The organism is Bacillus kalamii, from assembly GCF_047238185.1.
In the GTDB taxonomy this organism is placed as follows: domain Bacteria; phylum Bacillota; class Bacilli; order Bacillales; family DSM-1321; genus Bacillus_AD.
Genome location: NZ_JBDFMI010000001.1, coordinates 2420713 through 2651398 on the forward strand (window position 1 = coordinate 2420713; position 230686 = coordinate 2651398).

Consider the following 230686-nt stretch of genomic DNA (forward strand, 5'->3'; position numbering starts at 1 on the left):
GGTACACCTATTTAACAGAAAAATGGCGAACGCCCTTTGCTGTTTCTTGATTTGGAACGACCGTCTCTTGAGTACGGTACTTATATCTGTTTTCATATGTAGAAAACATAGCCACGTTTATGAGGATCCCCATCGAAATGGAAAGTAGAATAATAGAGGAACCCCCGTATGAAACAAACGGCAGCGGGACGCCCGTAATTGGAATAATTCCAGTCAATCCACCAAGATTGATAAATGATTGAATGCCGATCATACTAGAAATACCGATGGCCAACAGGCTGCCAAACGGATCCCTGCACCTTCCTGCTATCCTGTACCCTTTAAGAATAATAAACCCTAATAGCACCAAGACAAAGCCTACTCCGAATATCCCTAGCTCTTCTGAAATAACAGCCATGATAAAGTCAGTGTGCGGTTCTGGCAGGTATCCATACTTTTGGATGCTCTCGCCTAGTCCCTGGCCTTTAACGCCACCGGATCCAATGGCAATATAGGAATTAACCAGTTGATAGCCTTCCCCTTTCTCATATTGGAAAGGATCAAGAAAACTATTGATACGGCCCATTCTCGTATCTGAGAATATCTCATCTTTCTTAATAAGAATAATAGGAGAGAGCAATAAAGCTACTGCAGCCAAAATACCGACAAGCTTCATAATGCTTTTCATGCCCATCCCGCTCGACAGGATAATAGTTGCCGCTATGGAAAATATGATGAGTGCTGTCCCGAAGTCAGGCTGCATCATGACCATTCCGCATATGATCCCCAAAAATATGATTGGGGGCATAACAGCATAATTGAAGTTGTTGATATAGCTTTGTTTTTTTGCATAAACTGCAGAAAGATAGACGATCATACCCACCTTAATAAATTCGGAAGGCTGTATCATGCTGCCTCCCAGTTTAATCCAGCTTTGGGCGTTATTCGATGTGTGGCCAATGATGAATAGCAGGGCCAGTGCCGCTATCGATCCAAAAAAGATCGTTTTCAGCACTTTACGTGATTGATACACCTTATACGGTATTAAAGCAAACAATACAAGGATAAACAACCCTAAAATTAAATGGAACTTTTGCTTCTGGAAAAAATAATCGCTGGGCACGCCATATCTGGTCGGTGCAACAACCGAACTGGCACTGTAAATCATAACAAGGCCGAATAAACTCAAAAGAACGATCGACACTATCAAACTATAATCATAGGATTTTGCTATTTTTTTAAACATGTAATCGACCTCTTCTTTATGTGTTAACAGAAAAGAATCGGCTGAATATAGTATAACACAATAAATGAATGTGATATACTCAATATCCTTATTCTATTTCTGAAATACACTCATTTAATGATATTTTTGAAACCTTTTAAGAAAGGGGGCAATTATTTTTTGAATATGTTGAATATTAAAAATAATGCATGTAAAGCGGCTTCCCTAATAGTCTTGGCATTTAGAAAATTATGTAAACGGTTGAGTGTGAAATAAAAGACTTATCAGAACCATTATACATGAAAAATGATTCAAAAAAACTCAAACAACGGAAAAGCATTGTTTGAGTTTTGAAGAGAACTGTTATTTTTTCAATGACGCTTCATGCAAAGCTGATAACTCTCTCTCAAGTTGCTCTAAAAGTGATTTACCCTCATCCTCTTCAACTAAACCTAACCGTACTGCAAAATCAATTTCTCTGGAAAGACCATACATTTGGGTATCCAAAACTTCTTCATACAGAGGGCATTGAGGCATCGTGAGGTTATCCATTTGAACTTTGATTAACTTTAATATTTTATCGGCATCTGCTTTAAGGATTGCAAATGCTTTTTCTTGATGATTGATCAGCATTTCTGATGTCATATAAAATCCCCCATTTCAGAGCGATTAACTAACTAATCTATCTCTAAATTTTAACCTTTCTATGTTGAAAACGCAAGAATTATCAAGTGTTGAATTTATAAACGTTAACTGCTATTTTACCCCTATAAACTGTAAAAGTAAATCGCTTCTCTATAAATACTACTAAAATTTTTCCAAATCTCTCTTTTTTGACTAAAGGATTTAAAAAATTGTTTGTTTTATGAATGCATTCCATTTTCCAATAGTTGTTTGATTCTATATACTGATAGATGAGAATGAATTCAGGAAAATGAGGGATTACATATGGAAAGTATTGTACCGATCTTAGGAAATGTCCGATTTTCTATTACACTGGATCCTAGCGTTTGGATTTTTGATGACCGAAAGAAAAAAATGGATGATTTCTTCAATGATACTAATGAAGCTCCGGAAGACTTGGAAGCTTACACAAAGGCTGTCTCTGCCCATTGGGATAAAGAGATGACTGAAGGCGCACAACTTCCGCCTACCAAAAAACCGAAGCGCAAGTATAATAAACAGGAACTCAAAACAGAATCATACGGTATTTACTTCCGCGATTTCCTTCAGAATAGCGAACCGGGAGAGAATGCCGAAAAAGTTATTGTTGAAACGGAAAATGGAGAACATCATCCTTTTCCACTACAAGAAGCAAACCAATTAATCCTTTGTTTTTCTCATAAAGGGAAAGCTTTAAAGGAAGATGGGCCTGTCCATGTTTATTATGGCTCAACAATGGATGAAAAAATCACTCACGTTCGCGCTTTTCGCGTAGAATAGGAATAAACGAATTAGAAAAGGGCTTCCTTAGGCAGCCCTTTTTCCTCTCTATAAGATATTGGCTGCAAGCTGTGCCAATGCCGAACGTTCACCTTTAACCAGTTTAATATGCCCGCTGATTCCCTGGTCCTTGAATTTTTCGATAGCATAAGTCAATCCATTATTATGTTCATCCAAGTATGGATGGTCGATCTGCTCGGGATCTCCCATTAAAATGATTTTGCTTCGGTCTCCAACTCTTGTCAATATGGTTTTCACTTCATGTTTCGTTAAGTTTTGCGCCTCATCAATAATCATAAATTGCTCAGGGATGCTTCTGCCTCTTATATAGGTCAATGCCTCTACCTCAATAGAATTAATCCCCGCCAATATGCCATCCAATTCCCCTGGCTTCTTGGTATTGAATAAAAACTCAAGATTATCATAAATAGGCTGCATCCATGGTCTCAGCTTTTCTTCTTTTTCTCCCGGCAAATAACCTAAGTCCTTTCCCATAGGAACAATCGGCCTTGCAACAAGCAATTTTTGGTACTTGCCCAGGTCCTCAGTCTGCATAAGAGCTGCAGCAAGGGCCAATAATGTTTTCCCTGTCCCAGCTTTTCCGATCATCGTTACAAAAGGAAGATCATCTCTTAATAACAACTCCATTGCCATTGTCTGCTGTGCATTGCGTGATTTTATGCCCCACACGCGTTCCTGATCAAAAACCAATTTTTTCACTTTCTTGCCTTCCGCGTCAACCATCCCAATAGCCGATCCACTCCCGCCGAGAGAATCCTTCATCAACAGGAACTGATTTGGGTAGAAAGGATGATTCGCTAAATCGGTTATAAACAGTTCCCCTTTTTCATAAAAACGGTCTAGAGTTTCTCTCGGTATATACATTTCATTAAATCCGCTATATATTTGATCCAATTCCACAACCCGGTCGCTCAGGAAATCCTCGGCAATAAGCCCGATTGCATCTGCCTTTACCCGGACAAGTGTATCTTTTGAAACAAGGATGACCTCCTTTCCTCCAGCCTCCTTTGCCTGTTCCTCAATCGATAAATTTTTGGCAACCGCCAATATTCGATTATCATTCGTCTTTTCAACAAATATTTCCTGAAGCTGATAGAAATATTTATGGTTCAATTCAATTCTTATCGTCCCCCCATTATGGAGCTTGATCGTTTCGTGCAATTTTCCCGACCTTCTGAGATTATCTATTAGTTTTGATACAAGCCTTGCGTTCCTTCCCACCTCATCGAGATTTCTTTTCTTCGAGTCAACTTCCTCCAGCACAACAGCCGGTATGACCACCTCATTTTCTTCGAATGAATAAATGGAATAGGGATCCTGCAATAAGACGTTCGTATCCAACACATATATTTTGTTCAACATAATGCCCCCTGCCGGAAATATTTCGATTGTTCGCACGTGTCCTTTGATCAGATACGTATGTACCTTCAGTATATGAATCGCATGTGGGTATTGCTAAAAATATATGTCCAAGAGAATAAAGTTAGAAGGACAACTGCAAAATAAGATGGAAGACAAAAAATGAAGGCTGGAGGATTAAATCAATATGCCTAAATTCAGAATGGCTTTTCTCGTATTGTTGTTGATTGCAGGCGGCTGCCAAATGAATAATAAGGACGCAGGGGATAACAATCGTACAAATGACTCAACCGAACAGAATCAAGGGAATGTCAATACAATGGACAATGATGACAGCCAAAAGGCATCCACAGCTTTAAAAGAAGCTGTCCGAAAAGTGCCAGAGGTCCAAAATGTCGAAACAATTGTATTAGGCCCCTATTCATTCATAGCTGTCGATGTGGATCAAAATCTCGATAAAGAGAAAGTGGCACAAGTAAAACAGCAAGTGGCGGATGCAGTTAAAAACGAAAAAGATGGACAGAACGCATTGATTGTAGCTGATCCGGATATTCTTGCTTCTTTGAAAAAAGTAGGCAATGATATTGCAGCCGGGAAACCGGTCACTGGGATATTGGAAGAATTAAGCGATATAGCACAGCGTATTGTGCCAGAAACATCGGCGGAGACCAATACGGAGCATACAGCTCCCCGAAAATAAACAGCTGGATACGTACCGCGTGACCCATCCCTTTATACAATATTCTTAATACCTCAAACGTGATATACTATACCTAGAACATATACGAGAGGTGTAAGATGAAGGTTAAATGTGTTATTTGCGATACGATTGAAACAATAAATAATGATTCTCCGGTTGCCAAAAAATTGCGGAACCGTCCCATTCACACGTATATGTGCCAGGTTTGCCATGACCGGATTGCCGAACGGACCAATGACAGGCTTCAAACAGGCAATTTCCAATTCCACAAACCTGAAAACAAAGAAAAAGACTGGTAAAATCACCAAGTACTTGCAAACACATATATGCCAAAATGAAAAAGCATCGCCTTAAGAAAAATCAGGCGATGCTTTTTCATTATACTTCATAAGACTTATATCGTTCAGGGTTTTCTTCAATGCTGTTCAGTATGCATTCAATGAGATCGATAGGGAAACGGGCATGCCGTTTCTCTTCATCTTTTACGAACGTTACGGAATACATATCCTTTTCCTTGCTGGCTTCTACCTGGGTAAGTAGGTGCTCCTTTTCCAGTATACTGCGGAAAAAATCGCACGTTTCCTCGGCGGCGCTGTCTCCCGGACGGGCATCGTGCACCACTTTCATACATAACCAATTGTATAAAGCATCTTGAAGCGACATAGTTAAATCGACTCCTTTCACTTTCAACGCAATTGGGCTCTTGATGAATATGACCAAGATGTTTGTTCATTACGCATTTTTTTCGGCTCTCCTATGAAGATGCAGGCGAAAACGGTAAATCCCCAAAAATAAAGCGGTCAGAAATAATCCTTCCGCCATCGGCAGAAATGCGGCAAAAAAGGTTAGTATAGTGCAACCCAGTGCTAAACACACATAAATAATCACGTTCTGGAGCAAATTTAATTTCTTTGCGAAGCCTAGATTATATACGATGATTGTCAGCACCAAAATGGTCACATATAAATAGCGCATTCCCACTTCCGGATTTTGGTCAACCTCAAATAAAGCGGCAAAAAATGATAAGCGGTCAGTAACGTCCATCCCATTTATCCCCCTATTACATTCGCATTAGTTTGTTTCAGCGATTTTTTTCTTTTTCGCTACACGTTCACGTTCACCTTTATCAAGGATTTTTTTACGAAGGCGGATACTTTCTGGAGTTACCTCACAGTACTCGTCTTCATTCAAATATTCCAATGCTTCTTCCAGTGACATAATGCGAGGTTTCTTCATAGTGGTTGTCTGGTCTTTGTTGGCACTACGCATGTTCGTCATTTGTTTTGCTTTTACAATATTGACTGTAAGGTCGTTTTCGCGGTTATGTTCCCCGACAATCATACCTTCATAAATTTCAGTGCCCGGTTCAACAAAAATCACACCACGGTCCTCAACGCCCATAATGCCGTATTGAGTCGCCTTGCCAGTTTCCATAGAAACGAGCACCCCTTGGCGGCGTCCACCTACTTGGCCGGTAGCCATTGGCTGATAGCTGTCAAATGTATGGTTCAAGATCCCGAATCCACGAGTAAGTGTAAGGAATTCAGTTGAATAACCGATCAAGCCCCGTGCAGGAACTAGGAATTGCAATCGGACTTGGCCATTTCCATTATTGACCATATCCTGCATTTCACCTTTACGCGCCCCCAATGATTCCATGATTGCGCCAGTATGCTCTTCAGGAATGTCTATTTGAACTCTCTCAACTGGTTCACAGCGCACGCCATCAATGACACGGACAATTACCTCAGGTTTTGACACTTGCAATTCGAAACCTTCACGTCTCATGTTTTCAATCAGGATAGATAAATGCAATTCTCCGCGGCCTGAGATAACCCAAGCATCCGGCGAGTCAGTTGGATCTACGCGAAGACTGACATCTGTTTGCAATTGCAATTGCAGTCTTTCTTCAATTTTACGTGCAGTCACCCATTTACCTTCACGCCCTGCAAATGGAGAGTTATTCACAAGGAATGTCATTTGCAAAGTAGGTTCATCAATGCGAAGCACCGGCAATGCTTCTTGGTGTTCAGCAGGACAAACTGTCTCGCCGACGTTGATGTCTTCCATGCCCGATACGGCTACCAAGTCACCAGCATATGCTTCATCGATTTCCACACGCTTAAGGCCGGAGAAACCGAAGATTTTCGTAACACGGAATTGTTTAACGCTTCCGTCAAGCTTCATTAAAGCAACCTGTTGGCCTACTTTCATTGTCCCACGGAAAACACGCCCGATTCCGATACGGCCTACATAGTCATTGTAATCAAGCAATGCAATTTGGAATTGTAAAGGCTCTTCGCGGTTATCGACAGGAGCCGGGATATTTTCAACGATTGATTGGAATAGTGCTTCCATATTCTCTTCCTGATCGGCAGGATCCGGGCTTAATGAAGCAGTTCCATTGATGCCTGATGCATATACAACCGGGAAATCCAATTGATCTTCATTTGCATCCAATTCGATGAATAAGTCGATCACTTCGTCAACTACCGCTTCCGGTCTCGCTGCATCGCGGTCAATTTTATTAACTACGACAATTGGAGTAATTTTTTGCTCCAACGCTTTTTTCAAAACAAATCGGGTTTGCGGCATGCATCCTTCATATGCGTCAACCACAAGGACAACACCATCAACCATTTTCATGATTCGTTCCACTTCTCCACCGAAGTCAGCGTGTCCAGGCGTATCAAGGATATTGATTTTTGTATCATGGTAACGTACCGCTGTATTTTTAGCCAGGATTGTGATACCGCGTTCTCTTTCGATATCGTTGGAATCCATAGCTCTTTCTTCAACATGCTCATTTGCTCTGAAAGTTCCAGACTGTTTTAATAATTGGTCAACCAATGTCGTTTTACCATGGTCAACGTGTGCTATAATTGCTATATTGCGTATATCTTTACGAAGATTCAACCATTTCCACTCCTAATAATTCAGATTAACTTATTTATTATATCATACCCATATAGTAGATAAAAGCAAATAAATTATGTAAAATGATAGGCAGAAGGGGTGAAACAAATGAATCCAAAAGCACTATTTTTAGGATTGGCTTTCCTGGCAGCTTTCTGTATGGCAGGAACAGCAATCAGCATCAGCTATCGCAGTGTAATAGGCATCATTTTAACCTTGCTTGCTTTATGCGCAGTCATGGGATTCGGCTTTTCTCTTAAAAAGAAATTTCGAGAAGCAGGCAAGTTATAATTTGTTCAAGGGGTAAACCACATGGAAAGAAAAAACAGCCGTCATCTAAACGGCTGTTTTTTTATGTAAGCTATTCAATTGCCAAAAAGCGTATCGATTATTTCACCATGAAGCCCTGGTTTTGAAACGAGGAACGTACCTCCTTTTAGATAATCCAGCTTTTCGCCTTTTATATCGGTCACAATCCCGCCAACCTCTTCTATCAAAACAGCGCCAGCAGCAAAATCCCAAGGAGCGAGCCTTAAGGACATGTAGGCATCAATCCGGTTGGAGGCGACACTTGCCAATTCCAACGCAGCAGAACCGAAAGACCTCGTTGCTCGGGCTGCCCTTACCATTTTGATTACACGCTCCGAGGAAATCGCTTTTTTCGGGATCAGCCAAGAGGCGTTCAATGCAATCATGCTTTTCTCCAAAGTAACCGGCTCTAGTTTTGATAGCCGCGATCCATTCAGAAAACAGCCTTCACCTTTAATGGCATGGTACATTTCATCATGGACAACGTCATAAATCAACCCTAGCCGGCCGATACCTTCTTCATATATACCGATTGAAATAGCAAAATTCCGTTGCTGATGAATGAAATTTGAAGTACCGTCGATCGGATCGACAAACCAGACGATCCCTTCCAAATCTCTAACAGAGTCCCCCATCCCTTCCTCTGCCATAATTTGATGCGCAGGGTAAGCACCCATTATTTTTTCTCTCAGAAACAATTCAATATCACGGTCAATATCTGTTACCAAGTCGGTACGGTCACTTTTGGTTTCAACATGTAAAACGGAATGAAAGGAGGCTTTGATCCTTTCTCCCGCTTCCTTCATCCAAACAATGGCTGCACTCTCGATCTCTTTCCAATCGACTGATTCCATACATCACACCTCAGCATCTCTATAATTATCTCTATTATATGAAAACATCCTAAAAATACATACTAAGAACGCTTATAAACTGAAAAATGAAAGCGGTTTGAACAGGTCCGACTTGCATAAGAAAGGAATCGTTCAAAGGCCGCTCTTCGCCTTTGGCTATTCCTGGCTTATGACCTCGAGGACCTTGCCGCTGCAGCTAGACCCAAAGAAAAGTGGAAGCGGCACTCCCAAGCAAACGCTAAAAAAAGCAAAACGGGCTTATCCAAAGATTACGCCCCGCGGATTGCCTCTTCATCTAATTGACTAAATTTATAAGGCTTGCAATTTCATAAGTTCTTTTCTGATCTTTTCCAATTTGCTTTTTGATTGGGTTTTCTGTTCCTCATTATCATTTTGGATAGCTTCGAATAATGTGGATAATTCATAATCGAGTTCCAACCTGAGTACAGCGGCGCGGTATTTTTCAAATTGCTTTGATTTAATGGTGGAATTCATCACTTGTTTCATAGTCGTACACCCCTTTTTTTATAAAATCAACAAATGACTCTATATAGTGTATGTGAAACAACTCTTAATGCACCTTCTGTATAGTGTTATTCATTGTATGTCGTTTTTTCCCAAATATCACATTATTTCAAGATATATTCGCCGCTATGTTACACTATAGTTAACATCATAATAACAAGTTAATAACAAGGAGGCACTCCATGAAATTCAATGGATTTAAAGCTACAGACTTTAATGTTTTTAAAATAAATGGCCTGGAACCGAGAATGGAAGCTCTACAGAGCCGCATTCGTCCGAAACTTGACTATTTGGGAACACATTTTGCACAAGAATTGTCTGTTCTAAGCGGACAGGAACTTTTTCCCCATGTTGCTAAACATGCAAGACGTTCAGTAAATCCTCCCGATGACACTTGGGTCGCTTTTGCCGCCAATAAACGCGGTTACAAAATGATGCCCCACTTTCAAATCGGCCTATGGGAAACGCATGTGTTCATATGGTATGCGGTCATTTATGAAGCACCCATGAAAGCTGATATCGGCAAGCATTTGCAGGAGAATGTACATACAATCAGAAAAAATATCCCTGAGGATTTCGTGTGGTCTATAGACCACACGAAACCAGATACCAAGCAACATAAAGATCTCTCGGATGAAGAGCTAGAAAACATGTTCATCCGCCTTCAGAATGTGAAGAAAGCTGAAATTCTTTGCGGCTATCAAATTCCCCGCGAACAAGCGTTGGAACTGGATGGTGAAGCTTTCATCAATAAATGTTCTGAAGTGTTTGTACAATTATTACCCCTGTACAAAATGGAATAAACATTTTGGCATAGGGAAAACCATGCAAAAAAGCTGACGGTCCAATCCGTCAGCTTTTTCATTTTTATAATTTGATGATTTGGTCATCATCCATTGATTTTGCAGCTTTGACAGCACGGTATGATGAATAACCGCTTACTTCTTCAAATTCGCCGCAAATTTTTTTCTCTCCCGCAATGCTTGGTACAATCTCTTTAAATCTCCGATACTTACTCATGAATTCCTCTCTGCCCAAACCTTTTTCATATACATTTTCGACTGCTTCAAAAAAAGCGATGCAATCCACAATTTCCTCTGTGTTCCAATCTATATCAATCGGGTATTGATAATCCATCTTATATTCCTCTTTTCTTTATACCAATTACCGCCATTTGCAGCGGATTTCTTCTGCTTTTGCTATCATGGAATCGAATAGCTCCTGGACAGTGGGCTCATCTTTAATCATACCCAGCACCTGCCCTGCCCAAGCATATCCTTCCTCCAGCTTTCCATCGTGTATGTATTTTTTATTCGTGCTGCCGCTTATATAGTCTTTTAATTCAGTATACCCTGCATTTGCTTTTTCAAGCTCAAGTATTTTATCTGTCCAAGCATTTGAAATAGCTCTTGCCGGCGCTCCCAGTGATCGTTTAATAATCACAGTATCCTGCTCTGATCCTTCGATTAATGCCTTTTTATATAATGGATTGGCATCTACACATTCTTTTGTGGCTATGAACCGTGTACCCATCTCTATCCCTTCTGCCCCTAAGCTGAGCGCAGCCATCATTCCTCTGCCGTCTCCAATGCCACCTGAAGCAATGACAGGGATCTTAACTGCATCCACTACCTGAGGGACAAGCACCATCGTACCAAGGTCATCCCTGCCTAAATGCCCCCCTCCCTCCTGCCCAACCACTATGACAGCATCTGCACCCAATTCTTCTGCTTTTTGCGCTTGGCGTTTGGCGGCAACAAGGACTAATTTTTTCACATTTGTTCCTTCAAGAGCTTGAAATACAGGCTTAGGATTGCCTCCTGTAATGGTGGCAATCTCCATCCCTTCTTCCAATGCTGCTTCAATGTAAGGGATAAACGGCCGATCATGCGCCCCGATCGCGAAGTTGACTGCAAAAGGAGCATCTGTCATTTGTTTTACCTTTCTCATCTCTTCTTTTAGCAATTCGGGATTTCCAAGGCTCATTGCAGTCACTTGCCCCAGGCCTCCAGCATTCGATACAGCTGCCGCTAAATCTGCATAAGCCAAATGGGCAAGGCCTCCTTGAATGATTGGATAGGTAATGCCCAACATGTCAGTCACTCTTGTTTTCCATTGCATATAAACATCCCTCCGTTATTAATCACTTGTTTTTTCACTCCACATAAGGATACATGTGTAGCTGTTATTTGTAACAAGATATTTCCTAGCGCTATTATGTAAGAAAATAAAATGCTCCCTTACCTAAAAATCATAAACCGTTATAAGTGACATTATATCAATGAACATCCGTTGATTGAATGGGTAAGTTATATTTCTGAAACATTCATCCTTCTATAAATCGCTTATCTGCACTTATTTCCCTAAGAGGAAAATCCAATGTTCACATGAATTAGGCAGTCATGTGAACATTTCCATATACAAAAGAGTTCTGCCCTTTTACCCTTATTCAGGCAAAAGTTCGGGGGATTTCCTGGTCTTTTCCTATAGAATCATAACCTAACTGAAAAACCGTCATTTACTATGATTAATTCAATATCTCAATACTTTCTTATAATGGCCCAATCAAACATTTACATATCGAGAACTATAGACCGATTTTAGAGTCGTTTTTCACACATAAAAAAGATGCCTGGTCTAACGGCATCTTTACATCTATTATTCAATTAAGTTATTCTTCATCCCCATGGCATTTGCAGTGGTCACAGTTAGAGTAGAGCACACTCACTTTTTCGTCCTCAAAAGAATCGATCGTGCTGTTACATGTTTGACAAATTAATGTTCCCATTATTCCAACCCCTTTATTAGCATAATGTAAACGCTTTACCATCCTTATTCACATAATAATATAACACATTAGAATAATCAAGTCCAAATTGTATGTAACATTAAAAAAATTTTTTCAAATTGACCTGTTTCATTCCTCGAATCCCTACCTCTCCTCCTATTGAATTCATCATTCAACGAATGCTAGAATAAAATGGAAACTAAACAAAAGGAGGAATTAGATGGAACTGCACATAACAGAAAGCGCCTATGTAAAGTTAATGCCTCAATCAGAAAAACAAACGGTAACGATTCAAGAAGTCATTTCACTTTTGGGTCAATATAAAGAGGCTCAAAATAAAACAGGGAAACAAGTCGATTGGAACTATGGCGATTATTCATTTCCTTACGAAATAAAGGAGACAGACGATGGAAAAGGACGATGGATTTATCTTTCTTCCCATTTAGAGAGCTACAGTTTCATTGTCATTGCAATCGAACAATCAATTTCTAAAGGTGAATCCGCCGGCATACTCTCCAATCAACTTGGCATACACTTATTGAATACATCTACATTCGGCGATAAGGATAAAGCAAATGAAATAGGCTCTTACCTTTCAAAAAAGCTCAAAGGAGAATTTCATCTCTTCAACAAGCGCATAAAATATGATTATAGCCGAAAATAAGTTTTCGGTGCCGTTCATCAAGCTGAATGCAGCCAGAATTCTATAAATACGAAATGAATAGAAAGATAGCAAAACAATGATAAAAGAGTGAGAATAAGTGATTTTGTTTTATTTTCCAATAACTTTTTCCCTATAGTCATTGCAATTTGAAAAAAAACTATGAACATCAGCACTTTATAAATAAAACGGTCATGGCTTGACAGCCATTCAGCTAACGAATAACCGCTCCACACAATCCATTGGATTAAAAATACCGCATAACTTTTCATCCATCATCATCTCCGATTGCAAAACATATACTTCCATATTCACCATATTGTATGTTTGTCCAAACTTATTTATGATAACAGCCACAGAATCGATCAGGCAGAAGGGGTATTCCAACACTCCCTCTATCACCAACACCATCACTAAAGGGATTTGACCACTCAACGGTTACATCCATTGAGATTGTCCGTGTCCCTTGAGGAGAAGGTTTGCCGCTGACTTCATTCCGTTTCCGGATCACTGCGGACACCCATACGTAGCGCACAACAACAAAAAAAACGGACATGTCTCAAAAGAGACATGTCCGTTTTAGGCTTGATGCAGAACATTATTTTACGATATGGATTGGCGCACCAAGAGCAACTTCTGCTGCTTCCATTGTAATTTCACCTAAAGTTGGGTGAGCATGGATCGTCATAGCAATATCTTCCGCTGTCATGCCAGCTTCAATTGCCAGGCCAAGTTCAGCAATCATATCTGATGCTCCTGCTCCAGCAATTTGAGCGCCGATTACTAGGCCATCTTCTTTACGTGTAACAAGTTTCATGAAACCATCTGTTTCATTCAATGATAGTGCACGGCCGTTAGCAGCAAATGGGAATTTGCCTGCTACGATTTCCAAGCCTTCATCTTTAGCTTGTTGTTCTGTGTATCCTACAGAAGCCAATTCAGGCTCAGAGAATACTACTGCAGGAATCGCTAGATAATCAATTTCTGAAGTATGGCCAGAGATTGCTTCAGCAGCAATTTTTCCTTCGTAAGAAGCTTTATGGGCAAGAGGAGGTCCAGCCACGATATCACCGATCGCATAGATATTTTTAACACTAGTACGGCATTGCTTATCGATTTCGACCAAGCCTCTTTCAGAAAGCTTAATACCTACTTGCTCGAGGCCGATTTCTTGTGTATTTGGTTTTCTTCCAACTGTAACCAATACATAATCAGCTTCAACAGATTTTTCTTCGCCTTTTACTTCGTATTTTACGACAACCTTATCAGCTGTTTCTTCAACGCCTTTAGCCATCGCTTTTGTTTCAATTGTAACGCCTTTCTTCTTCAGATTGCGTTTAACTAATGCTGACATTTGTTTTTCAAAACCGTTCAGGATTTCTTCAGTTCCCTCAAGAATAGTTACTTCAGTACCGAAGTTAGCATAAGCTCCACCTAGCTCAGTACCGATATATCCTCCACCGATAACAACCATTGACTTAGGAAGCTCTTCCAGGTTCAATGCGCCAGTTGAATCGATGACACGCTTAGAATATTTAAATGCAGGAATTTCAATCGGTGTTGATCCAGTAGCTAAAATAGCATTTTTGAATGTATACGTTTGGGCAGAATTTTCATCCATTACACGGATTGTATGTTCATCCACGAAATAAGCCTCGCCGTAAACAACATCGATTTTATTTCCTTTTAATAGGCCAGCTACACCGCCAGTCAATTTCTTTACTACGCCGGATTTGAAAGCTTGTACCTTTGAAAAGTCAATTTTTACATTTTCAGCTGTAATTCCCATATCCGCTGAATGCATAGCATGCTCATAACGGTGGCCAGCAGAAATCAATGCTTTTGAAGGAATACATCCAACGTTTAAGCAAACACCGCCAAGAGTTGCCTTTTCTACTACTGTTACTTTTTGTCCCAGTTGGGCTGCACGGATAGCAGCAACGTATCCGCCAGGGCCCCCACCAATTACGAGAGTATCTGTTTCAATCGGGAAATCTCCTACAACCATCTTTTTACGCCTCCATTAATAGTAGTTCTGGATCGTTCAACAAACGTTTAATATGATTTAACGCATTTTGAGCTGTCGCTCCGTCAATGATACGGTGATCAAAGCTCAACGAAAGTGCTAATACAGGAGCAGCAACAATTTCTCCATCACGTACGATTGCTTTTTCTGCGATTCGGCCAATACCTAAGATGGCAACTTCTGGATGATTGATGACTGGAGTGAACCACTGTCCGCCCGCGCTACCGATGTTTGTAATTGTGCAAGAAGCGCCTTTCATTTCGTTCGGAGCTAACTTGCCTTCACGTGCTTTACCTGCAAGTTCATTGATTTCATCTGAGATGTTAAAAACAGATTTACGATCCGCATTTTTCACTACAGGAACCAATAGCCCTTTTTCTGTATCGGCAGCAATTCCGATATTGTAATAGTGCTTTTGAACGATTTCACTCTTTTCATCATCGATTGATGTATTCAAAGTAGGGAATTCTCGCAATGCACTTGTTAAAGCTTTAACGACATACGGCAAGAAAGTAAGCTTGATTCCTTTTTCTGCAGCAATCGCCTTGAACTTTTTACGATGGTCGACAAGTTTTGTCACATCGATTTCATCCATAAGAGTCACGTGAGGGGCCGTATGCTTAGAGTTTACCATAGCTTTCGCAATTGCCTTACGGATGCCGCTCATTTTTTCGCGTGTTTCTGGGAATTCTCCTTCCGGAACCACTGGAGCTGCTGCAGGTGCTGTTGAAGTTTCTTCAACCGGCGCCGCTTCTTCCGCTTGTGCAGCAGAGGCAGTTGCTTGGCCTCCGTTTAGGAACGCATCGATATCGCTCTTCAATACACGGCCATGATCTCCACTTCCAGTTACCTGCGCGATAGTAACACCTTTTTCACGGGCATATTTCCGCACAGAAGGCATTGCGATCACACGTTTATTCGATTCTTTGGATTCAGCTTGGGCACCAGCGCCAGTTTCTTCTTTCGCCGCTGGTTTTTCAGCCTGTTCTTTCTCCACTTTTTGTCCAGCTTCCGCAGTGGATTGAACTTGGGCTTCAGTCTTGCTTTCTTCTTCATGCTCTCCCTTGAATGAAAGATCCTCATATCCCGGAGCATCAAACGTAACAAGAACATCTCCAACGACAGCAACTGTTCCTTCTGAAACATGGACTTCTTCTACAGTTCCTTCTACCGGTGATGGAATTTCAACAACTGCTTTATCATTTTGGACCTCACAAAGCACGTCGTCCTCCTGCACTTTATCACCTGGCTTAATAAACCATTTTACAATTTCACCTTCATGGATACCTTCACCGATATCTGGCAATTTAAATTTAAATGACACGTAATCCGACCTCCTATTAGTTCAGTTTCATTCCTGGCATTCCTAAGGAAAAAAACATGGTGCAATGGGTGATCGCCTGCCTTGCAAGCAGACGATCCATTCATTAGTTGTTTTATTAGAAATTCAAGACTTTATTAGCTGTTTCAATAATATCCTTAAAGTTAGGCAGCCAAACTTGTTCTGCTTGAGAGAATGGGAAAACAGTATCTGCAGCAGTCACACGCATAACAGGTGCTTCAAGGCTTAGGATTGCACGATCATTGATTTCTGCCACAACATTGGCAGCAATACCTGCTTGTTTTTGAGCTTCTTGAACGACCATAGCTCTACCAGTTTTCTCAACAGATGCAATAATTGTTTCGATATCTAACGGGCTCACTGTACGTAAATCAATTACTTCTGCAGAAACGCCATCTTTTTCCAATTCATCAGCAGCCTTAAGGGCTTCATGGACCATTGCTCCATATGAAATGATCGTAAGATCTGTACCTTCACGTTTAACATCTGCTTTACCTAGCGGAATTGTATATTCGCCTTCAGGCACTTCTTGGCGGAATGAACGGTACAACTTCATATGTTCCACAAAAATGACAGGGTCATTATCTCTGATGGAAGAAATCAAAAGCCCTTTCGCATCATAAGGAGTGGAAGGAATAACAACTTTCACACCTGGTTGCTGAGCCATCAAACCTTCAAGGCTGTCAGCATGCATTTCAGGAGTGTGTACGCCGCCGCCGAAAGGTGTACGGATCGTCACCGGCGAATGGTATCTGCCGCCAGAGCGATAACGCATACGGGCCATTTGGCCGGAAATGCTGTCCATGATTTCATAAATAAAACCAAAGAATTGCAATTCAGGAACCGGACGGAACCCTTGTAATCCTAAACCGATTGCCAAGCCGCCGATACCGGATTCTGCAAGTGGAGTATCGAAAACGCGATCCTCGCCGAATTCTTTTTGAAGACCTTCAGTTGCACGGAAAACACCGCCGTTTTTACCAACATCTTCACCAAAGATCAATACTTTTTCATCGTTGCGCATTTCCACGCGCAATGCGTCTGTGATTGCTTGAATCATTGTTAATTGAGCCATCGCTTACTTCGACTCCTTTTCTTTATAGATTTCGTACTGTTCTTTCACGTTTACAGGCATTTCTTCATACATAATATTCAATAGGTCAGATACTTTTTGTTTTGGGGTAGCATCCGCTTTTTTGATTGCGTCTTTAATTTCTTCTTTTGCGCGTTCAATAACAGCTGCTTCTGTTTCTTCATTCCAGATACCTTTGTTTTCAAGGTATTTACGGAAACGGATTAAAGGATCTTTCAGTTCCCACTCATTATCGATATCAGAAGTACGGTATCGAGTCGGATCGTCACCAGCCATTGTATGCGGTCCATAACGGTATGTTAGAGTTTCAATCAATGTAGGGCCTTCACCGTTAATAGCGCGCTCACGAGCATCTTTAACAGCTGCGTATACAGCCAAGACGTCCATTCCATCTACCTGGATGCCAGGGATACCAGCAGCAACCGCTTTTTGTGCAATTGATTTAGCTGCCGATTGCTTTTCTACAGGTGTAGAAATAGCATAACGATTGTTTTGGACAACAAAGATTGCAGGAGCCTTGAAAGCACCGGCAAAGTTGATTCCTTCATAGAAATCCCCTTGTGATGCTCCGCCGTCGCCTGTATACGTAATAGCAACAGATTTTGCATTATTCTTCTTCATGCCCAAAGCAACACCTGCGCATTGGATATATTGGGCGCCAATAATGATTTGAGGTGAAATGACATTTACTCCCTCAGGAATTTTATTGCCTTCGAAGTGGCCTCTTGAGAACAAGAATGCTTGGTGTAAAGGAAGTCCGTGCCATACGATTTGCGGAACATCACGATAACCTGGAAGAATGAAATCTTCCTTTTCCAACGCAAATTGCGAACCAAGCTGTGAAGCTTCCTGACCTGCTGTAGGAGCATAGAATCCTAAGCGGCCTTGTCGGTTCAATGAAATGGAGCGTTGGTCAAGAACGCGTGTATACACCATTCTTGTCATCAATTCTTTTAGTTGTTCATCAGTTAAATCAGGCATTGCATCTTTATTAACAACTTCTCCCTCTTCGTTCAAAATTTGAAGGGTTTGAAATTGGTCTTTAATTGCCTCCATTTGCTTATTAACATCAAATAAGGCTTTAGCTTTTTTAGCAGCCATTCTTTTCACCTCATCCTTTCCTATATTAAAGGGTTCATAATTTAATTACTAAACACCATGTCCATATTCAAGCTATGAAAAAAACAGAAAGAAAACATTTTTTGTCAATGTCCTTCTTCCCTTATTTGGCTAGAATAAAAACACACAAAGGTTTAACGTTGCTAACATTTTATACTGTATCAATAAAAAATACAATACAAATATAACAATACATCTTCCATTTAGTAGTCTACAATACATATACGGACCCCGTCAAACGAAACGCATCGCTTTAATATCAATACTTTTTCCTCATTTCAACAATTACAACATCTTTAACGTGTTTTCTCTGTTATATAATATAAAAACCACCTGTACTATAAAAAGTAAACTTTTTGTGAAAAAATATTTTACCAAATTGTAAACACTTACAAAATCGCGTTTTAATACTTCAAAGACGATTTTACACGATTGTGATAGTGGAATGAAAACGCTTTATTATATTTTTCTAATATAATAACTACAACCATTTCTTTCTCTTTCGCCTCTATTTTCGCTGCCCTACTCTTTTTTCTTCGGCTTTAGTTTTATTTGGACACAAAAAAATCCCCCATTTCCAATCTGAGGGATTCTCTTGATTCTATGCTTTTATATTCAAGTTCCGGCATCAAAAAAAGCATTTCTCGCTCGGATATAACCAAGGCTCTCACTGTTATATTCTTCATTCAGCCTTTTCACTTTTTTATATTGGTCATTTACCGTTTCAATCGCATTCTGAAGTTCTGTAATAGATGTTTTGCTGCTATTGAACAATGTATATAAATGCTTGTCTGCCTTCACGCTCTTTTTATATGCCTGAATCAATTGCTCATGTATTGAGAAACGCCGATCCATTCTATCAAATACATTTTTCTCTTTCATATCCTTTTCGGAAGATTGATTGCTTATTTTCTTAACAGTATATTTTTCCCTTTCTCTTTTAGCTTTATCGACTATTTCCTTTTCTTGCGATATGGCCACTTTTCTTTCCAGCAAAGAATCATTCATCTTTCTGATTAAAAAATGAATTTCCTTGTTTTGGTCAGGGTTCATTTTGATCAAGTCATGATAATAATCCCCTTCTGTTTTCTCTGCTTTGGTCAACTTTTTTTGGGGAATTTCAGCCTTCCGCATTATTCCGTCTATTTTCTTTATAGCCATTTCTGCATTAGAATCTTCTTCATTACCCAAAAAGGCTGCCATCAGTAGAATAGCCAGTGCACCAACCATCGACAACAAGGCCAAAAGGGTTCTCTTTTTCACTTCCATCATCCTTTCAGAAAATAGAGGAGCCATCTTTCTATTTAACCTATGTTTATGCTATAGCGTTTATTAATAGACTATGATTTCTCCCTTTCACTCTGTGCCAGAGAAAGTTCATCCCTATAATATTGATTCATTTGCATGGATTTACTTTACCTAAAAGATGCGGTAGTATTTTAATGTTAGAAGCATATCGAGGGGGCCGAACGGATTTTATCATTTTTCTCGAACTCTCATAAGCCAACAGGCATCCCCATACACTATCAGGAAAAGGGTAATTCCCTGTTATGAAAAATAGAGGTGGATATTCATGATCACAATGAAAGATATCGTTTTAGAAGACCAGCCGGTCCTTCGGCAAGTCGCAAAAGAAGTTGCACTGCCAGCTACTGAAGAAGAAAAAAGCATAGCCCGCAGCATGCTTGAGTACTTGAAAAACAGCCAAAACAGAGAAATTGCTGAAAAATATGGTTTACGGGCAGGAGTCGGCTTGGCAGCACCACAAATAAATGTCAGCAAACGCATAATCGCTGTCCATATCCGAGACACCCAAGATCATTTATACAGCTATGCTCTTTTCAATCCGAAAATAATAAGCCACTCGGTTGAGAACTCCTATTTGGCTGGCGGAGAAGGGTGCCTATCTGTCGAAAGGCCTGTGCCTGGATTGGTCCCCCGCCATGCGCGTGTAACCGTAAAAGCGACCACAGTGGACGGAGAAGACATTAAGCTTCGCTTGAAAGGTATGCCAGCCATCGTCTTCCAGCATGAGATCGATCATTTAAACGGCATAATGTTCTATGACCATATCAACGAAAAGGACCCATTCGCACCGATACCGAATTCAACGGTTGTCGAATAAAAAAAAGGAGAACACATTTGTAGTGTTCTCCTTTTTTTATATTATAGTAACCCGATTTTCTTCAAGCCGTTCATTATTCCATCTTCATCAACAGGAGTGGTGACTACGTCAGCATATTTCAGCAATTCTTTTTCCGCGTTGCCCATCGCCACACCGGTGCCGACTGTCTGAAGCATTTCTATATCATTGAGGCCGTCACCGAAGGCGTATACATCATCAATGTTGAATCCTGCACGCTCAATGAATTTTTGGATGCCAGCTGCCTTCGATCCCCCTTCAGGCAAAACATCCACACATATAGGATGCCAGCGGATATAGCGAAAATCTGGGGAAATGCCTTCATAATTTTTCAGATCCGCTTCATTGACGTAAAGAAGAGATTGATAAATATCATTTCCCTTGAAAAAATGTTCATCGTTTTCTGGGTGCTCAAGCGCAAAAGACCCCATCGTTTCCTCAATATGTTCAGAGTATGGAACTGAGCTTTTCAAGGTATGTTCATTCATGAAGATCAACGGAACCTCTTTTTCTTTAGCTTTATCGAGAAGAAGCTGCAATTGATCTGTTTTTAACGGATTCCTGTAAATAACCTCATTTTCAAATACTACATACTGTCCATTGAAACTGACGAAAGAATCAATCCCGAGTTCTTCACGTATGTCCTCAAACATGAATGGAGCCCTCCCTGTTGCTATCGCAACATAAATACCTTTATCCTGCAATTGCTTAATAGCTGTTTTAGTTGAAGCGGGCAATTGTTTATCATGATCAAGTAAAGTACCGTCTATGTCAAAAAATACGATTTTTTTCAAGTGATTTCCCTTCATTTCTATAATTGTAGTATAGTAAACACCTTTTCATTAAAAGTGTTGGCGGCTACAAAGTCAAGCAGCCCCCAGCATAAAAAGATATGGCCCTTTCAGAAAAAAGCTGCAATAAAGGGTGCTTTCATCCATATACTACCTATAAGACAAGCGTAGCAAACATAACTTCGCCAAAATACTGTACAAAGACTTATTTACTTTCTTCAACTTTCGTTTACAATAATATTAAGGGAGTGATTCGCAATGCTTAAAAAGCTGCGGAAAAAACTGCTAAAACAATGGAAAGATATGTTGCGCAAGAAGACAATTGCATAAATTTTTTCTATTATAGCCCTTCAACACTTGCGAAGGGCTTGTTCTTTCATGTAAAGTTTTCTAAAATACTACATAAAGGCAATACTATTTACTAAGCGGAATAAGCGATTAAAATTAGCATCATGTTGTAATACATGAAAATTATGCTGTTTTTATATATAATGGAATAAGCAATAAAATGGAATTAAGGAGCGAATTAGAATGATTTACAAAGTATACTACCAAGACACAATGTTAGAGATTCCTGTACGTGAAAAAACGAAAACAATGTTTGTACAATCCGAATCTGTGCTAAAGGTAAGAAGAAGCCTGAAAGATAAAAATTTGAATATCGAATATATCGGACCGGTTGAGGGAGCCTATTTAGAATATGAAAAACAAAACGAAGACTATAAAGTATTGGAGCTATAATTTATGAAATTTGTTAAGAATGACCAGACCGCCGTGTTCGCATTGGGCGGCCTTGGCGAAATTGGAAAAAACACGTATGCAGTACAATTCCAGGATGAAATTATTTTAATCGATGCCGGTATCAAGTTCCCCGAAGATGAACTGCTTGGCATCGATTATGTAATTCCGGATTACTCATACCTTGTCAAAAATGCAGATAAAATTAAAGGCCTTTTTGTTACGCACGGCCACGAAGACCACATCGGCGGTATTCCGTACTTGCTTAAACAGATCAATATACCGGTATACGGCGGTAAGCTTGCCCTCGGATTGATCAAAAACAAATTGGAAGAGCACGGATTAATGAGATCATCGACTTTGATTGAAATCAAAGAGGATGATGTGATCAAATTCAGAAAAACGTCCGTTACGTTTTTCCGAACTACACACAGCATTCCAGATTCATATGGAATAGTGGTAAAAACGCCTCCTGGTCAAATTGTCCATACAGGAGATTTCAAATTTGACTTCACCCCTGTAGGAGAACCGGCAAACTTGACCAAAATGGCTGAAATCGGCAAAGAAGGCGTGCTGTGCCTGCTTTCTGACAGCACAAACAGTGAAGTGCCCGATTTCACCATGAGTGAACGAAAAGTCGGTGACACGATACAGGATATCTTCAGAAAAGTAGAAGGAAGAGTCATATTCGCAACATTTGCTTCCAATATCCATCGTCTACAGCAGGTTGTTGAAGCAGCTGTTGAAAACGGCCGAAAGATAGCCGTATTTGGACGAAGCATGGAAGCTGCGATTGAAATTGGACAAGAACTCGGTTATATCAGCTGTCCTGAAGGAACATTCATTGAATCACAGCAGATCAACCGCCTGCCCGCTAATAAAGTGACGATCCTTTGTACAGGAAGCCAAGGGGAACCGATGGCTGCTTTATCGAGAATTGCGAATGGTACGCACAGACAGATCCAGATCATCCCTGGAGATACAGTTGTCTTCTCGTCTTCTCCAATTCCAGGAAACACAATCAGCGTTTCAAGAACAATCAATATGCTCTTTAGAGCTGGTGCTGATGTTATCCACGGTAAATTGAGCGACATCCATACATCCGGTCACGGCGGCATGGAAGAGCAAAAGCTGATGCTGAGATTGATCAAGCCAAAATTCTTCATGCCGATTCACGGTGAATACCGTATGCAAAAAATGCACGCCCAGCATGCAATGGATTGCGATGTGCCGGAAGAAAATTGTTTCATCATGGATAATGGTGAAGTGCTTGCACTAAGCGCCAATACAGCACAGGTTGCCGGCAAAATCCAATCAGGTTCTGTCTATATCGATGGCAATGGAATCGGCGACATCGGAAACATCGTCCTGCGTGACCGCCGTATCCTATCTGAAGAGGGATTAGTTGTCGTTGTCGTCAGCATCAACATGAAGGAGTTCAAGATTTCCGCAGGGCCGGATATCATTTCCCGCGGTTTCGTGTATATGCGTGAATCCGGGGATCTGATCAACGATGCACAGTCCTTGCTCAAAAAACACCTGAATAAGGTGATGGAACGCAAGACTAGCCAATGGTCTGAAATTAAAAACGAAATAACAGATACACTGTCTCCTTTCTTATACGAAAAAACAAAACGCCGTCCAATGATCTTGCCGATCATCATGGAAGTAGATAAATAATGGTTTAAAAGGCCCCGGTTATAAAAACCGGGGCCTTTTTTGTGCATTATTCCATTACTTTTTTCTGGAAACGATTAATATCGGTATCCGCTCCAATGACGATCAAAACATCTCCTGCATTAATGGACTCGTTCGCTTGCGGAGAAACGATGATTTCATTTCCTCTTTTAAAGGCAACGATATTGATTCCATACCGTGCACGGATATCGAGATCCATTAACGTTTTGCCATCCAGTTTTTTATTGGCGGCAATCTCAACGATAGAATGCTCATCAGACAGTTCTAAATAATCCAACACACTGTTGGAGGCGATTTTGTGGGCAATCCTTCTCCCCATGTCTCTCTCAGGGTGGACAACATGGTCAGCGCCAATTTTAATAAGCACTTTCTCATGATAATCATTGGTTGCCTTCACCGTAATATCCTTGACCCCTAATTCTTTTAATATTAACGTAGTAAGAATGCTCGCTTGAATATTATCTCCTATGGCAACAATGACGTGGTCAAAATTGCGGATACCCAGACTTTTAAGAACCGATTCATCCGTCGTATCCCCTATCACAGCGTGAGATGCAATTGAAGCGAACTCATTGACACGGTCTTCATCATGGTCAATGGCCAGGACTTCCATCCCTTCTTCGATCAATTCACGGCAAATGCTGCCGCCAAACCGCCCTAATCCAATTACTGCGAATTCTTTCTTCACAATTATTCCTCCACCATCTAAAAGCTTGTTGAATCTCCCCATATTCTAACATACTTACCTAAATTCAACCAAGCTCTCAATTATCCATGTTGCCTACCAATCTCCACGGCGAAAGCGAACATCCTGCAGCGGTTATCGTTCTCTATGTATGACTGACAAATGGGGAACCTATAAAAAATGGCGATGGTTATTTTTTTCTTACTAAAAAAGCGGCATGATAATACATGCCCCTTTTTTGTATGTTTATTACAACGCCTTATCATCTATAGAGTTAAGATAACCGCTTATTTCGCCAACTACCGACTCCACGCACCCTTTCTCAAATGGAGAAATCAAATTTGCTGTTTTTACCAACTCAAGGAATGTCCTGCTCCCTCCTTCACGGCATAGTTTCACATAATCGGCCCATGCCGAATCGAAGTCTTCACGAGAGCGTTTCCAGAATTGAAATGCGCAGATTTGCGCCAATGTATAATCAATATAATAAAATGGCGATTGATATATGTGGCTTTGGCGTTGCCAGAAAGCCCCGCTTTCCAAGTAGGCAATCCCATCATAATTGCGGTGGGGCAAGTATTTCTCCTCTATGGACTTCCAAGCAAGATTTCTTTCCTTCGGAGTAACATCCGGGTTTCCGTATACAAAATGCTGAAACTCATCGACAGCCACTCCATAAGGCAAGAAAAGCAATGCACTGCTTAAATGGGCGAATTTATATTTTTCCTCGTCTTCTTTAAAGAATTTACCCATCCACGGCCATGTGAAAAACTCCATCGACATAGAATGGATCTCACATGCTTCCATTGTCGGAAAAGTATATTCAGGGATGTCAAAATGACGGCTCTCAAACACCTGGAAGGCATGCCCGGCCTCATGGGTCAATACATCGATATCATCGCTTGTTCCATTGAAATTGGAAAAGATAAAGGGAGATTTATAGTCTGGCAGGAATGTGCAATAGCCTCCTCCAGCTTTACCCTTCTTAGCCACAAGATCCATCAGTCCATTATCCAGCATATAATCGAAGAACTGCCCAGTCTCAAAAGAAAGCTCTTCATACATCTTCTTTCCTTGTTCTATGATCCATTCCGGCTCCCCTTTGGGTACAGGATTGCCGCTGGAGAATTCAAAGGATTCATCATAAAAAGTAAAATGTTCAACTCCTATCCGCTCACCTTGCCTCTTTCGGAGCTCAGTTGCTAGCGGAACTATATAATCCTTTACCTGTTCACGGAAAGCAGCTACCATGTCCGCATTATAATCCAAACGGCTCATTCTGTAATAACCGAGTTCAATATAATTCTCATACCCTAGTTTTTGAGCCATCTGAGTGCGCACTTTGACCAACTTATCATAAATTGTATCAAACTCTTCCCTATGTTCCTCCATAAAAGCAAAAACTGCTTTCAAAGATTTCTTACGCACCTTCCGATCCTTCGATTGTAAATAAGGGCCCATTTGCGCGATTGTATATTCTTTATCATCCCAAACAATTTTGGCTGATGCTATCAATTGTGTATAGTCCGTAGCCAGTTTATTCTCCAGCTTCAAATCTTCAATTATAACCGGTGAAAAAGTCTTCAATTTCGCTTCCGCCAGCAAAAATAAGGTCTTGCCCCATTTTTCTTCCAATTGATTTCTATACTTGGACTCTAGCAGCATTTTATAGAACATAGAGTCATATTCTTCAAACTCAGGAGATACCTCGTCTAAATAGGCCTGTTCTTCCTTATAAAATACATCATTCGTATCCACCGTATGGCGGATATATACCAGGTCCTTCATCGTATTCAATTTATTCCGAACATCATTTATGTTTTTCAACGCCTCATTTTGAGCGCCAACAGTAGAAGCTTCCTTAAACTGTTTAAAACAAAGGTCAAATGATTGCTTATATTCTTCCAAATTAGGCCTTACATACGTATATTCTTCAAATTTCACGTTTAACGGCTCCTTCTTCATTCAGATTTAAATACCATGATTAAATAATCATTGGCCAATCAGCCGCCAATTCCCTTCAAACGGCTGCTTGGCATATCCTTAGGCGCTATTCAATTGATATTGGGCCTGTATCAATTGATAATAATGGCCCTTGTTTTCCATCAATTGATCGTGGTTGCCCTGTTCCTTGATGTTTCCTTGTTCCAATACATAAATCACATCACAATCGCGGATAGTGGACAGACGGTGGGCGATAATGATGGATGTACGATTTTTCAACAGCTTCTTCAAGGCATTCTGTATTTTCATTTCTGTCTCTGTATCGATGCTTGCAGTCGCTTCATCAAGAATAATGATTTTTGGATCAGCCAATAACGCTCTTGAGAAGGATAGCAACTGCCGTTCCCCGACGGATAGAATATTCCCTCTTTCCTCTACCTCCGTTTGATAGCCCTGCGGAAGCTTTACAATAAAATCATCTGCTCCTACTGCCTTTGCTGCTGCCATTACCTCTTCATCACTGGCAAGCGGATTTCCGAAACGGATATTTTCCATAATGGTCCCCGAGAAGATAAATGTATCCTGCAAGACAATTGAAATATTCCTTCTTAAAGAATAGAGCGAAGCGTCCTTAACATCTATTCCGTCGATGGACACCTGTCCGGCTGTACAATCATAGAATCGGCTTATTAAATTGGCGATTGTTGTTTTGCCCGAACCGGTATGTCCGACAAGGGCCACTCTTTGCCCAGCTTTCATTTCAAGATTAATGCCTTTCAGCGCTTTTCTCTTTTGATCATACGAAAACTCAACATCTTTGAAAACGATTCTTCCTTTAAGATCAGAAAATTCGATTGGATGTTCTTTCTCACTCACATTCGGTTTCTCATCCAAAAACTCAAAAATACGCTCAGAGGAAGCCATTCCAATCAGCAATTGATTATATAACTGCCCAAGCCGGGAAATCGGATCCCAAAACATCCCCAAATAAAAGGCAAAGGAAACGAAAACACCTAAATCCATTTGTCCGGTACTGATCAAATGCGAACCGTACCATAGAAGGACAGCCGTTCCAAGGGCGTTTGCCATATCCACAAACGGGCGGAACATGGCATTTTTTTGGGAAGCCTTTCTCCAGCTCTCAAACAGTTCAGAATTAACACCGTCAAAAAATTGCATATTTTCTTTCTCTTGTGTAAAAGATTGTGTAACCCGTATCCCTTGGATGCTTTCGTTCAAATGTGAATTTAGCTTTGATTGAATCAAGCGGACTTCCTGCCAGCTTCGGCGGATTTTTTTCCGCAAGCTTGTTGAAATGAAAAACATCAAAGGCATAATGACGAGTACAGCTAATGTCAATTGCGGGCTCAATGTAAACAGGATGACGATGATACCGATCAACGTGATGCTGTCCATCAATAAGTTGATTACCCCATTAGTAAACAAGTCCTGCAAAGAATTAATATCATTCATAATCCTTACAAGAATCGACCCTGCAGAACGCTGGTCAAAGAAACGATTGGACAAGGACTGTACATGTGTAAACAGGTGCTTTCTTAAATCATAGATGATTTTCTGCCCCAACTGATTCATCCATTTAAATCGGAAGACGTTTACGGCATACGAAACAACATATAATACAGCAATCAAAGAAACCATTTTGACAAGCAGTGAACTGTCTTTGTTCATGATCGCTTGGTCAAGGGTGTATATTCCGATTAAAATCGGAATGGCAAGCCTGATTAATGTTGTGACGACCATGGAAGCGATAGAAAGAGGCAAAAGCCCCTTCCTATAAGGCTTCATGTAACTCATTAGCCGAAGCATCTGCTTCCAGTTAAACGGCTTGTCAATCGCCTGGTCTGTGGAATAATTAAATCTCTTCATTACTTGAGGATTCATTTGGCGTGTTTTCATAGTTCCACCTCTCTTTCTGGCCGTGTCAAGCATGCGCCATTTTCTCATAATCGCTGAATTGTATATCATATATGGATCGATACAAACCTTGGTTTGCGACCAATTGCTGATGCGTTCCGCGCTCGATGACTCTTCCTTCATGAAGAACCAATATCTCATCGCAGTGTTTTACTGATGAAATACGGTGTGCGATTACAATCGTTGAACGCTCCTTCATCACTTCTTTCAAGGCAGCTTGAATGCTTTGTTCTGTTTGCATATCAACTGCACTGGTCGCATCATCCAAAATGAGGATTCCCGGATTCAGGCAAATAGCCCGAGCGATAGCTATTCTTTGCTTCTGGCCGCCTGACAGGCCCAATCCCCGTTCCCCAAGGAGCGTATCATACCCATCCGGCAAGGTTTCAATAAACTCATGTGCCTGTGCACGTTTAGCAGCTTCAACAATTTCCGCAAAGGTAGCATTCGGTTTTCCATAAGAAATATTGTCTCTGATAGATGAAGAAAACAAAAAAGATTCCTGAAGCACAAAACCGATATTCCCCCTTAATGTCTCTAATGAATAGGTATGTATATCTTCACCATCAATGCGGATTTCGCCTTTAGTAGGTTCGTAGAATCGGGTAATTAATTGCGTAAGCGATGTTTTTCCGCTTCCTGTTGCCCCGATAAGCCCTAAAGTCTTACCTGCAGACAAATGGAAGGAAATATCCTCCAAGGCGTTATTATCGCTTTCTGCATATTTTAATGACACTGAATCAAACAGAACATCCCCCCGTAAATGCTCCACTGCTGCCGGTGCTTCACATTCCTGGATATGCCAATCTTTTTCCAATACCTCTATCAATCTTTCACCGGAAGCTTTTGATTGTGAAAATAAATTGATAATGTAACCGACATTCGTGATTGGCCAGACTATATACCAAACAAGGCTATAGAAGGCGACTAGTTCCCCTGGCTTCAATGATCCGTCAATGACTAAATATCCCCCATAAATAAATAGAAGCACTACAGAGAATTGGCCGCATAATTCCATCAGAGGAAAGAACTTCGACATGATATTCGAAGTAAATATGTATTGATCGCGATAATGTCCGTTCGCATCATTGAACTTATTGATTTCAAAATCCTCGCGGGACAGTGATTTAACCGTCTGGATGCCGCTTATATTTTCCTGGACATTCGTATTCAGTTTACCGAATGATTTTCTGATCCCCCTGAATGCAGGCGAAATCTTCTTTTCAAATCTGTATACCACAACAGCCAAAAACGGCAATGTAACCATCGTGGCGAATGTAAGCGGGACAGAGTAACTGAACATCACAGCAAAGCTTACAACAATCAGCGCAACTACACGAATAGCTTCGGCAATCCCAAATGATAAAAAGAATCGGAACCCTTCCACATCCGCTGTTAAGCGCGACATCAAATCCCCTGTTTTAGCACTGTCGTAATATCTGAAACTCAGATACTGCAGTTTTTCATATAAAGCATTCCGTAAATGATAAACTGCTTTTATCCCGAATACATCACCATAATACTGATTCATGTAAGACGAGAACCCTTTTACCATCATCAACAAGACGAATCCGACCGCCAGATAAGGAATTAAACCGTATTTCCCCTTACCTATTACATCGTCAATCGTAACTTGCAGGATAATGGGATATACAACCGTCACCCCAGTAATTAAAAGCAAAAAAAGCAAAGAAATAAATAATTGAGACCGATACGGCCAGTAAAATGCTTTCAATCGCTTAAATGTATCCATAATTACCCCCTCTATCGCATATTATAATGGCTAAATTACCCATTTTTACAGAAAACTGTAATATCTAATATATCGGTTTTCGAAATAAATTTCCACTATTTTATTTATTTTATTAATTCTGACTATTTTAAACAAAAAAAAGAAAGCATCGGTTTGCAGCAGGCAATGCCATTAGCAACCGATGCTCTCTTTTTTATTATTCAGCTTGCTCACTTTCGTTCAATACACGGTTCACCCGTTTTTCCAGCATTTTCATTCCGCTGCCGCCAGCTTGGAAGTGGCGAAGGACTCCTGTTTTATCAAACACATAATAAGCAGGCACATATTGATTTTCAAACGCATCATTCAATTTCAATTCACTGTCCACAAAAATAGGTTGAGTAATATTGTGTTCGGAAGCAACCCTTTTAATGTCTTCAATATTTAAATCGTCTTCAGAACGAGGCATATGCACTGCTACTACGTTCAATTGATCTTTATAGCGATCCCGAAACTCGTTGACTTGCGGCATCGCTTCTTTGCAAAGATGGCATGAAATCGACCAGAAGTGGATCAATGTCGGTTTCTCTCCAATTAATTGTTCTTTAGTGACTTCTCCGTTCAACCACTCAGTAGCGCCTGTTAATTCAGGCATATCAGCTCTTAATTTCATTTTATACTGCACCTCCGTATGTATTTTTTGAAAAAAGAGACCTAACATATAGTTAGGCCTACTTATAGGTATCTAAAAATCAAAGTGTTTTTTGGCCTGGTCTCCAGTTGGCAGGGCATAATCCACCAGTTTGAAGAGCTTGCAGCACACGAAGGGTTTCATCCACATCACGGCCGATGTTGTTATGGTTCACTACTTGATATTGCAATTCGCCTTCTGGGTTGATGATGAACAATCCGCGCAATGCAACTCCTTCTTCCTCGATTAAAACACCATATTCACGGGAAATAGAATGGTTCGTATCCGCAGCCAATGGATATTTCAAATCCCCTAAGCCGTTGTCTTTACGGTCTGTATTGATCCAAGCCAAATGGGTATGGATTGTATCAGTTGAAGCACCGATTACAACCGCATCCAAATCTTCGAATTCATCATAGCGGTCAGACATTGCTGTAATTTCTGTCGGGCATACAAATGTAAAGTCCATTGGATAGAAGAATAAAACAGTCCATTTATCATTTTTCATGTTTTCTTCAAGACTTACTTTACCAAATTCCTTGTTTGCTAAAACAGCTTCCATTTCAAAACGTGGAGCTTGTTTTGCTACCATGCGCTCTGCCATCAAAATCCCTCCAAAATTATAAAAGATTATTTGAATCGAGAATATCATTTAAATATTCTCAATTATATATTTTCTCGACAAGACTCATTATAACACCTACAGTATATAAGTCAAACAATTAATTAAAATAAATATTATCTGATAAGCATTTTAATTTAAACGAAAACTGCCCGACATTTCCCTGTAAGCTTACTATAATAGTATCATTGATTTGTTTTCTTATAAAACGAAATGCTACGAAAATTCCCCTATTTGTGACATTTTTTTCACAGTCCTCTGCTTTGTGCATTCGTTTTATAGACTGCAGATCTAAACTAGAGTCTCTCATATTTTGTTATCGCACACCAAAAAACGCCCAGAATCACTCTGAGCGCTTTCGTTTGCCGCAGAAAATAAGATTATCCTTAACCTCTATTTCCTTTAAATCGCATATAATCCATTAAAAATTCAATAGCCATCGGTATCGCATCTTCATTAGGTGTCAATTTGGAGTGGTGTAAACCATATGGCGAATCAACTCCCAGCCAGAACATAAAACCGGGAATTTCTTTCAGCATATAACCAAAATCCTCGCCGGTCATGCCTTCTTTTGCTTGAACAAAATCCATGGAAGGATGTTGAGAGGCAAAGGAAACAAATTCATCGGTCAACGATGCTTCATTATATACCTGGTAGTACATACAGCCGTAATCAATCGCTGTTTCACATTCAAATCCTGTCGCAATACCTTTAACCAAGTGCTCCAGGCGCTGTTTGACTTTCATCATGCTTTCCGGTGATAGCGTACGGATTGTCCCTTCAATCCGGGCTTGTTCGGCAATAATATTCTGTACTGTACCGCCTGTAATTTTGCCGATTGTTATAACAGCCGAATCGAGCGGGTCTACGTTCCTTGAAATAATGGTTTGCAATTGCCCTACAAGCTGGCAGGCGATGACAATGCTGTCGGTTGTCTGATGGGGATAAGCTGCATGCCCCCCTTTTCCTTTTATATCTATATATAGTTCAGATGTATTGGCGAATAATAATCCCGGTTTTGTAGCAACTGTACCTACAGGGTACTCCGGAGCAATATGCAGGCCAACCACCATATCAGGCTTCCATTCCTTCATAATATCCGATTGGAGCATCGGCTCTGCCCCCCCTGGGCCCTCCTCGGCGGGCTGAAAGAAAAAGACGGCATCATCGTCAATCGGCTCATCAACAATGCCTTTTAAAACACCAAGGGCAATAGCCATATGAAAGTCATGGCCGCAAGCATGCATCCTGCCATCATGGATCGAATGATAAGGAAGCCCTGTCTGTTCGATAATCGGCAAACCATCTATGTCTGTACGATATCCGATCGTTTTCTCCGGTGCCTTCCCGTACACCCTTACGAATAGACCCGTTTTCCATTCTTTTATCTCTAGGCGGTCTTTTGGCAAATTACGCAAATAATCCAACAGATATGCCTGTGTTTTAACTTCTTTAAAACCTAGCTCCGGAATTCTATGTAAGTCCCTTCTTATATCAACGAAAGCATTCGCATTTTCCATGAAGATAATCCCCCCGAATTGAAATGTATAGATGTATTATAAGGCACCATGCCGGCTTTTACCATCCTATGAAGACCAAGAGACCCATAACCCTGCATAAAGAAAAAGGACCGCTGTTGAAAGCAGTCCTTTGGCGGTCGCCTAACGTAATTAAAGCTGGCGTAGTTCTTGCATGATTTCAGTTTTTGATTTTGTTTTGTCATCGATTTGTTTGATTACCTTGGCAGGAATGCCTGCTGCGACGGAATAAGGCGGTATATCCTTTGTCACGACAGCCCCTGCAGCAATAACAGACCCTTTTCCGATCGTTACACCTTCCAATACAACGGCATTTGCTCCCACCAGAACATCATCTTCAATGACAACCGGCTTTGCAGAAGGCGGCTCGATAACGCCTGCAAGAACAGCTCCGGCACCGATATGGCAGTTATTGCGGACCGTTGCTCTTCCGCCCATCACGACATTCATATCAATCATCGTTCCAGAACCGATGACTGCACCGATATTGATGGAAGCTCCCATCATTATAACTGCATTTTCTCCAATTTCAACTTGGTCCCGGATGATAGCGCCCGGCTCTATGCGTGCCTTAATACCTTTCAGGTCCAGCATAGGGATTGCAGAATTGCGGCGGTCGTTTTCAATAACATAATCTTCGATTTGTTCACTGTGCGTATTCAGAGCTTCACTGATATCGGACCATTCTCCGAATAGAACACCTGTATTACCCGTAATGAACGTTTTTGTTTGTTCGCCAAACGCGAGACCTTCCAAATCTCCTTTTATGTATACTTTTACTGGCGTCGATTTTTTTGCATTGGCAATATACGAAATAATTTCGCGTGCATCTACCATTTTCATTGTCTTTCCTCCCTTTTGAAGTCTGAAAAAATACTAATGATTACTTTACCAAACTAAACAGCGATTAACAAGCAAAATTATCCTTAGTTATTCAAGTTCCGATTCTTTTATATATTCTTGTACAATCTCTACAAAAGCCTGAACCTGCTGAAGTTGAAATGACTTTTCGTACCCCAGCAGCCAAGTGTCCCGTTCAAGGTTGTCATGGTGGTCATCGTAGAGCGGAATTTTGTAAATGTTCTTGGCGTCATGGTTTTGAATCGTTATTGCCGGAAGAATTGCATACCCAATTCCGTTTAGCGCCATTTGCTTGCATGTCTCTATTTGGTCTACTACAATCGTCCTTTTAGGAACGCTTTGAAAGTGCCTGATCCACCAATCCTGGATTTCTTGATAATAATTGGAATCACTTTTAAATTGGATAAAAGGCCTATTCGTCTCAAGTACTTGTTCAAGCTTATTCATCTCCGTATCGACGAGATATAGCTTATCCTTAAAGAGATGGTGGCGGACTCCCTTCCAATCGGGAGTCCCCCTAATGATGCCGATATGGACGGTATCGTCATACAAGGATTTAAGGATTTCACTGCTCCAGCCTGTAACCAATGAAATCTTAGCATGGGGATAGGTATTGACGTATTTTTTCAGCACCTTAGGCAGCCAATTTTGTCCGACGATGGTTGCGCAGGCTATTTTCAAGGTTCCATATACTTTATTATCCATTGCCTGTATTTCTTCATGGACTTTTTCTTCCTGTTCAAGTACTCTGTTCGCTAAATCAATGATGGTTTCCCCTGCCGGTGTCAATGTCAAGCCTTTTTGGGACCGTACAAAGATTTTCGTCCGCCAATCCTTCTCTATACTTTGGAGACGCTGCGACAATGCCGGCTGCGAGACAAATAAACGCTCAGCCGCTTTCCGCATGTTCATTTCCTGCGCCAGGACAGACAGTAATTGATATTCTGAATTGCTCATTCTGATCCCTCATCCATTCTTTTAAACGTAATGGTTTACCCAAAATGTATTATACGTTTTTTAATCTGTTGTTTCATGCATGTGAACAAAAAAGAGCCTGCTTACTGCAAGACTCTTGATTCTACATTTTTCAATTGGCAAGAAGCTGTTTCTGGAACTCTTTCAAAAGAGCTCTTCTCGTTAAAATACCTTCGAATACCCCGTCTTCATCCTCCACACAAACAAAAGGATGGTCTATCAGTTTCTTCAATCCTGTTTTGACTGTATCAGTCAAGCGCAATCGGGGAATATCGGGATTCATTACATCACTTACTTTCAACTCTTCCAATTTCTCGAATTCAATTCTTTCCAACCCGAGAATAGCATCCATAATCATCGGCGAACTGATCAAGCCGTATAATTTGAAATGGGGATCTAATACAGGTATGGCTGTATATCCGCTTTTCGTAAGAACCAACAAACCATGTTCCAAATTGTTGGCGATTTGCACATGTGCAACTTTTTCGGCTGAAATAACATAACTCTCGATAGATGTGGAAAGCAGTTCATTGTTATTACATGTAAGCATACGATTACTCCTACTCTTATACTCAGTATTTTCTTCTTTTACTTATTTTAACAATTACTCATGCTGCCTGCATCCTAAATGCTTAGTTATTATTCTTCTGTTTCTCAAGTAACTTACGGATTGCGACTAGTTCATTCTTTGTTGACATCAGTTCAGCAAGACCTAGCAACATGATAAACAACATGATAATCATCAGAAGTATCTGCAAAAATGGACCCACCTTTTTCTTCAATTCATTGATCCGGGTGTATCAACATGTTGCTTTTCTCTTCCAGTTAAAATACATACTTAGTATACATACCATCCATCCAAACGGCAAGCATACACTACACAATCAAATACAATAAATCCCACAACGACAACGTATAAAACCTTCAAATCCTTCATCTTTTTTGTGCGGAATTATTGTGTAAATGCCGAATCCAACACCCAGTAGGATGCGCCAAAAAAAGAGCCCCCTTAGGGACTCTTACGCGTTCAATAAATCAAAGATTTCAATCGTAATCATATCGATATTATCGAATTGATACTTGGACGACTTGCCTTTTTCATCATATACTTCAAGCTCGTACATAGCCGTTTTATTAAAGTACGTAACTTGGCATTTTTTCACGCCATCTATTTCAAAAAAACGCTGCGCTGTTTCAGTTTCCTTCGCTTGTTCCTGAAGGTTTAATAGTCTTGTTATGATGCCTTGTAATTGAGTCATTATAGCATCTCCTTTCAATATGTAACAGAATTCCTACCAGTATGTTTCACTATAACATAAGTTCTTATGCCAGTGCCATGCCTAAGTATATTCTGAAAGTTTTAAAATCCATTTACTTAATCCTTCATGGCGCTTACAATAGGTACAAAACCTAGGATAGGGGGATTTCTATGAATTTTGCACAACAAATTAATAGTACAATGTATTCCATTGATTGTCACGATTTAGGCCGAAAAAAAAGGACAGGCTGTTATGTCCTGATGGATGGGAATAGCGCCACACTGATTGAAACGTCTGCTAGCCCTTCCATCCCTTACATTTTGCAAGGGTTGAACGAATTATCAATAGACCTTGAACAGATTAGCCGGATTATTGTCACTCACATCCATCTTGACCATGCCGGCGGAGCAGGATTATTGCTGCAGCAGTGCCCAAATGCCACTCTAATCGTCCATCCTAAAGGAGCACACCATTTGCATGAGCCTTCCAGACTAATAGCAGGGGCGCGAGCCGTATACGGCGAGGATTTCGATTCATTATTCAAACCGATTGTTCCCATACCTGAAAATCGGATAAAAACGGCTGACCATGGTGAACATCTTGTATTGGCAGGCCGCACTCTGACATTTTATCATACCCCAGGCCATGCCAACCACCACATTTCCATCTATGACTCTTTTTCAAAAGGAATATTCACAGGCGATACTTGCGGCATTTTCTATCAAGAGGGACAAAAAGAGGCACTTGTTCTCCCAACCACATCGCCAAATCAATTCGATCCGGATGCTATGCTGAAGTCAATCGACCTTTATGAAGATTTAAAGGCTGAAGTTCTTTATTTTGGTCATTTCGGCGCCTGTGACACTCCTTCTGAGGCTTATGCGCAAATGAGGCATTATGTACCGCTTTTTGTGGAATGCGGAAAAAAGGCGCAATCACAAACATCAGTTATGAGCGATCAACTCGTATTGCTTCAATCCCTTTTGTTCGAACTGATTTCTCCACGTCTGAAAGAAATGGGGATTACAAGAAGCGATTCGCTATTTTCCCTTTTGGAGTTGGACTTTAAAGTGTCAGCAATGGGAATCATGGATATGTTGTCGAAGAAGCGCCATTAAGTCAAAGATACCCATTACATATGCTGTATAAGGTATACTATTCATATATTGTTATAACTAGGAGGCAAATATGCACACAGTTGTCCTTTACACACAACCTTCCTGTCCGCCATGCGAATTTACAAAGTTGTTTCTAAAAGAACACGGCGTTTCCTTTGAAGAGAAAAATATCTCGAGGGATTCCAAGGCGAAGAAAGTAATGATGAATCAATATAACGCGTTTTCTACACCCGTCATCGTGATTGATGAAGAGCCGATCATCGGTTTTGACCAAGAACGGATCGAGCAGCTTTTAGGATTGAAAAATATATAAATGATCCTTAAATCAGTTAGGGGACGCCATTAGATGGCGTCCCCTGTCTTTTCATTCCAAATAATGTTCAAAAAATATCATGCTCATACAGATATTCATAGGAAATATCAATGAAAAGATACTCGTTTTCGTTGACCGGAATGGAAAAAGTCCTGATTGTTTGTGCAATTTCAATGTCACTGTACGAATCTGAAAGAAATCCTTCCTGGTCGTTCCTCATTTTAATAATAGTCTTCAGGAAATATGGCCGCCAGCTCCAGTTTTTCTCCATATGGTCCATTTGAGCTACCCATCCATCCTTAGTTTTCAAAATATTGGGCGACCGTTGAAATCCATCCTCATCGCAAACGTACAGCCTGAATGAACAATGTTCAATGGATTGGGCCAATTCCATCAACAAAGGGACATCGCTGCTTGTTGGCCGATATTTATGGATAGTCCGCTCAAGGTCCAATTGAAGCTTTTTCTTCTCATCATACTTTTTTTCAAGACTAATTTTTTCCGAATCAATGAAACGATGGCACTCCGTTTTGAACCACTTTTTTAGTGCATCTCTCCTAATAGGCTGGTGTGCCGGTTCAGCGAGATAGAATCCTTGATAGTACCGGCCTCCATGCCTCCATGCATATTGCAGCTGATACACGGTTTCGATATTTTCGAATAATAGCGTGGCACCCATTTTCCGTGAAAGTTTTCCTAAAATGGCAACTGTGTCGGCGAACGAATCCCACGATTGAAGATTAAGATGATGAAGGCTTACTTTCAGAATTTGGGGCGATAATGAAGTAATCCGGTCAAGATGGCTCTCTATCGCTAAGTGATCAACCGCAATTTTAATCCCATAGGTTTGATAATACGTCAATAAATGCTGCAGGCTTCTTATTTCATCCGGAAAATCCTTTTCAGATAATTCCAATACAATCCGGTGCAGTTTATCTTCAGGAATATACCGCTTTATAATATCAAGGAGATCCTCCCCGTGATCAAGAAGCATGAATGATGGATTCCGGTTAATAAAAATGAAACATTCATCCTCCGAATTTGCCAGCATAGCCAGCGCCTTCTCCAAGACTGCATTATCAACATCTATACGGTACTCTTCAGGTATACTATGGTCGCTGAAAAAAGGCCCAAGACTTTCAACTCCTTTTTCGCTCCTATATCTGCCCAAAATTTCATACCCAACGACAACGTGCTCATCTGCGCTGAATATCGGCTGCAAGAAAGGCTCAATCTGATCATAGTTTGTCAGCACTTCCATTGGATCCATGTCGACCACCCCGAACATTGGTATTTGGAACAATTATACCACTGTTTCTCAAACTAGTTAAAAAATTCAACTTAGTTCACACTATATTTCTAATTCGGAGCGGAAATGGATGCCTACACTTTAAAACGGACGTTGATTCAACCAACTGCCGCCATCCAACGTAATGCATTCCCCGTTCAGATAGGCTGCCTGGTCAGAAAGCATGAATGCAGCCAATTGGGCAATTTCCTCAGGCTTGCCCAGTCTTCCGAGCGGCACACTGTCCAATGTCATCTTGGCAGCGGCTTCACTTTCCCACAGCTTGGCTGCGCCGCCGGTGCGTTCTATCGGACCGGGAGCCATGGCATTGACCCTAATTCCATACTTACGCCCCCATTCCACCGCCAATGTCCTTGTAAGCGCCAGGACGCCAGCCTTAGCGCTTGCTGAATGAACAACACCAGGGCCGGCATCCCAAGCATATGTAGCTACCATATTCAACATAGCTCCTTTCACGCCATTAGCAATCATATACTTCCCGACTGCACTGCTACAGTAAAAGGTCCCATTCAAAACGATATCTATAACGGATTTCCATCCATTCGGAGATAATTCCTCTGCTGCACAAATAAAATTACCTGCCGCATTATTCACCAGAAAATCAATCGTTCCGAACTCTGCCGCTGTCTTTTCAACCATCGCTTGGACATGCTCAACATTTCTTACGTCCATCTGGAAAGGGATCACTTTTCCATTCGGGTGTTCGATTTCTTTAATGGCAGATTGCAGCCGCTCTTCATTTCTTCCTGTAATGACGACGTTTCCTCCCAATTCGACGAAATGCTTCGCCATATATTTACCCATCCCGCTTGAACCGCCAGTAATAATTGCAACTTTATTTTTCATCTTCATTTCCCCCTTTTAATAAATGAATCGTCATTCATTTATTTTACCATTTTTGCTCATCATTTTCTATTTTTACCTGTTATAGAATTACATTTTCTTGAAGGAGTGTTTCAAGCATCAAGCAAAAAGGATTAAAAACAGAATTCACATGTTCCTATGTCTTGTTTGGGCAATAAAGAATTTAGCATCAGTGTCAAACAGTTTTTTTCAACAGCCGCTGTATGCGTTTTAACTCCATAAGCTTTCCTATTTCGCAAAAAAGCACGCCCTGTAAAGGCGTGCTTTCATTCATTACATAAATGGGAAAAACAACGGAATGGCCAAAATGGCTATGATCCCGATAAATACTTGCAGCGGAAGACTAACCCGGAGGAAATCAGCATATTTGTAACCACCCGCTGTCATGACAAGTGTGTTTGTCGGTGAGGCGATAGTTGAAAAGCTCATACTGGCGGCTACCGCTATCCCTACAACTATAGGCTCAGGATTTATGCCCATTCCTAACGCAGCTGTCAGTGCAATAGGCGCAAGTAAAATAGTTGTTGCAACAGAATTCATGAATTGGGACAAGAGAGACGTTATGATATAAAAAGCTATAAGCAGGCCGTATGCGCCATAATCGCCAACCAAGGCTTGCAGCGAATTGCTTAGCAATTGTGTTCCTCCAGTTTTGCCCAACGCAGTGGCGACTGGCAGAAGAGTAGCAATTACTATCACGATTTCCAGGTTGACCCGTTTATATGCAGATTCGACCGATTGTATACAGCCTAAAGCAACCATTAGAAAGGCAGACAGTAAAATACTTGTCACTGCGGACATTAATTGAAATGTCAGAAGGATTAGCATGAGGAGCATAATCAGTGCGGCTATAGGTGCTTTTCCGGAGGTCTCTGTCTCTTTGCGCTCATCGGATTTAGAACCAATGACGACCAAATCATCTTTTTGGTTTGAAATCAAATCGATGTTTTTCCATTTGCCATGGACCAATAAGGCATCTCCTATTTTCAGCTTTTGCCTTCCCAAATCAGTGTGTATATAGTCCCCTTTTCGATTGATGGCAAGTACATTGCATGAATATTGTTCACGGAAATGAAGATCCGCTATTGTCAAATTTTCAAGGCTAGAATGCGGTGCCAGTAGAATCTCTGTCATTCCGTATGATTTCCGGAGAAAATGCGATTTGATCTCTTCAATGGCAAATGGCCGCTTTTCCAGCTCATAAGTGGAAATGAAGTGATTAACCTCTTCTTCCTCCCCGAAAACCAACAGGAGATCGTTTGGGTAGAGTATTTCATTCGCTTTTGCCACAATAGAGCTTTTCGGATGCAATAAGCTCATTTTATCCTTCGACTTTCTTTCTATTTCAATCACCGTTATTTCAAAACGCGTAGGAAGTTTAAGCTCTTCCAGCCTTTCGCCAATAATTTCGGATGTTTCCGGCACATGGACAAAATGCAATTGGTCATATACTTTATAAAGTCCCGCCAATTCTCCGGCTGAAATAGATTTTCCTGGCGTAGAAATCGTCTCCTGGTCAATCGGCTGTATCTTTCTGCCGACCGTTAAAAAAAAGGCGATGCCGGCAATCAGGGCTATAAGGCCAATGCCTGTCATATCCAAAAACCCGAGAGAATCCAGTCCTTCCTTCGAAAGCACGTCGGCTATAATCAAGTTTGTGGGCGAACCGATCAAAGTGAGCAGCCCTCCCAGACTAGCCGCAAAAGTCAACGGCAGCAGGAACCTGGTTGGGTTGATCTTCAATTCAAAGGCGATACTCATGATGATTGGCAACAAAATAGCCACTGTTCCCGCACTGCTCATAACCGCACTGAACAAGCTTACCGTAATGAACATAATCATGATTAATTTTGTTTCACTGTTTCCGCTCATACGGAATAACGCGCTACCGACGGATTTTGCCAATCCGGAATCAAAAATACCTGCACCCACTATGAATAATCCGCCTGTCATGATGACAACCGGATTTGCAAAACCGGATACAGCTTCTTCAGGAGTTACTATATGAAAAACAGTCAGAGCCAATAAAGATCCCATCCCTATCAGATCTGCCCGTAATTTGCCTTGCAATAATAGTAAACACATAATCGCCACGATTATAAATGTGATAATCATAGGTTGATTTATCATTAGAACCTCCCACTTAATAGCACTATACAATAAAATCACATGTATGATTGGATTAAACATAAATCCATAATGCAGGTGTCAGGTTAACTTTAACCTACTGCTTGCTATCTTACTCATGCATTTACTCTTTATATAGCTTCTATATCATAATAAACAGAACTTATTCATCTGATTATTTCATATATATCAATCATAATACAATTTGAATACAAAATGTAAACATTTATTCACTTCAACTGTTTAATCTTATCGCATACGGGGATTTATTTCATTAAAATGGTTACATGCCCATGGTGAGGAGGCGGAAAAATGGTGGAAAATCCGGTACTATCAAGAAGAGATTTTATAAAAAAGATCCTTACATATATTCTTATTGCCCTTGGATGGGGCTATGGCATCAAATGGTATTCAAAATATGTAGAGCCATTCTGGCTTGAATCATCTGTTTTTTCCATTAATGACAGCATCATCCCCAAGAGCTTCCATCAAAGCAGGATTGTCCAGTTCAGCGACACTCATTTAGGCTTCCATTTCAGCATCCGCCAACTAAAAAAGACAGTCAAAACGATCAATTCACTGCAGCCGGACTTAATCATCTTTACAGGAGATCTAATGGATGAACCTGGTTCGTTCAAAAAAAGCCAACACATTATTCCCGTATTACGTTCATTAAAAGCCACATATGGAAAAATAGCCATCTATGGAAACCATGATCACGGTTCTAATGGAACAATATTATTTAGAGACATCATGGAAGCCTCCCAATTTAAGGTTCTTCGCAATGAAAACATGGCTATCACATCAAAAGCAGGTGAATCCATCTATATCGCCGGGATTGATGAACCGATGATTGGTACGCCGGACTGGTACAAGACCTTGAGGCATATTCCTTCGGACCAATTTTGCTTACTTCTTTCCCATGCCCCTGATTTAGCCGATTCCGCCAGCAAGAAAGGGGTGCATGCACAGCTTAGTGGGCATAGCCACGGGGGCCAGATTCAAATTCCTTTTGCAGGACCGCTTATTACACCTCCTTACGCAAAAAAATATTACGAAGGATCGTATATGGTAAACAGTATGAAGTTGTTTGTCAACAGGGGCTTGGGGACTACCAGAATTCCTTATCGATTCTTTTCACGCCCTGAAGTAACATCCATTACTTTGTTATCCTACTAGCAGCCTTTCCAGCTAAACAAGGGAGAATGAGCCATTCCCCCTTGACAGCATCCACGAAAAACTATTTGTTAAAATACTTTTGTTCAATTTCTTCTATCGGCAATGGCCTGCTGTAGAAAAATCCCTGTGCTTTTTGACAGCTGACTTTCTTTAGGAAATCCGCTTGCTCTTCACTTTCGACCCCCTCTGCGATTACTTCCAGGCCAAGATTTTGGGCAAGGTGTATAATCGTTGTGATGATGGCTTCATCCTTTTGGTCACAAAGCACTTCTTTAATGAAGGATTGGTCGATTTTTAATGTATCCAAAGGGAATTGCTTCAGATAACTGAGTGAAGAATATCCTGTACCGAAGTCATCCACGGATATCGATACACCAAGCTTCTTCAACCCATTGAGTGTCCTTAGGGCCTCCGTCGTATCCTGCATTGCCCCTTCTGTAATTTCTATCTCTAATTGGATAGGATCAATTTTATACTTATCTAACAGGCAAGAAATATGCTCTATTAATGCAGGCTGCAAAAATTGCTTTGGAGAAAGATTAACGGCCACTTTTAATGGGGGATACCCCATATTGTCCCAATGCCTGATCATTTTGCACACTTCTTCAATGACCCATTTCCCGATCGGTATAATTAATCCTGTTTCCTCGGCAATCGGGATAAAATCAGCAGGGGAAACAAACCCGAGCTTTTCATTATTCCATCGCAATAGAGCTTCAAAGCTTGTCACAAGTCCATTTTTCAAATCTATTTGCGGCTGAAGATACAAGCTTAATTCATTCTTTTCCAGAGCCCTCCTCAAATTGGTTTCAAGCATCACGATAGCCGGTATATGCTCATTTAATTCATGATTATAGAATTGGAAATGGGCTTTTCCTCTGGCCTTCACTTGAAATAATGCGCTGTCCGCCTTCCTGAGCAATGTTTCACCATCGCGCCCATCCAACGGAAACATCGAAATGCCAATGCTCGGTGTAACGAACCATTCATGGCCATCGAGTACAAATGGTATTGAAAAAGCAGTGAATATTTTTGCAGCAAAGTGAGTAACCTCATGGCGTTCAACCTCTGATATAAGGATGACGAATTCATCCCCGCTTATACGGTATACCTGGTAAAAGGTCTCGTCAATGAATGTTAATCGTTCTCCAACCTTCTTCAAAAGCAAATCTCCGGTGGAGTGCCCAAGCGTTTCGTTAAATAATTTAAAACGGTCAAGATCGATATAAAGCAGAGCAGCTTCTGTTTCATTCTTGGAAGATTTATAGATTATATGCTCCAGATCCTTTAGTAAAGCCTTTCTATTAAACAATCCGGTTACTTGATCGTGGTATGACATATATTGAATTAATTCCAGGCTCTTTGATTGCTGTGTTATATCCCTGAAAATAATGTAGGTCCCTTTCACCTCTTCATTCACAACAATGGGCACAAACTTCATATAGACAGATAATGATGTCCCTTTCTTATGTATCAAGCTGCATTCATCAAAATCAAGCGCAAGCCCTTTGAAGGAATTCCTGAAGACCTGTTTAAAATGCGGCAGGTTATCATCATTGACCATGTCAAAGAATGAACGATCCTTCAGCTCTTTTTCATCATAGCCCAAAAGTTTTTTGGAAGAAGGGTTGCAGGATACTACTTTCCCCTTTGCATCTATTGAAATAATGCCATCCAAATTGTGGTCAATGACAGATTTATATAATTGGATATTTTCCAATAACTCCTTTTCGTTCAACGCATGCGATAAAGAATGCTTAGCATTCACAGCTATATACCGAACGGTGTGTTCTTTATCCTTTAATGGATAAAGCGCTATATCCCAGGTCGACGGATTAGCATGGGAGCACATCCAATCAGACTGCGAAAGCAACTCACTTTTGCTTTCCGTTACGCGTTCGCATTCCTTCTTCAATAATGCTGATACTTCTTCGGAATGAACCTCATCAATTGTGCGCCCAATCCAGTTCTGTATTTTCCTTTTACGGCTTACCGCCATTGAGTTTGCATAAACATACCGGAATAGACCTTCTTTTTCCACCCGCAACATGATATAGCACTCTTCTACCATGTCAAATATACTATGGAATAAATCATATTCTTGCAAAGAAATAGATTTATTGTTTTTGCCGTCGTCAAAATTGATTTGTTCTCTATTCCTCATAACCATCACACCCTATGTGTATATTGATTTTTGGCAGTCATTTATGCGCGTTTATTTCTATAATAGCTTATCAGATAAAAACCGTACATAACCTTCTTAAAATTCAATAAAAGACGATGCAGCTTTAGGCTGATTGGCCCATTTATTCTGGTTTCCGCAAACCTCTTTACTGAATAGCTAATTAAAAGCGTACAGGCTCCAATCCAAAAACTCTCCATATACTGTAAAGAATACAGAACGGAGGTATCTACATGTACGGTCCCATTTTGCCAACACACAACTCTTACATGTTCTATCCTATGCCAAGTCCTGTCCCTTATAGGGCCTCATATACAGACCAAAGCTGGAACCAAACAATTGTCAATCAGGAAGACCAACGCTTTTTCCCTTTCTTCCTTCCCTTTGTAGCAGGATTAGCGATAGGGCCTCTGCTTTTTAACCGGCCTTGTTGTCCGCCCCCTTATCCGCCTTATCCGCCTTATCCCCCTGCCCCAATGCCTTACGCTCCCATGCCGTATGGGACGGTTCCTGCGGGTTTTCCGCCAGGATCCTTTAATCAAATACAACAAGGAAATACGCCGGTATACGGAGGCATCACAGAAAACGTTAATATATATACAAAATAAGTTCATTGCCTGGCCATATTTCAGTAAAAAAGCTGTTTTCATCACTAAAACAGCTTTTTTACTGTTTACAATTATTGAAATACGGATACAAATAGAAGGAAGACTATATAATAGAAAAAAACACGTAAATCTTCCTTCCTTATATAAAATTTCACACTATGAAAAAAGTATGAAACAAATATTAAATAGTAGAGAATATTTTGATGTTTCTATCACTTTAACGCAGCAGAATGCTATAATGATATTAGTTAATAAATCCAGAGAAAGGAGTTGCAAGAATGAATCAGAGAGCAGATATCCAACATCCCAGTAAAGAAGAAGAGCTTCCCCAAGCCATTTTTATCATCAATAAACATGCTAAGGCAGCTCCGCAACCCAAAACACTGTATCAAATGAAACAAATGGCAATCCAAAAGATGCTGAAAGAAGGAAAAGCGAAGAAGCTTGGATTGCACTTCTCCAACAATCCCAAAAATGCCCAACAGCAATCAGATGTCATTATCCAATGCGGAAAGTATATTTTTCATTTACCTCCGTCAAAGGAAGATATTAAGAAATTACCTCATCTAGGAAATCGCGCAAATGATAAGCGCAACCCAAAAACATACATGTCCTTATCTAGGGCAAAAGCCATTATATATAACTACATCGGACCTATGGAGAAGCCATTGGATAAAAAAGCTGCCACCCGTTATTCTCCATATAAAAAGAAGCAAAGTGTTAAAAAAACATCTACCATTTTTACCTCTTCCTTTTTGGGAAAAGATATATATTAAATATACTGCGTTGCCAAAAGAAAACGGTAATCTCCGTTTATCCCGGACAAGCTTAAGACGGAGCACTGACATAATGAATAGCTTTTTTAGAAGGAAAAGGATAGCGAATTGCTATCCTTTTCTTTTAGAAACAAAGAGCAATTCGCCTCCTGGCTCTGCTCATTTTTATTGTAATTGCATCTTACAGAACATATTGGTCAATATAGGCAATTAGTTCTGCAATTTCAGGTTTACTTATTTGAGCATCCGCTCCGACCATCTGGCCTTTATGCCGCAGGTCGTCTGTGATCAGGGATGAAAAAATAATGACCGGCAATTTGGATAAAGCTTTCTCTTCTTTGATTCTGCGAGTAAGATGATGTCCGTCCATTTGCGGCATTTCAATATCTGTTACGACAATTTGGACATGGTCTTCTATTTTATCTCCTTTGGAAATGATATTTTCCAAATAATTCAGCGCATCCTGCCCATTCTCAAAGAAATCCACATTATCAAATCCAGCTTCTTGGAGCGTATCATGAAGCAGCTTTCTCAATAATGGTGAATCTTCCGCTACAACGATCTTTTTATCAGTTCGTTGCCTATGTCCCAATTTCTTGACTTGCTGTACATTAATGCCTGATTCAGGATTGATTTCTACCACTATTTTTTCAAAATCCAGCAATAGGATCATTTCGCCATTTAGCTTGATAACTCCGATAATCTGGCTTTCAAGCCCTTGATACATATCTGAAGGTTTTTCGATTTGCTTCCAGGATATACGATGGATTTGGGTAACATTATGGACATGGAATACTACTTTTTGCTTATTAAACTCCGCCACAATGAATTTATCCTGTTCAGGAGTCAATGAGGGGGGATAACCCAAAGCTTTTGCGACATCCACGACAGGCAGTACCTCTTCGCGGAGTTCAATAATTCCTTCTACATACGAATGAGCCTGGGGAACAAACGTAATCGGAACTGGATTGATAATTTCTTTCACTTTTATGACATTGATGCCAAATTTATTATTCCCCAATCCGAATTCGACTATTTCAAGCTCATTTGTCCCGCTTTCCAATAAAATTCCTTTATGATCTTCCATTTTGTTTTAACCTGCCTTATTCGTTTATTCGATTATTTCCTTGCATGCACTTAATCGCAAGCGCTCATTTCCTGTTCCGCAATTCAAAATAGACTGTTTTTAATAAATGTATATATTGAAAACATACTATACTGGTTATATCGGACTATATAAGAACATATTTTAGACAATCTGCAGATTTTAAAGGAAATGGCCTATAGTTTTCTGCGGCTGCACCCAACTTATAAAAACCCCTGACACCATTGTTTGTTCTGCACACTCTTTCTTCATTTTCCCAAACTGTAGCCTTCAGCAGATAGATTTAAATGTATGCACCGATCAATCTTTTCGGTTTTGTATCCAAAAAAACGCCTTTTGGGCCGATTCGAGTCCTGCCTGATAGGGAGTATGATGTGCCATTTCGGGTCTGGCCGTTTCCCTTTTTTCTTATAAAAAACCCCTGTACCTTTATGTATAAGGCACAGGGGTTTGTCATTCATTTTATTGAGCTTTGACTACAACTGTTTTTGCAATCTTATCATGCAAGGTTTGTTTCTTTTTGGTGAAAAAGTACATAATATACCCGATGAACATCAAGCTCGAGAGAAAAATCATCGAAATATGGCGGATAACAGCTGTTAGGAAACTGATTCTTTCACCATTAACACTGGTTACCTTATTGTTGAATAGTTTTTTCCCTACGGTCGCTTGCCATTTAGAAGACTGCAGGATTGAATAATACAATATACTTATTATAAGTGTTATAAACATGTAGCCCGAATTATCCGCCATCGAATAGTTTGGATCGGATAGCTTGGCAGGATCAAAGGATATACCCATCAAAGAAAAGATCCCTATTGTTTCCAGTACTGAAATAATGGCGCTTAATATTAACCCATCCACTACGTATGAACCCAACCGGCTCCAAAAGGATGAATAATTAGCATTGTGCTGAACAGCTGATTGTTTGTCTGTCAATGTATAAAGCCTCCTAAGATGTCTGTATAATCTTTTTCAATCTCCCCTCGACTTTTCAAGCAAAGATTGACTATAGAAGATTGATTAGTCATCAACCCCCATCATTATATCAACATAATTACTATTCCCTTAATAAATCTATTAGTTTTAATATTCTGATGGCCAACCCCTAATTCAACTATAGTTTCCCTCATATCTTCTACCTTATTCCTATATAAGCTGCAACGGATTGAGCAAGAGAACGACAAAAGTGATACACTATACAAAGAATAAAAGGAGGCTTTGGTATGAACGTCAACCCACGTGTCAAACAAATTGAAATATCGGGAATCAGAAAATTTTCCAATATGGTGGCTCCGTTTAAAGAGGCTATCTCTTTAACGATTGGGCAGCCCGATTTCCCTACTCCCTTACATATTAAAGAAGCGGCAAAAAAAGCGATAGATGAAGATTTTACGACATATACCCATAACGCAGGCTATTTGGAACTCAGAGAGGTAGCTGCTTCCTACGTTGAAAAATATGGCCTTACGTATGATCCTGAAGCAGAAATTATTGTCACAACCGGGGCAAGTGAAGCTATTGATGTTTCACTTAGAGCCATTCTATCCGAAGGGGATGAGGTCATCCTGCCAGGGCCTGTCTATCCGGGCTACGAACCGATTATCACTCTTTGCGGAGCAGTTCCTGTCCATGCAGATGTCACCAAGAACAGTTTCAAATTAACAGCAGACTTGATTAAAGGGCATATAACCCCAAAGACGAAATGTATCATTCTTCCTTACCCATCCAATCCAACAGGTGTGTCCCTAACAAAAAAAGAGCTTCAGCAAATTGCCGAGCTCATTAGAGGAAAGGATATTATCATTGTTGCTGATGAGATTTACAGTGAAATTGTATTTGACGCACCGCATACGAGCATCGCTTCTTTTTTGAAAGACCAGACGATTGTCATTAACGGATTATCCAAATCGCACAGTATGACCGGCTGGCGCATCGGCTTTATCTTTGCGGAAGAACAGCTATGCGGTCAAATATTGAAGGTTCATCAATATAATGTATCATGTGCCTCGTCCATCTCGCAAAAAGCAGCAATCCAAGCTTTGACTGCCGGGAAAAATGATGCCTTGCCGATGAAGGAAGAATACAGAAAGCGGCGTGATTATGTATATAGCCGGTTAATTTCAATGGATCTAGAAGTGGTGATGCCTGATGGAGCTTTTTACTTCTTCGTGAAAATCCCAGATGGATACAATAACTCCTTCGATTTTGCCCTTGAACTTGTCAAAGAGGGCCAAGTTGCAGTAGTTCCCGGAAGTGCGTTCTCCGAAAAGGGTGAAGGCTATTTCCGGCTAAGCTATGCCTATTCGATGGATGTCCTAAAAAAAGGGTTGGACCGCATAGAGGGTTTCCTTTCAAGAAAGAGCCATTAAGACAGTTTTCGGAGGAATTTGATATCCCGGTAGCCTTCCTCCTTATTTGTAGTGGTAAGCTGGATTTCCAATAAGCAGCCCACCAACGAGTGGATGATGGCTTCAAATTCCTGCGAATTGGCCGGCTTGCCATAGCCAAGATCTTTCAGTTCTCTCATCAGAATGTGGAAGCCTGCATTATTTTCGATATGGCTGAATTTTAGTGGCAGTTGCCCTTGATCATTCGACATCAATCTCAGCTGCCACATAATCGGCTTTGCGCCATGTATGGTCTGTTCACGGCTGAACCCCTCCACTTTGACAACATAACTTCCGTCCTGTAGCTCCTTGAATTTATCTTCCACATCATCAAACAAACCCATGCCCCTCTCCCCTATCCATTTTTCACCATTATATGAAAGTCAGCGCCATTTTATGAAAGGAAAAACCGGAGCAGCTAGCTCCGGCCTTTTGAATTATATATGATGTGAATGGATACGGAACATCGGAACAACTGTGTCTTGGATCATATCCTTTCCATTAACCCGTTTGAAATCCAGTTTATAAAACACATCGAATCTTTGGCTGATATCCGTCTTAACCAGTTCTGGAGGTGTGACAACTATCAACTGGAACCGAAGCTTTTGGGCCACTGTAAAAATCGGATCAAGAACATGGGTCGAAGCGGCTTGGCCAAATGGATTGTCGCACAACAAAGTCACCCAGTTGCGGTCCGTCTCATTCTTCACTGATAGAAGCATCATCATCATAACCATACGCGCTGATAACTTCTGCCCGCCGCTTCCATCCGATTTCGTTTTAGATCCCTGATTGATGGTTTTCCACGTGGAGTAATGCTCTTTGCTTGGCGCCTTATACATGAACGCATTATCGGTCCGCATATTATAAACCAATAGTTCAGGATAACGATTCCGCAATGCAACGAACAATATTTTTTCATCTGCCACGAGCTTCTTGATTTCTAGCATCATCTCTTTATTCAACACATCGATTGATTCAAATTGAGATACGATCCGTTCTATGGAGAATACGAAATGCTGTTTCAGCAGCTCCTCAACATCTTCCGCTTTCTTCGGCAATATATCTTCCTTGAATTTGACCAAGGGGAACGTATGGCCAGATTCATTCTTGAATTTCATTTTCGCGACCATCGACCTTATAGAGTCTGCAATCTTCATGACCTTCATGGATGCACGGACTGCCCAAATTTCCTGCGCCTTCATTGCACGTTCTTTATCCTTCTCCAATTGTTCCAGCCCGCTTGCCGAAAATCTCTTCATACCGATGATGACAATCAGTATGTTCTTATACTGCCGGAGATTCATCAGATTGAGGGAAGCAAGCCATTCTTTTTTTAATCGGCTTTCCCAGTTCTTTTCCTCAATCGTCCTTTTTAGAAGTTTATGGGTCTTTTCGACATGCAGATGGGCGGCATCCATTGCTTCTTTCTTATTTTTTTGGATGGATATCCATTCATCCACACATTTTTTCGCATGTTTGCGGACAGCATCCTTATGCTCTGGCAGGCATAGTGATGCTGTATCTTCAAGTATTGCTGCCATCGTATCCGTATTGCTTTCAAAAGACCTGATCCGCTCTTTTGCTTCTTCTTGAAGAGCGGTGGCAGCTTTCAGCTCGGCCTTATTCTCCAGCATTTCCTGCTGAATCTGCATTTCTTTATTTTCAAGATTTACATCTTCCCACAACTCGGCTTCTTTGCCATGCTTTTTGACCTTTTTCTCAGCTTTCTCCAACTGAGGGGCCAAAGCGGCCATTGTTCCGTCAGCTGTTTTCATACAGTCACTTTGCTCGCGCTCCGCCTTTTCGCAGAGTACCACCTCATTTTTGATGCTTTCCAACTTTCTTTCCAGTACAAGCACCGGCTCAGCAGGCACTTCAGCCGATTTCCAGTGATTCGTGCGATCGGCCATTTTTTGCTCCTGCTTCAATTTTGTTTCTTGTATATGTTCCAATTGGGCTTGTACCACTTTGAGTTCCTGGACCCGCTCTTCCTTCGATTTCTCCAATTGTTCCATTTCCTGGATAAGCACCATCAACTCATCTAATATATGGATGGAAAGAAGCGGTTCAACATCAGACTCTTCCACATCCACATCGAAATTGGGGTATACACGCTCATCTACAAAGGGGATAAGGCGCTTGATTTTATGTTCCAGTTCCAGTTTCCACGTCAAATACGTACTTTGCCAACTGTCTTTAGCTTGAAACACATCATTTTGCTGTTTAATGATCGTCTCCTGGTCTTTCAACAGCTGCAATTTCCGTTCTTCCTGATTCTTAACGGTTTGTTTTCTTTCCTGTTGCCTAGCCAATTCAGCTTCGTACGTTTCTAGTGTTTGTATATTTTTTTGCAAAATGGCCATACTGCTTGTCAGTGCGCTGATTGATTCTGCAAGTTCTCGTTGGCGTGCTTCTTCTTCTTCCTGCTTCTTTTTCTTCAATTGCAGAGAATGGATTGTTTTTTCCAGTTCTTGCTCACTTGCCGACAAATTGTCTTCTATTTCAGATGAAAAGATCGAGTCATTCAGCTTATCTAGTTCCCTCCACATTTTCTCTATGCTGTTTTGGGTTTTGCCGAGTTCTTTTATCACATCTGCTTGTTTATTCACATTTTCTGCAAGTGTATTTTTCCATTCGCTAAATTTCCCATGTTCCAGAATAAGCTGTTGTTCATCGGAACGGAGAACCCAAAGATCATCGGTTGGGCTGCTTTGTAAAGTTTCCGCTGTAAACAAGGCGACTGGGCTCCGTAAAAGCATAGGATCCATTTGTCTATCCTGCCATTCAGCATGAAGCTGTCCATCGACGACAAGCCCATATGCCAATAAAGGAAATTGGGAAAGGCAGTTGGCTCTATTCTCTTCCGAAAGAGAAAGAAGATATTCAGTGCCATAAAAAACATCTGAATCTGTTTGTGCCGATAACCATTCCTTCAACCACTTCACATCTTTATTCGGTATCCAGAAATCACCGTCATTCAAGGATTGATCCAATTGCGACTCCCAAAGTCCCCGTTTATTTTTTTCTTGCTTCATAGCAAGGTCTTCAAGCAATTCATCCAGTTCAGACATATATTGCGCCAATGAAGATTTGGACATTGGTCCGATTTCTCTCTTTAAGATTGAATAAAGCCCAGCACTTATTTTTTGTTCACGTTCCGTCTGCCTTTGGAGTTCTTCCTTGATGTGATGGATTTTTTTCTTCATTTCTTCAATGGATTGGCCGAGTTTTCCTATTTCAGTCGCTAAAATACTTTGCTTATGTTGGCTTTCCTTCTCTTCAGCCATTCTCATTTCCTTTTGTTCTTCGGCGTCGACCATTTTCTGCCGAAATTCGGTTATAACCTCCGGTAAAGCATATGCAACTTTATCGCCGAATTCATGAAGCACACGTTCTTTTAACCCTTCAAATTCTTGGATATCTTGTTCCAGCTGCAGCAATGATACCTTCAATTGTTCAACTTCCGATACCTTCTGTTGGAAGGTACGGTTGTATTCTTTTCCTTTCGAATGCAAATATTTCTTATATCCGTCAAATCGATCGATTTCCTCTTGCATCATTCCGCATGATTCGTTCCATACACCTTCAGCTTGGGCTTTCAACTGGTCCATGCGGTCATTTACTTCTGTCAGTTGATCGCTCTGCTCCAATGCTTCTTTTTGCCGAAGTAAGTTCTTTACTTTATTCTCAAGCTCTTCCCATTCTTTCACAGCGATGAGCAGCTTCTGTTCCTCTTCTTTCTCTCGCAGCTCTTCCAATTTCACTAAAATGTTCGCATGTTTTTCTTTATAGCTTTCTATCTTTAATTGAAGTTCCTTTTTATCGCTATGCAGTTTGGCAAATTCAATATTATCTTTTTGGAATCGTAAGTCATCAGCTGTATTTTCAAGAAGGGCAACTTTTTTTTCAATTTCCTTTAATCCGTTTTGATCCTCTTCAATAGCAAATTCTAGGGCACCTAGAATTTGCCTTCCCTGTTGGATATGCTCCTCCAACTGGTCTTCATGCTCGATCGCCTGTTCTATGCTTTGCTGAAATGGCAAAATAAGTTCGAGAAATTCCAAATGCGCCTCTTCCCGTTTAAGAAGAATCGGCAAGTCCTTGGCAATGCTCGCTTGATTCTTAAATATGTCAACGAGGTCATCATGGGGTAAATCATGTTTATTGATCACTTGGCTTACAGTCGGGACAATCTTTTTCTTGAATAGAGCATAATCGTCTTCTGCACCTTCGAAATATTTGCCGACTCCGCCTTCGCTTAAATTAATATCCTTTATAATATCCCAGTCCTTACGGTTAATTCCATATGTAGCCATTAATTTATAGTGTTCGGAAGGTTTCTTATAAATATGGTAATCCTGCCATTGCAGAAAATCCCCTATTACTTCTTCTGCGGAAAGAGCCTGTCCATCTTTAAACAATGGGATATCAGCCAAATTTACACCTTCACCCGGCCCAAATTCCTTTGCATAAAAATGAAAAATAGGTGATATGGTTTCTTCCTTGAGGCTTTCTTCGCCTTCATCGCCTTCTCTCATTTTGACCGTTTTGGCAGCACTGAATATGCCTCCCGAGATCAGATGCCTATTGTCTCCTCCATCCAACTCCCACTCAATCGCCACATGGAACGTATAGGGTACAAATTGTTCCTGTTTATTGTAAAAAAACTGCTGGTAATGCCTGTTGTTTTCTTCCCCCCATGTAGTCCCCGGCTTTAGGACTTGGAAAATAGTCTGCAGCAGAACTCCTTTTCCACCGCCATTCATAAGGGCGATAAGTCCATTTGTAGCTTCTTCATCGTTATTAAAATCGAAAATAGTATTTCCATATTGCTTTTGCATACCATCGTATTTGAGGCCGGCAATTCGTATTCGATAAATTTTAGGCATCTTGATCCACCTCAATTTCCATAAAACGTTTCATTTCTTCGTATCGTTCATAATCATGGTATAAAAATTCAATCCGTTCAAACAGCTCCGGCTTTGGCATAGCCTTTGGAATGTCATATCGGTCCAATACGACCGCTAGGCCTTCATTCTCCAATAAGGTCATTGCGTTTTTAATAAGCCCAATCCTCGACCGTTTATTGCCTTTTTTATAATCGAATTGCTGGTGATCAGTCACTTCCATATTCATCCATGTTTCGTAAGCATCTTTCATGTCGATTCTTTCTTCAAGTCCATATTTGGGATTTTCCTTTAAAAGCGCGCCCCATTTCTGCATTAAGTCATGGACACCCCTTTCAAGTGAATAAAAGGATACCCCTTCCCGCTCTGACCCAATCCTTGTTGCACGATTTCGGTCGACGATAGAGAGAAAACTCATGATAATAATGGAAATCAAATGAAAATACTTTTTATTTTCAATGCTTTTATGTTTCTCTTTTAGCTGGGTAAAATTAGTCGCAAACAGGGAGCCTGTCGCCTGTGTGACAATATGTACCCTTTTTGGTGTTTCAATTATTTGCGTCCCTGATTCATCCGCCAGAACAGCCACCAGATGGCGTATATTCGGTTCAAAATACTGTTCATATAATTCATCGTTATCACTTATCACCTTATCCTTCAATAGGGTGAAATACACATGGGAAGCGCGTTTGATCGCATCAATATCCAAATTATCCAATCTCCTTTATACATAACTTAAACGGGGAAATTTTAGTATTATACCATTTGAAAACAGGCATATGCTGATCCACTTCGGTATAAATCTCTTTGCCTTCAAAATAGCTGAATTCCGGATGGGCATCCATCAATTTATTGATGAGTATCTCCCGTTCATCATGCAAAAGAGCTTCTTCCTTTCCCAAAACATGGATGGACAAAGGCTTTCGGTCAAACATCATCCACATATCCAATGTTTCACTTTCCTCAAACCATTGATCCTGGGCTTCCATAGGCAGATCAGCTAAGGAAGCAAGTGAAAACTCGCCAAATTCTTTCAGATAATCAAACACATAGGTCCAAGCCCCGACGATTGAATCCCAATCTGTCATTTTTCTTGGAACTTCATCATCTTCATCCATCTCTTCGCCTTCCAACATGGTTATGTCTTCAATGACGTCATATTCTTGTTCTCCCCAAATCCAATCCAGAGGGAGAATGAATTCATTTTTGGGTGCAAACAGCGGCCCGATGATCCGATCGATCACTTCAAAATCCTCTACGCCTTTCGTCATCAGCCAATCTTCATAATAATTCTCTTTAAAGGTGATAAATGAACTTTCCCAAAATAACGAAGGCCTCTCCACCTTCAATCTCAATTCAATGGAAATATTCTCTATGACCAATTTCGCAAAATGGTCATGCATCTGTCTTGCCTGTTCAAACCGATCCTGCAACAAAAACAGCTCAGTTTTCATAGTTCCATATTCCTGCTTATTTTTCGCCCGTTCAAGCAGAGTCATTATTGTGTGGAAATGTTTCTTCTCTTCATCAAATTGTGATTCTATAGCCTCTTTATGTTCTTCCCGCTGGCGTTCCTGCTCCAGGACAAGTATTTTCGGATTCTCTTTCATTTCTTTCTGGAATGCCTGCTCCGCCTTAATTAACCGTTTAACGCGGGATACCAAATGATCCAAATTATCAGTAGCTTTTTTGAAATTGCCGTTTTTAATCAACTGCATACTATACAGTTGCTCAATACTGATTGAAAACTCTTCTGCCATTTCCCGGCTCATAAAAATCATTTCTTGGGCTACATCTGTCAATTTATAGACTGTCCGCTGGCCCTTTTCCAGGTCCGTGTGCAAATCATCCATCGTCACATAGCGGTACGTCTGCATCTCCCAGCTTTCAGTCACTTCATTAAAGTACTCCGCCTCAAAAGGCTTCATTTCTTCTTCTTTTCCTTTATAAAAAAGTCCGCTTGTCAATCTGTCCAATGTTTTTGGGTCAGCAGAAAGCTTCATGGAAGCCACTACCTCCTGGACAATCAATCTTATATCCGACTTTTGCCGATTCTGGTCATCATTCAATTCCCGATAAAAGATTTCCAAAAGGACTTGCATCAATATTGCTTGGACTTTGGGCTTCAATTCCCCTACTTCCATACCTGTACCTAATTGAAAAAGAGGATTCAGCCTTTTCATTCTTTGCGAAAAACCATCCAATGTCGCTTTCATATCAAACCCTCTTCCATATTTGCACTCTTCTTAATAAACTCTATGATTCTATGTATATACATGGCTTAAAACCCATCGTGTCGCCTACCGATTATATCAAAGCTACTACTGGATGAACACCGGATTCTGGATGCAATGTGTTTTGGTTTTTTATCCCAACAAAAAAGAAGCGCTCAAAGGCGCCCCTTTTATTACTTTCAGGTCAGTCCCAATATTTCCGCAACGCCTGTGTGCCGCTGTCTCCTTCTCCATGCTCTTCGATGGTTTCGTACATTTTTTTGCTAAGTGCTAAGCCTGGGACTTCCATATCCATTGCCTCAGCTTCTTCAAGAGCTATTTTCATGTCTTTAATGAAATGCTTGACAAAGAAGCCAGGTGTGTAATCTTCATTCAAAATACGGGGTGCAAGGTTGGATAAACTCCAGCTCGCTGCAGCTCCTGTTGAAATGCTGTCGAGTACCTTCTGCGGATTCAATCCTGCTTTTTCGGCATAAACGACTGCCTCGCAGACACCCACCATATTAGAGGCAATCACGATTTGGTTGCACATTTTTGTATGCTGCCCGGAGCCTGCTGGACCTTGATAGACAATATTGGTTCCCATCGCCTCCAGAACAGGCTTCACCTTATTGAAAATTTCTTCTTCGCCGCCGACCATTATGGCAAGAGTGCCTTTCTGTGCGCCTACATCTCCTCCTGATACTGGTGCATCAAGCGCTTCGATTCCTATTTTTTTGCCTTCTATGTATAGCTTTTTTGCGAGAGAAGGTTTAGACGTCGTCATATCTATAATAATTGTCCCTTTTTTGGCAGACTGATAGACACCATCTGCACCCAAATAGATTTCTTCCACGTCTTTCGGATAGCCGACAATGGAAATGATGACATCAGAGGATTGCGCCAAAAGTTTTGGCGATTCGGCCCATTCCGCTCCCTGCTCTATTAATTCTATTGCTTTTTCCTTTGTACGGGTATAAACGATCAAATCATACCCTGCTTCCATGAGATTCTTCGCCATACTATGGCCCATTACGCCTATACCGATAAATCCAACAACTGGTTTCTTATCTGCTTTATTCACCGTTGCCCACCTCTCCTTTTCCCACTATTCCGATAAATGGATATACACTTGTTTAAACCAATTATATCACAGATAAAAGTAAAGTTTTGCACAAAAAAATAAGCCGGTTATCAACCGGCTTATCAATGGGGGAAATGAGAATGTTAGCTGCACTACGAGTCTAACAATTATGCTCCCTCTACTTTTACCCATATCCTTCCTCAATAAACATTTAATTTATATTTTTATTAAAATTTTTCTTGGTTACCTTAGCAATGGCAGCTTAACACGATTGGTTATACAATTTATTTGATAAAACAATTAAAAAGAAAGGCGTGGAACAGGATTGGGAACAATAGTACTCGCGTCATTTACGTTGTTTTTAGCGGTCATTTGCATGCAATATGGCCTTTGGCATTTTCGGACCTACAAAAGAATTACAACTCCCATTATTGCAATCGTTGCCGCATTTACACTGATGGCAGTGGCCATCTACAAAATCCTCCCGTAACGTAAAACATGCAAAAAGCCGCCCTATGACAGGCGGCTTTTTGAATAATTTATTAGTTCTTAACTGCTGCTTTTACAGCTTCAAGAACTTCATCATTTGTCTTCATATTTAACGCTTTAGCTGCAAGTCCTTCCATTTCTTCCTTTGAAAGGTGTGAAATTAAAGAACGGGCTTTTAAAATGGATGTTGCACTCATAGAGAACTCATCCAATCCAAGACCTAATAGTAATGGAATAGCGATTTCATCGCCAGCCATCTCTCCGCACATACCAGCCCATTTGCCTTCTTTATGCGCTGCATCCACAACGTTTTTAACAAGGCGAAGGATTGCCGGATTGTATGGTTGGTACAAGTAAGAAATACGCTCATTCATACGGTCCGCAGCCATTGTATATTGAATTAGGTCATTCGTTCCGATTGAGAAGAAATCAACTTCAGTAGCGAATAGATCCGCCATGACAGCAGTTGATGGGATTTCAACCATGATTCCCACTTCGATATCGTCGCTTACTGCAATGCCTTCTTCAACCAATTTGGCTTTCTCATCAAGAAGGATCGCTTTTGCTTCGCGGAATTCACCAAGCGTTGCAATCATTGGGAACATGATCTTCAAGTTGCCGTATGCGCTTGCACGTAATAATGCACGCAATTGAGTACGGAACATATCTTGTTCTTCCAAGCAAAGGCGGATCGCTCTGAAACCAAGGAATGGATTCATTTCATGAGGCAGGCTCAAGTATGGAAGCTCTTTGTCTCCACCGATATCAAGTGTACGAACAACAACCGGTTTTCCGTCCAAGCCTTCAAGAACCGCTTTATAAGATTCGAATTGCTCTTCTTCTGTCGGGAAAGAATCGCGTCCCATATATAAGAATTCCGTACGGTACAGCCCTACACCTTCGCCGCCGTTATCAATAACACCTTTGATATCCTTAGGTGTTCCGATATTGGCTACCAATTCAACGTGATGGCCGTCTGTGGAAACTGTCTTTTCATTGACAAGTTTAGCCCATTCAGCTTTTTGCTGCTCATAAGCTGCCGCTTTTTCTTTATATTCTGCAATCAACTCAGGAGTCGGATTGATGTGGACTTGTCCACTTAATCCGTCAACGATGATGATATCGCCGTTTTGGATAGAAGCAGTTGCTTCTTTTGTTCCTACTACAGCAGGAATTTCCATTGAACGCGCCATAATCGCAGAGTGGGAAGTTCTGCCGCCAATATCAGTAGTGAAAGCCAATACATACGTACGGTTCAATTGCGCTGTATCAGAAGGAGTTAAATCCTCTGCAACAACGATCACTTCTTCCGTAACCATGCTTGGATTAGGGATTTGAACACCTAGAAGATGGGCAAGGACACGCTTCGTAACGTCGCGGATATCCGCTGCTCTTTCCTTCATATATTCATTATCCATGCTTTCAAACATAGTAACGAACATATCGGCCACTTCTTTTAAAGCAACCTCTGCATTCACTTTTTCGCTTTTGATTTTATCTTCGATTGGTCCTAACAATTCTGGATCGCTAAGCACTAAAAGATGGGCTTCAAAAATAGCAGCCTTATCAGCTCCTAATTCTGCATTTGCCTTATCTCTGATCGCTTGTAGTTCAGTCTTTGATGTTTCAACCGCTTTTTGGAAGCGGCTTACTTCCTCTTCAACGTTAGAGATATCTTTTTTAGAAAAAGATAAATCAGGCTCTATAAGACGATATGCCTTTGCAATCGCAATACCGTTAGATGCTGCAATTCCATTTAACATAGTTGTCATTATTCTGCTAAACCTTCTTTTTTAAGAGTTTCAGCCAGTGTATTGATTGCGTCCTGCTCGTCGCTTCCTTCAGCAGTGATAGTGATGTCAGCTCCTTGGCCAATTCCCAAGCTCATAACGCCCATGATTGATTTAAGGTTAACTTTCTTTTCTTTGTACTCCAAGTTAATTTCTGAATCGAATTTACCTGCTGCTTGAACAAGCAATGTAGCTGGACGTGCGTGAATACCTGTATCTGCGATAACTTTGAATGACTTTTGTTCCATAATAGAATCAAACTCCTTTATATATACTTTATTATTGAGATCTAATGTCTTTTTTTATTCGCACTTCTATTACATAATACCCCAATTTTCCAAATGCAATGTATGTATACAATAGAAACCCTTAAAAAACCACTTTTCAGACTATAAATAACTGTATCATTCCTATAATCCGAAAGTATGACTACAGACCTCTTATCCCCAAAATAATAGCATTACAATGGGGATGATACAATCACTTTTTTTCTTTTTGCCCTTAAAAAAGGGACAATTCTCAAAAGGTAAATTAAACCAAGGCGATCGACTCCGTATCAGCCTTGAAATGATACAGTTTCTAAGAAAAAGGTGACTTATATGTCCAATATAGCATTTTTCATTGGTCTAGACCTCTATAATGCTTATTGATAGCGATTACATTTTAAAAAGAGTAGAAAAGTATGATTTTCTAAAAACAAAATGGTAGGCAATAAAAATAGGACACCTTATAAAAAAGGTGGAAACACAGATATTTTTTCTCATATTGCCAAAATTCAATATTTCATGGAAAATATAAAGCAAGGTAGTGAGGGGGCGATTCTTAATGTACAAAAGACAAGAAGCTTTTCGATACACTTTTCCTGCATCAATAAGCGGTTTTCTCAGCGTCATCAACAACAAAGACGGATCCGAACGGGAGAATAAGGGAACCATCGATATTCTTAATATCAGTCCAAAGGGTTGCAGCTTCTCTTCAGGACTTCACCTTCCTTTAAAACAAGAGCTTCAGTTTGTCATCCATTTAAAGCTGAATGAGGAAGTGTTGGATCTGCCAGGCTATGTTGTATGGAAAAAAGAAAAGGCCGCCAGCAATTCATACGGTTTTTCCTTCATAGAGAAACCCGGCTTAACGGAACAAATAACAAATGAAGTAAAACGATATGTAAAAACATTGCGGCAGCCTTAAGCCATACGCATTGAATAAAAAAGACGATATAACCGAATTTAACCATTCGGCTATATCGTCTTTTTTATATTCTCAATTGATCGTATCTTTTTCCATTGGCATTCAAAGCGTTCTTTTGGACAATTGGTTTTTAACCGTTCGCCATTTTGGAATATCACTTTTATCGTATCGAATTCAACGGTTTTTTCTATATGGGCAGGAAAAATCCACATACACATACCTTTTTCTTCATCGGGATTCATCGTCGAAAAAGCATGGAATGCCAACGGTTCGGTATCTGTGAATGCGAGGATTGCTGACCCGGTTTGCCCATCTAATGAAATCAGCTGACCTTCCTTCATTAAATCCTCTATACGTTGTGTACTTAAAAAAGTGCCTCTTTCATCAAAAACAATGCTTTGATAGTATGGATGCTTTGCCGGAACCAGCGCTATTGTCCGCCGTGTAACTGCATAATCTAATTTTTCTATCATTGAAAGTCTCCTATCTGAAAGTAGTGCATTATATTGCCGCATTTGTCTGAAAAGGATCACTATGCGTCATCATCCAGTCATTTTTATTTTGAACATTCATATTCAGCCGCTTAAGGCAACATAAGAGTTTTAGCTAAAAATGGGTGTTTCTTTTATATTGGTCTTACCCGGGAATAAGAGAAAAGCGCGCTTTCTAAATAGGGGCAATCGGACAATGGAAGATTTCACAAAGCTGGCTGAGCAATATCATTCTTTAATTTACCGAATTATTCATAATCTCCATATTTATAAAGACATTGATCATTATTACAGTATTGGCCTAACCGCACTGTGGGAAGCCCAAATCCATTTTATAAGGGGGAAAGCTTCTTTCTCTACCTATGCCTATGCCACAATTCGGGGGCGGATGCTGACCGAATTGCGAAAAAATAAGCAATACGAGGATAGGCAGACACTTATCTTTACCTATGAAAGCCTAAGCGAAATGGTTCCTTCGGTCACTGATGCTTATTTCGAAAAAGACAGCATTCTTGAAATAAGCAAACTACTAACGGAAAATCAACGGAACTGGTTGATCCACACGTATGTCCATGGGCACTCCCTTACTGAAATTGCCCATCACTTTAACAAAGAAGTCGGAGCAATCAAATCGTGGAGACGTTCCGCTCTCAGGAAATTACAAAATGTGATGGACATCCATCAAGAACTTACTTAAGAAAAGTGCAGGCAGGGGTTCTCTGCCAATTTATCGATTCAGCTTCTAGCCACATCATGATACGTATATACGGTGATTCCGCCATGTTTTGCATTTCCAGCAAAATGCTTAAAATCCTCGCGTTTCACCAACTGCTCCCGAAATGTCAAAAAATCTTCCTTGGAGACAATCACTTCATGTATCTCCTTTGATTTCAACTGTTTCAATAAATTATTGGCTGTTTCATTGTCCATATTGCAGTCCTCCACTATCATTTTGTATAAAAAAAGTATATCGTTCTTTCTCAGAGAATACTACTGGGCCTGCCGGATATTTGACTAAGAAATACCCTCTTCTGTTTTTAGCATGAACTTATTATTAAAAGCGAAAAAAATGTTCAATGTATGTGTTTTTATTCACAAAAAATCGAAAAACAAAACTTACAATTATTTCTAAATTTTTTTATAAAAAAACCTTTACGGATACACAAAAATAGTGCAAACTGTAAAGTATATTTTCGAACAATTATTTCTGTTTGAATTATTTCATTCTTTCATGACATTCATACGAGCAAGTTGTTCTAACGCGGAGAAGTACAATAGAATGCTAAAGGTGTGATTATGATGAAAATAGCGCAAATTGGTAATTTAATCGAATTCAAAGATGGATTAAAAGGAATTGTTGAGAAAGTGAATGAAAACTCAGTAATTGTCGACCTCTCATATATGGATAATTACCGTGATCTTGAACTTGAACAAAAAACTGTAGTGAATCATAAGAATTACAAGATCATTGAGCTTAAAAACTAATAATGATTGAAAGCGCATTCTTACTAAATTCTACAGTGGATGCTGTTTGAAAGAAAAGGACCTTCCAACCCTATGGAAGGTTTTTTTCATGGACATTCCGTCTAAAACCTTCAATTTGTAAATTCTTACTTTACCCAGATCTTGTTGTAAAGTAGGCTACAATAAAATACAATAACTACTGTTACATTTAACATCTACATTGAAGGAGGGAAACTTACCGCATGAAATCATGTGCGACGGATTTACGGTTTCTTCTTGGATTAGTATCCGCACAAATTCTATTATTTCTAACCTACCAGCATTCATCGGTTTTTTGGTATTTGTATACAGCTTCCATCCTCTTTATGATTTGCTTTGCAATGACCGGAAAAAAACAATACCAGACAACGGACAGCACATTGAAAAAGATCGCGTATGGCAGTGTATCCGCCATTCTATTATATGCTCTTTTCGCATTAGGCAATGAACTATTCTCTTTGCTCCATATGAAAAGCCTGACGAAAGATGTTGCGGCACTTTATAAGATGTATAGCCCGGAAGCATTCTGGCAGTTCTTTGTTTTATTTGTCGTTCTCATACCGGGGGAAGAAATTTTTTGGCGGGGTTATATTCAGCAAAAATTATCAACTGCCTTTCCTGCAGGGATAACCGTGTTGCTATCTACATTACTCTATGCGGTTCCAATGCTGTATTCCGGCAATACGGCCTTATTTATCGCGGGAATTGCAGGCGGATTGGTTTGGGCCCTTCTATACCAATGGAAGAAATCATTGATGATTGTCATTGTTTCTCATCTTTTGTTCGACTTCCTATTATTATTTTTATGGCCTTTAGCCTAAAGAAAATGGAGGGATTTCCATCACTCAGATGGAATCCTTTTTTCATTTTTGTAACTTTTTCTCTCGTAATTCGTCTAAATATATGAAATACTCTATATAACTGGCAAAAAAAGCTCTATATTGGAGGAATAACAAATGAAGAAATTACTTATGGCACTTTCTCTCGTCGGTCTAGTCGCATTGGCTGGTTGCGGAAGCAATGAAGCCAGTGACACACCAAAAAAAAATCAGGATCAGACAGAAACAAAGGATCAGACCAACAAAGAGGATAGTAAATCTACCGAAACAAGTGATGAAAGCTCAAATAAGGAAAATAGCACCGCTAATGACTCCAGCAGTTCACAACAGGGTTCGAACACTGCTGCCGATGACGAAAACAAACAACAGTCAACTGAAAATGGAACGTCTGAAAATCAAACAAATTCAAGCAGCAGTTCAAATAATGCAGCACAAAGTGCAGATACAAAAGATCTGACTTACCAAAGCGGCGGACAATCCAAAACAGAAGCTGCCAAACTAATGAAAAGCAGCAACCAAAACTATTCTATGTATGTTCTTCCTAATTTCGAGCTTACGGGGGAGGAACCAGGGAAAGACGTACTTTACTTGAAAGACAACGACAACGTAAGTATGAGAATCCAACTGTTGGATAAACCTGATTGGGCGCAAATGGAACAAAACGTACCAACCGAATTGGAGGATACTAATAAGACAATAACGCATCCTCAGGAATCGGATCTTCAATTGCCTAATGCTACTGTATATGAAGCAAGCAATGGAACAGATGTAGTAACCATTTATTTGGTGAAAGACAGCCAAAAGCCTATGAAATTGACCCTTTTCACTAAAGCCGACAACGATGTACGCTCTGCATTTATTTCAATGGCCAAAACAATTTCAAGATAACAATAAAGCCAGCCCTCAATGAACAAACGGGCTGGCTTTTATCATTCCAATTTTTTGCTTCGATAAAGTAGGAACAAAAATACGAGGCTTACGTATCCAAAAAGCGGATATAAAAAAGAAAGCAACGCTCCATATTCAAACTGTCCAATACAAAAAGCTGCCAACAAAATGATAGCAAACAATATACTGCTATTCACCTTGATCGTCACTTTCATTTGCCTTTCAAGCCCAAAAATATTTCCGACCAAAGAGGTGAATATTTCTCCATAGATAACAATCAAAAAAAGAAAGTATAAAGCAGAAATACTATTTCTCATTAACTCCGCGCTAGGAATGCTGTATTCATATACATTGTCAAGTGTGCCCAGGGAAAGATGGCCGGCCATTAGGATGGCAGATAATGCAATCCCCCCGACTACTCCACCGCTTTTAATAATTTTTTCATCACGCACTTCCATTGCAACAGGAACCAAGACAGCCTGTGCCAAAGCAAGATTGAATGCACTGTATAAAAAAGGGGAAATAATCCCTTTAAAGGATAAACCTGATTTGGGCGGACTTAACATATCCTCAATGAAATGAGGCTGTCCCATACCATTGAATAATAAAAGAAAACTGAATACAATCATCATAGGAACAACGAGGATATTAACAGCAAATAGCCCCTTCATCCCTTGGAGCAAAATCGCGAATGCGAGTACAGAGGTAATTAAAATCCCCCATGCTTTTTCTATATGCAAATGCTCTTCGAATACAGCCCCCGCCCCGGAAAGCATAACAGCGCTCACCCCAAAGAGCATAATGAAAAAAAGAGTGTTCACAAATGTCCCCCATCTCACCCCAAATAAATATGTATTCAATTCTTTATACGATTTTGCTTTTATGGATAATGAGACCAGCATCATTTTTGTTCCCATCCGGATGAATATGATGCCCGCTATAATAATTCCAAACAATCCATATACTCCGTACTGCGTGAAAAATTCAACAATTTCTTTCCCGGTCGCAAAGCCGGCTCCGACCACAGTACCCACATATACAGCTGCGATCTGTAAAGTTCCTGTAATTCTAGCCTGCATCCTAATGCCTCCCCTCTCAGCACAATATATGCTTGGGAAGCAAAAAATAGACAAGCAATATCATAAAAACAAACGTGAAGCCATGCTGCCTTTAAAATTATTGTATGAATACAAAGAAAATAATGCTAGTTTATGATTTTAAGCCCTATTATATGGTAAAATATTCATGAAATTAGAGAAAGGTATCTATTATGGATGATATAAAAGCAATTCTAAATCGAAATCATACTCTGGCTAATTTAATATGGATAATCGTCGTTATTCAGGTTTTATATAATGCTTATACACAACAATCGCTACTGACGTTAGATATTTTAGTGGCCATTCTCTTAAACGGAGCTGTCACTATACTCAACAAATATTTAAACAAACCATACATTATGATGTATGGCATAGTGGCTTTATCCATTCTGTATACTTTTATTACAGCCTATAATCTGCCTTATATCAGCAATTATATTTTTATCATGATTCCCATTATAATAGCCGCCTTTTATCAAGTGCGCCGCCTTTTAATTATTACCGCTATTTTATCAGTCTTTTTACAATGGGTTTTATTTATAGAAAAAGGGAACGAAATATTAAGAAATACAATGCTCAATAATTATATCCATATTTTTATTTTTGTAGGATTGACCTTTTTTATCCTTTTCAATATTATTCATCAAACCGATTTGCTGAAGCATAAAAACCAAAAAAAGGAATCCAAGGCAAAAGAGGATTTACATTCTACTAAATCTCTGTACGAATCACTGTTTTCATATTCTAAGGATGCGATTGCCATCCTTAATCCGCAAGGGAAGATTATAGAATTCAACCAAGCGTTCCTTGACCTCTATGATATCCCAACCTTTTCATTGGATAATGCATTACTGCAAACGTTTTTCCCTGATAGCCTGTCAGCCGTTGAGCAAGCCCTTGACCAGGCGAGAAGCGGAAACAGTGTAATCGGGCTTGAATTGCAAAGCAAGAAACTCTCTAATGAATCGTTGATTGTCGAAATGACCATATCTCCTATTTTCAATGTACACAGCCAAATGGATTATGTTTCCTGCATGATCAGGGATGTGACTGAAAAAAGACTTATGGAGGATTATTTGCGTAATTCCGAAAAATTAAAAGTAACAGGTGAAATTGCGGCAGGCGTTGCCCATGAAATCCGTAATCCCCTGACCGTCATATCCGGCTTTATACAGATGCTGAATGAAGAAAACAGCCCTCATAAACAATATCTTGATATTATTACATCCGAAATAAAAAGAATGAACAGCATCATTTCGGAATTTCTTGTCTTGTCGAAGCCGCATGTTTCCAATGTAAAGATGCATAATTTACAGTCGCTTTTAAAAGAAGTCATTCTGCTTTTCCAGTCAGAGGCCCATTATAAAGGGGTTACTATTTCAGCAGAATGCAAATCAGTCCCTTTTCTCGTATTCTGTGAAGGCAATCAAATGAAGCAAGTATTTATTAACTTGCTTAAGAACTCATTTGAAGCAATGCCAGATGGAGGAGCCATCAATATTACATGCAAGGAACAAATGGGGAATGAAGTGCTGTTGACGATAGAAGATACAGGCATCGGGATACCGGAGACCGTTTTGAGCAACATCGGAAAACCATTCTTCACGACGAAGGAAACCGGCACAGGATTAGGTTTCATGATTACTGAGCGGATTATCCAGCAGCATAACGGGACAATCGATATAAGCAGCACAGTAGGAAAAGGTACCACCATAAACATTACTTTGCCATTTGAAAGAAATAATACGCCCCAAGTTTATTTGAATCATACGAAGCACTGATTGAAGCGGTCAACAGCACCGCTTCTTCTTTTTCGCCTTTACGCCCGCCTTCTTCCTCCTTTCCCCTTTTGCAAATCTGCCTTATCCCTCTCAGCTTCCCTTCAACTAGTAATTCCTTAAACTGCATCTATCGGATTTTCTTACATATAAGTAAGGTTTTTCATTTATTTTTGGTATAATCAAGAAATGGTTACACCACAGTCTTTTGATTTATGAAAAGATAACAATTAATCGTTTACCAGAAAAGAGCGGGTATCATTGAATAATATTAAAAAAAATTTATTGCTCTATATCAGCGTCATCATTTTGCCGACCATACTGGCCGCCTTCTTGTTCCAGCACTATTTACAGGTTCGAACAAATGAAAATCTTCTGAAGGATAACATGAATTTCGGGAAAATGAACCAGCAGTATATCGAATCATTCATAAAAGAAACGATAAAAACCCTTGATATTTTGGCCATTTTCGCTAATGATATCAGCAAAACCCCTGATAAAATTGAATACTTCCTTAATAGGACAAAACAGACGGATAAACGCTACGGAGATCTATATTACATCGACAAAGAGGGAGTGATCGTAAAAGGAACCCAGCCAGCCTATAATAAGGTAAGAGTGAAGGAGTTTTATATTAATTCATGCTCCAGGCTGAAAGAAACGTTTGTCTCTAACAAAAAATTAGTCGATCCCGTAAATAACAGCAGTTTTTTCTATATTTGCAAGCCAGTCTTGGGAGATAGCGATTCCATAAAAGGTTATTTGCTTGCCCAGCTAAACCTTGATTATATTAAAAATGTACTGGAAAGATTAACACCGCAAATCGCTGTTAAAATTTCGAATTTTGATAATAAAGAGATTTTAACATTGAATGATTCTCTCAAAAAAGGGGACTATCAACAAAAAATTGCCTTTGAATCTGTTCCTTGGGTGCTCCATCTTAATTATGCACCAAAAAAGGTTGGGCTTGATTCGAACGCACTGCTCAGGTTCATCGTTCTCTGCCTTTTCATAACCCACATTATGTTTCTGTTGATACAGCACTTACTGTATAAGCGGGATGAGGCAAAAAGAAAAAAAGACTATGATGACCAAAAACTTGAAATCATCGGCACACTCGCTGCCTCAACGGCTCATGAAATTAAAAATCCTCTTACGGGTATAAAGGGGCTCGTGCAGCTGCTCAGTGAAAAATATCAAAACTCGATCGACCAAATGTATTTTTCTGTCATACAAAAAGAAATCACACGCATTAATGAGATTGTGAATGAGTTCTTAGTTCTTGGCAAACCTAGTGTCCACCCTATTAACAAAGTGGACTTAAATGCAATAGTTGAAGAAATGATACCTATGCTGGAAAGGGAAGCTGAAGTTTACTCTACTAAGCTGAAGATCCATTTGCGCGATCAGCCTGTATTCGTCATGTGCGCGCAAGACCAGATGAAGCAAGTATTGCTCAATATCGTCAAAAACAGCTTCGAAGCCTGCAGCCCTAACGACGTGATTGCGATTTCATTGACTATCAAAAAACAGGAAGTCCATATCTTAATTCAAGATAGCGGTAAAGGGATGGATAAGGAAACAATCGAACATATCTTTGAGCCATTCTATACGACCAAAGAATTCGGCACCGGCCTCGGCCTTTATATATGCCATAGGATTATGGCCATGTACAATGGTGAGATGACCGTTGAAAGCCAGGCGGAATACGGAACCATTTTCACATTGAGTCTTCCGCTTTTGCCGGCAACGAAATCTGACGTCCTGTAGGATTCATTCATATACACATTTGATTGATGGGGGAATTTAACATGAGCCAATTCGCATCCACTGTAAAACCACAAGATAGAGGTCAGGAAACAACGTTTAAAATTCTATTACTAATTGCACTATGCCACCTATTGAATGACACCTTTCAAGCAGTGGTTCCGGCAATGTTTCCAGTCCTGAAGCAGGAAATGCTGCTTACTTATTCACAATTAGGGATGATTGCCTTTGCCCTTAATATTGTCGCTTCACTTATGCAGCCTGTTGTTGGCTGGTATACGGACAAGAGACCGATGCCTTTTGCCCTTCCTCTCGGCCTTTTCAGTACAATGCTTGGCATGGTGCTGTTAGGCACTGTCCACACGTATAGCCTGTTAATCTTCGCCGTCATACTGGTAGGAATCGGTTCAGCAGTCTTCCATCCGGAGGGCTCACGTGTCGTCCATATGGCCGCAGGACGGAAGAAAGGTCTGGCACAATCCATTTATCAGGTCGGAGGTAATGCAGGCCAATCCCTTGCCCCGCTCATTTCAGCAGGCATTATCTTGCCTCTCGGGCAAATCGGTTCCCTTTACTTTGCACCAGTGGCCTTGATTGCTTGTATTTTGCTGATATTCATCGCAAACTGGTACGGCCGCCAATTAGACTATTTTCCCGTCCCTAAAAAAACAGGCGGAAAACAAACATCTATCCCTAAAAGAGTCTGGAAGGCCCTATTTTTAATCTTGCTATTAATATTCGCAAGATCATGGTATATTTCCGCCATGACGAATTTCTTTGCGTTTTACGCTATAGAACATTATGGATTTACCACAGCCACTGCTCAAATCTATGTGTTTACCTTTCTTGCGGCGGGAGCGCTTGGAACCTTCTTCGGAGGTCCATTGTCGGATCGGTTCGGCAAAAAAACCATCCTGCTTCTATCTATGTTAATTGCTGTCCCTTTCACCATTGCATTGCCTTATGTTCATCCATTTTTGGCATTTATTCTATTATTCTTTGTGGGATTCATTTTAATGTCCAGCTTTTCGGTGGCAGTCGTATATGCACAGGATTTAGTTCCTGGAAAAGTAGGTACAATGTCGGGGCTGACAGTGGGGCTGGCTTTTGGCATGGGCGCCATCGGATCTGTCGCGATCGGCAATATGGCCGATGCTATTGGCCTTATCCCCACTATAAAAATAATGGGCTTTCTCCCATTGCTGGGCCTTTTCAGTTTCTTCCTTCCTTCTGATCGTTCCTTGAACGAACAACGGATTTGATAAACGATAATTAATCTGCCATCCTTCCTGCAAGGATGGCCTTTTTGCTATTTCGAGAGGTTTCCGGCGGGCTCGTTAAGGTATAATTTTAAAAAAACATAATAATATGAATTATGAAGGGTTTTTATTGAATTGTGTACAAGTTAGCCATCTGGCTGCGGAAATGGAGAGAACTATGGCAAATGTTTGGGTAGGTAGCATGCTATCCGCTATGTCTACTGGATTAGGGGCATTTATTATTTTGTTTGTTACGTCATCGTTTACACACCGGTTCAGAGATATTTTACTGGCTTTTACAGCCGGTATTATGATGGCTGCATGCATGCTCGGCTTAATCCCTGAAACGATGGAACAAGGCGGATTCATTCCACTGGTGATAGGGATGTATTTCGGGGTCATGACATTGACCTTTATGGAAAAAAACATCCCCCACATCGATGTCAATCATTCCATTAACAACCTCGAATTTGACCAAAAAGCCATGCTTATCATCATGGCCATTACATTGCATAATATTCCTGAAGGTTTATCTGTCGGGGTCAGCTATGCTTCTTCTGACTTGGATACAGGAAACATGATAGCTTTGGCGATTGGATTGCAGAATGCTCCAGAAGGGTTTCTAGTGGCTTTGTTTCTTATTAACCAGAGGATTTCACGATGGAAAGCCTTCATCATTGCCACTCTTACAGGTATGATCGAAATCATTACCTCCTTGATGGGTTATTATCTTACTTCCTATATTCAGAATCTTGTTCCAATCGGCCTTGCATTCGCTGCGGGAGCCATGCTTTTTATTATCTATAAGGAGCTGATACCTGAAAGCCATGGAGATGGAAATGAGAGAGCTGCAACATTTGCCTTCATTGCAGGGTTATTAGTTATGATTATGTTTCTTTCATAGACTCCGATACAATTCTATCGTCCTATGAAATGGCTAATTGATAATTAACTCGACCGAAAAGCAGCACTCCGGGCAGCTTTTCTTTCTCAGCCTTTGAATATACTTGGTATTCATAGATAATTCGGTCCAATGCTTCACTTTTTTGGATAGTGGTATCATGATTCAAGCCAAATTCAGCAGCATGATGCAGCAAGTCCATTCTCATCTCATGAATATCATCAGAAATATCCATTAAGGTACGCTTATTCATTTCTCTCAAATCTCCCTTTTGTATTGCATGATTAACTAGATTAAATTATTACAAACTTTCCCAACATTGTAAATAGAATCGCAAATAAAGACAAAATCCGTGCATATCCCCTTCAATATTCAAGCCATTCGACATTCTTCCCTCTCAATATAATGAAATGAATGTTTTATCTTCTCAATAGGTAGGTATACATATGATATATACAATAGAAATCAGATAGAGGGGGTATCTTGATGGAGAAACGTTTTTTTGACAGATTTATTTTTAAAGCATTAAAGCCAAAAGCAGAAATGTATATGAATGACCATGCGAAAGCTTCCTCATTGCTAGATAAAGCTTCCAGCAAAAAGAATAGGAACAAATCCTCACTGAAAGGCGTCTGGAATTCTTTTTTGACAATGATCGAAATGCTGAAGGCTTGGATAACAGGTGATTATCGAAAAATCCCTTATCGTACCTTAGTGCTTTTATTTGTCGGTGTCATTTATTTTGTCAGTCCGGTCGATATCATACCTGACTTTATCATCGGATTAGGTCTATTGGACGATGTGGCGGTATTGGGGTTTATCGCAAAAGGCATCCAAAAAGACATAGATGTGTTTTCAGCATGGAAGAAGGAAAAGGATACTGTTTATACGATTGATTATAGCCAAATACAACAATAATGACTGCCTATCGTAAATAGGTTAAAAAGAACCATCCATACAATGAATATGCCCGTATCCTTTTTCCAACGTGCATATTTCAGGCATCTTTGCACACCTACTGTATTTCAACAAAAAAGTCGAATTCCTGTACGATAAGGAATCGACTTTTTTTGTTTGGCTTATATGATTTTTTTCTCATGTGCATTTTCAACATGTATGTAACATTATAAACAAGCTTGATGCTATAAAGAATCATGTACTATTGCTTGTCTTTAATCTTACAGAATAAGGAGCTTCCTTCTAGACATCCATTAGCGTAAAGGTTCACAGACTTTATTGCGATAAGGCAGGAATACTTCGACCATCGTTCCTTTTCCGACTTTACTTTTTACATCGACCCAGCCACTATGCTCTTCGATTATTTTATAGCTGACCATGAGTCCCATTCCTGTTCCGCGTTCTTTTGTTGTATAAAAAGGTTCGCCCAACTTTTTTAATTTTTCTTCCGGTATACCGCTTCCTTCGTCCCTAATGACGATCCTGATATATTCTTCACTATAGCTTCGTGTCTGAATGGTTATCATGCCTCCATCAGGCATCGACTCAATCGAATTCTTAATAATATTGATAAATACCTGCTTCAATTGGTTTTGTTCGCATATTAATGAAAAATGGTCCCGGTCGAAGAGAAGGGAAAATGAAATATTATTCATAATCGCTTCTGCACTCATCAAATTCACCGTATCCTGCAGAATTATGCGTATATCTTTTTCTTCAAACTGTACAGCTTGCGGCCGTGCAAGCACAAGGAATTCCGTAATGATTGTATCGATTCTTTTCAATTCGGACGAAATAATATTGAAATAGCTGGAGAAATCTTCTTCCATATGATGTTGCAGCAATTGGATAAATCCCTTCAGGGAGGTCATAGGATTTCTGATTTCATGTGCGATTCCCGCTGCCAGCTCCCCAACTACATGCAAAGTATCCGATTTTCTAAGCTGTTCCTGAAGTTCGAGGCGTTCAGTCACGTCTTTAATGATTGTCAGGTTCATACCAGACACCAGTTTTCTCTTTGTGCTGAATTCCAAATGCTTCGTTTTTCCATCCTTCGAATTGAATGAAATGACTTCCTCAACATTCTGCTGGGTTTCCAGCTTCTTAAGCATCTTTTCGATGTCCTGCTTAATGTCGGGCACCCTATTCAATATCCGGTCAATGGACAAGCGGACAATGCTCTTCTTTTCAATGCCAAGAATGGCGGAGCTTGCTTCATTCATATCTATGATTTGACGGTTTTTCCATAGAATTAGCCCATCCTGCATTCCATTGAATATTTTGCGGAACCGGCTTTCGCTCTTCCGGAGCTGCACTTCAATTTTATGCCTTTCACTTACGTTCCTGCATATCATCACATTCGATGTCCCATCCTCCAAAGACTTAACAGTAAATTCCAACAATTTACGCTGCCCGTTTCCCATTATAAAAAACAATTCTTCCCTGACTGCACCATTTTGATTGAATGTTTGGAGCATATGCTGATATTTCTTATCCTTCTTCCGGATAAAGCTATATACATTCAATCCAACCAATTCTTCTCTTTCCAGCTCAAAAATGCGGCATCCTCCGTCATTCACCTCCTGGATAATGCCTTCCGGATCCGTCAGCAAAATGGCATCGATCGCCTGGTCGAATATATAGGTAAAGATTTCTTTGCTCCTGTTCAATTGCTTTTCAATCAATTTCTTTTCTGTAATATCTTTCAAGACACTTATATATTGTTGGTCATAATTGTTCAAATAGAGTGTATATTCAAAAAAGTAAGTGCGTTCTTCCACCTGAAGTTCTACTACACCGTGTACCTTCCCGTCCACAATCATCTTTTTAAGGGTACGGCTCCAATTCTTTCTTCCGTTTTCAGGCAAAAAAGAATAGAAGGATTTATTCATCACTTGGCATTTATTCACACCGACAGCTTTTAAAAAACTTCCGTTGACATCGACAATTTTTCCTTCATTAGTAAAGATGACCACTCCATCTGTTACTTGTGTCAATACCTCTTTGAACATATTGGATGTAATGATATAATCTTCTTCATTTTTTTTATATAAAGAAAGATCCCTTAAAGTGAACAGATACATGCCATTTGCATAAACTGTATTAAAGGCTAAGTGATTCCGTTTCCCGGTTAGGTCCACCCACACCCACTCATCAGAAAGCGCGGGTTGCCGACGGATGTAATCCAGATCATACTGTAGGCTACCTCCTGTAATGGAAGCAAGAACATCTTCCAAAGGGCTGTGCAGGCAATCTCGTTCTTCCATATTCAACAGCGACAATGCTGCTTGGTTTATCTGTATGATTCGACATTGTTCATTTATAATCAGCATAGCATCCAGGGACAAATGAAAAAAATGAGCAGAATGTACAAATGGCTCTTCAACTTGTATCGTTTCAGTATTGGCCATATTACTGTGATGATTTTGTCTCACTAGCTTCCCACCTTTGCTCAATTCAATTTCTGCATGACAATAATTTCTGCATTAAGGTATACATATTCGACGCATATACTGAAATTCCTATCCAATGAACTGTTTTTTATTGATGGTAAATCACGACCCCAGTCCGTTCCAATTAGAAAAAGCCGGTTCAATTAACCGGCTTTGACTTGTTATAACAAAGGGGTCTCATACTTAACAAGCAGTTTTTCCCACCTTCTGTCTATTTCTGTTTGGAAGCTTTCCAACAACTCTTTGTTTTCTTCCTTTAATAAATGCTTGGATTTGCCCATATAGGAAAGCCATTCCTCGACAGGAATCCGCTTCTTTCTGGTTTCAGGATTATACGTAATAACCGTTTCCCCTTGTTCCACTTCGTAGAGCGGGAAAAAACATGAGTTCACAGCCGCTTCCATGATTGAATTGCCATAGCGGTCTTCAGATCTCCAATTCAGCGGACAAGTAATCAAGAGCTTTCCGTAGACAGTGCCGACATTTTGGGCATACCATTGGGCTTTCGCTGCTTTTTTGATTAAATCCTGCGGAAATGCTTCACTTCCGGTAAACACATAAGGAATATTGGCAGCAGCCATAATCTGTGCTGTATCTTTATGGTGGAAGGATTTTCCAAATTGTGTTTTCCCGAGGTTTGTTGTACTTGTCATATGCCCCATCGGTGTCGAATAGGACATTTGCGACCCTGTATTCATATATCCTTCATTATCATATTCAAGCATAATAAGCTTGTGGCCCCTCAGCGCAGTGCCAATAGCTGATCCCATGCCGATATCCATTCCTCCGTCACCTGTTACCATAATGAACGTGACATCATCGGAGACATCAATCTCTCTTCGCCTTTTCTTTTCGAGGAATGCTTCAAGAGTGCCCGAAAGTGTTGCAGGACCGTTCTGGAACAGATTATGGATCATGGTCTGTTTATGGGATGAATATGGATAAGCAGTTGTCACAACATAGGCGCAGCCTGTTTGGAATAGAACGACTATATCCCCTTCAATCCCTTTGAAGAAAAGTTCTAATCCGGTAAAAATACCGCAGCCAGGGCATGCACCATGCCCTGGAGCCATCCGTTTTGGTTTAGCTGTCAACGCTCTTAAAGGAGGAATGCGGACTTTCAGTTTCCCGTCATCCTGCTGCTCCACCTTAATAAGTCCTGTCTTAAACGCATCTCCATCCAATGGTTCTCCTACAGGCTGAAGGATATCTGCGTCACCGCCCGGCGTCTGCCCGTAATAATCAAAAGGAATATCCACTACACCCGCTTCCATAGCCTTTATGGCCATTTCAAATAGAGCGTGGGCATCATCTGTATAAAAATCCTTGCCTCCAAGCCCGAATACCCTGCTCATGACCTTCGTATGATTATCGGTATCTTCTTGAAGCGCAGACTTGATTTCATGGGTCAAATTAGGCCCATGGGCACCGTAGGAATCCGCTCTCTCCCCTACCAGCAATACCTTTACATCCTTCAGCGCTTGGCGAATCGCTTCTGCAGGAAATGGCCTTATAATCGCAGGGCTGACCACACCTGCCTTGATGCCTTGCTTCCTTAATGCATCCACTGCATCCTTCGCTGTTTCAGCTGCCGAATTGACAAGGAACAATGCAACATCGGCATCTTCCATTTGATAAGTGTTCAACTCGCTGTACGTCCTGCCTGATATAGCTTTGAATTCTTCCGCTGCCTGTTTGAAAATTTCCCCTGCCTCATACATTGCGTTCGATTGCTGATAATGGTTGTTCAACAAATCATCGCCGTCCATATGGGCACCGATAGTCACAGGTTTTTTGGGGTCTCCAACAAAAGTAAAATTGCCTTTTGGTTCCCCGATGTACTCTTGAACAATCTCCCTATCTTTAAAAGTGCTGACTCTTCTTTTTTGATGAGAAGTAAAAAAACCATCATAGGCAACAATGACCGGCAATCTGACGTCAGCATGCTCAGCGATTTTCAGTGCCATTATGTTCATATCATATACGCTCTGAGGCGAATTTGCGCATAAAATGATCCAACCAGTATTCAAAGCAAAATAAAGATCAGAATGATCCCCTCTAATATCAAGAGGCCCGCTGACTGACCGTGTCACTAGATTCATCACCATCGGGAAGCGGGTTCCTGACTGTACCGGCAATTGCTCCAGCATATACATGAGCCCATTCGCCGAGGTAGCATTGAATACACGTGCGCCAGTGACAGCAGCACCGTAGCATATCCCCGCCGAACCATGTTCCCCATCAGCTGCAATCAGTTTGATATCATGTTTCCCTTGAGCTTTCATCAAGTCCAGCAACTGTGCTATCTCAGTGGACGGGGTAATCGGAAAATACCCCATCAGATGGTAATTGATCTGGGAGGCCGCTAAAGCCGCCATCTCGTTTCCTGATTTAAAACCCGTTTCCTGCGGCTGAATATCCGCGCGTCCTATTTCTTGTTTAGACATTCTTTTTTCCCCCTGTCAATTGGAAGGATTGCTGCTTAACGCTCTTCTCCTTTGTTATATCCCCGTGTTCCCGCATTTCGGTCAAAGAATTTGTAGGGCAGGCCTCTACACATTTCAAGCACCCTTTACAATATTGGTAATCGATTCCTTTCAGGAACATATTCTTTCTTCCTCTTTTATCTTCCCCTTCTTCCCAGACGAAGCAAAAATCGGGACAGACATTATCACAGGCAGCACAGTTAATGCATGTGGATTCGTCAAAGGAAGGAATGAAGCCTTGCCTTGAACCGCTCATATCTTTCCGCGCACTATTCCCCTGCGCTATAATGACCCCACCCATTTGCTGTCCGCAATAACCGATATGGCGGGTTTCATATTGACTGCCGATATTTGTTTCGTTTAAAGACCCTTCCTGAAAATGGCTAAACACCACTTCCTCATATCCGCGTTCGAACGTTCGAATATTCGGTTCTACCAACTGCGGGTATTTTTTTTCGAAGGTATCCTTTATGACCTTCTTCATGTCTTCAGGGTTTAGGAAATCGCATATCCGGAACAATGCACCAAGCATTGCTGTATTTACTTTCGTCTTTTCGTCCAGAGCTATACTTAATGCATCCACAACAGCAATTGTCCCTGAGTCTATATTCATCTTTTTTTGGATTTCTTCCGGGCTTTGCACAGTGTTCACCAGTATAATTCCGTTTTTTTGCAAGCCTTTCGATACATCCACCATTTTATATAAAGAATCATGGAAAACACCGATAACATGCGGGTTTTCAATAGGGCTATGATCTCTGATTTCTACTTCTGGGTCACAGAATCTGATAAAGCTTTTTACTGGAGAGCCTTTCTTCTCAGATCCATATGAAGAAAAATTACATCCATTAAGGCCTAATCCCAATACGCCTGCTTCAGCGAGCATTTTTCCGGCTAAGTTCGCCCCTAATCCGCCAATTGATTCCAATCGGATTTCATAAAAGCCCAACTCATTCTTTTTTGGCAATACGGACATAGTTATTTCCTCCACTTCCGTTACTTGATTACATTTATCTCGATTGCGCAGCAACAACCTATTGCTCCGAATTATTAAAATCAATGTCCATCTTATAGCAAGGCTAAAATGTAGCCTATTTTTCATGATCAAACTTTCACAAGATTTTTCTAAAAAAATCAATCAACTTCTATTTTATGTTCAACTTCATTCGAATGAAATCATTATTGTGCAGGACATTGCTATTTTTTACTGGTATGGATAGAAAATTTTTGTATTTTTGGACCCGCCCCGTGAAACCTATTTATCTTTTTTATCAGCTGTAACTGAAATGTTATGAAGATGTAAAGGGTTGTTTCGTTAAAAAGCGTTAGTATGTGGGTAAAACAATATGATAAAAATTATGGCACTGGAGGACATTATGAGTAAGCGAAGTTATTTTTTCGATAATGCGAAATTTATCCTGATATTTTTAGTGGTACTTGGCCATTTATTACGGACATTCATACATGATGATGATAGTATCTATGCTTTATATAAAACAATATACACGTTCCACATGCCGGCCTTTGTTTTGATTTCGGGATTTTTTGCCAAAGGCATTTACCGTAAGGGCTACGTATTCCAATTGTTCAAAAAGCTGATTATCCCTTATTTCATTTTTCAGGGTGCCTATTCCATTTACTACTACTACTTGGATAAAGAACCTACTATTAGGTTGGACCCGTTCGAACCCCATTGGTCGCTCTGGTTTTTAATCTCCCTGTTTTTCTGGAACCTGCTTTTATTAGGGTTCGCAAAACTTAAACCTGTCTACGGCATTCCCCTATCCATCAGTTTGGGTTTGCTCATAGGTTATATTGATGTTGCTTCCGATTATTTAAGCATTACAAGGACCTTTGTATTCTTTCCTATGTTCCTAATTGGGTTTTATTTGACGAAAAACGATATTCAAAAACTATTTCTACTGCGGATTCGCTTTATAGCCATTTTAATTTTTGCAATGGTCATTGCAGGGTTTTATATTTTTCCAGATATCGATTACCAATGGCTATTGGGTTCCAAGCCCTATTCAGAAATGGATGCTACCTTTAATATGCTGACGAGATTCTTTTTCTATTTGCTCAGCTTTATTATGATTGCCAGTTTCTTGTCGCTTGTGCCGCGCGGCCGATATTTCTTTACTCTTCTCGGCGAGAGGACGCTGTATGTCTATCTCCTTCACGGCTTTTTCATCCAATTTTTCCGTGAAAGCAAAATACATGAGTATGTATCATCCTTCAATATATATTGGTCATTGATTGTCGTGGCATTGATGATCACGCTTATCCTGTCTAGCAGGCTTGTCTTTTCACTTGCACAGCCTTTAATCGAAGTAAAGACATCCCGGTTTAAACCGCAGGCCCATAAACTATTAGGGGTCTTAAAAGGCAATAATCCCGGCTAAAACAGGCTATGCCATTACTCTTCCTATAAAAAATATGGCATTGAAAAAGCAGGAACGCTGATTGACTAACGTTCCTGCTTATTAACATATCATCACTTCGCACTAAAACACTTTCTCCGCCATCTTGCTACATCTTATGGGTTGTCGCCTTATTTCCAACTCCAGTTTGGTCTGCATTCAAATGGCTGTGCTTACGGGAATATGTAAAATAAATGACCATTCCAATCGCTAGCCATACGACAAAGCGAATCCACGTTTCAGCGCTGAGTTGTGTCATGAGGAATAAGCAAAAAAAGATGGCCAAAGATGGCACGACCGGTACTCCTGGACATTTAAAAGCACGCTTCAAATCTGGTTTCGTCTTTCTCAGCACCAAGACAGCGACAGAAATCAAAGTAAAGGCTGACAGTGTCCCGATATTCACTAAGGAAGCAAGTTCATCCAATGGTATGAAACCTCCAAGGCATGCCGCGAGAACCCCGAATATCCATGTAGCTCCATACGGTGTCTTATACTTGGGGTGGACCTTTGATAGAAATTTCGGCATCAATCCATCTCTTGACATTGCATACATGATTCTCGTTTGTCCGTAAAGCATAACAAGCATGACTGTAGTCATTCCCAATACTGCACCCACCGATATAATTCCAGCAATCCAGTTTTGCCCGGCAATCTGCAAAACAAGCGCAACCGGCCGGTCTATTGCTTGGCTAAAACTGGCATACGGTACCACACCGGTCATAATTAATGAAACGGCAACGTATAATAAGCCGCAGACCAACAGTGAAGCAATTATTCCTTTAGGAAGATTCTTGGCTGGATTAATCGTCTCCTCTGCAGCTGAAGCAACAGCATCAAATCCTATAAAAGCAAAGAATAATAAAGCTGCTGTTGAGAATACCCCTTTCAGGCCAAAAGGCATGAAGGGGACCCAATTGGAAGGCTTTACGTAAAAAACCGCGACGATTATGAACAACAATACAACCGCGACCTTCAAGAGGACCATAATATTATTTAGGCGCTTCGATTCCTTCATCCCAATGGATAACACAAAAGTAATCGCTATAATAATCAGCACTGCAGGCAGATTTATATAGGTAGTGGCCCCTTCCACTGTTCCAGGTGCAGCTGATACAGCCTGCGGAAATTTTATGCCGATCCCGCTCAAAAAGGATTGGAAATAGCCTGACCATCCCACGGAAACTGAACTGACGGCAAGAAGATATTCCAATATGAGATCCCATCCAATAATCCAGGCAAAAAACTCGCCCAGCGTAGCATATGTATACGTATAGACTGAACCGGATATAGGTACCGTTGAAGCAAATTCTGCGTATGATAAAGCTGAAAACATACAAGCCATTGCAGCAATGACGAAAGAAATGGACAATGCCGGGCCTGCCTGTATAGCACCCGTGCCTGTCAATACGAAAATACCTGTTCCGATAACCGCTCCGATTCCCAACAATGTTAAATCAAACGCCCCTAATTCCCGTTTAAGCGAACTATTGCTCCCGCTGCTTTGAAGCAGGCTTTCTATCGTTTTTGTTCTCAATAAATGACCCTTCATGATGTAACCCTCCAACAAAGATGAATAAACATAAATTTTAGAATGTTTATTAAGAATATACTGAAAATTTATTTTATTTTAAAAATAGAATAAATGACAATTTATTCATTATAGTAATATAAATGGCACTCGTCAACAATTAACTTGGTTGGCCATATCAACTTCTAGTCATTCCCCACCATATACCCCTCACCGGGCATAAAACCGTTAATCTATGTCAACCTCTCTATTGGCTGACCGGCCATTTACTTATAGATATCCGTACAAGGAGTCGGCCTCAACAACTTAAAAAACCGATCCAAATATCGAATCGGTTTCCGTTTCATTATTCTTCTTCAAAATCTTCTGATTGCTGCTCTTTTTTGATAGCATAACGGCCAGTATCGGGATCCTTAATAATCAAGTAGTCACTGAACGCTTTCTCTTGTTTATTGCGCAGCCTTTTTTCTGTATAAAACTGAAGATCATTCGTCTTGCCCCGCTTTGCATTGAATTGATCCAAAGTCAGTTCTACTCTAATTGAATAACCGTTTTTAAATATCACTGTAACCGGCTTCTTTCTCGGCTTTCCGATAACCTGGTCAATATGGTGGCAAGCCATGAAAATACAACTCCCACTTGTAAGTTTTTCTGTACATAGCCAGTACATTCGATGAAAACCACTTACCTTAAGCGGCGGTATGCGTATATCCCCCAATAGGTGTTTGGCGCCTTTAATCGCTCCTGAAAGGTCACTACCATAATACAGGATGGATTCTTTCATAATATCAATCGGTTTTTGGTTGACGTGGATCACACCATCCGTTTCAATCACAGTTGCATAATGTTCTCCGTTTGAATCGTAGCGTGTATACATCAATACAGAATCAAAAATCAATTTATAATCAGGAACTTTCTTCAACTCATCCACCTCTTCCATATTAATAAAACATTTTCTTTTTTCCTTGGAAAAGGTATACTTGCTATTGTCAGCAGGTATACCCTGTCTGGTGCCCTCAAGCAGCGATGTCCTGCCAGACTTGCTTGGGGGTTTTTCTGTTTTTCTTTCACATTGTCCTCACCTCCTCACGTTTAAGCATATCTATCAGTTTTTTAAAATTCTCCTTATTACTTGCTAAATAAAAATAATTATCGACTCCTTTTCTTTTCCCCTCGAATTCCGTCCACTTTGGATTTTGCGATCTCCAATCAATGTGGCGAAGGCCATGCATTTTAACCAGCATTTCTTTTTTTCTTACAATGAACGATCTTTTCAGCTGTCTGTCATTCACATACATGGCAATAGCCATCAACAATGGAAAACTTGCCAACATAGATAAATGATAATTGCCAATCTTTTTTGCATTCACAAAAACAAATAATTCCTGAAACCAAAGTGAAATCAATTCAGCATATTCGTTTGAGTCCATATAAATCAACTGTCTATTCTCTTCGCCTTCTTGCATAACTGCCTTTCCATAAAGAAAAACTGACACAATCTGCTTCAATTGTGATAAAGACAGCAGTTTTTGATTGGCGGGTCTGATGACTGCTCTTTTTTCAGTCTCCACTCCTGCTTCCATAAGGTCTTTAGTGTTTCTTAATATGTCGTTAGTTATCTGATTCAATGGGCTTCTTGAATCAAAAGAAATCCGCTTTGACAAAGCCACCTTTTTTCCTTTTGTGTTTAAATCTATATAAAGCTGATCTTTCTCTTCATTGGACAATCCAGACAGGCATTGAAATGTAATCCGAGTCTGTTCCAACAGTTCAATTAATTTATAATGCTCGCGCAGATTTCCTTCACCATCCACTTCCTCCACTTTCATATAATCTCCATTCAATTGCATGAAAGCTTTAAGGCGGTGGGATCCATCGATGACTTCATAACAACCAGGAACTCCTTCCCCTTCTACTTTGAATGTAATGGCTGCGACAATCGGAGGAAAATAAATGTCACCATTCAATACGTTATTTTTTATGTAATATCGGATTCGCCGAACATGGTTAGGAACCGTATCCCTGAGGATAAGATTACCATCCTGATACAATTGTTTTATTTCCTTTATCGTAAGCGCACCCATTGTCTGCCTTTTATCGAATACATTCTTTTCAATCATACGATCAGTCCTCCTCTTTTTTTCAACGTTTCAAGGAACTGTTGGCTTGTCCATTTGATCATATTGGAAACTGAATGGTTTTTCAGTTTTCTCGTCTCCCTGACGTATAAATGTGCAAACAACGGATCATCATTTTTCCATGTGCAATTCTTTTTCAAACCATCCAAAGCTGCAATCGCCTCATCGTAGGTATATCCGTAATCTCTTACAAGCTGAAATACTGTATATGCTAGTGATATTTGTATTCCAGTCAATCCACAGGCAAATTTCTTTCGGTTATGACCATTTTTAGGAAATATCTCAGTCCATTTAATAAAAAAAGAATAGGCAATCCTTTCTAAATCTTCTTTTTCGGCATATATGCAAGCTGGGCTAGCATTATATACATTGAGACAACCTTCAAATAACGCAATTAGGCACTTTCTCATAATTGGCAACGAGGTATAGGCTGAGCTATTGAAGCTGATTCTAGATAGATTCAGTTCTATCTCAAAATTCTCATGCAAACGGCAGGCAAGCTTTCTCGTCAAAGACGTATAAAAGTCTCTATGGTCATATTTCATGACCAATCCAGTATGTGCCTCCCTTCTTTCAGTATTCAAATCAGAGAACAACTGCCTTTCACTCTTTTGATCTAAGTGCAGATATATTTGCATAGCGATTGGATACGCTTTCAATTTATTGATCATTTTCATCTGTTCTTCTGCTTTTTCCAATTGCAGAAGATCTTCATGAATATCCTTCAGCACCTTTAAATGACTCAAACACGATTCCAAGGCTTTAAATCGATGTTGGCCATCCAGTATGTAGAGCGAGCTACCTGCTTCCAATTCCCAATCTCCCTCACTGTTGGGCATTATGCTTCCTCTTGCTGAAAAGATAAATGGTGAAAAGATGAATTCAAAATCGCTTTCTAAAGCCTTTAAGATAAACGATCTGATTTCTCCCCTTTTTTTGAGGTCCAGTTTTCGTTGAACATTTTCATCAATCTGAAAAATCGCCTCCAATGTAGCAAAGTTCATCTGGGTAATTAAGACTTCTTTACCAAATTGAGGGAAGGAAGTCCCCTTAATTTTAGAAACAACTGACGTATTGGACATTTAATCTCCTCCTTAAGTCATATTATCATCTGTAAATACTTGGAAGTAAATCATTAAATGTTCCACATTATAAATTTTCCGTTAAATCATTTTTATACTTAACTAACTTCGCTTCCTAAACATTGATTTTTTATTTTAATTCTGTATAATGTGCTTTTTTTTCGCAAAAGAGTAAATCTCGAAAAAATTCATTCATACAAAAAAATGACTGCATCATGTTTGTTCTTTTACTTTTAAACTTGTTTCTATGAAACTGTCATTTTTTTGCTTCCAGTTTCCGTAAACAAAGTTTTTCTCTATCCATACAGTCGATAATTCCTTTTGGTATAAATCGCAACTATAAAGTTTTTTCCTTATTTTTATCCTTTTAAAAATTGACAATATTTGTTCACATTTTCCATTTGCTCACCTTTTTACAAAATATATATAGTTTTCACCATTAACACATTACTAATATATCAATATTCAACATCTGTAAAATATTATGTTAAAATAATGTAAAATATTTCATTATTTATATTTAATTAACTTTTTTTCTGAAAAATCCAGTATTTCTAACCATTTCCTTCCTTCACAAAATTATCACAAATCTTTAATGTTTGAATTTTTAACTTTGAGTTAATATAGTATAACTACAGGTATGTGAATGCACTAACACTATACCTCAATAGTTACATGCATCTGGAGAATCTTCATATTCCGAATTTTGTCGATTTTCCGATTTGTGACGTCTATTTCTCTCATCGTTTAGAGATTTAAGAAGCACACTTATCACTTAAGAAAGGGGTACATTATGAAAAAGAAGTGGGCAATCATATTTGGTTCTTTTTTAACAATCCTTGCTCTATCAGGATGCGATTATAAAAGACCGCTCGTGTTTAGACCAAATGGTCCTGTTGCTCAAACACAAGCAAATACAATTAACTTTTCAGTAATCTTTATGATCATTATTCTGGTAGTTGTATGGGCGCTATTAGTTTACATGCTTATCAAATACCGGGCTTCAAAAGCTCCTAAAGATTATGAGCCGCCACATGATAAAGGGAATAAGTACCTTGAATTCACTTGGACAATTATTCCGATCATTATCGTGACGATCCTGTCTGTGGTAACAGTCGTAACCACAAACAAGGTGGAAAAAACTCCAGAAGGATATGAGAAGGATAAACCTTTAATTATTTATGCTTCATCTTCCAACTGGAAATGGCATTTCAGTTATCCGGAAGAAGGAATTGAAACAGTCAACTATGTGAACATCCCGACGAAGCGTCCGGTACAATTCCGCATTTATTCTTATGGTCCGATTACAAGTCTTTGGATTCCACAACTGGGCGGACAAAAATACGGTATGAGCAACATGGTTACCAAGCTGAACTTTGTAGCTGATAAACCGCAGTCCATGATGGGACGAAACTCCAACTTCAGCGGTCAAGGAACGGCCAAGATGGAATTCGAAGCACTATCAATGAGTCCTGCGGATTTCGAAGAATGGGTTAACGATGTAAAAACGAACGAAAAGAAACTAACAGAAAAAGAATTTAATAAACTATTAAAAACACCTTATGTCGGCAGAAAATCTTATTCTTCCACTCACTTGAAATTCAGTCCACCGCCTGTAGAGCATAAAAACATGAAAGGTATGGACATGGATAATATGGACGGCATGGACCATATGGATGATACGACGAATAAAGACGGAAGCGGCACTGACAAAAATGTGTTCGACAAAGAAAATAAAGGCAATGATGCTGGCGAGCACAGCAATCATTGATAATGTCCGAACCTATTACAGCAATTGAGAAAGGAGTTACAAACTGTGAATTGGGATCAATTTAAAGTAGAAATGAGTCCGATGATTTATGGTGCATACGTCAGTATTATTGTAGCTACACTGGCAATTTTAGTGGGTCTGACCTACTTTAAGAAATGGCGCTACTTGAAAGATGAATGGCTGACTACTGTTGACCACAAACGTATCGGGGTTATGTATATTATCTCCGCCCTGCTTATGCTATTCCGCGGAGGCGTAGATGCATTATTGATGAGAACACAGCTAGCAGCGCCGGATATGAAATTATTGAACGCGCAGCATTACAATGAAATTTTCACCACACACGGTGTTATCATGATTTTATTCATGGCGATGCCTTTTATTCTGGGATTGATGAACATCGTTATCCCATTGCAAATCGGGGCACGTGATGTTGCTTTCCCTTATTTGAATGCAATCAGCTTCTGGCTATTCTTTGCCGGGGCAATGCTTTTCAATATTTCATTCGTTATCGGGGGATCTCCCGACTCTGGTTGGTCTTCATACTTCCCATTGGCAAGTAATGAATTTAGCCCGACCGTAGGTAATAACTATTACAGTCTCGCGATTCAGATATCGGGGATTGGTACACTGATGACGGGTATTAACTTCATCGTTACCATTCTTAAAATGAGAGCTCCCGGTATGAAATTGATGAAAATGCCAATGTTCACTTGGTCTTCCCTGATCACTTGTATCATTATCGCATTTGCATTCCCAGTATTGACTGTAGCTCTTGCACTTATGATGTTTGACCGTTTATTCGGAACCCAGTTCTTCTCCATGGCAAATGGCGGTAACGACATGCTTTGGGCTAACTTATTCTGGGTATGGGGCCACCCTGAGGTTTATATTGTAATCTTGCCGGCCTTCGGTATCTTCAGTGAAATCATTTCGACTTTTGCGAAGAAAAACCTGTACGGCTATAAATCGATGGTTATCTCGATGGTTGCCATTTCCATGTTGTCATTCCTTGTATGGGTCCACCATTTCTATACAATGGGACAAGGCGCAATGGTCAACGGCTTCTTCTCGATCACAACGATGCTTATCGCAGTGCCGACCGGTGTTAAGATCTTTAACTGGCTGTTCACACTGCACAAAGGGAAAATTTCCTTCCCAACGCCAATGCTTTGGTCACTGGCTTTCATTCCGATCTTTACGTTCGGCGGCATTACAGGGGTTATGCTTGCCATGGCAAGTGCTGACTACCAATACCACAATACAATGTTCCTAGTGGCGCATTTCCACTACGTATTGATTCCTGGTACAGTATTCGGTGTAATCGCCGGCATGTACTTCTGGTTCCCGAAAATTTTCGGTTTCAGATTGAATGAAAAACTCGGCAAAATCAGTTTCTGGCTGATTGCCATCTGTTTCAATATTACGTTCCTTCCTCTATTCTTCTTAGGACTAGATGGTATGGCACGTCGCCAATACACATATTCAGCAGATTCTGGATTCTGGGGCTTGAACCTTACAGCAACAATTGGGGCTTTAGGTTTAACAGTCGGTTTCATCGTCCTTGTCTACAACATCTACTGGAGTGCCCGTTATGAGCCTAGAGATAAGACTGGCGACCCATGGGATGGAAGAACACTTGAATGGTCAACACCGAGCCCTATTCCGGCTTACAACTTTGCCATTCAACCTGTTATCCCTGAAGAAGTGGATCATTCTGATGCATTCTGGGACCACAAAAAAGGCTTTGTCAATGTTTTCAAGGATGGTTATGAGGAAATTCATATGCCGAATGGCAGCTTTAAACCATTCTTATTGTTTGTAGCATTCTTTGCTTTCGGATTCTTCATGGTATTCAGCATGTGGACTCCGGCAATCATTTTCGGCGTAGCTATTGCCGCCCTATTGATTGCACGTTCATTCCAAATCGATCACGGATTCCATATTTCAGCTAAAGAACTGGAAGAGACGGAAAGAAAATTGAGAGGTGAGACCCTATGAAGATAAACTCATCCTTACCGCTTGAATATAGTACAGAACAAAACCGTTTGCGTATCTTTGGTTTCTGGGTCTTCCTTGCAGCTGAAGTTGTATTGTTTGCCACTTTGTTTACGGTATATGCGATTCTTCACACAGGTACTGGCTCAGGCCCTACCGGCAAAGATATTTTTGAAATTTCCGGAGTCATCTGGGAGACATTCATACTGTTAACCAGTAGTTTTACAATCGGCTTGGCTGTCAACGCTATGCGCCTTGGCAATAAAAAAGCCATGCTTGCTTTCCTTGCCATTACTCTTCTACTGGGCCTTGGATTCTTGGGAATTGAAATCTCTGAATTCTTCGCTTATGTTGATGAAGGTGCAAAAATTTCAACAAGTGCGTTCCTATCAAGTTTGTTTGTAACACTCGGAACTCACGGTGCCCACGTAACATTCGGTTTCTTCTGGGGATTGATGATCTTTATCCAAATCGCAAAACGCGGTTTCAATGCGGATACTGCCAATAAAGCGTTCATTTTCTCTTTATACTGGCATTTCCTTGATGTTGTTTGGATCTTCATCTTCAGCTTTATTTACTTGAAAGGACTGATGTAACATGTCAAAGCTATTTCCAGTAGCACATATTATGGGCTTCTTAGCATCGATCGTGCTTACATTGGTTGCTTTGTTCGTATATTGGTTTGATGTCTCCTTTGGAGCGGGAATGGCAATCCTTTTCACAACTGCCATTCTCCAAGCCAGCGTCCAAGTATTCTTATTTATGCACGTAGGGGAATCTGAAGATAAGAGCTCCGTATATGTCAACCTAGGCTATGGTATTTTTGTAGCAATCGTAACCATTGCTGGATCATTATTCACATTGGTATGGGGTTGGTAATAACCAAAAAAGCTTGCGGGATATTTCCTGCAAGCTTTTTTTACAAAGACAATCGCTCTGCCCATTATTAATAACCCTGTCTTTTCTCTTAGTATATAAATAGTAAAAGAGCCTTCCGTGCTGGAAGGCTCTTTTACTGCTTATCGCTCTAAATCGCCAATAAACGCCCCTATCCAATGATCACTCGCTCTTCAGGGTATCTGTACCCCATTCGCTTTTCCTTTCCTCCTATCATAAAGAGAAAGCTAATAATGCCTATTCGCCCGATAAACATTAGAAGGATCAGTATCAATTTACCGAAAGTGGACAAGTCCGGTGTGATTCCCATGCTCATCCCTGTCGTACCAAATGCGGAACATACCTCAAATATAATTTCTGTCAGTGAGAATGGCTCTGTCACCGTCAGAAGGATAATGGATGTCGAACACATCATGAAGGCCATTAATGTAACAACCATCGATCTGCGGACATCTTCCAAGGATATTTCCCTTTTAAATATGGTGATATGCCTGTTGCCTTTCGCAAAATTAAACAAGAATAGCATATTGATAGCAAAGGTAGTCGTTCTGATCCCCCCTCCCACAGAGCTTGGTGAGGCGCCTATGAACATTAACCCGCTCATAATCAATAGAGTTGGCTGCTGGAACTGGCTGACATCCATAGTGGTCAGCCCGCCGCTTCTTGTGGACACCGATTGGAACAAAGCATAAAAGAAACTCTCATGCCAGCTTTTTCCGCTGAAATACGAAGTAGATTCCAAGACTAAAATAATGAATGTACCGAATACAATCAAAAAAAGGAACGTCACCGAAGTCAATTTCGTGAAAAGAGTGAACTTGAACGTTTGGTCTGTTCTTCTCGATAGGAAATTTTTAACTTCTATCAATACCGGAAAACCGATAGCCCCTAAAATGATCAGAACAATATTTATAAATTGCACAAAGTAATCCTTCGCATATGGCACCAGCGAATTCCCTGTTATATCGAAGCCTCCGTTTGTAGTTGCACTTATGCTCATAAACAATCCATGTAAAAAGGCTTCACTCCAACTGCCAAAATAGTTCAGGAAATAGAATCCGAGACTGAGTGCGCCGATTAATTCAATCGTAATAATCAGGAATAATACCTGACGAAGCAACGCAACAAGCCCTGACAGCGAATATTGATTCTGGTCTGTCATTATCAATCTTCTTTCCTTTAAACCAATTTTCCTCTTGAATAACAGCCACATAAATGTCCCTAATGTCATAATGCCGATGCCGCCAAATTGAAGGACAAACATCAGGATGAAATACCCCGGTACACTGAACGTTGCAGAAAGATCCACGGTCGTCAGGCCCGTAACACTCACAGCGCTTGCCGCTACAAATAGCGCATCAACGAAGGACAAATCAACACCCGGCTTCAACGCTACAGGAAGCTTCAGCAATAATGTCGATACCGTCACAGCAATGAGATAAAAAATGACAATAAGCTGAGCAGGAGTCAATTGATTTCTGTGTTTTTTCTTTAATATCTGCATAACAAAACCCTCTCACCTTACCCGAAACTAATACAAACTCCTTCTATTGTAGATTGTCTATCGAGTGTTTGTCCATTTCTTCTTCATTTTTATTTCTGTACCCGTTTTTCCGGAACTAAAGAACCGCTGAAAACAAAAAGCACAACGGCTTCTCTGAGACGAATGCCGTTGTGCTCATAATATTAATCTTTTCCACGCAGTGCAGATTGCACAAGGCTAAGAAGGATGCTCCCCAATAATGCCCCCCAAAATGAAGAAACGGTAAAACCGCTTATGAATTGGGATGCCAGGAAGAATATCAACGCATTGATAACGAATGAAAATAATCCAAACGTCAATAATGTGATGGGCAACGAAAGGAGATGCAAAATCGGCTTCACAAAAATATTAAGAATGCCAATTATAAAAACAGCGATCAATGCCGTTTTATAATCTTCGATGGTAATGCCCGGCAGCACATAATCAATGCCAAGCAACGCCAAACCGCTTATTAAAAATCGGATGATAAACATAGCCTTCCTCCGTTAATACTGAAATGGATGTTTCTTTCATTCAGTATATACAAAATGAAACGAGCTGTGAACACCGTATTTCTTCAATTAAACCGAACGTGGCTCTATAAGTCAAACAGCGCTTTCCTCCGGGTGAAGCACTGGACGCTCTTTCAAATAAAGATAGGCATCTTCATTTTTTCCGGAAACAATCAAATCCCTGATAATCTGAGACAGGATGATGCTGTACACAGTCCCGTTTCCTCCGTATCCCCTTAAGAAATAGCTATTAGGGTAATCTTCGTAAATCCCTATGGTAGGGAGTCCATCATGCGTTTCTCCAAAAAAGGCTCCCCAATAATATTCCGCTACTGCTTTTCCCTTCAGTTCAGGAAACATAGTAAAAATCTTCTCCATCAATAGATCCCTTTTATGGATGATCATACTGTCACGCTTACCCAGCTTGGTCGTTGTTTCATCCAGCCCCCCGAAAACAATCCTGCCATCGACTGTTCTTCGTGCATAAATGTATGGTCTGGCTGTTTCCCAGAGCATCATATTATCATGCCATCCTTTAATATCCCCGACAGGATTCGTGGCCAATGCATAGGAGCTGACAATCGCCCCATTTGGATCTCGGACTTCTTCTTGTGCTTCATAGCCAGTGGCATAAATAATATGTTTTGCTTTTATGGCAAAGCCTTTATCGGTATATAGTATATCCCCCTCCGGCGTACGCTTTCGCCCATTGATTTTCGTCCTTTCAAACACCAGAGTTCCTTTTGTATGTGCATAATGGATTAAAAGGTGTGCATGCTTAAAAGGATTGATTTCTGCATCATTTCCGGTCACGATCGCCCCTTCTTTACTGAAGGAAAAATGCTTTTCAATCATATCTTTTGTATAGTACTCAACCGGAAAACCATATTTTTGAAGCGTATCATACTCTTCTTTCAAACTGTCCACATCTTCTAATTGCGATGCGAAATACAGGCTTTTCCGAATGACTAAATCCGAATTCTGTGCGAGCGATGGGACAACTGTATCGCTCAACGTCTTAATCGCTTCAAGGCATAGCTTATAATGCCGGACTGCAGCTTCTTCCCCAAAAGTGCGTATTAAGGCACTTAGCATTTTGTCATTTGAATATTGAAGCAAGCCGGTGTTGGATGAGGTGCTTCCACCTGCAATTTCTCGCTTATCGATCAGTGCGACCTTTAATCCTTGATCAGCTAAAAAATAGGCGCAATGGGCACCTGATGATCCACTGCCGACAATCAGAACGTCGCAATTCAGATTTTCCTCTAATTCCGGGTAAGAGTATCCGGAAAATGTTGTATCCCAAAATGTTTTCCCGCTAGACAAGTCCATCTTCATTCTCCTCTATATTGATCTTAGTTTATATAGTTCCTTTTTTTCTCGATAAACAAACATATTTTTCAACGCTGTCATTATTTATCGGTGTTTTCATTTATAGGCATGATTGCCACCAAAGAGGCTTCATAGAACATCCCAAAGCGACCATACTAAGCTTACAGAGGCAACTCTGTAAAACAAATAAAGGAGTGTTTATACTATGTCTTCAAGTAATAAGTTATTGGTGCCGGGTGTAGAACAAATGCTTAACCAATATAAATACGAAATCGCACAGGAATTCGGCGTGACTCTAGGTTCAGATACAACTGCACGTGCAAATGGATCAGTAGGCGGAGAGATCACTAAACGTTTGGTCCAACAAGCACAGTCACAATTATCAGGAAAATAAACCATACAACTTCATATCTATTGGCTTAAAAGGCATCCTGCATGGATGCCTTTTATTTGCACCGAGATTAGCCAAACTGGCCCGATTCCATCTATCCTTCTCGGTGGTCTATTTAGTGCAATCTTTTCCTTTAAAGGTTTCGCAAAGGGGTTTCATTATATTTGTCGAATTATTTTTAAAAAGGACTAAACAAGAAAGGAAGTGAATGATCGTGACATTCCTCACAGAAAAAATCAGCATAGCACTCCAACAGATTGATTTGCTTGCGACTACAAATAAAATGAAGGCAATAGAAGCACGTGACCACAATCCAATGGGCATCTCGGTTAGACCATTTGGCCATGCTGTTGCTTATTCCTCCATTAAAATGCCCGGCCCATCCTTTAACGTGGTAAAAGGTTGGACCGATGAGGACCGTTACCTACTGGGGGACATTTTGACGCATTATAAAGATTTGCAAATTCCTGTTAGGTTCGAGCTTTCCCCCGCGACCGTAACACCGGCAACTTTATCTGTCATTGGATCGGCTGGCTTGCAGCAAACTGGTTTCCACACAGTGTTGTACATGTCCGGCAAAATGCCAAAAATGGATTCATTCGATAATGGATCAGCCTTCGAAATAAAAGAAGTTATAAAAGACATAGACTTTTCTACATATGCATCCATTTATACAGAAGGATTCAGTATGCCTTCCTATCTAACAGATGAAGTCATGGAAAATAATAAATGCCTGGATCCGTCCCATTGGCATTTATACATCATATACGATAAAACAGTCCCTGCCGGAGTTGCCGCCATGTATTTAAATGGCGTTCATGCTTATCTGTCAGCTGCCACTATAGCTAAACCATACAGAAATAGAGGGATGCATTCATACCTGATAAAGCATCGGCTTCAAGCGGCAATTGATCATGGCTGTACTCTTATTGTTTCCCAGGCCGCCTATAACAGTACTTCGATGCGTAACATGCTGAAATCCGGAATGCAGATAGCATACAATTCATTTACCTGGGGATAACATAACGGATGGAAAAAAGAGGGTTTCCGATTGGAAACCCTCTTTTTTATTCGATTCCTTCTTCCTTCACTTGCCCTTTCTTCTCTTTAGAGAAAAAGAAGCCAATGAGGACAATCCCAATCAGAACACCCCAGAATATGACTTTCCACAATAAGGATTCAGGGAATTCATGGGGAATCATGCCGATAGACGGATGCGCCAATGTAAATACAGCCAATTTGACGCCAACCCAGCCAACAATGAAAAATGCTGCTGTTTCAAGGCTAGGTCGTTTATGCAATAAATCAACAAACATATGGGCTGCAAACCGCATGATTACGACACCTATAAACCCTCCAAGGAACATAACGATGAATTGTGCACCATCAATGTCGCCTACGGAGAACCAGCCGGTTGCAGGCAATGTCTTCGCCAATACTACAGCAGCCAGCATGGAATCAACTGCAAAAGCAATATCCGCCAATTCGACCTTGGCGACAGTCATCCAAAATCCGGAACCTTTTTTTGGACCCGTTTCCATCTCAGGCAATTCGTCCTTCTTTGTATACTTCTTGTAAATATGGTGGATCGCGATAAAAATCAAGTACACAGCTCCGATTGCCTGAACCTGCCAAACGTTAACCAGATAAGAAATCAAGAACAAACTTCCGATCCTGAAGATAAAAGCACCTAACAAACCATAGAACAACGCTTTTTTCCGTTCTTCAGGCGGTAAATGTTTAACCATGACTGCAAGAACTACCGCATTATCCGCCGCAAGGATTCCTTCCAGTACGATCAATACGAGCAGTACCCAGCCATACTCCAAAAATATTGCTGCTTCCATTCCTTCAACCTCCATTACTAGTGTTCTACTTTCGAGCCAAATGTAATGAGTTAAATTATGGATTGGAGACAATATAAAAAGACCCCTGCCATGTATCATTTACATTGGCAAAGGTCTCGCTGAACAAATAAAAATGAATCATTTGTTTAACAAAGCCGGTGAATATGTATAACCCACGAACTGACGACTTTGTTTTAGGGCAACTGCCCTAATGCTACTCCCCTTTGAAAAGGAACACCGTATTTATTTATATCGTTATTATATTTTACTTTTGGCCAGTTGGCAACCTTTAATATTAATTATTCTTTTTCAACAAGTTTAGATAATGGCGGAGAAATGCCGGCCAATTCTTTTGTTTACCGAAATACGCCTTTAAAAGGCTATGGAAATGACTGTATTTACCCTTATAGGGATACCATTGGATTTCACTGTTGTTTTTCCCTTTATCGACCATAATGGATTTTTCATGGCAGAACATCCGCAGGCCATTTTCTCCATGGTAGCGGCCGATGCCGCTGTTCTTTGCGCCTCCAAAGGGCAAGTGATGGTTGGCCACCGAGATAATGACATCGTTGATGATGACTGCCCCTGACACCAATCGTGATGCAATAGATTCAGCATGCGCAATATCGGCAGACCAGACGCTTGCATTCAAACCATACGGATTATCATTGGCTAATTCAATCGCTTCTTCGATATCATTAAATGGAACAATAGGCAATATCGGCCCAAACGTTTCTTCATTCATAATGTTCATGCTGGCGTCCACTGAAGTAAGCACCATTGGTTCCAAAAACATGGACTGCTGATCCCATTCATCAGGATGTTTGCCTGTCTGTAAAACTGCCCCTTTGCTTAAGGCATCTAAAATATGTTCTTTCACAATCTCTATTTGCCTAGGGAACGTCATGGAGCCGATATCATCATCTTTCGATGTCCCTTGAGTTAACTTGGACACTTCACTGCACACAGCCTGGACGAATTCACTGTATATATCCTGTGCCACATAAAGCCTTTCAACACTCATGCATACTTGGCCGCTGTTAGTGAAAGCTCCCCAAATAGCCCCTTTTGCAGCTCTCTCCACCGAAGCATCACTGCAAACAATCATAGGATCTTTCCCCCCCAGTTCAAGCGTGCATGGAATCAAAGATGAAGCAGCTTGGGAGGCAATTGTACGGCCTGTAGCTACCGACCCTGTGAAAAATATATAATCAGGCGAAGCAGATACCAGTTCTCCTCCCAATTCTTTACCCCCATGCGCAAATTGCACAATATCCGCAGGGAATCCCGCCTTGCTGAATAATTCTTCCATGTATTTACCTACATAAGGCGTTACTTCTGAAGGCTTTGAGATGACCGCATTGCCTGCAATCAAAGCACTTAATATGGGCACCATGCTCAGCTGGAATGGATAATTCCAAGGTGAAATAACGAGAACAATACCTCTTGGCATGTATTCAATATACGATTTTTTCCCGATGAAAAGGATGGGGGTCTTCACCTTTTGTTTGCCCAGCATGCTTATAGCGTCCTTTTCCAAGGATTTAATGAAGTCTAGCACAGGCATTATATCGGCTACAAGCGCATCCAGAGGAACTTTTCCAGCATCGCTTGAAATAACATCTACTGTATGTTCCATTTCATCCAAAAGAATTTCCCGCAAAGAAGAAAAATAGGGCAATCGCTCTTCGACTGACAATGAACTCCACTGTCCAAATGCCTTTCTCCCATTAGCCATCATCGAATCCACTTGCCCTGTATCTGTTTCCTCCATCGTGTAAATTTGTTCGCCCGTTGCTGGCGAGTATACCCTCCATGGCTCTTTCAATGACTTCATGATTTCCCCTCCCCTATTGTGTCCATCCTATTATTTTGATGGATGGATTATCCTGTTCAGTTCTTTTAAATTTTCTTCAGTGCTGTCTACTGCTGTTTCTTTTTCATCGTTGCCTTTTCTCGATTGTACTCTTTCTCTCTCCTGCCGAAGAATCCCTCTTTTTTTTCTCGTTTGCCGATCAAAGAAACTATAAATGACAGGCACAATGAAAAGTGTCAGGAATGTCGAGCTGATCAATCCACCAATAACAGTAATTCCCATCGGTTGATTGATTTCCGTCCCTTCCCCCAACGCCAGAGCAATCGGCACCAATCCTAATATGGTGGTCAATGAAGTCATAAGGATCGGCCGGACACGATCTTCAACAGATGTGATAATAGCCTCGTAAGCAGGCATCCCCTTCTGCTTCCGTTGATTGATATAATCGACAATGACAATGGCATTATTGACTACAATGCCCGCCAGCACAATCAGGCCTATCATTGCTGTTATCCCAATCGGTGTTCTAGTGACAGTCAATGCAATGGATACGCCAATCACTATAAGAGGCACGCTGAACATGATGACAAGCGGATATTTAAGCGATTCGAACTGGGCGGCCATCACTAAGTAAACAAATAGTACTGCAAGCACCAATGCCCAGGCCATCTGTTTTTTTCCGCTATCCAATAATTCCTTATCGCCACTATAAACGATTTGTGAATGCTTGGTCATTTCCTGTTCATCCATTACTTTTTCCAACTGGGATGATATATCGCCAAGTGTATACTCCGACTTATACTTGACAGTAAATTGGACAGCATCTTGGTTATTGATGCGTTCGATTGTGGCCGGGCTTTCCTCTTTATAGAAGGAGGCTACATTTTTCAATTCCACAAACGTGCCATCCGGTTTTTTAACAGCAAAAGACCGGAGTCCATCCAACTGACTTGTTTCAGAACGGTTGTACTTCACAGTGATATTCAGGACGTCCCCTTTTTCATTGACGATTTGCGAGGCTGAAGTTCCCCGTGTCATTTCATTGATTACGGAAGCAAGCTGGGAAGGAACCAAACCGTGCTCCAACGCTTTATTCCTATCAATGGCTATATGGACTTCTTCCTTCTTTTGGCTCAAATCGGTTTCTACCTCAGTAACGCCTTTGGTTTCTTCCAGCTTTTGTTTTAATAGCGTGGCAGCTTCGTGCAGCCTTGGTTTATCGCTACCGCGCAAATTAAAAGTAAGCGTATGTGGTGCTGATCCATGGGATGATTGCTGGGAAAACGCGATAACAGTACCAGGATATGAACTAGTCACTTCCGGTGCCACTTTTTTCTTTACTTCTTCAGCCACTTCATCAACAGAACGATTGCGTTTGTTCAGCGGTTTCAACTTTACGGACAATTCAGCTATATTTCCTTCTGCGGTTCCTCTGAACGCCCCATTTTGATCAGTGCCAATTAAACTTATATACACATCCACATCTTCATTTTTCTTCAGCTGTTGTTCAATCATCGAAACAGCTGATTCTGTTTCTTTCAAGGACGTACCATTCTCCATCTGGATTTTTATTGAAAAGTTCCCTTCATCGGTTGCCGGAAGGAATTCTGTCCCTACAGTTTTCAAACCAAATAGCCCTGCAACTAAAAGGAGGCCGGTCATTATTAAGACAGTCATTCTATGCTTGAGAGACCACTGGATCCATGTACGCAGCAATGACATAGGATAAGAGGCTTTGCGCCGTGCTTCCGTATTTCTCGCGGGATTCTTCAGCCAACGGCTTGCTATCATCGGAACGACAGTTAACGCCACATATAAAGAAGCAAATAAACTAAAGGAAATCGTCAAGGCGAATTCCTTGAATAAATCGCCAATAATCCCTGCTATGAAAGCTACAGGCAAGAAGACTACTACCGTTGTCAAAGTGGAGGCTGTAATGGCGCCACCGACTTCTGCCGCGCCTTCTTTCGCCGCTTTCTTCGGTTCTTTGCCCATGGAAAGATGGCGATAAATGTTTTCGATAACAACAATAGAATTATCCACCAGCATTCCAATCCCTAGGGCAAGGGCCCCCAGAGTCATTATATTGAGTGTAAATCCGGAAAAATACATCAGGACAAAAGTAACAATGACCGAGTAAGGAATAGCTATGCCAATGATGATCGGGCTTCTCAAACTTCGTAAAAATATAAATAGGACAAACATGGCTAATACTCCGCCAACGATAAGCGTATTTGAAATATTCCCAATAGCTTGGCTAATGTAATTCCCCTGATCAGATAACAGTTGCGCGTTTACATCCTTGTACTCATCCTTCTGAAGGAGAGCACGCAATTCGTTCTGGAACTGTTTCGACACTTGCGCGGTATTTGCATCAGATTGCTGCATGATACTTAAAAGGACAGATGGTTTATCATTAGTCCTTGTAATCGTTTTTTCCTCCTGCTTTTCTTCCGTGACACTGGAGACATCTCCCACCGTAACTTTCTTTTTCGTAACAGGGTCGATACCTAAAGGAATAGCTTCAATATCCTTCGTTGATGTCAGGGAACTGATGACACGCGTAGTCAATTGCTTTCCATCCACTTGTACCTTTTCACCAGGCAAACTTATATTATTGGCAGCAATAGCCCGGCTGACATCCTGCTGTGTCAGCCGATATTTTCTAAGCTGGCTGTCATTTAAATGAACGCCTATCTGGTTCGCGAACGCTCCTGATACATTAACATTTGCAATGCCGTCAACCTTTAATAATTGCTGCCTCAACTCCTCAGAAAGCCCAGGCAGGTCCACATGGTTTCCTTGCGCACTCAATGACAATTGGACAATCGGGAACTGAGATGGATCGAACTTCATAAAGCGCGGTTTTGAAGCATCATCCGGAAGAGGTGTCGATTCAATCCGCTGCATGATATCATTTTCCACTTCCTCCAGCTTTGTTGTCCAAGAAAACTGAAGCAGAATTAAATTGGCTCCTTCCTGTGAAGTCGACGTCATCGTTTTTAAGCCCGGGAGTGTCGAAAGATTTGATTCCAATCTTTTTCCGACTTTTTCGGATACTTCAACAGGGCCGGCGCCATCATAGCTAGTTACGACAACAGCAACAGGCGGATCGATATCCGGAATTAATTTAAGCGGTATATTCATTAGTGAAACAATCCCCAGCAGAAGGACAAATATCATGGTGACAACTGTAAATACCGGTCTTCTGATAGAAAACGCACTTAATTTCATAAAATGATTCCTCTTTCTCTAGACATATTCTATGTAAAGGGCAACAGGCTTTCTCTCTTTTACTATACTTGACAGGCCGGGAGTTTACAATTGCACAATCGATTGGGGCATCACAACAATTTTATAAGCAACGGATATAGTGGAAGGCTGCTAAAATCAAAACAAAGGACAGCCTGAATGGGCTGTCCTTACGAATGGCAGTGTTTATTTTTTCGCTAAACCTATTTTAGTGACCGCAGAAAATAACGTCAACACAGGGCCCAATAAACAAAAGAAGGCAAAAGGCAAGTATTCGAGTGTCGGAATGCCCAATACTCCGGCAACAAACACTCCGGCTACTCCCCAAGGAACCAAAGGATTGACAACTGTGCCTGTATCCTCAAGAACACGCGCCAATGTTTTTCTTGCGTATCCGAGCTTATCATACTGCCCTTCATATGTTTTACCGGTCAAGAGAATGGACAAATACTGTTCACCGATAAAGAAATTAATTCCGATGGCCGTCAATGCCGTTGCTGAAATCAACGAGAACACATTTTTCAATGCTCCTTCAATGGCTTTCAGTAAAGTCGGGATAATACCGAGACGGAAAAGCAGGCCGCCCATCCCTAAAGCCAATAAAACAAGTGAAACAGAAAACATCATGCTTTCAATACCGCCACGAGAAAGAACATCATTCAACTGTTTGACATCGCTATCCATGACAAAACCCGAAAATAGGATGTTCGCCATATGCTGCACGGTTAGAGAAGAATTAAATAGAAAGGCCAGGACAGTTGCCGATAAAATGCCTGCGCTCAATGTAGGGATGGCCGACACCCTCAAAATAGCCATTGCTGCAACAATTATGAAAGGAATCAAAGCTACAATGGTAATAGGGCTATTCTCTTTCAATGCACTGAGGAATAGCGCAATTTCGTCCGTTTTTTCACTTGCCGCAGGCGAAAGAATAAAATAGAGTATGGCTGAAATGATAAATCCTGGAACAGTGGTCCAAAGCATATTCTTAATGTGCTCGAACAGCGGAACCCCTACTGTCTCAGAAGCAAGATTGGTTGTATCAGATAGTGGAGACATTTTATCCCCAAGGAATGCGCCTGAAACAATAGCGCCTGCTGTTACGACGAGTGAAGCATCCATCGCTGTGGCCATTCCCAGAAAAGCGACACCAATTGTTGCTGCAGTTGTAAAGGCGCTTCCTATGCAGACGCCGACGATGCTTGTCACAACAAATGCCGAGAAATACAAAGGCAGTTCAGAAAAAAGTTGAAAACCATAGTACATCAATGTCGGGATTGTCCCACTTGCCATCCAGCTGCTGATCAACATGCCAATAAAGAAAAAGATATAAACAGCCCCGAGCCCCGAAGATGCCCCATCCATGATTCCCCTTTCCAAATCCTTGACCGGCACTCGTTTAATTGCACCGAATAGCATTAACAGCATAATGCTGAATATCATTGGCAAATGGGGTGATACAGAAAAATAAATAATGCCTGTGCTTAACAAGGCAACGATTAAAATCAGCATAACAGCGGCTTCCCATACAGGAAGCTTCAATCTAGCAGTTTGTAACATTTTCTCTCCTCCAGCTTGTAATAATCATGTTGACGGAGGGAAAACCATTTATGAAAACACAAAAAGCCTTCCTCCTCATAGGGACGAAGTCGTAGCTTCGCGGTACCACCCTATTTGACAAGAAAAGCCTGCCCACTTCATTAATTAAGTCTGCCCATTGGAATGCAGTTGTACTTCATGTGTTTTCTGCCAGGATTTTCAGCATCCATCCTGTCTCTTCTTGCTGCTTGGAAATCACATTACTAGATCTGCGAACAGTTTATTCACTTTTTCACTTAAACGCTTTTTAGCATTAAAACATATACATAATGTACTGATATTTTAATCGCCTGTCAACAGAAAAATCATTTGAATAAACTGCCATTTTATAAACTAAAGCGGAAAGTGCCCGTTTACCCCCGACAAGCTTAAGCCAAGCTCTGCTTAAAGGCTGGGTTTTGCCTTTAACAGAGATTGGCTTAAGACCTCGAGGGGGTGGCGCTTGCAGTGACTTTTATAATGTTCATCCATATAAAAAGTGCACCGGCGATAGGTGCACTTTTTTGATGCCGTTTATTCTTTTCCGTCCATCGGATTGTAGAGGGCCAAATCTGGATGTTTGTCCTGGAACCACCGAAGGGCAAATTCATTTTCAAACAGGAATGCATATTTATCATAACGATCTTTTACAAGGATGCTTCTATTGCTTGAAAGGCGCTCATCGACAGCTTCACTTTCAACCCATCGGGCGATTTTATTGCCCATGAATTCCATAATCACATCTGTGTTATATTCATTTTTCATTCGGTGTTCAAACACTTCAAATTGCAATTGCCCCACTGCTCCCAAAACGTATTCTTCCATCGTTGCGGTTTTGAAAAGCTGTATGGCGCCCTCTTGGACCAGCTGATTGATGCCTTTATGGAAATGTTTCTGCTTCAGGACATTCTTCGCTGATACCTTCATGAATAATTCAGGCGTAAATTGAGGAAGACGTTCAAATTGATACATATCCTTGCTTGTGGTCAGCGTATCGCCAATTTGATAGTTACCGGTATCATAAAGGCCGATAATGTCTCCGCTCACTGCTTCGTTGACCGTATTGCGGTCGTCAGCCATAAACTGTGTCGATGAAGACAAGTTGATCGATTTACCGGTTCTGCTTAGATTGACATTCATGCCACGTTCGAATTTTCCTGAGCAGATGCGCAGGAACGCAATCCGGTCACGGTGCTTTGGATTCATATTTGCCTGGATTTTAAAGATAAATCCAGAAAACTCCTCGCTCAATGGATCGATGCTTCCGCTGGTGGAAACCCGCGGCTGCGGTGATGGAGCAAAATCAAGGAATGCATCAAGGAAAGTCTGGACACCAAAAGTAGTCAAAGCACTTCCGAAGAATACAGGGGTTAACTCCCCTTGAGCAATTTTATCAAGGCTGTATTCGTTGCCGGCCTCGTTCAATAACATAATTTCCTCCTGCGTTTGTTCAAACAGCGGAGATGATTTTAAAGGATGGTCTACCTCAAGTTCCCCATCTTCATTCAGTGGCAGGAATCGATCGGCGGCATCGCTTTTGAACTGTTCAACCCGATTGTTATAGCGGTCGTAAATTCCTTCAAAATCTTTGCCCATACCTATAGGCCAGTTCATCGGATACGATTCAATGCCGAGAACTTCTTCCAATTCAGCCAGCAATTCCAATGGTTCCTTACCTTGGCGGTCCATTTTGTTAATAAACGTGAAGATCGGAATGCCTCTCATCCGGCAAACTTTGAATAATTTGATGGTTTGGTCCTCAATCCCTTTTGCACTATCCACAATCATGACCGCACTGTCAACGGCGGTCAGTGTGCGATACGTATCTTCACTGAAATCTTGGTGCCCCGGGGTATCAAGAATGTTTATTTTACAATCCTTATACTCAAATTGCATAACGGATGAAGTAACAGAAATTCCTCTTTGCTTTTCTATTTCCATCCAATCTGATGTTGCATACTTTCCCGTTTTTCTCGCTTTTACCGTTCCGGCATCGCGAATCGCACCGCCGAATAACAGCAATTTTTCAGTCATAGTAGTTTTCCCAGCATCCGGGTGGGAGATGATTGCAAATGTCTTTCTCGATTGTACTTCCTTTTGGAGTGATGTGTTCATTGTTCTACATCCTTATCTATAAAAATCTAGCCGTTCATAGCCTTAACCTAACGAATATATCATAATCACCCTGCTATTGCTATCATTTTAAGATATGGACACCCGCTATATTTATTCGTTACTCCCCCATTTCCGCGGCTGTATTAAGCCTTCTTATGATTCCGTTTGTTCATAAAGTAGTCCTTTGCTTCTTTTATGAGAATAGGCAGCAAAGCCACCACTACTCTTTTTACTAACTTTTTCATGCTAATAACCTCCGTTATTGTATTTACTATTGATTTACCCATGCTATATCCGAAAAAAACATTACTTAGGAATAATATTTCAATTGAGATTCACACTACAAGATAGCATCCATTATCAGTTACTGAATCTACAAAAACGGATCTAAAATTGTATTAGAGGTGAATAATATGAATTATTTATGGGGCATTCTCGGTATACTCGTTGTGTTGGGCCTCGCTTTCCTGATGTCCAATAATAAGCGGAAAATCAACATCCGGACCATTATGATCGGATTGGCCATACAAATCGGATTTGCAATTATAGTCCTCAAATGGCCGCTAGGCAGACTTGCGCTTCAAAAGCTGACCGATGGAGTCAATGCGGTCATCACCTATGCAAATGAGGGAATTTCCTTCCTGTTCGGCGGATTGAACACCCCCGAGTCCGGCATCTCATTCGTCTTCGCATTTAATGTACTTGGCATCATCGTCTTTTTCTCCGCATTGATTTCGGTTCTATATTACATTGGATTCATGCAACTAATCATTAAATATATCGGAGGGGCTCTGGCCAAACTACTGGGCACAAGAAAAGCCGAATCCTTTTCTGCAACCGCCAATATATTTGTTGGCCTGACTGAAGCCCCCCTTGTAATCAAACCTTATATTGCAAAACTGACACAATCAGAATTGTTTTCCGTTATGGTTTGCGGTCTTGCCTCTGTATCCGGAAGTGTGCTTGCCGGCTATGCATTAATAGGCGTGCCGTTGGAATATTTACTGGCAGCAAGCCTCATGTCTGCCCCGGCAGGCTTGCTGCTTTCAAAGCTTGTATTTCCTGAGACTGAACAAAGCTCGGAAAACGACCGCGAAAAAATAGAAATGGCTGCTGATGAAGAGTCTTCCAATGTGATAGATGCGGCTGCCAACGGAGCTTCCACAGGATTGCAATTGGCCTTGAATGTCGGGGCCATGCTTCTAGCTTTTATCGCCATCATCGCCTTGATTAATGGCATTCTTGGCCTCGTAGGAGGATGGTTTGGTTTTGGGGAGCTATCTCTCGAACTTCTTCTGGGGTATGTATTTGCACCTTTAGCCTTTTTGATTGGCGTTCCTTGGTCAGAAGCATTACAGGCAGGCGGTTTTATAGGGCAAAAATTGATAATCAATGAATTTGTAGCATACTCTTCTTTCGCACCAGAAATACCTTCCCTCTCCTCCAAAACAGTGGCTATCGTTTCCTTTGCCTTGTGTGGATTCGCTAACCTATCCTCATTGGGCATTTTATTGGGAGGGTTAGGTAAACTTGCCCCCGGCAGGCGTCCTGACATTGCTAGATTAGGGATTAAAGCCATCATTACTGGAGCACTGGCCTCCTGTTTAAGCGCTGCCATCGCTGGCATGATCATAGGATAATATCATTATCGCCAAAGCGCAGAAAGGCCGAGCTACTAGGCAAACGCCTATGCTGCCTTTTATTATTCCCTTAAATTCCCTCTTCCCAACTTCACTAGTCTAAGATATTCTCTTTAATGGTCTTATTACGTTAAACATCGTGATAAGATCTATTTTTTTGAAACAGAGGTGCAAACTATGAAGTACATATGGGGATTATTAGGTATTCTATGTATCCTTGGACTGGCATTTATTTTTTCCAATAATAAAAGAAAGATCAATATCCGGACAATTGCAATCGGTCTTGGCATCCAGATTCTATTTGCTTTCATTGTCCTTAAATGGCCTTTAGGGCGGATGGCATTACAGAAGCTGACCGATGGGGTCAATGCAATCATTACGTACGCAAATGAAGGGATCAACTTTTTGTTCGGCGGTATCTATACCCCTGAATCCGGAATCTCGTTCGTTTTTGCTTTCAATGTATTAGGCATTGTCGTTTTCTTTTCAGCCTTGATTTCCGTACTATACTACCTTGGTGTGATGCAATTCATCATCAAATATATCGGAGGAGCGCTCTCGAAACTCTTGGGCACGAGAAAAGCGGAGTCTTTTTCTGCGACTGCCAATATTTTTGTCAGCCAAACAGAAGCTCCTCTAGTGATCCGTTATTATATTCCAACTATGACTCAATCTGAATTGTTCGCCGTGATGGTCTGTGGGTTGGCTTCCGTATCTGGAAGTGTGCTTGTTGGCTACTCTCTTTTGGGCGTGCCATTGGAATACTTGCTTGCGGCAAGCATTATGTCCGCACCGGCAGGGCTGGTCATGGCTAAACTAATTTTCCCGGAAACGGATTCTAACTCCAAAGAAGCAGAAAAAACGGAATTGGAAGCAGACCAAAAATCAACCAATATTATTGATGCTGCGGCAAACGGTGCTTCCGATGGCTTGAAGCTGGCATTGAACATCGGTGCCATGCTTTTGGCTTTCATTGCATTGATTGCATTAATTAATGGATTGCTTGGCATGGTCGGAGGCTGGTTTGGAGCTGGCAACCTTAGTCTTGAATTAATTCTGGGCTACGTGTTCGCACCTCTATCATTTGTCATAGGGGTACCGTGGGATGAGGCATTGATTGCAGGAAACTTCATCGGCCAAAAATTGATCTTAAATGAATTTGTCGCTTATTCGGCATTTGCTCCTGAAATCCCGTCTCTTTCGGATAAGACGGTTGCCATTATTTCCTTTGCGTTATGTGGCTTCGCCAATATTTCTTCACTGGGCATCCTTCTGGGAGGATTAGGAAACCTAGCTCCATCAAGAAGGCCGGACATTGCTAAAATGGGCATAAAAGCAGTAATAGCAGGAGCACTCGCCTCTTGCTTGAGTGCAGCTATAGCCGGAATGCTTCTTTGAAAATACAAAGCCTGTCACCCATCTAAAAAAAGGGGACAGGCTTTTCTTTATTATCTCAGCATCCTTTGTGGAAAACCGCAGTATTGTATAATTATATTGTCTAAAAAAAATGATATTATTACAATAATAGAGAAATATTATGGACTTGATGGGAGTGGCAAACATGATACATTTTGAACCGGTAACGAGAGATTCTCTGTATATCATTAGTGAGATCGTTAACTCGAATGACCACTATAACAAAATGGAAAACGGGCATTCGGAAAGAACAGAAGAAGAACTGCTTAAGGAATTTTTTGATTGTAAAGACCATCATCTTTTTATTAAAGCGGATGATACGTATATCGGCTTACTGTCTTATCTTGACCCAAATCCTAAAGATGAAACTCCATGGATCGGATTATTTATGATTCATAAGGATTATCAGGGATTCGGATACGGCACCATGGCATACATTGCTTTTGAAGAAAAATGGAAGCAAGAAGGAAAAAACAAGATCCGCCTTGGTGTACTAGAACAGAACACCAAAGCAAAAACCTTCTGGGAAAGCCATCATTACCGCTATTATAAAACGGCGCAATTAAAGGGCAATACCGTTCTTTGTTATGAGAAAAACAGGTAATGGATAGCGTTTACAAGCCTTTCGTACCAGCCTATTCGGAAGGTTTGTAAACTCTTTGCAAGTTTCAGATTTTTTTATCTAGTGTCTTGTTATTTGAAATGCCATCATGTATAATTACAGTATAATTATTAGAGGATATTTACCCATTATCAAGTACCAAAATAGCCTTTTGATCCTTGATAATGTGTGAATTTTATTCTCTCATCTGGGAAGTAATAAACTAGCATATTAATTTTTGTTTAACATTTAGGAGGATTTATAGTATGACAGTTACAGGTAAAGTAAAATGGTTTAATGCTGAAAAAGGTTTTGGCTTCATCGAAGTACCAGGCGGAAACGATGTTTTCGTACACTTCTCAGCTATCCAAGGTGATGGATATAAAACTCTTGATGAAGGTCAAGAAGTTGAATTCGAAATCGAAGACGGCAGCCGTGGACCTCAAGCTAAAAACGTGGTAAAACTTTAATTTTAAAATTTCACTTACGTTGATTGGACGTTACTACACAGTAGTAACGTCTTTTATTTTGCTTCATTTATGCAGTCCGCCCGTTCATTTCCTCCCTCATCTTTTTAGGCATGTTTTCCATTGCTTGGATTAATGCATTGAGTTTGGTTTCAATACGGTACAACAAATACAACGTCACAACAATGGGAAAACCGACCTCGCTAATGAAAGGAATCCACTCATTCATGTTTCACCCTCCTTCCTGTAAAAAGGCTATAACAGTCCATTTTGTACAGCTGCAGGCAATCTGCCTGCAGCTGTACACAGTACTGGATGCTTATAAACTGTATTCATTCACTGTTCTTTCCACCACCCGCACGTCTTTCTTTGATGCCAGCTTTCCGGTCTTTGAAGTCATCGCTCCTTCGGAAATAATGATATCCATCGCCTCCTTGATTTTTTCAAGTTCAATGGGTTCTTTAGGCTGATCGATTGATATCGTTATATTTTTATTCATATCTGTTAAAAATACCATTTCCAGTGTTTTTATTGTAGCCACTCAGTCCACCTCCTTCCTGTTTCATCTGTACAATTTACTGTTCCAAATTAGATACGTTTTGCAGTTCGATAGTCAATAGAGGCAGCATCTGCAGTCCAGCGATTGCTTTAGCAGTCGCAACCAATTGGTCGCCCGTTGCTTGACTGTCGATATTTGAAAATGTTTTTCGTTTGACGATCGGGTTGCCGGATTGGTCCACTCCGGATTGTAGATTTAGTCGAAGCTGCTTGGTCAATAGTGTTTCAGTAGCCATTTCTTTCACCTCCTTTTCACTCTCTTTATATAAAAAGAGGAGTAAAAAGGAACAAGTGTGGTAAAGTTTTTTAAGGAGGTCGACTTTTCATGTCTATAATCATATTAATAATGGGACTCGTATTCGTTATTGCTGTCTACATAGCTTTTATTCATTTAAAGAAAAAACAATCCGAAACAGCATGGAGGCATACACGGATTGTAGCCCATAGAGGATCTTCAGGTGTTTGCCCCGAAAACAGCAAGAGTGCATTCGATCATGCCCTGTCAAGCCAAGCAGATTTGATAGAGCTGGATATTCAACTTTCGAAAGATGAGAAATTTATGGTCATCCATGATGCCTCTTTAAAACGTACTTCAGGTGATAAAAGATTGGTGTGCGAGCTTACAAAACAGGAATTAAAAGCCGTGGATATAGGGATATGGAAGGGAAAACACTTTGAGGGCGAAAGGATCCTATCCCTTTCAGAGGTGTTGGAACAGTACCTTTCGAACATTTCATTGCTTGTTGAGGTTAAGCACATAGATGACCCCGCGAAAACAGCCCGTCTTTTGGCAGAGCAATTGAAGGATGTTCCCTTTGGAAACAAACACGAACTGATTATCCAAAGTTTTGATCGGGCTTTCTTAGAGCATTTCCATCAAATCATGCCATCAATCCCCTTAGGGATCCTCGTACCGCAGAAGGCTAAACCGCTTAACAGGAAGCAACTGAAAGATTATCTTTCCTTTGCCACTTATGTGAATCCAAAAATCACGATGGCTTCCAAGCAAACGATAGACCAAATCCATGAACTTGGCGGAAAATGCATTGTATGGACAATTAACACCGAGCAGCAACGCAATCAAATGGTGAACACAAGGGCTGATGGCATTGCAACCGACTACCCTGAATGGTTCCAGAATCGGATAAGCAACTAGAAAAAGGAAGGGACATAACTAACATGCCTCGCTTTAAAGGCGAATCATCTTACATGAATAAGGGCGTAAAATGAAAAAATCCGAACCAATGTGAAACTCTACTAAGAATTTCACCTCATAGTTCGGATTTTTCTTTTGCTAAAATGCTTTTGTGCCAGTCTCTTTTTTGCTAATTAATCATTGGCAGTATGGTAATGCTTATAAATAGGCTTCCTTTTAGCCATTTTTTCTTTATTTCAAAATTTCCTTCAGATTTTTTATTTGCATGAAATCCTATTTGACAGTGAAGGATAACAAAAGGAGGCGGTGCGTTAATGGAACAAACGGATGTGAAAAAATTGAATCAATTTCTGAAAGGCATTTATATGGGCGTCCATGCCTATGAGCATTTCATTGGCAAATGTGATGATGCAGCAATAAAGAAAGTCCTGCAAAAAATACAGCAAGAACATAAATTCAGTGGCATCCGCATTGCTGAAAGAATACAGAACCTCGGAGGGACACCTGTTTCAGATGAAGGGTTCACCGGTTCAATCGCGGATTTCATCGGTAAGTGGACAAGTCCGGATAAAACGAAAGAAATCCTCGAAAAAGCGCTTCTATCTGAACGTACGTATGCAGTCGAAAAAGCAGGAAAGACAATAAAGGGAGAAATTAGCAAAGATAATAAAAAGCTGATTGACGATATTCTGGAAAGAAATGCATCACATGTTACCTTACTTTCAGAGATGCTGCAAAAACTCCCATAAAAAATAGAATGAGCATCACTCATTCTATTTTTCTGATTCATATGCCCTAAAGGCCTCAATAATAGGAATATCTACAGGATTGATTTTCTCCGGCAGGCTGTTCAAATAATAATACCGTAGATCCTCCACTTCCTGCTCTTGCCTTTGCAAAAATCCCTCGTAGGATCCACAAACATATGCAGCGACCACATTAAAGACTTCATCTCCATGTGGATACCGATAATACAACTCCTTTCCTGAAAAAATAGCCAATAAGGTTAAATTCTTAGCCTTAATGCCAGTTTCTTCGAACAATTCCCTTCTGGCTGTCTCTTCCAATTGCTCCCCCAGTTCCATTGATCCGCCAGGCAATCCCCAACAGCCATTGTCCTTTCTCAGCTGCATCAATATGCGCCTCTCACTATCCGGCACTATTACCGCGGCACCCGCCATTATGAGTGGACGGGACCCTACTATTTTCCTCAAATCCATTATATAGCTCATTAAACAATTCCCTTTTCTTTTTTAATGATCCAGGCTTTCTTCTTTTCTAATAAAACCCGTTAATTCAGTTTCCGTTAAATCCACGCCGTTAGCCCACTCCTCCAGGGAAAAATCCAAACAATCCTGCCCTCCGGCAAGTTTAGTCCTAAATCTTGATGATTCAAATTCATAGGCCATTGTGTGAAGCGTACCGAACATTTGCTCATAGTCGGTAAAGAATAACGGTGATTTTCTTTCGGTGAATAATCGGAATAAATCATTGGCATCCAGAGAGCACCTATCAAGAGAACCAATAAACGTTCTTCTAAGCTGGGAACTGGCCATTCCTCCCCTGTTGAGCTGTAATAGGTTCTCACTTTCAAAAGCATTGAAACAGGCTAAATACTCTTCTCCCATTTTCAGTTCTATCTTGCCAGGACTCGCTTCTACTATAGCCATACAGCCTTTTTTATCTGCTATTGAAAAATTATAGCAGGCTGAATGAGGCAGCTCTTTTAATAGATCGATAGCTTGGTTGGCATCACTGCACGTATCAAGTACCATACGGACTGCGTGCCAGGCGGTTAGTCCCTTTGTATATCCTTCATGGCTGACAAAATGAAGCCCGATGGCCAATCCGCAGTTGTTCACTCCATCATGCCTGCCGATTCCCTGCAGATTGTAGCCGATACCGGTAATCGTTGCCGGATTCTGCAGCAATGAAAGAATACCATCATAAACAAGGGGCGAAAAGTCATAATTTCTTGTATACGCTTGCCGATCCATGTATGCTGAACATCCCATGCCATGAGGCTTGTTCATATCATAGCCGCTAAAAAGCGTATATGCCTCCTTCAAGGGAATATTTAATCCTTCAGACAAGCCTTCCATTTCTTCCAACAAATGCGGGGCATAGCAGGAATAAATAGATTTCATCTCTGCTAGATCGATATAGGTACTCGCCAATTGTTGAAAGGCAGTTAACACTGGTTTATTCTTCAATTTTCCACCTGTCTCCGCACCGATTGCATAATGGGTATCCCTTATCTGCAGAATATCTACAGAAAACAGATCCATAGTCCCCCTCCTTCCTCTTTAAACACTTGTGTGATGGTAAAATATTCTATTTTTATTATGCTGTAACTTCCGTCCTTTGTCATCTTTACCAATGATAAAACATATTCTGATGGCCTTTCATTGGCTCCCATTCATCAACCGTTGCCTTTCATATGCAATGGCATTTACATCAAGCCTGTTGAATAAAGGGGAAACGCTTTTGATCTGATCAGTGCTGACATCCTTGTATGCCCAATCGGTTGCAGCCATACCGATCATCTTCCCTGTTTTTTCACAGGCAAAAGGGATAAAAGGGCTGAGCAATTGCACTAGATTGGTAATGATAAGCACACAGTTGAATAAGGTATTATCCCCTTCATACGGTGCTTCCTTAACCTGCTTCCACGGTTCTCTTTCATCAAAATATTTATTAGCGAAACGGATGAAGTCGAATATGTCTTCTAGTGCCTTTTTGAATTGCCCTCCTTCAATTTGCCTTCCCGCAGAGTCATATAAGGACTGCAATTTTTCTTTTACTAGTGTATCGGCGGTTCCGTGCGGTATATTACCTTGAAAGGAACGTTCTATGAATTTCAGGGTTCGGTTCACAAAATTGCCGAATGCTCCCAACAGCTCGCTGTTGTGGCTGTATATAAACTCTCTCCAAGAAAAATCAGCATCACGGTTTTCCGGTCCGTTCATGATTAAATAATAGCGGATCGAGTCCGGATCATATCGTTCAAGCATCTCCGGCACCCACACTGCCCAATTCCGGCTGGTTGATAATTTTTGCTTTTCAACAGTCAAATATTCGCTTGAAAGTATATAAGCAGGAAGGGCATCCATGCAAGCCCCCATCATGATGGCTGGCCAAATCAACGTATGGAACGGGATATTATCCTTTCCATGTACATAATACGTCCTGCATCCGCTATTCCAAAAAGCTTCAGCAGACGTACCTTTTTTCTCTGCCCATTTACGGCTCGCTGAATAATAACCGGATACCGCCTCAATCCAAACATATATTTTTTTGTCTTCATACCCTTTAACCGGAACACTGACACCCAAAGGCAAATCTCGTGACACTGCACGATCCTTTAATCCCTCCAATAAGTATCTTCGACTGAGATTCACTGCATTCATCCGCCAATTTCCGCTATGAGATCCTTGCTCGACACGTTTTTCTAATCTTTCCTGAAACTCGCTTAGAGAAAAATAAAGATGCTCCGTTTCCCTAAAGGAGGGTTCGCTTCCGCATAGTTTGCAGCTTGCAGCCACTAAATCGGCCGTCTCCAAAATATGACCGCAATAATCACATTGATCTCCTCTGGCAGATTGCTTGCAATGAGGACAAAGCCCTTCTACGTATCGATCCGGCAAAAACTGGCTGCACGTGCAGCAATAAGCTTGTTTAATCATTTTCGGGTAAATATGCCCGTTCTCCATCAAAGCCATGAATACTTCTTGAACCGTTTGATGATGGTGCTCTGAATCTGTTCTTGTAAAGATGTCGTAGGAAAATCCGAGTTGATCGAAAGAATCAAGAAATTCATTGTGATATCTGTCCGCAATTGTTTTCACACTTATCTTCTCTTGCCTGGCCCGGATGCTGATCGGTGTCCCGTTGCAATCACTTCCTGAAACATACAATACATCCTCCCCTTTCAGACGATAATAACGGGCAAGTACATCACCCGGCAAAAGACTGGCTATATGGCCGAGATGCAAGGACCCATTTGCATATGGCCACGCTCCCCCTATAAAAACCGGCATATGAAACACTCCTTTCCTATTTTTGTATATAAAAAAACCCCGCCCTTATCACACTGATAAAGACGAGGTTTAATTCGTGGTTCCACTTTATTTCGCCGCCAGCTCACACTGGCAGCCTTGCCAAGTACACAGCCATAGCTCCGGCTGTCATACTGTGGTTTTGATAACAAGTACCAACACTTGTCGTGCCCTACTTAGATGTGGGCCATCTTTTCAGGACGCTGCTCCGGGACCATTGTTCAATTGGAGATTTTGCTCCTTTTCACCAGCTGGAGCTCTCTGCAGAAAATCCGTCCAATTTACTTTTTCCCATCCTTGCATTTCATATTTTTTATAGTATAACAGGTTCGAATCGTTTTACCAACATTTTCCTTCATCAATTTTTTATCCCCTTCCAGACAGACCAGCGATTACGGTCAACAATAGGGGTCTTTCCGTTTACTTTTTCCTTCATATACGCCACTAAGGAGCAAAGGTCCACATCTGTTAATTCATGCAGAATCGATCTTCCTTTTCTTGAAATAATATCTTCCTCCAATTCTTCAATAGTTGTAAAGACGGCCCTGTTCTCCCAAAATTCACGTGAAGGCTGCACCGTGAAACCTGCCTTTTCCATGCTAGTGTTCACTTCCTGATCCGTGTACCTTTTAATTAATTCAATTTTTTTCAGTTGGGGGTATGCCGAGAAGAAATAGCCTCTTATATGATTGGGGCTTCCCTCAAGAAAACAATCATCAGGGGTACGATCCTGGATCAAAAGAATGCCCTGGGGTTTAAGGATGCGGTTTGCCTCTATAAAGCTGTTGACCAGTTCAGGCAAATGATGGATTACTGCCCTAAGAAGCACAATATCACAGGATGAAGAAGCTAAACCGGTATGAACGGCATTGCCCAATCTGTATGAAATCCTTTTGTATTCCGTGCTATCTTTAATCGCCTTCCCAAGAATAGTCGGTGAAAAATCGATTCCGAAAACCTCATCCGCATCCAACTCTGCGAGTATACGAGTATATATTCCTCCACCGCAGCCTATATCTGCCACTATTTTTCCGGAAACACCTGCTGTCAATCCATTTATCATTTCCGGCCAAGATTGATCAGGCGTCCGATTGGAATAGGCGGCACTCAATTCCTCATTATGAAAATCAATCGGCATACACACTCTCTCCTTCCTTTTTTGATTTCTTTATCATTGTCTCTCTCATTCATCCATAAGAAAATGACATATTATTTATGAGAATACATTACAAATTCTTATCGCTCCCCTCATAAGGAAAAGGCCAAGGAATCCATGATTCACTTGGCCAAGAGCTTACTTTCAGTTCCCAGAAACACGTTTATATACATAACGTAGAAGCTCCTTGCAAGTCGGAGCAACTTCATTCCCATTCGAATTGGAATTGCCGTTTCCAGGTGAGCAGCTGATTGACAATTGCTGAATGGCTATTTCGCAGGTGGACCCGCTTTGTAGAATATGTAGCCTAGTAAGCTCCTGCGTTAAAACATTGCTTAACTGGACCATTTCTGTATCTGACAGCTTGTTGGACATCAATAACGTGAGATGGCATGACCCATTTTCTAAAAACAGAAACATGAGTATATGCGTATCGGCAGGGATATGGCTGCCTGGCATCCAGCTTGAAACCTCTCCCGCTTCACCAAAGGATATGGCAAATTCGCCTCTATCACTTTTGGGCAATGGCAAAAATCCAACTGGAAGAACGTTGTTTTTCCGGATTCCCTTTTCAGTAAGAATCCAGCCATCCTCCCACGAAAAACCTTTGCCTTGCAATCCGGAGGTCAGTGTTTTCACCGAATGCCCAAACGAAAGCTGAATTGAATTTGAAGCAGAGATGCATTCCAAACAGCCAGTCATTGGATACGCCTCTTTTCCTTTTAAAAAACCGGGCTCGAAGAATACGGCTGTTTTCACCGTTTTAGGATGGCGCCCGAAGAACATATCGACACCGTATGTATCGCTAAATATGGGTTGTTCCCTTTCCGAAAGGCCATTATAGACTCCGATCAGTCTTCCAGCTTCCATTAAGCCGATTTGATCACTGTATAGCGAGGCGATATTTAGGTCATGTAAAATAGCCATGATCGTCAATTGTTCCTCGCATTGCAATTCTTTCAGCAAATCCAGCAGCTCCATGCTGTGCCTGGCATCCAAATGGTTCGTCGGCTCGTCAAGCAAAAGGATCTGCGGCTGTTGGGCAAGGGCCTTGGCAAGCAGGACTCTCTGCTTCTGGCCTCCGCTGAGGGCTCCATATATTTCATTCCTTAATTCCCATGTAGACGTCTGCTCCATAACCCTTCTGATAACCTGTTCATCCTCTTGGCTGGCATCCCGCAACAGCAGGCCACTTTGATGTGGATAACGGCCAAGGCCGACGATTTCCCAAGCCGAAAAATCCATTCCTACTTCATTCTCCTGGGTCATGACTGCCACTTTCCGTGCTAGCTCCTTTACTGAATAATCTTCTAAAGGCTTGCCGGCTATCATTACGGTTCCGGCCCTCAATTGCAAAGCCCCCATCATTAATCGGATTAAGGTTGTCTTACCGCTCCCATTTGGCCCGACTAGCGAAAAGAAAGTGCCTTTTTCAACATTCAGTGAGAGATTCCTTACAATATCAGCCTGCCGGCTATACCCTCCCGTTATATCTGTTAATGTAATCATCATCGAGCCTCCTTACACTCTATTGGCCATTTTCTTTCTTTGCTTGATCAGCAGCCAGGCAAAAATAGGGGCACCGATCAGAGCCGTAATGACACCGATTGGCAGTTCCCTTGGGGCAATCACCATGCGGGCCGCCAAGTCGGCCAGTACCAAATAAGAGCCGCCTAGTACTAGAGAAAAAGGAAGAACATGCCGATGATTCGCGCCAATTATCAAACGCACAAGATGCGGAATGACCAATCCGACAAATCCGATTGCTCCGGATACGGCAACAGCCCCTCCTGTAAGAATGGATGCACCAATCAAAATGAGCTGCTTCTTGCGCTTCACATCCATGCCTGAAAATCGGGCGGATTGCTCACCAAGTGCCATTGCATTCAATTCGCGTGCATGTATTAAAATAAGGAAGCCTCCAATCAAGAAAAAGGGAAGAATGAGCGCCACATGCCCCCATCCCCTCATGGCAACACTCCCCATAGTCCAATTAAGGATATTGGATAAATCTTCTCTTGGCGATAAAGCAATCATCAATGAAATAAAGGCGCTCATAAAAGAAGAAATGATGACTCCTGCCAAAATGATTGTTTGATTGGACATTCGGCCGGTCGAATAATGCGAAATGCCTAATACCAACAGCAGTGTAAGGAATCCAAAGAGAATAGCCGCCACAGGTTGCAAATAGCCGGCCAGAAATGTTGCAGGCACATGGAAAAACAGGACAAGGACAGCACCGAGAGACGCCCCTGAAGAGACGCCTATCGTATAGGGGTCCGCCAAGGTATTTCTTAACAACCCTTGAAATGCCGCCCCTGCAAGAGCTAATGAGGCACCGACCAAAAAGGCAAGGATTACCCGGGAAAAACGGATCGTCCAAACAATCATTTCAATATTTCGGTCTCCTTCAAACAGATTCATATGGAACAGTTTACCGAACAGTATCCTTAGAATATCGGACACTGACACCGGCACGGAACCGAAGAAAACTCCCGCTATTAGGCTCGCTGCAACAAGTGCGGTCGAAACTGCCGTCAGAGCCGCTATCCGTTTATTGGTAAACATCCGGATATACGGCTTTGGCGAGCGCCTCTAAACCGTCCGCCAAACGAGGGCCCGGTCTTGAGACCAAATCGCTGTTCACATCAAAAATTTGCTTTTGCTTCACTGCATTCACTTCTTGCCAGCCTTTTCTTTCTATGACCTGATTAACCGCATTTTTATCATAATAGCCATATGTTGTAACAATGACATCTGGATTGAGCTTGACCACTTCTTCTTCATTCATCTTGATCCAGCCCTCCTGTCGGCCTGCAACATTCTCAGCTCCTATGATTGACAACAATTCATCAAGGAATGTTCCCTTCCCTCCGCTATACATTTCCGGTGGTGCGGACGTTTCAATCCATACTTTTTTCTTTCCTTTTACTTCTTTTGCTTTTTGCTGGATGGTTGCTGCCTTTTCCTTCATGCCCTTCACTATTTCCTCAGCTTTCTTTTCTGTACCGGTAGCTTTAGCGATCATTTCAATGGCTTTGTACGTATCATCGAACGTACTTTGGGATGTATTATTGACAATGGTCGTAATGCCTGCATCCTGCAATTGCTTTACCACATTGGCATGGCTTCTGGCATGGTACTCTGAAATAAAGGCAACATCAGGCGCCAATGCAAGCACACTTTCTACATTGATATCCTGCGAGCCGATTTTTTGCCTTTTCGACACTTTTTCTGGATAGTTATCAAAGTCGGATACTCCGACAATTTCTTTATCCAAGCCTAATGCAAATAAAGTTTCTGTCGTACTCGGCAAAACGGAAACAATCTTTGTAGGCTTTTCTTTGATGGTTACCTCATTTCCAGAGTCATCCTTAAATGTAACCGGAAATGCCTTCTGCTCACTGCTGGCCGATTGTTTTTCATTGTTTTCCTTTTTTCCCTCATCGCTTGTTCCGCATCCTGCCAATGCTCCGAATACAAGCAAAAACAACAGGGTTGCTGCACTAATAAACTTCATCATCCGTTTATTCATTGTCTTCCCCCACTCCTTTAGTCAACAAATGTAAGAATCTTCTGATACATGTATAAATAACTACGGGAGATATGAAAAAGAGCCCTGACTATAAAGTCAAGGCTCTCATTAAATGTAAGTCACATACAATAACCTGCTTGACTTACTTTTCCCTCCGAAAAACAAGTTATCCCTTTTTAAAGCAGGTCTCCTGGCTTCGCATCATACAGCTTCCGCTGCCTTCCCAAACTAGGTTCAGTGGCAAGCGGGTCATAAAAAAGATGCTTACAGTAGCGGGGGCTGCACTGGATTTTCACCAGTTTCCCTATTATCCTGATTACAGGCACTTCAAAAATCGTATTTAATTATCCATGTATACTCCATTATTTTACAACAAATACAGAATCTTGTCAGCCATTAATTAGAATGCCCAATTTCCATTTCGGAAGATTGGTTCTTCCTTACCGTCTTCTGTAATGCCATCGATATCCATTTGGTCGGATCCGATCATGAAGTCAACATGTGTAATGCTTTCATTTGCTCCGTTTTCATTCAGTTCCTCACGCGACATTGTTTTGCCGCCATCCAAATTGAATGCATACGCACTTCCAATAGCCAGATGGTTTGAGGCATTTTCATCAAAAAGTGTATTGTAATAAAGGATATTGGATTCAGAGATTGGCGAATGATGAGGCACCAAAGCCACTTCTCCCAAATAATGCGAGCCTTCATCTGTTTCAATTAAATCCTTCAATACATCCTCGCCCACTTCTGCTTTTACGTTGACAATACGGCCATTTTCGAAAGTCAATGAGAAGTTGTCAATGATATTGCCGTTGTAGCTTAATGGTTTTGTACTGGAAACAGTTCCGTTCACCCCAGTCTTCAACGGCATACTGAACACTTCTTCAGTAGGCATGTTTGCCATGAATTCCACGCCAGCTTCAGAAATGCTTCCGGCGCCGCACCAAATATGTTTTTCCGGAAGTTCTACTGTCAAATCAGTACCTGGCGCTTTATAATGCAATTTTTTATAATGCTTTCCATTCAAATAGTCCACTTTTGTATGTAATGTATCATCATGTTTCTTCCATGCTTCCACAGGATTATCCTGGTCGATTCTAGTCGCCTTGAAGATTGCTTCCCATAAAAGCGTAATTCGATCTTCTTCCGGTGCATCCGGGAAGACCATATCTGCCCATGCCTGGGATGGAACAGCCACAATGGACCAGCATACTTTATCCGCTTGCATGATTTGGCGGAATTTGCTTAACGCTTGACCGGATGCTTTCTGGTTATTCGCCAAACGTTCCAATGCCACACCCTTCAACAAATCAGGAGAAGACGAAATAACAGAAAGGAATGAAGCGCCCTGCTCTGCAAGTTCATTTGTTTCATTTGCCTGGTGCACAGGGAATGTTTTGAACACGTCATCCCCTGCATGCTCATATTTCAAGCGGGTGATTGTATCATCGCTCCATTGGACAATGACATTATGCGCTCCTGCTTCATATGCTTTTTTCGTAATGATGCGGACTAATTCCGCACCTTCTAGCGTTGTTCTCACAACAAGCGTTTGCCCGGGCTGTACATTAACGCCCACTTTAACAGCTAGCTCTGCATATTTTTCTAGACTTTGTCTGAAATCTTTCATATCCTACCACTCCTCTGACTGAATATTCATTACAATTGTATCTATTATAGCACCTCACGTCCAAGAATTTATATTTCTGAAAAGACTGTCAAATTTTACTTTCACCTTTTACCACTTGTTCCCTCCTTTTTTCCTAAAAAAATCTTTCACAAATACATGGATATCTTCATAAAATTTAGAACAACATCGTATAGGTACCAGCATCATTTCACATCGGAAAACAACATCTTCAGGGAAAAAGAAACAAATTAATGTTTGTTTTTTTCAGAAGATGAGCTATAATATGTACAAAAGTTGCACTAAGGAAACATTTTTACAGAAACGAAAAAATAAAGGAGATGACCAATTTGAATCAACAAGTTCCCCTATCTTCTTTACAGCCGGGCGACAAACTGATCGTTTCCACCCTGCAAATAGAACCCGTTATGCGCAGACGATTATTGGACTTAGGTTTCGTACCCGGTTTTGCAGTTGAAATGATACAAAAAAGCCCTCTTGGCGACCCCATTGCCTTTCGGGTCAGCGGTACCACGATAGCTCTCAGGAAAGAGGAATGTGATCAAATTTTTGGCGAAAGAGTGAGTGCAAATGAGCGAACATACCTATAGGATAGCGTTAGCCGGCAATCCCAATACTGGGAAAAGCACTTTATTCAATGCCTTGACGGGCATGAACCAGCATACAGGGAATTGGCCGGGAAAAACAGTTGAACAGGCAATCGGTTCTTATATGTTCGGCAAGGAAACCTATGAGGTGATCGACCTGCCGGGAACCTATTCTCTATACTCCAATTCCACGGATGAAGAAGTAGCACGCGATTACATTATTTTCGAGAAGCCTGATGTTACCTTGGTTGTGATGGACGCGACAAGCCTTGAACGCAACCTGAATCTGGCCTTGCAAGTACTTGAGATGACTTCATTGGTGATTATTTGTCTAAATCTGATGGATGAAGCGAAAAAGAAAGGCATCCAAGTGGATAGCCAACTATTATCAAAAAAACTGGGCGTGCCAGTCGTACAGATGTCGGCAAGGAATAAAGCCGGCCTGGATGTTCTACTTGCAAAAGTACGCGATATGGTTCATGGCAACACCTCTGTCGCCCCTTACCTTGTGGAATATCCGCCTGACATAGAAGAACAAATACTGAGCCTAGAGAAAGATATTAAAGGCCTATTCGGCGATCATTATCCAACTAGATGGATTGCCCTGCGATTGCTCGACGGCGACGATGCATTATTGCAGTCGCTGAAGGAGAGGCTGCCCCGGAAAGAGAGCGTGATTGTGTGAATAGTGCAGAAACACTGGACAGAATTGCGGAAAAAGCGGCCGGCATGGCTTCCACAACTGTCCGTGAAGATATTGTAGGAAGTATATACAGGCAGACACACCGATTCTCCCAGGCTGTCGTCTCCACCAAAAACGAGAGAGACTTCAAAACAGAAAAGCTAGATAAGATTCTCACCAGTAAATTATGGGGCTTCCCCATTATGTTCATTATGCTCGGAATTGTATTATGGCTGACTATAGCAGGGGCGAATGTCCCATCTTCTTTATTGGCCGATCTGTTCAATTACCTAGAAGCCAAATTAACGGCATTATTCGCCTTCCTTCATGCGCCTGAATGGCTCCACGGAATGCTGGTTCTAGGTTTGTTCAGAGGAACTGGCTGGGTTGTTTCAGTTATGCTGCCACCGATGGCTATATTCTTTCCAATGTTTGCACTATTGGAAAATTACGGTTATCTCCCTAGGGTGGCCTTTAACATGGATCGATTATTCAAATCGGCCGGCGCCCACGGAAAACAATCTTTGACAATGGCTATGGGATTCGGCTGCAATGCAGCAGCCATCATGAGTACTAGAATCATTGAGTCCCCGAGGGAGCGCATGCTCGCCATTCTGACAAATAATTTCATTCCTTGCAATGGCCGGTGGCCAACATTGATCCTGCTCGCCTCCCTCTTTATGGCTGCCAGCTTTACCGGGCTTTCGGCAACACTCATGACATCAGCCATACTGATCGGCTTCGTGCTGATTGGCGTCTTTGTCACATTGACCGTGTCATGGGTTTTATCAAAAACTGCATTAAAAGGTATTCCGACTCATTACACATTGGAATTGCCCCCGTATAGGCGGCCGAAGTTTTGGGATACCATTTTGCGCGCAAGCCTTGATAAAACCTTGCTTGTACTGAATCGGGCGATAAAAGTGGCTGCACCCGCCGCCTTATTGACCTGGATATTGGCCAACATCGATATGGGCGATACTAGTATTCTTATGCATTTCGTCAACTTCCTGGATCCATTCGGCCAGTTGCTCGGGATGGATGGGTATATACTGGCGGCCTTCATCATCGGACTTCCAGCCAACGAAATTGTCATTCCTGTTCTATTAATGGCCTACCTTTCGACAGGCTCCTTAACAGAAGTGGAACAAATGTCTGAGCTTAAAAGAATACTGCTCGACCAGGGATGGACCTGGCTGACCGCACTTAATATGATGCTCTTCTCATTACTGCATTATCCTTGCGGGACTACTCTGTTGAATATTTATAAAGAAACGAAAAGTGCCAAATGGACATTTATGTCATTCATCATCCCTACAGCCATCGCTGTAGGTGTTACCTTCCTGGTAGCTGCAATCGTCCGCGGCTTCGGGTTGGTATAAAGAAATAAAAGGGAACGAGCGGAGAAAACTCGTTCCCTTTTTTATTTCCTTCAGATCATCCAGTACGTATACCTCACCGATGCGTGGATATACTGCCATTAAAAAGCGAGAATCCGTATAACCTTACAGAAATGAAAGGTTATGTAAGGTTATTAGATGTATCTTCACCTTTCTCATGCTCTATTCTATATATAGAAATCAGCGTTATAACGGAGGTACAAATGGAAATCATTACAGTCAATCAACTAGTGAAAATGTATAATAGCTATAAAGGGACCAAAGAGGCCGCAGCTCTTAACTGCATAGACTTAACAGTCTCCGAGGGAGAATTCGTTGGCATAATGGGGCCAAGCGGCAGCGGAAAAACATCTTTGCTCAATATTTTATCGGGTGTAGATAAAGCGACGTCCGGCAGTGTCACCATCGACCAAAGAGACATTACTAAGATGTCAAAAGACGAGATGGCCCTTTTCCGCAGAGAAAAAATAGGGTATATATTCCAGGATTTTAATTTATTGGACAGCCTTACCCTTCAGGAAAATATTGCGTTGCCCTTGATTTTAGACAAAGAAAATCCCGAAGTGATTGAAGAAAAAGTCAATCAGTTATCCGCATTCCTTGGTATAGATTCTATACAAAACAAATATCCTTACCAAATATCCGGAGGCCAGAAGCAAAGAGTGGCAGCAGCCCGAGCATTGGCGAATGACCCGCAAGTCATCTTCGCTGATGAGCCCACCGGCAACCTCGATTCTAAATCTGCAACAAACGTTATGAATATCATGGGCGATTTAAATGGCAAGTGGAACAGCACTATAGTGATGGTGACACATGATCCCTTTGCGGCTTCTTTCTGTAAACGGATTGTCTTCATCAAAGATGGCCAAATTGAAATGGAATTAAGGTCATCAGGCGACCGTCGCATCTTTTTCGACCGTATTTTGGAAGCACAAAGTGTCGTTGGAGGCGGTCGTGCATGACGTTTAAAGACATTATACGCAAAAATTTCATATACAATTTCAAGAAATATATCTCTAATTTTTTGGTCAACTCGATGACAGTTACCATGCTATTTATACTAAGCTGTCTCTTATTCAATAAAGATGTTATGACAAACATTAATATCACAGCCTTATACGAAGTGATCAACATTAGCCTCATCATCCTTATTCTGTTTTCTGTATTTTTTATTTCATATACTAATACTTCCTTTTTAAAGTATCGCGGAAAAGAATTGGGAATGTATATGACATTGGGGATGACATCCAAAAACCTCTCCATCATGATTTTATTGGAGAATTTAACACTTTTCATCATGTCACTTCTATCAGGCTTAGTATTCGGCGTCGTTTTTTCGAAATTATTCTTTGTGGCTCTGAATCACCAACTGCCATATAATCCAGTCGTATTCGAGCTGCCGTTAATCGCCTTTATCACAACGGCCATCGTCTTTTTTTTGATCAATCTATGCAACTTTTTATTTATACAATTTTATATAAGGAGAACCTCCATCATTGATATCCTTAAGGCTTCCCAGACGAATGAAAAGCAGAAGGGCAATATCCTTTTGGGTCTGATTGCTCTTTGTTTATTCTTTTGGGCGTTATTCACACTCGGTCGATCATCCAGTGAAGAAGCGGACATATGGTTAAGGGTCCGTTTTGCTATTTTGCTGGCTGCGCCATATTTCATATATGGCAGCTTAATAAGCCTCATTTTAAAGGTCGCTAAACCGTTCAAAAAATTTTATCACACTAACATGCTGATACTTGGAAATCTTTCGCAAAGATTCGGCACATTTAAGAAAACCCTTTATTTGGTTTCAGTGCTGATGACCAGTGCCATCTTTTTTGTTGGCTTATTTTACTCCTCTTACGTTTCATCAGTACCGAAAATCAATAAGTATTTTCCCTACGATGTTTCCTATGTAGAAACAGCCCTATACAATAAAACGGAAACCGGAGACCTATTAACGACTCTTAAAAAGAAAGGAAGTACCGTTACATCCGTCAGTTCTTTTGAATTTATAGACGTCTTCAGCTTTAAAACAAGCGGACAAAATATTACCATGGATGATAGCAAAACCAATATCATCGCTGCACGAAATTATAATAAACATATGAAAGAAAACATAGAGGTTCCACCGGGCAAAGCAGTGTATATAAGCAGCGTTCCACTCTCTCCGCCCGATCCAAAAGAGAATATGGTGCTGACCTCGTTGCAAGCATTGCCTGGACTTGAGAGGAAATTGGCAAATAGTTTTGACATGGAAAAGAAAAAACAAATACTGTCAGACGCTTTGAGTAAGGGCGCTACCTTAACGATACAAGGCAACCGGCTTACGTCGCTGAATAAGCCTTTCACAAATTTTGTGTATGATTATTCAGCTTACCACTCTGGAGATGCCTTTATCCTTAATGATGAACAATATAACCAATTCAGAAAATCAGTAAGTCAATCAGCTATTAAAGTAATGCACCTCATAAAAGGGAATATACCTGAAGAAGCATTTACTGCTTTGAAAGAGGAGCTTAAACAGGATAATGGATTTACACATAACGAATGGACATACAAAAAGTCTGTGTTTGATATATCGGATAATGAACAGATGAATCTAAAAGAAGATCTATTGCCCGTATATAAACAGAAGCAGCTCGGCATAGAAAAAGAACAGACAGGCAGCCGTTTTTTCCTTATGGCCTTTATTGGCGCCATCCTTACATTGGCTGCTGGTGTAGTGCTGTTCTATAAGGTGCTTGCCGATATCGACCGAGATAAAAAAAGGATCGTTTCACTAAAAAGAATCGGCATTACCACAAAAGAAATCAGAACGTTAATCTCTAAAGAATTGGCCATTATTTTCTTTGTACCGATTTTCTTCTCGCTCCTAGTCGGCGCATATATGTCATTGACCGATTACTTCCATACAACGGATTTCTTACCTATTCTCATGCACCTATCCATAGTATGGTCCTTCTTCATTATCATCCAAATTGGTATGTATATAATTAGCTTCCGAAAATATATGAAGGAATTGAACCAGTTGGATTCTTAAAGCCCAAAAGGCCTGGAGGGATTATATCCCTCCAAGCTTTTTTTTCAATTCGAATAATCTCTAGTCTCGTTTATTCGACCTTCCTATATAATAGATATCTTTTGTTCTCCGCTATCTTTCAGAGAACCATTCCCTATGAGAGATAAGCACATATTACTTTTCTTTTATTTCCTTTAGTAAAGCTATCATCTCTTCATTCTGCTTGATGATTGTCTGGTTTTGCTGCCTGAACTTGGTGAAATCAAACAGATATACCAACAATACGATTAGAACGATAAACTCCACATAAACACCCCATTCCAACTCTATCTTTAACATATTATACCATTTATAACCATTCTATCATTCTACTCCTTTTCTAGGCAGTCCTTGGCTTGGCATTGGCCATTTTGCACATTGACCATCTAAAGGTGGTTTTTTGTATAGAATCATAGGCATCCCACAAATGGTCGACAACCCGCACTTCAACGCCTCTTTCGAAATGTGCGTTAAATAAGTCTGTAATTGCCGTCTTTGCAATCGGAACCTGTGTGTGCATACTGGTATAATAACCCGCATCGGCATCCAGCAAAGAAAACTGCTTCGGGTTGAATTCATATAGATAGAGCGTCGTTTCCTTCATAATTTGAAACCAATTGTGTTCGATCATTACGACATGCGTATTGGTTGTTGCAGAAAAATGCCTTTCACTATCATCCACTGTCGTATTCGGACCTATATGGTAGCAGACTCTTGGGCAATGTCTCGGCGTCAAAAAGTTGGGAAGGCATTCTTCATTAATGGCCCACACTAAAGGAATAGTCGGATCAAGATCCGTGCGTGAAGGTTTTCTTGGATGGAAGATTTGAATATCATTCTCTTCGCTTACGTGGAATAATCGCATAGTCCCATTATCTCCTCTTTTAAATAGACGATCTAGTTTAAAACCAATAAGGAAGAAATCCTTTATAAGAGAATACGTACCTAACCGATACTCCCTTTTCCAATTACTGTATTATACTATCACTTCTGCTATAAACAAAATCCATATATGCAGCTGGCCATTTCGGGCGCTGTCCAGAAACCAATGAGATAAATGCGATTTCATTTTCGCTATCATGATTTGGCTCTTATCCTTCTTCCCATCCCAAATCATATAAATCGCGCATACGATAGTGAATGCCATTCATTTCATTGAGCGCCGATTCGATAGTTAATGGCCTGTTTCAATACGGATCGCTTCGGCTCCTCTGCCTGTGCAATCCCATCATCCTTTTATTGAAACCTTTCTTGCTATATCATCTGGAAAAATAAGTATTGACAGTAAGAAAAATACATCTTATATTTTCACTATGCCAATATTACTTAAGTAATTAATTATTAAGAAGTGAATGAAAGGGAGGATCTATAAATGGGGGCAAATGAGGAATTGTTTGAAGTGACTTCCATGTTTCAAACATTCCTGAAGGGAATTTCACAAAATTGGAAAAAAGAAGGATACAGCATCAGTATTAATCAATTTAAGGTGCTTCGCATATTGGCGACTGAGGGACCGCAAAAGGTTTCTGAGCTTGCGAATATCCTCTGCTTATCATCTGCAGCCATCACAGGTGTCACCGACCAGTTAGACTTGGACGGCTATGTCCATAAGGAACGGTGCAGCCAGGACCGGAGGGCCGTCATCATTACAATCACCGAAACAGGCAAATCGATGGATGAATCTATCGTGAATAGCCAGAGCGGTATGTTTCAATCATATTTCCAAATCCTGTCCAGGCAGGATATTCAGCATTTAAAACGGATTTTTTCAATGCTGAATTCCAACTTTTAAATCGAACATAAGGGGAGAATCAGTAAACGGATGGAACATTTATCAGTTAAACGAAAGGTGTCAATTATGGTTGCTATTATGGCGGCCATGTTTTTTGCAGCCATCAACCAAACGATTACCAGTACGGCTATGCCGAGGATTATCGCCATTCTTGATGGAATGGACTATTATACTTGGACGATCAATATTTATTTGCTCACTTCCACAATCGCTGCTGTCCTGGTCGGAAAGCTTTCCGATATGTACGGACGGAAGCCTTTTTTATTGATTGGGATCCTTTTATTCATGATAGGGGCTTTTTTGACGGGAACCTCTTCAGATGTATATCAATTCATCGTATACAGGGGCATCCAGGGAATCGGGGCAGGCATTATCCAGTCGACCGCCTTTACAGCAGTCGGTGACCTGTTTGCTCCGCGTGAACGAGGCAAGTGGATGGGGCTGATGTCAGCTGTCTTTGGTTTTTCAAGCGTGCTTGGCCCATTATTGGGAGGCTATCTAGTCGACCATCTTGATTGGCATTGGCTGTTCTGGATCTTCCTGCCGATTGGAATCGTCGCTTTTATCATGATCATCGCATTATTTCCAAAAATGGAACATGGAAAATCGCAAAGTATCGATTTCCTTGGATCTTTGTTCATGACTACAACAATTGTTCCGTTGTTGCTCGCTTTTTCGTGGGCTGGAACAGAGTACGAATGGAGTTCACCGCAAATACTCAGCCTTTTAGCAGCAACGGTTGTTTCTTCGTTCATCTTTATCTTCATTGAAGCAAAAGTAAAGAATCCGATTCTTCCTTTGCATTTATTCAAGAACAACGTCGTCACAATATCGAATTTGATCAACTTCATCATGAACTTCGGAATGATGGGGGCATTGATTTATCTTTCCTTCTTTGTACAGGGGGTTCTCGGGATATCTCCTACCTACTCGGGATATGTCACCATGCCAATGTCTATCGTTATGGTCATCTCCAGTGCAGTAACAGGCCAGCTGATTGCAAAATCAGGTAAATATAAACGATACGCATTGATCGGGGTGCCGATTATGATTGTGGGCATGTCGATCATGATATTCATGCACAGCGCTGCCTTGGCCGTCGTCAGTATGATCATTTTCGGTTTCGGCTTAGGGTTGGGCATGCCAGTCTTTTCACTCGCTACCCAAAATGCAGTTTCTCATAAGGAATTAGGCGTTGTGACAGCTTCTTCGCAGCTCTTCCGTAATTTAGGGGGAACCATCGGGATCGCTGTAATGGGGACGGTTATGTCCAATAACTTAGTGAAGCATTTGAAGGATGCGATGCAGGCGGCTTCTTCAAGCGACTTCTCAAAGATTGATCCGCAAATGGCTGAAAAAATGATGGCATTCGCCAATCCGCAAGCTCTAATGAATAAACCACTGCTTGAAAAAACCGAAGCCAGCCTGCCTCCGGAGATTCAGCCTATTTTCACGCATATGATCCAAACGATACGGGATGCCCTTTCAGAAACGCTTTCAACTGTATTCCTTACAGGTACACTCGTTTTATGCGTTGCTTTTATCCTTGTCTTTTTCCTGAAAGAGCTTCCTCTACGGACATCTAATCAAACGGCTGGGGACACGGCGGACAAAAAAGCCCATCCAGTCGCTAATAAACCTTCTCTTTCTGTTGAAAAATAGGTCTACAGTAAATAACGGCCTCCTTATAGGATGGAGGCCGTTGTTTTTTTGTATGCTTTTGACACTCAGTAGGAACAGCTTACAACATCGATCAAATTCGTATCGAGTGCAATATACGTCGGGCGATTGAATTGGTAATCCCAAGTGAAGCCCCCGATTGATTTGCTGCCGATTACAATCGGATAGAACCAAAATTGATTGCCATTCGTCAACCATACATACGTGTATCGGAATAAGCAGTATTGAATGACATTTGTATCAATGAAAGTTGTAGCTCCCTGCAGTTTTGTCGGCTTCGTCGGAATGAATGAAGGCGGCGGTCCCTGGGGGGAGCTGCTGCCTCCAGACGGGGTTCCGCCAGCTCCTCCCTGGCCCGGCGGCATTGATCCTCCTGATCCTGGGAACGGAATTCCCGGAAATGGGGCTCCACCTCCCGGCTGCGGAATAATGACTGGTCCTGGTCCTCCGACTGGAAATGGGAAGGGCTGGCCCGATCCCGGATTCGGGAAAACAAAGACAGGATTCGGATTGGGCGGCATCCTGTATGCATGAGGCGCATAGGATGGCTGCCTATAATATACGGCATCATAATACATCGGTCTCATCCTTTCAGCTTAAAAGTTTCTTAATACAGAAACTGCTTTACTCAATGTATTCGCCCGCTACTTTACTGGTCCCTGGTGGAATAGCCCAATTTGTATGGTGTTGGCCTCTATTCAAACAACTGTTCCTGATTACCTAACTAAAAAACAGCACCCAACCAACACTCTTTTTGTGCACCTGCCCTTGCCTTCGTCCCAATGGAACTGCTATCTGGCCCACATCTCTTTAGCCGTTATTCCCTATAGATAAATAGACAATGATTCTTCTTTTATTGGAAATCAATCCTGCTATTCAGCTTGATTCGTCATTGAGCGCTATCATCCCTGAAAAAAGCAGCCTTAATGGAAAAGGCTGCTTATAAATAGATTATTCCGTTTTTATAGACGAACAGGATTTTCTCTTTTTCCACAAAAATACGAGAATCAAAGAAAGGATAAAGGCTGGTAATGCGTAGGCCTGGGCAGCAAACAGCTTCCATGATAATGATTGATATCCATCGGATGCCGGTAAAAGCAATACAATGGCACATACAAGCACATAGATTAACACGGGTACCGCAAAGATTTTCATTACTCATTACCTCTCTGTTCTTTGGTTAATACTACAGCTTCTTTTTCGCCGAATTCATTTAATACAAAGACCTCTTCTTCTTCATATGATAAGATGTCTGTTGCTTTACTTGGGTTTAGGGCAGATATCGCCAATGCATTGTAATCATTTACAGCATTTGTGAAATCTCCATATGTCCACCTTTCAGCAATCGCCAATAGCTCTTCCCTATGTTCAATAGTCGTTTGTTGAAGTGCACCAACGATCTTTTTTATATTTTTTATGTTCATCGGAACGGGCGTTGGTTTGTTTTCCGCTTTTACTTTCTGGCAAAGCATTCCGAACATCGTATTGGGAAGGTTTTCATCTGATAAATCCATAAGATCACGCCTGGATTCTTCCCATGCTTCACGATCTGCCGTTCGTTCAGCTTTATTTTGATTATGCAGCTGTGAATACGGCTTGGTTGGCCCGGTACCGCCATTCTCATACAGCATCCAAGCAAAAAAAAGGCAACCCGCTATTAAAACAGTTCCAGCCCAGAGCCCAATTCGTCTAATCATTAGTGACTTGAAATGGCAGAGATTTTATTTCCTTAAAAAGATCGCCAGGATCATATAAAGAAAGGATATGTGTGAATGCCACTGTTTTAATAGCCCAAGAGTCATCCACCCCGCTTGCCTGTTGAATGATTTCGCTTTTTTCCTTTACGTTTATTTCAATCTTATACTTACTGTAAATAAATTCTTGATTTTTGATATAAGTGCCATCCTTCGTTATCACATGCATTTCTATATCCGAATAGGGTCCATCTTTCCCCAACGCAATGGAACCATAGATCCCTATGGCCAACACTTTATTTCTATGATTTTTTAACAGCCTGTTCCTGATATCCTTTGCTATTTCTATTTTTTCCTCTCTGGTTGACATACTGGGATAGGGCAGCTTACACATATTCATTGCAAAACCTCCTTTATCTACTACCTATAGATTCCATAAATCAACCAAAAACTCCTTCCCTTACCCATCTTGTACCCATCTCTTCTCGAAATTACATAATGTAGGGCTGTTTCCTCCGAAAATGTGTATGGTTTTCCGAATCCCTTAGAAAATGTGTCATATAAGTGAGATTGCATAATAAGCATTTCATTTATAAGTGTTTTGGGTAAAGCACTATTGTCATACAAATTTGGACTAGGAGTGAAAAACATGAAAAAACACAGCAAAATTGCCCTATCGTTGACAATCGCCTTTTGTTTATCCTTTGCACTTATCCAAGTTCCAAGAACGGAGGCATCTTCTCCGACTATTAAAATTAGTACCCATTATTACGGAAAAGGAAAGCATATAGCTTATCCGGCCGTATCTGGCATGGCCAATGCTTCAGCCCAGAAGAAAATCAATCAAGCCTTTTACAACAAAGCAAAATCCAATTATGAATATGCAGGCAGATTGGAGCGCCAAAGCATACGTGATAAAGCAAATGATCCTGCCAATGCAGATTCAGGCATGTATGATTACAGCCTCGATTCTACTTATAAATGGGTATACAAAGACAGCAATTACCTAAGTTTCATATATGATACGTATGTATATACAGGTGGAGCACATGGGCTCAACTCAATAGATACATTCAATTTCAATACCGGAAAAGGCAATCGTTTTTTCATCAAGGATATGTTAAAAACCAGTAGCCAGTTCAAACAGGTACAAAACTATGCATACAAATCAATGAAAGGAAAAGAACCATATAAACATTTCGTTCAAAAAGCTTCAGATGTACCAGTTAATAAAGACTCCCAATTTATCTTTTATAACAATGGTATAGCATTGGTTTTCCAGAGATATGATGTCACTTCTTACAGTGGAGGAAATCCAATCGTGTACATCCCTAAAAGCATATATAGATAATTCAAAAGAGCTGCAGACCATCAAAAACGGTCTGCAGCTCTTTCTGTAACTCCATGAAACTCTCGGTTTTCATTTGGAAGGGTAGCTTAATGGCCCTATTCATAAAGGCTGCCAAAAGTTTCATTGATGCTTCCTCGTCTATTTGCATCCTGTCCACATAATCTAGTAGAATATCAGTCTAAATAATGCCCCAGCCTATTCTTCTTTTTAATGTACATATTCTTCTTTTAAAATAGAATAATGTGCGCTATCTGTTAGCTCACCTTTCACCATCCGGCTTCTCCGAAGGATACCTTCATACTTCATGCCTAATCGGCTCAATACTTTCCCAGAAGCAACATTCCTAACATCATATTCTGCAAATACTCGCTCTAAACCTAGTACATGGAAGGCTAATTCAAGTATTAGATTCCCCGCTTCTGTCATGTAACCTTTACCCCAAAAATGCCTGTTCAATGTATATCCCAATTCTCCACTTTTGTTTGATTCATGCACTCTGAACTCGATAGCCCCAATCATTTTGTTGCTATCTTTTAACATGATTGCATATTTACCGATGGGCTCCTTTACGAAATAATTCGCTATTAAGCTCTTAGCTTCGTTCAAATCTTTATGTTGTCCATAAATGAATCGCGTAGTTTCTTCATCAGAGGTATATTCAAACATATCCTCAGCATCATCAAGCGAAACCGGCCGCAATATGATACGCTCACCTTCCATATGAGTGTGCTTAACCATTAAAAGATTTGTATTTCTCATATGACACCTCCTATTACAGATTCCTATCTATTTCTTTATCATCAATTAGTTTGTTATTTCATTTTCTCATTTGATTCCGTTAAGTCCAACTTGGCATATACGAATCACTTCAGCTGCCGTCTCTTCAGCTGTATTGCCTTCTGTGTAAACAATGTGTTTGGCCAATTCATAATTGGAAGGATGCTCGACAAAGTGCTTATTCAAGTCAAAGACCTCCTGATTGTCTGTTACGAGCTTCAGTCTATTCTCTAGAATGTCAATTGTCCGTTCCTGGTCTGAGCTTGGCAACAACAAAACAACATTGCGGTAAGGTTCCAAAGTATGTTTTACCTGCCCAAACAAAAGATCATCCTCATAAACCGAATGTCCTGCGCCAAAATCATGGACGCCTCCTTTATGTTCCTCCAAAAAACGTTTAACCGCATGGGCCTCAAAAGGCTTCCAATATTGATACATTGCCCTGTAGCCCTCTTTCGACCGAATCCTATTTTGATCCTCTTGACTATAGCCAATTTCCTTATAATACCGAAAACGGATATCATCCATTGAATATTGCGGCCACCCCAGTTTAGCGCTGATTATTTCACCTACAGAACTCTTCCCCGAACAAATCGGACCTATCAAAATAATCTCGTTTTGCATGCTACTCTTTCCTCCTAATCGGCTCTCTCACCTTTTAAGCACATTTTGCAGGTATCAAATCAATCCTTTTATTCCATTCCTCCAATTAAATAATACCTTATTATGGTTATATTTCCATTATAAGATAGCCAGATTCCCTTATTCCGATTATACTAGGACCAAATAGTAACCTTTTTATCGAAATGATCTTCCAGGAGGAAAAAAGATGCAGGCAAGTTTGAAGAAAGTGGAAAAATGCTATACGGCCACATTTCATGTCCATTTACAGCACACGATCGAACAAGTATGGAAAGCACTGACTGAAAATGAACAATTGAAAGAATGGATGCCCAATTTACAGGCCGAAGATCTGCGGACAGGCGGCAGCCTTTCATTTCATATGCTGGATGGGACAGGGACAATCCTTCCTCTTACAATCATTGCTTATAAAGAACAGGCCATTTTGGAATTTGAGTGGGGTACTGACGCGGTAAAATTTGTATTGGAGGAATGTGTGGACGGATGCATGCTTACGTTAAAGGAAACGATTCATACGCTCACAGAACATACTGCCAAAGATTTATCAGGATGGCATATGTGCCTGATTAGGATGAGTTCATTGCTCGAAGGTAAACCAAGCGGCTTCCAACCGGACAAATGGGAAGAATGGCATAGCATCTATAGAAAAGAAATAAAAGAACTAAGCTAACAACTAAACCTCTCGAAGGATAATCCAAAGTGAATAATGAAGATATAAAGATAATAGAGCCGTGCTGCACACGAATGGCAGCATGGCTCCTTCCATAAAAAAACGTAAAAGTGTATGAGTGTCTACATCGTTTTCTTGCTTCCCATAAATCCTGCCAAACATTCGAGTAGGCCGATTGCCAAAAAAATAGGCTGCAACATAGATAAGAATCCAATCATACCAATTTGGACAACAATCCAAATCGTCAATAATAGGCCTGCTAGAATAACGGCAAACCAGCAATTGTTTTTAAGCAATAGAAATAATGCCGTCAAATGGCCGAATCCTATAACAATCATCAGGACAATGCCAGGAATTAAAAAATCGGAAAAAATCGCCGCTGGAAGAATGTCAATCCGCATCCCAACCGATTCGCCTGTCGGATCTGCAATAAAGCCAAAACCGGCTCCAACCGCACCTATTCCCGTAAACGCCAAAAGCAGTCCGGTAATCCATTTCACTATTCTATTTTTTGTCATATAAACCTCTCAATCTTCGGAAAAGACTACTTACTTGTTTATATTATCTTAACATAATTTAAAATAGATTCAGAATAGCCTCCAGCCTATCTTTTTCCTATTCTAGTTATTGCATTCCATCTATTTAAACAGGTGCAACAATGGAAAAAACCAAATGGTCCGTCCATTCCCCATTTTCAAAAATAAATCCTTTTCGTAAGCATTCGTATTCCATCCCAACACGTTTGGCCAATTGGATGGATGCTTCATTATCCACATTAATATGCGCTTCAATCCGATGGAAGCCCAATTCCATAAAGGCAATACGTAAAGCCGCTTCAACCGATTCTTTTCCATATCCTCTCTCCCAATATTGATTGTGGATGGTATACCCGACTCTTCCCCACTGAAAGCTATCTCGATCCAATGTGGAAAAATCAATCATTCCTATATGGGAGCCATCTTCTTTTCGGAAAACGGCAAACACATGGGCAATATCTTCAAATGCCAGGCGTTGATGCTTATCCACTAATCTGAAGAACCATTCTTCCGTACATTCACTCATATCCAGCCTTCCTTTATCATGTTTGTGCATAGAAGGACTTCTTTGTTTGAACCCTTCCAGCCACTTGGAATAATCACCCTTCTTCAATGGCCTGACCATTATTCTGTCTGTTTCAAGCGAGTTATCAAAAACGTTTTTTGTAACATACATCGGCTTTTTCACTCCTTAACAATTTATAAAAGCAAACCTCAATCAATGTCACACAAGATTTATCTACAGGGCAAAATGAACAAATCATACATGTTATTCGCTAAAATGGACCATTTTCCTTTTTTCAGTCAATTAACAGCCGATTAATATTTACCATAGAAAAAAAGCTTCTTACTGCCAGGACTGCAACTGCCAAAAAGCGATCCTCACATGAAGATCGCTTCCTGCTTTTAAACTATTGGTTTGAGGAATCTTTTTCATCATATTCAAATGAGCATTCTTCCAGCGGAACCAATTTGGTTTTCTTCACCCATTTATAGCCAAACCATAACAACAGAAAGATCGGAAGGCCAATATAGGAAACAAGCAGACTATCCCAGTCTATATGGCCGCCTGTAAATGCCTTATAATCCTGCCCTATAATGGCAACCATGCACAGAACGAATGCAATGATGGGGCCCAACGGAAACCACTTTGCTTTATAAGGCAGCTCTTTTAGATCCAGCCCCTGGGCGATATAGGCTTTCCTAAAACGGTAATGGCTGACGGCTATTCCTATCCATGCCAAAAAACCGGATAAACTGCATATATTAAGCAGCCAGAAATAAACAGTTCCATCACCAAAGACCGATGTCAAAAATGCCAGCATACCGATGATTGTAGTGGCATATAAAGCATTTACCGGTATACCCCGAGCGTTCACCTTTTTCAAAAAACGGGGTGCATTCCCTTCTTTAGCCAAATTCCACAATAAACGCGTGCCTGCATACATTTGAGAATTTGCTGTTGAGAGGACCGCTGTCAATACAACTGCATTCATGACGGAAGCTGCAAAAGCAAAACCGGCGCGTTCAAAAACAAGCGTAAACGGGCTGACCGACACATTCTCAGAGTTTAATAGCCTCGGGTCGTCATAAGGGACAAGAAAACCAATAACGATAATCGATAAAATAAAGAATAATAATATCCTCCAAAAAATCTGCCTAATAGCGATTGGTACATTCTTTTGCGGATTTTCACTCTCTCCTGCTGAAATCCCAACAAGCTCGGTACCCTGGAATGAAAAACCGACAATCATGAACACACCGATAACGGACATGAAGCCACCCTTAAACGGTGCTTCTCCTGCCGTAAAGTTTTTGAATCCTACCGCTTCCCCGCCCATTATTCCCACAATCATCAGGAGACCGATAATCAAAAACAGGATAATCGTAGCGACTTTAATAATGGAAAACCAATATTCAGCCTCTCCATATCCCTTGACGGATAATATATTCAATAGGAAAATCAAAGCCAAAAAAGGTACACTCCACACAATTGAAGGGATAGAAGGCAGCCAAAATTTCATGATCATCCCAGAAGCGGATAGCTCAAGCGCCACAATCATGGCTGAATAATACCAATAGTTCCAGCCCTGCGCAAAGCCAAAGGCGCGATCGACAAACAGCGAGCCATATGTACTGAACGATCCTGAAACAGGGAGTAAAGATGCCATTTCCCCTAAGCTTGTCATAAGAAAAAAGACCATTAATCCACTTATCACATAAGCTGCAAGAGCTCCCCCTGCACCAGCCTGGCTAATCGTAGTCCCGCTTGCAAGAAATAATCCGGTTCCGATCGTCCCACCGATCGCAATCATTGTAAGGTGCCTTGGCTTAAGACCCCTTTTTAACGTATGCTCAATTGCTTGCGGCTGCCTGCTTGGTTCCGCTTTCATTTTCATCAGTGAATTACTCATTCTACCCCTCTTTTCCAATGAATGTTCCAACCGATCTTACAAATAAAATAATTGTCGTTAAATTGTCGTTATTTAGGTATTATTTATAATATACTGATTATTCTATTAAAGTCAATAAATGAGAATTAATCTATTATTTGACTGGTGTATGTTACACCTCTTATAACTCCCTCTTTTATTTTTGTATTTCGTGTATTTTCTATTAAAAATGAATTAATTTTGCCGAAAAATACTCTTGGGACCATTTATCCCATGACATTTTCACTACAAAGGGGAACAATCCATGAAAAAACGACTACAAATAAAAAGCATAAAAACGAAAATACTCCTAGGCTTCTCTTTCGTAATTGCTGCCCTCGCCTTTATGGCTGCCTATAATGCCTATTCTGTCCATCAAACCAATATTCAAATGAATACTATTATCGATAAACAATTGCCGCTGTTAATCGCCGATGAGGAAATCTCCAATAATATGGCTGACCGCGCTGCATTAGTCCGCGGTTACCTGTTATATGACGATGAATCATACCGCAAAGAATTCGAGAATACTACAAAAGAAAGCATCGAATTGGAAAAGAAGGTTTTGAAGCTATCTGATTCAGAGAAAATAAATGAATTGATCGACAAAAAAGTCGTATGGGGAACCTTGCTGAAAAAAGTTTTTGCGGAATATGATAAAGGAAATAAAGAAGCAGCCAAGGAAATTATGGCTTCGCAAGTAATTCCTTTGGAAAGAGAATTGATTAATGGATTTAAGGATGCTTCAGACAACAGAAGTACGATTATTACAAATCAAGGAAAAGACATTTTGGACAGCGGCCATAGAGCAATGATCATTATTATTGCCATTTCGATTCTAGCCATCATTATTACATTGGTCTCAGAAATCATTACTGCCCGCAAAATAACAAAGCCAATCCATATGGTCATTGGCAGAATGCGAACGATTGCATCCGGTGATTTGAGAGAAGTAAAGCTGGACACAGAGCTTCATGATGAATTTGGACAGCTGCTGGAGGCTGCCGATGATATGAGGACTCATTTATATGAAATGATGTTGCAGGTAAATCAAGTGTCGGAAACGGTCAATACAAACAGCGAGGAATTGGCGCAATCTGCTAACGAAGTCGCGGCAGGTTCAGAACAAGTGGCACAAACAATGATCGACCTTGCAGATAGCACTGAAAAAAAAGCAGGGTATGCAAGCCTGCTTTCTAAAAAAATGGACATATTCGATACAAGTATCCAGGAGACGAACGAATACAGCAAAGCTATAGAACATTCAGCCAATATCATTGTGAATCTATCCAATGATGGAACGCAACAAATGGAAGCCTCCGCCCTTCAGATGGAAAAGGTTGATCGGATCATTCGGGGCGCAGTTGAAAAAGTGGACGAATTGAACCGGAAATCGCAAGAAATTTCGACGATGGTTTCCATCATTAAGGAAATCGCCGACCAAACGAATCTATTGGCATTGAATGCCTCAATTGAAGCAGCACGGGCCGGTGAACATGGGAAAGGCTTCGCAGTAGTAGCCGAAGAAGTCCGCAAACTGGCTGAACAGGTTGCCCATTCAGTCGATCGCATCACAGACCATGCAGACACCCTTCAACATGAGTTTAAAACCGTGGCCGGCGTGCTTCAGGACGGCTATCATGAAGTAAAGGACGGCGCAAAACTGGCCAATGACACAAGAACCAATTTCGGCAAGATTAATAGCTCTATCACCGATATGTATCAAAATGTTGAAGCAATAGCTACCAACCTAAAGGGAATAGCAGAAGACAGTAAAGAGATAAAAGGATATATCCAAGATACCGCAGAAGCGTCAGAACAAACTGCCGCCGGTATAGAACAAACAACCGCTTCCACACAAGAAACAATTAGTTCGATGGAAGAAATCACAAAGAGTTCGGAACAATTGGCCCAAACATCAGAGGAGTTGAATATGCTGATCGGCCGATTCCGTCTGTAGATGGAGCACAAATAGAGCATTTCGTTCAATTGCCGTTAGCTAGAATCAATTGAAGAAAGGCAGAAACATGTATAAAATCACGTTTCTGCCTTTCTTATTAATCGGTTGCGATAAACATCATTCCTTTAGGTCACCCCAACTGCCTGGAGAGCATACATACCCATCATTGAATAGCTTATTGGTTAAAAAAAACACTAAAAAAATCAGTTTCCCGAAACTATTTCCTTTATAGGATCGTCATACTACTATAGACGAAAATAGATGGAGGTGGCTTTCATTGATGTCCTGCAGCAAACGTATAAACCCCACTAAGGCTGAATGCCTGGATATGCTGATCGACCAATACGGATCCAATGTCAAAAAGCTGGCTTACATCTATATAAAGGATTGGCGGGCAGCTGAGGAAGTGACAAAGGAAGTATTTATTTCTTGCTATGGAGTATTGGATGTCAACTATGGTGAAACCCTTCAAAAACAATGGCTATTACGGGAAACCACCGCTTTATGTAAACATGTTTCTAAAATGCGTTGGTACAAATTTAGGAATGCCGCCCAATATGTCAGTTCCCTTTTCATCAAACATTCAGAACAGGCTCACGGCAGTGAAATGGGACTTCTTCCACTCTATGTGCTTTCATTGCCGGTAAAATACCGTGAAATAACTTTTTTATTCTACTATGAAAAACTAACTATAGCAGAAATTCAATATATAACAGACTTAGATCCAAAGGCTGTAACATCAAGGCTGCATTATGCCGAAAAGAAAATCGCAAGGAAGTTAGGGGGATTTATCAGTGATCAATCGTGACATTAGCACTTTAAAACAACAGATGGATAATACAATCCTTAAGCGCGGGAACGTCGGCCATGCCGAAAAACAACGGATTCTAAAAGCGGCTCTTAATGGCAGATTAACCAAAAAGCGCCTCTTCTTTTCCCCGCAATTATCCGCTGTTTTTTTAATGGGTGTTTGCATATTGATTGGCGGGCTTATCTTTACGCACTATATTTGATTCCTCAACAGAAATGGTTTAGCCACTTATTCATAAACGCAACCCTTATTACTTCATTCTCTTAATGAGGGCAGGCTGGCTGATTCCCAGTGCCTGCGCCTTTTTTCATATTGATTTTTTTAGGCCCATTTTATTCCTGCATAATGAAACGATAGCACTCGACAATTCTTCCAAAGGCATACGATAATTTTTAGTCTGTATAACCAGGCCATTCCATCACATGTACCCATTTATGCAAAATGGCGTGGCTAAATATTGGGCTGCAATTTCCTAATGGCACTCGTTGATATTTGACTAAAGAGAAAAATAGGGACTTCCACAAAGCCATTCAGCGGCTTTGTGGAATCCCTATTTTCGATATTTAGGATAGTCTGCCCTTAAAATCCTGATAACTGAATTGATGCAGAATGCGGCATTCGCCATTTTTTTCTTTTAGTGCGATTGTCGGCAATGCCATTCCGTTGAAGGTATTATTCTTCACCATCGAGTAAATGGCCATATCGCCAAATACGAGTCGATCACCGCCCTTTAATGGCTTATTAAATGAGTAATCCCCAATTACATCCCCAGTAAGGCATGTAGGGCCGCCTAAACGATAGGTATATGCCTTTTCACCAGCTTCTCCTGAATGAAACAGCGGGGGACGATAAGGAACTTCCAGAACGTCAGGCATATGGCAGGATGCTGATGTATCGAGTATAGCGATATCCATCCCATTTTCCATCGTATCCAGTACAGAAGTGACAAGAAAGCCTGCATTCAGCGCGATTGCTTCACCCGGCTCCAGATAGACAGTCAGACCATATTTTTCCTGCATTTGCTTGATGCACTTTTCCAGCAACGAAATATCATATCCTTCTTTCGTAATATGGTGCCCCCCGCCAAAATTGATCCATTCCAGCTGCGGAAGCCATTGCCCGAACTTTTCTTCTACAGCTTCAAGTGTCTTAGCCAATGCGTCAGCCCCCTGCTCGCATAACGTGTGGAAATGCAGTCCTGAAACCATATCCAGGCACTCGGGGCGGAACTGCTTTTGTGTCACACCGAATCTCGACCCTGCCACGCAAGGATCGTACATACCATGGCCTTCCTGGGTAGAGCATTCAGGGTTAATCCGGATTCCGATGCTTTTCCCCGCGTTTATCACCCTTGCTCCGTATTTCTCCAATTGGGAAAAGGAATTGAAAACGATATGGTCGCATATGGAAATGATTTCTTCCATTTCCTCCTCGCGGTAAGCGGGCGAATAAATATGGTTTTCCTTCCCCATTTCTTCATGTCCAAGCCGGGCCTCATATAATCCGCTTGCCGCTGTGCCGCTTAAATAGGATCCAATCAAAGGATATATTGCGTACATCGAAAAAGCCTTTTGCGCCAGGATAATTTTGCAGCCTGTACGCTCCATGATACGGCCTAATATGTGCAGGTTTCTTTCAATCAGGTTTTCGTCCACCACATAGCATGGTGTCGGCAGTTCTTCCAATCTCATCTCAATCCACTAGCTCCGGATTGAAGCTTTCCTCCCAAGGCAATCCCCATTTGTTCAACGCTTCCATAAATGGATCGGGATCAAATTCTTCTATATTAAATACACCTGCTTTATTCCACTTTCCTGTCATCAGCATCATCGCCCCGATCATTGCAGGAACACCAGTCGTGTAGGAAACAGCTTGAGAACCCACTTCTCTATAGCATTCCTCATGGTCGCATACATTGTAGACATAATACGTTTTTTCTTTTCCGTCTTTTTTTCCGCGGAAAATGCAGCCGATATTCGTTTTTCCTTTTGTCCGCGGGCCAAGTGAAGCAGGATCAGGCAATACCGCCTTCAAAAATTGAAGAGGAATCATTTCCTTCCCGTCGAATACGATAGGCTCAATTGATGTCATGCCTACATTTTCAAGGCATTTCAAATGGGTTAAATAGCTTTCGCCAAATGTCATAAAGAAACGGATTTGCTTTAGGCCTGGAACATGAAGCGCAAGCGATTCAAGTTCTTCATGATAAAGCAAATACATATCTTTTTCGCCTATTTCAGGGAAATTATACACACGTTTGATTTCCATCGGCTCCGTTTCTATCCATTCTCCATCTTTCCAGTAACGTCCATTGGCGGACACCTCGCGAATATTGATTTCCGGATTGAAATTCGTCGCGAATGGATAACCATGATCGCCTGCATTGCAGTCGAGTATATCAATGTATTCAATTTCATCAAAGTGGTGCTTCAGGGCATATGCCGAGAAGACGCTGGTAACGCCTGGGTCGAATCCGCTTCCTAAAAGGGCAGTAATGCCAGCCTCCTCGAAACGTTGCCGGTATTCCCATTGCCACTTATATTCAAATTTTGCCGTATCTTCCGGTTCATAATTCGCTGTATCCAAATAGTTCGTTTTTGTTGCAAGGCACGCATCCATAATGGTGAGATCCTGATAAGGCAATGCCAGATTCATCACGATGTCAGGCTTCACTTCTTCTATTAATGCAATGAGTTCTTCAACGTGATCAGCATCCACTTGGGCAGTAGTAATTTTTGTGTTTCCTCCCTCAAGCTTTGCTTTCAGGTCGTCGCATTTGGACTTCGTCCGGCTTGCAATGCAGATTTCCTCGAAAACCTCGCTATTTTGTACACATTTATGAATGGCTACGGAAGCCACTCCTCCACAACCGATAATAAGTGCTTTTCCCATTTTATCTGTCTCCTATCATACTATATTTTTTATTCCGCTTCTTTCAAAAGATCATTCACATAGGTCGGCAAAGCAAAGGAGCCCGTATGTATTTTCGTATTGTAATACCTCGTTTTAATGCCGTTTTTATCCCACATTTCAATGTTCACATCAGAAACGGGATGGTACTGTTTAGAAGCAAAACCAAACAGCCAGTGCCCTGAAGGGTAGGAAGGAATATGTGCCTGATACACATGGCTGATTGGAAAACTGTCGGCGATTCGTTTATGCGCCCTTTGCATAGCTGCCACATCCCCCGCATAGAACGGGCTCTCATGTTGATTGACCATAATGCCATCCTCATGGAGGGCTTTATAGCAGCTTCCATAAAACTCCTTCGTAAATAGGCCTTCGCCGGGACCGAACGGATCGGTCGAATCCACAATAATCAGATCATATTTGTTTTCGCATGTCCGGATGAATTTCACCCCATCCTCCAAATGGATTTGTAAACGGGAATCATCGAAACTGCATGCTGTTTGTGGAAAATAGGTTTTACAGACATCGATCACCATCTCATCGATTTCCACCAAGTCAATATGCTGAACCTGTTTGTATCTCGATAGCTCTCGCAGCACTCCCCCGTCTCCCGCTCCTATAATGAGAACATTGCGCGGATTAGGGTGCACCGCCATCGGTACATGTGTGATCATCTCGTGATAGATGAATTCGTCCTTTTCAGTAAGCATCATATAGCCGTCAAGTGTCAGGAAACGTCCGAATTCTTCAGAATCGAATACATCGATCCGCTGGAATTCGCTCTGGGCACTGAATAGTTGCTTTTCCACTCTGATGGAAAGCTTTACATTGGATGTGTGCTGTTCACTGAACCATAATTCCATCGCCCTACACTCCTTTCAGTACATTTAATCTGCGTATGCTCCGGTCCTCTGGTCCTGTCATGGAGCAGCCTTTGTCTAAAGCATAAGCGATATAATCGATGATCTCTTTTGTAATTTTCTCACCAGGGGCCAAGATGGGAATCCCAGGCGGATAAGCCATTACAAATTCACTGCATACCCTGCCCGCTGTCTCATGGAGAGGCAAGGATTCCTTATCAGCATAAAAGGCATCCTGTGGTGTAGCAGCCACTTGAGGATCGATATATTCCTGTGTATAAAGGCCTGTTTTATCCTTTCCGAACCGCCTGCGGATCTCCGAAAGAGCGCTTAGAAGCCTTTCAACATCCCGCTTGCGGTCCCCTACCGACACATAGGCGAGAATGTTTCCAATATCGCCAAATTCAATTTGAATATCGTATTCTTCGCGCAAGAGATCATATACCTCAATACCAGCAAGGCCGATATCCAGTGTATGGACCGAGAGCTTGGTGGCATCGAAATCATATATGCTGTCTCCATTGATCAATTCACGCGAGTAAGCGTAATAATCTCCGATCTTATTGATTTCACTTCGCATATAATCAGACAGCTCCATTACCTGCCTGAAAATGCCTTCCCCATTCAGCGCTAGATTTCGCCGGGAAATATCAAGGCTCGAAAGCAATAGATAGGAGCCGCTTGTCGTTTGTGTCAAATTGACAATTTGCCTTGCATACCCTGTATTGACAGCTGGCCCCATAAGAAGGAAAGAGCTTTGCGTCAGGCTCCCCCCGGACTTATGCATGCTGACCGCTGACATATCTGCTCCGGCAGCCATGGCGGATATAGGAAGATTTTTTCCGAAATACAAGTGTGTGCCGTGCGCTTCATCGGCAAGCACAAGCATGCCATGCCGATGTGCAAGCTTTACAATTCCCTCTATATCCGAACAGATGCCGTAATAGGTCGGATTATTTACTAAAATCGCTTTGGCATCCGGATTATCCAGTATGGCTTTTTCCACCTGGCTAACGGACATTCCGAGGGATATCCCTAGCCGCTTGTCCATTTCCGGGTTTACATATACAGGTTTAGCCCCGCACAGCACCAATGCATTAATTACACTTTTATGGACGTTCCTCGGAAGAATGATTTTATCCCCTTTTTTACATGCAGTAAGCACCATGGCTTGTACGGCCGAGGTAGTGCCATTGACCATAAAAAAAACGTGGGCAGCACCGAAAGCCTGTGCAGCCAGCTCTTCTGCTTCCTTGATGACTGAAACTGGATGGACAAGATTATCCAGCGGCTTCATTGAATTGACATCGACTGAAACACATTTTTCTCCCAAAAATGCCGTCAATTCTGGATTTCCCCTTCCCCGTTTATGGCCTGGGACATCGAATGGAACGATCCGTTTCTCCTTTAATTGCTCTAAAGCTTCATAGATTGGCGCATGTTCCTGTTTTAGGCATTTAGGTTTTTTGTCATTTTCCATGGGTAGACCTCCATTCCACTGAATATTTCGACCATTCGGAGCGTACATATTGATAGATTCCCATTTTCATAAATCTGGATGATGGTCATCCTTGAAAATCAGGTGGCTCGATTCAGCCTAGTCCCTAACTACCTGCAGCAACAGAACTGCCGAAATATGTATCCTCATTGATTTGCATTCCGCATCAACAACAAAAAAAGCAAGTGAATATAGGCGTAAACGCTCATCACTTGCTTTAAAATCTGTTTATTAAAAAGCAGCATACATACACTTCCATCATAAAAAAGGATAGATTCAAAAAAAGTATGCTTTTTAATATCCAAATATAACAGAATAGGTTTCCTAGAGTCTATATAGCAAATAATTACTTTTACTACTCTTATTGACCGTTTCACAAGTTGATGTGCGTATGCACACTCCGGTTATAAAGTAACCAACTTATAAAATTTGAGCTTCTAACTCAATCAATAAGGCAACGAAGTTGCCAATCGGCAGTTGACCCGGCTGTCCGTATGGCCTTGACTCTCCCTCGGGAAAGTGGTCAAATTTATTTGCTTGGAAAGACCCTCATACTGTATATTTGCTTTCCAAAAATAACGTCCCCGTTATAATAACAACCCACCAAAAAATTTGCAACAAAAAAATACATTTTTCTCTATTTTTTCCTTTTTCGACTGGTCATTTTTTTCTCCTCTTCAGCCATCAACCACTTTCCCTTACTAAAACAATGAGTTTCTTCAATGTATCGATCCTGGCCGTAAACAGGAATAAATCATCGTAGTTCCTTTCTGCATATTCCGCAATGACGTTTATTCCTTCCTGCAATTCCTCCACCAAAAGATGCGTATATTTTCCGTTCCAGCTAAACTGGTTGATTCGTTCAAGCTCATCGGCAATGATTTGAAATTGGTACTCTTCGGCCAGTAATCTTACCTGGACCAATTTATCCATATGTAACAGAGAGCTTAACTTTTTCCCTTGGAACGTGTATATAAATGCGACAAAATCCTTCAAATTTTCAGCTAGTAGAATCGCTTTCTTCATTTTGAAATCCATAGCTTCATCTCCCTGAAAATATAATGCTATGAAAAGTCTATGTTGACTAAGAACATTTAATACTAGTTATCATTTTCTTCCCTTTTAAAATAGTTTCAAATAAAAAAACCCTATTAATGGTTTCCCACTATAGAAGGATATATGTAAAGAGGACACTGATGAAATGGATCGATTCAATAAAAAAGAGCTTAATAGAAGAAGGAGCTGACTGGATGAAACTTTTTTCCACTATAATTGGCAAGTACGCGAAGAATGGTTCAACTGGTGCGAAAGTTGAATGGACATGACCTGCTCCGCCCACGGACAGGCGGAATGGGCAACATACTGAAGACCCTATTTCATATTATTGATGTCGAATAGAGCTGGATTCGCATTCTTCAAGGTAAAATAGCTCCATTGGATAACTTTGACCATGTTAATTCTATTGAAAAACGAAAGAAATTGAATGAACAATACCATAAAGAAGTCAGTACTTTTGTAAATCTATGGAATCCTTCCATGGAAACTAGGATTTTGTACGAACAAACTCCAAACGGTCACATTCAGACCAGCACATGGAATGAAGTGATGCACCATATCATCGTCCATGATATCCATCATATTGGCCAACTTCCTGTATGGGCAAGAGAAGAAGGCATAACACCTGTCACGGCCAATGTGATCGGCAGAAATATATTTTCTGAATAGAATGGGAACATTAGGCTATTTGCACACCTTCCCTCCCTCATTTCGTCGTTCATTTCGACATTGAGTTCGTTCATATTTAATTCATATCTTTTTTATATACTCGCCTTCTTGAAGGAAGTATAGATTGTACATACCCCTACCATTTTCTGAAGACTGATTAATCCAACAGTTCCGGGTATAATGAGGGAAGAAGGCATGATACAGATATCTGGCATACTCCTTTCGGATGTTTAAACTACACATAAAAGGAAGATGAAGAATGGCAAAAATAATGATTGTCGATGACGATGCCCATGTCCGCGAACTCTTGCGCTTATTCTTAACAAAAGAGGGTTATGACCTCTACGAAGCTGGCGACGGCTCTCAAGCATTGAATATCCTTGAGAGAATAAAAGTGGACCTGGCGATCATTGATGTAATGATGCCAAAGATGGATGGATGGGAGCTCTGCAGGGAACTGCGCATATTCAGCGACCTTCCTATCTTAATGCTGACAGCAAAGGGGGAAACATCCCAAAAAGTAAAAGGCTTCGGGCTTGGTGCCGATGACTATTTGGTCAAGCCGTTTGAACCGATCGAATTAGTCATGAGGGTGAACGCGCTATTGAAGCGGTCTAAAATTGCTTCTTCACAAACTTTGTTCATCGGCGATGTTAAGATGGACCGCAAGCGGCATGAACTCTTTTTTAAAGGGGATCACTTGACCATTCCTTTAAAGGAATTTGAATTGTTATTCAAATTAGGAAGCTATCCTGGCAAAACCTTCTCGAGGGAAGAGCTGATTGAAGATATATGGGGCTATGATTATGAAGGGGATGAACGGACGGTAGATGTCCATATCAAAAGATTAAGGGAGCGGTTCCAAGGCACTGAATGTCCATTTCACATTAAAACCATATGGGGCTTGGGCTACCGTTTGGAAATCGCATGAGAAATTCAAAGGGTTATTTGAAGATGGTATTCGGCGGAGCAACCATGGTTTTGTTTATTGCTGCCTGTTTTTCTGCCGGATATTTTATTATCTATTTGCTGCCTATCCATCCCCCTCCATATATTCAGTATCTGGCAACCATATTTACCAGCTCGACCCTTATTTTCTTGATTGGCTATTTGATCCATTTCTTCAATCATGACAAGCAGCAGCGGATTTACCAGGAAATCATAACAGCCCTTAAGAAAATCGCAGGCGGCGATTTCAGTGTCAAATTGGACCTACAGGTAGAACAAAGATGGGAAATGACAGAAATCATCGACCACTTTAACCATATGACAAAGCAGCTCAAACAGATGGAGGATTTAAGGCAGGAGTTCATTTCAAATGTATCGCATGAAATCCAATCGCCTCTTACATCGATTGTCGGATTCACTCAGGCCCTGAAAACAGGCCATCTGACTCCAGAGGAGCGGAACCACTATTTATCAATCATTGAAACCGAAAGCCGCCGGTTATCCAAGCTGAGTGATAACCTGCTTAAACTGACTTCATTGGAATCAGAGCACCATCCGTTCGATCAACAGGACTACCGGCTTGATCTGCAGCTCAAAACCATTATTTTGGCATGTGAACCGAATTGGCTGAAAAAAAACATAGAAATGAATGCTGATTTGAGCAGAGTGGACATCTGTGCCGACGAAGATTTAATGAGTCAAGTATGGACCAATCTTATTCACAACGCCATAAAGTTCACGCCACATAATGGCTGCATTTCAGTAAGTCTGAAACAAACTGGCCGAGAAGCAATCATCTCAATAACAGACAACGGAATCGGAATTTCCAAGGAAGACCAATTCCATATTTTCGAGAGATTTTATAAAGCAGACCAGGCAAGGGAGCGGACCAAAAGCGGCAGCGGCCTTGGACTTTCCATTGTTAAAAAAATTGTAGACATGCACCAAGGTTCTATCTCTGTCTCAAGCGAGCCCCAAAAAGGGACTGTTTTTACAATCTGTTTGCCAATGCATAAAAAGGAATCCTTCCAATAAAAAATCGGTTGGATTCTTTTTTCTATTGATGCTTGTTCCTAACCGGTTCCTATATCCACTGAAGAATTTCGATCCGGTTGCCGAAAGGATCGGCCACATAGATGCGGTCGGCGCCGGGCAAAAGGGAATCTTCCACCACTTTCACGCCTTTTGAACGCAAATGCTCTTTCAGCCCACTGATATGATCTACTTCAAAAGCAGGATGCGCTTTCTTCGCAGGGATAAACGAATGTTCGATTCCTATATGGATTTGCTGTGAACCGATAGAAAACCATACCCCTCCCCTTTCTTTCAAATGCTCAGGCTTTTCTACTTCCGCAAGTCCCAAAATGCCTCCAAAAAAAGCTCTTGCTTCTTCTTCGCTTCCTTTTGGGGCAGCAAGTTGTATATGGTCAATTCCTGTAAAATGATAGGCCATAGAAATCATCCCTTCATGATTAATAATCCCTTTTATCATATAATCATTTTCCACATAATAAAATTCAATTCATTTTATATTAATCCATAAGGCTATCTTATCATCATTAAACGACCACGATTTGAATTTTTGCTTTTTCATACAAGGCGGCTTCCATCACCTTTACATACATAACAACATTCTTGTAGAATAACACTCTAATTGGTCTTGATACGTGTAGGCAGCCTAAAGAAAAGGAATATCATAAGTTAGAGAGAATAGTATACAGTGCACTACACAACAAGAAATGGGGGGGCATTTTGTTGAAAGGTTGGAAAAATCCAATTTTGTTGTTAACAGGCATTGGCATCTCTTACCTAGGCAATTGGATTTACTTAATTGCCTTAAATATTTCCGTTTTGCATTCAACCGGTTCTGCAGCAGCCGTTGCCGGACTTTATATCATTAGGCCTGTAGCCGTTTTGATCACTAATATTTGGGCAGGGAGCATTATTGACCGCATCAACAAGAAGAGGCTGATGATTATTGTTGATTGTATGAGAGGCGTTTTGGTTTTCTTACTTCCTTTTCTCGATTCCATAACAGCACTATACCTTTTATTGCTGCTAATCAATATGATAGGATCCTTTTTTGGGCCTAGTTCAACGATTTACATAACCAAATTGATTCCTGCTGAAAAGCGCAAACGATTTAACTCCATTTTAGGGATGGCCAACTCGGGTGCATTTTTATTAGGTCCTGCAATAGCGGGATTTTTAATAATGTATGTGGGTACAGAAGTATGCATCTTTATGAATGCCATTTCCTTTATGTTGTGTGCACTTTTTATCGGTTTCCTCCCGAATATCGAGGATGCCGAGAAGCATGTAAAGGCGCTTTCACATTGGAAGACGGTTGTGCAGGATTGGCGAACGGTAAAGGAATTCGTTATAAAGGCGAAATTTTTTATGTTTATATATGTTTTATTCCAAGGGGCTTGGTTGATAGGGTTTGCCATAGATTCACAGGAAGTGACCTTCATCAAACAGCATCTGCAATTAACGGACCGGGATTATGGCTTAATAGTAAGCATAAGCGGTGTGGGTACTTTAGCCGGAGCCTTTTGTTCCGCCATAGTAGCCAACAAGATCCAGTTAAAGATGTATATAGGGATAGGCATGCTTTTAACTTCATTGGGATATATGCTCTTTTATAGCTCCTACAACTTTTTGACAGCAACAGCATCCTTTATCTTTCTCGGTTTCTTTATGGCATTCGCAAGTACAGGCTACTCAACTTTTTTCCAAAATAATATTCCTGTAGGCATAATGGGCAGATTCGGTAGCCTTTCAGAAATGGTCCAGGGAATGATACAAATTATCCTTACCCTTATTCTTGGATTCTTGGCGGAATGGTTCTCTTTGCAGTTTGTTTGTCTTGCCTTTGCTGCAGTTGGCACATTGATTGCACTGGCACTATTGGCCATTGCATTGATTCCTTCAAAAGGCCGCTACTTTACAGAACAGACAGAAATCATAGATCCTTAACGCCATATTGAAAGGTACACCATGCTGTTATCGGTGTACCTTTCTGTCAGCCGGGGCGGCTCATGCATATCCCGCCATTATTTCAAACCGGTCGTACTAAGGAATTCCTTCGTCCTCTCTTCACTAGGATTCTCAAAAAAGCCATCCGGGTCTCCGGATTCAACAATTCTCCCGTCATGCATGAACACCATGCAATCCGCCACCTCTCTGGCAAATCCCATTTCATGTGTAACAATGACCATGGTCATTCCTTCTTCGGCCAATTCCTTCATTGTAGTCAGTACTTCCCCTACTAATTCTGGGTCCAATGCCGAGGTAGGTTCATCAAAAAGCATAATATCCGGCTTCATCGCTAAAGCTCTTGCAATAGCAACACGCTGCTTTTGCCCTCCTGATAACTTATTCGGATAAACATCCGCTTTATCTTCAAGCCCGACTTTTTTCAATAACGCCATCCCTTCTTGTCTGGCTGTCACTTTTTTTACTTTCTTAACCATGAGCGGCCCTTCTATGACATTTTCAAGAACTGTTCTGTGCGGAAATAGGTTGAAATGCTGGAAAACCATTCCTACCCTTTGGCGGACTTTATTAATATCATGCGACTTCCTGGATATTTCCTGCTGGTCAATGATGATTTTTCCGCTGTTTTTCTTTTCCAGGAAGTTGATGCAGCGTAGGAGCGTACTCTTCCCAGAACCACTCGAGCCGACAAGGCAGACAACATCCCCTTCATTCACCGTCAAATCGATATCTTTCAGAACATGCAGGTTTCCAAAGGATTTATTTAGCTTTTCGATCCGTATCAATTCTTTTTCCATGTTTCATTCCCCCTTATCGGTCATATACGGACATTCTCTTTTCCATTAAATTCACGGCGATAGTCAGAATGGCGACAAGGATGAGATAATAGACCGCAACTATCAATAAGTAAGTCATTTCATCAAAGTTATTGCTTCCGAGTGTAGTAGATACATTGAACAATTCATCCATTGATATGAAAGCAGCAAGAGAAGAGTCCTTCAGTCCGATAATAAATTGGTTTCCAAGCGGCGGCAGTGCGCTCCGAAATGCCTGAGGAAGGATAATCCTTCTCATCGTCAAAGCTTTGGACATCCCCAAGGAACGCCCTGCCTCTGATTGGCCGGAGTCAACTCCCTGAATGGCCCCCCGGAAGATTTCTGCTATGTACGCTCCGTTATGGAAAGCCAACGCTAAAGCGGCTGCCCAAAAATCCGGAATCAGGAAGATCTTGCTGATCCCAAAGTACAAAATGAAGATCTGGACAATCAAAGGGGTCCCTCTGACTAAAAAGATATAGATATCCGAAATAAAACCTAAAACCTTGCTTTTCGTTAGTTTTAAAAGTGCAAAAACCAGCCCGATCACGATGCCGATTATAAGTGCTACCACAGTCAGTTTAAGCGTCAACCACATAGCATCCAGAAAGACGCCTTTTGTATCATATAAGGTTTGGAAAAAATGAGCCAAACTCCACACTTCCTTTCCCGATATCTATTTTTCCGGTTTTTCTGTAATGTCCTCCCCGAAATACGTTTTGCTGATAGCTGCTAACGTTCCATCCTCGTGCAGCTTCTCTAGGGCATTATTTATATCCTTTATTAACTGGGGATTATCCTTCGGTACAACAATTGCCTGCTCACTTCGGTCAATCAATTGCTGCGCTTTGATTTTAAACCCTTCTTTTATGGCTGTCTTTCCTGTCACAAAATCGGTAATGACAGCATCATGGCGGCCGATACTCAAAGCATTGAGAGCTGTTATATCACTATCGTACATTTTGATCGTATCTGTATACTTGGAGGCCGTATCAGCGTATGTTGATCCTTTTGCCACAGCCACTTCCTTTCCTTTAAGGTCATCTACCGTCTTTATTCCACTATCAGGCCGGGTAAAAATTTGCGGCCCTGAATAATAATAAGGATCTGAAAACAGCATATGTTTGCTTCGTTGCTTGTTAATAGTATGGCTTGCCACGGCAGCATCCGCGCGTCCTGATTTCACACCTTCAATAATCCCCTTGAATTTAATTCTCTTCGGGACAGGCTTCAATCCAAGTTCCTTAGCCACCGCCTTACCAACTTCAACATCGAATCCGGTAACCTCCATATTGTCCTTCACATAGCTGAATGGTTTGAACTCTCCGGAAGCCGCATAGACAAATTCGCGATTATGTATTAGTTTTGCCCCGCTTTCAGTACGGTCCTTCTCCGCGCAGGCCGTAAGGGCCAAACAGAGAGCAACCGCTACAGCCGCAGACCAAGCTTTTTTCATTCCACTTCCCCCTTTACTGTTTATTCCAAACTTGGTTATTATTAAATAACCTTATTTACAACATTCAAACCTCCTTAATTAATTTTCCAACATAATAACTATTATTCTAAGATGCATGAATAAGCGTTTCACTGAATCTTTAAAGTTATTTTTATAAAATAAAACAACAAAAAAGCCACGATCACTATAGATCATGGCTAACCAAAGGGAATCTTTTTCTACTTTTTCCATCTTTTTTTGATGACGCCTATCAGTAAAAAGCTGCTTAATATGCATGAAACCAAAAATCCAACTATGCCGAACAAGGGAATATCCAATACTTGGGGTTTCATATTAGTGGTGGATATAAGACTGGATCCGATTAAAAGTGCTGCTGATATAATACATATGATCATTTTATCGACCATATGGTCCAGCTGGCGGGTTGGTTCTTCCGCTCCAGTAACATCCAGGTTGAATTTAGCTTGCCCTTTCAGCATCAGCTTAAGAACATCTGACAATTGCGCTGGGATTTCACTGGCCTTTTTGGCTGTCACCAACAAAGATTTACCGTTATTTTTCAATTCCTGTTTCAGATCGAAGTCTTTGAGCGCAGTAGCGGTCAAATGATTAATCGCTATCTCCATGAAGTTGACATCCGGGCAGCATTCACGCAATACACCTTCAATTGTCAGAATACCTCTGGCGAGCATGGTGATTCCCGATGGCGCTTTAATGCGGTGGGAATGGCAAAGGTCCAGCATTTCACGCACCAATTCCCCAAGGTTCAATTCGCCCAAGTCCAAATCGCTGTATTTGTTCAGCATATCCTCGATATCCGCATATAATCGGCTATGGTTAACGGTCCTAGAACTGGTTCCAAAGGATAATACAACATTCTTCAATTCAAATACATCGTGGTCGACTATTGCTTTGACGGCCGTCTTCAATAATTGCTGGTCTTTACGGTTCAGCCTGCCGACCATGCCAAGATCCAGCCACACGATTTTGCCTTCCCTTACCCATATATTCCCCGGGTGCGGGTCAGCATGGAATACGCCATCTTCCAGAACTTGCTTCACGTAATTGGCCGCAAGCTTAATGCAGACTTCATGTAAATCATAGCCCAGTTCTTCAAGTTTCTTCGTTTTATTGATTTCGGTCCCATTCACATATTCCATCACAAGCAGTTTCGACGTTGACAGCTGGAATTCCATTTCTGGGAAAGCAATGTAAGTAATGCCTTCATTCAATACAGATAGTTCCCTGCAATTGTTCGCCTCGAGCACAAAATCCATTTCCTGCTGGGAAACAACCCACATTTCTTCCAATACGCTATTGAAATCAATGACATCTATCGGGCTTTCTATCAATTTCAACAGCTTTGCGGCTTTGCGGATCAACGTAATGTCCCGGGACATGGTTTCTTTTATCCCTGGCCGCTGCACCTTTACAACCGCCTTTCGCCCATCGCGTAACATCACCCTATGGACCTGGGCCATCGATGCAGAACCAAGAGGCTTTTCCTCAATTTCAGGAAAAACCTCTTCAGCAGGCAAACCGTATTCTTGTTCAATCAATTCGATAACAGTCTTAAATGGGATTGGTTTTACTTCTCCCCTGAGTTTTGCCAGCTCATCACAATAGCGTTGGGAAAGAACATCGGAACGCATGCTCATGATCTGGCCAATTTTTATATATGTAGGACCCAAGTCTTCAAGGATCAGACGCAGCTTTTCAGGCGTCATTCCATGGATGATTTCATGACGCTTCAGGACATTTACTATTTCTCTAAGCCGTAATGATGTGGTTTCTTCCTTTTTTTTCTTAGTCAGCTGCTTGTCCTTGCTCATATTATTTCTCCATTTCAGCTAATTTGCTTCGCAATGCATCGAGCTCCTCTTCACTCATCTGGTCAAGCTGATTCAGTATTGAAGATTGATCTGCAGTACCTTCAGGCTGTGCATCATTTTGCTGCTCATTCGCTTTATTGCTGTCTTTCACATTGCGCTTTAATTCTTCATTCAACACTTTGCCCTGTTCCACAGTAATTTCACCTTTTTTTATCAAAGTGTCCACAATTGCCTGTGATTTTTCATAAGTTGTCGCAACTGCTCCTATTCCTGCTAGCATTACTTTTTTCATTTCATCATTTAAGCCCATCAGTTATTCCTCCTTCAGAATTCAAAACTGGCTTTTTTGCTGGCCATGATTTTATGATCTCCCATGCGGTTTGCTGAAAAGTCCCATTAATGAAACTATTACTCTCTTATTGTAGTCTATTGCTCATATTGAATATAGATAGTTTGCGATTTTGTCGCCAATATGTCGAATTATCCTCTGTCCGTCATCTTCCCGCCTTAATCCTCCGGTTAGCACTGCGCAATATAAGGTTCGGTTCATGTAGGTAAAAATGGCGCAATCATTTTCTACACCTTCAATCTCCCCTGTTTTATTGGCAACCATTATTTCATCATCATGGATGAAATACGGTAGTTTATCCCTGAATTGTTGGTTTTCCAGTATATTTATCATCCATTTTTGGTTTTGACCATTCAAAAAAGAGGATTCGTTGATTAGCTTCAACGATTGGATTAAATCCTCTGAGCTGATCCAATTTTCCTTTCCAGCTTCCCGGCTGGCATAATCCATCATTTTTCTTTCTAAAGATATTTGTCTCAGTCCCCACTTCTTGAAATCGTTCTGGCACCTCTCCAAGCCTAAGTGGTCAATGACCAAATTGGTAGCACAATTATCAGACACAACAATCATCAAGGAGAGGGCATCCACCAATGAAATGGTCCTTTGCTGCATGGATTGCAGGACACCTGCCCCCGGTACTTTATCAGAGTCATGTATTTGCAAGGAATCTGATAAGTCCACCAGTCCCTGCTCATGAAGATGGAATGCTTCAATCAGAATCGGGACTTTTATAGTGCTGGCTGCTTTCATTGGAAGCTGGGCCTGATAGCCTACAGAATTTCCTCCTTCATGGATGGAAAAAGAAAACGTTCCTTCCAAGCCCTCTGCTGCATCCATCACTTGCCCATAGAGGTCGGTTAGATTCATTGGATCACCGCCATCATTTTATTTTTTGTATCAGCATCAACAACACTTTCATCGTATAAATGGCAGGCGACGAAATGGTCAGTTTCCACTTCCTTCCATTTCGGTTTATGTATAGAACAACACTCCATTGCGAATCTGCATCTAGTTCTGAATGTGCAGCCGCTCGGCGGATCTACCGGACTGGGCAGCTCGCCCTTCAGAATGATCCTTTCCCTTTGTTCCTCTAAGTCCGGATCAGGAATCGGAATCGCCGATAACAGGGCCTGTGTGTAGGGGTGATAAGGTTTTTCATAAAGCGAAGAGCTCCCGGCCACTTCAACCATGTGGCCTAGGTACATGACACCGATTCGATCGCTGATTTGCTTTACCATGGACAAATCATGCGCAATGAACAAAAACGTCAAGCCTTTTTCCATCTGGACTTTTTTCAATAAATTCATCACCTGTGCCTGCACAGAGACATCCAAAGCAGAAATAGGCTCATCTGCAATAATAAACTCTGGATTAAGCGCCAGCGACCTGGCTATTCCGATCCGCTGCCTCTGGCCGCCGCTGAACTCGTGCGGATACCGATTGGCATGATCCTTGCTAAGTCCGACATCCTCCAATAATTGCCCGATCACCTGCATTTTTTCCTTCTTGTTGCGATAAAGCCCATGGACCTCCATCGGTTCCGCAATCAGCTCAGCAACGGTAGAGCGCGGATTTAATGAAGCATATGGATCTTGGAAAATCATCTGCATTTTTCGATGAAAGGAAAATTTCTCTTTAGCGTTCATCCGTTTCAGGTTTTTGCCGTCATATATCACTTCTCCCTCTGAGGGTTCATACAGGCCGATGACTGTCCTGCCTAATGTCGATTTTCCACAGCCCGATTCCCCGACAATGCCAAAGGTTTCACCTTTGTAGATGTGAAGGCTTACTCCATCAACCGCTTTCAATTGAAGGCCTTTATTCAATGAAAAGTATTTTTTGAGAGAATTGATTTTCAACAGGACTTCTTTTGTCATTTTGCAGCCTCCCTTGTGTATCTTCTCACCGCACACAGCTCTTTTTCATACTCCATCCCTTTTAATGGAATGATTTCTACGTTTTTTCCTGTCTTTGGGGCATGGATAATGTGTTCATTTCCATAATAAAAGGCTACATGATGAATTTCCCCTTTTCCTTCTTCATAGGCAAAAAACAAAAGATCGCCTGGCTCCATTTCTTCTAAAGGGATGCTGTCTCCTTTAACAGCTTGGTCATGCGCATCTCGAGGAATAATATAGCCGTTGGCTCTGCACATATTATAGGTGAAGCCTGAACAATCGTACCCAAATGCACTCATCCCTCCCCATAAGTAAGGCAAACCGACGAAAACTTCAGCAGAGGATAATATATCTCCTCCTTTTCCTGGGACCATCTCATGGAATGCCGGGAAAAGTGACGCATCCTTCTTTAATATCTGCGCAAGGCCTTTCGGAGTATGGACAAGTATCTTTTCATTTTTGGTGCCGGCAACCCTAAAGCACGTGCCATAGCTGACAGTCCATTCACTCTCGTCGCCAAATACTACTTTAGCCCTTTGGTTCCGGACCATCGCTACAGGCAGTCCAGCTACATTCTCCATTAACGCAGACAGCTGGCATGAGGGAATCCAGCCTGGATAGCCATCCGGATTTTTGGAAGACGGCTGGCTTGGAATTAGTACTGAACACCATTCATCCTTTTCCTCAAGGAGAATGACCTCCTCATTGAATAAAACCTGGGTTTGGACACGATTGCCCTCACATAAATCAAGCAACTGGCCATAATCAAGGCTGCCGATCCATTTCTCCACATCGGCAGAAGATGAAATAGCCTCTCGGTCAACATCCCGGGAGCTTTCGGCATTTGTCCAGACAGTCGCTACAGGTACATTCACCATTCTTCTTTCCTTATTCATAGGAAACTCCTTTCAATCCATTGATAGTTAAGATGCCCATGCCTGGCCGGTCTGCAAAGGAGATGTGCCGGCCATCATAACTGATTCCGCCATCCAATGGATCAGATTTGAGCATCAAGGCGGCATCCAGGTCAAAACGGGTAATATTTTTTTGGCTGGCTGCAAGATGGGCTGCAGCCGTCAAACCAAGCTTCGTTTCGATCATGCTGCCAATCATGCATTCCACTCCGCATAACTCTGCCATTTTATTGATTTGAAGGGCATTTTGAATGCCGCCGCATTTCATTAATTTGATATTGATCAAATCAGCGCTTCTCGTTTTCAAAACTTCAAAAGCATCTTGAAGGCTGAAAACACTCTCATCAGCCATAATGGGCGTTTCTACGGCATTAGTCACCATCCTCAAGCCTTGTATATCCTCTCTATGGACCGGCTGTTCTATTAATTCGATTCCAAGGCCTGAATCCTCCAACTTTCTGATGGTTTGGATTGCAGCCTTGACTGACCATCCTTGGTTTGCATCCAGACGAATGTTAACGTCTTTTCCCACTGACTGGCGGATCGTCTTGATTCTTTCCACATCTAACAAAGGCTCATCTTTACCAACCTTTACTTTCAGGACATTAAACCCTTTCAGGCAGTAACTCTCGGCATCCTTCCCCATTTCAGCTGGTGAATTAACGCTGACAGTGAAATCTGTTTCTAGTGTATTCCGGTATCCTCCCAGATACTGATAGAGAGGAAGATTGGCAGATTGCGCCAAACAATCGTAAAGAGCCATATCGACAGCTGCTTTAGCTGATGGGTTGCCTACTAAAGAACGTTCAATCAAATGAAATATCTTTTCAAAATGGAGGGCATTTTGCCCGAGAAGGACTGGCTTTAAGACTTGCTCGATTGCTCCGGCTATCCCTGGCAAGCTATCGCCAGTTATGACATGCGTCGGAGGAGCCTCACCCCAACCTGTAATGCCATTGTCACACTGTATTTTCACCACTATGCTCTCCGCTTGCAGTACTGTACGCAATGCTGTTTTGAATGGTTTAACCAACGGCACTGATAGCCGGCTTATCTCTATTTGTTCTATAATCATGAGCCATCCCCCTTTTGAACTTAGACTATGTTAATCGGAAATACCTGATTCTATTACCAATTTGCGTTCGGAAGTATCCATTTCAGCGATTGTGCCAAGAGGCATGCCTATATGGGGAGAACAATGCCCCATTTTCAACCCTTTGAGCGCCGGCTTGCCGATCCTTTGAATATATTCATCCAATACTTCGTCAAGTGATCGTGTTTTCGCCCGATCCCCCGGCTCACAATTTTGAAAATCCCCCAGTACGATCCCCTGCACATCCTCCAGTTTTCCTGCCATCCATAACTGGTTCAGCATTCGGTCAATATTCCGCGGCTCTTCATTAATATCTTCAAAGAATAATAGCTTCCCTTTCGTATCAATTTCGTAATCCGTTCCTAGTGTACTCACTAACAAACAAAGATTTCCGCCGACTAATTCCCCTTTCGCATAGCCCGGATATGCCGCTTCGATTGATGAAATGCTTTCATCATAAACAATCGCTTCCGAATGGAATAGTTGCTTGAAATAGGCGGATGATTGTTCACTCCATTTGTCCTTCCCCATATCCGATGCAACCATCGGCCCATGGAAGGTAATTAATCCGCTTTTTTGGCGAATACTCGTGTGCAGAAATGTCAGATCGCTGTAGCCCCAAAATATTTTAGGATTTTCCCCTATCAACTCATAATCCAAAAGACTGGCAATTCTTCCAGTCCCATAACCTCCGCACGCAGAAACAATTGCCTGGACCTCCGGATCTTGGAACATCGCGTTTACATCTTCGGCCCTGTCCCGGTCATTGCCGGCCAAATAGCCTTTTTCTTCAAACACATGCTTTCCAAGCTTCACTTTTAATCCCAACTGCTTTAGATATTCTATCCCTGACAGAAGATTCATCTGATCCGGAGGGCTCGCTGGGGCGATAATGCCCACCGTATCTCCAGCAGCCAGCTTCTTAGGTTTTTTATACATTTGGATTTCCCCTTTCATGTAGAAATAGAGAGCAAGGGATGTTCCAGTAGACTGAACATCCCTTGCTAGATCCATCATGATGGATGCTATATTTCTACTCTTTCTTATCGGCCCATTTCAAATCCATATAACCGACTGGATGATACACAATTCCAGTGACCTTTTCATTTACAATATGCGGCTGATTATAAAAATGGATCGGGATGATCGGCAATTCTTCCATCAAGATTTTTTCTGCTTCGTACATATCGGCAAATCGCTTACTTTCATCCGCTTCCGCTTTTGCCGACTTGATCAAGGCATCATATTTTGCATTGCTCCAGCCTGTTCTGTTCATGCTGTGCCCCGTCTGGAAACTCTCCAGAAAATTGATCGGATCTGCATAATCCGGCAAGAAGGAGCTTCTGCTGAACTGGAACTCAAGATTGGATTGCTTCTCACTGAACACATTCCATTCCATATTCGCCAGTTTCACATCGACGCCAATATTCTGCTTCAGCATTTGTTGAACTGTCTCGGCGATTTTTTGGTGATTGGGGCTTGTGCTGTATGTCAAAGTGACCTCCGGCAGCTTATTGTACCCTTCTTCTTTCATCCCTTTTTCCAACAACTTCTTCGCTTCATTTACATCTGTCTTCAGCAAATCCCCATTCGTTTCCCTGAAGTCATTTCCTTTATCATCCTTCAACCCGTATGAAACGAATCCATACGCCGGCTTTTCTTTGTTTTTTGTGACGAAATCAACAATTTGCTGTTGATCTATAGCCATAGCAAATGCTTTTCTGATATTCACATTCTGAAATGGAGCTTTATTGACATTAAAGCGATAAAAATACGTACCGCCCTGATCGACAACATCGACTTTATTTTCTTTATACAGTTTTTCACTCAAATCGGACGGCACAGAACTGCTGTCCAGCTCACCTCTTTGAAACATTTGGTACTCAGTAGTCGGATCACTGACAATTGCCCAATGCACTTCATCCAACTTCACATTTTTGGCATCCCAGTACTGGTCATTGCGCTTCATATTGAAGGAAGTGCCTTGCTTCCATTCACTCAGCATGAACGGGCCATTCGACACAAACGTATCGGCGGAGTTGAACCATTTAGGATTTTTTTCGGCTGCCTTTTGATTGATCGGGAAAAAGGCCGGATTCGTAATCACATTGATGAAATAAGCCTGCGGCGCCTCCAAAGTCACCTCCAGCGTTTTTTCACCTACCGCTTTTACGCCTACATCCTCCACTTTGCCTTTTCCGCTATTGAATGCTTCTCCCCCTTTGATAAAGTTCCCCAAAAAGGAAGCTTCGGAACCAGTCTTTGGGTCAAGCAATCGCTTCCATGCATACTCGAAGTCACCTGCTGTGACCGAATCGCCATTCGACCATTTCGCCTTATCCCTAATATGGAAGGTATACACCTTTCCATCATCGGACACATCCCACTTTTCTGCCATGGCAGGCTTTGGCTCATTATTCTTATCTAGACGGACCATCCCTTCCATTAAGTTATTCAATGGATTCCATGAGACGGAATCGAACCCAATTGGCGGATCAAACGATTTTGGTGAATCGCCATTATTCAGATACAGTATTTTTTTCTCTTTCCCCCCGTCTTTTGGTTTGCCGGCACTTTCATTGGCTGTACAGGCAGCCATCATAAAGACAAGAACACACATGGACAAAATGGACAGAACCTTCCTCATATAAAAACCCCCTTAATACAAGATATTTATGTTAGCTTTCATTGCTGAATGACTTTTGCTCTCTGGTCCAGCAGCCAGCAGTCGGCATGATGCTGGCCATCTAATGAAACTCTGGACGGATACACTTTCTCGCATACAACCATTGTATGCGGACATCTCGGTGCAAAAGCACATCCCTCCGGCGGCGAAAATAAATCCGGAGGAGAACCCGGTATTGGAGTCAGTTCCTCTCCGCTTTTGTCTACCCTCGGAACGGACTGGAGAAGTCCTTTCGTGTATGGATGCTGCGGACGATAGAAAATATCCCGTTTTGTTCCTTCTTCGATGATTTTCCCTGCATACATAACTGCGACGCGGTCGGCAACTGAAGCAACCACTCCAAGGTCATGGGTAATTAAAATGATGCTTACTCCGGTCCTTTCCTGGATTTTCTTGAACAACTCCAATATTTGTGCCTGAATAGTCACATCAAGGGCTGTAGTCGGCTCATCCGCAATCAATATCTTCGGTTCACATACAAGGGCCATAGCTATTACTATACGCTGCCTCATACCGCCGCTAAATTCATGGGGATATTGCTTCATCCTCATTTCAGCATTGGGAATCCCGACGAGCCGCATCATTTCCAACGCTTTTTCCTTCGCTTGCTGCTTGGGGATCTTTTGATGCGATATGATTCCTTCTACCATTTGGCTTCCGATAGAAAGAGTTGGATTCAAAGCTGTCATAGGGTCCTGAAAAATCATGGCGATATCAGCCCCACGGATTTTCCGCATAGAACGGTCATCTATATCCGTCAGATCGAGTTGATTGAACAAGATGCTTCCTTGATCAATCGAACTGGAATTTTCGGGAAGAAGCCCCATTATACTTTGGGATGTTACACTTTTGCCGGAGCCGGATTCACCGACGATTGCCAGTGTTTCGCCTTTATGTAAATCGAACGTTACACCGCGAACAGCCCTGATTCTTCCGCCATATGTCTTAAAAGAAACGTGAAGATTTTTAACCTCTAATATTTTTGCCATAGTTACCTCCTAAGCTTAGGATCTAAGGAATCCTGAAGCCCGTCTCCTAGCACATTGAAGCTGAACATCGTAAGTGATATAAAAAGTGCTGGAAAAAACAGCCTCCACCAATATCCGGATAGGATAACCGAGAGCGCATCATTCGCCATCGAACCCCAGCTAGCCATCGGCGACTGAATGCCTAAACCAAGAAAGCTCAGGAAGGCTTCAGCAAAAATGGCGGATGGAACGGTCAATGTCATCTGCACAATTATCAATCCCATTGCATTCGGCAGCAGATTCTTCCTTATAATTCTCTTAGTGCTGGTTCCAAACGTTTTGGAAGCGAGTACAAATTCATAATTCTTAATCTGCAGCACCTGGCCGCGCACCATCCTCGCCATGCCGACCCACCCTGTCACAGACAGTGCAAGGATAATGGTCCCCATCCCTGGGCCCATCACAACCATCAAAAGGATGACAACCAACAAATAAGGAAGGCCATAAAGCACTTCAACAATCCTCATCATGACAGCATCCGTCTTTCCTCCCTTATAGCCTGATATGCCGCCCCAGACCACTCCGATGAAAAAATCGATCAAAGCGGCCATAAAACCGACAAACAGAGAAATACGGGCCCCGTACCATGTCCGGGTAAATACATCTCTTCCTAAATCGTCCGTGCCGAACCAATATTCAGCCGATGGAGGCAAATTCTGTTTTGTTAATTGCTGGCTCCCAACACTTCCGCTATGAGGGGAAATAAAAGGGCCAATAACCGCCATGACAATCAGAACAATCAGAAAAAACAACCCGGCCATCGCCAATTTATTTGTTTTCAGCCTGAGCCAGGCATCCTGCCAGAACGATAGGCTTGGGCGCACTATGGATTCTGCGCTATTTTTGAGGTTTGCAGAAGGAGTAAACCACTCATCAGGTATGTCAGGATTAGGTTTGATACTCTCTTTTTGTCCGATGATCATTTATTGTCCCTCCTTCTTATGCAGCTTAATCCGCGGATCCACTAATCCGTAAGCCAAGTCAACCAGGAACAGCATAACAATGAGCAATCCCCCATAAAACACAGTTGTAGCCATGATGACGGGGTAATCTCTCGTATTGATGCTTTCCACAAAATAACGGCCCATTCCCGGTATAGCAAAAATTTTCTCTATAACAAACGTTCCTGTCAGAATACCGGCCGCTAATGAACCCAGTACAGTAATGACAGGCAGCAAAGCATTCTTCAACGCATGCTTGAATACAATTTTGACCGGTGACAATCCCTTTGCCTTGGCCGTTCTGATATAGTCCTGCGTCAATACTTCCAGCATGCTCGACCTGGTAAGGCGGGCAATGATAGCCATAGGCCCTGTCGCTAAAGCAATTGTCGGAAGGACCATATGCATCGGGCTTGTCCACGTGGCTGGTGGAAAAATCGGCCAATGCACTGCCAGCACTTGTATTAAAAGTGTGGCCAATACAAAATTGGGGACAGAAATGCCCAGTACTGCGCAGCCCATTGCCAGGTAATCAATGACGCCGTTGTGCCTTAAGGCAGCCACACACCCCAATGCAATTCCCGATACGGTTGCAACAAGCAATGTCAATGCTCCTAATTCAAACGAGACTGGAAATCCAGCGCCCAGCATATCATTGACATCCTGGGAAGATTTCGAAATGGATGGACCAAAATCCAATGTCACCAAGGATTTTAAATAGAATAGATACTGGACTGGCAAGGGTTCATCCAGATGATAGAAAGCTTCCATATTTTTTCTTACGGTTTCACTTGTTGTTTTTTCATTGTTGAAGGGCGATCCAGGGATGCTGTGCATTAATATGAAGGTCAATGTCATGATTACCCATAATGTCAGGATCATGGCAATAAATCGTTTTACGACATAATTTGACATATTGTCCACATCCTAATTAAATGTTGAATTCGAGGCCAGCTCTGTCATGACAAGCATCGCTTTATAGGCTTCCAGAATATCATCAGCCTGGAATGAGACCTTGGTTGTGCCTTCTATAAGTTCTGTTCCCGGCATTAGGTTAGCCCATTCCGCTTGTCCGTAATTATTGAATTCAATTGTCAGCAATGGATGATCCGGTGGAGTTAACGGTTCTATTTTGTCTATTGATAGAAGTGCCTTTGCGGTTTTCTCTTTTAGCAATTGTTTTGCTTTAACAGGGGTGAGTGTTAGTGCAGCAGATCTAGATGAGGTTTCTTTTACGATAGCAGTAGTGATATTCGGGATTAAAGCCTTTGCTTCCTCGGCAGCTCCATCATCGCCGGCAACCATGATGACCGGCACGCCATAATAGCCTGCCACATATGCATTTAAGCCGAGTTCTCCTACTTCTATTTCATTTATGTACATTTTTTTGACGGCAAAAACCATCGTATGCGACATGACACCCCTAGCCGAGGCACGCGCATGGTAACCTACAAAAATGGCGGCGCGAAACGTATCATCCAAGCCTTGTACCATCGAAAAGGGTTTAACATCTCCCGAAATCAGCTTTACATCGGGATGCATGTGTTCAATGAGCAGATTATTCATTTTTGAATGGCTATCATTGACGATGACCTCGCTGCAGCCTTCAGAAAAAGCGGAAGCAGCTACTGCATTGGCTTCTTCGGTCATAATGGCCCGGCCGCGCCCATAGTTATGCTTGTCGGAAGAAACATGGGTATGATCAACCAGACCAGTTATCCCTTCCATATCAACAGACATATATAATTTCAAATTACTTCCTCCATTTCTTAAATATTCTAATAATTTTAAATTATTATACTATAATTACCGGTCAACTTCATCCTTATTTTTTCCTGATCTCCAACAAATTCTTTTACGCTTCTTATGCCGGGCAAAAAAGAGGCGTCCTTCATTTGAAAAAAATGGCCGACCTACTGCCGAAAAGTGCGCTTATAGCCTTGTTCACCCCCTTAAGCTAAAGTATTTTTGGCGAAATTAGCCTATTTTTCAAAAAACAAACTTTAAAACCTAGTAATTACATAAGAATTGTAGTATTATAATTCCAACCTAAAAATCGAAGGGGTGTTAACATGGCTCAAATGATCATTACAGGTATAATTTGCGGCGCATTATTGGGTTTTGTCCTGCAAAGAGGGCGTTTTTGCGTCGTTGGCGCATATAGGGATTTACTGATTGCAAGAGATGGCAGAATGTTTCTTGCCACCTTTATCGTCATAGCTATTCAAAGCGTAGGTGTATTCATCCTCAAGGATACAGGCGCCATTTCTTTGGAGGCTGGTCCATTTCCTTGGTTGGGAACCATTCTGGGGGGGCTAATATTCGGAGCTGGGATGGTGCTTGCCGGAGGCTGTGCCACTGGAACTTGGTACAGAGCAGGCGAGGGCTTGATCGGCAGCTGGGTGGCATTATTCGGTTATATGCTCGGTGCAGCCATGTCTAAATTCGGCATACTGTCTCCGACAGCAAATAAGATACAATCCTATCAAACAAGCGACACCTATATTTTCGAAACATTCCGTGTTTCACCGTGGATATTAGTCATAGTCTTGATATTGATTGTCGGCGGGTTTATCCTACGGGAAGCCAAAAAGCCAAAAGTAAAAGTCGCAAGATTGAAACCGAAGAAAACAGGCATTGCCCATCTTTTATTTGAAAAATCATGGCACCCTTTCTTTACGGCCTTTTTGGTCGGCTTAATCGCCATTCTGGCCTGGCCTTTAAGCGAAGCGACTGGCCGCATGCACGGCCTGGGTATTACAACACCAAGCGCAAAAGTGCTCCAATATGCGGTAACCGGCGATAAAGCCATTCTTGATTGGGGTGTATTCCTAGTCCTTGGAATATTAATCGGTTCTTATCTGGCTGCAAAAGGAAGCGGGGAATTCCGTTTCCGCCTGCCGGACAAAAAAACATTGGGCAATAATGCTGCCGGCGGATTAATCATGGGATTCGGCGCTACATTGGCCGGCGGCTGCACGATTGGAAATGGGTTAGTGAATTCCGCTATCTTCACATGGCAAGGTTGGGCATCCATTGTCTTTTTCCTTTTAGGAACATGGATCGCTGTCTATTTCACGATTATCCGCAACTCAAGAACAGCCCGGCCAACCATTCAATCTAAAGTGAAGGCATCATAAATAATAGGGGGAATAAAAATGGCTAAAGTATTAGAAACAACAGGAATGGTATGTCCATTCCCATTGGTTGAAGCTAAAAAAGCAATCGAAGATATGGAAAAGGGGGAAGAGCTAATTATCCATTTTGATTGCACACAGGCAACTGAAAGCATTCCCAGATGGGCTGCTACCGACGGGCACGAAGTGACTGAATTCGAACAAATCGATGATGCTCAATGGAAAATTATTGTTAAAAAAGGGTAAAGTGCCCCTACACAAAAAAGCAATCCCTGTTCAACGTGGAAGGGGGATTGCTTTTTTATTTATTCCTGTCCATTAAGCAGCTTCCTTTTTACATAGTCTTGACTATTCATCCAAACGTTATCTTGTTGCTTTCGGCACTGTTAAGCTCTTCCAATCATCAGCCACTAATTGTTTGGCTATAAAAACAATTTGCCCAATATGATAAGAATAGTGGTACATTTGCCTTTCAATGGCCTCTATGACTGAATGAGGTTCTTTTCTGATTGTAACGGTCTTCAATAAATCTTCTTCCTTGAGACTTTCCAATGTGCCAATACACGCTTTCCACCCTATATTCCAGCTTTGAAGCAAATCCTGCCGGTTAGCAAAATGCTGAATAAATTCCCCATCACGGTTGCGGTTTTCCTTTTCACCGTCCGCGGATAAAAATTGTGTCCATCTTGAAACCATATTTCCGCTCATATGCTTAACGATGATCGCAATGCTGTTCGATGATTCATTATCCTGCCAAAAGAGTCCGCTGTCGCTTACTTGTTCAATCGCTCCTTCCGCAATTCTTTTCATGTCAACAAAGCGTTCACATACAACACGTAAATATTCTTTACCAATCATAGTCGATTGCCCCTCTCAATATTCTCTCTGTATAACTATTCTTTTTCACACAAAATAAATCCTACTTAATAAGGAAAAAAACATATTACATTTTCGTTACTTTGTTATACACTATGTATAACAGATAACACAAAAGGGAGAAATGATATGTGGCTTACACTTGATTTTGAATCAGAAATTCCCATATATACCCAATTAGTCTACTCAGTCATGAAAGGCATTGCTACAGGCGAATTGCAGTCCGGAGACCCTCTGCCGTCAGTCCGTTCTTTAGCCAGTGACCTGGGAGTCAATATGCATACAGTCAACAAAGCCTATCAGCAATTAAAGGAAGAGCGCTTTATCGCCATACACAGTAAAAAATGTGCTGTCATTGAAGATCCCGAAGCAAGGAAAGCAACTGATGAACAACTACAACTGCTCCAACATAAACTCCAGCCTTTAGTGATTGAAGCAATAGGCAGAGGCCTGACGCATGCTGAACTCCAAAAGCAAATCAGCCTTGTTTATTCATACATACTTTCAGAAAAGGAGTAAACCCGATGGAACATCTATTAATCATTTTTATTATGCTGCCAGCAATAATCCTCATTGCCGGTACCCCATATTTCACCAGAAAGACTGAATTATTCGGTGTATCAATGCCGGAGGAAATATCGAACCGTTCCGATATACAGGCGATGAGAAAACGGTATGCACTGCAGACCGGCATAACGATACTCGGATTGACCGCAATACTGCTCGGAGCCGCTTATTTGTTTGAGGGCAGTACCGATGCAATCCTAGCAATTGGCATGGCTGCAATCATAATAATCCTTCCCTTCCTCTTCTACCTCCCTGCCCATAAGAAATTAACAAAAATGAAACGGAAGGAAGGGTGGTTCGATAATAAAAAGACTGAACGGATCATCATAGATACAACCTTCCATTCGAAAAAAATAATCCATTCTTACAGCTGGTTTTTGATTCCCGGTTTTATTACAATAACTACAGCTCTTATAAGCATGTTCATGTACGATTCATTGCCTTCTAGCATTCCGACACATTTTGATTTCCGGGGAAATCCTGATTCATATAGCAGGACAACGTTCGGCACTGTTTTTTTACTTCCAACCATCCAGTTTGCAAGTGTTTTACTGATGATGGCGGTCAATATGAGCATTAAGAAAGCAAAGCAACAGATTAATGCACAAAATCCCGCTGAATCTGCCATCCAATCCATTGCTTTCAGGCGTAGATGGTCGGGGTTCATAATTGTCACTGCCACGTTTATGTGCATTCTTTTTTTACTAGTCCAATTGAGCATGTTTAATCTTATTTCTTCTCAAATAAGCATCTATGCTTCCTTTGGATTGACCTTTTTGCTTCTTTTATACACGGTTTACCTGACCATCAAAGTCGGCCAGGGGGGGAGCCGGATTAAGACCGGCAAGAAAGCGGCCACTTCCTTCAGCAATAGGGATGAAGATGAACATTGGAAATTGGGCTTATTCTATTGGAATCGGGAGGATCCTTCCATTTTTGTCGAAAAACGATTCGGCATAGGCTGGACGTGCAATTTTGCCCATCCAATTGCCTGGATCAGCATTCTTGCCATTTTGCTTATAGCCTTCCTACCCCTTATTTTTATGTAACTTCGTATACTCGGATAGATGTAGGGATAAGACCGCTTTTGAGTGGTACTTTTTATAGTAGAAGAACAACAAAAAATACTTAAGGAGAATTTGATGAAATTCATTCTTATTTTCGGTCCCCAGGCGGTCGGAAAAATGACTGTCGGGCAAGAACTTGCTGAATTAACTGGCTTGAAACTTTTTCATAACCATATGACAATCGATATAGTAAGTGAATTTTTTGATTACAGTACAAAAGAAGGAAAAAGACTAGTAAGCTTATTTCGGCAGGAGATTTTTGAAGAAGTATCAAAGAGCAATTTGTATGGAATGATTTTCACCTACGTTTGGGCATTTGACCATAAGGCTGATTGGGATTATGTAAAAAAGATTTCCCGTCTCTTCGAAGACAGGGGCGGGAACGTATACTATGTTGAACTTGAAGCAGATTTGGAAGAAAGAGTTTTCCGAAACAAAAGTGAAAATAGGCTCAAACACAAACCATCAAAACGAAACATTGAATGGTCTGAAAATGATTTAAGAGTATCGATGGATATGTATAGATTGAATTCATTTGAAGGCGAACTGAATACCCCGAATTATATCAAAATACATAACTCTACTCTTAGTGCAAGAGATGCGGCGAAACAAATAAAGGACAGATTTCAATTGTAAGGAAAAAAGGCACTTGGAATATCCAAGTGCCTTTATACGTTATTTATATACTTTCACACGGTCTTCAACGGGATTGAATTGCTTTTCGCCTGCTTCAGCCAATGGTTTTCCGAAAGGCATTTGTGCTGTAAGCTTCCAATTGGATGGTACATTCCACTTAGCTGCAACCGCTTCATCAATCAATGGGTTGTAATGCTGCAGGGATGCGCCGAAACCTTCCGCTTCAAGAGAAGTCCATACAGCCAATTGGAGCATGCCTGTTGAATGTGATGAATAGGTCGGGAAAGCATCTTTATATAATTCGAACTGTTTTTGCAAAGCCGCAACGGTATCTTGATCTTCAAAAAACAAAACTGTACCATATCCAACTTTGAAGGATTCCATTTTTTCCTCTGTGCCGGCAAATCCATCTGCAGGGACAATTTTGCGGAGTGTTTCCTTTGTTAAATCCCACAATTGGTCATGCTGTTCACCCAAAAGGACAAGCACACGTGAAGTTTGCGAGTTGAAGGCGGATGGTGAATGATTCACCGCATGTTCCACAATCTCTTGAATTCTTTCATCCGAAACAGGCGCTTCCTTGCTGATTGCATAAATAGAGCGTCTATCTTTCAATGCACTATAAAAATCTTTTGCCATGATGTAAATCTCCTTTATATATGTTGTTCTCTCTATTATTTATACACTTTCACTCGGCCTGAAATAGGATTGAATTGTTTGTCTCCTGCTTCAGCCAATGGTTTTCCAAATGGCATTTGTGCTGTAAGCTTCCAGCTGGATGGCACATTCCATTCGGCAGCCACCGACTCGTCAATCAATGGATTGTAATGCTGAAGGGATGCACCGAAGCCTTCCGCTTCCAAAAGTGTCCATACAGCCAACTGAAGCATGCCGGACGATTGATCTGACCAAACAGGGAAATTGTCGCTGTACAATTCAAATTGTTGTTGAAGCGCCTTGACTGTCTCTTGGTCTTCAAAGAATAAAACAGTGCCGTATCCTGACTTAAAGCCTGCCATTTTTTGTTCTGTGCCTGCAAATCCTTCAGCAGGGACCACTTTACGAAGTGTTTCTTTCGTCAAATCCCAAAGGCGGTCATGCTGCTCGCCAAATAGAACCAGAACCCTTGATGTCTGTGAATTGAAAGCAGATGGTGTATGGTTCACTGCATGTTCGACTATTTCCTGGATTTTTTCATCTGTAATAGGCGTTTCCTTGCTGATTGCATATATGGAACGTCTATCCTTCAACGCATTGTATATATCTTTAGCCATTTTTCATTTCCCCTTTAATTGTATTTATAGTATGAAATGGTTTTACTGAATTGCGATGGCAATCCTGTTGCCCGATGGATCGGATGTGTGAAGGTAGCCATTCGACATTTCAACGGGTGCATGCAACGCCTTCAAAGAGAGCTTAATTTTTTCAATGTCTTCGTTGTCGGTGACGGAAAGGATGAATTCTTCAAGGCCGGCACTGTGGCGCCCTGCCTGCGGGACCCCTACTCCATTCCAAGTGTTCAGCCCTATATGATGATGATAGCGCCCTGTGGACAAGAAATATGCCTGATTGCCCAAGGCACTGACAACTTCATAACCGAAAGCCTTACTGTAAAACTCAGCTGCTTCGGAAAGATGGGCCACGTGGAGATGTATATGCCCCATAACTGTTCCCTGAGGCATGCCTGCCCATTGTTCTCCTTTGCCCGCGGCTAAAATCCCTTCAGCATCAAGCTGATTCATAGCCATTTCAACTTGGCCGCCCTTCCATGTCCAATCCAATGCAGGGCGGTCGCAATACACTTCAATACCATTTCCATCAGGATCATCGAAATACAAAGCTTCGCTTACTAGATGGTCTCCGGCTCCAAGAGGGTAATTGGCTTTGGCCATATGGAGAAGGAATTTCCCCAACTCTTTCCTCGAAGGCAACAGGATAGCGAAATGGTATAAGCCTGCTGTCCGGGCTTCCTTAGGAGTAGCGCCATCCGGTTGAAGCAATGTCAGGATGGCCCGGCTCCCCTCCACTCCCAAATCCGCTTCTTTTTCCGTTTTTCGCAGAACCTTGAATCCAAGGAAATCCGAATAAAAATGAAGCGATTTTTCCAAATTAGTAATAGTCAATCTGACTTGCTTGATAAATCTATTCGGAGTTGTATGAAATCCCATCTCTTTTCTCCTCTTTTCTATAATCGAGCCAATCTGTAAGTTAGTTACTTTATGTAAGTAAGTATAGTTTTATTATTTATATACGTCAAGTAATTAATTATAAAAAAGTAATTATTTTATTTTTTGTAAGAATAATGTATAATTAGACCTATAGAGGTGAGGACTATGAATGAGTCACATTTATGTCCCAGGTTCGAGAAAGCCATGAGCATTATCAGCCAGCGTTGGACCGGCCTGATCGTTTATCAGCTATTAAACGGGGGGCCTCAGCGTTTCAGCGAAATAGAAGCGGGCATTACGATAAGCGGAAGAGTTCTTTCCGACCGGCTGAAGGATCTGGAACAAGCAGGTATTGTCAAAAGAGAGGTTTATCCTGAAACTCCTGTCCGGATTGAATACTCCCTTACAGATAAAGGACGAGCATTAAAACCCATTTTCGAATGCGTCGAAACGTGGTCCCACGATTGGATCCATATTGAAGAAAGCGGAAAAAGTGAATGACGGAACCCGAAAAAACGGCACCCCCGAATGGGATGCCGTTTTTTTCTTTATGGCACATAATTTATAGATAATTGAAAAACTATCATTAATACATAATACACCAAAATGAAGGCATGCAATCCAATGCCCCAAATGGCATAAAGCCTGGAATGTTTTTTCGTGAATAAACCTGCGATTCCCAATAATAGTCCTATCAATGGCATCTTGCTGAAGAAAAGGCCTAAAAACAGCTTCGACTGAGTCAAAAAATAGATATTTCCCGCCACTAATATGATCAAAGCGAGAAGAAAGGATAAAAAACCAGTCACCGTCGGCAGCTTTGAATGGCTCCGCCATTTCTTTTTCTTTAATGGTAATTCCACAATTTAACCTCTCCTATCTTAATTCCTTCTATCTGTTCATTATTTCTTAGTTCGGCAAAATCTTTCGTCGGTCCTGTCACCACAGCTCCATATATTCCGATCCCGTTCTTCTCAATAAAACGTAAGCGTTCCGTTAAATGAAGGGTCTGATTTTGAGATCTTTTATCCGTGATAGTATCCACATTCTTTTGTGAATCAGCCAATTCCTTCAATACGTTGCTGAATACTGCACGATGTTCTTCCTCTCCTGAATAGGTCGCCCATAAATGATCATCTGGTTGAACTGGAAATCCGATCGGTATGACTGGAAACCCTTCTTCATCATTTTGTTTACCTTCTATCCCTGTATCGACTGCCAGCCATCTTAGCTCCAGAGAAGCAGGCAGCATCTTTTCTACTTGCTCCTGAGTAAGGATTTCACTGAAAGACATATATACTTCGGTTATTGTGCCGTCCGGCAAATCCCTTATGGTGTTCCAACCAGAGTAAAGATTGGTCTTTGAAGTTGCCTTAGGATGAAATAGCATGGTAGATTCAAAGTTATCTTGCGGTTTCAAAGGCATATCATAGGATGCCTCAATTTTTGGAACATCGGCGCTAGACATCATGAATTCGATATTGTAATGCCTCGTTTTATAGACATCTCCCCCTATTTTAGACAGCACGTCAAAAGAGGTTTTCAAGGTGAATAAGCCAATATCTGTATCGATCTTACTTCTATCGACCGTACTGTTCGGGACAGTTGTCTCAATGGTTTTAATTGCCTGGTCGATCAAGCGGTCCGCTCTGGAATCCTGGCTGTAATACATATAAGACAATAAATAGAGGACGGGGCAAATAAGCAGGATAACGGCCAAAGAAATCATAACCGTTGTAATTCGGGCAGTATGTTTTCCTTTCATGATAATCCGTTTCTGCCCTTCTTCATTCAACGCATTCTCTGCTTCAAATTCATTTATTGTTTCTTTAAGGTATAAAGCATATATTTCTTCATCTCGATTCTGTCCATCCTTCATCGCTGTGGTTCAACTCCTTTATCTTCTTTATGGCTCTCTGCCTTCCTCTGTATAAATGGCTCTTTACAGTGTTCAGCTTCATATTCAACACCTCTGCGGCTTCTTTATTAGACAAACTGTGCAAATCGCACAAAATGAGCACATGTTTCTCATTAACCGGCAGCTCATGGATAATGGATAAAAGGCGCCCATAGTTTTCTTTCTCCATCAACAGACTTTCTGGAGTATTGCAGTCTTTGCCAACTGAATAGACCGAATCCTGTATATCCACTCGTTTATGCTTTCTTTGGAAATCAATAAATGCATGATAAGCTACCTTGAATAACCATGCCTTCATATTGTATATTTCGCATGATTCCAATTGGACATATGCTTTATAGAAAGCTTCCTGGACTAAATCCTCTGCAGTATGGTGATTTTTGGAGAGAGAGAAAACATAGCGGTAAATATCGTTTACATAAAGCCGGAACATTTCATCAAGTTCCACCAATCTTCCCCCTTTTCACTTAATCCACGGATGAAAACGAAATAAGTTGCACTATTAAACAAAATTGTAAATAATTTTATATTTAAGTAAAATATAACAAATTATCAGTGTTGAAGGCATAAAAAAAGCAGCCCATACCGGGCTGCGCTTTTTTTCGTTTTTTCTATTTATTAGTTTTGAGGCTTTATATTCAAGAGTTTCTGCTTCAAATCCTCTTCCATGCTTGTCAGCTCTATTTGGGCCTGCTGGCGTTTGATTCGCCCTTCTGCCTGGATGCGGATGGTTTCTTCAAGTGCAGTCACAAGATTGTCCTGTGTTTTCTTCAATGTTTCAATATCCACAAGGCCTCTTTCATTCGCTCTGGCTGTTTCAATTGTATTCACTTTCAGCATCTCGGAGTTTTTCAACAATAATTCATTCGTCGTTTTTGCCACTTGATTTTGCGCATTGACGGCACTTTTTTGGCGAAGCAAGGCTAACGCAATCGCCACCTGGTTTTTCCATAATGGAATGGCCGTCATAATGGAAGACTGGATCTTTTCCGCTAACGTTTGGTTCGTATTTTGAATCAAGCGGATTTGCGGCGCACTTTGGATCGTAATTTGGCGGCTTAGCTGCAGATCATGCATCCGTTTCTCCAGCCGATCCACAAATTGCATCATATCGTTCACTTCTTGGACAGCCATTTGATCCCCGGTCTCTTCAGCTTTTTTCCGGAGTGCCGGGATGGTTTTCTCATTCAATTCAGCCATTTTGATTTCAGCTGCAGCGATGTAGATATTCAATGCATGAAAATAATCCTTATTTTTCTCATATAATTGCTCGAGCATGCCGATATCTCCAAGCAGCGTATTTTTTGCATGGGTCAATTGGACAGCAATGCGGTCAATTTGAACGGAAGTCTTTTGGTACTTGGACAATGTCTCCTGAATGGAAGACTGGATTTTTCCGAAGAATCGTGAAACGATGTTCTTCTTCGCATCCAATTCCTCCGGCTTCACACTTTCAAGCCGCTTCATCAAATCGCTGAGGATATCGCCGATCTCGCCAATATCCTTCTTCTGCACCTGGTCCAGCATCGCATGCGAAAAGCTCATTAGCTTCGACTGCGCTTGTGTTCCATACATCATCATTGCCTGAAAATCGGTCGGATCGATCTGTTCCGCCAATTGAAGGGCACGTTCCTTATTTTCTTCCGGCAGTACATCAACCAAACGCTGGGGCTTGGCTTCTGTTTCCTTCTTTAATTCAAGAGGCTGTTCTCCATGTTCGCCGCCGAAAGGATTGGATAGTAAATCATCCAATGAATCGCTTTTATTTAAAGATTGGTAATCGCTCATCTAAAACTCCTCCTCTATGACTTTAAATCTTCATCCTTGTTTTTTTCAATGGACTGTTTGGCTACATCCAATTCCAAAGCCAATGATTCCACATCGCTTGAAAGCAATTTGAACAAATCCTGCTCCACTGTTTCACTCATAGAGGAAATTGTAATGCGCGTATCGCGCAAGGACTCTTGGATTTCTGCTGTTTTTACAGGCTGCTTGGTCAAAAATACATATTTTTCCGTTAGTTCAACAAGTGAATCCAGATGCGAATAATAGAAGGCTTCCGCCTCATAAAACCGCTTTGGTTCATTTTCTACAATTGATTGTATTTTTTTCGCTACGCGGATCACATCATAATTCTGCTTGATGGTGAACACATTGCCTACTGAAAACATCACTTTTTGCAGGCGGGAAATTTTCCCCTTGGCTTCCACTAAATGTTCTTCTATATATTTATATTCCCTGCGGGACAATCCGCTGTTCTTTACTGTTTTTCTGGCAAAAATCCACTTCAGCCCAAAAAAAGTAATGAACGCTGCCCCTATACCGGATAGCAATGAATAGAAAAAGTCTACATCGAATGCTAGCAGGCATATAAAGAAGGCAATTCCAAAGGAAAGAACGCCAACCCCAAGTCGGAAGATAAACAAGAATATCGATACGATCGGTTTCATCTTACATCGGCTCCCTATTAGTAATTCCTTATTACGTATTTACGTTTATCGTTCTATAAAGTTTCATTGTAAGCCGGCCTTCAGCCCGGCTATACGGCTATTCGTTCTTCTACCGTTTTCGGAATAAGGAGTCATCGATTGCTGGTGAATGATCCTTAAGCCTATTATACCAATTCTATCGCCTTACCTAAATAAGACGCCAGGCTTACATGCTGCTAAGCCCTATTCTGAATCATTTCTTTGTATATTCAGTATACCTTTATTTTTCCCTAAATAGCTATAAAGCAAAACAGAAAAGCTGTGAACTTTCATGCCCTGGCAACTAATCATTACCGTATTTTGTATATTTGACAAAAGTTGCGTAACACACCCTGCTTTTTCCATACAAGTATATGCAGGCGGACTATGATAAGCCATTACCTGTTTGGTTGCCAAGCTGTCACTCTTATATTCATACTGACCGACTCTTATTTGAACACATCCAACAATCTGTTTTTCATCGGCCATGCTTTTTTACCATTCCTAAAAAAAGGGTGTAGCTGAATAAATGTCCCTATAACAAAGATCCTGCACCAAATATGCAGGATCTTTGTTATCGACTATTTTGTTAAGTCATACGAATACTTAGTCAATCCGTTATCGAGCGTTTCAATTGCTGAAATCGGCGTATTCCCAGTCAACGTTTGTTTTCCCTTAGAGCTAGAGGAGAACACGATTTTTGCTTTTGAATGGTCTACACTTTTTATTTTCCAATTGTCATTTTTATCAATTATGTTGTTTTTATGATCTTTCAAGTATTTCGCTACAATCTCTCTGTTTTCGTCAGAAGAAATATATACCGTTGTTTTCCCCTCCTGAGTGGCCGGGAACTTACTGCCTCCACCAGAGAAATAAGAATTGGTCACAAGAAGGAATTCCTGGCCATCCTTCAGTTTTTCGCCGTTGAAGGTAACATTCGTTACTCTTTCTGCATGTTCATCTATTAAATTGCCATCCATATCATAACGCGGCGCCTTTGTTACATCAAACTCATAGTTCAACCCATCCATCACATTGAAATTGAAGGGAACAAAATTGTCGTTTAGCAATTCCTGTTCATCGCTGCTTGCCGGATCGATTGTATTATAAATAGTTGCTGTTCTTTCCAGCATTTCTTTCAGATCTTTGCCGGTAACTTTCATTACAGTCAGGTTGTTAGAATATTTATATAGGTTCGTAACATCCTTTGTCGTAATGTCGCCTTTTGGAATATCCACGTAGTCATCTGCTGCACTGCCTGCCTTGAAAGGGGCAGCAATGCTGATCAACGGCAGAGACTTATACTGCTTAAGCTCTTCTATTTCTCCTTGTTCAATGCCCTTTTTCACATAGTTTATCTGGGCTTTCTGGACAATGTCCAAAGACTCGTTATCACTGACTAACGCAAAGAATGAATTCAGGTTTTTATCGATGGTGCCGATTGGGCTGCTTACATATTCAATTGTCTTATCATGATATTCTTTCACATCTGAAACAACCGTTTTATCGTTTTCACTATCTTCCACACTTCTCAACTCAGACTTTGAATCGATAACTGACCAGCGGCCGTCCTTCTGCTGAAGTTTCAAATCAATCACTCCGAGGTGGGATCCAAAGTAATTAGACATCGTAGTAGCTACACCATTAATTGTTCCCTTTTTCACATCAACATTTTTAAGATTGTTGATTTTCTCTTCTGTTGAAGGAAAAGCTTGGTGGGTATGCCCTGCAACTACTGCATCCACGCCTTTTACCTTTGTCAATTCATAAGAAGCATTTTCATCATATTCAGAGTGCTCTTCATCGCCATATCCAGAATGGGCAACAGCCAGGACAATGTCCACTTTCTCTTTATTTTTTAGAATATCCACCATTTCGTTGGCGGAATCAACAATATCCTTAACCACCACTTTACCTTCTAGCTTGGTCCGGTCCCAATTCAGAATTTGCGGAGGGACGAAGCCTGCGACTCCAATTTTCACAATCTGTTCCTTGCCGTCATTGTCCATTACTTTTTCCTCAATGACTTCATAAGGCTTGAACATATGATTTCCCTTTGTATCATAGACATTCGAATTAATAATGGACATCTTTTCTGTTCCCTTGATAACATTGTTCAAATAATCCAATCCATAATTAAATTCATGGTTCCCAAGGGATGCTACGTCCACGCCTACTTTTGATAACGCATTGTAAACCGGATGCCCCTTGCTTAATGGATTTTGGGCGTAATAATCCCCTAGGGCGCTTCCTTGGATGGTATCCCCATTATCCACCAGAATGAAATTATCAATCTTTTCATTTTTGCCTTTAGTAGATTCTTTCCGGGCATCACTAATGACTGTAGATAATTTACTTAAACCGATTTTATTATTCTCTTCAGTTGTAAAATAATCATAGTTCATAAGATTGGCATGCAGATCGGTGATCGTTCCTATCCTTAAATCAACTGTCGGTTCCTCTTTTGTTTTGCTGTTGCTCATGGCCATTAACAGGCCCCCTGTTGCGATGGTTGCCGCTACTGCAATGGGTACGATTTTTTTCTTCATGTTCTCCTCCACTTGTCTAATATGTTTTTGTTTTTTATGTAAGAAAGAAAACGATTTTTTTGAATTATAATTTATAAATCTCCCTTTTTGAAAAAAATAGTGTATTAACTTAATTCACAAAAGTATTTCTTTTTCCTACATTAGGATATCGGCCTCTTAAACAACCAATTCCATAGTCTATTTTTAATGCTCTGCGGGAGTCTTGCCGCTTCTGCTCTCACGATGGAGCAATCACCGTACCCACTGCGAAAGTGTCTTTTTTGATAAATGTCAATGACCAATATGAATGGAATTATCAATTGTTCCCCATGAATAATGACAACTAGCGAAAATCAAATAAGAGGCTCACCGGCAGCACTATCCGTTGCCTTTCAAAAACGGCAAAAAACACCCCAAACGTTAGATTTCCCTCTCTAACATTTGGGGTGCATCAGTACCTGCCCAATTCAATTGAACAAAATTCCATTCAGCATTAGGCAAACGATTTAAAAATCAAAATGGAAGTTATCAGGGTCCTGCCCTGCTCTTTCATTTGTATTCATGCGGTCTATTGTTGCCATTTCTTCATCACTAAGTGCAAAATCGAACAAATCGGCATTTTCTTCGATGCGGTGTGGCTTGACCGATTTAGGGATAGTGATGATATCATGCTGCAAGTCCCAGCGCAAAATGACTTGGGCGACGGTTTTGCCATGTTTCTCTGCAATCTGCTTCAATTGAGGATCATTGAGCAAACGGCCGCGTGCCAATGGCGACCATGCTTCAACAGCAATTTGCTGCGTTTGGCAATAAGCTCTCAATGCCTCTTGGTTTAAGTTGGGATGCAGTTCTATTTGATTGACCATCGGCTTGATGCGGGCATCCTTCAATAGATCTTCTAAATGGTGCTGATGGAAGTTGCATACTCCGATTGCTTTTACTTTACCTTCCTCATACAGCTTCTCCATTGCTTTCCATGTTTCTTTATACGACTCGGCTACAGGCCAATGGATTAAATATAAGTCCACGTAATCAAGGCCAAGCTTATCCAGGCTTGTTTCAAAAGCGTCCAATGTAGATTGGTAGCCCTGATCGGAATTCCATACCTTTGTGGTTATAAACAATTCCTCACGCGGCAATCCACATTCTTTGATCCCTGCGCCAACTGCCTTTTCATTCTTATAGATGGCCGCTGTATCAATCGAACGGTAGCCGGTTTTGACAGCATGTTTGATGCTCTCCACCGCCTGTTCATTATCTTCCATCTTGTAAACGCCCAATCCGAGCCTCGGCATCTTAACACCGTTATGTAATGTTGTTGTATCTTTAATGCTGTTAATCATAAAAGCCCTCCTTAAAGTTCTTGATGATATAGTCATATACTACACGAAATTTGTTCAAAAAGCATTAGAGCCGGCAGGTAAACGCCCTGCCGGCCCTTACAGCTTGCCGGAACTATTAAAAATCAAAATGGTCGGGATCTGGGCCAGTCCGTTCATTCTTATTCATAGCATCGATAATCCGCATATCCTCTGCAGATAATTCAAAATCATAGATTTCAGAGTTGGTGATGATCCGCTCTTTTTTGGATGATTTCGGTATTACCAGTACACCATTTTGCAAATCCCACCGAAGAGTGATTTGCGCCGTGGTTTTTCCATGTTTATCCGCGATACGCTTCAACGTTGGATTTTCAAGAACGGAACCGTGGCCAAGAGGAGCCCAGGCAATCACTTTCATATCATGTTTGCTGCAATAGTCCCTTACTTCTTCCTGTGATAGCAGCGGGTGAAGCTCCACTTGGTTCACCATCGGTTTCACTTCCGCCGCGCTCATTAAGTCTTCCAAATGATGAGGTTGGAAGTTGCATACTCCTATCGCTTTTGCCTTGCCGCCACGGTATATTTTTTCTAGAGCCTTCCACGTTTCTTTATATTTGCCTTTCACCGGCCAGTGGATTAAATAGAGATCCACATAGTCCAATCCCAAGGCCTCCAGGCTTTTATCGAATGCCGCTAATGTAGACTCATAACCTTGGTCGCTGTTCCATACCTTCGTTGTAATGAACAAATCTTCTCTTGGCACATTGCATTGCTTAATGGCTTCCCCGACTTCTTTTTCATTTTTATACATGGAAGCAGTATCAATCGCTCTGTAACCCTCATCGATGGCATGGCGGACTGCTTCAACCGCTTCCGCTCCTTCCATTTTAAAGACGCCAAGCCCAAAAACAGGCATTTTCACGCCATTACTCAATGTAGTAGTATCCTGCAGTGTTTTGTACATCTATAACTCCTCCTCTAATAATCACTTCTGTATGTATACCCTGGGCAATCGCATTTCACACATGGCAGCAACCATAAAAGGCCCTCCCAAAAAGAAGGAAGGCCGATACTATTAAAAATTAAAGTTATCCGGGTCTGCACCAACACGTTCGTCCTTATTGCACTCATCGATCGCTTTCATTTCTTCTGGGGCCAACTCGAAATCAAAAATTTCACTATTTTCGATGATGCGGTTTTCATGGATGGACTTTGGTATGACAATGATGCCGTTTTGCAAATCCCAACGAAGAATGATCTGTGCCACAGTCTTCCCGTGATGATCCGCAATCTGCTTCAAAACCGGATGATCTAGGATTTTCCCATTTCCGAGCGGAGAATAAGCTTCGACTACGATATTTTTTTCCTTGCAGAAAGAAATCAATTCTTTTTGAGTCAGCAATGGATGCAATTCAATTTGATTCACCATCGGAACAATTTCTGCCTCAGTTAGCAGGTCTTCCAAATGGTGCTTGTGGAAATTGCAGACACCGATCGCTTTTGCTTTGCCGTCACGGTAAAGTTTCTCCATAGCCTTCCATGTTTCTTTATACTTCCCTTTTGTCGGCCAATGGATAAGATATAAATCGACATAGTCCAATCCAAGCTTTTCCATGCTTGCATCAAAGGCGGCAAGAGTGGATTCATACCCCTGGTCGCTATTCCACACCTTTGTTGTGATGAACAACTGTTCACGGGGGATTCCACTTTCCTTGATGGCCTGCCCCACACCGATTTCATTTTTGTATGCAGCTGCTGTATCGATTGCCTTATACCCAGCCTTTATCGCACTTTTGACAGAAGAAATGACAGTGGAGCCATCCTCTACCTGCCAAACGCCCAATCCGACCAGCGGCATCTCAACATCATTATGTAATTTAATTGTATCTTGTAAACTCGTAATCATCGTAATCCCTCCTGAATGATTGGTTTGCATTAATAGATTACACATATTCTCTCACATATACAAAAATTTGAACCTTAACCGGAAGCCAAGCCTGTTTTCCCAGTAAGTTCTTCTTTCATTTTATCGACAAGTTCAGATGTAATTTGCGGGACGAACGTTTTGAGCACTGAATTGACCATTCCGCCCATCAATCCTCCTGCAGAAATATCCAGGCTGCCTTTTATTGCAGAAATCCCTTCATCGATGTAGCTCAATTCAAAATAACCGGCCCCTTTGAAAGGATCACTGACTCCGCGAAGATTAAAGGTGATGCTTGCCGGCTCACATCTCATTAGTTGTTCTACTTGTAACGTGACTTTCTTTTTCATAAAGCCGAAGTCCCCTAGGAATACCCATTCAATTTCATCTTCTGATAGGATACTGTGTGAAATATACCCCGGCATTAACGGCAGCCAATTATCCGGCTCGCTGGTAAAATCCCATGCCTGTTCAATCGTAATGCCTATCTGCACTTCCTTTTCACTGATCGCCATACAAATAGTCCCTCCTGCACAATTAATAACTACTTTTAGTCATTCTCTATAAGCTTTTTCAATTCCTGCTTCAAGCTGAATTCTGCAAAAAAGAACTTGCAGGTTTACTGGGCATTCTAGGAATGGCATAATATGCATGGAACACGTTGCAATTCAATTACTTCTGGACATGAACATATAATTGGGAGAGATGATGATTGAAAGCTATCAAAAAACTAATTCTGCTAATCCTCTTGGTTTGTATTCTTCTATTCTTAGTACAGGCAAAGACAGCTTCTTCAAGTGGATTTATGCAAAAAGCGGAGGATTTTTTCAATAAAGTGACCGACTTTTTTACTTCCTCTAAAGGAGAGGGGCCTTTGGATGTGCCACTTGTGATGCAATATCCTGAATTGCCGAGAGGATGTGAAGTGACAAGCCTTGCAATGGTCCTGCAGTACAATGGGAAAGATGTCGATAAGATGACGCTTGCAGACCAAATCAATAAGGTTCCATTTGAACAAAGCGGGCTCAGGGGGAATATGCACGAAGGATTTGTCGGCAATATGTATACACTGGATAAGTCGGGACTCGGAGTATATGTGGAACCCATTATAGAATTGGCAGAGAAATATGTCCCAAAACGCAAGATTGTTAATTTGACAGCAAAGGACCCTGAAGATTTATACCATGCAGTCGAAAAAGGACATCCCGTATGGGTCATAACGAATGCACGCTATAAAGAGTTAACGAGGGACCATTTCCTTACTTGGAACACCGATCAAGGAAAAATGGATGTTACCTACCGCCAACACAGTGTGGTCATTACGAATTATGACGATGAATATGTGTATGTGAATGATCCATTACAAAAGGAAAAGAATAGGGCGATAAACAGGCAGAATTTCGAGGCTGCCTGGATTCAGATGGGACGCCAGGCTATGTATATCAAGTAGCCATCCGCCACGGCCAAAAAACAGGAAGGACGCTTATGCGCCTTCCTGTTTTTTTTGTTCAGCTGCCCTTCCTAGCAATTTGGCAAACCATCCCCATTTTTTCTTAGCTGGGATTTTTTCCTCTTCCTCATCAGGTATTGCTTTCGCTCTTAAAATAGCTTCTTTCATGAAAATCCCCTGGCTGTCCACTGCAAGATACTCTGAGCCTGGCCGTTTCTTGTATTCCCCGTTGCTTTGAAGCACTCTCGCTTTTACGTTATCATTCAACCATACTTCGAGCATATCAAGAATCGTCTTTTTGACATGTGGATCTATTATCGGGCATGCAATTTCGACACGCTTTTCAGTATTTCTCGTCATAATATCCGCAGAGCTGATATACATCTTTGTATCGGCACCTTCCCCAAAACAATAGATGCGTGAATGCTCCAAAAATCGGCCGACCACACTTTCCACCATTATGTTTTCCGTCCTGCCTTTTATGCCGGGCAATAAGCAGCAAATACCTCGGATAATCAGTTTGATGTCCACACCTGCACAGGATGCCTCCGATAGTTTATTGATAATTTGCCTATCTGTCAGAGAATTCATTTTCATAATGATTTTTGCCCTCTTGCCATCCTTTGCCTTGGCGATTTCTCCGTCTATCATCGAGATCAAACCTGATTTCAAGGAAGAAGGGGCCACTAATAACTTGCTATATTGCCCATCTAGGTTGGAAATGGACATATTTTTAAAAAATGTGGCTGCATCGGCACCGATCTCCTTATTCGCTGTTATTAAAGACAAATCTGTATATAATTTTGCCGATTTTTCATTATAATTACCTGTGCCGATCTGAGTAATATATTGAATCTCGTTGTTTTCCATTCGCGTAATCAGGCAAATTTTCGTATGGACCTTATAGCCTTCGAATCCGTAGAGTACTGTACAGCCCGCTTCTTCCAATTCCTCTGCCCAATCAATGTTATTCTGTTCATCGAACCGGGCCCTCAGCTCCATTAAGACCGATACATCTTTACCATTTTCAGCCGCTTCCGTTAAATATTCGACCAGCTTTGCCTTTTTGGCAAGCCGATATATGGTGATCTTGATTGAAATAACAGCAGGGTCATTGGCAGCTTCTTTAATCAGATGTAAAAAATGATCCATCTGTTCATATGGGTAATGGCAAAGCAAATCTTTTTTCAATACATGTTTCAGGACGTTCTCGCGTTTGCCCAATTCTGCGGAGGGCTGCGGTTCGAACGCTGGATAGCTCAGTTCACGGAGAGTCGATAAGGGCAACTTTTCATGCAATGAAAAGACGTAGGACATGACAAGTGGCGCCTTTGAAAAATAGACCTGTTCCTTTTTGATTTTAAGCATATCGATCAAGTATTCCAATAAAGGCTCGCTGCATTGGTTTTGGATTTCCAGCCGGACAGGAGCCAATCTTCTTCTTTTTTTCAATATTTTTTTCATATGATGGCGATAATCCTCATCATCATCGAACACTTCATCCTCCGGGCTTATATCCGCATTTCTCGTAACGGAAATAACCGTTTTATCCGCTATTGTACAATTCTCGAATACCTCATCGGCGTATTCCAGGATGATTTCTTCTACGAGAACAAATCTGATCCCCCCGCCAGGAATATAAACGACTTTGGAAAGGCATGCCGGAACAGGAATGATGCCAAATGCCTGTTTTTCGCCTTGCTCGAGCATAACGGCAATGTTCAATGTCTTATTCGGAAGATGCGGAAATGGATGATGGGAATCCATGATCTGCGGGGAAAGGATCGGCAATATATGATTCTTGAAATATTGATCGATGAATTTCCTCTCCTTATTCTCCAACAGATTCATTTGAAGATGATGAATATCAGATGCCTTCATTTCTTTTTCAATCTCCAGAAACGCCTTATCCTTCTTCTTATACAGAGGGGTACTTTCCTTAAAGATTTTTCTCAATTGCTCCGATGGTGTTAATCCGCTCTTGTTATCGACATGATTTCCTTTAATTAAGGAGAGATCCAAAAGACTGCCGACACGGATCATAAAAAATTCATCCAGATTGCTTTCGAAAATCGAGACGAATTTTAACCGTTCATACAATGGGACATTTCGGTCCTCCGCCTCTTCCAGTACTCTTTTATTGAATTGTAGCCAAGACAATTCCCTATTCTGTGTATAGCTAATATCTGCTGCTTTTTTATTTTTCCCCATTGCCTCTACCTTCCTTCAAAACTCTTTTATATAAATATCCTTCACGGACACCGAACTTACTGACAAAAATCGTTTCACACTGAAATCTCTTGGCGATGGTCTGAAGAATGACCATTCCCGGGATGATTGTATGGACCCTGTCAGGCACAGCTTGCAGAATAAGCCGAAGTGTCTCCTTCTTGCCTTTTTTCAATCCTTTCAGCATGCCGGCTATATCTTGCACAGCCATGGACCGGAAGTCACTGCTGCCGTTTAATTCATTATCCAGCTTTTTAGCTGCGCGGATTGTTCCGCCCACTCCACAGACAATAGGGATTGTTCCGGGAGGTATACTTCCTGACAATTTGTCCAACTCTCGCTCCACTCGCTCACGAATAGCTTTCTTTTCGTGCTTTTCCGGGAATAGCTTTTCAACATAGTCAGAAAACATGCTTAATGAACCGATCGGCAACGAGAAGGCTTGGACGATTTCCCCCTTTTCGATAAAAGCCAATTCAGTCGATCCGCCGCCAATATCAATCATTAGGCCATGTTCAATTCTTTTGCCATGCGTCGCCCCAATAAAATCCAAGGTCGCTTCTTCTTCGCCGCCAATGATCTCTACTGAAAAACCGGTTTTCTCCTTGATCACTCTGACCACTTCATCGCTGTTCACGATATTGCGCAATGAAGCTGTGGCAAACGCGTAGACTTGTCCAATATCAAAATGGTCAGCGATCATTCTGAATTCTCCCAGTGTCTCTACGGCCGCTTCTATTCCCTTTTGGCTTAAAGCGCCATTCTCCACATATCCGGCAAGTCCGGCCATCGATTTTTTATGTAATAATGACGTCAGTTTTTCCTTCTCATATTGATAAATATTTAACCTGATTGTATTAGAGCCGATATCGATTACACTGTACAGCATCATTTCCTACCCCCGTTTCAACTGTTCGCCTTCCGGCAGCCCATATTAAAATCATCCTACTTTCCAAATGTGAATTCCATGTCATCATTATGTTAAAGTATTCTAACAATTCGACCATCCATCTTTTTACGGTAAAAAACCCTTCATCGCTGTTGGAAAAAGGGTGGATAAATATACAAATACATGAAATTATCTCTTTATATGGTAAACTATTAATACAGTTTGTTAATAGGAGGGACACTCTTGAAAAAAATCCTCACAATCGCTTCAACATTATTGTTAATCGCCGCCATCAATCTAGGCATCAGCATATTTACAAAAACAGCCTTTATCGATTTTTCCTTTGCTGTCGGCCTCATTTTCAGTGTATTGATTTGGTATTTTACATCCAAAGGCGGCGCGACTGCGAAAATGGCCGATTCTGTTGTTCAATTTGGTACAGCCAACTTCAAAATGAAAACAGAGAAACATGCCTTTTCACCAAGTGCGGCCTTTTATACATCATTGTCCTACACCGTTCTTTCAGCACTCTTCACATTTCTTTACTATAAAAGCTATTTCCTATAGTAGATTCTATTAACATCCTTGCACTGATGGAGGATGCACTTGCAGTTACTTTTAAGTGTACATAGAGCAGGCGGTACCGGAGACCTGGTTCAATTCACTGATATGTATGGCGATTATCCTTTTCCCATCTACAAAATGCAGAGAGGAGCCCAGCAGCTCCTCTCCTTTGGCTAGAATAAATATTCATTCCGCGACAAATACATTTTCACTTTCAGGACTCCAATTTTGCCCTTTGTAATCATTTTGGCCTTTTATGCTAATGTTGCACGGCAGAACGGTATACTGCACACCTGGAACCATTTTCCTCTTAAAAGTGAGCGCATACTTCGTATTAGAATCATCGAGCGATTCTATATGGGCCATCTCCGGAGTAAGGCTGTTTCCAGGCAATAGAACGCGGTCATTCTGCGACATGCTTGCGACACCATCCGTTTGGCTTTGATTGTTGCGGATCCAATAATTCCGGACATTCAACGCGGCAGCCTTATCAGTTGGCACATCATAATCCAACTCTATTTGATTCGGCGAAACCTGCCTTACATCCAAAAGGATCGGATGGGCAGGTGCTGTGGATGGCTCCGGCTCCCTTATGCTTTCTTGAATAGAATAGGCATTGGCTTGCTGTTGGGCGTATTGTTGTCGATAAATGGACGGATCTGAAATAGTTCCATTGGCAGCTGAAGCTATATCCACATATCGGGTAGGTAAATATGTCACTGGCCCCTGAAAAAATAGCCCGTTAAATAAGTCGCTGTATCCATTGAAAGACGGCATTCCGTATCTGGCCATTCCTGGATAAGAACTGTTTATCCAGGGCATTTGCCCATAAAAAGCCCTGTAAGGATAAGAGCTGGGAAAGAAAGACTGCCCAGCATAGATCGATGGATATATGGTTGAGTAAAGATTCAAAATAAAGAACCTCCCAATCGTTTATAGTCTTTTGACTATAAGCATTGTATGTAACAACTAGTGGAATGTGCCCGCAAAAAATGTAGTTGGCTTTTACTCTTTCATGAATGGCGAACTTGAGAGATAAAGTGGATGTGAGATTCATCCTCTTCTCCCTCGATGGCAATCGGACCCATTCCAACTGCAAAACCCAGTTTAACTTTTTTCCCTTTGTAAGCAAGCAACGCATCCTTCAAATACTGTCCATTAACAGTTGCACAGACATTACGGCCACCCTCAAAGCTTTCAGGCTCCAAGCACTCAATTATGGTACCCATTTCTGTTTCCATTGAAGAAACTTGGATTTTTTTCTCCTCATCCAAGGCAAGCCGTATCATTTTATGTTCACTTCTGCCGGAAAACAAAAGGGCCCTCTCAATCACTTTCAAAAAAGAGTTTGTATCGAGAAACGCAATAGCTGGCGCCTTTTTGGAAAAAAATCTCTCCACATCCGGAAATGTCCCCTCTATCAATCTTGTATAGATGATTGTATTCTCGTATTGGATGCGCAGCAAACAATGATCTATCGAAAACTCAGCTTTACCCGGCTGGCCTTGGAATAGTTTATGTAGTTCATTCAGGGCCTGCCGGGGGATGATGCAGGATGCAGGATCCATCCCATAGCTGATCAATCTTTTATCGATAGCCATTCTGTACGAATTGGTTGCAGCCATTAAGGCCACCCCCTTTTTCAAAGAAAAATAAGCGCCTGATAAAACAGGCTTTTTATCATTTTTCGATTGGGCATAATACGTGTGCCTGATCATATCTGCCATTATCTCCAGCCCTATTGTTGCCCATGTTCCAGATCCTTTTATTGTATTCTTAGGAAAAGATGTTTCCCTTTGTATCGGAAGGGAATTCAGAGTGATTTTTGCTCCGCCTGAGCGAATTTCCATTTGATGATGGCTTAGACTCTCAAGGGTTAAATCACTCTCGATTTTCCTTATTAAATCGAAAACATATTTAGCCGGCAAAGTCACCTTCCCTTCTTGTCTGACTGCCATCCCGCACACAGCTGGAAGTTCCTTCCTGATGCCCATAATGCTGTTTTCCGCTTCCAATACCATGCCGGTATTTGTGGCGCTGATCTGAATAACGCCCTCCGATGGCTGTTCACCCAAAAGAGCAATTCTGCACACCTCTTGCACTGTCTGCAAAAAAGCGGCATTCTGGATTTTTACAAACATAAACTTATCCCCCGTTCTTTCCTTCCCCTTTTTATTCGATTTCTCTCGTTCTTTTTCCTGTTTCTAAAGAACGTTTGTTTCCATAAAAAAAGGAACACACATATGTGCATTCCCTACAGCTATGTTCCCTTTTATTCGAATTCCTTCAAAACGAATTCGAGCTGGTTGCTTATATCAGTAGCGACCATGCTCGCCATGCTGTTTCCTTTGATCCATGCATCTGCACATGCCCCATGAAGATAAACAGCATTGGCAACAGCGGCTTTATGGTCAGAGTATGAACTGAGGAAAGCGAGTAAGATACCTGTAAGTGTATCTCCTGACCCTCCTTTGGCAAGTCCCGCATTCCCTGTATTATTCAGCAATGTTTCCCCGTCAGGAAAAGCGATGACTGTATACCGGCCTTTCAGGACAACAGTGACTTGATGTTCCTTCGCATACTCCTGTGCAGTTTGAATCCGGTTTTTTTGGATCTCCTCCACCGGCAAACCTGTCATTCTGCTGAATTCGCCTGGATGAGGTGTAACAACGATCATCCCTTTTCTTTCCGGGTAGGACCTTTTATCCAATGCCCCAGCGTCGAGGACGAGCGGATTTTCCGTTTTGAACAGGTGAACAAGAGCACTCTCCACTTTCTTTGTATCATCCAAGCCAGGGCCGATTGCGATCGCTTTGATCGAATAAGGTATTTGCCCATACGCTATTTTTTTCAGCCCATCATGGATAAATGTACACTCTGGTACCCTGCCTGCAATGATAGCCGCTACATATGGAGTGGTTGCAACCAAAAGCTTCCCTATCCCAGACTTCATTGCTCCAAGACTTGAAAGGACTGAGCTTCCCGGCATCTCGTCGCTTCCAGCAATCAATAATCCGGTTCCGAATGTCCCTTTATGTGAACTAGCCTCTCTCTTCAGAAAAGAAGCCTTTACATCATCCTTCGTCCATATTCTGCATTTCGAATGATGGGCCAGCCCGATATCAAGCGATTCCCTTTTCCCGTAATACTCCGTGCTTCCTTCAAGAAAGGCAGAAGGTTTAAGACCATGAAGGGACAATGTCCAGTCCGCTTTTACTGCTTCTTTCACATCGCCTTTGTCTGCCAGCACCCCAGTAGGCAAATCGATTGCGATTTTATACGCAGCCTGTTCATTTATCCACTGGATGATTGAGGTAATATCCTCTGGAAGAGGATGCCGCGTTCCGACCCCCAGAAGCCCATCAATGACAACATCATAGCCGCTGCCAGGCTCAACGGTACTGTAGCCGCATTGTTTATAATAGTGAAAATGCCTTCTTGCCACTTCGCTGGCGGCTTCACCTAACGGAAAAGTCAGGTCTGCGGGATAGCCGGCGTTTTTTAAATACCGCGCCAGAACAATTCCGTCTCCACCGTTATTGCCTCTGCCGGCTACTATCAATATTTTTTTATGTACTGGAACTTCTTTCTGGATCGCCAGAAAAAGGGATCTTCCCGCATTTTCCATTAGAGTGAACGTGTCCATTCCATCTCGTTCCGCCGCAGCATCCGCTTCTTTGATTTCCTCTCCTCTATAAATATACATATCTATTCACCTCATTTTTTCTGATTATTGCCAATGCCTTTCTATACCCTGTTCATCATCATTATATATCCAGGAACCATTAACCATACATCTTCCACGCTAGCGGATTTTCCGCTTAAATGCCCAACTGGCAGCCCTTTTTGGCAAAATGGCAGAAAAAAAGTGCCCAAACCTTCATTGTTTGGACACTTTTTCATCTTATTTAGTTACCAGCTTAAGCGGTGCTGCAATATTCTTCTCAACCTTTTTCCCTTTAACTACATCTTTTCCTGCCCGTACAGCCAATTGGCCGATCAATACCGGCTGCTGCGCTACGGTTGCGGACAATTTACCAGCCTTCACTGATGCAAGAGCATCATCGTTGCCGTCGAAGCCTACAACCGGAATGTCTTTTCCAGAAGAATTTATAGCTTCGATCGCCCCCAATGCCATTTCATCATTATGGGCGAATACCGCCTGGATGTCCGGATTTCCTTGAAGCATGTTTTCCATAACGTTCAAGCCTTTTGTCCGGTCAAAATCGGCTGTTTGTTTTGCCATTACGTTCAAATCTTTATCAGCTATTTCATGGAACCCTTTTCCGCGCTCACGTGTGGCTGACGCTCCAGGTACACCTTCCAGTTCAGCTACCTTCGCTCCCTTTCCAAGCTTTTTGACAAGGTATTCAGCGGCCATATTGCCGCCTTTGATATTATCAGATGCAACTAAGGAAGCCACTTTCCCTTTATCGGAAGAACGATCCAATGTGATGACAGGGATGCCGATATTATTTGCGGATTCTACCGCTGTTGAGATGGATGAGGAATCTGTCGGATTGATCAATAAGATATCGACCCCTTGTTGAATTAGATCCTCCACATCGTTGACCTGTTTAGCTGCATCGTTTTGTGCATCAACCACAATTGTTTTTATATGGTCCTTCTTCGCTTCCTTCACAACCCCATCCTTTAATGAAACGAAGAATGGATTGTTTAGAGTAGATACAGATAATCCTATTTTCATATCTTTCAAAGAATCCTTCTTTTCAGGCTTCGCCCAGCTAGGCGGCTCAAGCGAACATCCCCCTAACACGACAAGCGACAAGACTATGAGCAATACAGTAATTTTCTTCAACTTGAGCCCCTCCTACTCCGATTTTTTGCGGTCGATCAAGACAGCCAAGAGAATGACAAGACCTTTTACGACCATTTGGAAGAATGATGACACACCGAGCAGATTCAATCCATTATTCAATGTCCCTATGATAAGTGCACCGATCAGTGTGCCGACAATCCGTCCACGGCCTCCTGTCAGGCTTGTCCCTCCAAGTACAACCGCTGCGATTGCATCAAGCTCATAAGACGTACCAGCAGTCGGCTGTGCGGAATTCAAACGTGAAGTAAGGATGGCTCCAGCCAATGCGGCCAATAAGCCCGCCAAAGAATAAATCATTATTTTAACACGAGAAACTTTTATCCCTGAAATCAATGCCGCTTTTTCATTGCCTCCGATCGCATACGTTTTCCGTCCGAAAGGCGTTTTGTGGAGAATGACCCATAGTATGGCAAATGCCAGAATCATTGTAATTGCCGGAACCGGGATACCAAACATATATCCGCGGCCAAATAATTGAAATGCATAATTGTTTCCTAAGCCGGTAATCGGATTTCCGTCGGTATAGACTAGCGTCAACCCGCGGAAAATAGTCATTGTTCCCAACGTAGCAATAAACGGCGCCATTTTTCCTTTTGTCACCAATAAGCCGTTAATGGCCCCCATGATCGCCCCAAGCAAACAACCAAGGATAATCGCCAGAATCGGATCAATCCCTGATGTGATCATTCCGGCCATTAAGGCGCTGGATAGTGCAAGGATCGCCCCTACAGACAAGTCAATTCCGCCTGTTAAAATAACAAAAGTCATACCATATGCAATCAAGGCGTTAATAGCCACCTGGCGCAATAGATTCAAGATATTCAATGGAGCAAGGAAGCTTGGATTTAATACAGATACTACAATAATGAGAAGTATCAACCCTAGAAGCGGCCCCAATTTTTGTGTGAAGTTGCCAACATGGTTCACTTTTCCCGCTGGTTTCAATTCGTTTACTGCATTCATTTTATTGACCTCCCGTTGCAAGCGTCATTATTTTTTCCTGTGTAGCATCTGCTTTCGCCAGCTCGCCATTGATTTTCCCTTCGTGGACGACCAATATACGGTCGCTCATCCCAAGAACTTCAGGCAGTTCAGAAGAAACCATAATGATTGCTACCCCTCGTTCTGTCAGCTCATTCATCAGCTGATAAATCTCCCTTTTCGCCCCTACATCGACCCCTCTTGTAGGTTCATCCAAAATCAACACTTTCGGACCAATTCCGATCCACTTGGCTATAACCACCTTTTGTTGATTCCCTCCAGATAAGTTTTTAGCCCTTGTTTCTCCTGACTCTGTTTTGATCGATAAGCGCTTGACCAGCATATCGACAAAATCCTGTTCTGTCTTTCTGTCCATCAATCCTTTCTGGGAAAAGCTTTTCAAATTCGGCAAAGCCATATTTTCTCTGATCGAAAAATCTAGTACAAGGCCTTCATCCTTCCGATCCTCCGTGATGAAGCCAATTCCTTGCTTTACAGCCTGGGACGGCGTTTTGGCCGAGATTTTCTTTCCATCCAGCCATATTTCACCGGAGTCGAATGGATCAATCCCGAAGATGGAGCGCATGATTTCTGTCCGGCCAGCTCCCATTAACCCGGCGAAGCCTACAATTTCACCGCGTTTGACAGAAAAAGACACATGATCAAATTCGCCATTTTTTGTAAGCCCTTTCACTTCCAGCATGACTTCCCCTATTTTGGAGTCCCTTCCAGGGAAACGGTCCTTCAGCTCACGCCCTACCATTTTTCTAACCACTTCATCAAAATTGGTTTCCGGGATGGCTTTTGTATCGACTGTCCTGCCGTCACGCATAATCGTAATCCGGTCGCAAATCGTAAAAATTTCTTCCATGCGGTGGGAAATATAGACAATGCTGACACCATCCTTCTTCAAGGAAGCAATTACTTCAAAAAGCTTCTGTATTTCCCTCTCGGTAAGAGCAGCTGTCGGTTCGTCCATTATAATGACCTCGGCATCCGTCATCAGCGCCTTGGCTATCTCGATCATTTGCTGCTCACCGACTGAACAGGCACCCGCCTTTTGGTCCAACGGGAAGTTGACGGCCAATTTAGAAAATTGCTGCTGGGCCATAGCCCTCATTTCCTTCATTTTCAATAACCCAAACGGGGATCGTAGTTCTTTGCCGATAAACAAATTTTCAAGGACAGTCATCTCTGGCCAAATATTGAGCTCCTGATGAATAAAAGCGATTCCGTTCTTTTCCGCAGCTTTCGGATTTGCATACACTGTTTCCTTGCCGTTGATTGTGATTGTCCCTTGATCGAGTGTATGCACACCGGTCAAAAGGTTCATCAGTGTTGATTTACCTGCCCCATTTTCCCCCATTAATGCATGGACCTCACCCGGCAAAAGGTCGAAATCCACGCCCGTGAGCACTTGGTTGCTGCCAAATGCTTTAAAAATATCCCTCATCTCAATGTTCATGAGATTCCACCCCTCTTTTAGAAGAATACACCTGCTTTTAAAATGCAGTTCGCATAAGGAGTTATTTCTCCGCTGCGAATGACCGCTTTGGCTTGTTTTGACATTTCCTTCAATTGTTTATGGCATATATACGTCATTTCCACCCCTTGGAAATGGCCTTTCAGGAATGCATGGGCAACCCCGTTCGCTTCTTTGATTTCCTCCGCCAATATGACCTGTTCAATAACCATATCATCCGACACAGCCTCCACTACCTGCCTGAAAGCAGGCAGTCCCGGCACAAGGGCAAGGTCGATTTTTTGGACACCATCAGGGACAGGCAGGCCTGCATCCCCGATAACAACAAGATCGGTATGCCCCAGATCGGCCAGCACTTTTGAAATGGAGCTGTTTAAAATGCCGTGTTTCTTCATTACAATTTTTCCTCCACTTCCTGTCTTGTAGGCATTCCGCCCTGCGCACCGAATTTAGTGACCGACAAAGATGCTGCCCTATTGGCAAAACGGACACTTTCCTTAAACTCTTTGCCTTCTGCAACTGCCACTGCAAAGGCTGCATTGAATGTATCGCCTGCTCCTGTCGTATCTACCACTTCTACTTTATAGCCACCGACTAGCACTTCTTCTTTTCCATCATGATAACGCACGCCCTTGCTTCCCTCCGTAATAAATAATTTATTTGGGTAAGCCCTTAATGCTTCACTCAATGTCATACCAGGAAATAGCTCCGCTGCTTCATGTTCATTCGGTGTGATATAGGAGGCCATTTCAATGACCTGGCTGCTGATTGGGCGTGCTGGAGCCGGATTCAGCAATAGAGGAATCCCTAGTTCATTGCACAGAACGCTTACATACTCTACTGTTTCAACGGGAATCTCTTGCTGGATCAGTACTATATCAGCTTCTTTTATGGCTGATTTACATGTATCTATGTATTCCGGGGTAATGGAATCATTCGCCCCTTTGACAACAACAATGCTGTTATCGCCTTCAGCCAGAATGATGTGGGCAGTTCCACTCGCAACATCTGTAACCGGTTTCACATACTCTGTTGATACTCGGTTGCTTGCGAAATTCAACATTATTTTTTCCCCGTAATAATCAGCTCCCACACATCCTACCATTGTTACATCCGCTCCTAGGCGGGCTGCAGCTATTGCCTGATTGGCTCCTTTTCCGCCCGGGACAGTAGAAAAATCTTTCCCCAAAACGGTTTCGCCTGCTCCAGGCCGAATATCGGAAGTCACTACTAAATCCATCGATGAGCTCCCGACTACTGCTATTTTAACCATGTTCCTTCACCTTCCTCGTTGTATTTCGATCCATGAATGTCACCGGCAATTTCTTTTGTTGATGAACCACTCTTTTCTTCTGGATCAATTGAAGCAAAATCTGTGCCGCTTCAACGCCCATTTCATATGCAGGCTGCCTGATTGTCGACAACGCCGGAAAAAGGATGCTGCTCTGGGGAATATCATCAAACCCGATGATCTGTACATCATCCGGAATACTTTTGCCCAGCAGCAAAGCTTCATGAAGGACCGCTGCTGCCGTAATATCATTGCTTGCTATTATCCCGTCGCTGTCAGGAAAAGAGACGAAAAGCTCTTTTGCCCATCTTCTTGCATCTTCAAAAGCGAAAGACGACGTATTTACCACGTTGAAGTCCACATGCCTGTCCGCCAGTTCAGCCAGTGCTCCGTGAAAACGGTCCTGGGCAGGCTTGACGTGGGCAGGGCCTCTTAATAGAGTAATATTGCTTGAGCCTCTCAGCACCATTTCCCTTACAGCCATTCTGCCTCCTTCAAAACCATCGCTGTATACGCAATACTGGCCTTCTTCAACCCGATCCAGGAAGACCGTGGGGATATTGATTTCACTGTAATATTCCATGCCTGCAGCATTCGTCGCTGTAATGAGGCCAACTACATTATTTTGGATAAATGTTTGAATATATGATTTTTCCTTATCGGCATTTTCATCACTATTTCCGGTTATGAGATGGAATCCATTTCTTTGAACTTCATCCTCCACACCTCTGACAAGTTGGGGAAAGAATGGATTGGTGATATCCGGAAGCAGCAAACCGATTAATCGTGATTCTTTTTTAAACAAAGATCTTGCCACTTCATTCGGACTGTAATCCAATTCTCGGATAGCAGCGTCCACTTTTTTGCGTGTTTCATCTTTTACGTAGCCGTTTTCATTTAAAACTCTCGATACCGTAGCAACGGACACTCCAGCCGCCTTAGCTACATCTTTGATTGTCGCCATCCTGTCCACTCCTTCGAAAATATGTAACCGATTACATAAAATTTATCACACACTTGTTATTTTCGCAAACATTTTACTCGGCTAGTATCTATTTCCGTTTTTTCATTTCCTTTCTACCCTTTCCAGACAACACCTTCAACATATAGACATATTCATTCGGCATAGCTCGTTTTAAGGGCATTCTTTAATGGGAATAGAATAGACGAGGTGATATTGATGAAAGGAATCGCTTATACACTTACTTCATTGGCAGTGGCCCTTACTATGGCAGGTTGCTCCGATGATGGAGATACAGGCAACAAATCGGCTGCAGGCGGCACTCATCATGAAAACCATACGGCCGGGACGAACAGCCATAAGACACATACAACAGACCTAGAAAGCGCCGACTTGAATATGTCGATTGAAGATGCAATGGCTATTGCCAAAATGAAGAGTGAGGGGGACTTCACTAAAATTGAATTGTCCAAGGATGGCAAACGGTATGTATATGAAGTGGAAATGATGACGAATACAACAGAAACGGAACTTAAGATTGATGCCAATACAAAGCAAGTCATCAAGCAAGACTCTGACAATCTTGATACGGATGAAATCGGAACGGAGCATGCAAATAAAATGATGAGCCTTGAAAAATTGATTGAGCCGGAGGAAGCCATTTCCATAGCCAAAAAGAAAGTGCCGGGCACGGTCACTTCATGGGAGCTGCAGCGTAAAGGAGATAAAACAGTTTATGAAATCGATATTATCGATCAAACAAACTTTGAAAGACAGGTAATGGTGGATGCGACAAGCAAAAGCATTCTGAATGTAAAAGATGATTAATCCTGGTAATAGGTTAGAGCCCAAAAAAGGATGCCCCATAGATATGGGCGCATCCTTTTGATTTATTTCATTAAGAGTTTGATGATATATGTTTCATCCTGCGTCCGCCATTTTGATAATAGAAAAAGGCTGAAGCACCTGCCATATAGCCTATTCCACTGACCAGCAGAAAGCCGCTTAGCACTTTGCCACCCAGTGTTGGCGAATCAAAAAAGATAGTGGATAAAGCAGTCAAGACTATGCCGAACACACCAACAAAAACCGAAAAACGAATTTTATTTTTTTCAAGAATCAGATAAGCGGCCATCGTAAGTGCATATAGTCCGCTTATGTACATCAATAATGGAAAAATAGGTTCATATTTGGCTGCATATACTAGATAATCGATCAAGGAGATATCAGCCCCGCTGTTAACAGTGCCTATATATTTCTGTGTAAACTGTGCTGTATATTGCCATTCTCCCGGGCGATTGACAATTTCACTGCCAATCGATAATGAGAAGCCCAAAGAAAATATAAAGACAGTTAAAGCTATAGTAAATGGGATCCAACTCTTTTTAGCCATAGAAATCCACCCCTTATCAGAATTATGGCAGCTCAAAATATCCAAGCCGTACACTCATACTATAGGAAAACAGTCTTATTTACAACTATACAGATTACTGTATCATTCCCTTCATCCAGGGTGGATGCAACGAATAAAGGGGGTATGCCCGATCAGTTAGCCAGCTTATCTATTTCACCTATTTTTCAACCCGCTTAATGTTTCAGTGATATCTAGTTTGCTCAAATCGATTGCCTGGTTTATTGTTTGTACATTTTTGCTCACCCAATGTGTATATAGCCTAACCAAGTCATTCCGATCATACACTTTATTGGCGAATTCGTGAAAGAAGTATACGATCAAGACATTCACCACTTCCGGTGGAAGCTGATTCCTATTCCTTAAGAGCTGAAAGGTTACCATATCCAGCCCTCTAATATGTCCATTTGTTGCTTTGCCCAGCATTTCGAAGGAAGTATGTGTTTTACAGTCCTCCAACAACTGTTTTTCGATGTTCATAGCCGTTTTCACCTGCACTCATATGATAGAAAGCTTGCTGTAATCTCTAATTTATTTATTTCGATTTATTTTCCTTTAAAAAGCGCTCCATTTTTTCGCTTTCCGATAAAGGAGAATATTTCTCATTTTGACTGGCTTGGTTGGCCTGCCCTGCGATTTTTTCTTGGGCATCTGCAATACGTTCTAGCTGTTTTTCTATTTTTCTATCAGTAGACATTCGAATTCCCCCTTATCTATTGTCATCTTAAAGTTGTTCGTAACTAGATTAGTTTAAATGGAAATGCCCCTTTTTGGAAATATTATGCTTCATATGGCACACTCTTTATGAAAACCGTTCTTTTTACATCAATCGACTGCATGGAATCTTTCCTGCACCCTGCACATACAAAAACAACAAAAGGCCGATCTCAGCAAGATCAGCCTCTACTACTATTTATTTGTTACCTTACTAAGCTGAATCAATACTTTGCCATTAATCATTTTTTTCACAAATCCTACATTTGGTGCATAATAAGAAAGGGCACCTTCAGAATCCTGGACTTCCACCACATTTTTATACGTACCCGCAAGTGTAGTTACACTTTTATTCACTGAGAGAATTTTTGCAGTCTCGCCTGTATCATAGGATTGTACCCAAGTTGTTCCAGCTTTTACTGGATACTTCAGGATGGATTCTGTAGAAGCATTCGGCCAGCCCCCCATTAAGGCATCCTTCGTTTCCTGTTCGATCGTTGTTTGTTGGTATCCAGGCCCTGTACCATACCAGATAATCCAGGAACCGTTGTATTTTTCATTATTGCTTTTATACGTATGAATTCCATCAAGGCTCTTGAATTGGTAGACCTTAGACGGGTCCTTTTTATAGGTCACTGGCGCAGCGTCTGTAGTGTAGGACAAATAGGCGTTGGACACATAGGCTTTTTTATTATTATACTTAATTTCTGCCCATCCGCTTGCTAACATAGCCTGCACTTGCACAGTGGTTCCATATTTCAAGGATCCTACTTTTTTTGACTTATCACTGGCTTTCTCACGGACATTCAGTGAAGGATTCGCAACCACCTTTGCCGTACGGACTGTTGGTATTGGAGTCAAATAGGCAGTTGATACGTATGCTTTCTTTTTATTGAAATTGATTTGCGACCAGCCCCCAGTCAAATTCGCATATACTTCAACAGTCGCACCCCGTTTTAAAGAGCCAATTTTTTTGGAGGCCGTGCTGGCTTTTTCACGGACATTTAACGAATCAGCATTGACAGTCGCTTTCCCTGCCGTTTGAGCTGAAGCGTTTTCAGTAAAAGGCAGAAGCGTACTAAACAACACCAAGCAAGCTACAGCCCACATAAATACCTTTTTTATCTTCACAGAGACTCCCCCTTCCGAACATATTTCTATTTTTAATCATCTAAAAAAATATTTTACAACATTGAGTTTTTTCCACAACTATCGAAATTCCTATTAAAACAAGCCTTTTAATACGAATAAACTCCCAAAATAGACAGTATTGTAGAATAAACAAGATGCAAATTCCTTTATTCAGGTCATTCCGCCTACTAAACGGTATAATAATTATGAATCTCAGAACTACTTAGGAATATGGATCCATCTATTTAAATCGTTATCATAAACAATAAGTGGAATAATACCGTTTATATAAAGCTCCTTTTCCTTCCTCATTGTCGCTGTTCTCTTTTTCTTCATTCAACGCATCAAACAACTCTTTTCTGGCTGTTGAATCCGTTATGGTAACTGCCGCCAGTTCCATAGCTGAACCGATCACTTCAATCCAGGCTCCCAAAAATAACAGAATGCCGGCTTGATTGTCCTGATCCTTTAATAGGAACAGGTTGCCGATTGCATCCAGTGCAGAGCCCAACGAAATAAGCGCGTTTCCGGAAACCTCCAACCCCTGCCCTACAAAAAGCGGTTCAATAGCAGAGCCGTATGACTCAAAAGCTGCGCCAACTGCCTGGACCCCGCTTCCTAGAGCATTCAACTGGTATGAAGCATCTTCCGCTTCCTCATCCTCTTGTTCATTTGCTTCAATTTCAATATTCGTAGCTACAGTATTGGCCACATTTCCTCCAGCCTGTAGCCAGCACCCTGCAGTCGCTATTTTTCTGCCCGGAAAATATGGCTTGGCTGCCGCTAACTTTTCCCTTCCGATTGCCTGGATTGCATTCCCGACAGCTTCAACCGCATTCCCGATCGCTACAGCAGGCAAACCTTCTTCAGATTGAAATAAAAAAACCTTTGTCTCACCAGCAGCAGTGATCGAGGTCCCCGCTACTAAAAACCAGGCTCCTGCATAAAGTAAATCTTCGCCATTCACTTCTACTATTTTTTCAATAAGTTCCCTGTTTTTTTGATCTATCTCCATACTGTTCTCCACCGTTTCCTTCGGCATTACACTATCCTATTCATCTCTGCGCTGAAGATTGACACCTGCAGGCACATCCATTGACCCCTCTGTCAAACAGTTCTTTATGCCCTGTTGCTCAATCTAGTGCAAGTCCATACAAAAAAAGCAACAGGCCTAAATACCGTTGCTTTAATTGGAAACCTAAATGAGGGCTTCAATTCGTATGGAGTTTTGTATGAGTGGAAATAGGGAGACGTTTAAAGGATGGGAGGCAGGGGGAAGAGAAGCAGGGTGGGAGCAAATTATTTTGCTGTCACCTGCTCATTTTCCTTTCTTTGTCCCAATCGTTGAAGCAATTGGCGGAACTCCTCATCATTTCGGCAGACAATAACTGTATTTGGATCATATAAAATCGCATTTTGTTTTTTCATGTTTGTTTCATTCCTTTCTCTTTCTTGTAATATCCCTTTTCTTCCGCTAGCAAACCTCTTTTGTCCAAGTAAAATTTTCCACACCCAAAATGGAGGACAAATTCAGGTATGAAGAAATCGGCCAATATAAACTATTGGCCGAATAAATAGCGGAGCAACTAATGTTTTATTAGTTTATCAGAAAATTATAACACGATTGAATTGTACAAGCAACTCATATGCTCCTTATTACATTCATCCCTTTTTTCGTCGATAACGGTAAATCAATAAGAAGGCAACACCCACAATCAATAGAACGAATATAAGCTGTAGCACTTTAAATAAGATGACACCCACAACTACTGCCCACCCTACTGAAGCTGCCATTCGATGTGAAGACGGCTTCATATAGGCCCAAATCACAAGCAGAAGCAAAACCGGCAGAAACAGTTTCCATGCATGCAAACCTCCACACAGCAGTAAAGCCAGAATAGCATTCTCGAGCAAAGCTGCCCTTTTCCAAATATTCATTGCATTTCTTCCTCTCAATCTGGAACAATGTTTTCTCTCTAATCACTATAACATGCCGGCATGTCTGAAAAACCAGCAATTGTTCAACAGGCAACAGAAAAAAAGCATGGCAGAGTAAATAGCGCTGCCATGCTTTTAGTTATCCTTTCTTATTTCGGAACCATTTGAAAGAGCTGAAAAACAATACACATATACAAAACCAGGCAAACGAAGCGCTGATAGCTGCTACGACATCTGATGGAAAATGCTCGCCTAAGACGACTCTGCTGAATCCCACGATAACCAGCATCAATGAAAGGATAGTAATCCAAAGTGCTTTAATCCAGCCATTCCGTAAGTAAAGGAGGCAAACATAGATTAGAAAAGCCACAATTATTGAAATTCTCATCGTATGGCCGCTCGGAAAACTATAAGAAACCATTTTGAATGAATGTCCGAAGGCTTCAATATAATTGACTTCATCTCCCGGCCGGTCTCTATGGAAGCTGATTTTCAGCAAATAGTTAACAACGACGCCGCTGCCAGTCATGAAAATAATAAATAAACTGTTCACCCAGTCTTTTTTCCAAAAAAATAAGATAGCGGCGATCAAAAGAGTCAACAGTAAAATGACCTCACTTTTTCCCAGCACCGTAATGCTATCCATTGTTTTTTCCAATCCCGGAGAGCTAATGCGGTCGATCCAAGACATAATGCTTTGATCGAAAGCAAGATCGCCATTTTTGGATGTTAAAAATGCAAAAATGATAAAAACCATAAGAGACAGGACAGTAGACAACCAAAGAAACTTTTTGTTCATGCTTATTACCCCAACGTTCTAAATATTTCACCAATGGATTGACTTATCGATTATACCACTACTGCCATGAAAAACAAAAAGCATGGAGCAGGCCCCTTCCTGACTATAGACACCTGCAAAAAAGGAGGGCCACGTACTCCCCCCCTGAATTGATTTATTCTTTATTTCCTGGTTTACCCTCATGTGCAGGACGGCTGTTCCAATTGGAGATGCCGTCGTTTTGGTCGAATTCGATAATGACATCCGAAACCCCTGGCTCATTCATGATTTTTTCGACCAACCGATCCTTTATGGCATCCGCTTGGGCAATCGTCATATTTGGGTCGATTTCAATTTCAACCTCCACATGGACGCTTTCCCCTTCTTTCATGACAGCCAATTCTTCAATATCTGCCACATCGGGATCTTCGATAATAATATTCCCGATATGCGCTTCCATCTCTTCATCGCTTTCCCCAAGAGCGCCGGCTGCATTATCGAGAAATACCTTACCGACGACAAAGAACATCATAATGCCGATAATGACAGAAGCAATTCCCTCTGCCTGATGGTAAGGCGTATAGTGCGAAATGACAATTGCAATCAGGGCGAGGAGCCCTCCGCTTGTTGCCACAAAGTCTTCAAGAAAAACCAATTTAGTTGCTGGTTTCGCCTTCGGGAAAAATCGGATGCTGTCCGTAACAATTCCGAAGCCTTTCGACTGAAGTCCTGCACCATGAATAATTTCTTTCATGGCTTTGAATAAAACAAATCCTTCCAAAAGAATGCCGGCAGCCAATACAGAGACTGAAATAAGGAAACCTGTACTTTCTGTCGGATGGAAGATATGGGAGAATCCTTCTTTTATGGTTTCATATGACATGATGCCTACAATTAAAACAGCACCAAGGAGCACTAGATTGACCAATCTCCCAAATCCGTTGGGAAATCTGTCTGTTGGGGCTTTTTTGCTTAAAGCGGACCCAACAAACACGAAAAACTGGTTAGCGGCATCCCCAAGGCTATGCAAGGTTTCCGCAAACATGGCTACATTGCCAGTCATTACATAGGCGCCGCCTTTAATAAGCGAGATAATGGCGTTTACAATAGCTGCGATAAAAGCTGATTTATTCCCGTTCTTTAACAATATAACTAATTCTTTCATAAGAATACCCCTTTAACAATTTCATCTTTTGATTATACCTGAAAGGAAGCAAAAACCTTAACGTGATGCTTAGGATATACACCCCCGATCATGTAACTATATCCGAACTTTTTATATGCCTTTACTATTCACTTACCGAACCTATCTTTATTCATTCCATTCATGGATTGCTACTACAGTCATTCCCTGCATGCCAACAATCAAAACCAATCAACGCTCTGTAAAATCAAGGGTAAGTGATTGTACCATTTTATATACAGAGCAGGGCTTTGTCTTTGATGTCACACATTATATAAAGATTAAGTACAACACTAATTATTTAGATGTACATTAAGACCTTATAGGATTGATAAGAAAAGCTTATATCTTAAATTACTAATCTTATTCCACTGACGGTGCAGTTTACCTCAATAAGGATTAGACTTAATAATCGTTACCTATTCGCTCGAATCCACTTTAGCAGAAGAATATCAATCAAATAAAATATTATATATTGAGGAATAATTTCTTTTAGCGTGAAATTACACCAAAAGAGTAATATTATATCGATTTCCCCTTATCAACTTCATATGGGGGCATACATAAAATGAAGAGGTTTATTAAAATAATTTTGTCATTATTTCCAGTTCCATTCTTATTTCATTTTTTCGAATATAATAGTCATCTTGCTAGTCAAGACTCGTTTTTCTTATTTCCGATTTTTCTATTGTTTATAATTTTTGTAGGTATAACATCAAGAAACATTAAATCACCTTTGTTTTTTGGCGTTAATTTTATTATGACAATTATTTCTTTGATATTTGGCTATTTTGTAATAATTGATGATGGAAGTTGGTTTAAACCTATTGGACGAGATGTCGCAATTGTATTTGTTTCTATTATATATATTTTAGGGCCGTCAATAATAAGAGGCATTAGCAAGTTCATACTAATGGGCAGAAAAAATATAATAAAAACGGTCTCGGTGTTGAAGAAGCCAAACTGTAATTATTTGTTGAATAAATACTTTAAGATGATAGACTTTTCGTACCAATTCTTATTTATCTTCAACTTTATTATCGATAACAAATTGAAGGCGAAATCCGTCATCAAAAGCAAAAGAAAAGCACCTCCAAACTATAGACAATGTCTACAATTTGGGGTGCTTTTTCAGGCTAGCTCCCTTAATTCAAGAAAATACGTTAACTAGCTGTTGTAATTGATCTATACTTTATTTAACTTTCTTAGGCCAAAAACTATGTTTCCCTAGTTTTACAATTAATGCTGGGATGGCTATTGGACGGACAATAAAGGTATCAATAAGGACCCCAACGGCTACAGCAAAACCAAATACTCTTAATTCCATTACTGGTTGTGTAATCAATACTGCAAATGTTGCTGCTAAAATTAAACCCGCAGAAGAAATAACGCCTCCTGTTTTACCTACCCCTTCTCGAACAGCATCTTTAATTGGTAAGAGCTTTTTCTCTTCCCGAATACGCGAGATTAACATAATTGAATAATCAACTCCAAGCGCCACTAGGAACACAAAGGTATATAACGGAATACGATAACTAAAACCATCGTAACCTAGTATGGTTTGGAAGAATAAAACACTAATTCCAAGAGCTGCTCCAAACGATAGAAGAATAGCTCCCATCATATAAATTGGTGCTAATATTGAACGAGTTTGAATTCCTAACATGATCAAAATTAAGATCGTAACCATCACCATAACACGCATTCCATCACTGTTGCTAATATTACGAATATCCGTATTTTGAGCTGTCTCACCAGCGATTAATAATTTCCCATCACTAATCTTACTATCTTTCAATATTGTATTTGAATCCTTACGAAGCTGTTCCATATCATCAAATGCAGCTTCAGTGTATGGATTATTTTTTAGAACAAGTTTAATTTTCACTACGTTTTGGTGTTTTTCTGCAAATGGATTCCCTTGTACAGTTGCATTAGCTACACTATCTTGATGACCTAATTCTTTTACTAGATTTTGCACTTGCTCAGATGATAAATCTTTTTCGGCTTTTACAATAACTGTACTTGGTGCAACTTCACCTTCCGAAAAAGCTTCATTTAATGTCTTAAAACCTTGCACTGATGACATATCTTTCGGAAATGAATCCAATAAATTATAGGTATAATTCATTTTACTTACCATTGTAATACTTAGAATTAACACTACAAGAACTGGAATTAATGATTTCCATGGATTTTCAGTAACGAATCGAGCAATCTTATGCCAAAAGCTTTCTTTTCCTGCTCGCTTTTGAGCACGTTTCCGTGGGTTAGATGGCCAAAATGACTTCTCTCCTGCAATAGCAAATAAAGCGGGCATTAATGTTAAACCTGCAATTAAAATAAGTGCTATTGCAACAACAAATACCGGCGCAAAACCACGATAAGATTCATATACGGCAAAAAATAAAGTGACCATACTTAATAGAACAGTACTGCCACTAAAAATAATTGGTTCTTTAACAAAGTTCAAAGCATTTTTCATGGCAGTATTAACAGGAAGACCTTTTTCCAACTCTTCTCGGAAACGAGAAAATAATAATAGCGAATAATCCGTAATAACTGCAAATAATAAAATCATCATAATTGATAATGCTTGACCATCAACGGTAAACCAATTATATTTACCCATCAATCCAATTAAACGATCTACAACCGAATAAGTTATACCTGCCCCAATCAAAGGAATAAAGGCTAATAAAGGTGATCGATAAATGGCAATCAATATAATAAAGATTAAAGCAACTGTTGCAAGAATTAATACGACATCTGCATTAGAAAACATTTCATATGTATCTGCTGCAATCCCAGCAGGACCTGTGAAATATATGTCCAAATTAGATGGTGCAACCTTATCAACTTCATCTTTCAGCCCATCCATCGTGTTCTTTAATTCTTTATTCTCCATACCTTTAGGAAATAATACCGAAATAAAAGATGTTGTTTTATCTTCAGAGAAGAATGATGCCTGTGCTTGTTTCGGCATTTTAGATAACGGAAGAACGTTTAAATCTTTCTTCGAATCATTTGCTATTTTTTCGATATTTGAAATGGATTTTTCGATATCTTGATTTTTTAGACCTGCTTTATCATGCACAACAACAAATAACGGAAGACCTTCATCAGAAGGAAAATATTTTTTTAATGCCTTTTCAGCTTGAATAGATGCAGTAGTTTCAGGTAGTCCAGCATTTTTCATTTGAGAGGTTTGCTCTTTAGAACCTGGTGCAAAGCTAGACAATCCCAGTGCTACAAGAATCCAACATAGCAAAATAGTCAACCATACCTTCTTTTCCTTTAATATTCTAAACACTAGTACCAACCCCTAAAAAGATTTTTTAGACCCTTTATTTTCCACCATAAACTATTGTAAATATTTTAAATGAACAGAATATGAACTGAAGATTACAATTTATGTGTTTTTTTCCATTAATAGGAGCTATAACTTGAAGAAACGACAAGCAAAGACTACATAGTCGACTTACCTTTGCAAATTGATAGATGAATCAGTAGCGAAAGATAAGTGAATATGCTTGTTGAATTAACCAAAACAAAAAGGTCAACCAATAACATTGGCTAACCTTATAATACGTACTGTGGCTTTAGTTGAAGAAATATATTATTATATATTGCACTAACACTTTAAGATGTTGTTGTAATAAATGGAGTCATTTGTAGTACAAAAAGGATAGATAGAGTGTATTTTGGTGCCGCACCAAAATGACCTGTTTTTGCTATTGATTGATGGATGTTGTTTCGGGATACATCTCTCTTATAAAATCGACGGATTGGATAATTAACTTTTTCAGCACAGTGATATCGATATCAGCCAATTTATTGATATACACACATGCCTTCCCTGCCGTATATTTGCCGAAATCCTTCAGCAGCTCTTCACGCGCCTCATTGCCTGGTGCAAGATATAGACTGATTTTTGCCTTCCGGGGAGAAAAACCAGCTAAAGGCGCATCTCCTTCATGGCCAGTTTTGTAAGTATAATGGTAGCTGCCGAAGCCTATTATACTTGGCCCCCACATTTTCGCTTCAAAACCTGTCACTTCAGTAAAGATATCGAGTAATGTGTAGGCGTCTTCCTTTTTGGAAGCGCTATGTATTTGTTCAATAAATTCAATTACACTATAGTCTGTTTCCTTTGTCTTTGGTTCGTACACCGATAAAAACACTCCTTTCATTTGCAGTATGGATAATGGCCTTGGATTCCATTCAAGATGTCCTATTTTCAAAAGAAACCTATATAGGAGGAATTGTCTTTCACTTTTCCTTTTATGACATATTTTAAATAGGGTTGCCCTTCGGTTTCCCCAAAGAAGCCAATATACTCTTCCCCTGTCCGATTGAAGCGATAATATACCTGCCATTTGCCTAAAGCCTTTTTCGCCCCTTCCGTACCGATTGACGCCCAATAATAGTCCAATTCCCTGATTGAAAACCGCTGGAACCAATCATCATTCTTAACCGCAATTCCCTTGTCCTGAAAGACATAGTTCCTGAACATCAAAATCTCATCAGAAGCGCCGTATTTTTTTATTTTCTCTTGAATGGATGATCGAGGGCTGTAGGAGCTTTCGTAATCGATTGAACGGAATTCATTCTGCAGTTGATTGACCGCTATTGTTTCCTTTATTTTTCCACTCGGCACAGGAGGAATAAGATAATTGGATAAGATGAACAGAAATAAGGCAAACAATAATGTAATCTTTTTCAAAGAAAGGTTCTTTTTCCACCAAATGCGGATAATCAAATAACCAATCCCTATACCGAGCGGCAATGCAATTTCTCCAATTCGGAGACTGACAATCGCCATCAGAAAAAGGAAAACAATCTGTCCCCAGAAAAACCTTTCAAGTTCGCGCCCGTTAAGCTTGATTACTGACCAAAGAAGAAGAAAACAAAGAATCATAATATAATAAATAATGTCAGTTCACTGCCTTTCTCTTTTGTTGTGGATTTCTTCGCTATTTGGTCCATTGTATATGAAAATCGCCCATTTGTATGTAAAAATAAGGAAAAACAGATCCTTAATTCACGAAAAAAAGGAGCAGAATCGCACCTGCCCCCCAGACTATTCTTCAATTATCCATCTCCTTATTGAATCGTAAATCCGCCGTCAATCGGCACAATAGCTCCATTCATAAATTTCGCTTCATCGGATGCTAAAAATACAGCCAAATCAGCTACTTCCTCTATCTGCCCAAAAGTTCGTGCCGGAACAAGGTCTTTCGGAATGCCTGATAAAACATCTTTCGTTAATGGCGTTTCAATAGTTCCTGGACATATGGCATTGATTTTGATGCCTTCCTTGGCATATTCAGATGACAAATGTTTTGTATAGCCGATTACCGCATGCTTGGATGCTGTATAAGCTGCCCCTCCTTTTCCTGCCACAAGCCCGGCAACAGAAGCAATATTTACAATAGATCCCGAATGGCGTTCAATCATTTCAGGCAATACAGCGTTCGTCAACTGAAAGACAGAGGTCAAGTTGACATCCAACAAAAATTTCCATTTCTCAAGTGGAGTATCCAATGAAGACTGATATTTATCAAATACACCTGCATTGTTCACAAGAATATCAATTTGGCCAAATGCTTCATGCACTTTCGCCACCAACTGCTGGATATCTTCTGTAGAAGTCACATCTACTTTGACAGCCACTGCCTGGCCGCCCGATTGTTTGATTTCTTCAACTGTTTGTTGTGCCCCCTCTGCATTCAAGTCGGCTATGACAACACGTGCCCCTTCTTTCGCAAATCGGATAGCTTCCCCTTTTCCCATTCCAGATGCTGCACCTGTAATGACTGCCACTTTGTTCCGTAATCTCATAATCTATCTCCCCTTTTTATATTCATATTACCCGCAATTCTATATAATTAAAAACAGATAATATTCATATCTTTATAACTAATAGTTATATGAGGTGGTTACTATGGATTTAACAAAACTAAACTATTTTACCTTGGTGGCAAAATACGAAAATTTCTCAAAAGCCGCAGAAGAAACCCATATTTCACAGCCAGCCTTGAGCAAGGCCATTTCTTCTCTCGAACAAGATCTGGGCCTGGAATTATTCCATCGCCAAGCGAAACGCATCCGGTTGAATGAGAATGGGAAGCTCTTGCAAAAGCGCCTGCAACCGATTTTTGCCGATCTGGTTGACGTAGAACGGGAATTATCGGAACGGAAAGCGCTTGAAAAAGCACAGTTGAGGATTATTTCAACTATGCCATATATGATTATGCAGCTAATTGACGGTTATCTCGACCGTTATCCAGATACTCATATTTACCAGGCGGCGCTATCAGAACAAAATATCAATGATTTCATACATGAAGGAACATACGATTTATGTATTACAACAGATAGGATCGACCACCCCCATCTGGAATGGCTATTGCTTGATGAAGAACAGATGTATATCAGTGTCCCCAGAAACCATCCGATGGCTGAGATGGACACTATTGACCTGGAAAATAAGACACTTGAACACGTAATTGGCCTGCCGGCATCCTATTCTTTCCGCCAATTGACCGATCATTGGTGCTCGTCAGTGAATGCAACCGCCCGCCATACAATAGAGGTGGAAGAATCGACTATCATCCTGCAGCTAGTACGGGCGGGAAAAGGAATTTCCTTTTCTCCCCATTCAGCCACTCACCTATATCGAGACGATATTCATCATATTAAGATCGAGAATTACCAATTCAAACGGAAAATCGGGTTATTGCTTCATCGGCATTATCACCGGTCTAGCCTATCCAAAAAATTCGTCGATTATTGCAAGGATTTTTTTAGTTAGTGAAACGATTGCCGTTCTTATAATAGGTGATGGAAACAAGATTAAAAAAGAAGCGGACCGAATAATGCTTTCTAATATATAGCCTGAAACCTCCCCAGGCACTTCACTTCGTATCCTTTTGCAATAAAGCTATAATTAGGATAGATTCATACCATCATTTTAGGGGGCTATATAATGGGAAGACTATCAGGAAAAGCGGCAATCATTACAGGTGCCGGGCAAGGGCTCGGGAAGGCATATGCCACTGTATTCGCAAATGAGGGAGCGGCGGTTGCCGTTGTGGACCTAAATGAAGAAAATGCCCAAAAAACAGCGGACGAAATCAATGCTAACGGCGGAAAAGCCATTGCACTCGCAGCAGATGTCAGCAACCAAGAGCAAGTGAACGAAGCTGTCAAAAAAACAGTCGAAGCGTTCGGAACCGTGGATATTCTGGTGAATAACGCACAAGGTTTATCGGGCACTAAACCATTGATTGAAGTGACGACACGCGATATGGAAATCACTTGGCGGACAGGCCCATTGGGCAGCCTCTACTTCATGCAGGCATGCTATCCCTACATGAAACAAAGCGGCGGCAGAGTGATCAATGTTTGCTCCGATACAGGAATCGAAGGCTTTACAGGTTTTGCTGCCTACGGGTCAGCAAAAGAAGCAATACGGGCACTAACACGCGTAGCTGCACGCGAATGGGGGAAAGACAATATCACAGTCAATGTGATCTCGCCTGGGGCCATGACACCGGCCGCAAAAGCATTCATGGAATCAGAACCTGAACAATACGCAGCGATTATGGCACCAGTACCTCTCGGAAGATTGGGCGACCCTGTCGAAGACATCGCACCAGGGCTTGTATTCCTTGCAAGCGAAGAAGGCAGGTTCATTACCGGACAAACAATCGAGTTAAATGGCGGCCATACATTTGTCCGTTAAAACATCAAGCCGGACGTTTCATATACGTCCGGCTTTAGTTGGAGTTGCCGAAACATCTGCACTCCGGATATCCTCTTTTATAATGGCTGTAATTTACTCGTTCCAACAAACTTCTTCACATGGCATATTTAAAAAGGAAAGAACATTTCCTAAGGATGCTATTTTATTTAACATACAGGTTACGTTTCATTTTCTGTATCCAATAACCTCCAATATCTCTATTTGTTGCTTTGCTTTTATGTATGAACTTCTTAACAAGTCATACATAAAAGCAAGTACAACGAAAAGCAGAATGAAAAAAAGCATGGTTACCCCTCCCCTTTACTATATCAATTCGCCACAAGGATAAATACTTCCTATTAAGCTACACTTCGCCGTTATGACTAATGAATATCGCCAACTGTTCCGCAATTAAATCCTATTGAGAATGCTTTCTGAGTCGCTATACCAGCATTTTTATAAATTCCTTCAATTCGAATGTTGTATGTCCGGCCGTTGTCTATTCGAGAAACATCATATGATGTTTGTACCCAATCGCCATGGGAAGAACTTGCTATATGTGATGTAATGCGATCTACATTTGAAAATACTTGACCTTTTTGAGCCTCATTATACTGTGTTTCAAATCTGCCCGTAACCTCTACAGAAAAGATGATATCGCTAACGTAAAGATGGGCTGTTTTTTTCGTTTCTCCATTCATCCCCATAACAGCTTCTGTAGTAGTTGATGGTAATGCGTTCAATGCTTTACGTTCATTTGCCAAAAATGAATCGATATGTTTTTGTACCCTATTTTTATATTCTTTCGGTTCAACCCAATCTTCAGGTTTAAAATCAGAAATCGGAGGAACATCAAGACCGATACCAATTTTTGTGTTATTTGCTTCTTCCACAATTTCCTTATATTGTTTATAATAAACTTCTTTTTGTTCCTGAGTTAATAGTAAAGGTATCGTTTTTTTAACAGCCTCTTTATCCATATTGGATACATGCTTATCTAGTTTTTCAGCCAAAACTTTTGATTCATCTTTTACTTTTTGTTTAGTGTCCATTTCCCCATTTTCACTGCACCCTCCTAAAACCATTGTTCCAAGTAATATACTTGCATGTACATATTTTTTCACACTCACCCATCCTTAATGTAAGTATTTTCCAATATTGTACTATAAAAAGGATTTAATAAATGATTTAATACATATAAAGCCAGAAAAATAGTTCCTTAATTTGTTAAAATAGTTCACTATGTTCTTAATGGGATCGATAAAAATTATTTTGGGAAAACACCATTATCATTGCATTGTCATTTTTTCCATTCAGGTTTTCTTATTAAATGAACGAGGCAGAATCGCATGATGGGAATTAGTATTTTATAGCATAACTTCTATATGAGGAGGAGACTATGATTCAAACTAGTAAAAATTCAGATTCTGTTGTTATAATAGTTCACGAAATATATGGGATCAATCAACACATTAAAAATTTTTGTAAAACATTATCTGATCAGAATTTTGATGTCATCTGCCCAAACTTGCTGGATAAGATTATTCCTTACGATTATTCACAAGAAGAAACAGCATATCGCCATTTTATTGAGAACGTTGGTTTCATGAATGCTGCAAAATCTATTAAGGAACTCGTAGAAGATTTAAACGATGATTATAAAAAAATATTTATTGTTGGATTTAGTGTAGGTGCAACGGTAGCTTGGTTGTGCAGTGAGTTGAAATTTATTAATGGAATAGTTGGATACTATGGTTCACGTATTAGGAATTTTGTTGATATACGACCGAAATGCTCTACTATATTATTCTTCCCCGAATTCGAACCCTCTTTTAATGTAAATGAATTGATTGAATTTCTCAAAATAAAAAACATTGAAGTACATAAGTGCAAGGGAAAACACGGATTCAACGACCCATTTTCTAAAAAATACCATGCTAAATCATCACAAAAAGCATTTAAGAGGACCGTGAACTTTTTGAAACAAAATTAAGGCACATCCATTTTCTATTATGTCGCTAACGTAGGCATAAAATCCACTTCCGCCCAGCAGATGCTTCAATCCATGTTTAAAGTTTCTCCTGCAAGGTATTAATGAATATACGGCGAAGGAGACGATGAAGATGGAAAAAGAGAATAAAAACACGCATAAGTGGAAAAAAGACAATAGGGACCATCCCGAACAATACCCTACAGATAACGAAAGCCTGTTCGATAAGTTTGAGAGCGAACAAAATGTAGACCCGATCCCGATGGAAGAATTAAAGCAAAATGCAAAAGATGAAAAAGACAAGCATCACACAAAAGATACTTCATCAAGTGAAAGAAAAGGCAGCCTCTAAGTATAGGGGCTGTCCTTTTTCATCTCTGGACAGTAGCTTATCCTCCATGAATCCTATTTCATCTGATAGAAAAAGCCATTCCGTTTATGCTAGAATCTAAATGGAATACTAATCATAAGATACATTAAAAAGTGAGGAAATACGATGATTGCAAAAACAGAAGAAGATTTTAATGGTTTGAAGGAAATTGGCAAGATTGTTGCCTCCATTAGAGATGAATTGGTACAAAGAACAATTCCTGGCGTAACGACTAAAGAGCTTGATGAGATCGCCGGAGAGCTTTTCGAAAAAGCAGGTGCAGTTTCTGCCCCAAAAGGCGAATATGATTTTCCTGGCTATACGTGCATCAGTGTGAATGATGAAGTGGCACATGGTATTCCAGGTGCTCGGGTTATTAGTGAAGGAGATTTAGTGAATATAGATGTTTCCGGTTCCAAGAACGGTTATTTTGCAGATACTGGCATTTCATTTGTAGTAGGCGAAGGAGAAGAAATAGTAACGAAAATATGCCTTGTTGCCAAAAAGGCATTTGAAGCAGGGCTTAAGAAAATAAAACCTGGTTCCAAAAAAAGCAGAATCGGAAAAGTGGTATTCCAAACAGCGAGAGAAAATGGATTGACTGTTATCAAAAACCTTACAGGACATGGTATTGGACGTAAAATACACGAAGCGCCTGACCACATTTATAATTATAATGAGACATGGGATGATGAATTATTAAAGGAAGGAATGGTTATCGCTTTCGAACCATTTATCTCAACCTTTGAAGAAGAAGTATTCCAAAAAGAAGATGGCTGGACCTATGCTACTGAAAAAAGCTTCGTAGCTCAATTGGAACATACGATTATCATTACTAAAGATGGTCCAATTATTATCACACTTTAATTCAGGTATATGTGAAAAAGAAAAAAAGCTGGAGTTCGCTTATTAATAGGTACTTTAGTAAAAAATAAACATCAAAATAAAATGAGCTTGGAGATTCATTTTCAAGCTCATTTTTATATCCTAATAAAACAAGATTTTAACGCATAGAATGGGTGTCTCTTAGCCATTACTTATTTTCGGTTTTACAAGTTCTATGAACACCTTCAACGATAACGTTCTTCCTCTCTTGTTGATTAGACATTTCCATTTTAATTCCTAAAGATTGATTACAATGTCTCCCTCCTTGAATCCTTCCTGGTTCACTAGAATAGACAGACAAAGACCCTCCTATCGATATAAGGCCCAAAAGTTGAATCACCAAACTAATACAGACACATTACAGTGGAATAACCTCTGCCTTCCAAGCTCAAGTTCTCTTTTATACAGTCTTTTTATGTGTGAGGAATAGACTCGGGATGAATACTCCTGCGAGAGCAATGGCGGAAACTAAAAAACCGGCATGATAACCTTTTAAACTATTAGATATACTTGGTTGCACTCCTTGAATGACAGATGCGACGACGGTTGCGATAACGGCTGTCCCAAAGCTTGAACCAAGGTTTTCAATCATATTTATACCGACACCTGCCTCTGGCAGTTGTTTGCTATCAAGGCCAGTATAAGCGTCACTCGTCAATGGAAGCATAATGCCTCCAACGCTGGTTCCACGGATGAACAATATGATTGAAATCCACATCATACTTGTTTGATCTGTGACAAAGAGAAGCGGAATCGATCCGATAAGCGCAATAACTATGCTAACCATGACCACGTATTTGGCACCGATCTTATCAATCATCTTTCCGATGAGCGGGCGGGTAACGAGCATCCCAACTCCTTGAGGAATTAATGCTAGTGCGGCTTCAATGGCCGTGAAATGACGGGAATGTTGAAAAAATAATGGAAGTATTAACATGGGACCCATAATGGCGATATTTGCTAAGAACAATCCAATGCTGGATGCCAAGAAGCTCTTGTGTGCAAACATATCCATCGGCAGCACTGTTTGATTCTTTCGGATTCGATTATACACAAGATAAATGACTGCTAAACTAAGTCCTGCTCCACCCCATAGGATTGTTTGGCTATTATTAAACGATGCATGGTCCGCTGCTTTCGTAATCCCATATATCAACGATGCACTCATTAACGATAAATCGATAATCCCAAAAACGTCGAGTTTACTAGCTTTGTTGAATGGTTCAAAATCTGGAATTGTTTTTACCATAAGTGGTGCAGCCACCAAAACAATGAACACATTAATGAAAAATATCCAATGCCAGGAAGCGCCATGAATGATGAAGCCGCCGATTACCGGTCCTAAAATGGGGCCGAAGATCATCGGTGTGCTAACAATTGCCATCACTTTCCCGAGATGTTCCGGGCCAGCTGTTTTCACTAAAAGTGTAGACATAAGCGTGGTAATAATCCCAGCGCTAAATCCTTGAAGTAAACGGAAAAAGATAAAACTGGAAATGTCCCAGCTAATTCCTGCAAAAACAGAAATGACACCAAAGGCGACGACTGCGCCGACGAAGATTTTCTTTCCGTTATATTTGTTCATAAGCCAACCAGATATCGGCACTGCAACGGCAAGGGCTAAAACATAACCAGTAATGGCCCATTGGATAATATCTAGGGTCGTATTGAAATCCTTCGTTAGTTTGCCGATGGCAATGTTCACCATTGTTGAGTCAAGCATTGGCGCTATTGCTCCAAGTGCAATAGCCCAAGCAGCCGCGAGAATTCCTTTTGGCAATACTGCTTCCTTCCCTTTATCATTTGGCATATTATTCTCCTCTCAGCATGTATTTTTAGTTTCCTTGTCAACAAAATATAACAATGTTTTGTTTCTTCGTCAACAATAAAACCCCAAATAAAAAGCAGCCACTCCCCATAGAGAGTGGCTGCTTTTTGGTTTACTCACTTTTATTCCAACTTACTATTTAGACCCTGTTTCTTTATTTCTGCATCCAAATGACTGCTGTATTTTTTCGCGAAGGAAAGCATACTATCAAACTGCTCAACAGTTACTTGCTCGAATACAGCTTGATCCCGTTCTCGAAACTCTTTGTGCAGTTCCTCATGGATTTGATAAATGACTTTCCCTTGTTCCGTAAGCCTAAAATAGATTTCCTTCTTGTTTTCCGGTTTCTTGTAACTTTCAATTAAGCCTTTTTCGATGAGCTTCTTCGTTAATTTACTGATGGCACCTCTAGTCATATAAAGGGATTCCGCAAGTTTTGTCACATTGGAATCACTATTTTTTTCAATCGATTCTATACAATGTACTTCAGAGGGCTTATAACCCTTAAGACTGTTTTCCATTTTATCCTTATTAAGCCATGCCATCTTGTTAAATAAGTCCCTGAAACTCATAATGAGCTGATCTTCTTTGTTCATGGCTTGTCCTCCCCCGTTGGCGCGTAAACATACCCCAGTGCCATTTTGTTTGTATTTCAATAATAGCAATTGATGAAATGAACCAATCCATCAAAAGGCAAGCAGTTCAACTGCAAAAACATATGCAAAGCCTATGGCTTACGTACTTTTGCCATTGCCCGAGTTATACATATAATCCTTGATTACATGCCAGCATTCCAGTTTTTCCTCATAGGTTTTATTATACTTCCCTGGCGTTGGCGATGTCGACGGCATTAACATATAACCGATGCCTTCGACCGGCTCATTTCCGAAATATTTTTTAAACGTAGCGAAGGCCTTCGTCCCGTTGAAAAGAATTAATTTTAATTGGGGATGCTGCTTTATGAATGGAATCAACTTGTTCGGCACTTCTTCCCTGATGCTTGAATCAAGGCTTCCCTTACGGCGACAGGAACCAATCACATCCCACAGAGCAAGGCGGTGCCTTAAAGCGAATTCAACGCGAAGCCTATAATCCTCCTCCAACGGTTCATCAAACAGGCTGTATACGATCGGCCAAAAATGATTTCTTCCATTTCCGTAATATTGCTGTTTTTGTATAGATATTTCACCAGGCATCGAGCCGAGTATAAGGACCTTGGCATCGGGGGCCGATATAGGCTGCATGGAATTGATCACTGTCATCGCATTCTCTCCTTTTCCGGGCATTCTACTATTCATGATACCGAAAGGCACACATAAACTAAAGACTCTAGCCTCCCAATCCCTATTCCCCTTTCAGCGGCTCCCATCGTCCGGATTGTTTAGCGGTTAAAAGCGACAATCCTATATAGGAAAGCAGGGAGAAAAGAATCGGCAGGACCACCGTATGCATCCCTAGAGGATTCGGATATAAACGGTCAAAAAAGATAAATGACCCCATTCCAATCACCATAGAACCCATTGCACCGTATTTATTGCCTCCCGTCCAATACAAGCCGAACACAACTGGCCAGATAAAGACAGATTCCAAGCCGCCAAAGCTGAATAAATTCAACCAGATTAATAAATCGGGCGGGCTTAATGCAAATAAGACAACGGCAATCCCAATAATGGAAGTAGTCCAAAAACTGACTTTCTTGACATGGCTTTCCGAAGCTTGCGGCTTTATATAACTGAGATAGATGTCTTTGACAACGGTTGATCCGACTAAGATCAATAGTGAATCGACAGTCGACATGATGGCCGCCATAGGGGCAGCAAGAACGATTCCAGCCACTGCCGGAGGAAGCACCTTTAATGCCAGAGTCGGCATAACCATATCCCCAATCTCCACTCCCGGGATGACTGGGCGGGCAAGGACCCCGATCAAATGCATGCCGAGCATAATGGTACCTACTACAATTGTTCCGACAATAATTGCCCGATGCATGGATTTAGAGTCCTTATAGCTCATAGCCCTTACTGTCATTTGGGGCAAACCTACAACCCCAACGCCTACAAGAATCCAAAAAGAAGATACATACAAAGGCGTTAAATCACCTTCAGCTCCAAATGGCGTAACCAAGGCAGGATTTTCCGCTATCAAATCGTTCATGATTGCCGGTACTCCGCCCCCAGCAATGATGGTTGCAATTAGCAAAACCAATGTACCGATGAACATGACGGAACCCTGCACTGCATCCGTCAAAGCAACGGCGCGGAAGCCTCCGATAATGACATAGCACAGAACAGAGACGGCAAAAATAAACAGTGCACCTGTATAGGAAAGGCCTGTCAGCGATTCAATTAAACGCGCTCCCCCTACCCATTGGGCAGCCATGGCCGAAAACAAGAAAACGATGATACTGATGGCCGATAAGATCACCACTCCATGGCTGTTATAACGTTGCTTTAAAAAATCAATCAGCGTAACCGCCTTATAATGGCGTGCCATGATCGCAAACTTTTTGCCCAGCACCATCAAGACAAAATAACCGGCCGCCAGCTGCGCCATCGAGAGCAGGACCCATCCCAGCCCTTTCGTATAGGCCACTCCCGGACCTCCGATAAAGCTGCTTGCGCTTCCATAGGTCGCCATCATTGTCATTGCAAGTACGAAACCGCCCAATTGCCGTCCACCCAAGAAATAGTCCTGAACAAACGAATCGGCACTCCGTACTTTTTTATTTGACCAAAAGCCGATAAAAAAGATGATGATCAAAAATAGAAGCAAAGGAATAATAACATTCCAATTGGTGATCATTGATCATCCTCCTCTTCAAACGGTATTTCTGTAAAGCAATATGTAACAACAACTGTAACGAGAATCGCCATTACGATTAAACCAACTATACAGCTGAAAAAAAACCAGGCAGGAAATCCTAAAATGTACGTATATTGGCTAGGCTGCCCTGAACCCAGTCCGTATGCGAAGCCAAACCACCATAGAAAATTAGCCAATACGAGGCAGATTCCTATTCTAGCTTCTTTATGGGCGATATTAAAATAACGCTTCCAATTATTATCCATCAATCAAACCCTCCTAATGAAACCCTATCTATCATAAAAGATTCTGGATTGATCAGTCTATATTCAATAATATCCAACTGGCTGAATCATATGCTCTCAAGAAATAGCGGCCAATAAGAAAGCCTCCGCGGCAAGGCGGAGGCTTTCTTTGTCCATTGCAAAATAGAACAGACAATCAATTGAGTTGATTGCATCCCCAGTGGATGCTAGCGTTATATTTAATAGATTACCCATATTACTGACGGCCAAACATCTCTTTTCCAAAAAATGAACTTTTTGAGCGCTCACCCTGAAAAGCCCCGGTCATTCTCTCTTACAGATAAAATGCAGGTGCTCCGGCAGAACAGTGATCTCAGCAGGCGTGGATAAATACAATTCCCCGTCCGTGTCAGCGTCCATCTGCTTATCAGTCTTTATCCGGATAAAATCACTATGAACATAAATTAGATCACGATCGGTCCGATTTTCCGGCTCGGCATATTCTGAACTGAAGAGGATATCCTTAAAGACGGCTAAATTGGAATTCTTAACGATTATAATATCGAGTAAACCGTCAGAACGGTCTATTTCCTGGAAGGGCAATTTATTTGTACCGATAAATCGGCCGTTTCCTGCCAGAATCAACACAGCTTCATCCTCGATGACCCCGCCGTTGTACTCCAGTCTGAAAGAAAAAGACTCAGCTTCCTTAGCTGTTCGCAATGCGCTTAAAAAATAGCTAACTTTGCCAAGCACATTTTTTTGGGAAGAATCAATATTGGACGAGGTATCTGCAATCAATCCGATGCCCCAAAAATTCAAGAAGTAACGATCATTCACCTTCCCTACGTCCACCAATGATGTTTCTCCTTCTATCATTTCCATGGCCGCTTTCTCTATATCCTGGGGCATGTTCAGTTCACGGCTGAAATCATTGCACGTCCCTCCCGGCAGTATTCCGACAATGGGGCGCGATGCCAGCCCTGCCAGTCCGTTGATGCATTCATGGACCGTTCCATCTCCGCCAAGGATGAATAAGACATCCACGTGCTCACCAACCCTTTTGCATATATCCTCAGCGTCGCCTTGCTCCTGAGTGGGCATAAGCGTTAATTCGGACACATGGGGTGATAGGACCGGTACACATGCACCTAATGCTTTTCCTAGGTCTTTTTGTCCAGCATTGCCATTATAAATCAATATACCTTTACGCCATTTCATTTTTTCATCCTCCAGTAATTTGTGATGCCTATATGTATACCAGAACTATACCCACATCAATCCTGAAAATCACACTCTTCCCCTAATATTTTGCTATCCCCAATCCACTACGTTTACATATAGGATGAAAGGGTAAATACTCTGTAAGCAACATATTTAAAGGAGGAATTCAAATGAGCAACTCATTATCTGACAAAACAAAAGGTGCAGTGAATAAAGCAAAAGGCGAATTCAAAGACCAATACGGCAATCTGACAAATGATACATCACTTCAAGCTGAAGGAAAAAAAGACAAAATGAAAGGTACTGCACAGCAAAAGGTTGGAGAAGCGAAAGACCGCTTCCATGAAGATCGATAATAAGCAAAAGGCAGCGAGGGACTATTCCACCGCTGCCTTTTTATAGCTGTACAATGTATGTTTTATTTCAAACCCAGCTTTCCGATAAACTGCCACAGCTCCCTTATTCTTTTCTGATACACAAATAGATAGCTTCTCTACTCTCTTCTCCTCGCATAACATTTCTCTTGCCTTTTGGAGCAAGGATGTTCCAATCCCTCTTTTTCGAAATACAGGATCAACGCCCAAATACTCGATGCTTCCAGTGCCATCTGCTTCATGTGCCACAAAGTATATATATCCGGCCACCAATCCGTTATACACATACACATAAAGCATATGGCTATCATCCAGTTTTTCCAAAATGGCTGAGCTATTGTAATAAGTCACAGGAAAGGTGGATGAATGCAACAGGTGAAACGCCTGCTGATGGGATTGTTGATATGGAACAACAGCAGATCGGCTAACAGTTGATCCAGTCCCCTCCACTTCCATAATGAGCTGGCGGTCATTTCTCCTCACAGCCCCTATCGCTTTCATCAATCGATTGCCGTTTTCGTTTTGGATATTATAAAAACCATAATAAGTGGATATCCTGTTTCCGATCTTGCCCGTCAATTCCTTCCATACATCCAATGCCATCTGTTCGTTGCCGGAGGTATCTGCCACAAAAGGGCCCCAAAGCTCAGCCGTTTTTTCCAGTACGTCGATGTCACAGCCCAGTAATGCCTTTATATTCCCGTCCTGTTCTACTATTGAAAAGCATTCTTCCAAACCGATATCTGAGAACTCAGATTGAAGCGTTTGCAGGATTTCCTCTTCATTTGTACCGCAATAACCAACATGATGCTCGTCCCGGTTGTTGCGTTCAGCTATAAAAGCTGCCATTTGCCGTTGTTTCTCCAAATCCATCTTCTTTTCCCCTTTTTCTTTTTTGCCATCTTTGTTCACAAATGCTCATATAATGTCGCATAAATGCCAGTTATTCAGATTTGGAACGGGGTACATAATCGAAGCCCCATCGAATATCCATTAAAAATCATTCCCAAGAGGAATCATCTAAGCTATGGGCACTGTTCCATAGCTTTTCTTTCAGCCCATGAACATGTATGTACACACTCTATCTGGTTACAGTAAAGATATGACGTGAAAGGGGGTGAAAATCGATGGACAATACTCATGAATTTGTTGAAAAAATACATACACAGCAAAAGAAGCAAGAGAAGAATCTGAAAACTCAGGGCAACGGGCATCCGGAAAAGAAATTGCCAAATAAACGTAACCTGTAAATGCTGACAGGAAAAAAGGAAACCTTTTTTCCTGTTTTTTATGTATTTTTACCCTTCTATTAACTTATACATGAAATACTCATTGACGGGCTTCCCATCTATCATCAGCGAATGGATCTTTTCCCCCTCGACTGAAAACCCCATTTTCCGGTATAGGTTGATCGCCTTTTCATTATGTTTAATGACTGTCAGCTCCAACCTTTTGATTTCCTGCCGTTTTGCCCAAACAAACAGTTCATTGAATAAAGCGGTAGCAATCCCTTGGCCCTGAAAGTCTTCATCCACCCCTAAAGCTATGGATGCCCGATGTTTAATGCGATTTAATGTTTCCCCTCTTGCAGCTAAGAATCCAGCCAGCATTCCGCCGGATTCTGCTACTAAAAAAAGACTTCGGGAACCTAATAAAAATCGTCTGATCATTTCCTTCTGCTTGCCTTCATCCATTTGTTTTTCTCCAGGATCATACAGCATAAAGCCCGACTCTTCTACCCGTTTGTTTAACGCAAGCAGTTGCTCCGCATCACTTTCCGATGCCATCCTTACAATCATCCAATCTGTCCTTTCTGTTCCAGATTCTTTCCACTTTACAATATCCGCCGTCCATCTCCAGCCGGTAGACATCCGGATTGGTCATCTGAGCCCATTCCTTGAAACCGTATGAAGAATCATACTGGTTTAATAATAAAGTGAGGATATTGCCATGCGATACCAATAAAGTAGTTCCGCTTTCCATTTCCTCCACCGCGGCGGTTATCCGTTTTTGCGCTTCAGCACCGCTTTCCCCTCCGGTAAATGAAAGAGAAGGATTATGAAAGCTCTCTTCAAGCTTGCTCAGCCAATCATCCAATGGATCAATGCATAACGTTCTTTCCTTTAACCTCTCATCCACTCTTATATCCATTTCTCTTTCCTTTTGAATGAAATGCATCGATTGAATCGCCCTTACATAAGGCGAGCTGACCAATCTATCCAATGGAATACCGGCAAAAAAAGAACTGAGCGCAGAGGCTTGCGCATTCCCTTTTTCTGTAAGTTCTGCTCCCGCTTCTTGCCCCTCGGCTTCACAGTGCCTGACGCAATAAACAATTTTACTCATCTATCCGCCTCTCCTTTATCCAAATAATGCCATACTTAAAGAATAACAGAATGGCCTATCATTTTCAGATTTTTTTCTAACACCGATCTTCCAACCATAATACTGGCCTTTTAAATCATATTTGAAAACAATCTTACATAAAAAAGCAAAGGGTTGCGGGCATCTATAACGGACAGCCGAATATACTGTATGACTCACTACAAATAGCGGGATGTGATAAATTGAAAAAAACAAAAGGCTACCACCCATTTATTGCTTACAAGAGCAATGAAAACGGGCAATTGGCGCCCGCGTTCGCCATTCTGTCATTACTATGTTTTTTATCTTCCTTTCTCCCTGTATACATGTTGCTGGCATCGCCATTCATTGACTTCCTTACTTTCCATACATTGCCCTACATCGTATTTTTATGTCTGATATTGGCGCTATATTGTTCTTTTTTTACCTGGCGGCTGACATCCGGAAAGTACTTAACTGGTTTTTACTTCTTGGCCCTCATCAGTCTTTTCTTCTTATTCAGTTAAAAAACCTTGAATATTCAAACAAATACAAGTAAGATAATACTAATATTTTATATGTAAAAAGCAATGATAGGACATAGTAGCAGATTATTTCACTGTTTAAGAGAGTCGGTGGCTGGTGCAAATCGATCATAAATAACTGCGAATTACACCCTTGAGCTTTCCCTGTGAAAATAAGTAACAAGGAACGGCAAGACGCCGTTATTCAATGGAGCGGAAGAAATGCTTTTCTTCAATTAGGGTGGTAACGCGTGCAAAAACCACGTCCCTGCAATTTAGCAGAGGCGTGGTTTTTTGTTGTCCAATACGAATTAGGAGGAAATAAAACCATGGGAAAATTTTTCAATTCATTAACAACGGAACAGAAAATAGAAACGGAACGGCAATTGGCCGTCTATAAAGCAGGGGTTGCCGAGATAATCCCTGAAGATGATTTAAAGGAAAAACTGGCCCGCTCCATACGTGAAAATCAACCGCTTAAGGTAAAGCTAGGCCTTGACCCATCAGCTCCGGATGTCCATCTGGGCCATACAGTGGTTCTGAACAAGCTTCGCCAATTCCAGGAAAACGGCCATACAATCCAACTGATCATAGGGGATTTTACCGGCCGAATCGGCGATCCGACAGGAAAATCATCCGCTAGGCAGTCATTGAGTGATGATGAAGTCAAGCGGAATGCGCAAACATACTTTACTCAATTCGGAAAAGTGCTCGACATGAAAAAAGTGGAGCTCCATTATAATTCAACTTGGCTGGCACCCCTTCATTTTGAAGAAATTATTGAGATGGCAGGCAAAATAACAGTAGCACGTTTGTTGGAACGGGATGATTTTGAAAATAGACTATCAACCAGCAAGCCGATTTCCTTGCATGAATTTTTTTACCCGCTCATGCAGGGCTATGATTCTGTCTCGCTGAATTGTGATATCGAGCTGGGCGGAACAGATCAGCATTTTAATATATTGATGGGACGGCATTTCCAAGAGAAATATGGAAGTGAAAAACAATTGGCTATACTTCTGCCATTATTAGTCGGCTTAGATGGTACAGAGAAAATGTCCAAATCAAAAAATAACTATATTGGGATTGATGAAGAGCCGCAGATGATGTACGGGAAAGCAATGTCTCTGCCGGATACACTGATGATCCCCTACTTTGAACTAGTGACAGATACGGATCCGGAACAAATAAAGGAGATTCAACAGAATCTGCAGAACGGATTGCTTCATCCTAGGGACGCCAAAATGAGGCTAAGCAAAACAATTGTGGATATGTACCATGGAAAAGAAGCAGCAGAAAACGCACAGCAGCAATTCATCTCCGTATTCCAAAAAAATGCTGAGCCAGAGGATATCCCCGAATATATATGGGATCAAGGCCAGGAAATTGGCATAGTTGATCTAATCAATCAACTATCGCTATTGCCTTCGAAAAATGAAATAAGAAAAATGATCAAAAATGGCGGCATACGGGTAGATGGCGTGAAGGCGGAAAATGAAAACGAACTGGTGGCCATAGACCGCGACCGGACGGTTCAAGTAGGCAAACGCAAATGGGTTCGCTTGAAAGTGAAACAATAACGCCATGAATATCTAACCGGGGGGGAGGGCCATAACAAATGGCCCTCCACCATACTCAGACACTGATTTGCTCCTTTATAGAACCAAACGGAGTACATCTCTACCATTCTTCCACGCCAAAAAGCAGCCTCTCTGCTCAATGAAGAGGCTGCCGATTTGATTTATTTATACATAATCGTTATCTTCAATCACAATGCCTTTTTTGTATAACCGTTTTTCCACCCATTGCTGGACAAGGCTATAGAGAAGTGAACATACCGGAACGCTGACGAGCATTCCCAACACCCCGTATGTGCTTCCGCCGATCAGGACTGCAAGCAATACCCATATACCAGGAAGGCCAACAAAATTGCCCACCACTTTCGGATAGATAAAATGCCCTTCTACTTGCTGGAGGCAAATGATGAAGATAATAAACCAAAATGCCTTCATTGGATCGACCATCAAGATCAGCAAAGCGCCCACTGTCGTTCCCATAAAAGCGCCGAAAACAGGGATTAAGGATGTAAATCCGACCAGCAACGAAATAATCAAGCTATACGGCATGGAGAAAATCGACATCCCGATAAAACATAGTGTACCGATTATACAGCCTTCCAAAAACTGCCCCGTTACAAACTTAGAGAATATGCTATTTGTCAATTTCCCCAATTCCAGCAAAGAATTTGCGCGTTCACGGGAAAGATAGGCAAACATCAATCTTTTCACTTGGTTCGTCAATGTTTCCTTCTGCAATAGCATATACAGCGCAAAGACAATCCCTAACACAAAATCGAAAATGCCGCTGAATATCGATGTCGTAACGTCCATCGTCTTGCTGAAGAAATTCGTATGGCTATTCTGGACAAAATCAGTTACAGCCTTTTGTGCTTTCTCCCAATTCAATTGAATATCCTTCAGTGAATCTGCCGGGATATTGAATCTCGCAAAAATGGCATCAGTCCACTTTTGGATTTGGTCCATATAGACCGGAAGATTCTGAACGATTGTTTCAAACGTCTTCTTTAATTCCGGTATGAACAGGAATAGCAACAAAAATAACGCCCCCGCAATGATAGCCATTGTCAGGAAAACAGAAAACGGACGGCGGATTCTGTTCCAAAAGCGATAATTCTTTTTGTTCAAAAAGCCAAACAGCTTCTCCTCAATCAGCCGCAGCAGCACATTCAAAATAAAAGCAATCGCCACGCCTATAATCAAAGGCGAAATTAAATGAAGCAGCACGAATATGTACTTAAATACATAACCAATATTCTGGATGCCCAAAAACAGCAAAATGGCAATAAAAATAATAAACAAGATTTTCTTAATATTACTTCTGTTTAATTCCATAATATCTCCTCATCAAAAAACCTAGATTTGCACCCTATAATGACCTATACATATGTATGTTGAATACTGAACACTATTTTTCCCATCACCTTTTTTCTTTATAACAAAGCAAAAGCGCCTATTAATCTTTTGCTATTCTCTTGCTTTCATTAAGCGGCCTACTTATATTTTACACTTTTCCGAACAAAACATAAATTCCATTAACAAAATACCCATAAGACAGATTCCCCAAACTACCCTGTAATATGTAAAATCCTTTCATATCAACCTATAACCATTGAATATAAATACTATAAAGACTTTGGCAGTGGCATGGCTTAACACCTCGATGGAATGGCGCTAAAAAACTTAAAAGTATCCATCCGCCAAGAATTCATCCATTTCTTTTCCTATAAAAAAGGGGGCAATACCGTTGAAGCTACATCAGGTAGAAGAAAGTATCCAAAGAAGAACGGATAGAATCAAATCACGCCAAAATGCGGATGGTTCCTGGACTTATATCTTCCAAGGCCCTATCATGACAGACTGTTTTATGATTATCCTGCTTCAGGCTCTTGGGAAGGGTTCGGATGAATCAATCCCAAAATTGATAAAGCGATTACTTTCTCTGCAGAAGGAAAATGGAAGCTGGAGTATTTACAGCGATGAAAAAGACGGAAATCTGTCCGCTACTGTACAGGCATATACAGCCCTTCTACTATCAGGCAGGTTCGGGCGCCAGGACGAGGAAATGAAGCGGGCTGAATTCTTCATTTCTGAACATGGGGGAATCCAATCGGCTCATTTTATGACAAAAATGATGCTGGCCTTGAATGGGTTGTACAAATATCCCGGGTACTTCTATTTCCCGATGACTTATTTCCTGCTGCCTCCTTCCTTTCCTTTCAGCCTTTATCATTGCAGCAGCTATGCGCGAGTACATCTGACACCGATGATTATTTGCATGAATAAAAAATTCGCTGTCCACCATGAAGAATTCGATACAGGCTTTTTCAATGAAAACAAAAACGATCAATGGGTCAGAGATGACCGAGAAGACTGGCCGCAATTTTTCATAAATGAAATGAAAAGTATCGCTTTGACTCCCCTCCATCTTCACAAAGCAGGCTATAAGGCCGCCAAGAAGCTAATGCTCGACAGGATTGAACGGAACGGGACATTATACAGCTATGCATCAAGCAGCTTTTATATGGTTTATGCCTTGCTGGCGCTTGGGCATAAAAAAAATGCCACCATCATCTCAAAGGCAATACAAGGAATGAAAAGCTACAGTTTCGAATGCAAAAACGGAAGCCATATTCAAAATTCCCCTTCAACCGTCTGGGATTCAGCTTTATTGGCCTATAGCCTCCAGACAGCGGGCCTTGGGCACAAAGATGCGGCCATCCAAAAAGCGACTGATTACTTAATGAAGAAGCAACAGCTGATACGCGGCGACTGGGCAGTGAATGCACCGAATAACGCTGCAGGCGGGTGGGGTTTTTCGGACAGCAATACCTTTATTCCGGATAATGACGATACAAGCGCCTGTCTCAGGGCGTTGGCAAACAGAAGCCTCGAAGATCAGAAAGCAAGGAAGGCATGGGAAAGAGGGAAACATTATCTCATCCATATGCAAAACAAAGATGGCGGATGGGCCGCTTTCGAAAAAGACGCCTATCAGCCGCTCCTTACACACTTACCTATTGAAAACGCAAAGGATGCCCTTACCGATGATTCCACGGCTGATTTGACAGGAAGAGTGTTAGAATGCCTTGGTACATACGGCAACCATACACTGAAGGACGACTTTATCGATAAAAGCTGTGATTGGCTGCTCCGGCAACAACGCCAGGATGGGAGCTGGTATGGGAAATGGGGGATCTGTTACCTTTATGGCACATGGGCTGCCATAACAGGATTGCGTGCAGTCGGCGTACCACGCAACCATAAACAAATTATGAAAAGCATCCTTTGGCTAGAGCAAGTGCAGAGACAAGATGGGGGATGGGGCGAATCCTGCAAAAGTGCAGAAAAAGAGGAATACCTCCCTCTTCCTTTCAGCACGCCTTCCCAAACAGCCTGGGCAGTAGACGCCCTGCTGACTGTCAGGCCGCCTGACGCACCATCGATCCAAAAAGGAATCAAATATTTGATTGAGCATGAAAGTGATCATGCCGACTATCCGACCGGGCTTGGGCTGCCGGGTGGATTTTATATATGTTATGGAAGCTACAATGAAATTTTCCCATTATTGGCACTGGGCCATTACAGAGAAAAAATTAGCCGTACCTGCCTACACTAAATGCACATATACTTGATTCAATAAACTCTTATTGCGCACTATAATAAAGATAGCTGGCCGGAAAGGAGGAATGGGGGATGAACCGAATGATAGTGGAAACACTTCATCAAGCAGAGTCCGCCTATAACATCAGAGTGCTATACGCCTGTGAATCGGGAAGCAGAGTATGGGGAACGCACACTGAACAAAGCGATTAC

227 protein-coding genes, 1 pseudogene, 1 riboswitch and 2 other annotated features (1 of these 231 cut by a window edge) are annotated in these 230686 nt (G+C 41.2%); of the genes and pseudogenes, 73 read left to right on the forward strand and 155 right to left on the reverse strand.

Annotation, left to right across the window (positions count from 1 at the left end; genetic code table 11):
* Positions 1–7: 7 nt before the first annotated feature.
* Both ftsW and ABC357_RS12020 read right to left on the reverse strand, forming a co-directional pair.
* Entirely contained in the window at positions 8–1225 is a 1218-nt protein-coding gene (gene ftsW / locus ABC357_RS12015) for a putative lipid II flippase FtsW (protein WP_412887729.1), read from the reverse strand.
* Between the two features lie 342 nt (positions 1226–1567).
* Positions 1568–1849 (reverse strand): Fpa/YlaN family protein, encoded by a 282-nt coding sequence (locus tag ABC357_RS12020; protein ID WP_412887730.1) that lies wholly within the window; start codon positions 1847–1849, stop codon positions 1568–1570.
* 303 nt (positions 1850–2152) lie between these two features.
* Here ABC357_RS12020 and ABC357_RS12025 point away from each other — a divergent pair, with 303 nt between their 5' ends.
* The gene (locus ABC357_RS12025; RefSeq protein WP_412887731.1) at positions 2153–2647 is read left to right on the forward strand and encodes a peptidyl-prolyl cis-trans isomerase; all 495 of its coding nucleotides are present in this window, start codon (positions 2153–2155) and stop codon (positions 2645–2647) included.
* A 48-nt stretch (positions 2648–2695) separates the two neighbouring features.
* On the opposite strand, the gene ABC357_RS12030 is transcribed toward ABC357_RS12025, so the two are convergent.
* Positions 2696–4027 carry a PhoH family protein gene (locus ABC357_RS12030; RefSeq protein WP_412888653.1) on the reverse strand — a complete coding sequence of 444 codons (1332 nt, stop codon included), beginning with the start codon at positions 4025–4027 and terminating at the stop codon, positions 2696–2698.
* A 187-nt stretch (positions 4028–4214) separates the two neighbouring features.
* Between ABC357_RS12030 and ABC357_RS12035 the strand changes: the two genes are divergently transcribed.
* Both ABC357_RS12035 and ABC357_RS12040 read left to right on the forward strand, forming a co-directional pair.
* The gene (locus ABC357_RS12035; RefSeq protein ID WP_412887732.1) at positions 4215–4727 is read left to right on the forward strand and encodes a YhcN/YlaJ family sporulation lipoprotein; all 513 of its coding nucleotides are present in this window, start codon (positions 4215–4217) and stop codon (positions 4725–4727) included.
* Positions 4728–4825: 98 nt separating this feature from the next.
* Entirely contained in the window at positions 4826–5026 is a 201-nt protein-coding gene (locus tag ABC357_RS12040) for a YlaI family protein (protein WP_412887733.1), read from the forward strand.
* Positions 5027–5105: 79 nt separating this feature from the next.
* Here ABC357_RS12040 and ABC357_RS12045 read toward each other — a convergent pair whose 3' ends face one another.
* The 3 genes from ABC357_RS12045 to typA are packed head-to-tail and all read right to left on the reverse strand — an operon-like array spanning position 5106 to position 7643.
* A complete protein-coding gene (locus tag ABC357_RS12045; protein WP_412888654.1) occupies positions 5106–5411 on the reverse strand; it encodes a hypothetical protein in 306 nt (101 codons plus the stop codon).
* A 48-nt stretch (positions 5412–5459) separates the two neighbouring features.
* Entirely contained in the window at positions 5460–5771 is a 312-nt protein-coding gene (locus ABC357_RS12050) for a YlaH-like family protein (RefSeq protein ID WP_412887734.1), read from the reverse strand.
* Positions 5772–5798: 27 nt separating this feature from the next.
* On the reverse strand, positions 5799–7643 hold the full coding sequence (typA, locus tag ABC357_RS12055; RefSeq protein WP_412887735.1) for a translational GTPase TypA: 1845 nt from the start codon (positions 7641–7643) through the stop codon (positions 5799–5801).
* A 108-nt stretch (positions 7644–7751) separates the two neighbouring features.
* Between typA and ABC357_RS12060 the strand changes: the two genes are divergently transcribed.
* Entirely contained in the window at positions 7752–7934 is a 183-nt protein-coding gene (locus tag ABC357_RS12060) for a YlaF family protein (RefSeq protein ID WP_412887736.1), read from the forward strand.
* Positions 7935–8008: 74 nt separating this feature from the next.
* Here the strand turns inward: ABC357_RS12060 and ABC357_RS12065 are convergent, their stop codons facing one another.
* Positions 8009–8806, reverse strand: a complete 798-nt coding sequence (locus ABC357_RS12065) for an inositol monophosphatase family protein (RefSeq protein WP_412887737.1) — start codon at positions 8804–8806, stop codon at positions 8009–8011.
* A 309-nt stretch (positions 8807–9115) separates the two neighbouring features.
* Positions 9116–9313 (reverse strand): hypothetical protein, encoded by a 198-nt coding sequence (locus ABC357_RS12070; RefSeq protein WP_412887738.1) that lies wholly within the window; start codon positions 9311–9313, stop codon positions 9116–9118.
* A 200-nt stretch (positions 9314–9513) separates the two neighbouring features.
* Between ABC357_RS12070 and ABC357_RS12075 the strand changes: the two genes are divergently transcribed.
* Positions 9514–10134 (forward strand): YktB family protein, encoded by a 621-nt coding sequence (locus tag ABC357_RS12075; protein ID WP_412887739.1) that lies wholly within the window; start codon positions 9514–9516, stop codon positions 10132–10134.
* A 64-nt stretch (positions 10135–10198) separates the two neighbouring features.
* Here ABC357_RS12075 and ABC357_RS12080 read toward each other — a convergent pair whose 3' ends face one another.
* From ABC357_RS12080 to ABC357_RS12090, 3 genes are all read right to left on the reverse strand, one after another.
* Positions 10199–10468 (reverse strand): UPF0223 family protein, encoded by a 270-nt coding sequence (locus ABC357_RS12080; RefSeq protein ID WP_412887740.1) that lies wholly within the window; start codon positions 10466–10468, stop codon positions 10199–10201.
* A 27-nt stretch (positions 10469–10495) separates the two neighbouring features.
* Positions 10496–11452 carry an NAD(P)H-dependent flavin oxidoreductase gene (locus ABC357_RS12085; RefSeq protein ID WP_412887741.1) on the reverse strand — a complete coding sequence of 319 codons (957 nt, stop codon included), beginning with the start codon at positions 11450–11452 and terminating at the stop codon, positions 10496–10498.
* 550 nt (positions 11453–12002) lie between these two features.
* A complete protein-coding gene (locus tag ABC357_RS12090) occupies positions 12003–12161 on the reverse strand; it encodes a GapA-binding peptide SR1P (RefSeq protein WP_412887742.1) in 159 nt (52 codons plus the stop codon).
* Between the two features lie 178 nt (positions 12162–12339).
* On the opposite strand from ABC357_RS12090, the gene ABC357_RS12095 reads away from it, so the two are divergent.
* Positions 12340–12783, forward strand: coding sequence for a DUF1885 family protein (locus tag ABC357_RS12095; RefSeq protein ID WP_412887743.1), 444 nt, complete (start codon positions 12340–12342; stop codon positions 12781–12783).
* Between the two features lie 207 nt (positions 12784–12990).
* On the opposite strand, the gene ABC357_RS12100 is transcribed toward ABC357_RS12095, so the two are convergent.
* The 6 genes from ABC357_RS12100 to ABC357_RS12125 all read right to left on the reverse strand — a co-directional run bounded on the left by ABC357_RS12100 (position 12991) and on the right by ABC357_RS12125 (position 19623).
* Positions 12991–13215 (reverse strand): hypothetical protein, encoded by a 225-nt coding sequence (locus ABC357_RS12100; protein WP_412887744.1) that lies wholly within the window; start codon positions 13213–13215, stop codon positions 12991–12993.
* A 163-nt stretch (positions 13216–13378) separates the two neighbouring features.
* Complete coding sequence (gene lpdA / locus ABC357_RS12105; protein ID WP_412887745.1) at positions 13379–14788, reverse strand: dihydrolipoyl dehydrogenase; 1410 nt, start codon at positions 14786–14788, stop codon at positions 13379–13381.
* 4 nt (positions 14789–14792) lie between these two features.
* Complete coding sequence (locus tag ABC357_RS12110) at positions 14793–16130, reverse strand: dihydrolipoamide acetyltransferase family protein (protein ID WP_412887746.1); 1338 nt, start codon at positions 16128–16130, stop codon at positions 14793–14795.
* A 115-nt stretch (positions 16131–16245) separates the two neighbouring features.
* Positions 16246–17223: an alpha-ketoacid dehydrogenase subunit beta gene (locus ABC357_RS12115; protein ID WP_412887747.1), complete on the reverse strand. Its 978-nt coding sequence runs from the start codon at positions 17221–17223 to the stop codon at positions 16246–16248.
* Positions 17224–17226: 3 nt separating this feature from the next.
* Positions 17227–18342 (reverse strand): pyruvate dehydrogenase (acetyl-transferring) E1 component subunit alpha, encoded by a 1116-nt coding sequence (pdhA, locus tag ABC357_RS12120; protein ID WP_412887748.1) that lies wholly within the window; start codon positions 18340–18342, stop codon positions 17227–17229.
* Positions 18343–18975: 633 nt separating this feature from the next.
* Complete coding sequence (locus tag ABC357_RS12125) at positions 18976–19623, reverse strand: YkyA family protein (protein ID WP_412887749.1); 648 nt, start codon at positions 19621–19623, stop codon at positions 18976–18978.
* A gap of 310 nt (positions 19624–19933) precedes the next feature.
* Between ABC357_RS12125 and def the strand changes: the two genes are divergently transcribed.
* On the forward strand, positions 19934–20485 hold the full coding sequence (gene def, locus ABC357_RS12130; protein ID WP_412887750.1) for a peptide deformylase: 552 nt from the start codon (positions 19934–19936) through the stop codon (positions 20483–20485).
* A gap of 41 nt (positions 20486–20526) precedes the next feature.
* On the opposite strand, the gene ABC357_RS12135 is transcribed toward def, so the two are convergent.
* Positions 20527–21297, reverse strand: coding sequence for a Cof-type HAD-IIB family hydrolase (locus ABC357_RS12135; RefSeq protein ID WP_412887751.1), 771 nt, complete (start codon positions 21295–21297; stop codon positions 20527–20529).
* A 528-nt stretch (positions 21298–21825) separates the two neighbouring features.
* On the opposite strand from ABC357_RS12135, the gene ABC357_RS12140 reads away from it, so the two are divergent.
* A complete protein-coding gene (locus ABC357_RS12140) occupies positions 21826–22035 on the forward strand; it encodes a DNA-dependent RNA polymerase subunit epsilon (RefSeq protein ID WP_412887752.1) in 210 nt (69 codons plus the stop codon).
* 3 nt (positions 22036–22038) lie between these two features.
* A complete protein-coding gene (rnjA, locus tag ABC357_RS12145) occupies positions 22039–23712 on the forward strand; it encodes a ribonuclease J1 (RefSeq protein WP_412887753.1) in 1674 nt (557 codons plus the stop codon).
* Positions 23713–23758: 46 nt separating this feature from the next.
* Here rnjA and ABC357_RS12150 read toward each other — a convergent pair whose 3' ends face one another.
* The 12 genes from ABC357_RS12150 to ABC357_RS12205 form a co-directional block, all read right to left on the reverse strand.
* Entirely contained in the window at positions 23759–24418 is a 660-nt protein-coding gene (locus ABC357_RS12150) for a potassium channel family protein (RefSeq protein ID WP_412887754.1), read from the reverse strand.
* A gap of 246 nt (positions 24419–24664) precedes the next feature.
* Positions 24665–26359 (reverse strand): M3 family oligoendopeptidase, encoded by a 1695-nt coding sequence (locus ABC357_RS12155; RefSeq protein ID WP_412887755.1) that lies wholly within the window; start codon positions 26357–26359, stop codon positions 24665–24667.
* A gap of 99 nt (positions 26360–26458) precedes the next feature.
* On the reverse strand, positions 26459–28276 hold the full coding sequence (locus ABC357_RS12160) for an ABC transporter ATP-binding protein (protein ID WP_412887756.1): 1818 nt from the start codon (positions 28274–28276) through the stop codon (positions 26459–26461).
* A gap of 25 nt (positions 28277–28301) precedes the next feature.
* Positions 28302–30047 carry an ABC transporter ATP-binding protein gene (locus ABC357_RS12165; protein WP_412887757.1) on the reverse strand — a complete coding sequence of 582 codons (1746 nt, stop codon included), beginning with the start codon at positions 30045–30047 and terminating at the stop codon, positions 28302–28304.
* 196 nt (positions 30048–30243) lie between these two features.
* The gene (locus ABC357_RS12170; protein WP_412887758.1) at positions 30244–30699 is read right to left on the reverse strand and encodes a redoxin domain-containing protein; all 456 of its coding nucleotides are present in this window, start codon (positions 30697–30699) and stop codon (positions 30244–30246) included.
* Between the two features lie 79 nt (positions 30700–30778).
* Positions 30779–31321 (reverse strand): peroxiredoxin, encoded by a 543-nt coding sequence (locus ABC357_RS12175; protein WP_412887759.1) that lies wholly within the window; start codon positions 31319–31321, stop codon positions 30779–30781.
* Between the two features lie 404 nt (positions 31322–31725).
* Entirely contained in the window at positions 31726–32859 is a 1134-nt protein-coding gene (locus tag ABC357_RS12180) for an N-acetyldiaminopimelate deacetylase (RefSeq protein ID WP_412887760.1), read from the reverse strand.
* A gap of 150 nt (positions 32860–33009) precedes the next feature.
* Positions 33010–33720 carry a 2,3,4,5-tetrahydropyridine-2,6-dicarboxylate N-acetyltransferase gene (gene dapD, locus ABC357_RS12185; protein ID WP_412887761.1) on the reverse strand — a complete coding sequence of 237 codons (711 nt, stop codon included), beginning with the start codon at positions 33718–33720 and terminating at the stop codon, positions 33010–33012.
* Positions 33721–33807: 87 nt separating this feature from the next.
* A complete protein-coding gene (gene ccpC / locus ABC357_RS12190) occupies positions 33808–34695 on the reverse strand; it encodes a transcriptional regulator CcpC (protein WP_412887762.1) in 888 nt (295 codons plus the stop codon).
* Positions 34696–34825: 130 nt separating this feature from the next.
* The gene (gene cbpB, locus ABC357_RS12195) at positions 34826–35263 is read right to left on the reverse strand and encodes a cyclic-di-AMP-binding protein CbpB (protein WP_412887763.1); all 438 of its coding nucleotides are present in this window, start codon (positions 35261–35263) and stop codon (positions 34826–34828) included.
* Positions 35264–35345: 82 nt separating this feature from the next.
* Positions 35346–35471, reverse strand: coding sequence for a hypothetical protein (locus ABC357_RS12200; protein ID WP_412887764.1), 126 nt, complete (start codon positions 35469–35471; stop codon positions 35346–35348).
* A 261-nt stretch (positions 35472–35732) separates the two neighbouring features.
* Positions 35733–35972 (reverse strand): DUF1797 family protein, encoded by a 240-nt coding sequence (locus ABC357_RS12205; protein ID WP_412887765.1) that lies wholly within the window; start codon positions 35970–35972, stop codon positions 35733–35735.
* A gap of 170 nt (positions 35973–36142) precedes the next feature.
* Here ABC357_RS12205 and ABC357_RS12210 point away from each other — a divergent pair, with 170 nt between their 5' ends.
* Positions 36143–37090, forward strand: coding sequence for an MBL fold metallo-hydrolase (locus ABC357_RS12210; protein ID WP_412887766.1), 948 nt, complete (start codon positions 36143–36145; stop codon positions 37088–37090).
* 70 nt (positions 37091–37160) lie between these two features.
* On the forward strand, positions 37161–37403 hold the full coding sequence (locus ABC357_RS12215; RefSeq protein WP_412887767.1) for a glutaredoxin family protein: 243 nt from the start codon (positions 37161–37163) through the stop codon (positions 37401–37403).
* Between the two features lie 67 nt (positions 37404–37470).
* Here the strand turns inward: ABC357_RS12215 and ABC357_RS12220 are convergent, their stop codons facing one another.
* The 3 genes from ABC357_RS12220 to ABC357_RS12230 form a co-directional block, all read right to left on the reverse strand.
* Positions 37471–38673 (reverse strand): EAL domain-containing protein, encoded by a 1203-nt coding sequence (locus tag ABC357_RS12220; RefSeq protein WP_412887768.1) that lies wholly within the window; start codon positions 38671–38673, stop codon positions 37471–37473.
* A 120-nt stretch (positions 38674–38793) separates the two neighbouring features.
* Positions 38794–39558 carry a 2,4-dienoyl-CoA reductase gene (gene fadH / locus ABC357_RS12225; RefSeq protein ID WP_412887769.1) on the reverse strand — a complete coding sequence of 255 codons (765 nt, stop codon included), beginning with the start codon at positions 39556–39558 and terminating at the stop codon, positions 38794–38796.
* A gap of 291 nt (positions 39559–39849) precedes the next feature.
* A complete protein-coding gene (locus ABC357_RS12230; RefSeq protein WP_412887770.1) occupies positions 39850–41766 on the reverse strand; it encodes an SLC13 family permease in 1917 nt (638 codons plus the stop codon).
* A 249-nt stretch (positions 41767–42015) separates the two neighbouring features.
* On the opposite strand from ABC357_RS12230, the gene ABC357_RS12235 reads away from it, so the two are divergent.
* Positions 42016–42882: a metallophosphoesterase gene (locus ABC357_RS12235; RefSeq protein WP_412887771.1), complete on the forward strand. Its 867-nt coding sequence runs from the start codon at positions 42016–42018 to the stop codon at positions 42880–42882.
* Positions 42883–42943: 61 nt separating this feature from the next.
* On the opposite strand, the gene ABC357_RS12240 is transcribed toward ABC357_RS12235, so the two are convergent.
* Positions 42944–45046 (reverse strand): EAL domain-containing protein, encoded by a 2103-nt coding sequence (locus tag ABC357_RS12240; protein WP_412887772.1) that lies wholly within the window; start codon positions 45044–45046, stop codon positions 42944–42946.
* A gap of 904 nt (positions 45047–45950) precedes the next feature.
* Here ABC357_RS12240 and ABC357_RS12245 point away from each other — a divergent pair.
* The gene (locus ABC357_RS12245) at positions 45951–46448 is read left to right on the forward strand and encodes a YkyB family protein (protein ID WP_412887773.1); all 498 of its coding nucleotides are present in this window, start codon (positions 45951–45953) and stop codon (positions 46446–46448) included.
* A gap of 181 nt (positions 46449–46629) precedes the next feature.
* Here ABC357_RS12245 and ABC357_RS12250 read toward each other — a convergent pair whose 3' ends face one another.
* Both ABC357_RS12250 and ABC357_RS12255 read right to left on the reverse strand, forming a co-directional pair.
* Positions 46630–47535: a chemotaxis protein gene (locus ABC357_RS12250; protein WP_412887774.1), complete on the reverse strand. Its 906-nt coding sequence runs from the start codon at positions 47533–47535 to the stop codon at positions 46630–46632.
* Positions 47536–48015: 480 nt separating this feature from the next.
* Complete coding sequence (locus ABC357_RS12255; RefSeq protein ID WP_412887775.1) at positions 48016–48492, reverse strand: RDD family protein; 477 nt, start codon at positions 48490–48492, stop codon at positions 48016–48018.
* Between the two features lie 287 nt (positions 48493–48779).
* Between ABC357_RS12255 and ABC357_RS12260 the strand changes: the two genes are divergently transcribed.
* Complete coding sequence (locus ABC357_RS12260) at positions 48780–49925, forward strand: aminotransferase A (RefSeq protein WP_412887776.1); 1146 nt, start codon at positions 48780–48782, stop codon at positions 49923–49925.
* Here ABC357_RS12260 and ABC357_RS12265 read toward each other — a convergent pair.
* From ABC357_RS12265 to ABC357_RS12285, 5 genes are all read right to left on the reverse strand, one after another.
* Positions 49922–50287: a hypothetical protein gene (locus ABC357_RS12265; protein WP_412887777.1), complete on the reverse strand. Its 366-nt coding sequence runs from the start codon at positions 50285–50287 to the stop codon at positions 49922–49924. The genes ABC357_RS12260 and ABC357_RS12265 overlap by 4 nt on opposite strands.
* Before the next feature lie 93 nt (positions 50288–50380).
* On the reverse strand, positions 50381–54835 hold the full coding sequence (locus tag ABC357_RS12270; protein WP_412887778.1) for a hypothetical protein: 4455 nt from the start codon (positions 54833–54835) through the stop codon (positions 50381–50383).
* On the reverse strand, positions 54828–55562 hold the full coding sequence (locus ABC357_RS12275; RefSeq protein WP_412887779.1) for a DUF6063 family protein: 735 nt from the start codon (positions 55560–55562) through the stop codon (positions 54828–54830). The genes ABC357_RS12270 and ABC357_RS12275 overlap by 8 nt, the downstream gene beginning before the upstream one ends.
* A 1-nt stretch (position 55563) precedes the next feature.
* Complete coding sequence (locus tag ABC357_RS12280) at positions 55564–57069, reverse strand: hypothetical protein (RefSeq protein ID WP_412887780.1); 1506 nt, start codon at positions 57067–57069, stop codon at positions 55564–55566.
* Between the two features lie 202 nt (positions 57070–57271).
* Positions 57272–58150 (reverse strand): NAD(P)-dependent oxidoreductase, encoded by an 879-nt coding sequence (locus ABC357_RS12285; RefSeq protein ID WP_412887781.1) that lies wholly within the window; start codon positions 58148–58150, stop codon positions 57272–57274.
* Between the two features lie 325 nt (positions 58151–58475).
* Between ABC357_RS12285 and ABC357_RS12290 the strand changes: the two genes are divergently transcribed.
* The gene (locus ABC357_RS12290; protein WP_412887782.1) at positions 58476–58640 is read left to right on the forward strand and encodes a hypothetical protein; all 165 of its coding nucleotides are present in this window, start codon (positions 58476–58478) and stop codon (positions 58638–58640) included.
* Positions 58641–58692: 52 nt separating this feature from the next.
* Here the strand turns inward: ABC357_RS12290 and ptsP are convergent, their stop codons facing one another.
* Positions 58693–60411 carry a phosphoenolpyruvate--protein phosphotransferase gene (gene ptsP, locus ABC357_RS12295; RefSeq protein WP_412887783.1) on the reverse strand — a complete coding sequence of 573 codons (1719 nt, stop codon included), beginning with the start codon at positions 60409–60411 and terminating at the stop codon, positions 58693–58695.
* Positions 60411–60677: a phosphocarrier protein HPr gene (locus ABC357_RS12300; RefSeq protein WP_412887784.1), complete on the reverse strand. Its 267-nt coding sequence runs from the start codon at positions 60675–60677 to the stop codon at positions 60411–60413. The genes ptsP and ABC357_RS12300 overlap by 1 nt, the downstream gene beginning before the upstream one ends.
* A 577-nt stretch (positions 60678–61254) precedes the next feature.
* Here ABC357_RS12300 and ABC357_RS12305 point away from each other — a divergent pair.
* The gene (locus ABC357_RS12305; protein WP_412887785.1) at positions 61255–61617 is read left to right on the forward strand and encodes a PilZ domain-containing protein; all 363 of its coding nucleotides are present in this window, start codon (positions 61255–61257) and stop codon (positions 61615–61617) included.
* A 50-nt stretch (positions 61618–61667) separates the two neighbouring features.
* Here ABC357_RS12305 and ABC357_RS12310 read toward each other — a convergent pair whose 3' ends face one another.
* On the reverse strand, positions 61668–62090 hold the full coding sequence (locus ABC357_RS12310; protein ID WP_412887786.1) for a competence protein ComK: 423 nt from the start codon (positions 62088–62090) through the stop codon (positions 61668–61670).
* A 214-nt stretch (positions 62091–62304) separates the two neighbouring features.
* Here ABC357_RS12310 and ABC357_RS12315 point away from each other — a divergent pair, with 214 nt between their 5' ends.
* Entirely contained in the window at positions 62305–62805 is a 501-nt protein-coding gene (locus tag ABC357_RS12315; protein ID WP_412887787.1) for a sigma-70 family RNA polymerase sigma factor, read from the forward strand.
* Positions 62806–62843: 38 nt separating this feature from the next.
* Here the strand turns inward: ABC357_RS12315 and ABC357_RS12320 are convergent, their stop codons facing one another.
* Positions 62844–63038 (reverse strand): hypothetical protein, encoded by a 195-nt coding sequence (locus ABC357_RS12320; RefSeq protein ID WP_412887788.1) that lies wholly within the window; start codon positions 63036–63038, stop codon positions 62844–62846.
* 369 nt (positions 63039–63407) lie between these two features.
* Here ABC357_RS12320 and ABC357_RS12325 point away from each other — a divergent pair, with 369 nt between their 5' ends.
* From ABC357_RS12325 to ABC357_RS12335, 3 genes are all read left to right on the forward strand, one after another.
* On the forward strand, positions 63408–63593 hold the full coding sequence (locus ABC357_RS12325) for a YkvS family protein (RefSeq protein WP_412888655.1): 186 nt from the start codon (positions 63408–63410) through the stop codon (positions 63591–63593).
* 221 nt (positions 63594–63814) lie between these two features.
* Entirely contained in the window at positions 63815–64432 is a 618-nt protein-coding gene (locus tag ABC357_RS12330) for a CPBP family intramembrane glutamic endopeptidase (RefSeq protein ID WP_412887789.1), read from the forward strand.
* A gap of 135 nt (positions 64433–64567) precedes the next feature.
* On the forward strand, positions 64568–65338 hold the full coding sequence (locus ABC357_RS12335; RefSeq protein ID WP_412887790.1) for a hypothetical protein: 771 nt from the start codon (positions 64568–64570) through the stop codon (positions 65336–65338).
* 41 nt (positions 65339–65379) lie between these two features.
* Here the strand turns inward: ABC357_RS12335 and ABC357_RS12340 are convergent, their stop codons facing one another.
* The gene (locus tag ABC357_RS12340) at positions 65380–66417 is read right to left on the reverse strand and encodes a YkvI family membrane protein (RefSeq protein ID WP_412887791.1); all 1038 of its coding nucleotides are present in this window, start codon (positions 66415–66417) and stop codon (positions 65380–65382) included.
* Positions 66418–66608: 191 nt separating this feature from the next.
* Between ABC357_RS12340 and ABC357_RS12345 the strand changes: the two genes are divergently transcribed.
* From ABC357_RS12345 to ABC357_RS12360, 4 genes are all read left to right on the forward strand, one after another.
* Positions 66609–68219 carry an ATP-binding protein gene (locus ABC357_RS12345; RefSeq protein WP_412887792.1) on the forward strand — a complete coding sequence of 537 codons (1611 nt, stop codon included), beginning with the start codon at positions 66609–66611 and terminating at the stop codon, positions 68217–68219.
* 258 nt (positions 68220–68477) lie between these two features.
* Positions 68478–69986: an ATP-binding protein gene (locus ABC357_RS12350; RefSeq protein WP_412887793.1), complete on the forward strand. Its 1509-nt coding sequence runs from the start codon at positions 68478–68480 to the stop codon at positions 69984–69986.
* A gap of 41 nt (positions 69987–70027) precedes the next feature.
* Entirely contained in the window at positions 70028–71245 is a 1218-nt protein-coding gene (locus ABC357_RS12355) for an MFS transporter (RefSeq protein WP_412887794.1), read from the forward strand.
* A gap of 175 nt (positions 71246–71420) precedes the next feature.
* Positions 71421–72146 carry a ZIP family metal transporter gene (locus ABC357_RS12360; protein ID WP_412887795.1) on the forward strand — a complete coding sequence of 242 codons (726 nt, stop codon included), beginning with the start codon at positions 71421–71423 and terminating at the stop codon, positions 72144–72146.
* A 22-nt stretch (positions 72147–72168) separates the two neighbouring features.
* On the opposite strand, the gene ABC357_RS12365 is transcribed toward ABC357_RS12360, so the two are convergent.
* Positions 72169–72396 carry a Spo0E family sporulation regulatory protein-aspartic acid phosphatase gene (locus ABC357_RS12365; RefSeq protein WP_412887796.1) on the reverse strand — a complete coding sequence of 76 codons (228 nt, stop codon included), beginning with the start codon at positions 72394–72396 and terminating at the stop codon, positions 72169–72171.
* 233 nt (positions 72397–72629) lie between these two features.
* Between ABC357_RS12365 and ABC357_RS12370 the strand changes: the two genes are divergently transcribed.
* Positions 72630–73061: a YkvA family protein gene (locus ABC357_RS12370; protein WP_412887797.1), complete on the forward strand. Its 432-nt coding sequence runs from the start codon at positions 72630–72632 to the stop codon at positions 73059–73061.
* Positions 73062–73354: 293 nt separating this feature from the next.
* Here ABC357_RS12370 and ABC357_RS12375 read toward each other — a convergent pair whose 3' ends face one another.
* From ABC357_RS12375 to ABC357_RS12385, 3 genes are all read right to left on the reverse strand, one after another.
* On the reverse strand, positions 73355–75535 hold the full coding sequence (locus ABC357_RS12375; protein WP_412887798.1) for a PAS domain S-box protein: 2181 nt from the start codon (positions 75533–75535) through the stop codon (positions 73355–73357).
* 179 nt (positions 75536–75714) lie between these two features.
* Positions 75715–78000, reverse strand: coding sequence for a thiamine pyrophosphate-dependent enzyme (locus ABC357_RS12380; protein WP_412887799.1), 2286 nt, complete (start codon positions 77998–78000; stop codon positions 75715–75717).
* On the reverse strand, positions 77993–79015 hold the full coding sequence (locus tag ABC357_RS12385; protein WP_412887800.1) for a 2-oxoacid:acceptor oxidoreductase family protein: 1023 nt from the start codon (positions 79013–79015) through the stop codon (positions 77993–77995). The genes ABC357_RS12380 and ABC357_RS12385 overlap by 8 nt, the downstream gene beginning before the upstream one ends.
* Positions 79016–79415: 400 nt before the next feature.
* Here ABC357_RS12385 and ABC357_RS12390 point away from each other — a divergent pair, with 400 nt between their 5' ends.
* On the forward strand, positions 79416–80441 hold the full coding sequence (locus tag ABC357_RS12390; protein WP_412887801.1) for an acyltransferase family protein: 1026 nt from the start codon (positions 79416–79418) through the stop codon (positions 80439–80441).
* A gap of 127 nt (positions 80442–80568) precedes the next feature.
* On the opposite strand, the gene bcaP is transcribed toward ABC357_RS12390, so the two are convergent.
* The 4 genes from bcaP to ABC357_RS12410 form a co-directional block, all read right to left on the reverse strand.
* Positions 80569–82011: a branched-chain amino acid transporter BcaP gene (gene bcaP / locus ABC357_RS12395; RefSeq protein WP_412887802.1), complete on the reverse strand. Its 1443-nt coding sequence runs from the start codon at positions 82009–82011 to the stop codon at positions 80569–80571.
* A gap of 325 nt (positions 82012–82336) precedes the next feature.
* On the reverse strand, positions 82337–82912 hold the full coding sequence (locus tag ABC357_RS12400; protein ID WP_412887803.1) for a competence protein ComK: 576 nt from the start codon (positions 82910–82912) through the stop codon (positions 82337–82339).
* Positions 82913–83057: 145 nt separating this feature from the next.
* Complete coding sequence (locus ABC357_RS12405; RefSeq protein WP_412887804.1) at positions 83058–84110, reverse strand: DNA sulfur modification protein DndB; 1053 nt, start codon at positions 84108–84110, stop codon at positions 83058–83060.
* On the reverse strand, positions 84107–85210 hold the full coding sequence (locus ABC357_RS12410; RefSeq protein WP_412887805.1) for a DNA sulfur modification protein DndB: 1104 nt from the start codon (positions 85208–85210) through the stop codon (positions 84107–84109). Before ABC357_RS12410 ends, ABC357_RS12405 begins: the two co-directional genes overlap by 4 nt.
* A 793-nt stretch (positions 85211–86003) precedes the next feature.
* On the opposite strand from ABC357_RS12410, the gene qoxA reads away from it, so the two are divergent.
* Genes qoxA through qoxD form a run of 4 tightly spaced genes read left to right on the forward strand, consistent with a single transcriptional unit; the run spans position 86004 to position 89858 of the window.
* A complete protein-coding gene (qoxA, locus tag ABC357_RS12415; protein WP_412887806.1) occupies positions 86004–86981 on the forward strand; it encodes a cytochrome aa3 quinol oxidase subunit II in 978 nt (325 codons plus the stop codon).
* A gap of 45 nt (positions 86982–87026) precedes the next feature.
* Entirely contained in the window at positions 87027–88982 is a 1956-nt protein-coding gene (gene qoxB / locus ABC357_RS12420; protein ID WP_412887807.1) for a cytochrome aa3 quinol oxidase subunit I, read from the forward strand.
* Positions 88979–89575 carry a cytochrome c oxidase subunit 3 gene (locus tag ABC357_RS12425; protein ID WP_412887808.1) on the forward strand — a complete coding sequence of 199 codons (597 nt, stop codon included), beginning with the start codon at positions 88979–88981 and terminating at the stop codon, positions 89573–89575. The genes qoxB and ABC357_RS12425 overlap by 4 nt, the downstream gene beginning before the upstream one ends.
* Position 89576: 1 nt before the next feature.
* The gene (gene qoxD, locus ABC357_RS12430; RefSeq protein WP_412887809.1) at positions 89577–89858 is read left to right on the forward strand and encodes a cytochrome aa3 quinol oxidase subunit IV; all 282 of its coding nucleotides are present in this window, start codon (positions 89577–89579) and stop codon (positions 89856–89858) included.
* 169 nt (positions 89859–90027) lie between these two features.
* Here qoxD and ABC357_RS12435 read toward each other — a convergent pair whose 3' ends face one another.
* The 3 genes from ABC357_RS12435 to ABC357_RS12445 all read right to left on the reverse strand — a co-directional run bounded on the left by ABC357_RS12435 (position 90028) and on the right by ABC357_RS12445 (position 93242).
* A complete protein-coding gene (locus ABC357_RS12435; protein ID WP_412887810.1) occupies positions 90028–91380 on the reverse strand; it encodes a TrkH family potassium uptake protein in 1353 nt (450 codons plus the stop codon).
* A 182-nt stretch (positions 91381–91562) separates the two neighbouring features.
* Entirely contained in the window at positions 91563–91892 is a 330-nt protein-coding gene (locus ABC357_RS12440; protein ID WP_412887811.1) for a phage holin family protein, read from the reverse strand.
* A gap of 111 nt (positions 91893–92003) precedes the next feature.
* Positions 92004–93242 carry an NAD(P)/FAD-dependent oxidoreductase gene (locus ABC357_RS12445; protein ID WP_412887812.1) on the reverse strand — a complete coding sequence of 413 codons (1239 nt, stop codon included), beginning with the start codon at positions 93240–93242 and terminating at the stop codon, positions 92004–92006.
* Between the two features lie 205 nt (positions 93243–93447).
* On the opposite strand from ABC357_RS12445, the gene ABC357_RS12450 reads away from it, so the two are divergent.
* Together ABC357_RS12450 and ABC357_RS12455 are read left to right on the forward strand one after the other, a co-directional pair.
* The gene (locus tag ABC357_RS12450) at positions 93448–93636 is read left to right on the forward strand and encodes an alpha/beta-type small acid-soluble spore protein (protein WP_412887813.1); all 189 of its coding nucleotides are present in this window, start codon (positions 93448–93450) and stop codon (positions 93634–93636) included.
* 211 nt (positions 93637–93847) lie between these two features.
* Positions 93848–94654 carry a GNAT family N-acetyltransferase gene (locus ABC357_RS12455; protein WP_412887814.1) on the forward strand — a complete coding sequence of 269 codons (807 nt, stop codon included), beginning with the start codon at positions 93848–93850 and terminating at the stop codon, positions 94652–94654.
* Positions 94655–94700: 46 nt separating this feature from the next.
* Here ABC357_RS12455 and ABC357_RS12460 read toward each other — a convergent pair whose 3' ends face one another.
* The 5 genes from ABC357_RS12460 to ABC357_RS12480 form a co-directional block, all read right to left on the reverse strand.
* Positions 94701–95480, reverse strand: coding sequence for a TerC family protein (locus ABC357_RS12460; protein WP_412887815.1), 780 nt, complete (start codon positions 95478–95480; stop codon positions 94701–94703).
* Between the two features lie 295 nt (positions 95481–95775).
* Complete coding sequence (locus ABC357_RS12465; protein ID WP_412887816.1) at positions 95776–97320, reverse strand: aldehyde dehydrogenase family protein; 1545 nt, start codon at positions 97318–97320, stop codon at positions 95776–95778.
* Positions 97321–97350: 30 nt separating this feature from the next.
* On the reverse strand, positions 97351–100533 hold the full coding sequence (locus tag ABC357_RS12470) for an efflux RND transporter permease subunit (protein ID WP_412887817.1): 3183 nt from the start codon (positions 100531–100533) through the stop codon (positions 97351–97353).
* A gap of 204 nt (positions 100534–100737) precedes the next feature.
* Entirely contained in the window at positions 100738–102111 is a 1374-nt protein-coding gene (gene nhaC, locus ABC357_RS12475; RefSeq protein WP_412887818.1) for a Na+/H+ antiporter NhaC, read from the reverse strand.
* 552 nt (positions 102112–102663) lie between these two features.
* Entirely contained in the window at positions 102664–104244 is a 1581-nt protein-coding gene (locus tag ABC357_RS12480; RefSeq protein WP_412887819.1) for a peptide chain release factor 3, read from the reverse strand.
* A 413-nt stretch (positions 104245–104657) separates the two neighbouring features.
* On the opposite strand from ABC357_RS12480, the gene ABC357_RS12485 reads away from it, so the two are divergent.
* The 4 genes from ABC357_RS12485 (at position 104658) to cspD (ending at position 108371) form a co-directional block, all read left to right on the forward strand.
* On the forward strand, positions 104658–105884 hold the full coding sequence (locus tag ABC357_RS12485) for a NupC/NupG family nucleoside CNT transporter (protein ID WP_412887820.1): 1227 nt from the start codon (positions 104658–104660) through the stop codon (positions 105882–105884).
* A gap of 177 nt (positions 105885–106061) precedes the next feature.
* Entirely contained in the window at positions 106062–107282 is a 1221-nt protein-coding gene (locus ABC357_RS12490; RefSeq protein WP_412887821.1) for a NupC/NupG family nucleoside CNT transporter, read from the forward strand.
* Positions 107283–107445: 163 nt separating this feature from the next.
* Positions 107446–107904: a GNAT family N-acetyltransferase gene (locus ABC357_RS12495; protein ID WP_412887822.1), complete on the forward strand. Its 459-nt coding sequence runs from the start codon at positions 107446–107448 to the stop codon at positions 107902–107904.
* Between the two features lie 263 nt (positions 107905–108167).
* The gene (cspD, locus tag ABC357_RS12500; RefSeq protein WP_412887823.1) at positions 108168–108371 is read left to right on the forward strand and encodes a cold-shock protein CspD; all 204 of its coding nucleotides are present in this window, start codon (positions 108168–108170) and stop codon (positions 108369–108371) included.
* A 67-nt stretch (positions 108372–108438) separates the two neighbouring features.
* Here cspD and ABC357_RS12505 read toward each other — a convergent pair whose 3' ends face one another.
* From ABC357_RS12505 to ABC357_RS12515, 3 genes are all read right to left on the reverse strand, one after another.
* Positions 108439–108597, reverse strand: coding sequence for a YvrJ family protein (locus ABC357_RS12505; RefSeq protein ID WP_412887824.1), 159 nt, complete (start codon positions 108595–108597; stop codon positions 108439–108441).
* 90 nt (positions 108598–108687) lie between these two features.
* Entirely contained in the window at positions 108688–108909 is a 222-nt protein-coding gene (locus ABC357_RS12510; RefSeq protein WP_412887825.1) for a DUF2922 domain-containing protein, read from the reverse strand.
* A gap of 34 nt (positions 108910–108943) precedes the next feature.
* On the reverse strand, positions 108944–109162 hold the full coding sequence (locus tag ABC357_RS12515; RefSeq protein ID WP_412887826.1) for a DUF1659 domain-containing protein: 219 nt from the start codon (positions 109160–109162) through the stop codon (positions 108944–108946).
* A gap of 89 nt (positions 109163–109251) precedes the next feature.
* On the opposite strand from ABC357_RS12515, the gene ABC357_RS12520 reads away from it, so the two are divergent.
* A complete protein-coding gene (locus ABC357_RS12520; protein ID WP_412887827.1) occupies positions 109252–110082 on the forward strand; it encodes a glycerophosphodiester phosphodiesterase in 831 nt (276 codons plus the stop codon).
* A gap of 314 nt (positions 110083–110396) precedes the next feature.
* Positions 110397–110831 (forward strand): DUF2383 domain-containing protein, encoded by a 435-nt coding sequence (locus tag ABC357_RS12525; protein ID WP_412887828.1) that lies wholly within the window; start codon positions 110397–110399, stop codon positions 110829–110831.
* Between the two features lie 24 nt (positions 110832–110855).
* On the opposite strand, the gene ABC357_RS12530 is transcribed toward ABC357_RS12525, so the two are convergent.
* The 8 genes from ABC357_RS12530 to ABC357_RS12565 form a co-directional block, all read right to left on the reverse strand.
* The gene (locus tag ABC357_RS12530; RefSeq protein ID WP_412887829.1) at positions 110856–111314 is read right to left on the reverse strand and encodes an NUDIX hydrolase; all 459 of its coding nucleotides are present in this window, start codon (positions 111312–111314) and stop codon (positions 110856–110858) included.
* A gap of 21 nt (positions 111315–111335) precedes the next feature.
* Positions 111336–112370, reverse strand: a complete 1035-nt coding sequence (locus ABC357_RS12535) for a C45 family autoproteolytic acyltransferase/hydrolase (protein WP_412887830.1) — start codon at positions 112368–112370, stop codon at positions 111336–111338.
* A 117-nt stretch (positions 112371–112487) separates the two neighbouring features.
* Positions 112488–114122, reverse strand: coding sequence for a methionine--tRNA ligase (gene metG / locus ABC357_RS12540; RefSeq protein ID WP_412887831.1), 1635 nt, complete (start codon positions 114120–114122; stop codon positions 112488–112490).
* A 55-nt stretch (positions 114123–114177) separates the two neighbouring features.
* Positions 114178–114447, reverse strand: a binding site (T-box leader).
* Positions 114448–114498: 51 nt separating this feature from the next.
* Complete coding sequence (locus ABC357_RS12545; RefSeq protein WP_412887832.1) at positions 114499–115278, reverse strand: class I SAM-dependent methyltransferase; 780 nt, start codon at positions 115276–115278, stop codon at positions 114499–114501.
* A 162-nt stretch (positions 115279–115440) separates the two neighbouring features.
* Positions 115441–116808, reverse strand: coding sequence for an ABC transporter ATP-binding protein (locus ABC357_RS12550; protein ID WP_412887833.1), 1368 nt, complete (start codon positions 116806–116808; stop codon positions 115441–115443).
* Positions 116809–116817: 9 nt separating this feature from the next.
* The gene (locus ABC357_RS12555; RefSeq protein ID WP_412887834.1) at positions 116818–117864 is read right to left on the reverse strand and encodes a FecCD family ABC transporter permease; all 1047 of its coding nucleotides are present in this window, start codon (positions 117862–117864) and stop codon (positions 116818–116820) included.
* On the reverse strand, positions 117851–118819 hold the full coding sequence (locus ABC357_RS12560) for an ABC transporter substrate-binding protein (RefSeq protein ID WP_459562755.1): 969 nt from the start codon (positions 118817–118819) through the stop codon (positions 117851–117853). Before ABC357_RS12560 ends, ABC357_RS12555 begins: the two co-directional genes overlap by 14 nt.
* A 175-nt stretch (positions 118820–118994) precedes the next feature.
* A riboswitch (cobalamin riboswitch) is annotated at positions 118995–119176 on the reverse strand.
* A 55-nt stretch (positions 119177–119231) separates the two neighbouring features.
* A complete protein-coding gene (locus ABC357_RS12565; protein ID WP_412887836.1) occupies positions 119232–120464 on the reverse strand; it encodes an aminopeptidase in 1233 nt (410 codons plus the stop codon).
* A 347-nt stretch (positions 120465–120811) separates the two neighbouring features.
* On the opposite strand from ABC357_RS12565, the gene ABC357_RS12570 reads away from it, so the two are divergent.
* From ABC357_RS12570 to ABC357_RS12590, 5 genes are all read left to right on the forward strand, one after another.
* Positions 120812–121072 carry a FeoA family protein gene (locus ABC357_RS12570; protein ID WP_412887837.1) on the forward strand — a complete coding sequence of 87 codons (261 nt, stop codon included), beginning with the start codon at positions 120812–120814 and terminating at the stop codon, positions 121070–121072.
* Complete coding sequence (locus ABC357_RS12575; RefSeq protein ID WP_412887838.1) at positions 121053–121754, forward strand: FeoB small GTPase domain-containing protein; 702 nt, start codon at positions 121053–121055, stop codon at positions 121752–121754. The genes ABC357_RS12570 and ABC357_RS12575 overlap by 20 nt, the downstream gene beginning before the upstream one ends.
* Before the next feature lie 44 nt (positions 121755–121798).
* Complete coding sequence (locus ABC357_RS12580) at positions 121799–123133, forward strand: nucleoside recognition domain-containing protein (RefSeq protein ID WP_412888656.1); 1335 nt, start codon at positions 121799–121801, stop codon at positions 123131–123133.
* A 221-nt stretch (positions 123134–123354) separates the two neighbouring features.
* Positions 123355–124113 carry an ABC transporter ATP-binding protein gene (locus tag ABC357_RS12585; RefSeq protein WP_412887839.1) on the forward strand — a complete coding sequence of 253 codons (759 nt, stop codon included), beginning with the start codon at positions 123355–123357 and terminating at the stop codon, positions 124111–124113.
* Positions 124110–126188 carry an ABC transporter permease gene (locus tag ABC357_RS12590; protein ID WP_412887840.1) on the forward strand — a complete coding sequence of 693 codons (2079 nt, stop codon included), beginning with the start codon at positions 124110–124112 and terminating at the stop codon, positions 126186–126188. The genes ABC357_RS12585 and ABC357_RS12590 overlap by 4 nt, the downstream gene beginning before the upstream one ends.
* 153 nt (positions 126189–126341) lie before the next feature.
* On the opposite strand, the gene ABC357_RS12595 is transcribed toward ABC357_RS12590, so the two are convergent.
* A complete protein-coding gene (locus ABC357_RS12595; protein ID WP_412887841.1) occupies positions 126342–126506 on the reverse strand; it encodes a hypothetical protein in 165 nt (54 codons plus the stop codon).
* A 40-nt stretch (positions 126507–126546) separates the two neighbouring features.
* Positions 126547–127071: a DUF6886 family protein gene (locus ABC357_RS12600; protein ID WP_412887842.1), complete on the reverse strand. Its 525-nt coding sequence runs from the start codon at positions 127069–127071 to the stop codon at positions 126547–126549.
* A gap of 507 nt (positions 127072–127578) precedes the next feature.
* Here ABC357_RS12600 and ABC357_RS12605 point away from each other — a divergent pair.
* Together ABC357_RS12605 and ABC357_RS12610 are read left to right on the forward strand one after the other, a co-directional pair.
* Positions 127579–127998 carry a MarR family winged helix-turn-helix transcriptional regulator gene (locus ABC357_RS12605; RefSeq protein ID WP_412887843.1) on the forward strand — a complete coding sequence of 140 codons (420 nt, stop codon included), beginning with the start codon at positions 127579–127581 and terminating at the stop codon, positions 127996–127998.
* A gap of 30 nt (positions 127999–128028) precedes the next feature.
* Positions 128029–129660: an MDR family MFS transporter gene (locus tag ABC357_RS12610; protein WP_412887844.1), complete on the forward strand. Its 1632-nt coding sequence runs from the start codon at positions 128029–128031 to the stop codon at positions 129658–129660.
* 65 nt (positions 129661–129725) lie between these two features.
* Here the strand turns inward: ABC357_RS12610 and ABC357_RS12615 are convergent, their stop codons facing one another.
* The 4 genes from ABC357_RS12615 to ABC357_RS12630 form a co-directional block, all read right to left on the reverse strand.
* On the reverse strand, positions 129726–130256 hold the full coding sequence (locus ABC357_RS12615) for a hypothetical protein (protein WP_412887845.1): 531 nt from the start codon (positions 130254–130256) through the stop codon (positions 129726–129728).
* A gap of 373 nt (positions 130257–130629) precedes the next feature.
* The gene (locus tag ABC357_RS12620; RefSeq protein ID WP_412887846.1) at positions 130630–130833 is read right to left on the reverse strand and encodes a DUF4017 family protein; all 204 of its coding nucleotides are present in this window, start codon (positions 130831–130833) and stop codon (positions 130630–130632) included.
* Positions 130833–131375 (reverse strand): DUF6241 domain-containing protein, encoded by a 543-nt coding sequence (locus ABC357_RS12625; protein WP_412887847.1) that lies wholly within the window; start codon positions 131373–131375, stop codon positions 130833–130835. Before ABC357_RS12625 ends, ABC357_RS12620 begins: the two co-directional genes overlap by 1 nt.
* Entirely contained in the window at positions 131368–131772 is a 405-nt protein-coding gene (locus ABC357_RS12630) for a nucleotidyltransferase domain-containing protein (protein WP_412887848.1), read from the reverse strand. The genes ABC357_RS12625 and ABC357_RS12630 overlap by 8 nt, the downstream gene beginning before the upstream one ends.
* Before the next feature lie 249 nt (positions 131773–132021).
* On the opposite strand from ABC357_RS12630, the gene ABC357_RS12635 reads away from it, so the two are divergent.
* Positions 132022–132723 (forward strand): DUF4163 domain-containing protein, encoded by a 702-nt coding sequence (locus tag ABC357_RS12635; RefSeq protein WP_412887849.1) that lies wholly within the window; start codon positions 132022–132024, stop codon positions 132721–132723.
* Positions 132724–132930: 207 nt separating this feature from the next.
* Here the strand turns inward: ABC357_RS12635 and ABC357_RS12640 are convergent, their stop codons facing one another.
* Both ABC357_RS12640 and ABC357_RS12645 read right to left on the reverse strand, forming a co-directional pair.
* Entirely contained in the window at positions 132931–133482 is a 552-nt protein-coding gene (locus ABC357_RS12640; protein ID WP_412887850.1) for a GNAT family N-acetyltransferase, read from the reverse strand.
* A gap of 66 nt (positions 133483–133548) precedes the next feature.
* The gene (locus ABC357_RS12645) at positions 133549–134124 is read right to left on the reverse strand and encodes a shikimate kinase (protein WP_412887851.1); all 576 of its coding nucleotides are present in this window, start codon (positions 134122–134124) and stop codon (positions 133549–133551) included.
* Positions 134125–134329: 205 nt separating this feature from the next.
* Between ABC357_RS12645 and ABC357_RS12650 the strand changes: the two genes are divergently transcribed.
* A complete protein-coding gene (locus ABC357_RS12650) occupies positions 134330–134812 on the forward strand; it encodes an SRPBCC family protein (RefSeq protein ID WP_412887852.1) in 483 nt (160 codons plus the stop codon).
* A 122-nt stretch (positions 134813–134934) separates the two neighbouring features.
* Here ABC357_RS12650 and ABC357_RS12655 read toward each other — a convergent pair whose 3' ends face one another.
* From ABC357_RS12655 to ABC357_RS12665, 3 genes are all read right to left on the reverse strand, one after another.
* Positions 134935–135330 (reverse strand): hypothetical protein, encoded by a 396-nt coding sequence (locus tag ABC357_RS12655; RefSeq protein ID WP_412887853.1) that lies wholly within the window; start codon positions 135328–135330, stop codon positions 134935–134937.
* Positions 135331–135454: 124 nt separating this feature from the next.
* Positions 135455–136024 carry a GNAT family N-acetyltransferase gene (locus tag ABC357_RS12660; protein WP_412887854.1) on the reverse strand — a complete coding sequence of 190 codons (570 nt, stop codon included), beginning with the start codon at positions 136022–136024 and terminating at the stop codon, positions 135455–135457.
* A 235-nt stretch (positions 136025–136259) separates the two neighbouring features.
* Positions 136260–137747 carry an amino acid permease gene (locus ABC357_RS12665; protein WP_412888657.1) on the reverse strand — a complete coding sequence of 496 codons (1488 nt, stop codon included), beginning with the start codon at positions 137745–137747 and terminating at the stop codon, positions 136260–136262.
* 298 nt (positions 137748–138045) lie between these two features.
* Between ABC357_RS12665 and ABC357_RS12670 the strand changes: the two genes are divergently transcribed.
* The 3 genes from ABC357_RS12670 to ABC357_RS12680 all read left to right on the forward strand — a co-directional run bounded on the left by ABC357_RS12670 (position 138046) and on the right by ABC357_RS12680 (position 140753).
* Positions 138046–139740 (forward strand): methyl-accepting chemotaxis protein, encoded by a 1695-nt coding sequence (locus ABC357_RS12670; protein ID WP_412887855.1) that lies wholly within the window; start codon positions 138046–138048, stop codon positions 139738–139740.
* Positions 139741–140017: 277 nt separating this feature from the next.
* Positions 140018–140548, forward strand: a complete 531-nt coding sequence (locus ABC357_RS12675) for a hypothetical protein (RefSeq protein ID WP_412887856.1) — start codon at positions 140018–140020, stop codon at positions 140546–140548.
* Positions 140535–140753, forward strand: a complete 219-nt coding sequence (locus ABC357_RS12680; protein ID WP_412887857.1) for a hypothetical protein — start codon at positions 140535–140537, stop codon at positions 140751–140753. Before ABC357_RS12675 ends, ABC357_RS12680 begins: the two co-directional genes overlap by 14 nt.
* A gap of 361 nt (positions 140754–141114) precedes the next feature.
* Here the strand turns inward: ABC357_RS12680 and nspC are convergent, their stop codons facing one another.
* The 5 genes from nspC to ABC357_RS12705 all read right to left on the reverse strand — a co-directional run bounded on the left by nspC (position 141115) and on the right by ABC357_RS12705 (position 146857).
* Positions 141115–142242: a carboxynorspermidine decarboxylase gene (gene nspC, locus ABC357_RS12685; RefSeq protein ID WP_412887858.1), complete on the reverse strand. Its 1128-nt coding sequence runs from the start codon at positions 142240–142242 to the stop codon at positions 141115–141117.
* A 1-nt stretch (position 142243) separates the two neighbouring features.
* A complete protein-coding gene (locus ABC357_RS12690; protein WP_412887859.1) occupies positions 142244–143443 on the reverse strand; it encodes a saccharopine dehydrogenase family protein in 1200 nt (399 codons plus the stop codon).
* 29 nt (positions 143444–143472) lie between these two features.
* Positions 143473–144324, reverse strand: coding sequence for a polyamine aminopropyltransferase (gene speE, locus ABC357_RS12695; RefSeq protein WP_412887860.1), 852 nt, complete (start codon positions 144322–144324; stop codon positions 143473–143475).
* Between the two features lie 4 nt (positions 144325–144328).
* Positions 144329–145801: an aminotransferase class I/II-fold pyridoxal phosphate-dependent enzyme gene (locus ABC357_RS12700; protein WP_412887861.1), complete on the reverse strand. Its 1473-nt coding sequence runs from the start codon at positions 145799–145801 to the stop codon at positions 144329–144331.
* A gap of 702 nt (positions 145802–146503) precedes the next feature.
* On the reverse strand, positions 146504–146857 hold the full coding sequence (locus ABC357_RS12705) for a hypothetical protein (protein WP_412887862.1): 354 nt from the start codon (positions 146855–146857) through the stop codon (positions 146504–146506).
* Positions 146858–147065: 208 nt separating this feature from the next.
* Between ABC357_RS12705 and ABC357_RS12710 the strand changes: the two are divergent.
* The 3 genes and pseudogenes from ABC357_RS12710 (at position 147066) to ABC357_RS12720 (ending at position 149527) form a co-directional block, all read left to right on the forward strand.
* Positions 147066–147544 (forward strand): annotated as a pseudogene (locus ABC357_RS12710) (DinB family protein).
* 259 nt (positions 147545–147803) lie between these two features.
* Positions 147804–148475 (forward strand): response regulator transcription factor, encoded by a 672-nt coding sequence (locus ABC357_RS12715; RefSeq protein WP_412887863.1) that lies wholly within the window; start codon positions 147804–147806, stop codon positions 148473–148475.
* Entirely contained in the window at positions 148472–149527 is a 1056-nt protein-coding gene (locus tag ABC357_RS12720) for a sensor histidine kinase (protein ID WP_412887864.1), read from the forward strand. The genes ABC357_RS12715 and ABC357_RS12720 overlap by 4 nt, the downstream gene beginning before the upstream one ends.
* Positions 149528–149576: 49 nt before the next feature.
* On the opposite strand, the gene ABC357_RS12725 is transcribed toward ABC357_RS12720, so the two are convergent.
* A complete protein-coding gene (locus ABC357_RS12725) occupies positions 149577–149945 on the reverse strand; it encodes a VOC family protein (RefSeq protein ID WP_412888658.1) in 369 nt (122 codons plus the stop codon).
* 302 nt (positions 149946–150247) lie between these two features.
* Here ABC357_RS12725 and ABC357_RS12730 point away from each other — a divergent pair, with 302 nt between their 5' ends.
* The gene (locus tag ABC357_RS12730) at positions 150248–151471 is read left to right on the forward strand and encodes an MFS transporter (protein WP_412887865.1); all 1224 of its coding nucleotides are present in this window, start codon (positions 150248–150250) and stop codon (positions 151469–151471) included.
* A gap of 77 nt (positions 151472–151548) precedes the next feature.
* On the opposite strand, the gene ABC357_RS12735 is transcribed toward ABC357_RS12730, so the two are convergent.
* From ABC357_RS12735 to ABC357_RS12805, 15 genes are all read right to left on the reverse strand, one after another.
* On the reverse strand, positions 151549–152289 hold the full coding sequence (locus ABC357_RS12735) for an amino acid ABC transporter ATP-binding protein (RefSeq protein ID WP_412887866.1): 741 nt from the start codon (positions 152287–152289) through the stop codon (positions 151549–151551).
* A 13-nt stretch (positions 152290–152302) separates the two neighbouring features.
* Positions 152303–152968 carry an amino acid ABC transporter permease gene (locus ABC357_RS12740; RefSeq protein WP_412887867.1) on the reverse strand — a complete coding sequence of 222 codons (666 nt, stop codon included), beginning with the start codon at positions 152966–152968 and terminating at the stop codon, positions 152303–152305.
* Positions 152969–152983: 15 nt separating this feature from the next.
* Complete coding sequence (locus ABC357_RS12745; protein ID WP_412887868.1) at positions 152984–153763, reverse strand: transporter substrate-binding domain-containing protein; 780 nt, start codon at positions 153761–153763, stop codon at positions 152984–152986.
* Positions 153764–153981: 218 nt separating this feature from the next.
* Complete coding sequence (locus ABC357_RS12750) at positions 153982–155595, reverse strand: ABC1 kinase family protein (protein WP_412887869.1); 1614 nt, start codon at positions 155593–155595, stop codon at positions 153982–153984.
* A gap of 1 nt (position 155596) precedes the next feature.
* Positions 155597–155905, reverse strand: coding sequence for a phasin family protein (locus ABC357_RS12755; protein ID WP_412887870.1), 309 nt, complete (start codon positions 155903–155905; stop codon positions 155597–155599).
* Positions 155906–156028: 123 nt separating this feature from the next.
* Positions 156029–156811 carry a serine hydrolase gene (locus ABC357_RS12760; protein ID WP_412887871.1) on the reverse strand — a complete coding sequence of 261 codons (783 nt, stop codon included), beginning with the start codon at positions 156809–156811 and terminating at the stop codon, positions 156029–156031.
* The gene (locus ABC357_RS12765; RefSeq protein WP_412887872.1) at positions 156808–157821 is read right to left on the reverse strand and encodes an ABC transporter ATP-binding protein; all 1014 of its coding nucleotides are present in this window, start codon (positions 157819–157821) and stop codon (positions 156808–156810) included. The genes ABC357_RS12760 and ABC357_RS12765 overlap by 4 nt, the downstream gene beginning before the upstream one ends.
* A complete protein-coding gene (locus ABC357_RS12770) occupies positions 157818–158738 on the reverse strand; it encodes a C40 family peptidase (RefSeq protein WP_412887873.1) in 921 nt (306 codons plus the stop codon). Before ABC357_RS12770 ends, ABC357_RS12765 begins: the two co-directional genes overlap by 4 nt.
* Positions 158731–159831 carry a mandelate racemase/muconate lactonizing enzyme family protein gene (locus ABC357_RS12775; RefSeq protein WP_412887874.1) on the reverse strand — a complete coding sequence of 367 codons (1101 nt, stop codon included), beginning with the start codon at positions 159829–159831 and terminating at the stop codon, positions 158731–158733. Before ABC357_RS12775 ends, ABC357_RS12770 begins: the two co-directional genes overlap by 8 nt.
* A gap of 30 nt (positions 159832–159861) precedes the next feature.
* Positions 159862–160806 carry a S66 peptidase family protein gene (locus ABC357_RS12780; RefSeq protein WP_412888659.1) on the reverse strand — a complete coding sequence of 315 codons (945 nt, stop codon included), beginning with the start codon at positions 160804–160806 and terminating at the stop codon, positions 159862–159864.
* Positions 160807–160882: 76 nt separating this feature from the next.
* Positions 160883–162496, reverse strand: coding sequence for a peptide ABC transporter substrate-binding protein (locus tag ABC357_RS12785; protein ID WP_412887875.1), 1614 nt, complete (start codon positions 162494–162496; stop codon positions 160883–160885).
* Positions 162497–162534: 38 nt separating this feature from the next.
* A complete protein-coding gene (locus ABC357_RS12790) occupies positions 162535–163524 on the reverse strand; it encodes an ABC transporter ATP-binding protein (RefSeq protein ID WP_412887876.1) in 990 nt (329 codons plus the stop codon).
* 2 nt (positions 163525–163526) lie between these two features.
* Positions 163527–164486, reverse strand: a complete 960-nt coding sequence (locus tag ABC357_RS12795) for an ABC transporter permease (RefSeq protein ID WP_412887877.1) — start codon at positions 164484–164486, stop codon at positions 163527–163529.
* Positions 164487–165419, reverse strand: a complete 933-nt coding sequence (locus tag ABC357_RS12800; RefSeq protein ID WP_412887878.1) for an ABC transporter permease — start codon at positions 165417–165419, stop codon at positions 164487–164489. It lies immediately after the preceding gene.
* Between the two features lie 12 nt (positions 165420–165431).
* On the reverse strand, positions 165432–166256 hold the full coding sequence (locus ABC357_RS12805) for a M55 family metallopeptidase (RefSeq protein ID WP_412887879.1): 825 nt from the start codon (positions 166254–166256) through the stop codon (positions 165432–165434).
* A gap of 320 nt (positions 166257–166576) precedes the next feature.
* Here ABC357_RS12805 and ABC357_RS12810 point away from each other — a divergent pair, with 320 nt between their 5' ends.
* Positions 166577–167644, forward strand: a complete 1068-nt coding sequence (locus ABC357_RS12810) for a YeeE/YedE thiosulfate transporter family protein (protein WP_412887880.1) — start codon at positions 166577–166579, stop codon at positions 167642–167644.
* Between the two features lie 18 nt (positions 167645–167662).
* Positions 167663–167887, forward strand: coding sequence for a sulfurtransferase TusA family protein (locus ABC357_RS12815; protein WP_412887881.1), 225 nt, complete (start codon positions 167663–167665; stop codon positions 167885–167887).
* 117 nt (positions 167888–168004) lie between these two features.
* On the opposite strand, the gene ABC357_RS12820 is transcribed toward ABC357_RS12815, so the two are convergent.
* On the reverse strand, positions 168005–168499 hold the full coding sequence (locus tag ABC357_RS12820; RefSeq protein ID WP_412887882.1) for a DUF1572 family protein: 495 nt from the start codon (positions 168497–168499) through the stop codon (positions 168005–168007).
* 147 nt (positions 168500–168646) lie between these two features.
* Here ABC357_RS12820 and ABC357_RS12825 point away from each other — a divergent pair, with 147 nt between their 5' ends.
* The 3 genes from ABC357_RS12825 (at position 168647) to ABC357_RS12835 (ending at position 170787) form a co-directional block, all read left to right on the forward strand.
* Positions 168647–169036 (forward strand): GntR family transcriptional regulator, encoded by a 390-nt coding sequence (locus tag ABC357_RS12825; protein ID WP_412887883.1) that lies wholly within the window; start codon positions 168647–168649, stop codon positions 169034–169036.
* Positions 169037–169041: 5 nt separating this feature from the next.
* Positions 169042–170133, forward strand: coding sequence for a DUF1648 domain-containing protein (locus tag ABC357_RS12830; RefSeq protein ID WP_412887884.1), 1092 nt, complete (start codon positions 169042–169044; stop codon positions 170131–170133).
* A 93-nt stretch (positions 170134–170226) separates the two neighbouring features.
* Positions 170227–170787 carry an AAA family ATPase gene (locus tag ABC357_RS12835; RefSeq protein ID WP_412887885.1) on the forward strand — a complete coding sequence of 187 codons (561 nt, stop codon included), beginning with the start codon at positions 170227–170229 and terminating at the stop codon, positions 170785–170787.
* Between the two features lie 39 nt (positions 170788–170826).
* Here the strand turns inward: ABC357_RS12835 and ABC357_RS12840 are convergent, their stop codons facing one another.
* From ABC357_RS12840 to ABC357_RS12850, 3 genes are read right to left on the reverse strand one after another with little or no spacing between them, the layout of a single operon-like run.
* Positions 170827–171426: a nitroreductase family protein gene (locus ABC357_RS12840; protein WP_412887886.1), complete on the reverse strand. Its 600-nt coding sequence runs from the start codon at positions 171424–171426 to the stop codon at positions 170827–170829.
* Positions 171427–171461: 35 nt separating this feature from the next.
* Complete coding sequence (locus tag ABC357_RS12845) at positions 171462–172061, reverse strand: nitroreductase family protein (protein WP_412887887.1); 600 nt, start codon at positions 172059–172061, stop codon at positions 171462–171464.
* A 42-nt stretch (positions 172062–172103) separates the two neighbouring features.
* Entirely contained in the window at positions 172104–172955 is an 852-nt protein-coding gene (locus ABC357_RS12850) for a VOC family protein (RefSeq protein ID WP_412887888.1), read from the reverse strand.
* Between the two features lie 165 nt (positions 172956–173120).
* Between ABC357_RS12850 and ABC357_RS12855 the strand changes: the two genes are divergently transcribed.
* Positions 173121–173456, forward strand: coding sequence for a winged helix-turn-helix transcriptional regulator (locus ABC357_RS12855; protein ID WP_412887889.1), 336 nt, complete (start codon positions 173121–173123; stop codon positions 173454–173456).
* Positions 173457–173503: 47 nt separating this feature from the next.
* On the opposite strand, the gene ABC357_RS12860 is transcribed toward ABC357_RS12855, so the two are convergent.
* The 11 genes from ABC357_RS12860 to ABC357_RS12910 all read right to left on the reverse strand — a co-directional run bounded on the left by ABC357_RS12860 (position 173504) and on the right by ABC357_RS12910 (position 183630).
* Positions 173504–173818: a hypothetical protein gene (locus ABC357_RS12860; protein WP_412887890.1), complete on the reverse strand. Its 315-nt coding sequence runs from the start codon at positions 173816–173818 to the stop codon at positions 173504–173506.
* On the reverse strand, positions 173803–174834 hold the full coding sequence (locus ABC357_RS12865) for an anti-sigma factor (protein WP_412887891.1): 1032 nt from the start codon (positions 174832–174834) through the stop codon (positions 173803–173805). Before ABC357_RS12865 ends, ABC357_RS12860 begins: the two co-directional genes overlap by 16 nt.
* Positions 174809–175321, reverse strand: coding sequence for a sigma-70 family RNA polymerase sigma factor (locus ABC357_RS12870; protein ID WP_412887892.1), 513 nt, complete (start codon positions 175319–175321; stop codon positions 174809–174811). The genes ABC357_RS12865 and ABC357_RS12870 overlap by 26 nt, the downstream gene beginning before the upstream one ends.
* A gap of 170 nt (positions 175322–175491) precedes the next feature.
* Positions 175492–176661 carry a toxic anion resistance protein gene (locus tag ABC357_RS12875; RefSeq protein ID WP_412887893.1) on the reverse strand — a complete coding sequence of 390 codons (1170 nt, stop codon included), beginning with the start codon at positions 176659–176661 and terminating at the stop codon, positions 175492–175494.
* A 14-nt stretch (positions 176662–176675) separates the two neighbouring features.
* Positions 176676–177323 (reverse strand): 5-bromo-4-chloroindolyl phosphate hydrolysis family protein, encoded by a 648-nt coding sequence (locus ABC357_RS12880; RefSeq protein WP_412887894.1) that lies wholly within the window; start codon positions 177321–177323, stop codon positions 176676–176678.
* A gap of 222 nt (positions 177324–177545) precedes the next feature.
* Positions 177546–177830 carry a hypothetical protein gene (locus tag ABC357_RS12885; protein ID WP_412887895.1) on the reverse strand — a complete coding sequence of 95 codons (285 nt, stop codon included), beginning with the start codon at positions 177828–177830 and terminating at the stop codon, positions 177546–177548.
* Between the two features lie 92 nt (positions 177831–177922).
* Positions 177923–179890 (reverse strand): bifunctional 2',3'-cyclic-nucleotide 2'-phosphodiesterase/3'-nucleotidase, encoded by a 1968-nt coding sequence (locus tag ABC357_RS12890; protein WP_412887896.1) that lies wholly within the window; start codon positions 179888–179890, stop codon positions 177923–177925.
* Positions 179891–180375: 485 nt separating this feature from the next.
* Positions 180376–181212 carry an aldo/keto reductase gene (locus ABC357_RS12895; RefSeq protein WP_412887897.1) on the reverse strand — a complete coding sequence of 279 codons (837 nt, stop codon included), beginning with the start codon at positions 181210–181212 and terminating at the stop codon, positions 180376–180378.
* 115 nt (positions 181213–181327) lie between these two features.
* A complete protein-coding gene (locus ABC357_RS12900) occupies positions 181328–182155 on the reverse strand; it encodes an aldo/keto reductase (RefSeq protein WP_412887898.1) in 828 nt (275 codons plus the stop codon).
* A 111-nt stretch (positions 182156–182266) separates the two neighbouring features.
* Positions 182267–183097, reverse strand: coding sequence for an aldo/keto reductase (locus tag ABC357_RS12905; RefSeq protein ID WP_412887899.1), 831 nt, complete (start codon positions 183095–183097; stop codon positions 182267–182269).
* A 74-nt stretch (positions 183098–183171) separates the two neighbouring features.
* Positions 183172–183630 carry an SRPBCC family protein gene (locus ABC357_RS12910; protein ID WP_412887900.1) on the reverse strand — a complete coding sequence of 153 codons (459 nt, stop codon included), beginning with the start codon at positions 183628–183630 and terminating at the stop codon, positions 183172–183174.
* 197 nt (positions 183631–183827) lie between these two features.
* On the opposite strand from ABC357_RS12910, the gene ABC357_RS12915 reads away from it, so the two are divergent.
* Positions 183828–184565 (forward strand): C39 family peptidase, encoded by a 738-nt coding sequence (locus tag ABC357_RS12915; protein WP_412887901.1) that lies wholly within the window; start codon positions 183828–183830, stop codon positions 184563–184565.
* 33 nt (positions 184566–184598) lie between these two features.
* Here the strand turns inward: ABC357_RS12915 and ppk1 are convergent, their stop codons facing one another.
* Both ppk1 and ABC357_RS12925 read right to left on the reverse strand, forming a co-directional pair.
* Positions 184599–186776 carry a polyphosphate kinase 1 gene (gene ppk1 / locus ABC357_RS12920; protein WP_412887902.1) on the reverse strand — a complete coding sequence of 726 codons (2178 nt, stop codon included), beginning with the start codon at positions 186774–186776 and terminating at the stop codon, positions 184599–184601.
* A complete protein-coding gene (locus ABC357_RS12925) occupies positions 186763–187686 on the reverse strand; it encodes a Ppx/GppA phosphatase family protein (protein WP_412887903.1) in 924 nt (307 codons plus the stop codon). Before ABC357_RS12925 ends, ppk1 begins: the two co-directional genes overlap by 14 nt.
* Before the next feature lie 240 nt (positions 187687–187926).
* Here ABC357_RS12925 and ABC357_RS12930 point away from each other — a divergent pair, with 240 nt between their 5' ends.
* Entirely contained in the window at positions 187927–188250 is a 324-nt protein-coding gene (locus tag ABC357_RS12930; protein ID WP_412887904.1) for a hypothetical protein, read from the forward strand.
* Positions 188251–188433: 183 nt separating this feature from the next.
* Here ABC357_RS12930 and ABC357_RS12935 read toward each other — a convergent pair whose 3' ends face one another.
* From ABC357_RS12935 to ABC357_RS12975, 9 genes are all read right to left on the reverse strand, one after another.
* The gene (locus tag ABC357_RS12935) at positions 188434–189159 is read right to left on the reverse strand and encodes a hypothetical protein (protein ID WP_412887905.1); all 726 of its coding nucleotides are present in this window, start codon (positions 189157–189159) and stop codon (positions 188434–188436) included.
* A 101-nt stretch (positions 189160–189260) separates the two neighbouring features.
* Complete coding sequence (gene dnaN / locus ABC357_RS12940) at positions 189261–190388, reverse strand: DNA polymerase III subunit beta (protein ID WP_412887906.1); 1128 nt, start codon at positions 190386–190388, stop codon at positions 189261–189263.
* Between the two features lie 131 nt (positions 190389–190519).
* The gene (locus ABC357_RS12945) at positions 190520–191953 is read right to left on the reverse strand and encodes an NAD(P)H-hydrate dehydratase (RefSeq protein WP_412887907.1); all 1434 of its coding nucleotides are present in this window, start codon (positions 191951–191953) and stop codon (positions 190520–190522) included.
* Between the two features lie 198 nt (positions 191954–192151).
* The gene (gene rbsB, locus ABC357_RS12950) at positions 192152–193066 is read right to left on the reverse strand and encodes a ribose ABC transporter substrate-binding protein RbsB (protein ID WP_412887908.1); all 915 of its coding nucleotides are present in this window, start codon (positions 193064–193066) and stop codon (positions 192152–192154) included.
* Positions 193067–193078: 12 nt separating this feature from the next.
* Positions 193079–194050: a ribose ABC transporter permease RbsC gene (gene rbsC / locus ABC357_RS12955; RefSeq protein WP_412887909.1), complete on the reverse strand. Its 972-nt coding sequence runs from the start codon at positions 194048–194050 to the stop codon at positions 193079–193081.
* A gap of 1 nt (position 194051) precedes the next feature.
* Positions 194052–195533, reverse strand: a complete 1482-nt coding sequence (locus ABC357_RS12960; RefSeq protein ID WP_412887910.1) for a sugar ABC transporter ATP-binding protein — start codon at positions 195531–195533, stop codon at positions 194052–194054.
* A 17-nt stretch (positions 195534–195550) separates the two neighbouring features.
* Complete coding sequence (rbsD, locus tag ABC357_RS12965; RefSeq protein ID WP_412887911.1) at positions 195551–195946, reverse strand: D-ribose pyranase; 396 nt, start codon at positions 195944–195946, stop codon at positions 195551–195553.
* The gene (gene rbsK, locus ABC357_RS12970; protein WP_412887912.1) at positions 195946–196824 is read right to left on the reverse strand and encodes a ribokinase; all 879 of its coding nucleotides are present in this window, start codon (positions 196822–196824) and stop codon (positions 195946–195948) included. Before rbsK ends, rbsD begins: the two co-directional genes overlap by 1 nt.
* Entirely contained in the window at positions 196817–197806 is a 990-nt protein-coding gene (locus tag ABC357_RS12975; RefSeq protein ID WP_412887913.1) for a LacI family DNA-binding transcriptional regulator, read from the reverse strand. Before ABC357_RS12975 ends, rbsK begins: the two co-directional genes overlap by 8 nt.
* A gap of 216 nt (positions 197807–198022) precedes the next feature.
* Here ABC357_RS12975 and ABC357_RS12980 point away from each other — a divergent pair, with 216 nt between their 5' ends.
* Complete coding sequence (locus tag ABC357_RS12980) at positions 198023–198631, forward strand: PepSY domain-containing protein (RefSeq protein WP_412887914.1); 609 nt, start codon at positions 198023–198025, stop codon at positions 198629–198631.
* 70 nt (positions 198632–198701) lie between these two features.
* On the opposite strand, the gene ABC357_RS12985 is transcribed toward ABC357_RS12980, so the two are convergent.
* The 13 genes from ABC357_RS12985 to ABC357_RS13045 form a co-directional block, all read right to left on the reverse strand.
* Positions 198702–199196, reverse strand: a complete 495-nt coding sequence (locus ABC357_RS12985) for a DUF4306 domain-containing protein (RefSeq protein ID WP_412887915.1) — start codon at positions 199194–199196, stop codon at positions 198702–198704.
* 174 nt (positions 199197–199370) lie between these two features.
* On the reverse strand, positions 199371–199694 hold the full coding sequence (locus ABC357_RS12990) for a hypothetical protein (RefSeq protein ID WP_412887916.1): 324 nt from the start codon (positions 199692–199694) through the stop codon (positions 199371–199373).
* A 55-nt stretch (positions 199695–199749) separates the two neighbouring features.
* Complete coding sequence (locus tag ABC357_RS12995; RefSeq protein ID WP_412887917.1) at positions 199750–199911, reverse strand: hypothetical protein; 162 nt, start codon at positions 199909–199911, stop codon at positions 199750–199752.
* Positions 199912–200123: 212 nt separating this feature from the next.
* On the reverse strand, positions 200124–201059 hold the full coding sequence (locus tag ABC357_RS13000) for an SH3 domain-containing protein (protein WP_412887918.1): 936 nt from the start codon (positions 201057–201059) through the stop codon (positions 200124–200126).
* 256 nt (positions 201060–201315) lie between these two features.
* Positions 201316–202074 carry a DUF6944 family repetitive protein gene (locus ABC357_RS13005; RefSeq protein WP_412887919.1) on the reverse strand — a complete coding sequence of 253 codons (759 nt, stop codon included), beginning with the start codon at positions 202072–202074 and terminating at the stop codon, positions 201316–201318.
* Positions 202075–202358: 284 nt separating this feature from the next.
* Positions 202359–202487, reverse strand: a complete 129-nt coding sequence (locus ABC357_RS13010) for a hypothetical protein (protein WP_412887920.1) — start codon at positions 202485–202487, stop codon at positions 202359–202361.
* A gap of 234 nt (positions 202488–202721) precedes the next feature.
* Positions 202722–202997, reverse strand: coding sequence for a hypothetical protein (locus ABC357_RS13015; RefSeq protein ID WP_412887921.1), 276 nt, complete (start codon positions 202995–202997; stop codon positions 202722–202724).
* A gap of 139 nt (positions 202998–203136) precedes the next feature.
* Complete coding sequence (locus ABC357_RS13020; protein WP_412887922.1) at positions 203137–203796, reverse strand: phosphatase PAP2 family protein; 660 nt, start codon at positions 203794–203796, stop codon at positions 203137–203139.
* Positions 203797–203950: 154 nt separating this feature from the next.
* Positions 203951–204940 carry a cation diffusion facilitator family transporter gene (locus ABC357_RS13025; protein ID WP_412887923.1) on the reverse strand — a complete coding sequence of 330 codons (990 nt, stop codon included), beginning with the start codon at positions 204938–204940 and terminating at the stop codon, positions 203951–203953.
* A 1210-nt stretch (positions 204941–206150) separates the two neighbouring features.
* Positions 206151–208271 (reverse strand): MMPL family transporter, encoded by a 2121-nt coding sequence (locus ABC357_RS13030; RefSeq protein WP_412887924.1) that lies wholly within the window; start codon positions 208269–208271, stop codon positions 206151–206153.
* 421 nt (positions 208272–208692) lie between these two features.
* On the reverse strand, positions 208693–209130 hold the full coding sequence (locus ABC357_RS13035) for a DUF1801 domain-containing protein (protein ID WP_412887925.1): 438 nt from the start codon (positions 209128–209130) through the stop codon (positions 208693–208695).
* Between the two features lie 68 nt (positions 209131–209198).
* Entirely contained in the window at positions 209199–209747 is a 549-nt protein-coding gene (locus ABC357_RS13040; protein ID WP_412887926.1) for an aminotransferase class IV, read from the reverse strand.
* Between the two features lie 317 nt (positions 209748–210064).
* Positions 210065–210802 (reverse strand): SDR family NAD(P)-dependent oxidoreductase, encoded by a 738-nt coding sequence (locus ABC357_RS13045; RefSeq protein ID WP_412887927.1) that lies wholly within the window; start codon positions 210800–210802, stop codon positions 210065–210067.
* 103 nt (positions 210803–210905) lie between these two features.
* On the opposite strand from ABC357_RS13045, the gene ABC357_RS13050 reads away from it, so the two are divergent.
* Positions 210906–211775: a LysR family transcriptional regulator gene (locus ABC357_RS13050; RefSeq protein WP_412887928.1), complete on the forward strand. Its 870-nt coding sequence runs from the start codon at positions 210906–210908 to the stop codon at positions 211773–211775.
* Between the two features lie 174 nt (positions 211776–211949).
* A complete protein-coding gene (locus ABC357_RS13055; protein ID WP_412887929.1) occupies positions 211950–212708 on the forward strand; it encodes an SDR family NAD(P)-dependent oxidoreductase in 759 nt (252 codons plus the stop codon).
* Between the two features lie 383 nt (positions 212709–213091).
* On the opposite strand, the gene ABC357_RS13060 is transcribed toward ABC357_RS13055, so the two are convergent.
* The gene (locus ABC357_RS13060) at positions 213092–213832 is read right to left on the reverse strand and encodes a hypothetical protein (RefSeq protein WP_412887930.1); all 741 of its coding nucleotides are present in this window, start codon (positions 213830–213832) and stop codon (positions 213092–213094) included.
* Between the two features lie 275 nt (positions 213833–214107).
* Here ABC357_RS13060 and ABC357_RS13065 point away from each other — a divergent pair, with 275 nt between their 5' ends.
* The 3 genes from ABC357_RS13065 to map all read left to right on the forward strand — a co-directional run bounded on the left by ABC357_RS13065 (position 214108) and on the right by map (position 215935).
* Positions 214108–214701 carry a dienelactone hydrolase family protein gene (locus ABC357_RS13065; RefSeq protein ID WP_412887931.1) on the forward strand — a complete coding sequence of 198 codons (594 nt, stop codon included), beginning with the start codon at positions 214108–214110 and terminating at the stop codon, positions 214699–214701.
* A 130-nt stretch (positions 214702–214831) separates the two neighbouring features.
* On the forward strand, positions 214832–215050 hold the full coding sequence (locus ABC357_RS13070; RefSeq protein ID WP_412887932.1) for a hypothetical protein: 219 nt from the start codon (positions 214832–214834) through the stop codon (positions 215048–215050).
* A 144-nt stretch (positions 215051–215194) separates the two neighbouring features.
* On the forward strand, positions 215195–215935 hold the full coding sequence (gene map, locus ABC357_RS13075) for a type I methionyl aminopeptidase (protein ID WP_412887933.1): 741 nt from the start codon (positions 215195–215197) through the stop codon (positions 215933–215935).
* Positions 215936–216353: 418 nt separating this feature from the next.
* On the opposite strand, the gene ABC357_RS13080 is transcribed toward map, so the two are convergent.
* The 6 genes from ABC357_RS13080 to ABC357_RS13105 all read right to left on the reverse strand — a co-directional run bounded on the left by ABC357_RS13080 (position 216354) and on the right by ABC357_RS13105 (position 222049).
* Positions 216354–217763: an MDR family MFS transporter gene (locus ABC357_RS13080; RefSeq protein WP_412887934.1), complete on the reverse strand. Its 1410-nt coding sequence runs from the start codon at positions 217761–217763 to the stop codon at positions 216354–216356.
* 140 nt (positions 217764–217903) lie between these two features.
* A complete protein-coding gene (locus tag ABC357_RS13085; RefSeq protein WP_412887935.1) occupies positions 217904–218377 on the reverse strand; it encodes a MarR family transcriptional regulator in 474 nt (157 codons plus the stop codon).
* A 138-nt stretch (positions 218378–218515) separates the two neighbouring features.
* A complete protein-coding gene (locus ABC357_RS13090; RefSeq protein ID WP_412887936.1) occupies positions 218516–219043 on the reverse strand; it encodes a DNA-deoxyinosine glycosylase in 528 nt (175 codons plus the stop codon).
* 82 nt (positions 219044–219125) lie between these two features.
* On the reverse strand, positions 219126–220583 hold the full coding sequence (panF, locus tag ABC357_RS13095) for a sodium/pantothenate symporter (protein WP_412887937.1): 1458 nt from the start codon (positions 220581–220583) through the stop codon (positions 219126–219128).
* Positions 220580–220849, reverse strand: a complete 270-nt coding sequence (locus tag ABC357_RS13100; RefSeq protein WP_412887938.1) for a YhdT family protein — start codon at positions 220847–220849, stop codon at positions 220580–220582. Before ABC357_RS13100 ends, panF begins: the two co-directional genes overlap by 4 nt.
* Positions 220850–221152: 303 nt before the next feature.
* Positions 221153–222049 (reverse strand): YegS/Rv2252/BmrU family lipid kinase, encoded by an 897-nt coding sequence (locus ABC357_RS13105; protein WP_412887939.1) that lies wholly within the window; start codon positions 222047–222049, stop codon positions 221153–221155.
* A gap of 173 nt (positions 222050–222222) precedes the next feature.
* On the opposite strand from ABC357_RS13105, the gene ABC357_RS13110 reads away from it, so the two are divergent.
* Positions 222223–222408 (forward strand): CsbD family protein, encoded by a 186-nt coding sequence (locus ABC357_RS13110; protein ID WP_412887940.1) that lies wholly within the window; start codon positions 222223–222225, stop codon positions 222406–222408.
* A 21-nt stretch (positions 222409–222429) separates the two neighbouring features.
* On the opposite strand, the gene ABC357_RS13115 is transcribed toward ABC357_RS13110, so the two are convergent.
* The gene (locus ABC357_RS13115; protein WP_412887941.1) at positions 222430–223299 is read right to left on the reverse strand and encodes a GNAT family N-acetyltransferase; all 870 of its coding nucleotides are present in this window, start codon (positions 223297–223299) and stop codon (positions 222430–222432) included.
* A gap of 254 nt (positions 223300–223553) precedes the next feature.
* Between ABC357_RS13115 and ABC357_RS13120 the strand changes: the two genes are divergently transcribed.
* Positions 223554–223676 carry a DUF4023 domain-containing protein gene (locus ABC357_RS13120; RefSeq protein WP_412887942.1) on the forward strand — a complete coding sequence of 41 codons (123 nt, stop codon included), beginning with the start codon at positions 223554–223556 and terminating at the stop codon, positions 223674–223676.
* Positions 223677–223724: 48 nt separating this feature from the next.
* Here ABC357_RS13120 and ABC357_RS13125 read toward each other — a convergent pair whose 3' ends face one another.
* Both ABC357_RS13125 and ABC357_RS13130 read right to left on the reverse strand, forming a co-directional pair.
* Entirely contained in the window at positions 223725–224213 is a 489-nt protein-coding gene (locus ABC357_RS13125; protein ID WP_412887943.1) for a GNAT family N-acetyltransferase, read from the reverse strand.
* Positions 224197–224772 carry a histidine phosphatase family protein gene (locus ABC357_RS13130; protein WP_412887944.1) on the reverse strand — a complete coding sequence of 192 codons (576 nt, stop codon included), beginning with the start codon at positions 224770–224772 and terminating at the stop codon, positions 224197–224199. Before ABC357_RS13130 ends, ABC357_RS13125 begins: the two co-directional genes overlap by 17 nt.
* 578 nt (positions 224773–225350) lie before the next feature.
* Positions 225351–225566: a binding site (T-box leader), on the forward strand.
* Between the two features lie 56 nt (positions 225567–225622).
* Here ABC357_RS13130 and tyrS point away from each other — a divergent pair.
* Positions 225623–226873: a tyrosine--tRNA ligase gene (gene tyrS / locus ABC357_RS13135; RefSeq protein ID WP_412887945.1), complete on the forward strand. Its 1251-nt coding sequence runs from the start codon at positions 225623–225625 to the stop codon at positions 226871–226873.
* 165 nt (positions 226874–227038) lie between these two features.
* On the opposite strand, the gene ABC357_RS13140 is transcribed toward tyrS, so the two are convergent.
* The gene (locus ABC357_RS13140; protein ID WP_412887946.1) at positions 227039–228205 is read right to left on the reverse strand and encodes an AI-2E family transporter; all 1167 of its coding nucleotides are present in this window, start codon (positions 228203–228205) and stop codon (positions 227039–227041) included.
* Between the two features lie 412 nt (positions 228206–228617).
* Between ABC357_RS13140 and shc the strand changes: the two genes are divergently transcribed.
* Positions 228618–230489: a squalene--hopene cyclase gene (shc, locus tag ABC357_RS13145; RefSeq protein ID WP_412887947.1), complete on the forward strand. Its 1872-nt coding sequence runs from the start codon at positions 228618–228620 to the stop codon at positions 230487–230489.
* A gap of 77 nt (positions 230490–230566) precedes the next feature.
* Positions 230567–230686 carry the beginning of a nucleotidyltransferase domain-containing protein gene (locus ABC357_RS13150; protein ID WP_412887948.1) on the forward strand. Its footprint extends 669 nt past the window's final position, so the window shows 120 of its 789 coding nt (coding positions 1–120); it begins with the start codon at positions 230567–230569; its stop codon lies off the right edge, out of view.

Bases quoted from the DNA above. Each gene is read 5' to 3' on its own strand.
- ABC357_RS12575 (WP_412887838.1), top strand. From the start codon at position 121,053: ATGAGCGAACATACCTATAGGATAGCGTTAGCCGGCAATCCCAATACT.
- ABC357_RS12810 (WP_412887880.1), top strand. From the start codon at position 166,577: ATGGCTCAAATGATCATTACAGGTATAATTTGCGGCGCATTATTGGGT.
- ABC357_RS12725 (WP_412888658.1), bottom strand. From the start codon at position 149,945: ATGGCCTATCATTTTACAGGAATTGACCATATACAACTTGCTGCCCCA.
- ABC357_RS12665 (WP_412888657.1), bottom strand. From the start codon at position 137,747: ATGAAAATGAAAGCGGAACCAAGCAGGCAGCCGCAAGCAATTGAGCAT.
- ABC357_RS12910 (WP_412887900.1), bottom strand. From the start codon at position 183,630: ATGGCGATCAGTGAAAAGGAAGTGCAGATAGGCATTACGATTGAACAG.
- ABC357_RS12705 (WP_412887862.1), bottom strand. From the start codon at position 146,857: ATGGATTTCAAAATGAAGAAAGCGATTCTACTAGCTGAAAATTTGAAG.
- ABC357_RS12470 (WP_412887817.1), bottom strand. From the start codon at position 100,533: ATGAAATTAAGTGCGTTTTCTATCAGAAGACCGGTATTTACAGTTGTC.
- ABC357_RS12340 (WP_412887791.1), bottom strand. From the start codon at position 66,417: ATGCAGGCTAGAATTACAGGAACTTTACAGATCGCAGCTGTATATGTG.
- ABC357_RS13090 (WP_412887936.1), bottom strand. From the start codon at position 219,043: ATGACAGTGATCAATTCCATGCAGCCTATATCGGCCCCCGATGCCAAG.
- ABC357_RS13130 (WP_412887944.1), bottom strand. From the start codon at position 224,772: ATGAGTAAAATTGTTTATTGCGTCAGGCACTGTGAAGCCGAGGGGCAA.
- rbsD (WP_412887911.1), bottom strand. From the start codon at position 195,946: ATGAAGAAACACGGCATTTTAAACAGCTCCATTTCAAAAGTGCTGGCC.
- ABC357_RS12280 (WP_412887780.1), bottom strand. From the start codon at position 57,069: ATGAAAGCGACATTGGATGGTTTTTCGCAAAGAATGAAAAGGCTGAAT.
- ABC357_RS12825 (WP_412887883.1), top strand. From the start codon at position 168,647: ATGTGGCTTACACTTGATTTTGAATCAGAAATTCCCATATATACCCAA.
- ABC357_RS13120 (WP_412887942.1), top strand. From the start codon at position 223,554: ATGGACAATACTCATGAATTTGTTGAAAAAATACATACACAGCAAAAG.
- ABC357_RS12370 (WP_412887797.1), top strand. From the start codon at position 72,630: ATGGAGAAACGTTTTTTTGACAGATTTATTTTTAAAGCATTAAAGCCA.
- cspD (WP_412887823.1), top strand. From the start codon at position 108,168: ATGACAGTTACAGGTAAAGTAAAATGGTTTAATGCTGAAAAAGGTTTT.
- ABC357_RS13100 (WP_412887938.1), bottom strand. From the start codon at position 220,849: ATGGATAATAATTGGAAGCGTTATTTTAATATCGCCCATAAAGAAGCT.
- ABC357_RS12330 (WP_412887789.1), top strand. From the start codon at position 63,815: ATGAAATCATGTGCGACGGATTTACGGTTTCTTCTTGGATTAGTATCC.
- ABC357_RS13020 (WP_412887922.1), bottom strand. From the start codon at position 203,796: ATGAACAAAAAGTTTCTTTGGTTGTCTACTGTCCTGTCTCTTATGGTT.
- ABC357_RS12140 (WP_412887752.1), top strand. From the start codon at position 21,826: ATGATTTACAAAGTATACTACCAAGACACAATGTTAGAGATTCCTGTA.
- ABC357_RS12645 (WP_412887851.1), bottom strand. From the start codon at position 134,124: ATGCAAAACGAGATTATTTTGATAGGTCCGATTTGTTCGGGGAAGAGT.
- ABC357_RS12085 (WP_412887741.1), bottom strand. From the start codon at position 11,452: ATGCAATGGAAAACAAGAGTGACTGACATGTTGGGCATTACCTATCCA.
- nspC (WP_412887858.1), bottom strand. From the start codon at position 142,242: ATGAGATTGGAAGAACTGCCGACACCATGCTATGTGGTGGACGAAAAC.
- ABC357_RS12060 (WP_412887736.1), top strand. From the start codon at position 7,752: ATGAATCCAAAAGCACTATTTTTAGGATTGGCTTTCCTGGCAGCTTTC.
- ABC357_RS12890 (WP_412887896.1), bottom strand. From the start codon at position 179,890: ATGAAGAAAAAAATCGTACCCATTGCAGTAGCGGCAACCATCGCAACA.
- ABC357_RS12550 (WP_412887833.1), bottom strand. From the start codon at position 116,808: ATGATGATTACATTAACAGATATAACGGGAGGGTATAGCCGGCAGGCT.
- ABC357_RS12885 (WP_412887895.1), bottom strand. From the start codon at position 177,830: ATGGCCGATGAAAAACAGATTGTTGGATGTGTTCAAATAAGAGTCGGT.
- ABC357_RS12215 (WP_412887767.1), top strand. From the start codon at position 37,161: ATGCACACAGTTGTCCTTTACACACAACCTTCCTGTCCGCCATGCGAA.
- ABC357_RS12600 (WP_412887842.1), bottom strand. From the start codon at position 127,071: ATGCGATTATTCCACGTAAGCGAAGAGAATGATATTCAAATCTTCCAT.
- ABC357_RS12180 (WP_412887760.1), bottom strand. From the start codon at position 32,859: ATGGAAAATGCGAATGCTTTCGTTGATATAAGAAGGGACTTACATAGA.
- ABC357_RS12820 (WP_412887882.1), bottom strand. From the start codon at position 168,499: ATGATTGGTAAAGAATATTTACGTGTTGTATGTGAACGCTTTGTTGAC.
- ABC357_RS12905 (WP_412887899.1), bottom strand. From the start codon at position 183,097: ATGATTACGAGTTTACAAGATACAATTAAATTACATAATGATGTTGAG.
- ABC357_RS12715 (WP_412887863.1), top strand. From the start codon at position 147,804: ATGGCAAAAATAATGATTGTCGATGACGATGCCCATGTCCGCGAACTC.
- ABC357_RS12765 (WP_412887872.1), bottom strand. From the start codon at position 157,821: ATGACAAAAGAAGTCCTGTTGAAAATCAATTCTCTCAAAAAATACTTT.
- def (WP_412887750.1), top strand. From the start codon at position 19,934: ATGATCACAATGAAAGATATCGTTTTAGAAGACCAGCCGGTCCTTCGG.
- ABC357_RS12735 (WP_412887866.1), bottom strand. From the start codon at position 152,289: ATGGAAAAAGAATTGATACGGATCGAAAAGCTAAATAAATCCTTTGGA.
- ABC357_RS13080 (WP_412887934.1), bottom strand. From the start codon at position 217,763: ATGCCAAATGATAAAGGGAAGGAAGCAGTATTGCCAAAAGGAATTCTC.
- ABC357_RS12845 (WP_412887887.1), bottom strand. From the start codon at position 172,061: ATGGCTAAAGATATATACAATGCGTTGAAGGATAGACGTTCCATATAT.
- ABC357_RS12900 (WP_412887898.1), bottom strand. From the start codon at position 182,155: ATGTACAAAACACTGCAGGATACTACTACATTGAGTAATGGCGTGAAA.
- ABC357_RS12580 (WP_412888656.1), top strand. From the start codon at position 121,799: ATGGCTTCCACAACTGTCCGTGAAGATATTGTAGGAAGTATATACAGG.
- ABC357_RS12065 (WP_412887737.1), bottom strand. From the start codon at position 8,806: ATGGAATCAGTCGATTGGAAAGAGATCGAGAGTGCAGCCATTGTTTGG.
- ABC357_RS12240 (WP_412887772.1), bottom strand. From the start codon at position 45,046: ATGAGGAATAGAGAACAAATCAATTTTGACGACGGCAAAAACAATAAA.
- ABC357_RS13105 (WP_412887939.1), bottom strand. From the start codon at position 222,049: ATGAAATGGCGTAAAGGTATATTGATTTATAATGGCAATGCTGGACAA.
- ABC357_RS12530 (WP_412887829.1), bottom strand. From the start codon at position 111,314: ATGAGCTATATAATGGATTTGAGGAAAATAGTAGGGTCCCGTCCACTC.
- ABC357_RS12315 (WP_412887787.1), top strand. From the start codon at position 62,305: ATGGAAGATTTCACAAAGCTGGCTGAGCAATATCATTCTTTAATTTAC.
- ABC357_RS12325 (WP_412888655.1), top strand. From the start codon at position 63,408: ATGAAAATAGCGCAAATTGGTAATTTAATCGAATTCAAAGATGGATTA.
- ABC357_RS12525 (WP_412887828.1), top strand. From the start codon at position 110,397: ATGGAACAAACGGATGTGAAAAAATTGAATCAATTTCTGAAAGGCATT.
- ABC357_RS12770 (WP_412887873.1), bottom strand. From the start codon at position 158,738: ATGAATAAGGAAAGAAGAATGGTGAATGTACCTGTAGCGACTGTCTGG.
- ABC357_RS12520 (WP_412887827.1), top strand. From the start codon at position 109,252: ATGTCTATAATCATATTAATAATGGGACTCGTATTCGTTATTGCTGTC.
- ABC357_RS12380 (WP_412887799.1), bottom strand. From the start codon at position 78,000: ATGTCTAAACAAGAAATAGGACGCGCGGATATTCAGCCGCAGGAAACG.
- ABC357_RS12335 (WP_412887790.1), top strand. From the start codon at position 64,568: ATGAAGAAATTACTTATGGCACTTTCTCTCGTCGGTCTAGTCGCATTG.
- ABC357_RS12485 (WP_412887820.1), top strand. From the start codon at position 104,658: ATGAATTATTTATGGGGCATTCTCGGTATACTCGTTGTGTTGGGCCTC.
- ABC357_RS12700 (WP_412887861.1), bottom strand. From the start codon at position 145,801: ATGGAAAATGACAAAAAACCTAAATGCCTAAAACAGGAACATGCGCCA.
- ABC357_RS12220 (WP_412887768.1), bottom strand. From the start codon at position 38,673: ATGGATCCAATGGAAGTGCTGACAAACTATGATCAGATTGAGCCTTTC.
- ABC357_RS12785 (WP_412887875.1), bottom strand. From the start codon at position 162,496: ATGAGGAAGGTTCTGTCCATTTTGTCCATGTGTGTTCTTGTCTTTATG.
- ABC357_RS13125 (WP_412887943.1), bottom strand. From the start codon at position 224,213: ATGGCATCGGAAAGTGATGCGGAGCAACTGCTTGCGTTAAACAAACGG.
- rbsC (WP_412887909.1), bottom strand. From the start codon at position 194,050: ATGAATGCAGTAAACGAATTGAAACCAGCGGGAAAAGTGAACCATGTT.
- fadH (WP_412887769.1), bottom strand. From the start codon at position 39,558: ATGAAAAATAAAGTTGCAATTATTACTGGCGGTTCAAGCGGGATGGGT.
- ABC357_RS12610 (WP_412887844.1), top strand. From the start codon at position 128,029: ATGGAACATTTATCAGTTAAACGAAAGGTGTCAATTATGGTTGCTATT.
- ABC357_RS12445 (WP_412887812.1), bottom strand. From the start codon at position 93,242: ATGGACTTGTCTAGCGGGAAAACATTTTGGGATACAACATTTTCCGGA.
- ABC357_RS12460 (WP_412887815.1), bottom strand. From the start codon at position 95,480: ATGGAAGCAGCAATATTTTTGGAGTATGGCTGGGTACTGCTCGTATTG.
- rnjA (WP_412887753.1), top strand. From the start codon at position 22,039: ATGAAATTTGTTAAGAATGACCAGACCGCCGTGTTCGCATTGGGCGGC.
- dapD (WP_412887761.1), bottom strand. From the start codon at position 33,720: ATGAAAATGGTAGATGCACGCGAAATTATTTCGTATATTGCCAATGCA.
- ABC357_RS13115 (WP_412887941.1), bottom strand. From the start codon at position 223,299: ATGGATTTGGAGAAACAACGGCAAATGGCAGCTTTTATAGCTGAACGC.
- ABC357_RS12040 (WP_412887733.1), top strand. From the start codon at position 4,826: ATGAAGGTTAAATGTGTTATTTGCGATACGATTGAAACAATAAATAAT.
- bcaP (WP_412887802.1), bottom strand. From the start codon at position 82,011: ATGAAGGGTCATTTATTGAGAACAAAAACGATAGAAAGCCTGCTTCAA.
- ABC357_RS12960 (WP_412887910.1), bottom strand. From the start codon at position 195,533: ATGAACATTGAGATGAGGGATATTTTTAAAGCATTTGGCAGCAACCAA.
- ABC357_RS13065 (WP_412887931.1), top strand. From the start codon at position 214,108: ATGATTCAAACTAGTAAAAATTCAGATTCTGTTGTTATAATAGTTCAC.
- ABC357_RS12075 (WP_412887739.1), top strand. From the start codon at position 9,514: ATGAAATTCAATGGATTTAAAGCTACAGACTTTAATGTTTTTAAAATA.
- ABC357_RS12170 (WP_412887758.1), bottom strand. From the start codon at position 30,699: ATGAAATTAAGAGCTGATATGCCTGAATTAACAGGCGCTACTGAGTGG.
- ABC357_RS13070 (WP_412887932.1), top strand. From the start codon at position 214,832: ATGGAAAAAGAGAATAAAAACACGCATAAGTGGAAAAAAGACAATAGG.
- ABC357_RS12305 (WP_412887785.1), top strand. From the start codon at position 61,255: ATGTACAAAAGACAAGAAGCTTTTCGATACACTTTTCCTGCATCAATA.
- ABC357_RS12775 (WP_412887874.1), bottom strand. From the start codon at position 159,831: ATGATTATAGAACAAATAGAGATAAGCCGGCTATCAGTGCCGTTGGTT.
- ABC357_RS12625 (WP_412887847.1), bottom strand. From the start codon at position 131,375: ATGATTAGACGAATTGGGCTCTGGGCTGGAACTGTTTTAATAGCGGGT.
- ABC357_RS12865 (WP_412887891.1), bottom strand. From the start codon at position 174,834: ATGAAGGATGGACAGAATCGAGATGAAGAAATATATGCTTTATACCTT.
- ABC357_RS12630 (WP_412887848.1), bottom strand. From the start codon at position 131,772: ATGAATATGTGTAAGCTGCCCTATCCCAGTATGTCAACCAGAGAGGAA.
- ftsW (WP_412887729.1), bottom strand. From the start codon at position 1,225: ATGTTTAAAAAAATAGCAAAATCCTATGATTATAGTTTGATAGTGTCG.
- ABC357_RS12615 (WP_412887845.1), bottom strand. From the start codon at position 130,256: ATGTATTATGATGCCGTATATTATAGGCAGCCATCCTATGCGCCTCAT.
- ABC357_RS12515 (WP_412887826.1), bottom strand. From the start codon at position 109,162: ATGGCTACTGAAACACTATTGACCAAGCAGCTTCGACTAAATCTACAA.
- ABC357_RS12650 (WP_412887852.1), top strand. From the start codon at position 134,330: ATGCAGGCAAGTTTGAAGAAAGTGGAAAAATGCTATACGGCCACATTT.
- ABC357_RS12250 (WP_412887774.1), bottom strand. From the start codon at position 47,535: ATGGAAGATCATAAAGGAATTTTATTGGAAAGCGGGACAAATGAGCTT.
- ABC357_RS12310 (WP_412887786.1), bottom strand. From the start codon at position 62,090: ATGATAGAAAAATTAGATTATGCAGTTACACGGCGGACAATAGCGCTG.
- speE (WP_412887860.1), bottom strand. From the start codon at position 144,324: ATGGAATTATGGTTCAGTGAACAGCACACATCCAATGTAAAGCTTTCC.
- ABC357_RS12720 (WP_412887864.1), top strand. From the start codon at position 148,472: ATGAGAAATTCAAAGGGTTATTTGAAGATGGTATTCGGCGGAGCAACC.
- ccpC (WP_412887762.1), bottom strand. From the start codon at position 34,695: ATGAGCAATTCAGAATATCAATTACTGTCTGTCCTGGCGCAGGAAATG.
- ABC357_RS13055 (WP_412887929.1), top strand. From the start codon at position 211,950: ATGGGAAGACTATCAGGAAAAGCGGCAATCATTACAGGTGCCGGGCAA.
- ABC357_RS12365 (WP_412887796.1), bottom strand. From the start codon at position 72,396: ATGAATAAGCGTACCTTAATGGATATTTCTGATGATATTCATGAGATG.
- metG (WP_412887831.1), bottom strand. From the start codon at position 114,122: ATGCCGGTTTTTATAGGGGGAGCGTGGCCATATGCAAATGGGTCCTTG.
- ABC357_RS13015 (WP_412887921.1), bottom strand. From the start codon at position 202,997: ATGAATATTTGGAAAAGGGCAGCTTTGCTCGAGAATGCTATTCTGGCT.
- ABC357_RS12505 (WP_412887824.1), bottom strand. From the start codon at position 108,597: ATGAATGAGTGGATTCCTTTCATTAGCGAGGTCGGTTTTCCCATTGTT.
- ABC357_RS12080 (WP_412887740.1), bottom strand. From the start codon at position 10,468: ATGGATTATCAATACCCGATTGATATAGATTGGAACACAGAGGAAATT.
- map (WP_412887933.1), top strand. From the start codon at position 215,195: ATGATTGCAAAAACAGAAGAAGATTTTAATGGTTTGAAGGAAATTGGC.
- ABC357_RS12880 (WP_412887894.1), bottom strand. From the start codon at position 177,323: ATGAAACCGATCGTATCGATATTCTTGTTTATCTTCCGACTTGGGGTT.
- ABC357_RS12465 (WP_412887816.1), bottom strand. From the start codon at position 97,320: ATGAAGTCATTGAAAGAGCCATGGAGGGTATACTCGCCAGCAACGGGC.
- ABC357_RS12670 (WP_412887855.1), top strand. From the start codon at position 138,046: ATGAAAAAACGACTACAAATAAAAAGCATAAAAACGAAAATACTCCTA.
- ABC357_RS12405 (WP_412887804.1), bottom strand. From the start codon at position 84,110: ATGATTGAAAAGAATGTATTCGATAAAAGGCAGACAATGGGTGCGCTT.
- ABC357_RS12850 (WP_412887888.1), bottom strand. From the start codon at position 172,955: ATGGGATTTCATACAACTCCGAATAGATTTATCAAGCAAGTCAGATTG.
- ABC357_RS13005 (WP_412887919.1), bottom strand. From the start codon at position 202,074: ATGGAGATAGATCAAAAAAACAGGGAACTTATTGAAAAAATAGTAGAA.
- qoxA (WP_412887806.1), top strand. From the start codon at position 86,004: ATGAAAAAGAAGTGGGCAATCATATTTGGTTCTTTTTTAACAATCCTT.
- ABC357_RS12235 (WP_412887771.1), top strand. From the start codon at position 42,016: ATGGTGGAAAATCCGGTACTATCAAGAAGAGATTTTATAAAAAAGATC.
- ABC357_RS12790 (WP_412887876.1), bottom strand. From the start codon at position 163,524: ATGGCAAAAATATTAGAGGTTAAAAATCTTCACGTTTCTTTTAAGACA.
- ABC357_RS12490 (WP_412887821.1), top strand. From the start codon at position 106,062: ATGAAGTACATATGGGGATTATTAGGTATTCTATGTATCCTTGGACTG.
- ABC357_RS12990 (WP_412887916.1), bottom strand. From the start codon at position 199,694: ATGAACATCGAAAAACAGTTGTTGGAGGACTGTAAAACACATACTTCC.
- ABC357_RS13050 (WP_412887928.1), top strand. From the start codon at position 210,906: ATGGATTTAACAAAACTAAACTATTTTACCTTGGTGGCAAAATACGAA.
- ABC357_RS12390 (WP_412887801.1), top strand. From the start codon at position 79,416: ATGAGTAAGCGAAGTTATTTTTTCGATAATGCGAAATTTATCCTGATA.
- ABC357_RS12385 (WP_412887800.1), bottom strand. From the start codon at position 79,015: ATGTCCGTATTGCCAAAAAAGAATGAGTTGGGCTTTTATGAAATCCGA.
- ABC357_RS12260 (WP_412887776.1), top strand. From the start codon at position 48,780: ATGAACGTCAACCCACGTGTCAAACAAATTGAAATATCGGGAATCAGA.
- dnaN (WP_412887906.1), bottom strand. From the start codon at position 190,388: ATGTTTGTAAAAATCCAGAATGCCGCTTTTTTGCAGACAGTGCAAGAG.
- ABC357_RS12555 (WP_412887834.1), bottom strand. From the start codon at position 117,864: ATGTTTACCAATAAACGGATAGCGGCTCTGACGGCAGTTTCGACCGCA.
- ABC357_RS12945 (WP_412887907.1), bottom strand. From the start codon at position 191,953: ATGTATATTTATAGAGGAGAGGAAATCAAAGAAGCGGATGCTGCGGCG.
- lpdA (WP_412887745.1), bottom strand. From the start codon at position 14,788: ATGGTTGTAGGAGATTTCCCGATTGAAACAGATACTCTCGTAATTGGT.
- ABC357_RS12995 (WP_412887917.1), bottom strand. From the start codon at position 199,911: ATGTCTACTGATAGAAAAATAGAAAAACAGCTAGAACGTATTGCAGAT.
- ABC357_RS12095 (WP_412887743.1), top strand. From the start codon at position 12,340: ATGGAACTGCACATAACAGAAAGCGCCTATGTAAAGTTAATGCCTCAA.
- ABC357_RS12760 (WP_412887871.1), bottom strand. From the start codon at position 156,811: ATGAATCTAACCGACCTCTATGGGCAAGTGATGGATGCAGCAGAGGGC.
- ABC357_RS12320 (WP_412887788.1), bottom strand. From the start codon at position 63,038: ATGGACAATGAAACAGCCAATAATTTATTGAAACAGTTGAAATCAAAG.
- ABC357_RS12975 (WP_412887913.1), bottom strand. From the start codon at position 197,806: ATGGCGACAATCAAAGATGTAGCTAAGGCGGCTGGAGTGTCCGTTGCT.
- ABC357_RS12660 (WP_412887854.1), bottom strand. From the start codon at position 136,024: ATGTATGTTACAAAAAACGTTTTTGATAACTCGCTTGAAACAGACAGA.
- rbsK (WP_412887912.1), bottom strand. From the start codon at position 196,824: ATGGTTAAAATAGCAGTAGTCGGGAGCTCATCGATGGATTTAGTAGTG.
- ABC357_RS12360 (WP_412887795.1), top strand. From the start codon at position 71,421: ATGGCAAATGTTTGGGTAGGTAGCATGCTATCCGCTATGTCTACTGGA.
- ppk1 (WP_412887902.1), bottom strand. From the start codon at position 186,776: ATGGGGAAAAATAAAAAAGCAGCAGATATTAGCTATACACAGAATAGG.
- ABC357_RS12035 (WP_412887732.1), top strand. From the start codon at position 4,215: ATGCCTAAATTCAGAATGGCTTTTCTCGTATTGTTGTTGATTGCAGGC.
- ABC357_RS12690 (WP_412887859.1), bottom strand. From the start codon at position 143,443: ATGGGAAAAGCACTTATTATCGGTTGTGGAGGAGTGGCTTCCGTAGCC.
- ABC357_RS12560 (WP_459562755.1), bottom strand. From the start codon at position 118,819: ATGATGAAGTTTATTAGTGCAGCAACCCTGTTGTTTTTGCTTGTATTC.
- ABC357_RS12750 (WP_412887869.1), bottom strand. From the start codon at position 155,595: ATGAGCAAGGACAAGCAGCTGACTAAGAAAAAAAAGGAAGAAACCACA.
- ABC357_RS12635 (WP_412887849.1), top strand. From the start codon at position 132,022: ATGAAAAAACACAGCAAAATTGCCCTATCGTTGACAATCGCCTTTTGT.
- ABC357_RS12245 (WP_412887773.1), top strand. From the start codon at position 45,951: ATGAATCAGAGAGCAGATATCCAACATCCCAGTAAAGAAGAAGAGCTT.
- ABC357_RS12895 (WP_412887897.1), bottom strand. From the start codon at position 181,212: ATGATTAACAGCATTAAAGATACAACAACATTACATAACGGTGTTAAG.
- ABC357_RS13025 (WP_412887923.1), bottom strand. From the start codon at position 204,940: ATGAAAGAATTAGTTATATTGTTAAAGAACGGGAATAAATCAGCTTTT.
- ABC357_RS12795 (WP_412887877.1), bottom strand. From the start codon at position 164,486: ATGATCATCGGACAAAAAGAGAGTATCAAACCTAATCCTGACATACCT.
- ABC357_RS12585 (WP_412887839.1), top strand. From the start codon at position 123,355: ATGGAAATCATTACAGTCAATCAACTAGTGAAAATGTATAATAGCTAT.
- ABC357_RS12835 (WP_412887885.1), top strand. From the start codon at position 170,227: ATGAAATTCATTCTTATTTTCGGTCCCCAGGCGGTCGGAAAAATGACT.
- ABC357_RS12355 (WP_412887794.1), top strand. From the start codon at position 70,028: ATGAGCCAATTCGCATCCACTGTAAAACCACAAGATAGAGGTCAGGAA.
- panF (WP_412887937.1), bottom strand. From the start codon at position 220,583: ATGATCACCAATTGGAATGTTATTATTCCTTTGCTTCTATTTTTGATC.
- ABC357_RS12640 (WP_412887850.1), bottom strand. From the start codon at position 133,482: ATGAGAAATACAAATCTTTTAATGGTTAAGCACACTCATATGGAAGGT.
- ABC357_RS12205 (WP_412887765.1), bottom strand. From the start codon at position 35,972: ATGACTCAATTACAAGGCATCATAACAAGACTATTAAACCTTCAGGAA.
- ABC357_RS12595 (WP_412887841.1), bottom strand. From the start codon at position 126,506: ATGTTAAAGATAGAGTTGGAATGGGGTGTTTATGTGGAGTTTATCGTT.
- ABC357_RS13010 (WP_412887920.1), bottom strand. From the start codon at position 202,487: ATGAAAAAACAAAATGCGATTTTATATGATCCAAATACAGTTATTGTC.
- ABC357_RS12745 (WP_412887868.1), bottom strand. From the start codon at position 153,763: ATGAAAAAAGCTTGGTCTGCGGCTGTAGCGGTTGCTCTCTGTTTGGCC.
- ABC357_RS13045 (WP_412887927.1), bottom strand. From the start codon at position 210,802: ATGAGATTACGGAACAAAGTGGCAGTCATTACAGGTGCAGCATCTGGA.
- tyrS (WP_412887945.1), top strand. From the start codon at position 225,623: ATGGGAAAATTTTTCAATTCATTAACAACGGAACAGAAAATAGAAACG.
- ABC357_RS12840 (WP_412887886.1), bottom strand. From the start codon at position 171,426: ATGGCAAAAGATTTTTATAGTGCATTGAAAGATAGACGCTCTATTTAT.
- ABC357_RS13110 (WP_412887940.1), top strand. From the start codon at position 222,223: ATGAGCAACTCATTATCTGACAAAACAAAAGGTGCAGTGAATAAAGCA.
- ABC357_RS12450 (WP_412887813.1), top strand. From the start codon at position 93,448: ATGTCTTCAAGTAATAAGTTATTGGTGCCGGGTGTAGAACAAATGCTT.
- ABC357_RS12090 (WP_412887742.1), bottom strand. From the start codon at position 12,161: ATGGTAAAGCGTTTACATTATGCTAATAAAGGGGTTGGAATAATGGGA.
- ABC357_RS12300 (WP_412887784.1), bottom strand. From the start codon at position 60,677: ATGGAACAAAAGTCATTCAAAGTTATCGCAGATACAGGTATTCACGCA.
- ABC357_RS12620 (WP_412887846.1), bottom strand. From the start codon at position 130,833: ATGAAAATCTTTGCGGTACCCGTGTTAATCTATGTGCTTGTATGTGCC.
- ABC357_RS12070 (WP_412887738.1), bottom strand. From the start codon at position 9,313: ATGAAACAAGTGATGAATTCCACCATTAAATCAAAGCAATTTGAAAAA.
- ABC357_RS12590 (WP_412887840.1), top strand. From the start codon at position 124,110: ATGACGTTTAAAGACATTATACGCAAAAATTTCATATACAATTTCAAG.
- ABC357_RS13140 (WP_412887946.1), bottom strand. From the start codon at position 228,205: ATGGAATTAAACAGAAGTAATATTAAGAAAATCTTGTTTATTATTTTT.
- ABC357_RS12025 (WP_412887731.1), top strand. From the start codon at position 2,153: ATGGAAAGTATTGTACCGATCTTAGGAAATGTCCGATTTTCTATTACA.
- ABC357_RS12655 (WP_412887853.1), bottom strand. From the start codon at position 135,330: ATGACAAAAAATAGAATAGTGAAATGGATTACCGGACTGCTTTTGGCG.
- ABC357_RS12980 (WP_412887914.1), top strand. From the start codon at position 198,023: ATGAAAGGAATCGCTTATACACTTACTTCATTGGCAGTGGCCCTTACT.
- ABC357_RS12755 (WP_412887870.1), bottom strand. From the start codon at position 155,905: ATGGGCTTAAATGATGAAATGAAAAAAGTAATGCTAGCAGGAATAGGA.
- qoxD (WP_412887809.1), top strand. From the start codon at position 89,577: ATGTCAAAGCTATTTCCAGTAGCACATATTATGGGCTTCTTAGCATCG.
- ABC357_RS12410 (WP_412887805.1), bottom strand. From the start codon at position 85,210: ATGTCCAATACGTCAGTTGTTTCTAAAATTAAGGGGACTTCCTTCCCT.
- ABC357_RS12480 (WP_412887819.1), bottom strand. From the start codon at position 104,244: ATGAACACATCACTCCAAAAGGAAGTACAATCGAGAAAGACATTTGCA.
- ptsP (WP_412887783.1), bottom strand. From the start codon at position 60,411: ATGACAACTATGTTAAATGGAATTGCAGCATCTAACGGTATTGCGATT.
- ABC357_RS12565 (WP_412887836.1), bottom strand. From the start codon at position 120,464: ATGAAAGATTTCAGACAAAGTCTAGAAAAATATGCAGAGCTAGCTGTT.
- ABC357_RS12265 (WP_412887777.1), bottom strand. From the start codon at position 50,287: ATGGGTTTGTTTGATGATGTGGAAGATAAATTCAAGGAGCTACAGGAC.
- ABC357_RS12020 (WP_412887730.1), bottom strand. From the start codon at position 1,849: ATGACATCAGAAATGCTGATCAATCATCAAGAAAAAGCATTTGCAATC.
- ABC357_RS12425 (WP_412887808.1), top strand. From the start codon at position 88,979: ATGAAGATAAACTCATCCTTACCGCTTGAATATAGTACAGAACAAAAC.
- ABC357_RS12210 (WP_412887766.1), top strand. From the start codon at position 36,143: ATGAATTTTGCACAACAAATTAATAGTACAATGTATTCCATTGATTGT.
- ABC357_RS12435 (WP_412887810.1), bottom strand. From the start codon at position 91,380: ATGCAGATATTAAAGAAAAAACACAGAAATCAATTGACTCCTGCTCAG.
- ABC357_RS12160 (WP_412887756.1), bottom strand. From the start codon at position 28,276: ATGAAAACACGCCAAATGAATCCTCAAGTAATGAAGAGATTTAATTAT.
- ABC357_RS12495 (WP_412887822.1), top strand. From the start codon at position 107,446: ATGATACATTTTGAACCGGTAACGAGAGATTCTCTGTATATCATTAGT.
- ABC357_RS12165 (WP_412887757.1), bottom strand. From the start codon at position 30,047: ATGGATACATTTAAGCGATTGAAAGCATTTTACTGGCCGTATCGGTCT.
- ABC357_RS12875 (WP_412887893.1), bottom strand. From the start codon at position 176,661: ATGAGCGATTACCAATCTTTAAATAAAAGCGATTCATTGGATGATTTA.
- ABC357_RS12270 (WP_412887778.1), bottom strand. From the start codon at position 54,835: ATGCCTAAAATTTATCGAATACGAATTGCCGGCCTCAAATACGATGGT.
- ABC357_RS12925 (WP_412887903.1), bottom strand. From the start codon at position 187,686: ATGATGCTGTACAGTGTAATCGATATCGGCTCTAATACAATCAGGTTA.
- ABC357_RS12815 (WP_412887881.1), top strand. From the start codon at position 167,663: ATGGCTAAAGTATTAGAAACAACAGGAATGGTATGTCCATTCCCATTG.
- nhaC (WP_412887818.1), bottom strand. From the start codon at position 102,111: ATGTTACAAACTGCTAGATTGAAGCTTCCTGTATGGGAAGCCGCTGTT.
- ABC357_RS12780 (WP_412888659.1), bottom strand. From the start codon at position 160,806: ATGAAAGGGGAAATCCAAATGTATAAAAAACCTAAGAAGCTGGCTGCT.
- ABC357_RS12050 (WP_412887734.1), bottom strand. From the start codon at position 5,771: ATGGACGTTACTGACCGCTTATCATTTTTTGCCGCTTTATTTGAGGTT.
- ABC357_RS12855 (WP_412887889.1), top strand. From the start codon at position 173,121: ATGAATGAGTCACATTTATGTCCCAGGTTCGAGAAAGCCATGAGCATT.
- ABC357_RS12230 (WP_412887770.1), bottom strand. From the start codon at position 41,766: ATGTTTAATCCAATCATACATGTGATTTTATTGTATAGTGCTATTAAG.
- ABC357_RS12535 (WP_412887830.1), bottom strand. From the start codon at position 112,370: ATGGATCTGTTTTCTGTAGATATTCTGCAGATAAGGGATACCCATTAT.
- ABC357_RS12830 (WP_412887884.1), top strand. From the start codon at position 169,042: ATGGAACATCTATTAATCATTTTTATTATGCTGCCAGCAATAATCCTC.
- ABC357_RS12115 (WP_412887747.1), bottom strand. From the start codon at position 17,223: ATGGCTCAATTAACAATGATTCAAGCAATCACAGACGCATTGCGCGTG.
- ABC357_RS12175 (WP_412887759.1), bottom strand. From the start codon at position 31,321: ATGGCAGAGCGCATGGTAGCAAAACAAGCTCCACGTTTTGAAATGGAA.
- ABC357_RS12605 (WP_412887843.1), top strand. From the start codon at position 127,579: ATGGGGGCAAATGAGGAATTGTTTGAAGTGACTTCCATGTTTCAAACA.
- ABC357_RS13085 (WP_412887935.1), bottom strand. From the start codon at position 218,377: ATGAACAAAGAAGATCAGCTCATTATGAGTTTCAGGGACTTATTTAAC.
- ABC357_RS12440 (WP_412887811.1), bottom strand. From the start codon at position 91,892: ATGTTTATCATCCGATTTTTAATAAGCGGTTTGGCGTTGCTTGGCATT.
- cbpB (WP_412887763.1), bottom strand. From the start codon at position 35,263: ATGCTTACATGTAATAACAATGAACTGCTTTCCACATCTATCGAGAGT.
- ABC357_RS12985 (WP_412887915.1), bottom strand. From the start codon at position 199,196: ATGGCTAAAAAGAGTTGGATCCCATTTACTATAGCTTTAACTGTCTTT.
- ABC357_RS12545 (WP_412887832.1), bottom strand. From the start codon at position 115,278: ATGCCGATTGATTTTCATAATGAGGAATTGAGTGCCGCCTATTCCAAT.
- pdhA (WP_412887748.1), bottom strand. From the start codon at position 18,342: ATGGCTGCTAAAAAAGCTAAAGCCTTATTTGATGTTAATAAGCAAATG.
- ABC357_RS12345 (WP_412887792.1), top strand. From the start codon at position 66,609: ATGGATGATATAAAAGCAATTCTAAATCGAAATCATACTCTGGCTAAT.
- ABC357_RS12800 (WP_412887878.1), bottom strand. From the start codon at position 165,419: ATGTCAAATTATGTCGTAAAACGATTTATTGCCATGATCCTGACATTA.